Origin of the sequence: Nonomuraea sp. NPDC050394 (assembly GCF_044459065.1) — a bacterium.
In the GTDB taxonomy this organism is placed as follows: Bacteria; Actinomycetota; Actinomycetes; order Streptosporangiales; family Streptosporangiaceae; genus Nonomuraea.
The window spans coordinates 55,365-219,520 of sequence record NZ_JBITIO010000018.1 but is presented as its reverse complement, the minus strand read 5'-3'; the positions used below and the strand labels follow the sequence as shown (position 1 = coordinate 219,520).

At 71.7% G+C, this 164,156-nt stretch carries 145 protein-coding genes and 1 pseudogene (1 of these 146 only partly in view); 64 read left to right on the top strand and 82 right to left on the bottom strand.

Features of this window, described 5'->3' with window-relative positions:
• Positions 1-91: 91 nt before the first annotated feature.
• Positions 92-448 (bottom strand): ArsR/SmtB family transcription factor, encoded by a 357-nt coding sequence (locus ACIBKY_RS46630; protein ID WP_397107658.1) that lies wholly within the window; start codon positions 446-448, stop codon positions 92-94.
• A gap of 96 nt (positions 449-544) precedes the next feature.
• Between ACIBKY_RS46630 and ACIBKY_RS46625 the strand changes: the two genes are divergently transcribed.
• Positions 545-1,669 carry a hypothetical protein gene (locus tag ACIBKY_RS46625; RefSeq protein WP_397107656.1) on the top strand — a complete coding sequence of 375 codons (1,125 nt, stop codon included), beginning with the start codon at positions 545-547 and terminating at the stop codon, positions 1,667-1,669.
• A gap of 45 nt (positions 1,670-1,714) precedes the next feature.
• Here the strand turns inward: ACIBKY_RS46625 and ACIBKY_RS46620 are convergent, their stop codons facing one another.
• Positions 1,715-3,319 carry a penicillin-binding transpeptidase domain-containing protein gene (locus tag ACIBKY_RS46620; RefSeq protein WP_397107654.1) on the bottom strand — a complete coding sequence of 535 codons (1,605 nt, stop codon included), beginning with the start codon at positions 3,317-3,319 and terminating at the stop codon, positions 1,715-1,717.
• A gap of 430 nt (positions 3,320-3,749) precedes the next feature.
• Positions 3,750-4,622 carry a phosphotransferase gene (locus ACIBKY_RS46615; protein ID WP_397107652.1) on the bottom strand — a complete coding sequence of 291 codons (873 nt, stop codon included), beginning with the start codon at positions 4,620-4,622 and terminating at the stop codon, positions 3,750-3,752.
• Positions 4,623-4,763: 141 nt separating this feature from the next.
• Here ACIBKY_RS46615 and ACIBKY_RS46610 point away from each other — a divergent pair, with 141 nt between their 5' ends.
• Entirely contained in the window at positions 4,764-5,381 is a 618-nt protein-coding gene (locus tag ACIBKY_RS46610) for a TetR/AcrR family transcriptional regulator (protein ID WP_397107650.1), read from the top strand.
• On the top strand, positions 5,378-6,415 hold the full coding sequence (locus ACIBKY_RS46605) for an FAD-dependent monooxygenase (RefSeq protein ID WP_397107648.1): 1,038 nt from the start codon (positions 5,378-5,380) through the stop codon (positions 6,413-6,415). The genes ACIBKY_RS46610 and ACIBKY_RS46605 overlap by 4 nt, the downstream gene beginning before the upstream one ends.
• Before the next feature lie 45 nt (positions 6,416-6,460).
• Here ACIBKY_RS46605 and ACIBKY_RS46600 read toward each other — a convergent pair whose 3' ends face one another.
• From ACIBKY_RS46600 to ACIBKY_RS46585, 4 genes are all read right to left on the bottom strand, one after another.
• The gene (locus ACIBKY_RS46600; RefSeq protein ID WP_397107646.1) at positions 6,461-6,871 is read right to left on the bottom strand and encodes a VOC family protein; all 411 of its coding nucleotides are present in this window, start codon (positions 6,869-6,871) and stop codon (positions 6,461-6,463) included.
• A 279-nt stretch (positions 6,872-7,150) separates the two neighbouring features.
• A complete protein-coding gene (locus tag ACIBKY_RS46595) occupies positions 7,151-8,032 on the bottom strand; it encodes a hypothetical protein (protein WP_397107644.1) in 882 nt (293 codons plus the stop codon).
• Between the two features lie 603 nt (positions 8,033-8,635).
• Positions 8,636-10,450 carry a S8 family serine peptidase gene (locus ACIBKY_RS46590; RefSeq protein ID WP_397107642.1) on the bottom strand — a complete coding sequence of 605 codons (1,815 nt, stop codon included), beginning with the start codon at positions 10,448-10,450 and terminating at the stop codon, positions 8,636-8,638.
• 84 nt (positions 10,451-10,534) lie between these two features.
• The gene (locus tag ACIBKY_RS46585; protein ID WP_397107640.1) at positions 10,535-13,192 is read right to left on the bottom strand and encodes a LuxR C-terminal-related transcriptional regulator; all 2,658 of its coding nucleotides are present in this window, start codon (positions 13,190-13,192) and stop codon (positions 10,535-10,537) included.
• A gap of 445 nt (positions 13,193-13,637) precedes the next feature.
• On the opposite strand from ACIBKY_RS46585, the gene ACIBKY_RS46580 reads away from it, so the two are divergent.
• The 3 genes from ACIBKY_RS46580 to ACIBKY_RS46570 all read left to right on the top strand — a co-directional run bounded on the left by ACIBKY_RS46580 (position 13,638) and on the right by ACIBKY_RS46570 (position 16,131).
• Positions 13,638-14,144, top strand: coding sequence for a hypothetical protein (locus ACIBKY_RS46580; protein WP_397107638.1), 507 nt, complete (start codon positions 13,638-13,640; stop codon positions 14,142-14,144).
• Between the two features lie 83 nt (positions 14,145-14,227).
• Entirely contained in the window at positions 14,228-15,202 is a 975-nt protein-coding gene (locus tag ACIBKY_RS46575) for a helix-turn-helix domain-containing protein (RefSeq protein ID WP_397107636.1), read from the top strand.
• Positions 15,199-16,131 (top strand): hypothetical protein, encoded by a 933-nt coding sequence (locus tag ACIBKY_RS46570; protein ID WP_397107634.1) that lies wholly within the window; start codon positions 15,199-15,201, stop codon positions 16,129-16,131. Before ACIBKY_RS46575 ends, ACIBKY_RS46570 begins: the two co-directional genes overlap by 4 nt.
• On the opposite strand, the gene ACIBKY_RS46565 is transcribed toward ACIBKY_RS46570, so the two are convergent.
• The 3 genes from ACIBKY_RS46565 to ACIBKY_RS46555 all read right to left on the bottom strand — a co-directional run bounded on the left by ACIBKY_RS46565 (position 16,112) and on the right by ACIBKY_RS46555 (position 20,881).
• The gene (locus ACIBKY_RS46565) at positions 16,112-17,071 is read right to left on the bottom strand and encodes a TolB family protein (RefSeq protein ID WP_397107632.1); all 960 of its coding nucleotides are present in this window, start codon (positions 17,069-17,071) and stop codon (positions 16,112-16,114) included. The genes ACIBKY_RS46570 and ACIBKY_RS46565 overlap by 20 nt on opposite strands.
• On the bottom strand, positions 17,068-18,279 hold the full coding sequence (locus ACIBKY_RS46560) for an MFS transporter (protein WP_397107630.1): 1,212 nt from the start codon (positions 18,277-18,279) through the stop codon (positions 17,068-17,070). Before ACIBKY_RS46560 ends, ACIBKY_RS46565 begins: the two co-directional genes overlap by 4 nt.
• 61 nt (positions 18,280-18,340) lie before the next feature.
• On the bottom strand, positions 18,341-20,881 hold the full coding sequence (locus ACIBKY_RS46555; RefSeq protein ID WP_397107628.1) for a proprotein convertase P-domain-containing protein: 2,541 nt from the start codon (positions 20,879-20,881) through the stop codon (positions 18,341-18,343).
• A gap of 337 nt (positions 20,882-21,218) precedes the next feature.
• On the opposite strand from ACIBKY_RS46555, the gene ACIBKY_RS46550 reads away from it, so the two are divergent.
• On the top strand, positions 21,219-22,745 hold the full coding sequence (locus ACIBKY_RS46550) for a S8 family serine peptidase (protein ID WP_397107626.1): 1,527 nt from the start codon (positions 21,219-21,221) through the stop codon (positions 22,743-22,745).
• Positions 22,746-22,848: 103 nt separating this feature from the next.
• Here the strand turns inward: ACIBKY_RS46550 and ACIBKY_RS46545 are convergent, their stop codons facing one another.
• The gene (locus tag ACIBKY_RS46545; protein WP_397107624.1) at positions 22,849-24,252 is read right to left on the bottom strand and encodes an MFS transporter; all 1,404 of its coding nucleotides are present in this window, start codon (positions 24,250-24,252) and stop codon (positions 22,849-22,851) included.
• A 79-nt stretch (positions 24,253-24,331) separates the two neighbouring features.
• Here ACIBKY_RS46545 and ACIBKY_RS46540 point away from each other — a divergent pair, with 79 nt between their 5' ends.
• Positions 24,332-24,901 carry a TetR/AcrR family transcriptional regulator gene (locus ACIBKY_RS46540; protein WP_397107622.1) on the top strand — a complete coding sequence of 190 codons (570 nt, stop codon included), beginning with the start codon at positions 24,332-24,334 and terminating at the stop codon, positions 24,899-24,901.
• A gap of 151 nt (positions 24,902-25,052) precedes the next feature.
• Here ACIBKY_RS46540 and ACIBKY_RS46535 read toward each other — a convergent pair whose 3' ends face one another.
• On the bottom strand, positions 25,053-25,649 hold the full coding sequence (locus tag ACIBKY_RS46535; RefSeq protein ID WP_397107620.1) for a TetR/AcrR family transcriptional regulator: 597 nt from the start codon (positions 25,647-25,649) through the stop codon (positions 25,053-25,055).
• Between the two features lie 56 nt (positions 25,650-25,705).
• On the opposite strand from ACIBKY_RS46535, the gene ACIBKY_RS46530 reads away from it, so the two are divergent.
• Together ACIBKY_RS46530 and ACIBKY_RS46525 are read left to right on the top strand one after the other, a co-directional pair.
• Positions 25,706-26,971 carry an amidohydrolase family protein gene (locus tag ACIBKY_RS46530; protein ID WP_397107618.1) on the top strand — a complete coding sequence of 422 codons (1,266 nt, stop codon included), beginning with the start codon at positions 25,706-25,708 and terminating at the stop codon, positions 26,969-26,971.
• Positions 26,968-27,822 (top strand): alpha/beta hydrolase, encoded by an 855-nt coding sequence (locus tag ACIBKY_RS46525; protein WP_397107616.1) that lies wholly within the window; start codon positions 26,968-26,970, stop codon positions 27,820-27,822. Before ACIBKY_RS46530 ends, ACIBKY_RS46525 begins: the two co-directional genes overlap by 4 nt.
• Before the next feature lie 138 nt (positions 27,823-27,960).
• Here ACIBKY_RS46525 and ACIBKY_RS46520 read toward each other — a convergent pair whose 3' ends face one another.
• From ACIBKY_RS46520 to ACIBKY_RS46510, 3 genes are all read right to left on the bottom strand, one after another.
• Positions 27,961-29,895 carry a hypothetical protein gene (locus ACIBKY_RS46520; protein WP_397107614.1) on the bottom strand — a complete coding sequence of 645 codons (1,935 nt, stop codon included), beginning with the start codon at positions 29,893-29,895 and terminating at the stop codon, positions 27,961-27,963.
• Between the two features lie 313 nt (positions 29,896-30,208).
• Positions 30,209-30,754 carry a pyridoxamine 5'-phosphate oxidase family protein gene (locus ACIBKY_RS46515; RefSeq protein ID WP_397107612.1) on the bottom strand — a complete coding sequence of 182 codons (546 nt, stop codon included), beginning with the start codon at positions 30,752-30,754 and terminating at the stop codon, positions 30,209-30,211.
• Between the two features lie 125 nt (positions 30,755-30,879).
• Entirely contained in the window at positions 30,880-31,050 is a 171-nt protein-coding gene (locus tag ACIBKY_RS46510) for a hypothetical protein (RefSeq protein ID WP_397107610.1), read from the bottom strand.
• 102 nt (positions 31,051-31,152) lie between these two features.
• Here ACIBKY_RS46510 and ACIBKY_RS46505 point away from each other — a divergent pair, with 102 nt between their 5' ends.
• Positions 31,153-31,557, top strand: a complete 405-nt coding sequence (locus ACIBKY_RS46505) for a hypothetical protein (RefSeq protein WP_397107608.1) — start codon at positions 31,153-31,155, stop codon at positions 31,555-31,557.
• 51 nt (positions 31,558-31,608) lie between these two features.
• Here the strand turns inward: ACIBKY_RS46505 and ACIBKY_RS46500 are convergent, their stop codons facing one another.
• The 3 genes from ACIBKY_RS46500 to ACIBKY_RS46490 form a co-directional block, all read right to left on the bottom strand.
• Complete coding sequence (locus tag ACIBKY_RS46500; RefSeq protein WP_397107606.1) at positions 31,609-32,646, bottom strand: DUF418 domain-containing protein; 1,038 nt, start codon at positions 32,644-32,646, stop codon at positions 31,609-31,611.
• A 104-nt stretch (positions 32,647-32,750) separates the two neighbouring features.
• The gene (locus tag ACIBKY_RS46495) at positions 32,751-32,996 is read right to left on the bottom strand and encodes a response regulator transcription factor (RefSeq protein ID WP_397107604.1); all 246 of its coding nucleotides are present in this window, start codon (positions 32,994-32,996) and stop codon (positions 32,751-32,753) included.
• Positions 32,997-33,093: 97 nt separating this feature from the next.
• Positions 33,094-34,497, bottom strand: a complete 1,404-nt coding sequence (locus tag ACIBKY_RS46490; RefSeq protein WP_397107602.1) for a pyridoxal phosphate-dependent decarboxylase family protein — start codon at positions 34,495-34,497, stop codon at positions 33,094-33,096.
• A gap of 129 nt (positions 34,498-34,626) precedes the next feature.
• Between ACIBKY_RS46490 and ACIBKY_RS46485 the strand changes: the two genes are divergently transcribed.
• Both ACIBKY_RS46485 and ACIBKY_RS46480 read left to right on the top strand, forming a co-directional pair.
• Positions 34,627-35,085 (top strand): Lrp/AsnC family transcriptional regulator, encoded by a 459-nt coding sequence (locus ACIBKY_RS46485; RefSeq protein WP_397107600.1) that lies wholly within the window; start codon positions 34,627-34,629, stop codon positions 35,083-35,085.
• A 351-nt stretch (positions 35,086-35,436) separates the two neighbouring features.
• Entirely contained in the window at positions 35,437-35,910 is a 474-nt protein-coding gene (locus ACIBKY_RS46480) for a hypothetical protein (RefSeq protein ID WP_397107598.1), read from the top strand.
• 112 nt (positions 35,911-36,022) lie between these two features.
• Here the strand turns inward: ACIBKY_RS46480 and ACIBKY_RS46475 are convergent, their stop codons facing one another.
• The 6 genes and pseudogenes from ACIBKY_RS46475 to ACIBKY_RS46450 all read right to left on the bottom strand — a co-directional run bounded on the left by ACIBKY_RS46475 (position 36,023) and on the right by ACIBKY_RS46450 (position 42,730).
• Positions 36,023-38,059: a heavy metal translocating P-type ATPase gene (locus ACIBKY_RS46475; RefSeq protein ID WP_397107596.1), complete on the bottom strand. Its 2,037-nt coding sequence runs from the start codon at positions 38,057-38,059 to the stop codon at positions 36,023-36,025.
• On the bottom strand, positions 38,052-38,429 hold the full coding sequence (locus ACIBKY_RS46470) for an ArsR/SmtB family transcription factor (RefSeq protein WP_397107594.1): 378 nt from the start codon (positions 38,427-38,429) through the stop codon (positions 38,052-38,054). The genes ACIBKY_RS46475 and ACIBKY_RS46470 overlap by 8 nt, the downstream gene beginning before the upstream one ends.
• 44 nt (positions 38,430-38,473) lie before the next feature.
• Positions 38,474-39,622 (bottom strand): MFS transporter, encoded by a 1,149-nt coding sequence (locus ACIBKY_RS46465; protein WP_397107592.1) that lies wholly within the window; start codon positions 39,620-39,622, stop codon positions 38,474-38,476.
• A 26-nt stretch (positions 39,623-39,648) separates the two neighbouring features.
• Entirely contained in the window at positions 39,649-40,215 is a 567-nt protein-coding gene (locus tag ACIBKY_RS46460) for a Chromate resistance protein ChrB (RefSeq protein ID WP_397107590.1), read from the bottom strand.
• A 118-nt stretch (positions 40,216-40,333) separates the two neighbouring features.
• Positions 40,334-41,811 (bottom strand): annotated as a pseudogene (locus ACIBKY_RS46455) (MFS transporter).
• A gap of 37 nt (positions 41,812-41,848) precedes the next feature.
• Positions 41,849-42,730, bottom strand: coding sequence for an NAD(P)-dependent oxidoreductase (locus tag ACIBKY_RS46450; RefSeq protein ID WP_397107588.1), 882 nt, complete (start codon positions 42,728-42,730; stop codon positions 41,849-41,851).
• Positions 42,731-42,821: 91 nt separating this feature from the next.
• Between ACIBKY_RS46450 and ACIBKY_RS46445 the strand changes: the two genes are divergently transcribed.
• A complete protein-coding gene (locus tag ACIBKY_RS46445) occupies positions 42,822-45,896 on the top strand; it encodes a BTAD domain-containing putative transcriptional regulator (protein ID WP_397107586.1) in 3,075 nt (1,024 codons plus the stop codon).
• Positions 45,897-46,171: 275 nt separating this feature from the next.
• On the opposite strand, the gene ACIBKY_RS46440 is transcribed toward ACIBKY_RS46445, so the two are convergent.
• Positions 46,172-47,266: an ROK family protein gene (locus tag ACIBKY_RS46440; protein WP_397107584.1), complete on the bottom strand. Its 1,095-nt coding sequence runs from the start codon at positions 47,264-47,266 to the stop codon at positions 46,172-46,174.
• Positions 47,267-47,359: 93 nt separating this feature from the next.
• Between ACIBKY_RS46440 and ACIBKY_RS46435 the strand changes: the two genes are divergently transcribed.
• Genes ACIBKY_RS46435 through ACIBKY_RS46420 form a run of 4 tightly spaced genes read left to right on the top strand, consistent with a single transcriptional unit; the run spans position 47,360 to position 51,650 of the window.
• A complete protein-coding gene (locus ACIBKY_RS46435) occupies positions 47,360-48,652 on the top strand; it encodes an ABC transporter substrate-binding protein (RefSeq protein ID WP_397107582.1) in 1,293 nt (430 codons plus the stop codon).
• The gene (locus ACIBKY_RS46430) at positions 48,653-49,546 is read left to right on the top strand and encodes a carbohydrate ABC transporter permease (protein WP_397107580.1); all 894 of its coding nucleotides are present in this window, start codon (positions 48,653-48,655) and stop codon (positions 49,544-49,546) included.
• A complete protein-coding gene (locus ACIBKY_RS46425) occupies positions 49,543-50,352 on the top strand; it encodes a carbohydrate ABC transporter permease (protein WP_397107578.1) in 810 nt (269 codons plus the stop codon). The genes ACIBKY_RS46430 and ACIBKY_RS46425 overlap by 4 nt, the downstream gene beginning before the upstream one ends.
• Positions 50,349-51,650, top strand: coding sequence for a Gfo/Idh/MocA family protein (locus ACIBKY_RS46420; RefSeq protein ID WP_397107576.1), 1,302 nt, complete (start codon positions 50,349-50,351; stop codon positions 51,648-51,650). Before ACIBKY_RS46425 ends, ACIBKY_RS46420 begins: the two co-directional genes overlap by 4 nt.
• 144 nt (positions 51,651-51,794) lie before the next feature.
• Here the strand turns inward: ACIBKY_RS46420 and ACIBKY_RS46415 are convergent, their stop codons facing one another.
• The 4 genes from ACIBKY_RS46415 to ACIBKY_RS46400 are packed head-to-tail and all read right to left on the bottom strand — an operon-like array spanning position 51,795 to position 54,424.
• Positions 51,795-52,406 carry a class I SAM-dependent methyltransferase gene (locus ACIBKY_RS46415; protein WP_397107574.1) on the bottom strand — a complete coding sequence of 204 codons (612 nt, stop codon included), beginning with the start codon at positions 52,404-52,406 and terminating at the stop codon, positions 51,795-51,797.
• Positions 52,403-53,038, bottom strand: coding sequence for a TIGR04282 family arsenosugar biosynthesis glycosyltransferase (locus tag ACIBKY_RS46410; RefSeq protein ID WP_397107573.1), 636 nt, complete (start codon positions 53,036-53,038; stop codon positions 52,403-52,405). Before ACIBKY_RS46410 ends, ACIBKY_RS46415 begins: the two co-directional genes overlap by 4 nt.
• Entirely contained in the window at positions 53,031-53,183 is a 153-nt protein-coding gene (locus ACIBKY_RS46405; RefSeq protein ID WP_397107571.1) for a hypothetical protein, read from the bottom strand. Before ACIBKY_RS46405 ends, ACIBKY_RS46410 begins: the two co-directional genes overlap by 8 nt.
• Positions 53,180-54,424, bottom strand: coding sequence for a glycosyltransferase 87 family protein (locus ACIBKY_RS46400; RefSeq protein ID WP_397107569.1), 1,245 nt, complete (start codon positions 54,422-54,424; stop codon positions 53,180-53,182). Before ACIBKY_RS46400 ends, ACIBKY_RS46405 begins: the two co-directional genes overlap by 4 nt.
• A gap of 128 nt (positions 54,425-54,552) precedes the next feature.
• On the opposite strand from ACIBKY_RS46400, the gene ACIBKY_RS46395 reads away from it, so the two are divergent.
• The 4 genes from ACIBKY_RS46395 to ACIBKY_RS46380 all read left to right on the top strand — a co-directional run bounded on the left by ACIBKY_RS46395 (position 54,553) and on the right by ACIBKY_RS46380 (position 57,707).
• Positions 54,553-55,533 carry an NAD-dependent epimerase/dehydratase family protein gene (locus ACIBKY_RS46395; RefSeq protein WP_397107568.1) on the top strand — a complete coding sequence of 327 codons (981 nt, stop codon included), beginning with the start codon at positions 54,553-54,555 and terminating at the stop codon, positions 55,531-55,533.
• On the top strand, positions 55,530-56,258 hold the full coding sequence (locus ACIBKY_RS46390) for a glycosyltransferase family 2 protein (RefSeq protein ID WP_397107566.1): 729 nt from the start codon (positions 55,530-55,532) through the stop codon (positions 56,256-56,258). Before ACIBKY_RS46395 ends, ACIBKY_RS46390 begins: the two co-directional genes overlap by 4 nt.
• Positions 56,259-56,406: 148 nt before the next feature.
• Entirely contained in the window at positions 56,407-56,718 is a 312-nt protein-coding gene (locus ACIBKY_RS46385; protein WP_397107565.1) for a hypothetical protein, read from the top strand.
• Positions 56,715-57,707, top strand: a complete 993-nt coding sequence (locus ACIBKY_RS46380) for a DUF389 domain-containing protein (RefSeq protein WP_397107563.1) — start codon at positions 56,715-56,717, stop codon at positions 57,705-57,707. The genes ACIBKY_RS46385 and ACIBKY_RS46380 overlap by 4 nt, the downstream gene beginning before the upstream one ends.
• 115 nt (positions 57,708-57,822) lie before the next feature.
• On the opposite strand, the gene ACIBKY_RS46375 is transcribed toward ACIBKY_RS46380, so the two are convergent.
• The 3 genes from ACIBKY_RS46375 to ACIBKY_RS46365 are packed head-to-tail and all read right to left on the bottom strand — an operon-like array spanning position 57,823 to position 61,603.
• Positions 57,823-58,968 carry an FAD-dependent monooxygenase gene (locus ACIBKY_RS46375; protein ID WP_397107561.1) on the bottom strand — a complete coding sequence of 382 codons (1,146 nt, stop codon included), beginning with the start codon at positions 58,966-58,968 and terminating at the stop codon, positions 57,823-57,825.
• A 20-nt stretch (positions 58,969-58,988) separates the two neighbouring features.
• Positions 58,989-59,993, bottom strand: coding sequence for a reductase (locus tag ACIBKY_RS46370; RefSeq protein WP_397107560.1), 1,005 nt, complete (start codon positions 59,991-59,993; stop codon positions 58,989-58,991).
• Positions 59,990-61,603: a CocE/NonD family hydrolase gene (locus ACIBKY_RS46365; RefSeq protein WP_397107558.1), complete on the bottom strand. Its 1,614-nt coding sequence runs from the start codon at positions 61,601-61,603 to the stop codon at positions 59,990-59,992. Before ACIBKY_RS46365 ends, ACIBKY_RS46370 begins: the two co-directional genes overlap by 4 nt.
• Before the next feature lie 331 nt (positions 61,604-61,934).
• Here ACIBKY_RS46365 and ACIBKY_RS46360 point away from each other — a divergent pair, with 331 nt between their 5' ends.
• The 3 genes from ACIBKY_RS46360 to ACIBKY_RS46350 all read left to right on the top strand — a co-directional run bounded on the left by ACIBKY_RS46360 (position 61,935) and on the right by ACIBKY_RS46350 (position 63,892).
• On the top strand, positions 61,935-62,423 hold the full coding sequence (locus ACIBKY_RS46360; protein ID WP_397107556.1) for a GbsR/MarR family transcriptional regulator: 489 nt from the start codon (positions 61,935-61,937) through the stop codon (positions 62,421-62,423).
• A gap of 152 nt (positions 62,424-62,575) precedes the next feature.
• Positions 62,576-62,785: a hypothetical protein gene (locus ACIBKY_RS46355; RefSeq protein WP_397107555.1), complete on the top strand. Its 210-nt coding sequence runs from the start codon at positions 62,576-62,578 to the stop codon at positions 62,783-62,785.
• A 198-nt stretch (positions 62,786-62,983) separates the two neighbouring features.
• The gene (locus tag ACIBKY_RS46350) at positions 62,984-63,892 is read left to right on the top strand and encodes a PP2C family protein-serine/threonine phosphatase (RefSeq protein WP_397107553.1); all 909 of its coding nucleotides are present in this window, start codon (positions 62,984-62,986) and stop codon (positions 63,890-63,892) included.
• Positions 63,893-63,919: 27 nt separating this feature from the next.
• Here ACIBKY_RS46350 and ACIBKY_RS46345 read toward each other — a convergent pair whose 3' ends face one another.
• From ACIBKY_RS46345 to ACIBKY_RS46305, 9 genes are all read right to left on the bottom strand, one after another.
• Entirely contained in the window at positions 63,920-66,355 is a 2,436-nt protein-coding gene (locus tag ACIBKY_RS46345; protein ID WP_397107551.1) for a PEP/pyruvate-binding domain-containing protein, read from the bottom strand.
• A 33-nt stretch (positions 66,356-66,388) separates the two neighbouring features.
• Complete coding sequence (locus ACIBKY_RS46340; protein ID WP_397107550.1) at positions 66,389-67,978, bottom strand: ABC transporter permease; 1,590 nt, start codon at positions 67,976-67,978, stop codon at positions 66,389-66,391.
• Positions 67,975-68,859 (bottom strand): ABC transporter ATP-binding protein, encoded by an 885-nt coding sequence (locus ACIBKY_RS46335; protein WP_397107548.1) that lies wholly within the window; start codon positions 68,857-68,859, stop codon positions 67,975-67,977. The genes ACIBKY_RS46340 and ACIBKY_RS46335 overlap by 4 nt, the downstream gene beginning before the upstream one ends.
• A 120-nt stretch (positions 68,860-68,979) precedes the next feature.
• Entirely contained in the window at positions 68,980-69,528 is a 549-nt protein-coding gene (locus ACIBKY_RS46330; RefSeq protein ID WP_397107663.1) for a class I SAM-dependent methyltransferase, read from the bottom strand.
• 193 nt (positions 69,529-69,721) lie between these two features.
• Positions 69,722-70,951: a cation:proton antiporter gene (locus ACIBKY_RS46325; protein ID WP_397107546.1), complete on the bottom strand. Its 1,230-nt coding sequence runs from the start codon at positions 70,949-70,951 to the stop codon at positions 69,722-69,724.
• A gap of 165 nt (positions 70,952-71,116) precedes the next feature.
• Positions 71,117-72,406 (bottom strand): ArsB/NhaD family transporter, encoded by a 1,290-nt coding sequence (locus ACIBKY_RS46320; protein ID WP_397107544.1) that lies wholly within the window; start codon positions 72,404-72,406, stop codon positions 71,117-71,119.
• Entirely contained in the window at positions 72,403-72,846 is a 444-nt protein-coding gene (locus ACIBKY_RS46315) for a CBS domain-containing protein (protein ID WP_397107542.1), read from the bottom strand. The genes ACIBKY_RS46320 and ACIBKY_RS46315 overlap by 4 nt, the downstream gene beginning before the upstream one ends.
• A gap of 132 nt (positions 72,847-72,978) precedes the next feature.
• On the bottom strand, positions 72,979-73,626 hold the full coding sequence (locus ACIBKY_RS46310; protein WP_397107540.1) for a LuxR C-terminal-related transcriptional regulator: 648 nt from the start codon (positions 73,624-73,626) through the stop codon (positions 72,979-72,981).
• Positions 73,566-75,524 carry a sensor histidine kinase gene (locus tag ACIBKY_RS46305; RefSeq protein WP_397107538.1) on the bottom strand — a complete coding sequence of 653 codons (1,959 nt, stop codon included), beginning with the start codon at positions 75,522-75,524 and terminating at the stop codon, positions 73,566-73,568. The genes ACIBKY_RS46310 and ACIBKY_RS46305 overlap by 61 nt, the downstream gene beginning before the upstream one ends.
• Positions 75,525-75,634: 110 nt before the next feature.
• Between ACIBKY_RS46305 and ACIBKY_RS46300 the strand changes: the two genes are divergently transcribed.
• Positions 75,635-76,750, top strand: coding sequence for an acyltransferase (locus ACIBKY_RS46300; RefSeq protein ID WP_397107536.1), 1,116 nt, complete (start codon positions 75,635-75,637; stop codon positions 76,748-76,750).
• On the opposite strand, the gene ACIBKY_RS46295 is transcribed toward ACIBKY_RS46300, so the two are convergent.
• The gene (locus tag ACIBKY_RS46295) at positions 76,731-77,321 is read right to left on the bottom strand and encodes a DinB family protein (protein WP_397107534.1); all 591 of its coding nucleotides are present in this window, start codon (positions 77,319-77,321) and stop codon (positions 76,731-76,733) included. The genes ACIBKY_RS46300 and ACIBKY_RS46295 overlap by 20 nt on opposite strands.
• A gap of 316 nt (positions 77,322-77,637) precedes the next feature.
• On the opposite strand from ACIBKY_RS46295, the gene ACIBKY_RS46290 reads away from it, so the two are divergent.
• Positions 77,638-78,018, top strand: a complete 381-nt coding sequence (locus ACIBKY_RS46290; protein WP_397107532.1) for a hypothetical protein — start codon at positions 77,638-77,640, stop codon at positions 78,016-78,018.
• A gap of 242 nt (positions 78,019-78,260) precedes the next feature.
• On the opposite strand, the gene ACIBKY_RS46285 is transcribed toward ACIBKY_RS46290, so the two are convergent.
• Both ACIBKY_RS46285 and ACIBKY_RS46280 read right to left on the bottom strand, forming a co-directional pair.
• Positions 78,261-79,241, bottom strand: a complete 981-nt coding sequence (locus ACIBKY_RS46285; RefSeq protein WP_397107531.1) for a CU044_5270 family protein — start codon at positions 79,239-79,241, stop codon at positions 78,261-78,263.
• A complete protein-coding gene (locus ACIBKY_RS46280; protein WP_397107529.1) occupies positions 79,234-79,824 on the bottom strand; it encodes an RNA polymerase sigma factor in 591 nt (196 codons plus the stop codon). Before ACIBKY_RS46280 ends, ACIBKY_RS46285 begins: the two co-directional genes overlap by 8 nt.
• Before the next feature lie 282 nt (positions 79,825-80,106).
• Here ACIBKY_RS46280 and ACIBKY_RS46275 point away from each other — a divergent pair, with 282 nt between their 5' ends.
• Positions 80,107-80,871: an SDR family oxidoreductase gene (locus ACIBKY_RS46275; protein WP_397107527.1), complete on the top strand. Its 765-nt coding sequence runs from the start codon at positions 80,107-80,109 to the stop codon at positions 80,869-80,871.
• Positions 80,872-80,946: 75 nt separating this feature from the next.
• Complete coding sequence (locus tag ACIBKY_RS46270) at positions 80,947-81,633, top strand: hypothetical protein (RefSeq protein WP_397107525.1); 687 nt, start codon at positions 80,947-80,949, stop codon at positions 81,631-81,633.
• Between the two features lie 261 nt (positions 81,634-81,894).
• On the opposite strand, the gene ACIBKY_RS46265 is transcribed toward ACIBKY_RS46270, so the two are convergent.
• Positions 81,895-83,658, bottom strand: coding sequence for an alpha/beta fold hydrolase (locus ACIBKY_RS46265; RefSeq protein ID WP_397107523.1), 1,764 nt, complete (start codon positions 83,656-83,658; stop codon positions 81,895-81,897).
• A gap of 831 nt (positions 83,659-84,489) precedes the next feature.
• Positions 84,490-84,690, bottom strand: coding sequence for a hypothetical protein (locus ACIBKY_RS46260; RefSeq protein ID WP_397107521.1), 201 nt, complete (start codon positions 84,688-84,690; stop codon positions 84,490-84,492).
• Positions 84,691-84,822: 132 nt separating this feature from the next.
• On the opposite strand from ACIBKY_RS46260, the gene ACIBKY_RS46255 reads away from it, so the two are divergent.
• From ACIBKY_RS46255 to ACIBKY_RS46245, 3 genes are all read left to right on the top strand, one after another.
• Entirely contained in the window at positions 84,823-85,821 is a 999-nt protein-coding gene (locus tag ACIBKY_RS46255; protein WP_397107519.1) for a hypothetical protein, read from the top strand.
• 141 nt (positions 85,822-85,962) lie between these two features.
• A complete protein-coding gene (locus tag ACIBKY_RS46250; RefSeq protein ID WP_397107517.1) occupies positions 85,963-86,385 on the top strand; it encodes a transposase in 423 nt (140 codons plus the stop codon).
• 280 nt (positions 86,386-86,665) lie between these two features.
• On the top strand, positions 86,666-87,541 hold the full coding sequence (locus ACIBKY_RS46245) for a hypothetical protein (RefSeq protein WP_397107515.1): 876 nt from the start codon (positions 86,666-86,668) through the stop codon (positions 87,539-87,541).
• Positions 87,542-88,084: 543 nt separating this feature from the next.
• Here ACIBKY_RS46245 and ACIBKY_RS46240 read toward each other — a convergent pair.
• From ACIBKY_RS46240 to ACIBKY_RS46210, 7 genes are all read right to left on the bottom strand, one after another.
• Positions 88,085-88,465, bottom strand: a complete 381-nt coding sequence (locus ACIBKY_RS46240) for a CU044_2847 family protein (RefSeq protein ID WP_397107513.1) — start codon at positions 88,463-88,465, stop codon at positions 88,085-88,087.
• Between the two features lie 15 nt (positions 88,466-88,480).
• Positions 88,481-89,245 carry a hypothetical protein gene (locus tag ACIBKY_RS46235; protein WP_397107511.1) on the bottom strand — a complete coding sequence of 255 codons (765 nt, stop codon included), beginning with the start codon at positions 89,243-89,245 and terminating at the stop codon, positions 88,481-88,483.
• A 5-nt stretch (positions 89,246-89,250) separates the two neighbouring features.
• A complete protein-coding gene (locus ACIBKY_RS46230) occupies positions 89,251-94,014 on the bottom strand; it encodes an amino acid adenylation domain-containing protein (protein WP_397107509.1) in 4,764 nt (1,587 codons plus the stop codon).
• The gene (locus ACIBKY_RS46225; protein ID WP_397107507.1) at positions 94,004-94,198 is read right to left on the bottom strand and encodes a hypothetical protein; all 195 of its coding nucleotides are present in this window, start codon (positions 94,196-94,198) and stop codon (positions 94,004-94,006) included. The genes ACIBKY_RS46230 and ACIBKY_RS46225 overlap by 11 nt, the downstream gene beginning before the upstream one ends.
• 7 nt (positions 94,199-94,205) lie before the next feature.
• Positions 94,206-95,849 carry a hypothetical protein gene (locus ACIBKY_RS46220; RefSeq protein ID WP_397107505.1) on the bottom strand — a complete coding sequence of 548 codons (1,644 nt, stop codon included), beginning with the start codon at positions 95,847-95,849 and terminating at the stop codon, positions 94,206-94,208.
• Entirely contained in the window at positions 95,846-101,401 is a 5,556-nt protein-coding gene (locus tag ACIBKY_RS46215; RefSeq protein WP_397107503.1) for an amino acid adenylation domain-containing protein, read from the bottom strand. Before ACIBKY_RS46215 ends, ACIBKY_RS46220 begins: the two co-directional genes overlap by 4 nt.
• Positions 101,402-101,488: 87 nt before the next feature.
• A complete protein-coding gene (locus ACIBKY_RS46210) occupies positions 101,489-102,262 on the bottom strand; it encodes a PIG-L deacetylase family protein (RefSeq protein ID WP_397107501.1) in 774 nt (257 codons plus the stop codon).
• 133 nt (positions 102,263-102,395) lie between these two features.
• Between ACIBKY_RS46210 and ACIBKY_RS46205 the strand changes: the two genes are divergently transcribed.
• Genes ACIBKY_RS46205 through ACIBKY_RS46195 form a run of 3 tightly spaced genes read left to right on the top strand, consistent with a single transcriptional unit; the run spans position 102,396 to position 107,965 of the window.
• A complete protein-coding gene (locus tag ACIBKY_RS46205; protein ID WP_397107499.1) occupies positions 102,396-102,911 on the top strand; it encodes a hypothetical protein in 516 nt (171 codons plus the stop codon).
• 6 nt (positions 102,912-102,917) lie between these two features.
• The gene (locus ACIBKY_RS46200; RefSeq protein WP_397107498.1) at positions 102,918-107,027 is read left to right on the top strand and encodes a trypsin-like peptidase domain-containing protein; all 4,110 of its coding nucleotides are present in this window, start codon (positions 102,918-102,920) and stop codon (positions 107,025-107,027) included.
• A complete protein-coding gene (locus ACIBKY_RS46195) occupies positions 107,024-107,965 on the top strand; it encodes a TauD/TfdA family dioxygenase (protein WP_397107496.1) in 942 nt (313 codons plus the stop codon). Before ACIBKY_RS46200 ends, ACIBKY_RS46195 begins: the two co-directional genes overlap by 4 nt.
• On the opposite strand, the gene ACIBKY_RS46190 is transcribed toward ACIBKY_RS46195, so the two are convergent.
• The 7 genes from ACIBKY_RS46190 to map form a co-directional block, all read right to left on the bottom strand.
• The gene (locus ACIBKY_RS46190) at positions 107,926-108,906 is read right to left on the bottom strand and encodes a radical SAM protein (protein WP_397107494.1); all 981 of its coding nucleotides are present in this window, start codon (positions 108,904-108,906) and stop codon (positions 107,926-107,928) included. The genes ACIBKY_RS46195 and ACIBKY_RS46190 overlap by 40 nt on opposite strands.
• Positions 108,903-109,493 (bottom strand): hypothetical protein, encoded by a 591-nt coding sequence (locus ACIBKY_RS46185; protein ID WP_397107492.1) that lies wholly within the window; start codon positions 109,491-109,493, stop codon positions 108,903-108,905. Before ACIBKY_RS46185 ends, ACIBKY_RS46190 begins: the two co-directional genes overlap by 4 nt.
• Positions 109,490-110,512, bottom strand: a complete 1,023-nt coding sequence (locus tag ACIBKY_RS46180) for a Gfo/Idh/MocA family protein (RefSeq protein WP_397107490.1) — start codon at positions 110,510-110,512, stop codon at positions 109,490-109,492. Before ACIBKY_RS46180 ends, ACIBKY_RS46185 begins: the two co-directional genes overlap by 4 nt.
• Positions 110,497-111,447, bottom strand: coding sequence for a hypothetical protein (locus ACIBKY_RS46175; RefSeq protein ID WP_397107488.1), 951 nt, complete (start codon positions 111,445-111,447; stop codon positions 110,497-110,499). Before ACIBKY_RS46175 ends, ACIBKY_RS46180 begins: the two co-directional genes overlap by 16 nt.
• A gap of 120 nt (positions 111,448-111,567) precedes the next feature.
• Complete coding sequence (locus tag ACIBKY_RS46170) at positions 111,568-112,509, bottom strand: hypothetical protein (RefSeq protein WP_397107486.1); 942 nt, start codon at positions 112,507-112,509, stop codon at positions 111,568-111,570.
• Positions 112,510-113,007: 498 nt separating this feature from the next.
• On the bottom strand, positions 113,008-114,012 hold the full coding sequence (locus tag ACIBKY_RS46165) for a hypothetical protein (protein WP_397107484.1): 1,005 nt from the start codon (positions 114,010-114,012) through the stop codon (positions 113,008-113,010).
• A 252-nt stretch (positions 114,013-114,264) separates the two neighbouring features.
• The gene (map, locus tag ACIBKY_RS46160; RefSeq protein ID WP_397107482.1) at positions 114,265-115,035 is read right to left on the bottom strand and encodes a type I methionyl aminopeptidase; all 771 of its coding nucleotides are present in this window, start codon (positions 115,033-115,035) and stop codon (positions 114,265-114,267) included.
• 82 nt (positions 115,036-115,117) lie between these two features.
• Here map and ACIBKY_RS46155 point away from each other — a divergent pair, with 82 nt between their 5' ends.
• The 4 genes from ACIBKY_RS46155 (at position 115,118) to ACIBKY_RS46140 (ending at position 117,562) form a co-directional block, all read left to right on the top strand.
• Complete coding sequence (locus ACIBKY_RS46155; protein ID WP_397107480.1) at positions 115,118-115,387, top strand: helix-turn-helix transcriptional regulator; 270 nt, start codon at positions 115,118-115,120, stop codon at positions 115,385-115,387.
• A 111-nt stretch (positions 115,388-115,498) separates the two neighbouring features.
• Entirely contained in the window at positions 115,499-116,314 is an 816-nt protein-coding gene (locus ACIBKY_RS46150) for a hypothetical protein (RefSeq protein ID WP_397107478.1), read from the top strand.
• Positions 116,311-116,688, top strand: a complete 378-nt coding sequence (locus tag ACIBKY_RS46145; protein ID WP_397107477.1) for a GntR family transcriptional regulator — start codon at positions 116,311-116,313, stop codon at positions 116,686-116,688. Before ACIBKY_RS46150 ends, ACIBKY_RS46145 begins: the two co-directional genes overlap by 4 nt.
• Positions 116,689-116,911: 223 nt before the next feature.
• Positions 116,912-117,562: a lysophospholipid acyltransferase family protein gene (locus tag ACIBKY_RS46140; protein ID WP_397107475.1), complete on the top strand. Its 651-nt coding sequence runs from the start codon at positions 116,912-116,914 to the stop codon at positions 117,560-117,562.
• A 356-nt stretch (positions 117,563-117,918) separates the two neighbouring features.
• On the opposite strand, the gene ACIBKY_RS46135 is transcribed toward ACIBKY_RS46140, so the two are convergent.
• Positions 117,919-118,344, bottom strand: a complete 426-nt coding sequence (locus tag ACIBKY_RS46135) for a hypothetical protein (protein WP_397107473.1) — start codon at positions 118,342-118,344, stop codon at positions 117,919-117,921.
• A 167-nt stretch (positions 118,345-118,511) separates the two neighbouring features.
• Here ACIBKY_RS46135 and ACIBKY_RS46130 point away from each other — a divergent pair, with 167 nt between their 5' ends.
• On the top strand, positions 118,512-122,366 hold the full coding sequence (locus tag ACIBKY_RS46130) for a hypothetical protein (protein ID WP_397107471.1): 3,855 nt from the start codon (positions 118,512-118,514) through the stop codon (positions 122,364-122,366).
• 162 nt (positions 122,367-122,528) lie between these two features.
• On the opposite strand, the gene ACIBKY_RS46125 is transcribed toward ACIBKY_RS46130, so the two are convergent.
• Together ACIBKY_RS46125 and ACIBKY_RS46120 are read right to left on the bottom strand one after the other, a co-directional pair.
• Complete coding sequence (locus ACIBKY_RS46125) at positions 122,529-123,128, bottom strand: NUDIX hydrolase (protein WP_397107469.1); 600 nt, start codon at positions 123,126-123,128, stop codon at positions 122,529-122,531.
• A gap of 27 nt (positions 123,129-123,155) precedes the next feature.
• On the bottom strand, positions 123,156-123,776 hold the full coding sequence (locus ACIBKY_RS46120; protein ID WP_397107467.1) for a TetR family transcriptional regulator: 621 nt from the start codon (positions 123,774-123,776) through the stop codon (positions 123,156-123,158).
• 48 nt (positions 123,777-123,824) lie between these two features.
• Between ACIBKY_RS46120 and ACIBKY_RS46115 the strand changes: the two genes are divergently transcribed.
• Genes ACIBKY_RS46115 through ACIBKY_RS46085 form a run of 7 tightly spaced genes read left to right on the top strand, consistent with a single transcriptional unit; the run spans position 123,825 to position 129,475 of the window.
• Positions 123,825-125,846, top strand: coding sequence for a HelD family protein (locus ACIBKY_RS46115; RefSeq protein WP_397107465.1), 2,022 nt, complete (start codon positions 123,825-123,827; stop codon positions 125,844-125,846).
• Positions 125,847-125,900: 54 nt separating this feature from the next.
• Positions 125,901-126,242 (top strand): hypothetical protein, encoded by a 342-nt coding sequence (locus ACIBKY_RS46110; RefSeq protein ID WP_397107463.1) that lies wholly within the window; start codon positions 125,901-125,903, stop codon positions 126,240-126,242.
• 33 nt (positions 126,243-126,275) lie between these two features.
• Entirely contained in the window at positions 126,276-127,034 is a 759-nt protein-coding gene (locus ACIBKY_RS46105) for a MerR family transcriptional regulator (protein WP_397107461.1), read from the top strand.
• Between the two features lie 14 nt (positions 127,035-127,048).
• Positions 127,049-127,639 carry a hypothetical protein gene (locus ACIBKY_RS46100; RefSeq protein WP_397107459.1) on the top strand — a complete coding sequence of 197 codons (591 nt, stop codon included), beginning with the start codon at positions 127,049-127,051 and terminating at the stop codon, positions 127,637-127,639.
• Positions 127,636-127,968, top strand: a complete 333-nt coding sequence (locus ACIBKY_RS46095) for a YciI family protein (protein WP_397107457.1) — start codon at positions 127,636-127,638, stop codon at positions 127,966-127,968. Before ACIBKY_RS46100 ends, ACIBKY_RS46095 begins: the two co-directional genes overlap by 4 nt.
• Positions 127,965-128,309: a YciI family protein gene (locus tag ACIBKY_RS46090; protein ID WP_397107455.1), complete on the top strand. Its 345-nt coding sequence runs from the start codon at positions 127,965-127,967 to the stop codon at positions 128,307-128,309. Before ACIBKY_RS46095 ends, ACIBKY_RS46090 begins: the two co-directional genes overlap by 4 nt.
• Positions 128,306-129,475 carry an RNA polymerase sigma factor gene (locus tag ACIBKY_RS46085; RefSeq protein ID WP_397107453.1) on the top strand — a complete coding sequence of 390 codons (1,170 nt, stop codon included), beginning with the start codon at positions 128,306-128,308 and terminating at the stop codon, positions 129,473-129,475. Before ACIBKY_RS46090 ends, ACIBKY_RS46085 begins: the two co-directional genes overlap by 4 nt.
• 152 nt (positions 129,476-129,627) lie before the next feature.
• Here ACIBKY_RS46085 and ACIBKY_RS46080 read toward each other — a convergent pair whose 3' ends face one another.
• Positions 129,628-129,999, bottom strand: a complete 372-nt coding sequence (locus ACIBKY_RS46080) for a nuclear transport factor 2 family protein (protein ID WP_397107451.1) — start codon at positions 129,997-129,999, stop codon at positions 129,628-129,630.
• Positions 129,996-130,832, bottom strand: coding sequence for an SDR family oxidoreductase (locus tag ACIBKY_RS46075; RefSeq protein ID WP_397107449.1), 837 nt, complete (start codon positions 130,830-130,832; stop codon positions 129,996-129,998). The genes ACIBKY_RS46080 and ACIBKY_RS46075 overlap by 4 nt, the downstream gene beginning before the upstream one ends.
• 71 nt (positions 130,833-130,903) lie before the next feature.
• Between ACIBKY_RS46075 and ACIBKY_RS46070 the strand changes: the two genes are divergently transcribed.
• Entirely contained in the window at positions 130,904-131,842 is a 939-nt protein-coding gene (locus tag ACIBKY_RS46070; protein WP_397107447.1) for an AraC family transcriptional regulator, read from the top strand.
• Here ACIBKY_RS46070 and ACIBKY_RS46065 read toward each other — a convergent pair whose 3' ends face one another.
• Positions 131,843-132,877 carry an Rv2578c family radical SAM protein gene (locus ACIBKY_RS46065; protein WP_397107445.1) on the bottom strand — a complete coding sequence of 345 codons (1,035 nt, stop codon included), beginning with the start codon at positions 132,875-132,877 and terminating at the stop codon, positions 131,843-131,845.
• Positions 132,878-133,009: 132 nt separating this feature from the next.
• Here ACIBKY_RS46065 and ACIBKY_RS46060 point away from each other — a divergent pair, with 132 nt between their 5' ends.
• The 4 genes from ACIBKY_RS46060 (at position 133,010) to ACIBKY_RS46045 (ending at position 138,139) form a co-directional block, all read left to right on the top strand.
• Positions 133,010-133,276, top strand: a complete 267-nt coding sequence (locus ACIBKY_RS46060) for a DUF3040 domain-containing protein (RefSeq protein ID WP_379624272.1) — start codon at positions 133,010-133,012, stop codon at positions 133,274-133,276.
• Positions 133,277-133,417: 141 nt separating this feature from the next.
• A complete protein-coding gene (locus tag ACIBKY_RS46055; protein ID WP_379624270.1) occupies positions 133,418-133,543 on the top strand; it encodes a hypothetical protein in 126 nt (41 codons plus the stop codon).
• 69 nt (positions 133,544-133,612) lie between these two features.
• Positions 133,613-136,711, top strand: a complete 3,099-nt coding sequence (locus ACIBKY_RS46050) for a S41 family peptidase (protein WP_397107443.1) — start codon at positions 133,613-133,615, stop codon at positions 136,709-136,711.
• 150 nt (positions 136,712-136,861) lie between these two features.
• Positions 136,862-138,139 (top strand): glycosyltransferase family 4 protein, encoded by a 1,278-nt coding sequence (locus tag ACIBKY_RS46045; RefSeq protein ID WP_397107441.1) that lies wholly within the window; start codon positions 136,862-136,864, stop codon positions 138,137-138,139.
• A gap of 36 nt (positions 138,140-138,175) precedes the next feature.
• Here ACIBKY_RS46045 and ACIBKY_RS46040 read toward each other — a convergent pair whose 3' ends face one another.
• From ACIBKY_RS46040 to ACIBKY_RS46030, 3 genes are all read right to left on the bottom strand, one after another.
• Positions 138,176-139,087, bottom strand: a complete 912-nt coding sequence (locus tag ACIBKY_RS46040; RefSeq protein WP_379638153.1) for a S1C family serine protease — start codon at positions 139,085-139,087, stop codon at positions 138,176-138,178.
• Between the two features lie 121 nt (positions 139,088-139,208).
• The gene (locus ACIBKY_RS46035) at positions 139,209-139,586 is read right to left on the bottom strand and encodes a fluoride efflux transporter FluC (protein WP_397107439.1); all 378 of its coding nucleotides are present in this window, start codon (positions 139,584-139,586) and stop codon (positions 139,209-139,211) included.
• The gene (locus tag ACIBKY_RS46030) at positions 139,583-139,957 is read right to left on the bottom strand and encodes a fluoride efflux transporter FluC (RefSeq protein WP_397107437.1); all 375 of its coding nucleotides are present in this window, start codon (positions 139,955-139,957) and stop codon (positions 139,583-139,585) included. The genes ACIBKY_RS46035 and ACIBKY_RS46030 overlap by 4 nt, the downstream gene beginning before the upstream one ends.
• Before the next feature lie 75 nt (positions 139,958-140,032).
• Here ACIBKY_RS46030 and ACIBKY_RS46025 point away from each other — a divergent pair, with 75 nt between their 5' ends.
• Positions 140,033-140,740, top strand: coding sequence for an HNH endonuclease family protein (locus ACIBKY_RS46025; protein ID WP_397107435.1), 708 nt, complete (start codon positions 140,033-140,035; stop codon positions 140,738-140,740).
• On the opposite strand, the gene ACIBKY_RS46020 is transcribed toward ACIBKY_RS46025, so the two are convergent.
• Complete coding sequence (locus ACIBKY_RS46020; RefSeq protein ID WP_397107433.1) at positions 140,737-141,537, bottom strand: GDSL-type esterase/lipase family protein; 801 nt, start codon at positions 141,535-141,537, stop codon at positions 140,737-140,739. The two genes, ACIBKY_RS46025 and ACIBKY_RS46020, sit on opposite strands and share 4 nt — an antisense overlap.
• A gap of 183 nt (positions 141,538-141,720) precedes the next feature.
• Here ACIBKY_RS46020 and ACIBKY_RS46015 point away from each other — a divergent pair, with 183 nt between their 5' ends.
• Entirely contained in the window at positions 141,721-142,953 is a 1,233-nt protein-coding gene (locus ACIBKY_RS46015; protein WP_397107431.1) for an isochorismate synthase MenF, read from the top strand.
• 270 nt (positions 142,954-143,223) lie between these two features.
• Here ACIBKY_RS46015 and ACIBKY_RS46010 read toward each other — a convergent pair whose 3' ends face one another.
• The 3 genes from ACIBKY_RS46010 to ACIBKY_RS46000 form a co-directional block, all read right to left on the bottom strand.
• Entirely contained in the window at positions 143,224-143,967 is a 744-nt protein-coding gene (locus ACIBKY_RS46010; protein ID WP_397107429.1) for a GNAT family N-acetyltransferase, read from the bottom strand.
• Entirely contained in the window at positions 143,964-145,391 is a 1,428-nt protein-coding gene (gene purB, locus ACIBKY_RS46005; protein ID WP_397107427.1) for an adenylosuccinate lyase, read from the bottom strand. The genes ACIBKY_RS46010 and purB overlap by 4 nt, the downstream gene beginning before the upstream one ends.
• 148 nt (positions 145,392-145,539) lie before the next feature.
• Positions 145,540-148,785: an efflux RND transporter permease subunit gene (locus tag ACIBKY_RS46000; protein WP_397107425.1), complete on the bottom strand. Its 3,246-nt coding sequence runs from the start codon at positions 148,783-148,785 to the stop codon at positions 145,540-145,542.
• 97 nt (positions 148,786-148,882) lie between these two features.
• On the opposite strand from ACIBKY_RS46000, the gene ACIBKY_RS45995 reads away from it, so the two are divergent.
• Positions 148,883-149,326 (top strand): MarR family winged helix-turn-helix transcriptional regulator, encoded by a 444-nt coding sequence (locus ACIBKY_RS45995; protein ID WP_397107423.1) that lies wholly within the window; start codon positions 148,883-148,885, stop codon positions 149,324-149,326.
• Between the two features lie 13 nt (positions 149,327-149,339).
• Here the strand turns inward: ACIBKY_RS45995 and ACIBKY_RS45990 are convergent, their stop codons facing one another.
• On the bottom strand, positions 149,340-151,589 hold the full coding sequence (locus ACIBKY_RS45990; protein ID WP_397107421.1) for a HelD family protein: 2,250 nt from the start codon (positions 151,587-151,589) through the stop codon (positions 149,340-149,342).
• 145 nt (positions 151,590-151,734) lie between these two features.
• Here ACIBKY_RS45990 and ACIBKY_RS45985 point away from each other — a divergent pair, with 145 nt between their 5' ends.
• On the top strand, positions 151,735-152,349 hold the full coding sequence (locus ACIBKY_RS45985) for a hypothetical protein (RefSeq protein ID WP_397107419.1): 615 nt from the start codon (positions 151,735-151,737) through the stop codon (positions 152,347-152,349).
• 25 nt (positions 152,350-152,374) lie between these two features.
• Positions 152,375-153,136 (top strand): SDR family NAD(P)-dependent oxidoreductase, encoded by a 762-nt coding sequence (locus ACIBKY_RS45980; protein WP_397107417.1) that lies wholly within the window; start codon positions 152,375-152,377, stop codon positions 153,134-153,136.
• 70 nt (positions 153,137-153,206) lie between these two features.
• On the opposite strand, the gene ACIBKY_RS45975 is transcribed toward ACIBKY_RS45980, so the two are convergent.
• Positions 153,207-153,848: a CGNR zinc finger domain-containing protein gene (locus ACIBKY_RS45975; protein ID WP_397107415.1), complete on the bottom strand. Its 642-nt coding sequence runs from the start codon at positions 153,846-153,848 to the stop codon at positions 153,207-153,209.
• A gap of 29 nt (positions 153,849-153,877) precedes the next feature.
• Between ACIBKY_RS45975 and ACIBKY_RS45970 the strand changes: the two genes are divergently transcribed.
• From ACIBKY_RS45970 to ACIBKY_RS45955, 4 genes are read left to right on the top strand one after another with little or no spacing between them, the layout of a single operon-like run.
• Positions 153,878-154,756 (top strand): hypothetical protein, encoded by an 879-nt coding sequence (locus ACIBKY_RS45970; RefSeq protein ID WP_397107413.1) that lies wholly within the window; start codon positions 153,878-153,880, stop codon positions 154,754-154,756.
• A gap of 2 nt (positions 154,757-154,758) precedes the next feature.
• Positions 154,759-155,280: a GNAT family N-acetyltransferase gene (locus tag ACIBKY_RS45965; protein WP_397107411.1), complete on the top strand. Its 522-nt coding sequence runs from the start codon at positions 154,759-154,761 to the stop codon at positions 155,278-155,280.
• A 12-nt stretch (positions 155,281-155,292) separates the two neighbouring features.
• Complete coding sequence (locus tag ACIBKY_RS45960) at positions 155,293-155,616, top strand: ArsR/SmtB family transcription factor (RefSeq protein ID WP_397107409.1); 324 nt, start codon at positions 155,293-155,295, stop codon at positions 155,614-155,616.
• Positions 155,613-156,044 carry an SRPBCC domain-containing protein gene (locus tag ACIBKY_RS45955; protein ID WP_397107407.1) on the top strand — a complete coding sequence of 144 codons (432 nt, stop codon included), beginning with the start codon at positions 155,613-155,615 and terminating at the stop codon, positions 156,042-156,044. Before ACIBKY_RS45960 ends, ACIBKY_RS45955 begins: the two co-directional genes overlap by 4 nt.
• A gap of 4 nt (positions 156,045-156,048) precedes the next feature.
• Here the strand turns inward: ACIBKY_RS45955 and ACIBKY_RS45950 are convergent, their stop codons facing one another.
• Genes ACIBKY_RS45950 through ACIBKY_RS45935 form a run of 4 tightly spaced genes read right to left on the bottom strand, consistent with a single transcriptional unit; the run spans position 156,049 to position 158,627 of the window.
• Complete coding sequence (locus tag ACIBKY_RS45950; RefSeq protein WP_397107405.1) at positions 156,049-156,261, bottom strand: hypothetical protein; 213 nt, start codon at positions 156,259-156,261, stop codon at positions 156,049-156,051.
• 3 nt (positions 156,262-156,264) lie between these two features.
• Positions 156,265-156,996 (bottom strand): alpha/beta fold hydrolase, encoded by a 732-nt coding sequence (locus tag ACIBKY_RS45945; RefSeq protein WP_397107403.1) that lies wholly within the window; start codon positions 156,994-156,996, stop codon positions 156,265-156,267.
• Positions 156,993-157,622 (bottom strand): LysE family translocator, encoded by a 630-nt coding sequence (locus ACIBKY_RS45940; RefSeq protein ID WP_397107401.1) that lies wholly within the window; start codon positions 157,620-157,622, stop codon positions 156,993-156,995. The genes ACIBKY_RS45945 and ACIBKY_RS45940 overlap by 4 nt, the downstream gene beginning before the upstream one ends.
• A gap of 30 nt (positions 157,623-157,652) precedes the next feature.
• Positions 157,653-158,627: a helix-turn-helix transcriptional regulator gene (locus ACIBKY_RS45935; RefSeq protein ID WP_397107399.1), complete on the bottom strand. Its 975-nt coding sequence runs from the start codon at positions 158,625-158,627 to the stop codon at positions 157,653-157,655.
• Between the two features lie 62 nt (positions 158,628-158,689).
• Between ACIBKY_RS45935 and ACIBKY_RS45930 the strand changes: the two genes are divergently transcribed.
• Complete coding sequence (locus tag ACIBKY_RS45930; protein WP_397107397.1) at positions 158,690-160,063, top strand: AAA family ATPase; 1,374 nt, start codon at positions 158,690-158,692, stop codon at positions 160,061-160,063.
• Entirely contained in the window at positions 160,042-161,244 is a 1,203-nt protein-coding gene (locus ACIBKY_RS45925; RefSeq protein ID WP_397107395.1) for a tetratricopeptide repeat protein, read from the top strand. The genes ACIBKY_RS45930 and ACIBKY_RS45925 overlap by 22 nt, the downstream gene beginning before the upstream one ends.
• Positions 161,245-161,289: 45 nt before the next feature.
• Here ACIBKY_RS45925 and ACIBKY_RS45920 read toward each other — a convergent pair whose 3' ends face one another.
• The 3 genes from ACIBKY_RS45920 to ACIBKY_RS45910 all read right to left on the bottom strand — a co-directional run bounded on the left by ACIBKY_RS45920 (position 161,290) and on the right by ACIBKY_RS45910 (position 163,523).
• A complete protein-coding gene (locus ACIBKY_RS45920; protein ID WP_397107393.1) occupies positions 161,290-162,051 on the bottom strand; it encodes a TSUP family transporter in 762 nt (253 codons plus the stop codon).
• A gap of 294 nt (positions 162,052-162,345) precedes the next feature.
• A complete protein-coding gene (locus ACIBKY_RS45915; RefSeq protein WP_397107391.1) occupies positions 162,346-162,960 on the bottom strand; it encodes an ATP-dependent Clp protease proteolytic subunit in 615 nt (204 codons plus the stop codon).
• 2 nt (positions 162,961-162,962) lie between these two features.
• Positions 162,963-163,523: a ClpP family protease gene (locus ACIBKY_RS45910; protein ID WP_184968951.1), complete on the bottom strand. Its 561-nt coding sequence runs from the start codon at positions 163,521-163,523 to the stop codon at positions 162,963-162,965.
• Between the two features lie 140 nt (positions 163,524-163,663).
• On the opposite strand from ACIBKY_RS45910, the gene ACIBKY_RS45905 reads away from it, so the two are divergent.
• Positions 163,664-164,156: the start of a sensor histidine kinase gene (locus tag ACIBKY_RS45905; protein WP_397107389.1), read on the top strand. 701 nt of this gene lie beyond the right edge of the window; only the first 493 of its 1,194 coding nucleotides appear in the window; the start codon lies at positions 163,664-163,666; the stop codon falls past the right edge of the window.

The window sequence follows — 164,156 nt, the reverse complement described above, 5'->3', positions numbered from 1 at the left end:
GTCAGAAGGGCGTCCAGCTCAGTCTTCACAAACCGATCTTGGACGCCCTTCGCCATGCCCGCACACGATCAGCGAATTTCACATCAACGATCTAGGCGTGCCAGGGGTCGCCGGTCACCTTGTGCTCGGCGTGACTCAGGGCTTCGGTGACGAGGTTGCGCAGGTGGCCGTCGCGCAGCGAGTACACCACGCGGCGCCCCTCCCTGCGGGACTGCACCAGACTGGCCAGCCGGAGCTTGGCCAGGTGCTGGCTGACGGCGGGCTGCGCCGCGCCGCTGGCCGCGGCGAGGTGGCTCACGTCGGCCTCCCCCTCCGACAGCAGCCACAGCAGGTGCAGCCGCGTCGAGTCGGCCAGCAGGCCGAACACCCGGCTCGCGGCGTCCAGCTGCTCCCGGTCGGGCACCGGCCGGTGCCGATGAACCGTTGGGGACGAGGGCTGATCGCTCATGCAGTCATCGTAGGGCGAGGCGCGCGGGCGCGAACTTTCCCGGGCCGGGCGCTCTCCAACATGGAGTAAGCACCAGTTCCCGACGGGGGGATCACGATGAACATGTCAACCTGCCTGCGCTCGGCCGCGGTGATCGCGCTGGCCGCGGTCGGCTGCGCGGTGCCGGCCGGCGCCGCGGGGGCGTCGATGCCGGGCAAGCCGCCGGCGTTACCGGAGTCCGGCGCGGGGGCCGCGGCCTTCGCCTATCTGTGTGCCGCGGGCAAGGATCTGCTGCCCACCGGCACGTGCGACACCTGGCGGGTGGTGACGCTCGACGGGCGGGTCCACTCCTTCCCGGAGGCGCTCGCGTACGAGAAGGGCAAGAAGGCCGACGACGCCGGCGAGGCGGGGGCCTTCGCCATCAGCCCGGACGGCACCCGCGTCGCCTACCAGCGCGCTTCCGACGACCGCGTGGTGGTACGCGACCTGGGCACGGGGCAGACCTGGGAGCTTCCCCACCGGGCGCCGAAGGGGTCGGTCGGCTCGCCGTTCGGCCTGAAGTTCGTCCGGGACGGCGGCGGCCTGGCGATCACCCACCCGCGCCACTCCGACCACCCGGTCACCACCTACGTCGAGGTGGAGGCGGGCACGGCGCGGCACATGCCCAAGGGCCTGACGCTGCTGGACGTCGAGCCCGGTTCCGGACGGGTGACCTTGCTGAGCGAGCCCGGGATGGGACGGCGGGGCTGGTTCCGCACCGTCGCGGACGGGCACACGACCAAGGCCAAGATTCCGGAGAAGGCCGGCAAGCACCTCATCTGGGGCGCCTTCGCCGCGCGCGACGGCCGGGCGGCCAACTTGGTGCCCAAGGGCCCGCCCGCGTGCGGGCCGGACATGACGCCGGTGTGGCTGACGGTGTACTCCACCGCGACGGGCAAGATGACCAAGGTCAAGCCGAGGCTCCCGGCCGACGTGGACCGGGCCGACGTGATCGACTGGCTCGGCACGGGCGAGATCGTGGCGGCGGCCGGCCGGGAACGTCCGGGCAAGAAGGAGTCCACGGTGCCGGGCACCTACGTCTACGCGGTGAACGTCAAGTCGGGCGCCTCCCGGCTGCTGACGAAGCTGTCCACCGGCGAGCGCGTCTTCGAGGATCGCCTGGTGGTGGGCGGCTACGCGGCGGCCAAGGGCGGCGCGGCCGCGGGCAAGATCGCCAAGCCGGGCAAGCGCGGCTGCGGGTGACGGTTTGTCATCAGGAGGGGGGCAACCTGCGGGGTTGCCCCTCTTTCACAGACCCTTCAGGAACGCCGCGGCGACCGGGGCCGCGACCTTGCCGCCGCCACCGCCGCCCTCCACCACGATGGCGAAGGCCAGCGAGCCCTTGTAACCCATGAACCAGGCGTGGGAGTCGAGCTTGGGTCCGCTGCCGTACTCGGCGGTGCCCGTCTTGCCGCGGGTGCCGCCGGGCAGCCCGGCCGCCTTGGCGGTGCCCTTGGTGACCACGGCCGACATCATCGAGCCCAGCTTGTCGCTCACGCCCTCGGGCAGTTCGCGCGGCTCGGCCTTCTGCTTCATGTCGGGTACGAGCGTCGGCGGGCGCCAGGTGCCGTCGGCGATCGCGGCGGCCACCGAGGCCATGGTGAGCGGGCTGGCGGTGATGCGGGCCTGGCCGAAGGACTCCGCCGCCAGCTCCGCGTCGGACTCGGCCTTGGGGAAGCTCGGCTTGGTGGCCGGCACGCCGATCGCCAGCGGCTGGTTGAAGCCGACCCGCTCGGCCGTCTCCAGCAGCTTGTCGGCGCCGAGGTGCTGCTTGGCGAGGGGCGCGAAGGTCGTGTTGCAGGAGTAGGCGAAGGAGTCGGAGAAGCTGAGCGAGCCGTACTCGGCCCGCTCGGAGTTGCGGATCTTCAGCCCGCCGACGGTGGCGTACTTGGGGCAGGTGACCCGCTCCTGCGGGCCGACGCCTCCGGCCAGCAGGCCGATGGCGGTGACCGCCTTGAACGTCGAGCCGGGCGCGTACCGTCCGTTGATGGCCCGGTCGAAGCCGCCCCGGTTGTTGACCACGGCCTTGATCTCGCCGCTGCCGCTCTCGACGGCGACGAGCGCGGCCGGCTTGTCCAGGTCCTTGACGGCGGCGACGGCGGCGTCCTGGATCCGCGGGTCCAGGGTGGTCTCCACGCTCCCGCCCTTCTCGCCGTCGATCGTCTCCAGCGTCTTGCCGCCGAGCTGGATCTCGGTGGTGGGCGTGCCGGCCAGGCGCTTCTGGAAGTTCTCCTGCAGCCCGCCACGGCCGACGGCCTGGCCGACCTTGTAGGAGGGGCCGAGTTGTTCGATGTCCTTCTTGGTCGCCTTGTCGAGGAACCCGACCAGTTGCTGCACCGACCCGCCCACCTGACCGGTGTCGATGCGCGCGCCGGTGCTGTCGGTGATCTCGCCGCGCTCCGGCCAGCGCGTCTTGAGCGCGAACGCGGCGCCGTCGCTCATCGACGGGTGCAGGGTCTGCGGCGTCCAGTCGACCTTCCAGGTGCGGTCGGTCACCTTCACGGGGATCTGTCCCTGGTAGCTCCAGTCGCCGACGTTCTTGAGCTTCATGCTCGCCGTGTACGGCACCGCCGAGCGCCCGTCCTTCTCCGGGGCAGCCTGGCCCAGCGTGACCTTGAGGGTCTCCATGGCCAGGCCGGTGCGCATCTGCTCATACCCGGCCAGCGACTGCGGCGCCGCGAGTTCCCTGGTCATGGCGGCGTTGTCGCCGTTCTGCCAGGCGGCGGCGAAGCGCCCGGCGGTCTCGGCCGGACTTCCCGTGGTGCGCAGCAAGAAGTAGGCGCCGGTGCCGGCGGCCCCCAGTGCCACCACCGTCACCACGGAAACGATCGCGATGGTCGTACCACGCGCCACAGCTCAGCCCCCTGATCGTCGACGGATCCCCGAGCTTAGTAGGCGACAAATCCTGACATGTCCCACTTTCTCGGATCGCCCTGCCCGTCTCATCCTTCCCACCCCTACCACGATCCCCACCCGGGGGCCGACCGCCCGCTGACCCGATCCGACTGATTCTCCGCCCCCGCCCGCCCCCGCGCACCACGATCGGCGAACGCGGCACATGGACATCGGTGCGCCGCTCCCCCGCCGGCACCACCCTGCGGTACCCGACCTTCGACCGGACCACGACCGGCCATCCAGGCATGAACCCGCGGTCGGACCTGGATCCGGCCGGTCGTGTACGTGCCGCCGGAGTAAGCGGTAGAACCTTTGAGGTCGCCCACGGAGTTTGAGGTCGCTTACGGAGGAGGTCAGGCCGCCCTGTCGCTCGCGCGCCTTACCGCCGTCAAGTGACCGTCGGCGACTTCTCCGGACCATCCCTGATCGTGTCGAGTGTCGGCCAAGGAGGGCCCTCGCGCAGCGAGCGCAGGAGTTCCTCCCCGAATCGCCGCCCGTCCGGAAGCTGGTCGCCACGCCTCCAGCGCCAGGCTGCGACCATCGCGAGAACGAGCTGCCGGCACTCGTCCAGCAGCCCTTGGTCGACGTCCGGATAGTGCTCGCATACCGCCTCTGCGACATGGGCGAGGTCGAACTCGACGGGTCCACGGCAGCACGTCTCGAGGTCGATGAACAACGGGCCGTTCATCGTGGCGAGCACGTTGCCCGGATGCGGCTCGCCGTGGAGCAGCTGCTCCACGGCGCCGCGTTCCTCGATCGCCCGTCGCAGGCCGCCCAGCCTGCCGCCGAGGAACGCGCGGTCGGCATCGGCGAGCTCCGGCGAGAGATCCGGGTCGGCAACGACGGCTTCCGCCTCCGCGACGCGATCCGTGAACCGCGGGCTCGGCACGTCGACCTCGCGCATGCCGGCGTGCAACCGCTCCAGCGCCTTGGCGTAGTCGGCCGGTGAGGTGTGCGGTGTCACGGGTTCGTAGTAGGTCCACAGCGTCACGGTGAAGCCGTCGCGCGTGTACACACGTGGGTCCACCCGAGGTTCCAAGAGTCCCGTCGGGCACCCGGCCTGGGCGAGCCGTTGGGCGAGCTCGACTTCGAACCGTGCGGCCTCATGCCCCGCGGGGGCGACCCGGGCAAGGACGTCGCACGGCGTCAGCCGCAGCGCCAGCCTGTTCGAGTCGTGGAGAACGACGGCGTCGGCGGCCGGCAGGCCGAGCGACGCGGCGACCGAGGTCGCAGCCGCGATCGCGCGCGTTATGTCGGTCATTTCCACCCTCGCATCATGGCATCGAACGCCACCCCCGCGGCGTCTTGAGCGTTCTCCGCCGGACCATCGGGCCCCGCGTGACGGCGCGACTTAGAATACACTCGTATGCATACGAGTGTATTCAACAGGGGAGCGACACCAGTGCCCAGGAGCGTCGATCACGGGGAACGGCGCCGCCACATCGCGGCGGCCCTCCTGCGTGTCATCGAGAGGGAGGGCATGGAGGCGGTCAGCGTGCGGACCGTGGCGGCCGAGGCCGGATGCTCCGTGGGCGCCATCCAGCGCTACTTCACCAGCAAGGACGAGATGCTGCGGTTCGCGCTCGCCGAGGTGATCGAGGCCTCTGGTGAACGGCTGCGCAACGTCCCCCTGACCACGGAGGGCCGGCGCTTCCCCGAGGCGCTGCGCGCGGTGATCCTCGCGGTCCTCCCCCTGGACGCGGCCCGTCGTGGGGAGGCCCTGGTCTGGGCCGCCTTCCATGCGCAGGCGGCGTCCCGCCCCGACTTCGCCGCGGCCATCGCGGACGTGACCGGGGAGTCGCGCGCCCTCCTGCTGGAGGCGCTGCGGCTGGCGGAGGAGTGCGGGCGGCTGCGTCCCTGCCAGGACCACGAGGCGCTGGCCCAGCTGATCATGGCGGTCATGGACGGGCTGATGTGGGCGATTCTCGTGGACCCGGACGGCGTGCGCGGCAGTCACCTGGCCGCGGTGGACGCCACGGTCGCTCTGATGTGCACGGACGGCGAGGAAGGGAACCGATGAGAGTTCTGATCTGTGGTGCGGGCATCGCCGGACTGGCCCTGGCCGGGCTGCTGGAGCGCGACGGGCACGAGGTGATCGTCGTCGAGCGTGCTCCGGCGCCCCATGGAGCCGGGTACATGCTCGACTGCCAGGGCCCCGGCTTCGACGCCGCCGAGAGCATGGGGTTGCTGCCCGAACTGCGCGAGCGGGCGTTCACCTTGTCGGAGCTCGTCCATCACGACGACGAGGGGACCGTGACCGGGCGCTACGCCGATGACCGGCCCGGCTCCGACCGGATTCTGTCGATGATGCGGGGGGAGCTGGAAGACGTTCTGTACCGGTCGATGAAGACCCGGGTGCGCTTCGGCCGTACCGTGCGCGCCTACGACGACCTTGGCGACGGCCTCGCCGTGACGCTGAGCGACGGCGGTGTGGAGCGCGCCGACCTGCTCGTCGGCGCGGACGGCATCCACTCGCGGATCAGGACGCTGGCCTTCGGCGCGGCCGGGCACACGCTGCTCGACCTGGGATTCCACACCGCCGCCTACGTCTTCGACGACCCCGAGACCGCCCGCGCCCTGGGCAACGACCTGCACATGCTGGAGGCGCCCGGCCGGCAGGTGGGCGCCTATCCCGCGCGTGACGGGCGGGTCGCGACCCTGTTCACGCACCGCACGGCGCCGGGCGCGCCCCTGCCCGCCGACCCGCGTGCCGAGCTGCGCAAGGTGTACGGCGGGCGCGGCTGGCTCGTGCCACGCCTCCTGGACAACTGCCCGGCGGAGCCGTACTACGACCGCGTGGCCCAGATCGACCTGCCGGCCTGGAGCCGGGGCAGAGTGACGCTGGTGGGCGACGCCTGCCAGGCGATGTCCCTGCTCACCGGGCAGGGCGCGGGCATGGCGCTGGCCGCCGCCCACGCTCTGGCCGGCGAGCTGCGGGCGGGCGGCGATCTGGAGGGGGCGCTGGCCCGGTACGAACGCGCGGTCAAGCCGGTGGCGGTGCGCGTGCAGGCAGAAGGGCGGGCGATGGCCGAGGAGTTCGTCCCGGCCTCGTGACGCGCGCAAGGGGGAACCCGCGCTCCCCCGCTCTTCGGCCAGGTCTCAGTCGCGCTTGGGCCAGACCGGGCCCTGCTCGGTCCAGACGACGCCCTTGTTGCGGCACAGGCAGAAAGGGTGGCCGATCGGGTCGGTGTAGATGCGCCAGCCATAGCCTTCGGGGCCGATGAAGTTCCGCTGGAGCGTCGCCCCGAGTTCGAGGACGCGGCGCTGCTCGGATTCGATGTCGTCCACTTCGAAGTCGAGGTGGAACTGCTTGGGGTGCTCGGTGTCGGGCCAATGCGGTGCGCGGTAGTCGTCCACCCGGAAGAAGGCCAGCTCGATCTCACCGAAGGGGATACCGGCCCAGTCCGCGTGGCTGCCTTCCTTGATCGGGCGTCCCGTCACCTCGGAGTAGAAGGCCGCCAGCGCCATGGTGTCCGGGCAGTCGATGATGAAATCGGTGAGCTTGAGCATGCCGCGAGCTTGCCAGAAGATCACGGGTGCGTGAGAGCAGCGCCGACACGAGGCCAGGCTCGCGCGGCGTACTGCTTCTTGCCGACCGCATCACCCGCGGCACGCCCTGGAGCACTGGCACCGGACCGCTTCGGCGACCGGTTCACCACCGGGGGCAGGTCGTGGCGGCCCTCCACGCGGCGGCCTCTTCCTGATTCCGCCGGCGCGACCACCCGGCCCCTCTACAGCTGCCTCGAGGGAGGATCTGCCCCACGGTCGAGCCCGCCCCTGCGCGCCGGCTCAGCCTGGGCGGTTTCCGGGCAGGATTTCCAGGCGGACGTCGTCTTCTTCTTTGAAGACGAAGGTGCGGTGATGGCCGGCCGCCCAGTGGTTGGGGGTGATGTCGGGTATCAGGTAGTAGGTGTCCGCGCGGATCATCAGCAGGCGCAGGCCAAGGTATTGGAACTTGTAGGCGCCTGGGCCGAGGGGCTCGCGCTTGACGTTGAGGACGTTCAGGCCGAGAGAGTCCGCGGTGTAGAGGGCCACCTGCGGGCGATCTGCGACCTTGTCGATAGTGGCCTGTGCCGAGCGGGCGCCACGTTGCTGGGCGTAGATCGATGCCGCCCACAGCGAGCAGAAGATGGCGATGGCCACGGCCGCGGCGAACGCCACCCGTCCCAGCGGAGTGGCTCTCGCCGACCAGGTGAGCAGCAGCGGGCCGACGATGACCAGCAGCAGAAGAAGGTAGTTGCTGATGGGGCGGTTCGACAGCGCGGCCATGGCGAGGACCATCGCGGTGATCGTGATGACGGTGCCGAGGGCGGTCGGATGGCCCAGCGGCCGGATGAGGCGGTGCGCGCGGGCCGTGGTGATGAGGGCGCGTGCTCGCGCGGGCAGGCGAGGCAGCAGGGTGGCACGGTGGGTGAGGATGGCCAGCGCCAGCGGGATGGCCGCCATCCAGGGCAGGAATGCCGGGGAGAACAGGTTGAGGCCGTACAGGGCGTACTCGTCGGGGCGGTAGTTCAGGTCTGTCGGCTTCAGCAAGAACGGTCGCAGGTAGGCGTCGAGGTACGCCCATCCCATGTAGATGAGGATGGCCGCGCCGGTGGCCACCAGCAAGGTGACCAGCCCTACGACATCGAGCGGGCGGGGCCGCTCCGGTGGGGGCGGGGCAGCCGTCATGGCGACATCATCGATTCCGGCTCGGGCGAAATGTCCTCGGGCTCGCTCACGGAGGGAGACGGCGAACTCGGCGGCACTGTCGTCGTGGGTATCGGCACCGTGATGGTCGGAGTCGGGATCCGCGCGGAACGCACCGTCGGGCACGGCACCGCGACCGGATCTCCGCCGCCGGTCGGGCATGGTGGCGGCGTGCGCACCCTGGTTGACCGTGTGGGGCGAGTCGCCGGGGTAATCCCGCTCTCGCTCGCGGGGGGTGGCGACACGGTGACGGTCACGGTCGGCGCCGGTCCGGCGCCACACCCGCCGGCCCCTACGGCCAAGGCCACCGCACAGCCCGCCATGAGCGCCATGCCCTGCAGTCGACTCGCCGGCTCCTTGTCCACGAAGAGACATCTGCGCCAAGGAGCCCGGCGTTACAGGAACACATCATCCCATCACCCTCAGTACAGGCGATCACAAGAAGGCCGCCGGCATGGCTCCGGTCGCGGTGCGGCGGGCCGGAAGAGGGGTGAGCGCCCGCGCCGGACGTTCGGTCTTGAGGGCAGGGCCGCGGCCCGGGTACGCGGTGACGTTCCGGGCCGCGGTGGTCGGGAGGGGCGGGGGTTACGGCTGCAGGAAGCAGATCGCGCTGTTGACGACCTTCGTGCACTTGACGCGGGCGGTGGCGGACGCGCTCTGGCCGGCGGCGTCGGTGACCGTCAGCCGGATGGTGTAGGTGGCGGTGGCGGCGGGGTAGGTGTGGGAGGCGGTGGGACCGGTGGCGGTGCCGCCGTCGCCGAAGTCCCAGCGGTGGCTGGTGATGGCGCCTTCTTCGTCGGTGGAACCCCGCGCGTCGAAGCTGCACGAGGAGCGGTTGCACCGGCCGGTGACCACGGCGGTGGGCGGCAGGTCACCGGCCTTGACGAGCCTGCGGGTGCTGTTGGTCTTGCCGGAGTTGTCGGTGACCGTCAGCCGGACGCTGTAGTAGCCGGCCTTCGGGTAGGTGTGCGAGGCGTTCTTGCCGGTGGCGGTGCCACCGTCGCCGAAGTCCCAGGCGTAGCCGGTGATGGTGCCGTCGGGGTCGGTGGCGGTACCGCCGTCGAAGGAGCAGGTGGTGTTGGCGTTGGAGCAGGTCGCGGTGAACGCGGCGGTGGGGCGGCCGGGGTCGGCGTTGCCGGCCGGGTAGTCCTGGGTCGAACTCACGTCCAGCGACGGCTCCCTGATGCCGTCGCCGGAGTCGTCACGCCAGTCGCCGGTGCCGGTGTCGACGAGGCGCTGCCGTACGGCGAAGACCCCGTCGCGGTTGGTGGCCCGGTGGCCGCCCGCGGTCAGCAGCGCGGCGGCGCCCGCCACGTGCGGCGCGGCCATCGAGGTGCCGCTGAGCGTGGCGTAGCCGCCGTCCTTGTGCGTGGAGTAGACGCAGGTGCCGGGCGCGACGATCTCGACCGCGGAGCCGAAGTTGCTGAAGTCGGCCAGTGTGTCGTCCTGGTCGGCGCGGCAGGTGGACGCCGCGCGGCCACCCGGGGCGCCGTCGAAGTCGGCCAGCGCGGAGACGGTGATCACGTCCGGGTGGTTGGCCGGGGAGAAGGTGCGGGCGTCCTTGTGGTTGTTGCCCGCGGCCACCACGAAGACCACGCCCCTGCCCACAGCGTTGGCGATGGCCTGATCCAGCGCGTCGGTCTGGCAGTTCTCGCAGCCCAGGCTCATGTTCGCGACCTCGATCTCGTCGGCGTGCGCGGCGACCCAGTCGACGCCCGCCGCGACGCCGGACAACTGGCCGCTGCCCGAGGCGTTGAGGACCTTGACCGACCACAGGCGGGCGCCGGGCGCGACGCCGGCCACGCCGACGCCGTTGTCGCGGGCGGCCGCGCTGCCGGCGACGTGGCTGCCGTGCCCGTGGTCGTCCGGTCCGGCGTTGTCCTGGCAGGTGGTGGTGTTCAGGCAGTTGGTGCGGGCGACGACGGTCAGGTCGGGGTGGCCGGCGTCGATACCGGTGTCGATGATCGCGATGTCGGCGTCCGCGACGTAGTCCTCCGTGCCATTGATCTTGAGGTTGGGGTTGGCGGTGGCGTTGGCCCGGCGTAAGCCGGTGGGCAGGGTCTGGTCGGTGATGGACATGATCTGGTCGGGCTGGACGGAGCTGACGCGCGGGTCCCGGCGTAGCGCTTCGGCCGCGGTGGGGGTGAGCAGGGCCGAGAAGCCGCGCAGGGCGTGCCGGTAGACGTGGCCGGGCTGCCCGCCGTACCTGCGCACGTGCTGGGTGAGCACGGCGGCGGGGTCGGCGCTGGGCTCACCCAGGAGGACGATGTAGCCGGCGAACGGCTCCCGCGCGGTCGGCGCGGACGACCCGTCCGGTACGGCCTGCGCGGCTGCCGAGGTCGGTGCCACGAGCAGAGCCGCCAGACCGGCCCCGGCGATCAGGGCCTTGATCCTGTGCACGAAGGGTTCTCCTTCACTGGGGGGTGTTAGAGAGCACCTTGTGCGAGGTTTTGTACGAGAAACAATCCGGGAAATACTACGTATTCACTCCAGGCTCACCTCGGCCCTGGAGGTCGTTCCGAGCTTGCGCAGGACGCGGGAGACGTGCTGTTCCACGGTGCGAGGGGACAGGAACAGCACGTCGGCGATCTGCTTGTTGGTCCGGCCCAGCGCGATCAGCCGGGCCACCTGCTGTTCCCGGGGTGAGAGCTGCGTGCCGTACCCGCGCCTGCCTCTCCTGGGCTCGGCGCTGCCGCCGTGCTCGCGCAGCGCCCGCGCGCACCGCGCCGCGTCCCAGGTGGCGCCGAGCGCGGTGAACAACCGCGCGGCCTCGGCCACCTGCCCGATGCCCTCCGGCAGCGAGCAGCGGCCCGCGCTCTCCAGAGCTCTGGCCTGCTCGTAGGGACGGGACACGGCCGCCAGCGCGGCGGCGGCCCGGGCCAACGACTCCGGATCCTGCTCAAGGACGGCGCTGCCGTGCAGGGCCACCGCGTGGGCGAACGGGCAGTCGCGTGCGCTCACGTCGGCGGCGAACTCCTCCAGCAGCGCACTGGCCCGATCCTGCTCCCCCTGCCGCACCATGGCCTCGATCGCGGCGTCGACCAGCTCGCCCGCCCACGTCCACACGCCTTTGGCGCGGAACAGCTCCAGCGCCTGGTCCAGCTCGGCCGGCCACTGGCCGCGGGCCGTGGCCAGCCTGACTCTTCCGGCGGTACCCAGGACGAACTCGATCCCGTACCAGCCGATGGAACCATCCAGTCCCGGCCCGCCGAGGAACTGCGCCGCCTCCTCCCACTCCCCCCTCGACAAGGCCAGGTGTCCCAGGACCAGGGAGGCGTTCGCCGTGGCCGCGGGGCTGCCGGCGTTGGCTGTCAGGTGCCGGTGCGCGCTCTCGGCCAGCCCTTGACGCCGTCCCGTCGCCCAGCGGTGATAGAGCCGTACCTCCGCGATCCGGGCCTTCGGGTAGGAGGGGCCGGCGTGCGCGGCCAGTTCTTCGGCCCTGGAAAGGTACTGCGCCGAGGCGTTCGGGTAGCCCAGGGCCATGGCGGGCCCGGCGAGGTTGCAGTAGCCGCGGGCCAGTTGCAGCCGTTCGGCCGGTGTCCTGCCGTTCTCGGGCAGCTCCCACGCCGCCGCCCACGCCCGGTGATCGCCGATCTGCATCAGCGCGCCCGCGCGGTTGACGCCCACTCCCGTCAGCAGCGCCGCGTCACCGCGTTCCGGAACCGTCCGTTCGGCTTCTTCCAGCCACCACAGGTGCTCGTGAAGCGGAATCGCCGCACCGTACGGCAGGGCCAGCGCTGACATGGCCCGTGCCGCCAGAGCCGGTCGGCGGCGCAGTTCGCGGGCGGCACGGGCCAGCTCGCCTCGGCCCGCGGCGTCGCCTGCCTGGTTCATCATCACCAGACCCAGGTTCAGGCGTAACTCGCCGCGCAGCCCTTGCGGCAGCAGTGGATCGGCCAGGATCGCGCGCAGCAACGCGATGGTCTCCTCGCAGCGCAGGCCGGTGATCGCCAGCGTGCCCAGCTTGGCGGCGAGCTCGCGCCGCGCCCGGCCCGGCAGCTCCGGCTCGCTCAGCAGCACCCGCAGGACGTGCACGGCGCGGGCGGTGTCGCCTGCCTGCACGGCCTGGTCCGCCGCTTTCTGGGCGTACGTGGCCGCCGTGGCCAGCTGCCCCGCGGCCTTGAGGTGATGGATCAGCTCCTCCGGCTGTGCGCCACTGTCGTGTTCCCGCAGCGCTTCGGCCGCGGCGGCGTGCAGCTCGCATCGCCGCGCCACCGGGATGCCTTCGGCCACCGCCTGGCCCAGCAGCGGTGGGGCGAAGGCGAACGTGCCGCCTTCACGACAGGTCAACAGGCCCGCTCGTACGCCATCCAGCAGGGCCGGCTCGACTTCGCCGACCGCCACGCCGCAGATCCTCGCCACCACCGCCGGTCTGACGATCCTCGCGGGAAGCAGTTGCGCTCCGGCCGACCCGGCGATCGCGGCCGCCCAGACCACCTTCCGCGTGTACGGGTCCACCCCCGCGAGCCTTTCCCGCACCAGCTCCATCACCGTCCCGGGAATCTCCCCCGCCGGGCCGGCCAGCACTTCGGCGACATAGAGCGGCACCCCGCCCGTCAGCTCGTGCAGGTCCAGCGCCCACCGGCCGGGAGGCCGACCGGCGAACTTGGCGATCTCCGCCACCGGCATCGGACGCAGCTCGACACGATGCACGCCGCTGCCTCCCGCGGCCGGCGCCAACGGCGCGCCCAGCGGCGGCTGCTCTCCCGGCGAGTAGGTCATCACGAGCGCCACCCCCCGCGGCAGCCTGGTCGCCAGGTACCGCAGGACCTGCCGCGACCGCGCGTCCGCGCGGTCCACATCCTCCACCACCAGCAGGACGGTCTCGCCCGCGCTCCGCAGCAATTCCCGAACTGCCCGGCAGACGTCATAGACCCCGTCGCGCTCGATGGCTGCGAGCGCTCGCCGCTCCCGGGCCGTCTCCCCCTCGCACAGGCCCGCGATCAGTTCCCGGGTCACCACGTAGTGCTCCGACGGCAGCCCTCCGCACCCCACCGCCACGCGCACCGCGGCTTGGGATTCCGCCATGATCCGGCCGGCCAGCCAGGTCTTACCCATCCCCTTGGCACCGCCCACCAGCAGCGTCACCGGCGCTTTCGCGGCAAGCGCACGCACGCGGACCCAGGCGGCGGACTCATTCATGACCGGCTCGTCCTCCCATCCTGGCCGTTACACACTCACACCGGCAGCCGCCGGCTTTCAAGGCAAGCCCCTGGTGGAGCGAAAGTACTGGGGCTCGACGACGGCCGCCGTGGTGCGTACTGCGCGTGCGAGGACCTGCCGGGTCCGCCGCATGCCGGTGAACGCGAAGACGGTGATCCGGCCATGACGAGCGCGAGCGCCAGGGCGTTTGACCAGGTCGCGCGACCGTTCACGCCGCCGGCGGCGCATGGTGGAGTGCGGCGAGGTCCCTTTGGTGGTGACGCTGGCGCGACTGTGGGAGCCGTCGTTGGCGCCGCTTCACTGCCCGCGTGACAAAACAGTGTACGCAGAGGTAAAGACAAGCTTCGCCCCGGCGTGCATCCTGTCATTGGCTGAGAACTGAACCACGGCCGCCTCGTGAGCCTCCTCGTCGAAGGGACCAGAAATGTTCCGGCTCCGGCTGGCAGCGACCGTCCTGGCAGTGCCCCTGCTTGTCCTCGGCAGCGTGGCGAGCGCATCAGCGAGCCCACGCGGCGAAGGTTCCGGCGCCGCGTATCCTCCCGGCACTCCCGGCCCCTTCAAGGTCGCCAACCATGAGAATCTGGGGTTGTGCCTTGACACCACCGGCAACCTCGGCAGCAGCGTTTACCTGGGCCGTTGCCACAGCGGCGACCAAGGCCAGAGGTGGGGCTGGTGGAACGGCGGATGGCTCATCCACCTCCGAAGCAGCTACTGCCTGGCTGCGGTGGCCACGGGCACCGGCGTCCACGCGGCCGAGTTGCAGCGCTGCATTGACCATCGCATCCAGTATTGGACACACCAGAACTTCGCCATTCTCAGCACGAGCAGCAACCTGTGCCTGAGTCCCGCTTTCGACGTGGAGGGGGCGCACGTGTCGCCCGGAACCTGCGTCCCCCATCCCTCGCAACGGTGGAACGTGACCTACTGGTAGCCCGTGAGGCACCCACGGGCACCGCCGGCAGCGGAAGCGCCGCGTGAAGTGGACGTCGGGCCAGAACATGCCATAGTGACCGCGTGGAACAGGAGGATCTGCACCACCAGCTCGTCCTGCTGGGCCTGCGTGCCGACACGGCGAGAGTCTACGAACACCTGTTCAGAGTGCGACGCGCCACCGAAGCCGAGCTGGCGGCGGCACTCGACCTGCGCGGCGACGGCGTGCGCGCCGCCGTCAAGGAACTGATCACCTGGGGCCTGGCCGCCCGCCACGACACCGGCAGAGGCGTGCGCGCGGTGATCCCGGAAGCGGGCCTGGACGCGCTGGTACGGCGCCGCCAGGTCGAGCTGGAACAGGCCAGGATCGCGGTGAGCCAGTCCTTCGAAGAGCACCGCAGATCCGCGCGCCCGGTCGACGTCGACTCCCCGGTCGAGGTGGTCACCGGCGCGGCGGTGAAGCTGCGCATCCGGCAACTGGCGGCCGGCGTCCGCCACGGGATCCGCCGCCTGGACCGGCCGCCGCACCTGTTCGGCGCAGCCAACCGGGCCGAGATCGAGCACCTGGGCCGCGGCGTGAGCTACCGCGTGGTCTACTCGCGCGACTGCCTGGAGCTGCCCGGCTACCTGGAGGACAACGTCATCCCCTGCGTCGAGGCCGGCGAGCAGGCACGGGTGGCGCCGGAACTGCCGGTGAACATGACCGTCCTGGACGCCGACCTGGCCTGGCTGACCAGGCCGGGCGACGGCCCGGACGCGCGGCTGGTCATCGTGTACGCGGGCGGGCTGCTGGAGGCGCTGATCGGCCTGTTCGACCTGGCCTGGGCCACGGCGGTGCCGCTGCACCTGACCGGCGGGCCCGCGGCGGCCATCAAGCCGGCCGATCGCCGGCTGCTGGTGCTGCTCAACTCCGGCATCAGTGACACCAGGGCGGCCGAGACGCTCGGCCTGAGCCGCCGGACCTTCTACCGCCGCCTGGAGCAGCTCATGGCGCAGACCGCCACGACCAACCGCTTCCAGCTCGCCGCCGTCGCCGCCGGCCGGGGCTGGCTGTCGTGAGCGGCCGGAGCACGGAGCCGGCGCTGGCCGACGCGCTGGAGAGCGGACCGTTCAGCCTGGCTCTGCGTCTGGCCATCCAGGCCAGCGGGCTCAGCCTGGAGCGGCTCCAGCACCATCTGCGCGAGCAAGGACTCTCGGTGAGCCGGACGGCGCTGAGCTACTGGCAGTCCGGCCGCACCCAGCCCGAGCGCGCCGACTCCCTGCGGGCGGTCGGCGTCCTGGAGCGGATGCTGGACCTGCCCGGCGGCTCCCTGGTCACGCTGCTCGGCCCGCCGCGTCCCCGAGGCCGCTGGAGCGGGCACCACCCGTCGCGCCCCGACCAGGCATGGGCCAGGCCGGAAGGGCTGTGGCGAGCGTTGGCACAGCTGGAGGCCACCCCCGACTGCCTGACCCGGCTGGAACGGCTGCGGCACAGCGCGCTGCTGCGCATGGACGCGCACCGGCAGATCCGTTCCCTGACCACGCAGGTGGTGGTGCGCGCGCACCGGGAGCCGGTGTGGCGCGAACTCATGGTGCACCGCTCGTTCATGGCCGGCGTGCCGGGGCCGGAGATCGAGCAGGCGCGCGGCTGGCGGCCCGGCCGGATCAGGAACGACCCGGAGACCGGTTTCGAGGTGCACGAGATGCTTCTGGACCGGGAGCTGCCGGTGGGCGGGACCGCGGTGCTGGAGTACACCCTCGCCTTCCCGCCCGGCCACATCGACCGCTACGCGAGCTTCCGCGTCGATGAGGGAATGCGCGAGCTGACGGTGGAGATCGCCTTCGATCCGGCCGTGCTGCCCGCGCACTGCCACGCCTACTTCCAGCCCTCGGTCGCCCATCCGAAGCGCGCCGTGGCGCAGCTGCGGATCGGGTGCTCGGCCGTCGCCGCGCACGTCATGCTCGATCCCGAGCACGGCATCCACGGCGTCAGCTGGGAGTGGGACTGACCAGCGCCGGAGACGTGGCCTCGCGCCGCAGCAGCCGCGGCGCCCCGCCGCCGTCGGCGGGCACGGCGAACAGCGCCGGACGCCCGCCGGCCGGACGCGAGTAGGCCACGGTCGAGCCGTCCAGCCACGCCACCTGGTCGTCCACCCCGGCGGTTTCGGCCAGCGGGGTCTCCTTACCGCCGGCCAGTTTCCGGACGTGCAGCCGCCAGTGCTCGCCGACGCGCTTCTTGTAGACCAGCCGGGTGCCGTCGGGCGACAGGGACGGGCACTCGGCGTCCCGGCCGATCGCCGTGAGCGTGCGGGTGGACAGCTTGCCGCGCAGCAGCCAGATCTTCTTGGCCGAGCCCATGGTGGCGTAGAAGGTCTCGTCGTCGGCGGCGAAGGTCACGCCCCAGAAGTTGCGATCCTCCCGCCGGTACGGCTCGCCGTCCACGATCACCGAGAAGTCCTCCAGCGAGCCGTGGTGCGTGCCCGTGGCGGTGTCGTAGATGCCGGTGGTGGTGGCGAAGGCGCCCGGATCGTAGGAGTCGCCGCTGCGGAAGACCGTCCAGGCGGCCAGCCGTCCGCTGGGAGAGACGCGGGCCCGGCTGGGTGTGCCGTCGATGTGCAGCGGCTCGGTCACCGGCCGGTCCTCACGCGTGATCACCGCCTCGAACCCGGCGGGGAGCATGACCGGACGGAGGCAGATCGTGGTGCGGGCGGCGGTGTAGGAGCGCACGCAGCTCTGGCCGCGCGGGGCCGGGACCGCGCCGGGGTCGGCGGCGGGCACCTGGGCCAGGGTGCGGCCCTTGTCGAGGAAGACCAGCCGGGCGGCGCCGGTCGTGGCGGCCTGCCGTACCGGCTGCTCGTCTTGGTTGTCGACGGCCTGGGCCACGTAGCCGCCGCCCGCGCCGAGGATGGCCACGATGGACAGGACGCCGATCACGGTGCCGCGCTTCATGACGGGGACCTCCAGGCCGTCAAAAGGATCACAGCGAGCGCGAGGCCCGCGGCGGTGAACGACCACCCCAGGCCCAGCCCGGTGGCCAGCACGCCGAAACCGACCGCCCCGCCCGCGCGGGCCACGGCCTGCGCGGTCTGGGTGAGGGCCAGGCCGCTGGCCCGCAGGTGGCCGGGCAGACGGTGGGCCAGCAGCGCCATCAGCACGCCGTCGGTGGCCGCGTAGAAGAGCCCGAGCAGCGGCAGCGCGAGCAACGCCGTCGCCGGCAGCGCCAGCAGGACGTAGGACGACGCCAGCAGGGCGTGACCGATCAGGAAGACCCGCCAGCCGCCCATCCGGTCGGCCAGCCGGCCGAGCGGCACCGCCGCGAGCAGGAACACCAGCGAGGTGGCGAGCGGCAGCAGCGGCAGCGTCCCGACCGGTAGCCCGGCCTGCCGTTGCACCGCCACGAAGACGAACGCGTCACCAGCGGTGACCAGGCCGAAGAGCCCGGCGTACAGCGTCACCCGGCGCAGCGCCGGGTCGCTCACCAGCCGCAGACCGTCCTTGAGCACGACCTTCGGCCGCGTCCCGGGCTCGGTCCGGCGCTCCCGGACGAAGCAGGCCAGAATCACCAGCCCGATCAGCGCCAGGCAGAAGCTGGTGACGAAGACGGTGTCGTAGGCGTCGCCGATCACGGCCACCAGCGCGAAGACCGCCACCGGGCCCAGCAGCGCGCCCGCGGTGTCCAGCGCGCGATGCACGCCGAACGCGGTGCCGAGCAGCGGCGGCGGCGTCGCGGCCGTGATCAGGGCGTCGCGGGGAGCCGTCCGCAGGCCCTTGCCCGCCCGGTCGACGGTGATGGCCGCGCTGATCCCGGCGACCGCTCCGCCCGCCACCGGGAACAGCAGCTTGCTCAGCGCCGACAGGCCGTAACCGGCCATGGCCACCGCTTTGGGCCGCGCCAGGCGATCGGCCAGATGCCCTCCGGCCAGCCGTAACAGGGCGCTGGCCCCGGTGTGCAGCCCGTCGAGCAGACCGAGCTGCAGGTAGCCCGCGCCCAGCCCGTAAAGCACGTACATGGGCAGGAACGCGGCGATCATCTCGCTGGAGACGTCGGTGAAGAAGCTGACCAGGCCCAGTGCCATCACGGTGGCCGGGACGCGGAAGGAACGCGGGCGTCCGCCCGCGGGAGCGGGGGCGGCAGCCCTGGTGGAGGACAGGTACACAACACACCTCTGGGGAGAGAGGCGGGTGCGGGGCCCGGAATCCCCGCACCCGCGGCGGCGGTCAGAAGGTCAGGCTCCACCCGGTCAGGACGCCGTCGTCCTGCGCGAGGGTGTCCTTGACCCGCAGCCGCCACGTCCCGTCGGCCACCACGGCCGAGGCGTCGACGGTGGTGTCGAGCGCCAGGTCGGCGCCGTCCTGCTTGGTGTGCGGCGCCTTGACCGGGAAGACCCGGTTGTCCGGCGCCACCAGCTCGACCGCCAGATCACCCCGGTAGGGATGGGTGACCCGTGCCTTGACCCGGAGCGCGGCCGGGGCGTTGCCCGGCTGCCCGGTGACCTCCACCGGGCTTTCCACGGTGCCCTGGTCGGCGACGGGGAAGTCGGCGTCGTTGCCGAAGGTCGCCCCGCCGCTCCCTGACGCGGTGACGCTCACGTCGTCGATCGCGGCCTCGATGAGGCTGGCGGTGTCGGCGTCGGCCGTCTCCACCAGGATCCGGACGGTCTGTCCGGCGAAGGCCGACAGGTCGGCCGTGAGCGAGGTCCACGCGCCGTCCAGGTCGGTGCCGGCCGTGCCCTTGCGTTCCAGCACGGTGGCGGTGGTGGCGCCGGCCACCTTGACGCGCAGGAAGTCGGCGGCCGAGGAGTTGTCGCGGTGGGAGAAGGTGTGCGACAGCTTCAGCGTGGACGTCCCGGAAGGCAGGGTGATGGCCGGCGACCGCACGCTGGTGAGGCCGCCGTCGACGTCGTTGGCGCCCGGACCCGATCCGGCGAGCCTGCCGGTGACCAGCGTGTTGGTGCCGCTCACGGCGGTGCCGAGCTGCTTGACGCCGGACTCGGTGGTCTCTTCCGGGTCGCCGCGCTCCCAGCGGCCGGAGGTGGCCGTGTCGGTCCCGGCCGGGTTGACCTGCCAGCCCCGGTCCTGCTCGAAGTCGTCGGCGAAGACCGGGCCGCCGCCCGTGCCGACCGTGAGCCGGACCTGCGTGGTGTGGGACAGGGAGCCGGAGGCTCCGGTCACGGTCAGGGTGTGGGTGCCGGGCGGGGTGTCCCGGGCCACCGCCACGTCGAGCCTGGCGCTTGCCGTACCGCCGGAGGACAGCGTCACCGACGACGGCGAGAGGGTCGCGGTGATGCCCGGCGGTGCGGAGGCCGACAGTTGCGCGGTGCCCGTGAAGCCGTTCGTACTGGCCAGGGCGACGGTGGCGGAGCCGGACGCGCCCGGGGCGACCGTGAGCGCGGCCGGGTCGGCGCTCATCGTGAAGTCCGGGTCGCCGGTTGCGGCCTTGTGGCAGCGCTGGGTGCCCGAGTCGGTGAAGGTCCGGCCGGCGATCGGCACGAAGTCGAAGCGGTAGGACTCGGCCGTCAGGGTCAGCTTGAGCACGCCGTGGGTGTTGGCGTTCTTGACCTGGAGGTTGGCCGGGCTGCCGGAGCCGAGACTGTAGAAGCTCTTGCCGCCGGTGCCGACCAGGATCTCCCGGACCCCGTCGGCCTTCGCCGCGCCCTGATGGTCCTGCGGAGCCCAGCGCTGGTAGTTGTGGTCGTGACCGGCCAGCATCAGGTCGGCCTTGGCGTCATACAGCGCCTTCCACAGCGGCCGGGTGCCGGTGGAGGGACTGTGGTTGCCGACGTTGTAGAGCGGGTGGTGCAGGTACGCGGCCGTGCAGGGCTTGGTGTTGGCGGCCAGGTCCTGGCGCAGCCACTGCTCCTGGGCCGAGCCGGCGGCCATGGAGATGTTGCTGTTGAGGGCGATGAAGTGCCAGTCGCCGATGTCCCAGCTGTAGTAGCCCCGGCCACGGGTGCCGGCGCGGGCCCCGAAGTAATCGAAGTAGCCCGAGGCGCCGCTGGTCTCGTACTCGTGGTTGCCCGGAGTCGGATAGGTCTTGCCGAAGAAGGGGCCCCAGGTGCGGTGGTAGGCGCCCCGGTACTCGCTCAGCGTGCCGCTGTCGTAGGCGTTGTCGCCGGTGGTGAAGACGGCCGCCGGGTTGATGGAGGTGAGCAGTTTGCCGGTCTCGGCGCAGGCGCTGCCGCAGATGTCGCCCGCGCCGGCCACCACGACCTCGGCCGACGCCAGGGGACGTGTCCCGGCCTGCACGCCCTCGACGGCGTAGACGCTGGCCGGGTCGGCGAAGCGCGGTTCGACCTTGACGCAGTCGCCCTGGAACGCGCGGGTGGTGAAGCCGCGGTCGCGCCAGTGGGCGCCGGTGAAACGGAAGGTGCCACCGCGCGAGCCGGTCAGCGTCAGGCTGTCCTTGCCGCGCAGGTCCAGGCGGGTGAAGCGGAGGCGTAACCAGGCGGCGCCGCTGCTGCAGACGTCGCGGGCGGCGGTGCCGGAAGCGCCGGCGGCGGTGACGGTGGCACCGGCCTCGGCGAGCTGGGGGACCAGGTTCGCGGCCGGTGCGGCTTGCGTGCGAAGGCCGGCCTGCTGAGGTGGTGCGGTTTGCGTGCGAAGGCCGGTCTGCTGGGGTGGTCCTTGCGGATAGGGTACGGCTAACGCGGCGGTAACGGGCATGGCCTGGGCGGGAGTGGTGGTCGTGCCCAGGGCCGCCAGCATCACCACGCCCGTCGCGCCGGCCAGCAGCCGTCGTCGATGCTCGTGACGGATCACTGTGGGGGTTCCTCTCGGATTGGGGGGAGATCGCGAGTTGATCCGTGGGCCCACGGCGGACTGAAAACTACCCGCGCTGACGGTTGAGTCAATGGGCCGGTCAGGCCGAGCGGTTTCATTCAGTGAATAGCCGGGCGGGGTGGCGCGTCTTTGCCGAGGTGAAGGTGGTAATTTCGCGTGCCAAATCGGGTTGTTCCGCGATTTGACCCCTTGTCTTCGAGGGCATTTAAGCCCTTTTATGGTGATATATCGGTTTTGTCGCCTTGGGGATGGCACATTGGTGCCAGTGGCAATGAACGCGCCACACGTGCGAAATGTGGAGCGACCTTTCTGACCCATGAGACGAAGCATCCGCACCCTGGCCGTCGGCCTGATCGCTGTCACGGCCGTCGCGTACTCGCCGGTCAACGCCCACGCCGCCCCGCCGCCTGATCCACAGGCCATCCCCGACCGCTACATCGTCGTACTCAAGGACACCGGGGAGTTACGCGGCCGTGGTGTCGCTCCGGCGGCCCGGGACCTCGCCGCGCGTTACGGCGGCGAGGTGGAACGCACGTACTCCACCGCGATCAAGGGCTTCGCCGCGGCGATGAGCGAGCCGGCGGCGCGCGAGCTGGCCACCGACCCCGCGGTGGCCCATGTGGAGCAGGACTCCATGGCCACCCTCGCCGCCGACCGGCAGGACAACCCGCCGAGCTGGGGGCTGGACCGGATCGACCAGCGCGACCTGCCCCTGTCGCGCTCGTTCACCTATCCGGGCACCGGCCAGGGGGTCCGGGCCTACGTGATCGACACCGGCATCCGCATCACCCACGCCGACTTCGGCGGCCGGGCCTCCTACGGACGCGACCTCCTCGACGGCGACGACGTGGCCTCCGACTGCAACGGCCACGGCACGCACGTGGCCGCCACCATCGGCGGCACCGCCCACGGTGTGGCCAAGAAGGTCAGGCCCATCGCCGTCCGGGTGCTGGGCTGCGACGGGCGCGGTCCCAACTCCGCGGTCCTGTCCGGCGTGGACTGGATCGCCGCCAACGGCACCGCGCCCGCCGTGGTCAACGTCAGCGTGAAGACCGCCGTCAGCTCGGCCCTCACCACCGCTCTCCGCAACTCCGTCAACCGCGGCTACACCTACGTGGCCGCCGCGGCCAACGACAACGCCGACGCCTGTTCGGTCGGACCGGCCTCCGTCCCCGAGGTGATCACCGTTGGCGCGGCCAACTCCAACGACAGCCGCCGCAGCACCTCCAACTGGGGACGATGCCTGGACCTGTTCGCACCCGGCGGGGAGATCACCTCCGCCTGGCACACCTCCGACAGCGCCGTCAACACCATCAGCGGAACCTCGATGGCCTCGCCGCATGTCGCCGGCGCCGCGGCGCTGCTGCTGGGCGCCTCGCCGGGCAGCACGCCGGCCCAGATCCAGCGGTCGATCACCGAGTCGGCCACCCCCGGCAAGATCACCGGTGCCGGGTCCGGCTCGCCCAACCGCCTGCTGTTCATCCCCCAGATGGCTGCCTGCGGGCCGTTCACCGACGCCGGGGGCGCCGATCTGCCCGACCGGGCGACCGTGGAACGCCCGCTCACCGCGGCCGGGTGCGCGGGCACGGGCTCGGCGGCCGCCAAGGTGTCGGTGAACCTCCGCCACACCTACCGCGGCGACCTGGTCGTGGACCTGATCGCGCCCGACGGCAGCGCGTATCCGCTCAAGCAGGCCGATTCCGACGACTCCGCCGCCGATCTGGTCGCCGACTACCCCGTCGACCTCAGCGCGGAGGTGCTGGAGGGTGTCTGGCGCCTGCGCGTCCGCGACGCCTACAAGGCCGACGCCGGAGCGGTGATCTCCTGGACCCTGACTCCCTGAACGTCGCCGGCTCCGCCCATCTCCAGGACCGGCTGCTCCGCCCGGCCGCACGAGCCGGAGGCGTCCATGGACATCGCGGTCTGGGTCAGCGGCCTGATGGCTGTCACCGGAGTGGGGCTGGGTGGTCCGCCGTCGTCTCGAGCGCCCGGACGCCTTTCGGGGTCCGGGCTGCGGTCAGCCCAAGGCCGGTGAGTACGGCGCAGGCCAGCGTCACCGTACCCGCTGCGAGGAAGGCGCTGGTGAGGCCGGATTCGAAGGAGGCGCCGCCGGACTCCCGCGTGTGGACGATCGCCCCGAGTACCGCCACGCCGAGGACCGCGCCGATCTGCCGGGTGGTACTGCTGACGCCCGAGGCGAGACCGCCCTCCTGCGGGCTGACCGCCTGGATCGCCGCCCCGGTCAGCGGCGACATGGTGAGGGCGAACCCGATGCCGACGACCGCCAGCCGCCACCACACGTTCCCGTAGCCGGTATCGGCGTGGACGAAGCCCAGCGCCAGCAGCCCCAGCCCGGCCAGGGTCAGGCCGATGCTGACGACGACGCGGTAGCCGTACCTGGCCGCGAACCGGCCCGCGTACGGGCTGACGATCACCATGGCCAGTGAGACGGGCAGGGTCTGCAGCCCGGCGACCAGGATCGACGTGCCCTGGACGTAGACGAAGAACTGGGAGAAGAAGAACGACGACCCCATCAGCGCGAACCCGACCACGACCATCGCCGTGTTGGAGACCGTGAACAGCCGCCGGCGGAACAGCCTCAGCGGCAGCATCGGCGTCGGCACACGGCCCTCGACCACGACGAACGCGACCAGGAGCACCAGTCCGGCGGCGAAGCTGCCCAGGATCACGGGCGAGGTCCAGCCTCGGGAGCCGCCCTCGATCAGGCCGTAGGTCACGGTGCCCACGGCCGCGACGGACAGGACCGTGCCCGGCACGTCGATCGGCGGCGCGCCCGGGTTGCGGGACTCCTTGAGCACGCGCAGCCCGGCCAGCAGCAGGACGGCCCCGATAGGCACGTTGACCAGGAAGATGGCGGGCCAGCCGAAGGCCTCAACCAGGATCCCGCCCGCCAGCGGTCCGGCGGCCAGGCCGATGCCGCTGAACCCGGCCCACAGTCCGATCGCTCTGACGCGCTCGCCCGGGGTGGGGTACGCGGCGGCGAGCAGTGCCAGTGAGGCGGGGCTCAGCGCCGCGGCTCCGACGCCCTGCAGCACCCGTCCGGCGATCAGCCAGCCGATCGAGGGCGCCAGCGCGCACACCACCGACGCGGCCGTGAACACCACCACACCGGCCAGGAACACCCGCCTGCGGCCGAACCGGTCGGCGAAGACGCCGCCCGACAGCAGCAGCATGGCCACCAGCAGCACGTAGGCGTCGACGATCCACTGCAGGCCGGTCAGCCCGGTGTGGAGCCGCTGCTGCATGTCGGGCAGGGCGGCGCCGACGATCGTGTTGTCGAGCAGCACCATGAACTGACCCGCGCAGGTCAGGGTGAGCAACGCTTTCACGCACATCCCTCCTAAAAGCAGTCACAAACTGCGTTTAGAACAACTCTAACGCAAGTATCGACTGCGTTAAGGTGGAGGGATGGGTGAGCAGGGGCGGGCCAGGCGGCCCGGCGGGCGCAGCGCCCGGGTTCGCGCGGCCGTACACCAGGCCGTTACCGACCTGGTCAGCGAGCGCGGCTACGGAAACTTCACCATCGGCGACATCGCGGCCCGCGCGGGCGTGGCCGACACCAGCCTGTACCGCCGGTGGGGCAACCTCCACGCCCTGCTCGGCGACGTGCTGCTGACCCGGCTCAACGCGCAGTCGCCGATGCCCGACACCGGCACCCTTGCCGGCGACCTGCGGACCTACGCCGCCAACGTGGCGCGCGAGGTCACCGGACCCGACGGCCTGGCGCTGGTACGGCTGACCGTCGCGCTGTCCGGCGAGGGCCGGCAGGGCCTTCAGGCACGCGACGAACTCCTCGCCGACCGCACCAGGCAGCTGCGGGCCATGCTCGCCCGCGCCCGCGACCGCGGCGAGAACCCGCCCGACGCGCTGGAGGTGCTTGACCATCTCCTGGCGCCGATCTACATGCGTGTCCTGTTCGGCGCGGGCCCGCTCACCCCCGGATACCTCGACGGTTTGGTCGATCGGTTGCTCGCCTGATCCAGTCCGGCGGGGTGCCGCGACCGCTCCGCGCGGTTGCACGCCGACCTTGGGAGCATGGGCCAGGAGGCCAGGCAGGTCTCGGCCACCCTGGATCCCCGCGCCCCGGCACGGCCGCGACCAGGACCGAAGGCGAAAGGCGGCTTCGTGATCAAGACCCCGGAGATGTCCGTGGAACGGATGGGCCCTTGCCCATGCGCAGGATCAAGGCGACGGCGTCCTCCGACTGGACCGCCGGAGTCAGAACCTGCCGTAAGAGCAGGCCACGAATCGCGGCGATGGTGACGGTGGCCACGGTCAGCGCTTCCTTGGCGTCGCGCCCTTCGCGTTCCGCGAGCGAGGCCAGCATCTCGGTCAGGTCGTCGAGCGAGTCGATGAACTCACGAAAGTCCTCCGGCCCGTACGCGGCCAGTCCGACGACGTGAAAGAAGCCGCGTACACGCGACAACTGGTCCGGGCGGGTGTAGGTCCGCCAGATCGCCACGACGAGGTCGTCGAAGGTGCCCTGCTTGGCGACCTCGGAAAGCGCCTCGTTGTCACGGGATCGCTGCGCCTTGAGCATGGCGGCCAAGACGCCCGGAAGCGACCCGAAGTGGTAGCGCAGGAGGGCGTGGCTGGTCTCGGTCCGGGCGGCGATCTCCCGGAGCGACACCTCCGGCGAGGGAAGGTCCTCGTCGAAGGCGTCGAGAAGCCGGGCCAGGAGACGCTCGCGTGCGTCGCCCTTGCGTTCCGTGCTTGACAGGATCACTCCCACAGTTTATCCATTGGAAAAGAAAGAGCCGGCGGTGCCGTGTCGCTCCCCACATGGTCGCAGCCGGCTCGCGACGGCGGAGGGAACGACTCGTGGAACGGTTTCAGGTGGTCGGCGCGGCGGTCGCCGACGGGTCGGGGCGCGACCCCGTCGATGCCGACGTCACCGTCGAAGACGGGCGTATCACCCGGCTTGGCACCTCCGGCGCACCCGGCGAGCACCTCGATGCCGGGGGGCTGACCATGACGCCCGGCCTGATTGACGCTCACGTTCACCTGGGCCTGTCGAGCCCGATCCAGCCGCAGTTCTCGTTTCAGATCAGTGCCGCCGAGATCGCGGCCGACATCTTCGCCACGGCCGGCGCGACGCTCGATGCCGGATTCACCACCGTTCGCGACACCGGCGGGATCGACGGCGGCGTCGTCACCACGATCGCCAAGGGCAAGGTCAGGGGACCGCGCGTCCTGTCGTGCGGGCCGGTGCAGTGCCAGACCGGCGGGCACGGCTACTACGGAGCCGCATGGGAACCCACCGAGCTGTGGAGCAGCCATCACGTTCCCGGCCTGTGCGCCCTGTCCATGATGTCGGGCAACGCGGACGAGCTGCGAGGCAACGTGCGCGAGGCCTTCCGTCGCGGAGCCTCCTTCCTGAAGCTCTGTGTGACCGGCGGAGTGGTCGGCGCTCTCGACCGGCTGACCGACACCCAGTTCACCGTGGAAGAGATCGCCGTCGCCGTTCAGGAAGCCGCGGCGCGGGGCACCTATGTAACGGTTCACGCCCACAACAACGATGGCATTCGGAACGCGGTCGAGGCCGGGGCGCGCTGTGTCGAGCACGGCACCGACCTCGATGAGTCCACGGCCACCCTGATGGCCACGCGCGGGGTCGCCCTGGTGCCCACGTTCGCCGTCGTCGAGCGGTTGCTGCGTGACCCCGCCGAAGCCGGCCTCGGCGAGTCGGCCCGCGATCGGGTGATGGGCGTTCGTGAGCGGATGACGCGGGCGCTTGCCATCGCCAGGGCGGCCGGAGTGCGGATCGGGCTGGGTTCCGATCTCATCGGTCCGGCTCAGGGCCGTCGAGGCGAAGAGCTCAGGTTGCGCGCGGAGCTCGAGACACCGATGGAAGCCCTCGTGGCGGCCACGAAGACCAACGCCGAGATCCTCGGCCTGTCCGGCCAGGTGGGGGTCATCGCTCCCGGCATGCGGGCGGACCTCGTGCTCTGGAACGGCAACCCGCTCGACGATCCGAAACTCTTCGCCGACCCCGCCAACGCCATCGTCGTCGTCCAGTCCGGACGCGTAGTGAAGGACCTGCGATGAGCGCCATGTGGCAGGGCTGCCTCGCCGACACCGACTACTTCGAGCTGCGTTCCGGCGGCGGGCACGACTACGGCGTCTGGGTCACCACGCCACCGCGCTACGACCCCGCCACCATGCGGGCGCCTGTCGTGTACGTGCTCGACGGCAACTGGGCCGTGGGCATGACGGCTCCGCTCATCGTCACCCAGATGGACCCCATGCAACAGATCCAGCCCTACATCCAGGTCAGCGTCGGCTACGCACGCGAACAAGCACAGCACTGGGCACGGCTGCGCAACAGAGACCTCGTGCCACCCGGCGAGCCCATCGCCAAGGAGTTCATCGATGCCGTGGAGATGGGACTTCAGGCGGGCGCGATGACCCGCGAGGAAGCCGACGCCTACCTCGCCGAACTCCGTGACACCCGCGCCGACGCGTTCCTGGACTTTTTGACCGAGGAACTGCACCCACGGATCGAGCGCGAGTACGGCACGGCCACGAGCGGTCACGGCCTCTACGGCTACTCCTACGGCGGACTCTTCAGTCTCTACGCCTGGCTCACCGGCAGCACGCTCTTCGAGAGCGTCGGAGCCGGCAGCCCCGGCGTCGCCAGCGCGGACAGTCAGGTCTTCGCCCAGCTCAAAGAGATGGGTGACAGCCCGCATGCCACCAAGCTTCACGTGACCTTCAACGACCGGGAGCTTCTCGGAGACCTGGCCATCTACCAAAGCATCACGAGGAACACGGCCACCCTCCTTCACCGCCTCACCTCCCGCGGCGGAGCCGTAACCAGTGCGATTCTGCACGAAACTCACGTGACCGGCCTGCAGGCCTCGTTCCTCAGCTACCTCAGGACCTGCCGTGCCCGGTGAACGCGAACGCCGCGTCCCGGGCTCGATCGTAGGGAGGTGAGGGAACTCGGCCGGCAGGCAGTCCCGATCGGAGTGCCGCCTCACCACTCTCGCGGTCTCCGCCCCCGCCTCGCCGTCCTTTCCTCGCCCGGGTGCGCGTCAGCCGTGCGGGTCCGGGATCGTCACGGGCGGGCAGCGCGGGTCGAGTCGCACCTTGGCCAGATCCCGGCCGACGATCGTCCAGGCGTTGAACGAGCCAGGCTCGAACTGCAACTGCGGATTGGTGTGCCACTCGTCGCCCAGCCCGGTTGCCAGCAGCTTGGGCTGCGGCCCGAGCTCGTAGGCGTTGCCGCCGCCGAAGAAGGTGGAGGTGAACACCCGGCCTCTGTGGACGTACAGCTCTCCGTGACCCGAAAGCAGGCCCTGGTGCTTGATGGTCCCGGTGGCGGGGTCAAGTGCGATCCAGGCGCCGAGCACACGTTTGTAGACCGCGTACAGCAGCCCGTCGTGCACCTTGAGGTCCTGGAAGGTGCGGTGGTCCGGCAGGGGATCGATCTGCCACAGCACCGTGCGCCGCCGCAGGTCGAAGGCGGCGATCGAGGCCGTCGCCCTGGTCGGCGGGGTGCCGCCTCCGCCGAGCACGTCGCCGCCGAGGTAGACGACGCCGCGCGCGGCGTCGACGCTCAGACTCATCAGGCTCTGGTCGGGGATGACGTCCGGGTAGACGTCCAGCTTCCCGGTATCGGGGTCGAGCACCGTCAGGGCGCCGCTCAGCTTCGCGCCGGTCGGCGCGGACGCCACCAGGATGGTGTCGGTGACGGGGTCGTGCTCGATGTCCCAGGGGCGGGACTGGCCATGGCCGATGTAGCCGTGGCCGCGCACCTCGTCGGTGCGCACGTCGATGGAGATGATCTGTCCGCTTGGATACAGGGCGGCGTAGATCTTGTCGCCCCGCCGTACCATGGCCTTCGGCTCGCCCACCACGCGGATTCTGCGCTGCTTTCCTGTCCGCAGGTCACGCACCTCCACGGCGAAGTGGCCGCCGATGTACAGCGCCCGGTTCGGCACCAGCAGCATGCTCTGGGTGCGCTCGGGACCCGCCGGGAAGCCCGCGTCGATGAGGTCGACGAACTCGGAGGTCCCGCTCGGCAGGTCGAGCCACCACATGCCGCCGCTGCCGGCGAAGCCGATGAGCTGCTGCCCGTTCAGCCGCAGCGCCCGGGTCTCCTCGCCCGGGGAGGGTGGGTCGGCGACCTTGACCACCGCGTCCTGCCCGGTGCGGTAGCGGTAGACGGCGCCGTCGGGGCGTGAGGTGAGGTAGACCGTGCCGTCAGGGGCGGCCTCGAAGGCGTCGATGATGCCCACTCCGGCTTCGAACTGCCGGCGGTCGGTGCCGTCCTTGCGCACGTCGATCAGCGTGCTCCCGCTGGCCGCCAGTACCCGCTCGCCGTACAGCGCCACCGTTCCGACGGCCGCGGGCCCCTGGGCGAGTTCCCTGACCGCGCCGCTGACCCGGTCGACGGCCAGGAGCTTGCTCTTTTCCAGCAGGCCGGCGTAGGCCGTGGTGTCGTCGACGGCGACGGCCCTGACATAGTGCTCGCCCTGGGCCAGCACGCCGTACCTGCGGACCGCGCCGGTCGAGGGAACGTACTCCCAGAGCCGGCCGTCGGAGGAGGTGCCGAGATAGAGGGTGCCGTCCGGCGCGGCCGCCATGCTCCAGACGAAGCCGCCGTTCGCGCCGAAGGAGCGCAGGTGCGTCACGTGGCCCGTGGCCAGGTCGTAGCTGTACAGGTCGGGCACGGGATAGGTGCCGATGTACAGCTTGCCGTCGGCGACCGCGGTGGCCCAGCCGCCTTCCGGCTCGCCCGCCGCGGGGCCGTCCGGCAGGGTGGCCATGCGTGTTGTCTTGCGGGTGGCCAGGTCGATCTCGGCCACGACCGGAGGCTTCGGCCCGCGGGAGACCACGTAGGCGTGACCGTCGTGGACCGTGGCACCGACGATCGCGCCGGTGACGGAGGCCGGGCCGTACGTGGTGACCGCCTGGGTGCCGCAGCCCGGCGCGGAGCTCGCGTGGGCGGAGACGGGGACCAACACAACGGTCAGGACCATAAGTAAGGCTGCACAGAGTCGCAGCACAGCAGACCTCCAGGCTGTCCATTCATGTTCAATTATGGTCTGGACCGTAATCTTTCGCGCGCGACACGTCAATACGGTGGACGGTCCCGGCTGGCTCGCGCGCGGCCGAACGGGCGGGGATCGGCGCTCCCGCGCGTCGGCCGCCGGTCCGGACGGGCACCCATCGGCCGGTCTTCAGGGCGGGCGACGGCACGACCCAGATGAGCCAGGCGGGCACGCCGGCGGCCGTTCCCGGCAGTCTCCGGCCACGGGTGGCCGGAGGTTTCACCCGCTAGAAGGTGTAGCGGGTGTGGCTGAACACCTGGCTGTCGTGCCCGAAGCCGTACGCCGTGCCGGGCTTCACCGCGAACAGCAGGTCCTTGCCCTCGCGGATGCTGTCGCCGAAGCCGTAGAAGGTTCCCTCCGGCGAGGTGACGTGGTCCCCGTACTGCGCCTCGAACGCGGCGATGACCTCGTCCTGCCTCGCCGGATTCGTCACCCGCTCCGCCGTGCCCTCGATCACGATGTCGAGGCCTTCGGACAGCGAGTTGTGCCCGGTGGTGAGTGCGCAGTGGGCGTTGCCGGCCAGGTTCTTCGCCTTCTGCTCGCCCGGCCCGGTGCTGAAGTGCAGCGCCCCGTCGTGCCAGGCGGCGATGAGGGGCGTGACGTGCAGCCGGCCGTCCGGCCGGACCGTGGTGATCCAGAAGATCTCGGCGGCCCGCAACCGTTGCTGGACGTGCTCCCAGTCGGTGGCGGTGACGTTCTCCGCGCCAGGGCGCGGGTTCAGCGCGGAGCTGTAGCGGGCGTCGAGCTCGGTCTTGGGCTGTTTCGGTGTCATACGGAACTCCCTTCCCCTTCTTGCCACGAAGGCTACGCAAGCCCGGCTTCAAGCCCGCTTCCGCCAAAGCTCAATGAGCTGGTTTCATCCACATGTGTCGGATTGGCCGGCCATGTCGCGGAAGGCTACGCGGCCCAGGCCGGAACACGCCGCACCTCCTCCTGCTGCCGTTCCAGGTCGGCCGGCCACTTGCGCGGAGAGCACACCACGACGAAGAGGAACCCGGTCAGCCCTGTGAGCGAGCCGGCCCACCACTTCTTAAATTCGCCGATGATGCCCACGGTGAAGACCGGCACTACGCACACGCTTCTCGTCGTTCGCGACCGATAACAAATCAAAAGCAACGCCCGCTACCGTTGCCCATGTCATGCATCCCCCATCCAACGAGAAGGATCGCCATGAAGAAAGGCATGATCACATCGGCCGTGGCCGCGGCCACATTGGCGGCGCTTGCGGCTCTCCCCATCCAGGCCGCACACGCGGACACCATGACCTGCTCGATCGCACCTCTGGCCCAAGGGTGCGACACCGGAAAGCTCACCGCGTTCAACAACGTGATCTGGACAGAAGTCCGCAACTGCTACGTCACCGGAATTGGCTCTTCGGTGAGCTGGAAACTCATCGATTCCGGAAACGGAAATACGGTAGCCAGCGGAACCGTGCCATGGGGTAAGCAGTTTCAAAAGACGACGACAGGGCTCTATTCCAAATACTACCTCCGGCTATACAACGGAAATCCGGGCGCACGCGGCAGAATGCTCAACACCAATCCGAGCTGGGGCGGAGGGTGGAGCAACTGTTAGACGGGGATGAAGCCTCCTCGTACCGGTTGCCCGATCCGCACGGGACCACCATCAGCTGTTGGGGGCGGGGCGGCGGGCCCAGGTGGCCCAGCGCCAGAGCCACTCGACGGGTCCCTGGCGGTAGCGGCGCAGCCAGAGGGTCGACAGCAGCCACTGGGCCGCCAGGATGGCGCCGGCGGTCCAGTACGCCGCCGTCAAGGACTGGCCGATCGGCAGGCCGAGGAGATGGCCGGCCGCCAGTACCAGGAGTGTGGCGCTCAGGTAGTTGGTCAGTGCCATCCGGCCCAGGGGCTCGAAGACGTACCGCAACACCGGTCGCAGGGGCGTCGCGAACAGGACCAGCAGACCGCACACGTACACGCCGACGAGCAGCAGATCGGCGAGGCTGGACGTGGCGGGCAGGTACGCCGCGACCCCCGCGGCACGCAGGCCGGCCTGGGCCCACAGGGCGGCGGCCAGCCCCGCGGCGAAGACCAGGCCCAGCAGGAGCGGCCCTCGGACCGACCGCCCGATCTGATCGATCACGCGGTAGCGGACCAGCGCCGAGCCCAGCAGGAACAGTCCCGCGATCAGCAGGGGTCCGCCGCCGCCGAAGATCAGTGCCGCCGGGATGAGCGCGGCGGACAGGCCCGCGACGGCCCAGCGCGGCAGCCAGATCGAGGGCACCAGCACCAGGATGCCGACGACGGCGTAGTCGGTCAGGATTTCGCCGGGCCACAGCAGCATGTGCGCGAGGCCGATCGCGAGCAGCGCCCCCAGCCTGCGCAGCATGACCAGGGGTGGTCGGGCGGCGCGGCTCGCGGCGGAGTCCAGCAGCAGCGCGAACCCGATGCCGAACAGCAGCGAGAAGATCGGCAGCCCGAGCCAGGGGTCCCACTCCCCCATCGGCTGCGCCAAGACGGCTGAGCCGCCGGTGGCCATGAGCTGGATGTTGGCGAGCAGGATCTCACAGAGCGCGAACCCGCGCAGGACGTCGAGCGCGGATATGCGCGGCCGTCCGGGGCCCGCCTCTCCGCCGCCCGGATGAGGGAGCAGGGGTACGCCGGGGGCGCCGGCGTCCGGTCCCGGAACGTGATCTTCATTGGACATGGGCCTCATCCTGCGGATGGGACCCCGGTGCGGGGTATCGGTCACAAGTCGGGTACGGCGGTGCGCACCCGTACTTTAGGCCAGTCCAGCGTTCCGTCCGTTGATCAGCCCATCACACCTGATTCCCACGCCCACGCGGCGACTCCCACCCGATTCCTGGCACCGAGTTCGGCGAAGATGCTGGCCACGTGAGTCTTGACGGTCGGCAACGATACGAACAGCTCCGCGGCCACCTCCTGGTTGGCGCAGCCTCCGGCCACCAGGCGCACCACCTCCAGCTCACGCTCGCTCAGCGGCTCGTTCGCCTCCAGCGCCACGGCCGGCCGAGGCTGGGTCAGGTGCCGCAACATGCCGTCGCCCGGAGATGATGGCGAGCGCTCCTGGTGCCGGTCTGCCCGCCCCGGCCTGGCCCCAGCCCCGCGACCTGCGGCACGATCTCCCCGCTGGTCAGCGGAGACGATTGACTATGAGGTCGATGTCCGCGTGTGTGGTGCGGTAGTTGGTGACGCAGGCGCGTATGCCGGTTCGTCCGCCGAGTGAGGCCGGGCCGAGCAGTGCGGTTCCCTCGTTGGCAAGGGTGGTCAGGATCGCGGTGTGGTCGGCGTCGGTGGCGTTCTTGATCTGGAAGCAGACGGCGGTGAGCGGTACCGGTGCCATGAGCCGCAGGTTCGGTTCGGCTTGGATGCGTTCGGCCAGGTACTGGGCGAGGGTGAGGGTGTGGTCGATCGCGTTCCGGAACGCTTCGACTCCGAAGGTCCGCAGCGCGCTCCAGACCTTGAGCGCCTTGAAGCCACGCGACAGTTGCGGCCCGTAGTTCATGTAGTCGGGCATGAGGGGGTCGTCGTTGACGGTCAGGTACGAGGAGGCGAAGGCATAGGTCGCGCGTAGCTTCTCGCGATCGCGGACGATCAGGCAACCGGCTTCCAGCGGCGCGAAGAGCAGCTTGTGCGGGTCGAGCGCGATGGAGTCCGCGCGGGCGCAGGCCGTGAACTCGGCACGCTTACGGTCGCTCAGGACGAACAACGCGCCGTACGCGCCGTCGATGTGGAACCACAGGCGCTCGTCGCGGCACACGTCGGCGATCGCGTCGAGGGGATCGATGGATCCGCTGGTGACGGTACCGGCGGTGGCCACCACGCAGAAGGGTTCCAGACCGGCGGCGCGGTCGGCCCGGATGGTCTCTCCCAGCGCGTCGACCCGCATCCGGTAGTCGCCGTCGGCCGGAATCCGGCGAACGTTGTCCAGGCCGAGTCCGAGGATCACCGCGGCCTTCTCCACGCACCGGTGGGCCTCTTCTGAGGTGTAGACGACGAGCGCTGATCGCGCGTCCTGCAGACCGCTCCGGCGGAAGCCGGGACGCCGGTCGTTGAGGGCGGTGGTCAGGGCATTGAGGGTTGCGATGGAACCACCGCTGGTGAGGATTCCGCCGGCCGTGTCGTCGTAGCCGAACAGGCCGGCGAGCCACCTGACCACCGACCGTTCGACGACACTCGCCGCCGGGGAGAGCTGCCAGAAGTTGCAGTTCTGGTTGAGGGCGGCCGCGATCGCCTCGGCGTAGGGGGCGATTCCGTTCGGCGGCCCCTGGACGTACGCGAGGAACCGGGGGTGCGCCACGGCCGTGGAGTTCGGCAGGATCTTGTCGCTGATGTCCCCGAAGAGCCGCTCGACGCCGATCCCCTTGTCCGGGAACGGTTCCTGGAGCAGGGCGGTGAGGACGTTCCGGTCGATGTCCGGGACGATGCGCGGCAGGTCCGGGAGGGAGCGTTCGTAGTCGTCGAGGAACGCGGCCAGGAGCCGGCCGGCCAGCTTGCGATCCTCTTCGTCCAGGGTCAGCAGTGGTGTCTGTGTCATGGGCACAGGGCATCCTTCTGATCTCACGAGCGTGCGTGGTGGGCACCTACGTGGACAAAGTAGCCAAATCGGGCTGGCATCCGGTGCCAAACATTGCTCTGTTCTGGGCGCGGGTTAGCATCACATGCCATGGATCGAGTGGATAGAGCAATTCTTGCGCACCTGATGAAGGACGGCCGGCTCGCCAACACGGAGCTGGCCGATCTCGTGGGCCTGTCCCCCTCGCCGTGCCTGCGCCGGGTCCGCAACCTCGAGAACAGCGGCGTCATCATGGGCTACCACGCCGCGGTCGCCCCGGCCGCGATCGGCCGCGGCTTCCAGGTGCTGCTGCAGGTGGAGATGGCGCTGCAGGACCGCGCGACGATCGAGGCGTTCGAGGCCGGGATCGCCCGGATCGACGAGGTCGTGGAGTGCCGTCGCATGTTCGGCCAGCCTGACTACCTGATCTGGATCGCCACCGCCGACCTTGACGCATACGAGCGGTTGTACATGGACAAGATCACCAACCTGGCGGGTGTCGCCCGGACGAACTCGCAGTTCACCATGAAGACGGTCAAGACCTCCGCCGGCCTCGGATCCGTCCGGTGATCGGTTCCGGGGCGGCTCCGGTGTTGTTGTCGTGGCCACCGGCGCCTACCCACCTTGGTCATGCGCACCAGGTGCTCGCTGAAGCCGGCCATACGGCTCGGCGTGCCGGTCGACCTGGTGCGGGCACTGTCCCTGCCGATGCCTTCCCTGGTGATCTGCGAACTGCCCGGCCTCCCCTGCGGCTCGCCGTACCGGCCGAAGAGCGGCGCTTCAAGACGGACGCCGTCGTCTACGGCGTCCACGAACTCCCGGTCGCCTGGTGAGCACCGCCTGGCACGTTTTCATGAGCATCGTCCAATATGCCCCTCGCCCGTTCGTCTTCTGGATGTGAGCCTTCATGAAGGGGCAGCCATGTCCTCAGCAGACCCGCCGCAAGCACGTGACCTCCCGCAGCGGCGAGCCGACACCCTTGACCGTCTGAGCGGCGGATTCCACATGTGGCTGGCCACCGGGAGCGATGGCCACGGGGCGCACCTGATCCCCGTCGCCTACGTCTGGAACGGCTCGGCCCTGACCACCGCGACCTTCCGCCGCAGTCGCACGGTCGCCAACCTGCGGACACGACCGACGGCGCGGTTGGCGATCGGGGACACCGCCGACGTCGTGCTGATCGATGCCTGCTCGATCCTGCTCGACGTACCCACCATCGACGTCGCCTCGGCCGAGGCGTACGCGCGGGTATCGTCGGACCCGCGCAAAACCCCGGACATGTTCCTGTACATCCGCCTCGTCCCCAAGCGGGTACTCGCATGGAATTCGCTGGCGGAGTTCGGCGGCCGTACTCTCATGATCAACGGCTCCTGGCTTGATGCCCCCGTTGACTGAGGCTGAGTGATCTCCCCCGTAGCCGCCGGTCCGATCAGCGGTGAAGGGTCACGGCCGGCCGGGAGCTGGTCGTGCCCGCCGAAGCGTTCCCCGCGGCATCTGGTGAAGACCGTCAGCGCACCCCGTCGTTCGAGGTGCCGGCGATCTGCGCGGCACCGGTTGTGGTGGCCGCGATGGGCAGGAGCGTCCTGCCGCTTGCCGGAGCACCGGCCGCTTGCGGGGCCGGGTTGGGCCGGGTGTGGTCGGCGGCGCGCCGTGCGGGATGCCGGGGCAGGCGGGTACGGCGTCCGGCGCGGATGCCGTTGCCGATGACCAGGACCTCGGCCAGCTCGTGGGCGGCCACGACGGTGGCCAGGCCGAGGACGCCGGTGGCGGCCAGCGGCACCAGCGCGACCAGGATGCCGCCGGACATGAGCAGGTTCTGGGTGAAGATGCCACGGGCCGCGCGGGTGTGGGCGATGGCATCGGGCAGACGCCGCAGGTCCTCGCCCATGAGCGCGACGTCGGCGGCCTCGATGGCCACGTCGCTGCCCATGACGCCCATGGCGATCCCGGCGTCGGCGGTGGCCAGGGCGGGGGCGTCGTTGATGCCGTCGCCGACCATGGCGACGGGGCCGCGGGCCTTGAGCTCGGTGACGATGCGGGCCTTGTCGGCCGGGAGGAGTTCGGCGCGTACGTCGGTGAGGCCCGCCTGGGCGGCGATGGCGGCGGCGGTGCGGGCGTTGTCGCCGGTGAGCATGACGACCTCGATGCCCTGCCGCCGCAGCATGGCGACGGCCTCGGCCGCCTCCGGGCGGAGCTCGTCTCGTACGGCTACCGCGCCGAGCAGGACCTCGTCGTGTTCGACCAGGACCACGGTGGCGCCCGCGTCCTGAAGCCGGGCCACGTCGGCGGCGAGCGGGCCGGGGTCGAGATAGCCGGGCCTGCCCAGGCGGGCGGGGTGACCGCCGACGCTGCCCAGCAGGCCGTTGCCCGGCACCGCCTCGACTCCATCGGCCGCCTCGGGGCCGGGCCGGGCGGCCAGGATGGCGGCGGCCAGCGGGTGCTCGCTGCGCGCCTCCAGAGCGGCGGCGACGGCCAGGACCTGCTCGCGGTCGGCGCCGGGCGCGGCGACGACGTCGATCACCGTGGGCTGGTTGCGGGTCAGGGTGCCGGTCTTGTCCAGTGCGACGATCTTGACCTTGCCCAGCGCTTCGACGGCGGCCCCGCCCTTGATCAGGACGCCCGCCTTGGAGGCGGCGCCGATGGCGGCGACGACGGCGACCGGGACCGACAGCGCGAACGCGCACGGCGCGGCGGCCACGAGCACGACCAGGGCGCGTTCGATCCAGACGTCGGGGTCGCCGAGCAGGCTGCCCGCGGCGGCGATCAGCGCGGCCAGGACGAGGACACCGGGCACCAGGGGGCGGGCGAAACGTTCGGCCAGGCGCTGGCTGGCGCCCTTGCGCTCCTGGGCTTCGTGGACGATGTGGACCAGGCGGGCCAGTGAGTTGCCGGCAGCCGTGGCGGTGACGGTGATCTCCAGGGCTCCGGCGCCGTTGACCGTTCCGGCGAACACCTCGGCGCCGGGGCCTACCTCGGTGGGCACCGACTCGCCGGTGACCACGGAGGTGTCGAGCGCGCTGCGGCCGGAGGTGACGACGCCGTCGGTGGCCAGCTTCTCGCCGGGCCGTACCACCAGCACGTCTCCCACGCGCAGCTCGGCCGGGGCGACGTCGGCCTCGGCCCCGCCACGCAGCACGCGGGCGGTGGGCGGCACCAGGTCGAGCAGGGCGCGCAGGCCGTGCCGGGTCCTGGCGACGGCGTAGCCCTCCAGCCCTTCGGCGACGGCGAACAGGAAGGCGAGCGTGGCGGCTTCGCCGTACTCGCCCAGAAGAACGGCGCCGGTGGCGGCGACGGTCATCAGCAGGCCGACGCCGAGGCGGCCCTTGATCAGGGCGCGCAGGGTCGCGGGGACGAAGGTGGCCGCGCCGGTCAGCAGGGCCGCCCACTGCAGCGCCGTGGTGGCGACGAACAGCGAGGCCAGCAGCAGCACCCCCGAGGCGGCGGCCATCTGGAGCTCGCGCACCTGCCAGATCGCGGCGGGAGGAGCCTGCTCGGCCTCGGGGGCCACGGCGGGCGCGCCGGGGGTGCAGCACGCGTCAGACATGGGGCTCCTCGTAGTCGCCGGGCTCGCAGTGCTCGCCCTCGGGGGCGGCGGCGCCCTGATCGACCAGCAGGACGAGGGAGGCCAGCTCGGCCAGGGCGTGGGCCAGCTTGGGGTCGGCGAGCTCGTAGCGCACCCGGCGGCCCACCGCCGTCGTGCGGACCAGCCCGCAGCCGCGCAGGCAGGCGAGGTGGTTGGAGACGTTGCCGCGGGTCATGGCGAGCTTGTCGGCCAGGTCGGCGGGGAACGCCGGTGCCTGCAGGAGCTCCAGGAGCAGGCGCCGCCGGTTCTCGTCGGCCAGCGCGGTGCCCACGCGGGCCAGCGCTTCGACGTTCACGGCTACGGCGAGGGCCCGGGGGTTGGTCGTTTCCACACGCTCGACAATACAGCGGTGACTGAATCAATCCAAGAGTTGATTCAGTCACCGCTGTATTCAGAGGCTCTGCCGACCGCTCTGATCACCAGGAGCGGGATGAGGGCGAGCACGAGGGCCAGGACGGCGTAGCCGTACGACAGCCCGGCGACAACCGCGACGGAGGCGACGAGCAGGGGCCCGGCGGCATCGCCGAGTTCGCGGCCGAGCTCGGCCGCGCCCATGGTCTGGCCGAGCCGCTCGGGCGGGGTGCTCGCGGCGAGGGCGGCGAAGCCGAGCGGGGTGATCAGCCCGGTGCCGCAGCCGATGAGCGCGGCGGCCGCCAGAACCCCGACGAGGCCGGGGACCATCGCGGCCAGCAGGCCCAGTGCCGCGAGCAGGAGTCCCGCCCCGAGCCCGGTACGGGTGGTCAGGCGCCCGGCGTCCAGGGCGCGTCCGGCCCAGGGCTGCACGAGCGCGGCGGTCGCGGCCAGTACGGAGACGGCGGCGCCCGTGGCCACCGGGCCCAGCCCCACCGCGGCGCCGGAGACGGGCAGGAACCCCACGCCGACCGACAGGGCGGCGGTGGCGCCGGCCAGCGCGGCCGTCGGGGCGAGGAAGGCGCGGTCGGTCAGGCGGCGAACCAGGTCGGCGACGGTCTGCCGCGCCTTGGGCAGTGGCGGCACCGCGGGTACGGCCAGCGCCGCCCAGATGGCGACCACGGCGGCGCACACCGCCATCGCCGCGAACAACAGCCGCAGCCCGCCCGCCCACACCAGCACCCCGCCCAGGAGCGGGCCGAGGGTGTAGCCGATGGACTTGTAGAAGCCGTAGCTACCGAACGCGCGCCCGTGCTTGGCGGCCGGGTTGAGCCGGGCCACCAGGGCGGAGGCCGACGGGGAGAACGCCGAGGCGGCGGCGCCCTGGCCCAGGCGGGCCGCCCACAGCCAGCCGGGACTGTCGGCGAGCACGTACAGCCCGGACGCGGCGGCGAAGGCGATCAGGCCGCCGAGCAGGACGGGCTTGGCGCCGACGCGGTCGGCGAGCGTGCCGAAGACCGGTTTGAGCACGACCTCGGCTCCGTCGTACAGCGCGAGCAGGCCGCCCAGCACGAGCAGGGAGGTGACGGCGTCCTCGGAGGCGCCGCCGAGGCTGGCCGCGACGCCATGCGCGCCGAAGGCGGTGGTGAACCCGGCCGCGTACAGCGGCCACATGGCCCTCCTGGGGGCGAGAGCGTTCATCAGGCGCCCTGGCCGCGGCCGTCGTGCAGGGCGGCGAAGACCCGCTCGGCGTAGTCCTCGCACGCGGCGGCGCAGACCTTGAGTCGCTCCCCCGCCTGGGCCGCTTCCGGTGTGCCGAATACGTCGCGAGCCGTCAGGTCCCGGTGCCAGCGCCGCAGCCGTTCCAGGCTCTGCTCTTCCTCTTCGAGTTCGGCCAGGGTGAACTTGCCGATCCGGATCTCCTTGGCGATCTCGGCCTCGAACTTGGCGCAGTCGGCCAGGAACTCGGCCCAGTCCTCGGACCGGGCCTGGGTGAACAGCGCGCGCAGCCGGGCCGCGTCGGCGGGGCCGCGGCCGTCGGCCCGCAGGCTGATGGCCTCGCCCTCGGCCCGTTCTGTCAGCTCCAGGACCCGGCCGATTCCTTCGGTGAAAGCCGGAACGTCGGGCACGGCCCACAGTCCCTGGCTGAGCGAGAGCGCACCGATTTTACGCAGCTCGCGCCAGATCGCGACGCGGTGTTTGGACGGCTGAGCGGGCACTTTGACCACGAGCACGAGCCAGCGCAGCTGAGGTCCGGCAGTTGTCACAAACGTGAATGTAGCAGCCGTTACATCAAGGATGTGCTCGGATGCACGATCCTGGAGGACGGCGCGGTCGAGGTGAACGACTTCGCCCAGGCCGGCGTGCCCGGGATGTTCGCGGCCTTCATCGAACGCCCGCCCGGCGCAGGGCGAGCACGGCGAACAGGGCGACCGCCGCGGTGAGGACGGCAGCGGCGGTGGCGGCGAGGTTGAGGCCGCCGGTGAACGCCTCTCGCGCGGTGAGCAGCAGCCGGTCGTCGGCGCCCGCCGCGACCGCTCCGGCGAGGGTGTCGCGGACGGCGCCGGGCGCGTGGCCGGGGATCTGGGCGCGGTAGGCGGAGGTGCCGAGGCTCCCGAGGATCGCGACTCCGAGGGCGACGCCCAGTTCGGTGCTGGTCTCGCCGAGCGCCGAGGCGGCCCCGGCCTTCTCCGGCGGCGCGGAGCCCACGACCAGGTCGGTGCCGAGGGCGGTGGTCGGGCCGGTGCCGACGTACACCAGGACGAACCCGGCGACCAGCAGTGGCAGTCCCACCTCGGCGTTCACCTGGGTCAGCAGTGCGAAACCGAGAGCGGATACCGCGAGCGCGGCGCCGATGACGGTGGCGGGCCGGACGCGGCGGGCGATGATCGGGGCGGCCATGGACGAGATGACGAGCGCGGCGGCGGCGGGGAGCAGCCACAGTCCTGCCAGCAAGGGCGACAGGCCTTGAACCAGCTGGAGGTACTGGGTGACGAACAGGTAGATGCCGCCGACCATTCCGGTGCTGACCAGCAGGCTCACCAGCGCTCCCGAGAAGGCCCGGTTGCCGAACAGGCTCATGTCCAGCAGCGGGTGGGCCAGGCGGCGCTGCCGCCGTACGAACAGAATCCCGGCGGCGATCCCCACGGCGAGCGAGAGCAGCGGCACCGGCCCCAGGCCGTGCTTGGGCAGTTCCTTGATGCCGTAGGTGACCGGAAGCATGGTGGCCAGCGACAGTGCCACGCTGGCGAGGTCCGGGCGCCCGGCCTTGGTGTCGCGAAACTCCGGAAGCAGGAACGGCCCGGCCGCCAGCAGCAGGGCCATGACCGGCACGCCCAGCAGGAACACCGACCCCCACCAGAAGTGCTCCAGGAGCACGCCGCCGGCGACGGGGCCGATGGCGATGCCCGCGGAGAACATCGTCGCCCAGATTCCGATGGCCAGCCCGCGCTGGCGGGCGTCCCGGAACATGTTGCTGATGAGCGACAGCGTGGAGGGCATCAGCGTCGCCCCCGCGATCCCCAGCAGCGTCCTGGCGGCGATCAGGGTTTCCGGGAGGCGGCGTAGGCGGCGACCACCGAGGCGGCGCCGAACGCGGCGGCGCCGATCAGCAGCAGCCGGCGGCGGCCGATCCGGTCGCCCAGCGTGCCCATCGTCACCAGGAATCCGGCGATCATGAAGCCGTAGATGTCGATGATCCACAGCGTCTGGGTGCTGCTGGGGCGCAGGCCGGCGGTGAGTTCCGGCACGGCCAGGTGCAACACGGTGATGTCGAGGGAGAGCAGGAGAGTGGGCAGGGCCAGGATGGCCAGCCCGACCCACTCCTTCAGTCCGGCGCGGGGGCGGGTGTCGGTGGCGTTCATGAAAGACAGGGCTCCAAGCTCGGTCGCGCGGGTGCCGTCAGGGGCGGGTGTTCAGGTAGTGGAGGGTGAGGCGGGCGATGTGGCAGGCGCCGTGGCCCGCGTCGATGACGCCCTGGGCGACGGGACGGACGGCCCCGAGCGGCCCGGGGTCCATGCCGCGGCTCTCGGCGGCGTGGATGATGTGGTCCATCGTGGTCACGTTCGAGGCGATGCTGGAGATCTCGGCGGGGAACTCGCGGCGGGCGAGCAGGCCGGCCATCTCGGTGACGGATTCGGGCAGGAGGCCGATGATGCCCTGGGCGAACGGCGCGAAGTCCGCCGCGTCGATGCCCTCGGCCTCGGCCATGGCGAAGGCGTGTGCGAGACCCGACATCGAGGTCCAGAAGATGTTGAGCAGGGCCAGGTCGAAGCCCGCGGCGCGGCCGGGGTCGGTGCCGAGGTGGGTGTGCGAGCCGCCGAGCGCGGCCAGGGTCTCGGCGTGCGCCAGGTAGGTCTCCTCGGAGCCGCTGTAGAGCAGAACGGCCGAGGGCGTGCCGATGGTGAAGGTGGGCGACATGATCGCTCCGTCGACGTAGTCGATGCCGTGCTCCGCGGCCCAGGCGGCGGCGGTGCGGGAGCGGGCGGGCGTGTCGGCCGTGAGGTTGACCAGTGTGCGGCCCTTCAGCGTGCCGGCGATCGGCAGGAGGATCGCGTCGGAGGCGTCGTAGTCGAGCACGCAGACGATCACCAGCGGGCTGGCGGCGGCCGCCTCGGCGGCGGACGCGGCCAGGACGGCCCCCTGCGCGAGGAGCCCGTCGGCCTTGGCCGCTGTGCGGTTCCAGACCGTGGTGGGGTGGCCGGCGTTCACGAAGGCGGCCGCGAGGGCGTGCCCCATCGGGCCGAGGCCGACAACGGTGACAGGGGTCTTGTGCGCGGTCATGTCGTTTCCTTTCGTCGTTCGGTGGCTCCACGGTGCCCGGGGGCGCCGTCGGTCGGCTGTCGGTGTGCTGTCGGCCGGTTAAGCTGCGGCTATGCGTTTCGGGGTGCTTGGTCCGCTCACGGTGCGGACGAAGGACGAGCGGCTCGTCCAGGTCCCCGAGGCGAAGGTCCGCGCGCTCCTGGCGGATCTTCTCGTCCATCGCGGCCGTCCGGTGCCCGCCGACCGGCTCATCGACGACCTGTGGGGCGAGCGGCTCCCGGCCAATCCGGCCGGGGCGCTGCAGATGAAGGTGTCGCGGCTGCGGCGCGCGCTGGGAGGCGCGGATTCCGTCACGTTCGGCCCCTCCGGATATCTGCTGCGGGTCCAGGCCGGAGAGGTGGACGCGGACCGGTTCCAGGCGCGGGTGACCCGCTCGCGCGGGCTGACGGACGCCGAGGAGCGGGCACGCGAACTGGACGACGCGCTCGGGCTCTGGCGGGGGCCGGCGTTCGCCGGTTTCGAGGATGAGCGGTTCGCGCTTCCGGAGATCCGGCGCTTGGATGAGCTGCGGCTGGCCGCTTTCGAGGATCTGGCCGAGGTACGGCTTTCGCTGGGTGAGCACGAATGGGCGGCGGGCGAACTGGCCGGCCTGGTCGCGGCCCACCCGCTGCGGGAACGGCTCCGCGCCGCCCACATCCGCGCCCTGTACGGCTCGGGCCGGCAGAGCGAAGCCCTGGAGAGCTACGAGGACGTGCGCGGGCGGCTCCGCGACGAACTGGGCGTCGACCCGGGCCCCGGACTCCAAGCCGTGCACACGGCCGTCCTCCGGCAGGACCCCGCCTTGCGTACGACGCGGACCGAGCCCGCGGCACGGGGCAACCTCCCGGCCACGCTCACCGGGCTGATCGGCAGGCAGGACGCGGTCACGCAGCTCGGCGGCCTGCTGAGCACCGGGCGGATGGTGACGCTCACCGGACCGGGCGGGGTGGGCAAGACCCGGCTGGCGATCGAGGCGGCCGGGTCGCGCGCCGCGCGTTTCCCCGGCGGCGTGTGGCTGGTCGAGCTGGCCGGCCTGCCGCCGGGGTGCGGGCGCGAGGACCTCGCCGACGCGGTGGCGACGGCCGTCGGCGTACGGCAAGGCTCCGCCGGACCCGAGTCCGGCCTCGGCCGGCTGGGGGCCGCGCTGCGCGGCAGGCGGCTGCTGCTCGTGCTGGACAACTGCGAACACGTCGTGGAGGCCGCCGCCGACGTGGCCGCGACCTTGTTGCGGGCGGCACTGGACCTGCACGTGCTCGCGACCAGTCAGGAACGGCTCGCGACCGCCGGTGAGCTGCTGTGGAGCGTTCCGCCCCTCGACGGCGACGCCGCGGTACGGCTGTTCGCCGAGCGTGCGGCGGCGGCCGAACCGGAGTTCGTGTTGTCCGGGGAGAACCGGGCGTCGGTGGAGTCGATCTGCCGCCGGCTGGACGGAATCCCGCTCGCGCTCGAACTGGCCGCCACCCGGGTCCGGTCGATGGACGTGGCCGAACTCGCCGAGCGCCTGGACGACCGGTTCCGCCTGCTGTCCTCCGGCAGGCGGGACGCCCCCGCGCGGCAGCGGACGCTCCTGGCGATGATCGAGTGGAGCTGGGAGCCGCTGGCCGCGTCCGAACGGGTGGTGTTGCGCCGGTTGGCGGCGCACACCGACGGCTGCACGCTTCACGCGGCCGAGGTGTTGTGCGCCGGTGCGGGCGTGGACTCCGCCGACGTCCTGGATCTGCTGGGACGGCTGGTGGACCGTTCGCTCGTCGTGCACCGGAACGGGCGCTACCGCCTGCTGGAGTCGGTCGCCGCCTACTGCGTCGAGCAGATGGGCCGCATCGGCGAACTGGACCGGATGCGGGACCGCCACCTGGCCTACTACCTCGGCTTCGCGGAACGCGCCGACCTCCGAGGCCACGACCAGCGGGCCTGGCTGAGGAAGCTGGACGCCGAGTCGGGCAACCTGCGGGCCGCACTGCAGCACGCGGGCGGTTCAAGGGACGGCCTGCGCCTGGTGAACGCCCTCGCCTGGTACTGGTTTCTGCGTGGGCGCCTCGGCGAGGTGCGGCGTTCACCGGCCCTCATGGTCTCCCACGATCGCGACGATCCGGTCGCGATCGAGGCGGCGGCCTGGCGGACCGGCATCGGGATGCTGCTCGGCGACGACGGCGACCCCGGCGAACGCGGCCGCAAGGTGCTCGAACGGCTCGACGCCAACGGAGTGCGGGCTCAGCGGGCGAAGTGGTTCCTGGCGTTCGCGCAGTTCGGCCACGGAGATCAGGAATCTCTGGGGGAACGGCTGCGCGAGGCGCTGGCGGAGTCCCGCGCGGAGGGCGACCGCTGGGGCATGGCGGCGGCACTGGTCACGCTGGCCTCGCACGCGCTACTCCGCGGCGACATCCCCGCCGCCCAGCGGGCCGGGACGCGGAGTCTCGCGCTGTTCGAGGAGGCCGGGGATCGCTGGGGGCAACTGCGCGGCGCCGCCGTGCTGGGCGATCTGGCCGAGGTCGCCGGCGACTACACGCGGTCCGCGCGGCTGCGCAGGAGCGGGCTGCGCATCGCCGAAGAGCTCGGGCTCTGGCCGGAGGTCTCCTTCCAGCTGGCGACCCTGGGCCGCCTCGCACTGCTGACCGGAGATCTCGACGAGGCCAACGACCTGCACGAACGAGCGCGCAGGATCGCGGCCGAGCATTCCAGCACCCACGAGGAGCAGTTCGCCGAGACGGGCCTGGCCCTCATCGCACGGCGGCAGGGCCGGCTCGACGACGCCGAACGGCACCTGCGCCGCTGGCTCGAATGGAACCGCAGCCGGGAGGGCGAGCCGGGCATCGCGCTGATCCTCGCCGAGCTCGGGTTCGTAGCGGAACTGCGCGGCGACGCCGAGGCCGCACTCGCCCTGCACCTCGAAGGGGAGACCTCCGCGCGGGCCACCGGCGATCCCCGGTCGATCGCGCTCGCGCTGGAGGGACTGGCCGGCGCCCACGCTCTCGGAGGACGGCATGAACAAGCCGCCGTCCTGCTGGGGACGGCGGCCGCGCTCCGCACGTCGGTGGGCGCGCCCCTCCCTCCGGCCGAACGAGGCGACGTCGACCGCATCACCGCCACCCTGCGCTCGGCGCTGGGAGACCGGGCCTTCACCGCGGCCTTCGACACCGGGCGCGGTTAGTTCCCCGGCGCGGCCGTTTCGGCTCCTGTCCTCGACCGGCGTCGGCCAGGATCGGACCTGGTTCCTCGGCGCTCTCGACCAGGCCCTCACCACGCGGTGAGCCGAGGCGGCGGGGACCCGGCCGCCTGCCCCGCCTCGTGAGCTCGGCGAGACTTCGAGGGCGAGCACCCCACGCCCGCCGGTCACCTGCGGCCCCACGCCCCACGCCCGCCGGTCACGTGCGGCTCCACGCCCCACGCCGGCCGGTCGTCTGCGGCTCCACCAGGAAAGAACGATTAGCCCTCGGTGACGCTGAACAGCTCGGATTCCACCTGGTCCAGCGCCAGCCGTACCGCACCCAGAGCGACCGATTCCGCGCCCAGGATCGAGGTCTCCACCTGCACCGGGAACAGGCACAGCCGGGCCAGCTCTGCTCGCAGCGGGGCGGCGAGCAGGTCGCCCGCCTGGGAGAGGCCGCCGCCGATGACCACGAGCTGGGGGTCGACGGTGAGCACGGTGGCGGCGACACCGGTGGCGAGGTCGGCCACGAAACCCGCCACGATCGCCTCGGCCTCGGGGTCGCCGTGCCGGACGGCGGCGAACAGGCGTTCCGGGCCGTAGGAGCGGACCCGGTCGAGCGCGCCGTACCAGCCGACCGCGCGCAGCACGCCGATCTCGCCCGCGCTGCCGTGGTGACCGAGGTGGAGCTTGCCGCCGAGGATGAGCCCGACGGAGATGCTGCGGCCCACCAGCAAATAGATCACCTCGCCGGCCGACCGCGCCGCGCCGCGCCAATGCTCGGCGAGGGTGGCCAGCTTGGTGTCGTTGCCGACGAGCACGGGGTACGGCCGGCCCGCGCCCAGTTCGCCGGCGAGATCGAGGCCCTGCCAGTCGGGGAGCCGGTCGCTGATCACCACCTTGCCCTCGGAGATCACGCCGGTCGTGCCGACGCCGAGCGCGCGCAGGTTGTGGCCGCGGGTGGCCCGCTCTATGACCTCACGCGTGGCGGCCAGCCGGTCGGCCGCGCTCATCGCGGGATCGACCTCCGCCCTGGCGTTGCCGACGATGTCGCCGCGCAGGTCGGTGACGAGGCAGAGCACCTTGTGCGGGCCGATGTCGACTCCGGCCAGGTATCCGGCCTCCGTGCGGAAGCGGTAGCGCTTGGCCGGACGGCCGACGGAGCGGGGCGTGCCGGGATCGGAGCGGACCTCCTCGGCCAGGCCCTGTTGCCCGAGGTCGGAGACGATCTCCTCGACGGTCGGCCTGGAGAGCCGGCTGGCCCGCACCAGCTCGGTGAGCGTGAGCTCGCCGGCGCCGTGTAGCGCCCGCAGCACCGAGACCACGTTGAGGCGGCGCAGCAGTGCCGGGTCACCACCCGACAACTCGACCATGAGCCTCCCCCTTGCCAACGAGTGGACGCAATGCTAAACCAGTGGCTAATTATTAAACAACCTACGGTTTAATAACTCTGCAGGAGCACCCCCATGAAGAAGGCACTCTGCCTCGGCGCGCTGGCCGTCAGCGCGCTGGCCGCCTGCGCGCCCGCGGGTGGCGGCAACAGCACCGGCGGCGCCACGGAGCCGGCGGCTGCCGGGAAGAAGGAGATCTCCTTCCTGGTCTTCGAGACGCCCAACCTCACCCCGCAGTACTGGGACGAGGCCATCAAGCGCGTCACCGACAAGCACCCGGACATCGTGGTGAAGAAGATCGTCGCGCCGAGCGCCGGTGAGCGGAATGCCTACGCCAAGCAGTTGCTGGCCTCGGGCCAGTTGCCGGACGTCATGCAGGCCATCGCACCCGCCGGCTTCGCCGAGAGCGGCAACCTCTACGCCTGGACGCCCGAGGAGCTGACGGCCTACGACTACCCGCGGTCCAACCCGCTGGGCGGCAAGATCTACCAGCTGCCGTACAACTCCCAGCCGACGCCGCTGGTCTACTACAACAAGAAGCTGTTCGCCGACGCCGGGATCACCGCACCGCCCAGGACATACGCCGAACTGCTCGACGTCAGCGCCAAGCTGAAGGGCAAGGGCATCAACCCGTTCGTGGTCGGCGGCGGCGGCAAGGACGCGTTCGCGGCCGGCTACATGTGGATCGCGCTGGTCGGCTCCGACGTCTACAGCCGGCAGCCCGACTTCCTGGTCAAACGGCGCGCGGGCGAGGTCACGTTCGGCGACCCGGCCTTCGTCAAGGCCACCCAGAAGATGGCCGACCTGGTGGCGAAGGGCTACATCGACAAGGCCGGCCTCTCGCGTGACTACCCGTCGACGGAGAAGGCCTTCCTCGACGGCAAGGGGGCGATGTACCCGATGGGCTCGTGGTTCGCCGCCTCCGCCGACGCCGGCAAGCCGCCGTTCGAGGTGGGTGTCTTCGCCTGGCCGACCGACGGCGGCGAGGTCGTCGTGCCCTCCTACACCGGTGGCGGCCCGATCGTGAACTCCAAGTCCAAGAACCTCGATGCGGCCAGGACCTTCGCGCTGCAGTTCAACCAGAACGCCGCCAACAACGACGTGCTGGTCAAGACCGACGCCGCCATCATCGCGATCAAGGGCTACCGGCCGCCGGCGATGGGCCCGGTCTACAACGCCACGCTGGAGGTGTTCAAGTCGGGCAAGGTGGTCAACGCCTTCACCGTCGAGACCGGTGACGACGCCCTCCTGCCCGGTGTCGGCGACAAGGTCTTCGCCATCGCGCAGGAGATCATCGCGGGTAAGACCAACGGCGCGCAGGCCGCCAAGCTCCTCGACGAGGAGTGGGTCAAGGCCGGCGGTCAGTAGATGTTTCTCGCCAGGAAGGCGCGGGGCCGCGTCCGCAAGCGGGCAGGACTGAGTTACCCGCTCGTCTTCGCCGCTCCCGGGCTGGTGGTCTACGCCTGCTTCGTGTTGGCGCCGATCATGCTGAGCTTCGGCTACAGCATGACCAACGCCGACCTGTTCCACACCGACTCGTCGTTCGTCGGGGCCGGCAACTACCTGACCCTGCTGAGTGACAGCGGATTCCTGCAGTCGCTTCAGGTCACCACGATCCTGACGCTGATCATCGTCATCCTGCCCAACGTGGGCGGGGTGGCGGTGGCTGTCCTGCTGGACCGCGAGGGCTGGCTCTACAACGCGCTGCGCAGTGTGTTCTTCGTCCCGGTCGTGCTCAGCTCGGTCGTGGTCAGCGTGGTGTGGATGGCCATGCTGCAGGACGAAGGGCTGATCAACCGGCTGCTCGGCGCCCGGATCGGCTGGCTGTCCGACCCGGACCTGGCGCTGTACTCGATCGGGTTCGTGATCTCCTGGCAGATGCTCGGCTTCTGCTCGGTGGTCTACCTGGCCGGGCTGCAGAGCGTGCCGGAGTCGCTGCTGGAGGCGGCGCAGATCGACGGGGCGGGCCCGTGGTTGCGCTTCCGGAAGGTCACCTGGCCGATGCTGGCCCCGGCGCTGACGCTCAACACCGTCATGCTGCTGATCACCGGTTTCAAGGCCTACGACCACGTGCAGGTGCTCACCGCCGGCGGCCCCGGCCTGGGCACCACGTCCACGCTGGCCTTCAACGTCATCCAGATCGGCTTCAACGAGAACCGCACCGGACTGTCGTCGGCGCTGGCGATCGTCATGCTCGTCATCGTCGCCGTGGTCTCGTCGCTGGTGTTGCGCTTCCTCAAGCGCAGGGAGGTGGATCTGTGACGCGCAAGCTCTTCGCGATCGCCATCACCAGTGCCTTCTTCCTGCCGCTCTATCTGGTGGTCACCAACGTCTTCAAGCACGGGCCGGAGATCACCGCCAACCCGGCGGGTCTGCCCATCCCGCCTACGCCGGACAACCTCACGCAGGCGCTCACCCGCCCCGACCGGCTGTTCTGGAACGGGCTGATCAACAGCGTCACGATCACGCTGATGTCGATCGTCGTACTGACGGTCGTCTCGGCCATGCTCGGCCACTACGTCGCCCGCACCCGGAGCCGCTTCGGCCGCATCGCTTTGCTGGTGCTGCTGGCCGGGCTGATGATCCCGCCGCAGGTCATCCTGGTACCGGTCACCCAGGTGCTGGGAGTGACCGGGCTGATGGGCACGATCAGCGGGATGGTGCTGTTCAACGTCGGCTACTACGTGCCCTTCGGCGTCTTCGTCTTCTCCGGCTTCATCCGGTCGATCCCGATCGAGCTGGAGGAGGCGGCGGCGATCGACGGCTCAGGCCGGTTCGGCACCTTCTGGCGGGTCGTCTTCCCGCTGCTGCGCCCGGCGACCGCCAGCGTGCTGATCTTCCTGGGCGTCTGGATCTGGAACGACTTCCTGAACCCGCTGATCATCCTGGGCCCGCAGGGCGGCACCACCGTCACCGTCGGCGTATACCGCTCTCTCGGGCAGTTCCAACGAGACTTCGGCGGGATGTTCGGCCTGATGTTCATGGCGACACTGCCGATCCTCCTCTTCTACCTCACGCTGCAAAAGCACTTCGTCAAAGGCCTCACCGGAGGAGCCGTCAAGGGATGACCACCGCGATCTCGACCCACGCGAACCTGCGTGGGCACCTCGGCGTGCCGTTGAACCGGCCGCTCACCCTCGCCGTCGTCGGCGCCGGCGCCCGTGGCGCCGCCTACGCCGAGCTCGCCGCGCAGTGGCCCGACCGGGTCGAGATCGTGGCGGTCGCCGAGCCCCGCGCACACCTGCGGGAGCGCTTCGCCCTACGGCACGGCCTGCCCCGCGAGAACCTCTTCGACGACTGGCGGGAGATGGCCCGGCGTGGCCGGATCGCCGACGCGGTGATCGTCGCCACGCTGGACGCGGATCACCTGGAGCCCACCACGGCCTTCGCCGAGCAGGGCTACGACATCCTGCTGGAGAAGCCGATCGCGCCCACGGAGGCGGAGTCGGTGGCCATCGGTGAGGCCGCCGCGCGCACCGGCGCGAGCGTCACGGTCTGCCACGTGATGCGCTACACGCCCTACACCCGCCAGGTGAAGGAACTGCTGCCGGAGATCGGGGAGATCGTCAGCATCGAGCACCTGGAGCCGATCGGCGCCTACCACTTCGCCCACTCCTTCGTACGCGGCAACTGGCGGCGCTCCGACGAGGCGACCTTCGCGCTGCTGGCCAAGTCCTGCCACGACATCGACTGGCTCGCCTACCTCGTGGGCAAGCCGGTGTCGCGCGTCTCCTCCTTCGGAGGGCTGTTCCACTTCCGCCCGGCGAGCCGGCCCGCCGAGGCGGCCGATCGCTGCCTCGACTGCCCGCTCCGGGACACCTGCGCCTACTCCGCGACCGCGCTCTACCGCGACGGGCTGCGCAAGGGTGGCACCAAGCGGTACTTCACCCGGGTGATGACCGCCGGGGTACTCACCGAGGAGGCCGTCACCGAGGCGCTGCGCACCGGCCCGTACGGCCGCTGCGTCTACGCCTGCGACAACGACGTGGCCGACCACCAGGTGGTCAACCTGGAGATCGAGGGCGGGGCCACCGTCTCCTTCACGATGACGGCGTTCACGCCCTTGGAGAACCGGCACACCAAGGTCTTCGGCACGGCCGGCCAACTCACCGGCGACGGCCGTTTTATCCATATTTATGACTTCAAATCCGAACGGACGACCACGATCGACACCTCCCTTGACGGCTCCAGCGCCGCCGAGGGCCACGCGGGCGGCGACGAGAACCTCACCAGGTCCTTCGTCGACGCCCTCCACCAGGGCCGCCCCGAGCTCATCCTCTCCGACATCGAGACCAGCGTCGGCAGCCACCGCGTCGTCTTCGCCGCCGAACGCGCCCGTCTGACCGGCACGGTCGTCTCCCTCTGAACGCGCGGGCCCGGCCGGCCGAACCCCCGGGCCGGGCCCGCGCGTCAGCTCGCCCTGACGTCAGTGCGCCGGCGGCGGAGACCTGCCCGTGCGCTGTCGTTGACGAAACTCCCGCGTGCCCGAGAGCCGGCCCGGATCGCCCGCTCAGGTGAGGCGGGCAAGCCAGCGGTCGCCGATCGGCAGGCAGCGGGTGGAGGGGAAGCCCGCGGCGTGGGCGACGCGGGCGATGTCGGTGGCCGAGACGGTGGCCCAGGTGAACCATGCGCCGGTGCGCTCGCCGCGGCGCAGCCGTATCAGGTCGACGCGGCTGGCGGTCCGGGGTGGCGCGACGTCGGCGAGTACGGCGCCGCCCGGGCGGACGAGCTGGCGGATGCGGCGCAGCAGGTTCTCCGGGTGGCCGCCGATGCCGATGTTGCCGTCGGCCAGGAGCGCCGTGGACCAGCGGCCGGCGCCGGGCAGGTGATCGAAGACGTCGCGCAGCAGGGCTCGTCCGCCCGCCTCGCGGGTCAGGGCCACGGCGTCCGGGGTGATGTCGATGCCGAGCGTGTAGACGCCGCGCCGGGTCAGGGCAGCGGTCAGGCGTCCGGGGCCGGAGCCGACGTCCAGGGTGGGGCCGGCACAGTGGCCGAGCAGGGCCTCGTCGGCGTCGTCGAGGTGGAACCACGGAGCGCTGTCCAAGGGGCGCACCGCGCCGTCAAGGTGCTCGATCTGCGCCGGTGTCCCGGTGAGCGCCTCGGCGTACAGCTGTCCGATCATCGGCTGAGCTCCCGCAGCACGGCGGCGAAGCGTGTGTGCGGCGCCCGGGCGGCGACGCGGGCGGCGTCGGTGGCGGTGTCGACGTCGGTGAGTTCGGGGAGATGGTGTACGGCCAGCCCCGCACGCCGTAGCCGGTCGAGCTGGTGCTTGCCGGTCTCCGGATGGGACATGGGAACGCCGAGCAGCAGTCCGGGATCCGGTGCGCGCAGGCCGAGGAGCCAGAAGCCGCCGTCGGCGGCGGGTCCGTACACGGCGTCGCACTGGTGCAGCGCCCGGGTGGCCTCGGTCAGCAGTCCGGCGGTGATCTGCGGGGTGTCCATGCCGATGAGGACGACGGGGTCGGGGCGCAGCCGGTGGGCGTCGGTGAAGGCGGCGGCCAGCCGTTCGTCGAGGCCGTCGCCGCGTTGCGGGATGATCACGTATCCGGCGGGCAGCCAGGCGCCGGGCAACCCGTCGAGCGCCAGCAGGCGTTGCGTGGCCGGGGTGGCGGCGACCGTGTGCAGGGTGTCGGCCAGCGCTGCTTCGGCCAGCGCGGCGGCTTGGCCGGGGGTGAAGGGCGGCGTCAGCCTGGTCTTGACCCGGCCGGGCACGGGCTCCTTGGCGATGACCAGGATCTGCGCGGGGCTAGGCATCGGGCTTGCTCCAGGCGGGTGGATGTTGCAGGAAGTGGCTGAACAGGCCGGTGGCGAAGGCGACGGTGAAGCTGACGCCCAGCCACAGGCCGAGCTTGGCGGCCACCTGTTCCGAGCGCAGCTTGCTGGTGAAACGCGGGATCATCGCACCGCCTCCAGATCGCGGGTACGGCGAGCGGTCAGGACCGCCAGGGCGGCCACGCCGTAGCCGGCCAAGGCGCCCGCGGGAGCCACGTAGGCGACGGCGCCCGCCAGGGCGAGGCCCAGCCACTCCCACCGGCCCGACATGGCGGCCAGCGCGACCACGAGCAGCGCGTACCAGGAGTAGCCGGGGGTGAACAGCAGGAAGAACGAGCCGGTGACCAGCAGTGCGCCGTCCCAGGGCCGGTCGGCGTCGCCGTACCGGAGAATGAACAGGGCCGCCAGGGCGAGCAGGACGATCGCGGCGTACGGCGCCCAGCCGTCGGGCAGCACCAGGCGCAGCAGCAGATACCGGCCGCCGCCACCGGCGGCGTCGTAGCGTTCCTCCTGGATGTAGCCGGGCAGGTACCCGGCGACGGAGCCGCCGGAGACCAGCAGGTAGGGCAGGTACGTCAGCCCCACCACGACCATGGCCGGCACCAGGACCGCGATGGCGCGCCGGCCTCCGGCCAAGGCGCCAGGAAACACCGTCACCGGCAGCAGCTTGGCGGCCACCGCCGCACCGAGCAGCGCCCCGCGCGCCCGGCTCGTGGACAGCGCCAGCACCACCAGAAGGACCGCGAGCATGTCCACGTGCGCGTTGTTGACCGCCTCGATGGGCACGGCGGGGCACCACGCCCAGCAGGCCGCGGCCCGGACGTCGCGCCGGGCGAGTACCAGCAGGACGGCCACCGCCATCAGCAGGCCGCCGGTCTGCAGCGCCTTGTGCCGCACGCCGTCCGGCGACAGCACGTGGACGAGCAGGAAGTACCCCTGGGCGACCGGCGGGTAGATGGTCGCAACCGTGGGCCGGTTGATGCGCGTGCACCCCCCGCCCGGCAGCCGGTACCGGCCGGGAGCCTCGCACGCGGCGGGGAACAGCCACGCGTCACGCAGCGGCGCCAGCGCCGGGCCGGCCGGCGGATGGTCATAGGGCGAGATGCCCGCCGCCTGCACCCGCCCGTCCCAGACGTAACGGTAGAAGTCGCTGCTGCTGCTCGGTGGCGCGCTCAGACCGGTCGCGGCCAGGACGATCCCGCCGCCCACGACGAGCACGCGCATCCGGCGCTCCGGCAGCCTTCTGCCGAGCCACAACGCGGCGGCGAACAGCACCCAGGCGGTCAGGTACCAGCCCAGGCGGGGCGGACCGGCCACCGTCGCCACCAGCGCGGCGGCCAGGAGTACGAGCACCGCCCCGGCCTTCACATCTGCAGTCTGACACCGCCACTGCGCTGTGTTATCGCACGGACACTCGTCGTCAGCAGGCCGTAATAACTCTTACGAAGCGCGAACGTCCTGGCATCACAGCGACGGCCCGGGATAACGTCGATCATGTGAAAGTGCTGGTCACCGGCTCGGCCGGGTTCATAGGCGGGCATGTCGTCGAAGCGCTGGAGGCCGCCGGGCACGAGGTCGCCCGCCTCGACGTCGTGGAAGGCGCCGACGTGCGCGACGCCGCCGCCCTCGACCGGCTGCTGCCCGGCGTCGAGGCCGTGGTGCATCAGGCGGCCAAGGTCGGCCTCGGCGTGGACGTCTCCGACCTGCCGGACTACGCCTCGGTCAACGTGTACGGCACCGCCGTCCTGCTGGCCGCGATGGCCAGGCACACGGTCCGCCGGCTGGTCCTGGCCTCCTCGATGGTCGTCTACGGTGAGGGCGCGTACCGCTGCGCCGAGCACGGTTCGGTGCGGCCCGGCCCGCGCTCGGTCCCCGATCTGGAACAGGGCCGCTTCGACCCCCTGTGCCCGCGCTGCGGCGCCGCGCTGCGACATGAGGTGATCGGCGAGGACGCGCCGCCCGACCCCCGCAACGCCTACGCCACCAGCAAGCTCGCCCAGGAACACCTGGCCGCCAACTGGGCCAGAGAGACCGGCGGGACCGCCGTCGCCCTGCGCTACCACAACGTCTACGGGCCCCGCATGCCCCGCGACACCCCGTACGCGGGAGTGGCCGCGATCTTCCGCTCCGAACTGGAGGCCGGCCGGGCTCCGCGGGTGTTCGAGGACGGCGGCCAGCTGCGCGACTTCGTCCACGTCCGCGACGTGGCCCGCGCGAACCTCGCCGCCCTGCGCACTCCCCCGCCCCCGGGCACGCCGGCCGCCTACAACATCGCCAGCGGCGCCCCGCACACCATCGGTCAGATGGCCCGCGCGCTGGCCGAAGCACGCGGCGGGCCCCGGCCTCGGGTGACCGGCGGTTACCGGCTCGGCGACGTGCGGCACATCCTCGCCTCCCCCGCCAAGGCGGCGGCGGAGCTGGGCTTCCGCGCCGAGGTCGAGTTCGCGGCCGGGATGAAGGAGTTCGCCTGGTCATGAGCGTCGACGTGATCCTGCCCTGCCTCAACGAGGAGGCGGCCCTGCCCTGGGTCCTGGAGCGCATGCCGGACGGCTACCACCCCATCGTGGTCGACAACGCCTCCACCGACCGCACCGCCGAGATCGCCCACGCCCTCGGCGCCGACGTCGTCTCAGAACCCCGGCGAGGATTCGGCGCCGCCTGCCACGCCGGTCTGCTGGCCGCGCGGGCCGACCTGGTGTGCTTCATGGACGCCGACGCCTCCCTCGACCCTCGCCGGCTGCCCGCGGTCACCTCGCCCGTCGCCGAAGGCAAGGCCGACCTCGTGCTGGGCGCCCGTCGTCCGGTGGCGTCGGGCGCGTGGCCGTGGCATGCGCGGCTGGGCAACGTCGTGCTCGCCCGGAGGCTGCGCCGCCGTACCGGAGCCGACCTCCACGACCTCGGGCCCATGCGGGCCGCGCGGCGCGTGGCGCTCCTGGAGCTCGGCCTCACCGACCGGCGCTTCGGCTATCCGCTGGAGATGGTGCTGCGCGCCGCCGCGACAGGGTGGCGCATCGCCGAGGTCGAGGTGGACTACCTGCCGCGCGCGGGACGCTCCAAGGTCACCGGAACGGTCCGCGGGACCATGCGCGCCATCTCCGACATGCGCCGCGTCATGGCCGAGCATTCCCCGGCACGAGGGTCAGGAGGCACCGGCGGTCCACGGCCTCCAGGTCCATCACGCGATTCTTCACCGCCTGAGTGACCCAAGGCGCCCCGCCACCTCGGCCTTCACCGCACCCTCAAGAGAGCACGGCCGGTGGGAGCGGCGGTCACGTTTTTGCCTCTGACATGACGCTGGCCTGGTGCGAATCCGGATAGGAGGGAGTACGAACCACCTCACAGGAGCCGCCGTGACCGCCTCGTTCGATGACCGGACCGATTTCGTCAACGCCGGCCGGGGATGCGCCGGGTCCGCGAAGGACACGCAGGTCCGGGAGCTGTCCGAGGGCGTCTACCGGGTGCGCGGGTTCGATCTGTCCAACGTCTCCTTCGTGCCCTCGGAGCTGTCGGAGCACGTGGAGTCCATGGGCGGGGCGCCGACCAAGCCGCAGCCGCCCGGGCTTGTGGTGACGGGGAGCCTGGACGGCGACCGCCGGACGCCGGCCACGTTGCCGGGACTCCTCGGCGACGCCGGCCAGAGCCTCGACGTCGTCGCCCCATGAAACGGCTGAGGGAGCGGCTGGTCCCCGCGGCGCAGCGGCGCACGCTGGAAGAGCTCACCGCCGACCTCGACCTGCGGGAAGGAGATCGTCCCTCTCGCTACTCGGCCTTCTGGACGATGCTCGTGCTGTCCTCGGTCATCGCCGCGGCCGGGGTGATCTCCGACTCGACCGCCACCGTGATCGGCGCGATGATCATCGCGCCACTGTCCACGCCCATCATGGGCCTGGCCCTGGGGCTGGTGAAGCGGTCCAGGACCGGGGCCGCCTGGTTCGTGCTGGGCGGGGTGTGCGCCGTCGTCGCGATCGGGCTGCTGGCGTCGCTGGCCATGCCCGGCACCTTCGATCTGCCGGCCAACAGCCAGATCGCCGGCCGTACCTCGCCGGGGATCGCCGATCTGGTCGCGGCGATCGCCACCGGCCTGGCCGGAGCCGTCGCACTGGCCCGCCGCGATGTCGCGGCGGTGTTGCCGGGCGTGGCCATCGCGATCTCGCTGGTGCCGCCGCTCGTCGTGGTCGGCGTGTGCCTGGGACGAGGCGCGCCCTGGCTCGCGCTCGGGGCGCTGGTGTTGTTCCTGTCCAACATGCTGTCGCTGGTGATGGCGGGGACGTTCGTCTTCGCCGCGCTCGGGTACACCACGCCGCCCGCGCCCAGCCTCTCGCGCAGGCGCGCGGTCCTGGTGCTGGGCGGCCTCGGCGTGGTCGTCACCGCCGTGCTGATCGGCAGCACCGTGGCGAACTACGTCTTCTCCCGGTGGGAGAGCCAGGTGAAGCAGACCGCGAGCGCGTGGCTGGCCGGCGACAAGGACGCCACCGTCACGGACGTGCAACTGCAGTCGAACACCTTCCGCATCGCCGTACGCACGCCCGGCGACCTGCCGCCCGTCGCCGACCTGCTCACGCGGCTGCGCGGTGTGGTCCCCGACGGCCTGCCGGTCGTCGTGCAGACCACCCAGGGCCGCCTGATCATCGCCGGGACGGTGGGCTCCTGACCATCGGCGCGGCGACATCGATCTGGCCGAGGACGCGGTACAGGAAGCGTTCGCCATCGCTCCGCGCAGGTGGCCCGCCGACGGGCTGCCGCCCGCACAAAGGCCGTCCGTCAGGTCATCCCTTGATGAAGCGGCGGATCATGTAGCGGCGGACCGGGGGCAGCGCGGCCAGGCGCAGAGGTAGCTGGGTCAGCCACAGCAGCAGCGGGCTGGTGGGGGCGTAGACGCCTTTGACGCGGCGGCCGAGTTTCTGCTTGCGTTCGGCTTCCGGCCGGATGGCGGCTTCCCACGCGGCGAGCGCGGCGGGGAGGTCGCCGGGATGGGCGGCCAGTTCGGTGCCGAGGCGGTCGGCGCCGCCGACGGCCAGGGAGGAGCCGTATCCGGCGAACAGGGTGACGCACCAGGCGGCGTCACCGAGCAGGACGACGCGGCCTTTGCTCCAGGAGGGGGCGACGACCTGGCTGATGGTGTCGAAGTAGACCGAGTCGGCTCGCGCCAGGCCGTCCAGGGCTTCGGGGATGATCCAGCCGAGGTCGCCGTAGACGCGCCGCAGTTCGGTGGCCACGTCCTCGCCGGGGCGGGCGTGGTCGGTGCGGTAGCCGAAGAAGGCGACGTTGCGGCCGTCGGGGATGCTGATGACCGCGGCGGTGCGGCCACGCGAGGACAGGGTGCCGGTGGCGCCGGGGGCGATGGTGGCGGGGCGCCGGTCGAGCATGTAGACGGCGACCTTGTGGTCCAGGTCGAGCAGGAAGCCGGATTCGGGGCCGAAGGTCAGGGCGCGGGTGGCCGAGTGCAGGCCGTCGGCGCCGATCAGCAGGTCGCCTTCCTCGGCGCTGCCGTCGGTCAAGGTCACGCGTACGGAGTGCTCGTCCTGGTCGATGGCGGTCAGGGTGGTGCCGAAGCGGATCTCGGTGTGCTCGTGGACGCGCTCGTACAGGACGCTTTCGAGGTCGCCGCGCAGGATGGTGATCGAGCGCGGGCCGGTGGTGGCGGCGATGGTGGCGCGGTCGAGGGAGAAGCGGCGCTCGCCGTTCGGCTTGTGGTAGACGAGTTCGTCGGTGTCGAAGCCCTTGGCGAGCAGGTCTTCCACGATGCCCATGTGTTCGGCGGCGTCGTAGCCGATGCCGCCGAAGGTGACCGCGTAGCCGCCGCCGCGCCGCTTGGGCGCACGTTCGACGATGAGGGTGTCCCAGCCGATCTGGTGCAGGCGCAGGGCGGTGGCCAGGCCGGCGATGCCGGCTCCGATGATGATGGCGCGCATGACAGGTGGTGCCTTCTTCTTTAGTGGGAGAGCTGGTCGAGCAGCCGCTGTTCGGCGGCGGCGTCCAGCCAGGTGTCGGGGGAAGGCGCGTCGGCGCGGGGCGCCGGGTCGCCTTCGGCCTGCAGCCAGGCCCAGGTGTCGGCGAGGGTGTCGCGCAGCGGGCGGGTGGTGAGGCCTTCGGCCAGGACGGCGCTGACGTCGGCGTCGTGCATGCCGCTCGGCGCGCTGCCGTCCGGCAGGCGGAGCCCGAGCTCCATGCCGAGCGGCAGGCCGTGACGCAGGAGCAGCTCCGGGGGTGCCCACACCAGTTCGGTGTCGAAGCCGGTGACTTCCAGCATCGTGGTGAGCAGGTCGCCGAGGGTGATCGCGCCGGGCGGGCCGGTCGTGGTGAAGGCGCCGCTCAGGCCGCGTTCGGCCGACTGGAGCATCCAGGTGGCCAGGTCCCGCACGTCGACATACTGCAGGAGCGTCTCAGCCGGGGCGGGGGCGAGGACCCGGCCGCCCTTCTCCAGGCGGCGCAGCCACCAGGGGATGCGGCCGACGTCCTCGTACGGGCCGAGGATCATCCCGGCTCTGGCCAGCAACGCGCGCCCATCGAAGGATTCCAGGACGGCGAGTTCGCCGCCGCGCTTGGCCGCGGCGTAGCCGGCCTCGTCCTCGCCGGCGGGGTCGCCGCCGTCCAGGGGCGCCTGCTCGTCGGCGCCCGCGGGCCAGGGCCAGCGGTGCACGCCACGGCTGGAGACGTAGCCGTAGTGGCCGGCCCGGCCGGACAGCAGGCGGGCGCTGTCGCGCACCACCCGCGGCGCCCAGGCCCAGGTGTCGACGACCGCGTCCCACTCCCCTCCGTCCAGCGCCCGGCGGACGGCCTCGGGGTCGGAGCGGTCGGCGATCAGCGCCCGTACCCCGGGGGCGGGGTCGCGGCTGAGGCCGCGATTCAGCGTGGTCACCTCATCGCCGCGCCGCAGCGCCGTTTCCACAACGGCGCGGCCGACGTGGTGGGTGCCGCCGAGAACAAGCAGCTTCACGATGCTCCTGAAGTGAGGGGCAGCCAGAGGGCTGACGGGTGCCGATGGTCGTGGAAGATCTCGTGCTGGGAGGGGCGCAGGCTCGTACCGGTCGCGAGTGGCTCACCGGTTCCGGGGTTGCGGCCGAAGCGGGGGTGGGCGCCGCCGGAGACCTGCAGCCGGATGCGGTGGCCGCGCCGGAAGCGGTGGGCCATCGGCCACAGGGCGATCTCGACGGCGCGCACGTCGCCGGGCTCGTGGAGCCGGACGACGCCGTCGCAGACGTTGACCGATCGGCCGCGGGCGTCCACGTCGCACAGCCTGGCGTAGTAGTCGGCGTGCGGGTTGGTCGAGCGGGCGTGCAGCTGGACGCGGACCGGCCCGACGGCCTCGACGTCGCCGGTCAGGGGCGTGGTGGTGAAGGTGAGCACGTCGGCTCTGGCCTCGATGGCGCGGTTGTCCTTCGCCCCGGCTGACAGGCCCACCTGCGTCCCGCCGATGGTCGGGGTCGGGTCCGCGGGATCGTAGCGGTAGCGGCTGGGCTCCGCGTCGCCTTCTTGCGGGGTACGGCTCAGCCCGCCGCCCGCGTGCAGGAACCAGGGGGCCGGTTCGTGGGCGGGCGGCCAGGCGGGCACGTCGATCCAGCGGCCCGCGCCGGTGACGAACAGCCGCACACCGGTGGGTGCCGGACGCCCGAGCAGCGCGGCGTCCAGCATCGTGAGCGCGTCGGCCATCCCTTGGCGGGTGTAGAGACCACGCCCGTGGCTCCAGGGGCCGACCAGCAGCCGCACCTGCCGCCCGGCCGCGACCAGAGCGGCATGGTCGGCCAGCATGCCCGGCAGGAAGAAGTCGTACCAGCCACCCTGCAGGTGCACCATAGGCGGCATCCGCCCGACGTTGGCACGGTGGTCGGTGCTCGCCCAGTAGGGGTCGGCGGGGCCGTATCGGACCCAGTCCCGGTACCACGTCACGGTGTGCCCGGTCAGCGCCCTGTCGGCCTCCTGCAGCGGGAGGGCCAGCGTGGCGCGCGACAGCCGCCGCTCGGCGCCGACCATGCCGAGCACCTGACGGGCCATGCCGGTGCCGCTGGAGAACATCCGATCCACCAGTTGCACCCAGCCGAGCGCGCTCCCGGTCGCGAACGCTCCCCCCGGATACATGAACCCTTCGGCGAACGAAGACGGCGCGTCCTGGATCAACGCGATCTTCCATTCCGGGATGTCCCGGGCGGCCAGCTCCCACTGCGCGAAGCCGAGGTAGCTGGCGCCCCACGTGGCCAGCTCGTCGCCGAACCACGGCTGGGCGCGCAGCCAGCTCAGCGTGCCATCGCCGTCGGCAGGATCGATGACGAACCCGTCGAAGCGCCCCCGGGATCCGGCCGTGCCGCGCAGGCTCTGATACAACACCTGGTAGCCCCGCTCGGCCAGCAGCGCCGGGAGCCGATCCAGGGCGTTGCCCCGGCCGTACGGGCTGCGCAGCAACACCAGCGGCGGCCGCCGCTGACCGGCCGGGTAGTAGTGCGTCGCCAGCAGCCGCACACCGTCGGCGGCCGGGATCTCGACGTCGCGCCGCACGCGCACCCGGTGCCGCAGCGCGGGGCGAACGCCGAAAATGCGGCTGAGCAGGGTCATCGGGACAGCTCCTCATCGACGTGGGTTGGATCACACCTCGCCGACCAGGCTTCCCGGCACACCATCGCGACCTCGCTGAGGTCCGATGCCCATCAATCTAGCAAAGTTTCATGAATCTCTGAAGACTCGATACTTTCAATGCTGTGCAGACCCGTCGATCGCCAGAGCTCGGCCATCCCCGTGAACGTCGAGCACGACCAGGCCGTGGCCGACCGGTGGGAAAACCCGCAGGCCCGGCCGCGATGAGCAGTCGCAAGTTCGTGTGTGACCGGCCGGGACGAGCGACTTTCAGAGATCTGTAAAGATTCAGAGCACCTAGTAGCATTGGCGGATGGATGCGAAGGAACGGCTGCGAGAGGCGGCCGAAAGGCTCGCGCTCACCCTGTCGCAGGGCGGCATGCAGCGCTCGACCGCCCGGGTCATGACCGCGCTGCTCTACACGCAGCAGGAGACGATGACCGCGGCGGACCTGTGTGACCAGTTGTCGATCAGCTCCGGGGCGGTCTCCACCGCGGTCAAGCAGTTGCTTCCGGTCGGCCTGATCGAACGTGTTCCGGCGCCGGGCAGCCGCCGCGATCACTACCGTTTCCGCCAGGGCGCGTGGGCAAGGCTGATGTCCCAGCAGAACGCCATCGTGGCCACCATGAGCGAGGCCGCCCGGGAAGGCATCGACGCGGCGGGTGAAGACAGCGTCGCCGGCCGGCGGCTTCACGAGATGCGGGACTTCTACACCTACATGGCAGCCGAACTGATCCCGCTCATCGACGGCTGGCGCGAGCGCTACCTCGCCGAGCACGATGGTGGCGACCCGGCCGTGTGAGCGCGCTCCGCGACCCGGGGATCCGCCCGCACGGGACTGCCGCGGGCGAACGTGATCCTTGCATCGAACAACAATCTGTTAATCTCGGGAAAAGGGTGAGCCGGGAAGTCTGGTCGGCATGGCACGGTCATGCCCACCCCCGGAGGTCCTCGATGCCGCCCACGCTCGCGTCCATGGTGGCCAGGCCCCATGAGGTCGAAGGCAGCGCGCCCGCGCCAGTGGCGCTCGGGGGCCTTCCCGGCAGGACGCGGGCGAACCTTGCCGGCATCCACGGGTCAACGATCATGCTTGTCGTCGGCGACACGGAAGGGCCGAGGCCGGCCTCGACCGATGACGCGACGCCGGAGTTCGAGGACGCCTGATCATTGACAGCGAGGAGCGCGATGCCGCGGAGTCACCGTATGAGGTCGCAGACGGTCCTTCGCGGCCTGCCGTTCGTGGCCATGGCGGCGGTCGCCTCTGTTGATCTTCTCGCTGGGCGGAGCCTTGGCTTTCTCCCCTTGCTCACCCTCGGGCCCACGTTCGCCTGCGTGTCGGGAAGCGTCCGGAGGACCGCGGTGGTGGGAGCGATCGCTCTGGCCATCTGCCTGCCGCTGGCGTACTACAACGGCTCGCTGTTCCGGTGGCAGAACAACCTCACCCTCGTCACCATCATCAGCGTCACCGGCGCGAGCATGCTGGCCAGCGGGCTCCGGCTGCGTCGCGAGCGGGAACTGGCCAACGTCCGGCTGGTCGCCGAGGCGGCGCAGCGGGTTCTGCTGCGGCCCGTGCCGCGCCGGGCGGCGGATCTGCAGATAGCGCTCTCCTATACCTCCGCCGCGGCCGAGGCCCAGATCGGCGGCGATCTCTACGAAGTCGTCACCACGCCGAACGGAGTCCGGCTGCTCATCGGCGACGTGCAGGGCAAAGGCCTGGGGGCCGTCGAGACCGCCGCCTGGGTGCTCGGCGCCTTCCGCGAGGCGGCCTACGACGAAGACGACCTGCTCGGGGTGAGCGAGCGTCTCGAGGCGTCCCTCGCCCGGCGCCTTGGCGACGAGGCGTTCGTGACAGCGATCCTGGCCGAGCTGCGTGACGGCGAGCTCGTCGTGCTCAACTGCGGTCATCCCGCGCCGCTCCTGCTCACCCGTGAGGGCGGTGTCCGCCTGATGGACCCCCCGGAGGAAGGGCTGCCCCTTGGCCTCGCCGCGCTGGCGCCCGGCCATGCGAAGCCGTATCGGATCCCGTTCCGGCAGGGGGATCGGATCCTCCTCTACACCGACGGCGTCATCGAGACCCGCGACCGGACCGGCGCCTTCTACCCGCTCGTGGAACGGGCTTCGCTGCTGAGTGAGGCGGATGCTCAGCATGCGCTGGACACCCTGCGGGAGGACTTGCTGGAGCATGCGGGCGGTCCGCTACCTGATGACGCGGCGATGCTGCTCTTGCGCAGGCTCCGGGACCGAATCATGGAGGCACCGCTCTCCTCCTGACCTCCTCCACGACGGATGACGCGCCTCTCAGCCCTCCTCCACCTTCACCGTGCCCGCGCTCCCGTCGATCGTGATCAGTTGCCCCGTCCTGATCTCGTGGGTGGCGTTGCGGACGCAGATGACCGCGGGGATGCCGTACTCCCGGGCGACGGTGGGGCCGTGCGCCACCGGGGATCCGGTCTCGGTGACCAGACCGGCCGTGGTCATGAACAGCGGAGTCCAGCCGGGGTCGGTGGTGGGCGCCACAAGGATCTCGCCGGGTTCGATGTGCGCGCCCGCCGGGTCGCGAATCACCCGTGCCCTTCCGGTGGCCCTGCCCGCGGCACCGGCCATGCCGGTCAGAAGGCCGGCTTCCACGGGCCCGTGCGGAACGAGCGTCTCCACGTCGGTCCCGTCCGACAGCAAGGCACCGGGGACGGCGTGCCGCCGCAGTTCCCGGGTGTACTCGGCGCGGCGGCTCGCGGTCAGGCCACGCTGGTCGGCTCCATCGTGTACGGCGGCGCCGGCCTCGGACAGGTCGAGGAACATGATGTCGCCGGCACGCTCCAGCAGCCCGCGAGCGACCAAGTCGTCCCCGATCAGCAACAGCTGGCGGCGTGCCACCTGGAGGGCGGGAAGCCAGGCGAACTTGCCGATCTCCCGCAGCCCGGTGAGCTTGCGCGAGCGGCGCATGAAGAACGTCGCCAGCCGTCCGCGCACCGGCCTGCCGCGCCGTGCGCGCCGCGACAGCGTCTCCAGCATCGCTTCCGCCTTGCGCGCCGCCTGCTCGAAGCGCCGGTCGGGTGCCTGGTCGGGATCGTCGACGCGCAGGTAGTTGGCGATCGTGGCGAACAACGGGACCGGTTCTTCCTCCCAGCGGGGCATGCCGATGTCGATCTCGGCGGCGGCGCGCATGCCGTACTTCTGCAGGAAGCCGGACATCCCGATGTCCGGCAGGTCTCCCGCACGGTAACGCGCGGCCAGTTCTTCCGGCGGGGTGGTGAGGAACAGCTCTCGGTGCGCGCGCGCACGCACCGAGAGGTTCCACAGGGTCAGGTCCATCTCGGTGGTCACGTTGTACGGCATGCCGCCCAGGACGGTGTCCAGCTCGCTTGGCGAGGCGACGCCTTTGAGCAGCCCGGCCGGGGCGATCCCCGCCAGGATGCCGGCCATCAAAGGCCCCACGATGCCCATCATGTCGGGCGTCATGACGGCCCGGTGAGAGTCCTCGATCACCCAGCGCAGCCGCTGCGCGCTGGTGGCGGGTTCGGCCGGCGGCCGTGTCAGTCGTCTGATCTCCTGGACGCCGCGGTAGGCACGGGTCCGTGCGGCGTCCGGCCGGGCCAGGCTGCGGAGGATGCCGGTGATCGCGCCGGGCGCCAGCCGTACCGTCATCTTCAGGGCGCTGCGCGGACGGAACGGCAGGCCGCGCCGCGGCGCGAACCGGGGGTCGTCCAGCATGCGCAGGACGGCGCCCTGGACCCGGGGACCGTACACCTCCAGTGAGGTGCCGAGCCGGCCGCGCATGGCCTTGTTGCGCACGAAGTCGGTGAGGTCGAAGTACAGCCGCCCGCCGATGGGAACCATCCGGGGCAGCGGATCGCGCGGGTCGACAGCGGCGCCGGCGCCCTTGAACCACAGGCCCGCGCCGGTCTTGAGCATCGACACCCCCATCGGCGTCGTCGGCCTGAGCATGCCCTGGATGTGACCGAACTCGAGGTAGAGCCGCGTGTCACGCGTATCGGGCGGGGCCGGGAACAAGGTGGTGACCGGCCGGGACTGCAGCAGCCACAGCGTGCCGTCACCGTCGATCGCCCACTCGACGTCCTGCGGTGAGCCGAAGTGCTTCTGCAGCCGCCGCCCCGCCTCCCGCAGTCGTTCCAGCTGGTCAGTGGCAAGGCACCCGGTGGCGGTCCGGGGGGCCGGCGCCTCATGCCCGAGCACGTGGTGGTCGGGCACGACGGTCCCGTCGACGATGGCGGTGCCCAGGCCGGGCGCGGCGTCGACGACCATCTCCGTGCGGCAGCCCGTGATCGGATTGGCCGTGAACAGCACACCGGCGACCGCCGGATCGATCATCCGCTGGACCACCACGGCCATGGCGGCCTCGCCGATGCCCGCCGCCGCGCGATAGGCGACGGCACGCTCGTTGTGCAGGGAATCCCAGCACCGCCGGACGGCGTCGAGCAGCGGCCCGGCGCCCTCGACATTCAGGTAAGTGTCCTGCTGACCGGCGAAACTGGCGTCCGGCAGGTCTTCGGCGGTGGCGCTGGAACGAACGGCCACGCGGCCGCCGCCGAGCCGCTCATAGGCGGCGAGCAGCTCGGCCTCGGGCAGGTGCCGGGACTTGTAGGACTCGACCGTGAGGCAGAAGCCGTCCGGGACACGCTCACCAGCCTTGATCATCTCCCCGAGCCCGGCGGCCTTCCCTCCCACGAGATCGATCATCTGAGCGTCGATCTCCTGTAGACGGATCAGATTCATCCCTAACCCTCCTCGGGCTTTCACGCGGATCCCTCAGTTGCCGGTCAGGTCACGCCGGCGGAAGGTGAGAACACCGGCCCCCGCGCAGGCTACGGCGACGGTGGCGAGCCAGAGGAGCGGGCGCGCCGTCACCTCGCCGCCCGGGGCCTGGGGCAGGTGGGCATAAGGCGACAGGTTCCGCAGCGACCCGGGCAGTTGGAGGACCTCGCCAAGCTGCCCGAGCAGGGCGAAGCCGGTCAGCGCCGCCCAGGCCAATGCGGTGAGCCGGGGAAGCACGCCGTACAGCAGCATCGCCAGTGCGGCCGCCACCCAGACCGCGGGCAGCTGCACCCATGCCGCCCCTGCCAGCCGGAGTGCCTGCGGGCCCGCCTCACCGGTACGCAGGCCGTGGGCCAGCCCGACGGCGAATCCTCCCGCGGTGAGGATCACCGCGGCGCCGCCGAGGGCCATCGCCAGGTGAGCGAGTGTCCAGCCGGTGCGCGAGACGGCTGCGGCGAGCACGGATTCGGCGCGCAGCGCGCTCTCCTCGGTCTGGAGCCGCAGCACCGCCTGGACGGCGAAGCCGCCCGCGACCAGGCCCATCACGCCCAGCACGGTGGCCAGGAAGGTGTCGGTCAGCGCCCCTGCGCCGCCCAGTTGGTCCAGGATGGCGGCGAGCCGCGGGTTGCCGCGCAGGATCTGCCCGGCGCTGTCGGCCAGCGTGCCGAACAGCGTCCCCATGACGGCGAAGCCGGCGGCCCAGGCGAGCAGGCCGCCCCGGTGCAGCCGCCAGGCCAGGCCCAGCGGGCTGCCCAGGTACGGCGGGGCGTCGGCGGGCCCGCGCCGGGGCGGCAGCACCCCGGCGCCCAAGTCTCTGCGCCGGGCCAGCGCCGCGGCCAGAGCGACCAGCACGAGCGCGGCCAGGGCGGACAGGGCGAGGACCCACCAGCGCTCGCCGGCGAAGGCCCGTACCCGCTGCGCCCAGCCGAGCGGAGAGGCCCACGACAGCGCGTCGATCTGCGCGGCGTCGCCACCCGCGCGCAGCAGGAACGCCAGGCCGAGCATGGCGAGCGCGAGGCCGTTGGCCGTGCGGGCGTGCTCGGTCAGTTGCGCGGTGAGCGCGGCCACGGCGGCGAACAGCCATCCGGTGCAGGCGATGGCGAGCCCGAAGGCGAGGGCGCCCGTGCCGGGCAGGCCCTGTCCGGCCAGCGCGGCCGTGATCAGCAGGCCGATGAGCAGGTTCGCTCCTGCCGCCACGAGGAGGGCGGAGGACATGAGGGCATGCCGGCCGACGGCGCAGGCGCCGAGGAGCTCGGCCCGGCCGCTCTCCTCTTCCGCGCGGGTGTGCCGGGTGATGAGCAGCAGGTTCATCAGCGCGGTCAGGACGGCGGTGATCGTGGTGGCACGCCAGGCGGTCAGCCCGCCGACCGAGGCCGAGTCGAAGACCGGGCCGGTGATCGCCTGCAGGGCCGGTGTGGAGCCGATGGTCACGCCCAGGGCGACCCGCTGCCGCATGCCGGGATACAGCTCGCCGATCGCGGAGGCGGTGCCCGCGACCGCGACGACGATGAGCAGGATCCACACGGCGAGCAGGAGGCGGTCACGGCGCAGCGCCAGCCGTACCAGAGCGAGAGTGCCGGTCATGGCGTGGCCTGGTAGTGGCGCAGGAACAGCTCCTCCAGGGTGGCCGGGTGGCAGGCCAGGTCGCGCACGCCCGCGTCGGTGAGCAGCGGCAGCACCTCGCGCAGCCGGCCGGGCTCGATCTCGAAGGTGATCTTCGAGCCGTCGACGGCCAGGTTGTGCGCGCCGGGCAGATTCCCGGGGACGCGGTCGAGATCGGCGGTGACGGTGGTTCGCGTCAGGTGACGCAGCTGGGCGAGGGTGCCGCTTTCCACGACGCGGCCGGCGCGGATGATGCTCACCCGGTCGCAGAGGGCTTCGACCTCGGACAGGATGTGGCTGGACAGCAGGACCGTGCGGCCGTTGCCGCGTTCCTCGGCGACGCACTCGCGGAAGGTGGCCTCCATCAGGGGGTCGAGTCCCGCGGTCGGCTCGTCCAGGAGCAGCAGGTCGACGTTCGAGGCGAGCGCGGCGACGAGGGCGACCTTCTGCCGGTTGCCCTTGGAGTAGGCGCGGCCCTTCTTGGTGGGGTCGAGGTCGAAACGCTCCAGCAGGTACTGCTTGCGCCCGCGGTCGAGCCCACCGCGCAGCCGTCCGAGCAGGTCGATGGCCTCGCCCCCGGACAGGTTCGGCCACAGCACGACGTCGCCGGGCACGTACGCCAGCCGCCTGTGCAGTTCGACGGCGTCGTGCCAGGGGTGGCCGCCGAGCAGTTCGGCATGGCCGGAGTCGGCGCGCAGCAGGCCGAGCAGGATGCGCAGCGCGGTGGTCTTTCCCGCGCCGTTGGGGCCGAGGAAACCGTGTACTTCGCCTTCGGCCACGGACAGGTCGAGGCCGTCCAGGGCGCGGAGGGTGCCGAAGGTCTTGGTGAGGCCGCTGATGAGCACGGCGGGGCTGCCCGGCATGGGCGCCTCCCTGAAGCCGGTCCGATACGACGTGCCGACCAGGCTTCCCGGCGCTCCACCTTTGACGTTAACAGCGCCGGATCCGGCGCGCCAGACGAAGTACCGCCGAATCGTCCAGGGTCAGCCCGGACGGGCGATGCCGACCACGTGGCTGAACCGGCTGAAGGTGAAACGGTCGAGCCTGTCGACGGCGAACCCCGCCGCGCGAATGGCCGCGACCGGGTCGCGCGCGGGATGACAGCCGCCACAGGCGCGCGACCACAAGGGGGTGATGAGCGTCTCGATCAGGGCGAGCGGCCGGCGGGCCGAACGGACATGCTCGTAGAAGCGCAGCGCTCCCCCGGGCCGAAGGACCCGGCGCACGTCGGCGAGTGTCGCCCGCAAGGGGGCGCAGCAGAGCGTCAGCGAGCAGATCACGGCATCACATGAGCCGTCCGGCAGCGGGATCCGGGCAGGAGCGCCCTCGACGATGCGGATCGGCGTGGGGAGGGTGTCAGCCACCTGCTGAGCCGTGGAGCGCAGGAATCCATCCGGCTCGACCACGATGATCTCATCGAGGTCAGGCGGATAGCAGGTGAGTTTGACGCCGTCTCCCGCCCCGAGCTCCAGCACCCGTCCGGTGAGACCCGCCATCAGCCACTCCCGCTGGGCGGTCGGCCGACGTCCCATGCGCACGGGGCGGGGGTGGTGGAACTGCTCCATACCGGATCCGATGGTTGCTCGGCCGGCCGAAGGCCGGGGGGCAACATCCATCATGACTTCACTATCGACCGAAACCTCCGCCCGCGGCAGCGTTTGGCGGAATTCCTTGGCAGGTCCTGGGTGACCCATCCGCGGTCAGAAGCGGGATGGTGTCATCGGGTCACGACGGGGCCGCTCCGTCCTTGCGTTCCCGGATTCGGCGGACGATGCCGAACCAGGCGGGCACGTCGCGTTCGTCGTCGAAGCCGCGGGCGACGACGATGTCGGTGGAGGAGTGCACCAGGATCGACAGCACGATGGTGACCGCCACCAGCTGGAACACCTCCTGGGAGGCGGCGATGCCGGAGGCGAGCACGATCAGGCCGTAGACCACCGAGGCGAAACCCTTCGGGCCGAACCAGGCGACCGCCGCCTGCTCACGCATCGTCAGCCCGGAGCCGAGGAACGACACCCAGATCGCCACCGGCCGCGCCGCGACCAGTGCCAGGACGGCGAAGATCCAGCCCTGCCAGCCGACGGCCCCGAGCAGCGCGGGGGTGATGAGCGCGCCGAAGACCAGCAGCGCGGCCAGCTTGAACAGCTCGGCGATCAGCTCGCCGAAATGCTCGAACGACTCGCGCTGACGCTCGCCGAACGTCGCCACCGTGATCCCGGCGGCGAAGGCGGCCAGGAACAGGTTGCCGTGTGTGGCCTTGCCCAACGCCAGCACCAGCAGCCCGATCGCGAGCGCGTTGAGCGGCTCGTACTGCGTGGAGGCCGAGAACCAGCGCGTCTGCTCCAGCTTGATGGCCAGCCACGGCACCGCCACGCCGATCACCACGCCGATCCCGAGCTCCGCGCCGAGCGCGTCCAGGCGCAGGTCCGACGATCCGGCCGCGACGGCCAGGAAGAGCATGACGAACGGCAGCGCCAGTCCGTCGTTCACGCCGGATTCGACGTTGAGCAGCTGCCGCAGCCGGGGTGGCACCTTCTCGTTGCCGACCAGCGCGGCCGCGAACACCGGGTCGGTCGGCGCCAGGATCGCGCCGATCAGCAGCGACTCGATCCAGCCCAGGCCGACCAGATAGTGGGCCAGCAGCGCGGTGATGATCAAGGTGAGCGGTAGCCCCCAGCCGAGCGCCCGGCCGGGCAGCCGCCACGCGCCGCGCAGGTCCTTCCACCCGACCCGCATGCCATCGCTGAACAGCACCGCGAACAACGCCAGCTCGGCCAGCGTGCCGACCAGCGGCTCACCCGCCCGCAACGAGACCACGCCCAGCACCCCGTCGCCGAGCACGAACCCGGCCACCAGGAACAACGCGGCCGTCGACAAGATCGTGCGATGGGCCAGGCTGGACAGCAGCACCGCGGCCAGTAAGACGACGGCGAACGCCGTCAACAAGGTGCCCATCAGCACGCCTCCGCGTTTCGCACGTATGTGACGTTGCCGACCAGACTTCCCGGCGCACCGGGCCATACCGTATCAGCACGCCCGCGGCCAGTGTCCCTACGCGACCCTGACGGCATCCATACGCCTCGCCGACGCCGTCCCTGCTCTGCAAGATGCCGAGATCGCTCAGAGGTAACGCAGCCATAGATACGGCACGCACAGAGCGATCGTCACCACCGTGACCACCAGCCCGTATTTCGTGAACTGCCAGAAACTGATCGGCGTGCCGTTGCGGGCCGCGATGCCCAGGACGACCACGTTGGCCGCCGCTCCGACCGCGGTGGCGTTGCCGCCGAGATCGGCGCCGAAGGCCAGCGCCCACCAGAGCACCTGAGCCGAGTCGTTACCGCCGTTGGCCGCCACGAGTTCCGCCACGATCGGGCTCATCGTGGCCACATAGGGGATGTTGTCCACGATCGCCGACAGCCCGGCCGAGGCCCACAGCAGGCCCATGGTGGTCAGGCCGAGCTGACCTTGGGTGGCCTCGGTGGCCGCCGTGGAGATCTGGCCGATCACGCCGGTGTTCACCAGCGCGCCGACCATGACGAACAGCCCGGCGAAGAACACCAGGGTCGGCCACTCCACCTCGGCGATGGCCTCCTCCGTGGTGACCTTGGTGGCCGCCACCAGGATCCCGGCGCCGAGCACCGCGACCACCGACGGCTCGTAGTGCAGCACCGGGTGCAGCACGAACGCCGCCATCACCACGGCCAGCACCACCAGCGACTGCCACAGCAGCCGCCGGTCCTTGATGGCCTCCCGCTCGTTCAACGTCATGATCTCGGCGGCCCGTTCGGGGTCGTACCGGAAATGCCTGCGGAACATGAACCTGCACAGCACCACGAACACGGCCATCAGCACGATCACCATCGGCGCCATGTGGACGAGGAAGTCGTTGAACGACAGCCCGGCCCGGCTGGCGATGATGATGTTCGGTGGATCGCCCACGAGCGTGGAGGCGCCGCCGATGTTGGACGCCATGGCCTCGGCGATAAGGAACGGCGCCACCGGGAGCGTCAGCCGTTCACACACCAAGAACGTCACCGGCGCGATCAGCAGCACCGTCGTCACGTTGTCCAGCAACGCCGAGGCGGTCGCGGTGATCACCACCAGCAACACCATCAGCCGATACGGGCGCCCCTTCGCCCGCTTGGCCGCCCAGATCGCCAGGTACTCGAAGACCCCGGTCTGCTTCAGCACCCCGACGATGATCATCATCCCGAGCAGCAGGAAGATGACGTTCCAGTCGATTCCTGTCGACTCATCGAAGAACGCCGTCCCGGCGTCGGCGGCGTGAATCAACAGCATGATCCCCGCCCCGCCGAGCGCCGCGGCGACCCGGTGCACCTTCTCTGAGGCGATCAGCGCGTACGCCCCCAGGAAGACGGCCACCGCCAGCCACGCGGTCACCGTCATGAAGCGAGTGCCCGGTCCAGCAGCGCCTGCAGGGTGACCGCCCCGAGCAGCCGGCCGTCCTCCACGACCGCCACCAGCGGGCTGTGCGTGCGCGCCATCAGCGCCGCCAGTTCCAGGACGGTGGCGTCCGGGTCGGTTATCGGCAGCTCACGTTCCCCTTTCGGCAGCGCCGCGCGGACCGTGCGGCCGGCCAGCGTCTTCAGGAACTCGTCGGCGTGCGCCTCGTCGATGACCCGCGCGAGCGCGGGATCATCCTGGCAATAGCCCGGTACGGCCAGCCGCAGCACCTGGGTGCCGGGCAGGATGCTGGACGGCAGCCCCTGCTCGTCGACCACGATCAACCCGGGCAGGTCCTGATCGGCCAGCAACCTGGCCGCCTCGATCACCGGGGTGTCCAGCGTGACGACGGGGAAGTCGGCGAGCAGATCACGAGCGCGCATCCACGGGACCTTTCAGGATCGGCGACACGGCCGCCGGTCAGACGCCCCGGCGCACCTGCCGACAACGTATCAACGACCCCTGGACACGACATGCGCCTCCCGCCCGCGAAGGCCGGCATCGCGTGCGTGATGTCATGTCCGGTTCAGGTACGCCAGCACGGCCAGCACGCGGCGATGGATGTCGGTGGTGGCCTCGATGTCCAGCTTGGCGAAGATGGCGGCGATGTGCTTGCCGACGGTTCCCTCGCTGACGTACAACGCTCCCGCGATGGCCGCGTTCGAGCGTCCCTGTGCCATGAGCTGGAGTACGTCCCGCTCGCGCGGGGTCAGCCGGGCCACCGGGTGCCGCGGAGAGGTACCGCCGAGCAGCTTGGCGATCACCTCTGGATCCATCGCGGTTCCGCCGCAGGCCACCCTTCGCAGGGCGTCGACGAAGTGGCCGGTGTCGAAGACGCTGTGCTTGAGGAGGTAGCCGACGCCGCCGGCGCCGTCTGCCAGCAGTTCCCTGGCGTAGATCTGCTCGACGTACTGCGACAGCACGAGCACCGGGAATCCGGGGTGGCGCCGGCGCGCCTCCAGAGCGGCCCGTACGCCTTCGTCGGTGAAGGTGGGCGGCAGCCGTACGTCGGCGATCGCGAGGTCGGGCCCGTGGTCGGCGAGTGCGTTCAGCAGGTCTTCACCGGTGTCCACTGCGGCCACGACGGTGATGTCGTGGGCCTTCAGCAGGTGGACGAGCCCTTCCCGGAGGAGGAAGGCGTCCTCGGCGAGGACAACGCGCATGGGATCTCCAAGGTCGCTATGGTGGGCCCGCCGGGCGGGCTGACCAGCGTGAGGACGCCGTCGAACCCCTCAAGACGGCGGCGGATGCCGTGCAGGCCGCCCCCGGGTCTCGCCGTCGCGCCGCCCCTGCCGTCGTCGGTGACGGTGGCTTTCAGCACGCCGTCGGTGTGCCGCAAGTCCACCAGGACCTTCCTGGCCTGGGCGTGCTTGGCGATGTTGGCCAGCAGTTCGCTGACGCCGAAGTAGAGCGCCGTCTCGATCGGCGCGGCGGCCTGGCCGCCGACCGCTACCCGCACCTCGGCCTCCAGCGGTGCGTCCAGCGCGAGCGTGCGTACGGCGTCCGCGAGCCCCCGGTCGGCGAGCACCGGCGGGTGGATGCCGCGGATGAGCTCGCGAAGCTCCGCGAGCGCGCTCACCGACAGGTCCTTGGCCTTGGCCACCAGGTCCCCGGCCGCCTGCGGGTCGCGGGTGATGAGATCCTCGGCCGCTGCCAGAGTCATGCCCACGGCGATCCATCGCGTCTGCGCTCCGTCGTGCAGGTCGCGCTCGATCCGGCGTAGTTCGGCGGCTTGCGCGTCGCTGAGCCGTGTCCGGCTGGTGGCCAGTTCACCGATCCGCCGGGTCATCACCGCCGCCTTGGTGGGGCCGAGCAGCAACCGGCTCAGCGCGGCGTGCCCGCGCAACACCACGGGGCCGACGGCGAAGCCGAGCGCGGCGGCGGCCACGGCGGCCACCGGCGCGGGCACCCCGGCCAGGGCCGGCACCAAGGCGGGCAGCAGGTCGTCGGGCGACCACGGCACCCGCGCGCCGGCCAGGAGCAGGAGGCTGATCCACACCCACAGCCAGCACACCACGGCACCGCCGGCGATCAGCGCGGCCGGCCCGGCCAGCAGCACGGCGGCGACGGGGAGCTCCAGCGCCAGCCAGGCCAGATCGCGCCATGAGGCGGGATCGCGTACGGTCCACTGCCATCGCCGTGCGCGCGCGGCCGACTCCCGCGTGCGGTGCACCGTGCCGAAGTCCCCCCACGCCGTCCGGTACGACCCGTTGTGGTCCGGCACGGGCGCGGGAGGTTCCCCACGGTACGGCTCGGCGATCCGCGCACCCGTCCACGCGCCCATCTGCGCCCGCCGCCAGGACACGAACCGGCGAACGGCCGGCACGGTGTCGGGCCACAGCCGCGTCAGCGTCACGAGGATCGCCAGGAGCTGAACCGTCGCCAGGGCCGCCGCCACGAACGCCAGCCCCACGCTCACGCACACCCGCAGGCCGGCGCTGACACGCGGAGCGAGCACCGTTGCCGGGTTCGCGCGGGCCGGTGCGAGCAGCACCCCGCTCCAGCGGGCGTGCCAGCGCAGCGATGCCGGGCCCACGGCGATGCCGAGCAGGGCGGCCGCGCCGCCGGTGGCCGGGCGCTGCAGCCACGCCAAGGCCAGCCCGCCACCGAGCAGACCCGGCGACAGCAGCGCGAGCGGGCCGCCGATCACCGGATTGAGTGCCATCCACCACAGGTCACGCGTGGTCGCGGGATCGCCGGCGATCCACCGCAACCGCGCCAGATAGGCCGGGACGAACGCGGAACGGTACAGATCATCGCCGTCGCGATGCCAGCCCTCGGCGTCGCGCTTGGGCGGCTCCGGAGCCGGACGGTACGGCGCGGGGATCTCCACGCCGCCCCATCGCCCCGCCAGCCACCGGGCCAGCGCCGGCAGGCGGCGGGCGTGCTCGACGAAGAAGGCCGGAGACGGCAGCCCCATGTGCCCGGTCACGAACAGAACGACCAGGAGCGGCGGCCCCAGCATCGCCGGCACCGCGAGCGCCAGACCACGCACGGGGGCCGCGGCGAACGCCAGCACACGTGAGCCGGTGCCCACGTCAACCCCCCAAGACCTTCCCACCCGATCGATGAAACCACGCGGGCGGCGCCGGCGGTATGGGTGCAAGCCCCCACCCCGGCCGGGAGCCAGGCCCGTTACCCGCGCCTGGTTCCGTTCCTAGCGTGGCGGCCATGACCGTCACCGCCGTACGACTGCACTACCTTGACCGCGTCCGGGTACTGCTGACCGTGCTCGTCGTCCTTCATCATGTCGCCCTGACCTACGGGAGCTTCGCCCTGTGGTACTACCACGAGCCGAGCATGGGAAGGCCGTCGCCGCCGGGTGAGTGGGACCGGCTGCTGGACCTGTTCCTCCTGCTCAACCAGACGTACTTCATGGGGCTGTTCTTCCTGATCTCCGCCTATCTGATGCCCGGCTCCCACGACCGCAAGGGCGGGCGGCGCTTCCTCGCCGATCGCGCGATCAGGCTCGGAATCCCCCTGATCCTGCTGGTCTTCGCCGTCATTCCGCTCGCCAAGCTGCCGCTGTACCGCTGGGAGAACGCCCGCGCCCCGCTCCCCTATCCCGACTTCTACCTCCGCGAGCTCGAGCAGGGCCCCGGCTGGTTCCTGGTGACCCTGATGGTCTTCGTGACGGCCTACGCCGCCATCCGGGCCCTTCGCCCGGCACCTCGCCCGCAGCCGGCCACACCGCTGGGGGCACGCACCCTGATCGGATTCGCCGCGCTCCTCGCGGCACTCGGCGTCGCCTGGCGCCTGCTGCCCCTTGAACGCGTCCCCCTCGTGCAGTTCCCGGTGCCGGACTACCTGCCGCAATACGTCTGCATGTTCACCGCCGGGATACTCGCCCACCGGCGCGGATGGCTGACGGCCATCCCGGCACGGGCGAGCGGCTGGGGGTTCTGCGCCGCGGCCGTGGCGGCCGTGACACTGCTGCCCGTCGCGCTGGCGGGCGCGGACATCTCCGGCGAACAGCCGCTCCTCGCACAGGTGGCGCACGGGCTCTTCGACGGCGTCTACTGCGTGGGCATGTCCCTGGGGATCCTCGGGCTGTTCAGCCGCAGATTCACGGCGGAGCCGACCCCCCTCGGCCGCTTCCTGTCCGCCAACGCCTACGCCGTCTACGTCCTGCACTCCGGCGTGCTCGTCATGGTGTCCGTCGCGCTGTCCGGCCTTCCCGCCGGAGCGCTGGCCAAGTTCGCCCTCGCCGCGGCCCTCTCCCTGCCCTTGTGCTGGGTGGTGGCAGCCGCCGTTCGCGCGGCGCCGATCAGCCGGCGCGTGCTCTGAGAGCGGCCGCCCTGGCGGCCCGTTCGATCGTCGCGCAGTAGGCCGCACGGGCTTCCTCGTCGATCAGCTTCTCGTGTTCCGGGCGCACCCCGGTCCGGCCGTCGAGGCTCTCACGCAGGATGTCGGCGTGGCCGGCATGCCGGTTGGTCTCGCCGAGGACATGGACCATGATGGCGAACAGGTTCGTGTTGGGAGAGGGCTCCGGCCACCACGGCACGTGGCCCGGGGCGTCGAGGGGAAGCCCGTCGATCGTCGCGTCCGCGTGTTCCCACGTACGCCGGTAGAACCCGATGATCTGATCGCGGGTCTCGTCCGCGCTCGCCCACAGGTCGCTGCCGTCGGAGTCCTGCCACCGGGGCAGCGGTTCCGGGGAGGGGCGGTCGAAGACCTCGCCGAAGTACCTGGCCTCGACGCTGGCCACGTGTTTGACCAGGCCGAGGAGGTTGGTCCCGGTCGCTGTCAAAGGCCGGCGCGCGTCGTACTCGGACAGGCCGTCAAGTTTCCAGAGCAGCGCCTTACGATCCCGCCGCAGTCTCCCGTGCAGGTTGTCCTTCGCGAAATCGTCGATCATGGGTCCCGATTCTGCCAGGCCGCACCGGTGGGCCCAGGCGCCGTACCGTATCTGGGTTGCGTGATGATCGACACGACGATGCGGATCTCCCACGCCAAGGCCACCAGACGCGACCAAGAGGAGCCGTCATGACGAACACCGGCGAGGGTGGCCGGGCTCTGGTAGTTGGCCTCGGCGTCGCGGGGACCGCCACCGCGCAGGCCGCCCGCAGCCACGTCGCAGCCCTTCCAGCGCGGGCCGATGAATGGTATTCGGGTCATCCGGGGGTGGTTCACGGCCGAAGTAGGGGTGTCAACTCCTCGACAGGAAGATGAACATGACCGAGACACTCACGAAGATGCCCGTGTCCACCCCGCTCACCACCGAGGACGCGCAGCGCATCGTGGACCAGATCTGCGCGGACGACGAACTGGCCTGGCAGGTGGCGGCCGAACTCGACCGTGATCCCCGGCTCCTGCTCGCCCGGCTGTTCAAGCTCAACCCCGCCCAGCAGGGTGGGTTGCTCCGGATCAAACTGGAGCGCGCTCGGTCCACCTTCGCCATTGTCGCCCGCGCGCTGCGCGAGGGCGATCCCGTGGTCGTGCGCGTCAACCAGGCCGCCGCGGTCACCTCGGCGTTCAAGTGCTCCATCAGCGCCTCGATGGAGATGAGCCTGACCGGCGGTGGAACCGTCACCGTTGAGGCTTCCATCTCCTAGCAGCGGATTTCCCGCGCTGACCTTCGGCTGAGCGACTCGTACCCGGGCGGCTGGCACCGGGCACGAGCACCGAAGGGCCGCGACGGTGCTGAGGGTGAGACAACCGCACGGAACTGCGTACGGTCTACCGCTCGTCCCTGCTCTCATCCTCAGCACCGTCGCGGCCGGCACGTGGGCGTCGAACCTGGCGTCCGCATGCACCGGCTCGACCGCGACTTCTTCGCCCGCCGTGCGAGGAGCGCTCAGCCCCGCAGGCCCGGACGGTCGACGATCACCGATGCCAGCAGGGCCGTGCTCCACACCGCTCCCTTGCGGGCGACGGGTTCCGGCATGTCGGGGTGCATCTCATCGCGCAGCCAAACGGTTCGCCTGCCCAGGTAGCGGTAGGTGGCAGAGTCCAGAATGTCGTATCGGCGGTACGGCTGCGCGTCGCCGGGCCCCTCCAACCAGACGCCCAGCCCGCTACGACCGGCGGCGTCGCTCACACCCTGCTCGATCCGGACGCCGGGGATGAGCGCGAGAGCACGGAACATGGCAGCCTCCAGCCGCGGTGGCATCGAGCCGTACCTGCTCAGATAGAGCATGATCACGTGGTACGCCCGGATGTCGTCAGGCGTGACGCTGTCGGGCACCCCCTCTTCACGGGCTCCCTTGATCCAGTGGCGGTCGCCCGTGACCTTGGCCAGGAGCTTCTTCGGGTCGGTCGGCAGTTCGCGGAGTTTGGCGTCGTACTGCTGCGGCGTCAGGTCGTCGTCGTCCGCATCCAGGGGGTTTTCTTCGGGGCCGACGTGCAGTCGTCCGTCTTCATCGAAGCCGGCGGCCTGCATTCCGTCATAGCGCTGCCACCCCTCACTGGGCTCGGCCGTGTCCGAGTTCGGCTGCTTGTCCAGGGTCTTGGTGTAGTGCCACTGCGTCGGCAGCGGAACCGGGGCGCTCTCGCGCCTGCCCGCCACCTCGGCGGCACGGGCCAGCACCAGCGTGGAGTCAAACTGCACGACCGTGGCCGGAGTCGCCGGCTCCTGAGCGGGAGGCTGCGGCCGAAGGGTCACCACCGCGACCGTGATCGCGGCCCCCATCGCCCCAACCGCGAGCAGCCGGCGTCCCAGTGCCCTCCCTCGCCCCCGTATCCGCGTCAGCAGCCGCCGCCGCTCCGGGATGATCCACTCCGCGCCTGGTTCGGGTACGTCGGCGCGCCATTCGCGCAACGATCGCAGCTCATCCATCCGAAGACTCCTTTCGCGCCATCGCCGGGTTGGATCCGCCGAGTGCCTGGCGTGTCCTGGTCCGGGCCCGGTTCAGGCGGGATCTGACGGTGCCGATCGGGATGTCCAGCGCGCGGGCCACGTCCTCATAGGACATGTCGGCCCAGGCCACGAGTAACAACGCCTCACGGTCCCCGGGTGACAGCTCCATCAGAGCCTCCGCGAGCCCGGCCTGTTGCGCGGCCACCCAGTCGTCGACGCGTTCGGCGTACGGCTCGGCGATCTCGTCGACCCCGCTGCGGACCAGGGCCCGGTAGAACCGGATCTCCACTCTGCGATGCCGGCTGACGAGCCGGGCGGCGATGCCGTACAGCCAGGGACGCGCGTCAGGATGGCTGAGGTCGTAGCGGCCGCGACGCCGGAACGCGGTCAGAAACGTGTCGGAGACGATGTCGTCGGCCAGGGCAGGGCCCAGCCGCCGGGCAACGTAGCGCCGTAACGCGGGTGCGTGCCTGGTGAACAGATCGGCGAAGGCCTCCGGATCGTGCTCCGAGCGTCGTATCAGCTCGGCGTCGTCGGCCTTGCCGGTTTCTTCGGCGATCACATGCTGCTCCCGTCCTCATGCGCCGGTTCTCCCGCTTTCGCCCGGACGGCCAGCGTAAGTTCGCGCTTTGACAGGTGATCTGCGTCACTTCACGAGCGTCTCCGGAAACCGGACGCCAACACGCTCTGGGGCCCTGAGCCTGACCGGCATCCGTGCCGGCCCGGCGGCGCACCTGGGCGGCCGGTGGGGCACGTCACATCGCCGGTCTGTCACACGGATCACGCGGTCGGCGTCTCTTGGACGTCAGGGCGCCGAGCGCCTCGTCCATCGAAGGAGCCGAGCATGGCCGAACAGAAATATCAGAAGATCGCGCTGGTCACCGGTGCGAACAAGGGGATCGGGCGGGCGGCTGCCGAGCGGCTGGCCGTACTGGGGATGACGGTTCTGATCGGCGCCAGGGACCGGCGGCGCGGCGAGGAGACGGCGGCGGCGCTGCGCGCGACGGGCGCCGACGTGTCCGCGATCGTCCTGGACGTCACCGACCAGGCCACAGTCCGGGCGGCCGCCGAGCGGATCGAGGCGGACTTCGGCCGCCTCGACGTGCTGATCAACAACGCCGGCATCACCGGCTCCGGGCAGACCTCCCCCATGGACGCCACCGACCAGATCCCCAGCGCGGTCGACCTGGACATGGTGCGAGCGGTGTTCGAGACCAACGTGTTCGGGGTGATCGCGGTGACCAACGCCATGCTGCCGCTGCTGCGACGGTCACCGGAGCCGCGCATCGTCAACGTCAGCAGCCACGCCGCGTCGCTCACCCTCACCAGCGACCCGGACGGGCCCCTGGCCGGCCTGCTGCCGTCGGCCGCGTACACGCCGTCGAAGTCCGCGCTGAGCGCGCTGACCATTCAATACGCCAACGAACTTCGCAAGGATCACATCCTGGTCAACGCCGTCGCCCCTGGCTACGTCGACACCGACAGCAACAACCACACCGGCCACCTGACCCCCGCGCAGGGCGCCGCCGTCCTGGTCCGCCTCGCCACGCTCGGCGCGGATGGGCCGAGCGGCGGGTTCTTCAGCGAGGAGGGCCCCTTGCCCTGGTGACCATGCCCTCCCGGCGAAGTGACGGCGCGCACGGCCGTACTTCGGCACCCGGTGTTCCTGGATAGGGTCATGCGCATGCGATCGAGTTATCTCGCCTGGGACGACGCGGTGAGCCTGTTCGAGCGGCGCGGGCTGCCGAAGGAGGCGTACGAGAACCTCTATGAGGAGGAGTACATCCTGGTGCCGGGCCCCGCCGCGGTCACCGGCGAACTGCCCCTCGACGAGCACGAGCGGACCCCGTGGCGCGACGACACGCCCGAGGCCGCCACCGGGTACGTGGTGGACGGCGACCTCGTCGTCGACGGGAACGTGATCGACGTGGACTACGGCGACGCCGCGCTGATCGTCCTCGGCGACCTGCGGGCCAGGGACGTCTACCTGGCCGGTGACACGAAGCTGATCGTGAGCGGCGACGTGATCGCCGAGACCTTCGTCGGCGACATGACCGGCAACCTGGTGATGATCCACGGAGACCTGCGCGCCACCGTCTCGATCTTCTGGAACGAGTTCTGCCCCGACCTGATCGCCGGCACCCTCCACGGCAGGACCGTCGTCCCCTCCTACCTCGACCTGTCCACCGCCGACATCGGCGCTCTGGCCGACCCGGCCCCCGGCCGCCCGCTCGGCGACCTCGTCGTGCCCGAACTCCTGGTCACCGGCGACCCCGGCTCCGACGACCTCCACGAAGCCGGCATCCGGGGTGACGTCCTGCGCGAACGCCTGCTGGGCGGCCTGCCGCTCACCACGGGTCAGGGCGTGTAGGCGGTACGTCCCCGGTGGACGGCGGCGCGACCACGGGACGATCTCCTCCGTGTCGCGATCTCCCCTGGTCGTGGTCGCTGCCTTCGGCCTCGACCAACGGGCCGCCGAGCACCGAGCAGCGGGCTCCACACAACCCTTCATCGCAGTTGCACGATGAGCGGCGCGGGTAAGGGATCTTCAGAGACCCTGAAGAATGCCGGGAAGCCACGGTCATTCCTCAGTGGGCGAGCGGTAGCGCTCGCCCACCAGCTGGTGTGCGGCCTACTCGAAGGGGATGCCGTCGAAGGTGCCTGACACAGATCGCCGAGTGGAGAACGCCGTCCAGGACAGCGTCACCTCGTGAGTGCGTCCGCCGGTCTCGGCCGTGAGGGTGGCGGTGGCGCGGCCGTCCGGGGTAAGGGTGATCGGGCCGCTGACCTGAAGGTCGCGCACGAGCCGTACTCCATCGAGCGTGATGTCCTGACCGAAGGTGATCTGGCCGCCACGCAGTCCCGGCTCGTTCGTCCGCCCGAAGTGGTAGAAGGCCTGCGGGTTGCGACGGGCAGTGGCGTCGGCGGCGGTGGCGAAGGCGGCCGCGAGGATCCGCCGCCGGCTCGGGCTGAGCGTGCGGGCCGGGTGCGGTGCCACGTCCTTGAGCCTTTGCGGGAACGCGCCGACGGCGCGGTAGTTCTCGCCGGTGCATTTCTGGTCGACCACCCGCTTCGTGGTCAGGAAGGTACGCAGCATGCCGCGTACGCAGTCACCCAACGGCGACGGGAGAAAGGACTGCGCGTGAATCCCGAACGGAATCCGGATGACGGTCGCGTTCGGAAAGACCCGAAGCGAACGCTCCACCTCGGCGGGACGGTTGACGTCGAAGTCCCCTGCCACCACCAGGATGGGTACGTCGGGCAGCGCCTGTCCGGGCGGGCGCGGCGGGCTGTGTCGCGGGGTCGGCCAGTTGATGCACCACTCCAGGCTGGCGACCGCCTCGGGGTGGTGGAAGTCGGTGGGCCGGTAGGGCGCCAGCGGGCGTTCCCGCTCGTAGTACTGCTCGGCCTGCGCTAGTCGCTCGGCCGGCGACGCCAGCCGGTCGAAGGGGAAGGAACCGTCGCCACAGCGAAAGGCGAGATGCCCCGCGAGCCATGGAGGGTTGAACGGCGGGCTGGTTTTGGGGGTCAGCCGGGCCAGACGGCGTAGCGGGGCCGGGTCACCGTTGAGGTAGGCGTGCGCGGCTGCGACAACCTCACGGCCGAGCACCGCTTCGGCCGGCTCACGCAGGGTGAGTGCCTGGTGCAGCGTCACCTCCGGGTCGGGCTGCCTGCGCAGCAGGTTCACCAGTCTCGTCCAGGCGTCGGAGGCCTTGCCGGGCAGCGCGTCGCATACCTTCGATCGCTCGCAGACGAGGTCGAGGTAGTCGAGCCGGGCGTCGAATCCCTGCTCGGCGTACCCGTCGGGACCGATGACCATGGAGCTGTCCAGGAAGATGGCGTCCAGGCTGCTGGGATAACGGGCCGCATACGCCTGGGCGTAGAGGGTGCCGTAGGAATTGCCGAAGTAGCTCATCCTTCCCACGCCGAGCGCTCGCCGTACCGCGTCGAGGTCGTGGGAGGCCTGGTCGGCGGTGAAGTACGCGCCGCGCGGCCCCACGCTCTTGGCGCAGGCGGCGACGGTCGCCGGCTTGAAGGGGTCAGCGCCCGGGCACAGCAGCGGAGAGGACCTTCCCAGCCCGCGCGGATCCATGACCAGGAGGTTCTTCCGGTCAAGGACGGGCCCGAGTACTTGCTGGATCGTGGATGTCTCCGGCAGGGCCGGTTGGGGCCCGCCGCGATTGGCCGCCACCGTGCCGTCGGCGTCCTTGGCCGGAATGAAGGTGAAGGCTACGGATATGCGGTCGGAGGACGGGCTCTCCCAATCGAGGGGGACCTCGATGGTGCCGTCGCAGCGTGTGGTCGCGGTCGCGCACTCATGCAGGTTGGCCGGAGGGGTGGGGGTGCCGGGCAACAGGGCCGCTGCGAGAACGAACCCCAATGTCTTGGCGATCATGCTCCCCAGCCTCCCTGCCCTTCCTCCGGGTTTCCTCCGCACCAAGAAGGGTTGGGTTGTGGGAGCCTGCTCCCAGAGCCGTCTGAGACCGTGGGCTGATCTCTACGACGTCATCGACGTGATCCCCGCCGACCGGCCCGTGCCGGCATGCGGCCCCCGAGCCGTTCCCAGCCGCCGCGCCAGGGCTGGTCGTGTCCGGCGACGGCGGACGCGTAGATCCCCATACCCCGCTCGGTCTCGAACGGGTCGGACAGCACGTCCCTGCGGACGCCACCCAAGACCGACACCGGTGACCTGGAAGGTCTGCCGGCGTGGTTCGGCGACGCTCAGCTCGATCACCGGCCGTTCGTCGTGCTGCACGGATGAGCCTTACCTGAGCTCATAGATCAGAAACGTGTCCTTGCTTGGTTACCCTTCGCCACGAGGCACCATCCCAGCGGCTGAGGGCGGCCCCCGCGTAGCCATCCGTACCACCGCTCTCGGCGACCCACACCTCATCGCGGCTCGTGATGGCGACCGAGGTCGCCTGGTAGCTGCTTCGCCACGGCCGTGTCACCCACCGGCCCGCGACCAGTTGCCAGGGACCGTTCGCATCGAACCGGCACAGATCGTCGCAGTGGGCGAGGTGGCCAGTGTCCCGAAATCCCTGCTCAGGCCTTTGGGCGGTACGGCAGGCCGCCAGGAAGCGCCATCCCACCGCAGGAGAGCGGGCCCGCTCCGGGCAAGGGCAGTGGCACCGGTGGAGCCACCCTTCACGTGCACGGCCCTGGGCCGGGCACTGCCAGCCGGCCGCGACGATCGTGATGTCGAGGTGGCTCGGGGTGGGACAGGTCAGCCGACGCGGGTCAGGCCGGCCGGGCAGAATCCGCGGGAGCCCTGCAGCGCGCTTGCGCGATCTCCCAGACATGTCGTCTCCGGGGTGGTGCGCTGGTGCTGGTCGTGGGAGACGGCCGGCGCGTCCATCACCGTGGCCAAGGCGTACGCCAGCATCGGTTTGCCCGGCCTCCTGGTGCCCATCAACACCACTGCCACGGCCATGCCGTACAGGCCGGCGCGCTCATGTCGCAGGTATGTCGGGCCAGGAGGCAATCGCCGTCATGTCGGGCCGCTTCGAACCAAACGTCGTGCTCGCCTGTCTGATGAGGTGAACGAGGAGGGTATCGGATGAGAATCATGGCTACCGCGTTCGCGGCCATCGCGATCACATTGAGCGGAGTGCAGGTGCCGGCGGGCGCCCAGTCGGTCGAGACGCGGTTATGGACCAAGCTGGCGGGCACGGCGGGAAAGGTCGATGACAGGGCGGGAACGGTCAAGCTGGCCTCGTACTCCCTGATCTTCGATGCCGGCCAGCAATATCACGGGTATCTGCGCATGGGCGGCAGGTTCGTCAAGACGCGCTACCGCGAGGCGCTGGTGGCCCCGGGGCAGAGGTGGGTGGCCGGGATTCCCGACCCCAGGCTTTGGCTTCCACAGCAGAAGATCGACCTGATCGACCGGAAGAACGGGCGCACGCACCCGGTACGGCTGCCCGCGCCCGCGACCTCGCCCGAATGGTCACCGGACGGCCGGACGCTCCTGCTCACCGCGTACGACAAGCACCGGGACGGCAGCCTGACGATCATCGGCTTCATCACGATGAACGTGGCCGACCGCGTACCCCGCCTGGTCAAGGCCGGGCCGCGCCACCGGGTCGCGAACTGGTCCATCGGGCGGGAGTTCCGCTTCTACTTCGCGGGCACGTCCAGGCAGGTGCTGGCCGTTCACGGCAAGAACCGCATCAGCCTGTACGGGATGAACGGGAAGCCGCGCAAGGTGTACAAGAACGTGGGCGGTCTCGCCGAATGGACCGCGGCGACGGTCTTCTCTCCCTCGGGGCGGTTGTTCGCCACAGTGCTGCGTACGAACGACAAGGGGTCTCAGATCGGGATCGTCGAGGCGTCGACCGGGAAGATCCTTCACCGGACGGGCCAGGACATCGACGCCTTCGCCGGCTGGTACGACGACGAGCACATCATCGTGCGCAGGTTCCAGGGGCGGAACCAGGTCGTCTTCCAGCGCGCCGACCTCTCGGGCAAAGCGGACCTCGACCTGATCAGAGAGAGGCTGATCGTCGGCGTCGCCGACTACGCGCCGCATCTCGAGCGGGTCAACTTCGTGCGCTGACCCTGTCGTCCTCGGTGAACGCGGAGCATCGCCTATCCGCCGCGGCGTCGCGTCCAAGCAGGCCACTACGATCGGCAGCGTCTTGTCCCAGACCGGGATCACGACCCGAAAGGCCGGCCAAGCACACCACAACGTGGTCTGATGACCACCAACCACCGGGCCCCTGCCCCTTGTCCCAACGCAGCACAGGCCAGGCTCAGGATGAAGCTTTCCCTTGATCGTTGGCACCTGGAAACTGGGACATGTGAGCCCAGAGGAAGCAGAACCAGGAGTAAACGCTACTCCGAGGAGTTCAAGTGTGACGCCGTCGAGCCGGCCCGGTCTTCGGACCGGACGGTGTCCGAGGTCGCGCGTGAGCTGGGGATCAGCCCGGAGAGCCTGCGGAACTGGGTGAAACACGACCGACGTGCCGAGACGGATACCTCAAGTGGCCACAGCACGGAGACAATCTCGGCAGCTGAGCGGGAAGAACTGCGGAGGCGGCGGAAACTCGCCACCGAGCAGGCCAAAATGCCCGAAGTCGACACGTGTAGGCCCCAGCCGGACTTTCGCCGAACGGCCTGACGCCGCAGCACCGCCACCTCGTGCAACACCCTGGCCTCTGCGTCCTTCGACTGGTCAGAGCCGTCATGACTGGGCCTGAGGCGGTGTACGACTCCAGCACCTCGATCTGCCGCAGTAACGGGCACCCAGGTCAGAAGGATTCCCCATCGTGGGCTTCTATGTGCGCACCAGCCTCAGGGCTGGACCGTTCCGATTCACCCTCAGCCACGGCGGGATGGCCGTCTCGACCGCCATCCCGGGCCTTCGAGCAGGAATGGGCCCCCGCGGCAACGTCGTGCGCATGGGACGCGGAGCGGTCTCCTACCGGACCGTCGCGCCCGGCCGTGACGTGGTCATGCATGATGTCGTCAGCCTGATCCCGGCCCAGCCGAGTGACGTCGTCCAGCAGTTGCAGAAGGCCGCCGGGCGCCGGCCGTACTGGCCGTTCGCTCTGGCCACCGTGCTCGTCGCGGGGCTGATGACAGGACGCTTCGGCCTGGTCATCATCGCCGTCGGGCTGCCTTTCGTGCTCTGGGTGGCGTTACGCGACCGAGCGGCTCGCGCGGTGGTCGTCATGTACGACGTGACCGACGAGGCCGCTGCACGCTTCGACCACCTCGTCAACGCGATCACCGGCCTCCAGCGAACCCACGGCTTCTGGCTGATCACCGCATCCGGCGCGGTCGCCAGCACCTACCAGTTCAAGGTGAACGCAGGCGCCTCCAACCTGCTGCGCAGGATGAACGCCACGGCCCTGCTGGCAGGGCCACGGATCCTCATCACCAACGTCGCCGTCCCGACCCTCACCGCGGGCAGCCTGTCGGTGCACTTCCTTCCCGACCGCGTCCTGATCCGGGACGGCCGGCACATCGCCGACCTCGCCTACCAGCACCTCCACGTCGGCGTGGAACGCTCCCGCTTCATCGAAACGGGCCCGGTACCACGCGACGGCACGGTCGTGGACTCCACCTGGCGCTACGTCAACGTCAAGGGCGGCCCCGACCACCGCTTCAAGAACAACGCCCGCCTGCCCATCCTCCTGTACGGCAGACTCATCCTCCGCAGCCACAACGGCCTCAACCTTGTCTGGGACGCCTCCCAAGTTCCCCTCGTCCGGGCCGTGGCGAACGCACTCCACGAGTCCATCGCCGCTCGACCACCTGTGATCCACTCTTGAGGTGGCCTACTCCATCACCGGGCGTGCCCGGCGGGCGGCTGTCCCCGCGCTCCGATAACACCACGGTGGGTGAAGTGAGTCGTCTGCACGACGTCGCCGGGCGGCAACCGCGAGCGAGTGGAAGTGTTCGGCCACAACCGCCCGATTTCGAGCGCCCTCAACCACGCTAACGATCGCTTCCTCCACGGCGTGGAGGATCTCCCACGTCTTGGAGGCGGCGATCGTGTAGCCCAGGCGCGCCACTCCGCCTTGGATTCTTCTATGACCCCAGGTCGGGTTCTCCCCGCGCCCTCCGAACAATCAGTGCCTTGGCGGCGCCGCCTGTCTGTGAAGGTCCATGTATGCGCTACCAGATAGTGGTGCCAGCGCCGGGGCGACCGGGAGCACCTCCGCCCACCGGCGATCGCGGCCACCATCCCGATCACGCAGCAGAACCCCAGCTCACAGCGCGGAACCGGGTTTCCGAGCGGCACAAGATACAGCAGGCGAACCAGCGCAGGCCGCGATCTTGCCCGCGTGGCCTCTGGAGGTCGGGGGCGCGGATCAGGCGCCATCCGACGAAGTATGAAGCGGAACAGGTCCGGCAGCCGTGATCTCTTCGGTGCCCGTGGCCGCGGTCCACTTGAGCGTCACGGAGAGGTTGGCCTCGGCGCTGGTGTTGGCGATGACGACACCCGCCTGGGTGGCGAGCTTGACGGCGAACCCCACGGTCACCTCGTCCGGCGGGCGGGCCATGTCGCTCATGCGCCGTACCACGGAGTCCGCGGCCGAGCGCAGACGGGTCATGGCGGACTCGAACGTCTCGGTGGCCGTGCCCGCCACGTCGCGCAGCCGCCCCGCCTGGACGGTTCCTGCCCGAACCTCCACGCTCTCCACGATGAGGCTCTCACCGTTGGCCAGCGGAATCTCGACGTACTCCTTCACCCTGTGGGGTCCTCTCTAGGTCGCGCCAATGCGCAGTGTCCACGTCACTTCGCCGGAGGCCGGCACGACACCGGCTTCTCCGGGTCCGGCGTTGGCCAGCGTGGCCCGATGCCCGATCATGGGCTCGACGCCGGTCGAGCGGTAAGGGCCGGAGCCGGGCCAGCCGCCCAGGTTGCGCCACAGCATGAGGCCGCAGGGTTGATCCTTAACCTCGAGCGTCATCGTCAACCGGCTGTCGCCGTCCACGACCTCGGTGGCGGTGACGTCCGGGACGCGCACGCCCATCACGGAGCCGTCGCTCGGGCCGAACCGGCTCACGTCGATGTCACCGAGGTACGGCCAGCCGCAGGATTCGGATCTGTCCGGCAGATCAACGATCATCGGGATGCCCCCGGGCAGTTCCACCCCGGCGCGGTCGGACAGGTCCAGAAGGGCATGGGCGGCCCAGATGAACCTGTGTCCGGAGGCGGCTCGGAGACGGTAGGCGGCCGTCAGCTGACCGGCCGTGACCGTGACGCTCCTGCTGAGCTCGAAGTCGGAGCCCGTGACGCGCATCGTGTCGCCGTCCTCCTGCCAGGCCCGCGACCACACCTCGCCATGATCGGGTACGCCTCCGATCGTGGGATAGCACTCCTCCAGGCCACCGGCGTCGACGAAGGGGTCGCCGGGTGAGACCTCGTCCCGGGCCACGCCGGGCCGTCGCCACAGCCATTCCTTTCCGTCCGGGCCGATCAATGACACCCATCGGCCGCCGTGCCGGCTGTCGATCTCCACCCGCATCGGGGTCACTCCATCCCTTCGTCTGCGCGCTGCTCGATGATGTCACGAAGGACCGCGTCTTCCACGTGTGCCGCGAAATCGCGCAGTACCGGAGTGGCGAACAGGCTGCTCACCGGCAGGTCCGTACCGAATGTCGTGTTCACCCGGGAGATGAGCCGGGTCGCGGCGATGCTGTGTCCGCCGGCCGCGAAGAAGTGGCTGTCGGCCGTCACCGGAATGTCGAGTAGTGCCCGCCACAGCCGGGCCACCGCCTCCTCCGCCGCGGTCATGGGGGGCTTCGTGCCGGCCCCGGGTGTGGGATCCGGCAGCGCCGGCCAGTTGACCTTGCCGTTGGGCAGGAGGGGTACCGCGTCGATGAGGGTGATCATCGAGGGGACGAGATAGCCGGGCAATCTGTTCCCGAGGAAGTCGCGGAGCTGGGCTTCGGTGACCTGGCCGGCCGGCACGACCCACGCGAGGAGCCGCGATCCGCCCGACGGGTCCGGCCGTGGTCCGGCGACGGCCCGCCGTACCGCGGGATGGGTGTGAAGCGCCGCCTCCACTTCTCCGGGCTCGATCCGGTGCCCGCGGATCTTGAGCTGGCGGTCGGTCCTGCCGTGATATTCGATGGCGCCGTCGAGACGCCGGCAGGCCACATCACCCGTGCGGTACAGGCGAGCGCCCGGCACGAACGGATCGGGAACGAAGCGTCCGGCGGTCAGAACCGGATCACCGTAATAGCCCCGAGCCAAACCCGCACCACCGATGTACAACTCACCCGGCGTCCCGGGCGGCACCGGACGCAAATCCCCATCCAGGAGCAGGACCCGGGTGTTGGCGATCGGACGCCCGATGGTGACGGGCTCGTGCGGGACGCAGTCCGCCGCGGTGGAGTACGTGGTGGTCTCGGTGGGGGCGTAGAGGTTGGTGATACGGCGGCCGGGCAGCGTACCGGCGATCCGTTCGACGAGGCCGGCGCTCAGCGGTTCGCCCGCGACGTTCACGCGCAGGAGCCCGGGAAGCGGGGGCGCGTCGTCGAGCAGCGCGCCCAGGGCGCTGGGCACCGTGTTGAGCAGGGTGATTCTGCCCGCGGCCGGGCTGTCTCGCAGGGCGAGCACGTCGTCGAGGAGCTCGACCGAGCCCCCGGCCGACAGCGGCGTGAAGATCTCGAACACGGACAGGTCAAAGCATACGGAGGTGCAGGCGGCCACGCGGGCCAGTTCCTCGCCGGTAAAGGCGCGGCGACCCCACGTCACGAGGTTGAGCATGCCGCGGTGGGTGATCGCGACGCCTTTCGGCACGCCCGTTGAGCCCGAGGTGAACAGCAGGTAGGCGAGGTCGTCCTGGTGTGGCCGCGCGATCGGGTGCGCCGGCTCCGGCGCGCTGATCGCCAGTGCGCGCAGATCCATCACCGTCGTGCTGGGCGGGACGGCCACGACGCTGCCCGTCTTGTCGTCGGTCAGCAGGATGGACGGCTCCGCCAGCGCGAGCATGGCGTTCAGCCGCGTGAGCGGGTAGGCGGGATCCAGCGGCAGGTAGCAGGCGCCGGACTTGAGCACCCCCAGGAGAGCGACGACCAGGTCGGGTGTCCTCGGCAGGCAGACGGCCACGACGGTTCCCGGCCCCGCCCCTCGGGCGGCGAGATGACCCGCTATGGCGTCGGAGGCGGTGCGCAGCCGCGCGTGGGACACCGTCCGATCGCCACAGCGGATCGCGGTGCCCTCATGGCCGTGGAGCAGATCCGGCACGGTGCCGTCGGGGAGTTCGGCCCCTGTGTCGTTTCCGCCGGTCACGGCGTGGTGGTATTCGGCCGCGGGCATGACGGGCAGCTCCCGCAGGGGCACGTCGGGCCGGTCGACCGCGCCGCTGAGCACCGTCTCCAGCCGATCGGCGAGCCGGTCGGCGGTGACGGGGTCGATCAGGTCGCTCCGGTATTCGAGACGCGCGCGCACCGTGCCGCCACGGCGGCGAAGCGAGAGCCACAGGTCGAATTTCGCCGCGGGCGGCTCGACGTCACGCAGCCGCGCCCGCACGCCACCGAACGTCCACGACTCCGGCGGCTCCTCCACCCAGTCGCAGGCCACCTGTACCAGCGGGGCATGCGCCGTGTCTCGCTCCGGCGCGAGGACCTCGACCAGGGACCCGAAGGGCACCTCCGCGTGGTCGAGCGCTTCCAGCACGCCGGCCCGGACCCGGCGGAGGAACTGGGAGAAGGGCTCCTCCGGATCGAGGTGGATGGGCACCGGCAGGAGATTGGCGAACAACCCGACCGCGTCGTCGTGCTCCGGTCCGGTACGGCCGGCGGCGATCGTGCCGATCAGCATGGACTCCTGCCCGCCCGAGCGCCACATCAGCAGCGACCATGCGGCCAGCGCCACCATGAACGGTGTCGCCCGCGTCGTGTCCGCCAGCGCCGTCATCGCGCAGACGAGCCGGTCCGGCAGGGTGCGCCAGACCACGCCGCCATGATCGGTCTGTACCTGGGGACGGGTGACCGGGAGCTGCAGGGTATCCGGCACGGTACGCAACCGCGCCACCCAGGCCGGGGACGGCGGGGCAAGCTCGGCGTCGCCGGATGCCGGCGCGGGGGGAAGCGGATGTCCGTCGAAAGCGGTCGTCAGGTCGCGGAGGAACACGCTCACCGACGCGTCGTCCGTGACGATGTGGTGCATCGCGAACCAGGCTCTGCCCCCGTCCGGCCGTACGGCGACGCGGAGCAGGGGGTCTGCGGCGAGGTCAGTGGGACGGCCGGCCCAGGGCAGCTCCGCCACGTCGTCCACGGCGAACTCGAAGGCAGGGCCGGGGCGGACGAACGCCCGAGGCTCTCCGCCCTCATCCATGAAGCCGGTGCGCAGGACGTCGTGGCGCGACACCACCCGTGCCACGGCCCTGCGCAATCTCGCGGCGTCGATCGGTTTCTCGAAGTCAAGGGCGAAGGCGATCGTGTACGCGCTGCTGTGCGGACGCAGCCGGTCCAGGAACCACAGGCTTCGCTGCGCCGGGGTCACCCGCCGTGCCGTGGCCGGACCCGGTGGGTGAGCGGGGGCGGCGGCCGGTGGGCGCGCCGATCTCTCGATCCAGGCCGTCAGCGCGGCGACGGTGCGGTGCTCGAACACCTCTTCCACGCGCAGCTCCGCCGCCACCCGCCGGCGCAACCGCGCCGTGACCCGGACGACGTGCATGCTGTGGGCGCCGGCGGCGAAAACGTCGTCCTCGCGGCCCAGAGTGCCGACACCGAGAACCTGCCGCCACGTCTCGGTCACCGCGCGCTCCAGGTCCCTCCCGTCGCCGGGCGTATCGACGACGGCCGGAGCGGCAGGGAGCGGCGGAAGCGCCCTGCGGTCGATCTTGCCATTGGGCAGGGCGGGCAGTTCGGCGAGCGTCACGTACCGCAGGACCGTCAGCGGCTCGGGCAGCATCCGCGCCAGGTGAGCGGCCAGGCTTTCCGCGTCGGGCGGTACGGCGGCGCGCGGCACCACGTACCCCACCAGGACCGGTTCCCCGTTCTGCTCGTGCGCCTGTACGGCGGCGCCACGCAGGTCCGGGTGAGCCCGCAGGGCCAGCTCGATCTCGTCGAGTTCGACGCGGTGCCCGCGGATCTTGAGCTGGCGGTCGGTTCTGCCGTGATATTCGATGGCGCCGTCGAGACGCCGGCAGGCCACATCACCCGTGCGGTACAGGCGAGCGCCCGGCACGAACGGATCGGGAACGAAGCGTCCGGCGGTCAGAACCGGATCACCGTAATAGCCCCGAGCCAAACCCGCACCACCGATGTACAACTCACCCGGCGTCCCGGGCGGCACCGGACGCAAATCCCCATCCAGGAGCAGGACCCGGGTGTTGGCGATCGGACGCCCGACAGGCACGCGCGCGAGTCCGCCCAGATCCTCGGGGACGTCTGCCATCAGGGAGGTCATCGCACACTCGGTGAGCCCGTACTGGTGAACGATGCGCACCTGCCGCCCCCACCGGCGACGTGCCCGCTCCACGAGTTCGGCGGGGAGCGTCTCGCTGATGATCACGACCAGGCGCAGGTGTCCCGGGGGCGTGTCCAGGTCGAGAAGAGCCGACAGGACTTGCGGCAGGCAGGACAGCAGGCAGGTGACCGTGCCCTCGGCCAGCCGCCGGGCCACGGCCTGCACGGCCTGCGCGCCCTGGCCCTCCACCAGCTCCAGCGTCGCGCCGCTGGTCAGCGGCCCGAGAATGTCGCGTACGGCCGCGCTGTAGCCCACGTCGGCCAGTTGCAGCGCCACGTCACCGGGCCCGAGCCCCCACGCGGCGGCCACGTGCGTGAGCGTGTTGACCGCCGCCCGGTGCGGGACGGCGACCAGCTTCCGCCGTCCGCTCGTCCCCGAGGTGGGCAGCACATAGGCCAGGTTGCCGGGCCGTACGCGAGACACCGGGGCGACCGCGGGTTCTCCGGCAAATGCCGGATCGTCGACCAGAACGACCGGAACGGCGGTGTCCGGCGCGTAGGCCGACGCCGTGACGAGGAGGCGAGTCGGCAACGCCTCCTGCGGGGAAGCCGGATTCTGCGGCAGGTAGGCCATGCCCGCCTTGAGCACGGCAAGGACGGCCACGGGCAGGTCGAGCCCGCGCGGCAGGCGGATGCGGGCGACGGCGTCCGTCTGGGCGCCGGCCCGCAGCAGGCGGCCGGCCAGCCGGTTGGCGGCATCGGTCAGCTCGGCGTAGGTCAGCGTGCGCGCGCCCGCCCGGACGGCGACGCGGTCCGGGTCGGCGCCGACCAGATCGTGGAGTACCGCGCCCGTGCCGCGCGCGTCACCGTCCATCGTGCTCTCCGGCGGCAGGGATGCCGATCGCGCGGATGACGGCCGGCTCCTCGTCCCCGGCGAAGTCGACCACGCTCACGGCACCGCTGTCGAGCAGGGTCACGACACGATCGGCGACGTCCTCCCACGACGTCCCGGCGCTGCGGACGTTGACCCGCGCGACGATGAATTCGGCTGATGTCATGGGCACCTCACATCAACTGGGCGGTTACGTGATGGGCCAGCAGTTCGGTCACGCTCGCGAGACGCACGCCCCCGGTGACGGCGGCGACAGCCTGCAGATGGCCGGGCAGCAGGTCGTCGGGCACGTCGCCGAGGTCGAGCCAGATCGCGGGCAGGCAGGCGAGGCGGCGGGCGCGGGCCAGCCGGTAGCCGAAGGCACCGGGGTTACCGGGCGTGGCGCGCACGTGATGGACGTCGGCGCCGGCCAGCCCGTATTCGGCCGGCCGGTACGCGTTCCGCCACACGGGAAGGTCGAAACCGTACCCGGGGTCGTAGTTCACGCCGTGGCGCGGATTGTGGGCCTCACCCTGGGGCGCCAGCACGAGCCGCACGCCTCGTTCATACAGCGTCGCCGGTGACGCGTGCACGGGCGGCACCCTGTCCAGCAGAAGGAGCCGCGGATCGTCATGGGTATGGGGCACGCCGGGCAGTTCCCGTTCGGCGATCTTCCGCCGCTCGGAGGTGGTCCCGGCGCTGATGATCAGGAACGCGTCCGGTCCGGGCGGCGGTGGCTCCAGGAGGTCCAGCAGTCCTTCGGCGAGCCGCTCGGGCGCCGGTCGTCGTGCCTCGGGCCACGGCGGACGAGGCGGGGCGGCCAGGCCCGCCCTGGTCAGCTGGTACAGCGTGGCCACGTCGTCGCAGGCGGCCAGCCCTACCTGGGGCAGCGACCGGGCGACCAGCTCGGCCGTGGCCCGCTGGTCCTCGGCCCAGGAGAAGTTCGGCACGAGGACGGTCGCGGCCGGTCCCGACAAGGTCTCGCGCAGGACGTTGCTCCCCGGCCTGATCACGGCCACGCGCGCCGCGTGCAGCAGCGCCGGCAGTTGCGGGACGAACGGCACGTACGTCACGTTCGGCAGCTCCGCGGGTGGTGAACCGCGATAGTACGGCCCGGCCACCAGCACTACGCGTACCCGCACGCCGTCCTCCAGCAGCCGCGCGGCCACCTCGGTCATCGAGGAGAACAACCGCTCGGGGAACGCCTGGGTGGTCACGTCACCCCCCGCGCCCGCGCTCACCACCACCAGCGGCAGGCCGTCCGGGGAGAACCGTGCGGCGGCCGCCGCGACGCCCGTGGCCTCCGGCAGGGCGAAGACCGGGGCGTGGAAGCGAACGCGGCCGGAGTGGCGGAGCATCGTCCGGGTCGCCCGGGTCAGCTCAGCGGACTGGAGCAGGGCCGTCTCCTCCCGGGCGACGAGGATCCTGTCGTAGTGGCGCAGCAACCCGTCCTGGCGCAGGCGTTCCAGGTAGGCGCCCCTGGTCATGCCACTCATCACCAGGGCTTTCGGGACATCGCGAAAGGGTGCCAGAAACAGGTGGCGGGGATCGGGATAGGTGTCCTCGACCAGCAGCGACGGCGCCAGCCGGGCGCCGAGCGCGCGCAACAGGTCCAGGTAGGCGGCCTCCATCGCGTCGTTGGGCAGCCGCTCCAGCACCGGCAGATTCACCGCGGGCAGTGGCGTGCGGCGCAGCAGTTCGATGGGCCGGCCCTGGCTCATCAGCACCACGCGCACGGCCGGCGCGATCCGCGCGAGCGCCTCGGCGATCAGCAGCGTGCGCCGGGTGTGGCCCAGCCCGTGGCGGCCCTTGAAGCAGAAGAGCACCGTCGTGGTCATGGGCGGGCGGCCTCCGCGGGCGCCGCGCCGCGGGCGGCGGCGGCGAGGGTGCGTGCCCACCGGCGGCGTGGGGAGAATCCCCAGCGCCCGGCGGCCAGCGCACCGCTGAACCGCCGGTGTGTCGCGTACAGGCCGGACGGTTCGCCCTCTTCCATCGCGATCCGCAGTCCGCGCAGGCGGAGCAGTTCCATCGCCAGGGTCCGCCAGCCGAAGTGCCCGCCCACGGCGTTCACCGGCCCGTCGGGTGGCCGCCGCAGGCACTCGGCCACGAGCCAGGCAAGGTCTCGGGCGTCCACCCAGGCGTGTCCGCGCCGCGCGGGTGGCAGGACCAGCGGCCGGCCGGACCTGACCGCGTCCTCTACCGGTGCTCCCGCCGTCTGGCGCAGCTGCCACATGCAGTAGGGGTCCGGTGCCCAGACGAAGGGCGGACGCAGCTCGGCATGACCGGGACCGGTGGCGGCGAGCAGGGCTTCGCACGCCGCCTTGGCACGCGCGTACTCCGTCACATCCGGAGAAAGGGGGTGGTCTTCGGCAACCGCGGAGGGGCCGGGCGGACGGCCGTAAACGTCGGCGCTGCTGATGAAGACGAACGGGCGTCCCGATCGTCGTGCCGCGAGCGTCTCCATGGCCGCGAGGTCGACGTCGGGTTCGGTGAAGGTGCACGCGGCGTGCACGAGCGCGACCGCTCCGTCCGCCGCTTCGGCCAGGGTCGACGGGTCGGCCAGGTCCCCTTCCGCCACCTCGTCGGCGATCCGCAGGGCACGCGTGCGTGAGGACGGCCGGGAGAAAGCGCGTACGGCCATGCCGCGCCGCCGCAGCTCCGCCGTGACCGCCTGGCCCACCAGCCCGGTGGCGCCGGTCACCAGGACGACCGGGCCGTGCCCGCGGGCGGACGCGGGAAGCGGTGCCGTGGCGGCGCTCAGGGCGCGGGCCAGGGCCGCCACGGTCGGGTGCGCCATGAGCAGGCGGGACGTCACCGGACGCCCGGTCCGGGCCGACAGGGCGTCCGCGGCCCGGAGCGCCAGCAGTGAGTGGCCGCCGAGCTCGAAGAAGTCGTCGTCCCTGCCGACGGCGGTGACGCCGAGCACCGCGGCGTAGGTCTCCGAGACGATCGGCTCCAGCGGGGTGGGCGGGCCGGCCTGGACGGTACGCCTGCGGGAGGGCGGCGATGGCGAGCGGGGCACGACCGGGGCGAAGCCGGCGATTGGCCGGTGGGGATCGCGGCATGCGGCGGAGACGAGTTCGCCGTATCTGCCGGCCATGGCGGTCACCGTGGCGGTGTCGAGGACCTGAGTGGCGTACTCCCAGGAGATCGCCCAGCCAGCGGCGTCCGGCTCCGGGGCCATCATGACCGTCAGGTCCAGTTTGGCGGCGCCGTTGTGCACCCGATGTCCCAGGCCGATGCCGTCCATGCCGAACATCGTCCGGTAGAGAGGATTCCTGCTCGCGCCGGGCATGGCACCTATCTCGCGGACCACCTCGGCCAGGGGCAGCTCCTGATGGGTGTGGGCTTCCAGAACGGCTCGCCGTACCCGGCCGACCACCTCGGCGAAGGAAGGGCCGCCGGACAGGTCGCAGCGCAGCGCCACGGTGTTGACCAGCATCCCCACGGCGCCTTCGAGCTCTTCGAGGCGGCGGGCCGCCATGGGCACGCCCACGAGGAGGTCGTCCCCGGCGCCGCCGCGGCGCAGCTCCACGAGGAAGGCGGCGAGGAGCGTCATGAACGGCGTGGCGTGCAGTGAGCGGGCGAGATCGGCCACCGCCGGCGTGACCGAGGTCCGCACCACGTCGCCGCGGAAGTCGGGCCGTGGCGACGGAACCCGATCGTACGGCGGAGCGGTCACGGGCCGTGGCGCGGCGAGCCGCTCCCGCCAGTAGCCGCGCTGGCGCTCGAGCTCGGCGGAGGCCAGGCAGCGCCGCTGCCAGCGGGCGATCGCGCCGAAGCACGGTGCCGGCGGCAGGTCCGCCCCGTCGAGGAGCGCGGCCAGTTCGCGTTCCAGGAGGGCGAGCGACCACCCGTCGAGGGCGAGGTGGTGGGCGACGAGCGCCAGCAGCGCCGGCCCGTCCCGGTCGCGTGCCAGAAGCCAGCGGACCGGCGGAGCCTCGGCCGGCGCGAACGGCTCGCGCGCCGCGGTGGCCAGGAACGCCGGCAGCTCCGATGCGCGAACGCTCGTCTCGGTCAGGTCAGCGGACGGCGGTCCGTCGGCGACCTGTCGCGGTTCGCCGTCCACCATGGGATATCGGGTCCGCAGCACGCAATGCCGCCGGGTGAGCTCGTCCAGCGCGGCACGGAGCCGGAGCGTGGCGACGTGATCCGGCACCGGCAGGACGGCGTGCACGTGATAGGCCAGGCCCGCCTGAGGATCCTGGCAGAGCAACCAGACCTGGTGCTGGGCGACGGTGAGCGGCGCGGCCTCGTCGTGATCGTGACGGGCCGGGCCCACCGGGGGCACTTCCGCCGGTCCGAGGCCGTGCAGGGCCCGCGCGGTCGCGGCGACGGTCGGATGGTCGAGGAGCAACCGCAGGGGCACGTCCACGTCCAGGCGGGTCCGCAGACGGGCGGCGACGCGGGCGGCGAGCAGCGAGTGCCCGCCGAGGTCGAAGAAGTCCTCGTGCGCGTGGACCGGTGACCTGCCGAGAACCTCCTGCCACACCTCGCGGATCACCTGTTCGACCTCGCCGCGCGGACCGGTGTGAGCGAACCTCGCCGGGGCCGGGGCGGGTGCGGGCAGCGCGCGCCGGTCCAGCTTGCCGTTCGGAGTCAGCGGCAGGGCGTCGAGCACCACGAAGGTGCCGGGCACGAGGTGAGCGGGCAGCCGCTCGCGAAGAGCGGCCCGCAGCTCCGCGGTGGCCATGCCGGACTCCCCCACCACATAGCAGGTCAGCACCGGCTCTCCGGCCGGCCCGGCCACGGCGGTGACGGCCGCGTCTTCGATCCCCGGCAGCTCACGCACCGCGGCCTCGATCTCACCCGGCTCGATGCGCAGACCGCGGATCTTGAGCTGTTCGTCCAGCCTGCCGAGGTAGTGCAGCGTGCCGTCGTCTCGCAGGCGGGCCCGATCCCCGGTGCGGTACAGCCGCTCGCCGCGGGCATGGGGGTCGGGCGGAAACCGTTCGGCGGTCAGGCCGGGCCGGCCCCGGTACCCGCGGGCCAGCCCCGCTCCGGCCAGGCACAGCTCGCCGGGGTTGCCGGGCAGGACAGGCCGCAGATCGTGGTCCAGGACATACGCCCGGGTGCCGGGCAGCGGCCGGCCGATCGGCACCGGCTCGCCGGAGTGATCGAGCCGGTGGGCGGTGGTCCAGATCGTCGCCTCGGTCGGCCCGTAGACATTCCACGCGCTTTCCGCCATGCCCGCGATCCGCGGGGCCAGATCGGCGGGCAGCCGATCGCCGCCGCACAGCGCGACCCGCAGACCGGGGATCGGGCCCGGGCCGAGTACGCGCCAGGTCACGGGCGTCGCCTGGAGGATGGTGACACCGTGCGCCGCGGCGAGGGCACGGATCAGCTCGGGGTCCGCTGCCGCGCCGGAGGGCGCGAGCACCACCCGCCCGCCCCGGGTGAGCGGGAGGAACAGCTCCAGTGCCGCGATGTCGAAAGCGACGGTGGTGATCGCGAGGAGCGCGTCGTCCGGGCTCACGTCGATCAGCTCGCCCATCGCGTGCAGGATCGTGGCCAGCCCTTGGTGGGTGATCTCGACGCCCTTGGGCGGGCCGGTGGAGCCGGAGGTGTAGATCACATAGGCCAGGTGGCCCGGCCGGGCAGCCGCGGAGACCTCACCGGCGCCCTCGTCGCCCGGTGTCACGACCCGGACCCCGGCCGGGGCGTAGCCGGCGAGCTCAGGCGTCGTCAGGAGGATCCGCGCGCCGGCGTCGGCGAGCAGCGCCCGGGTGCGCGCCCGCGGGTGGTCCGGGTCGAGCGGCAGGTAGGGGCTGCCGGCGCGCAGCACGCCGAGCAGTCCGGTCACCAGGTCGCAGTCGCGGTTCATGAGCACACCGACGGGTATGCCGGGTCCGGCGCCCACATCCGCCAGCCGTCCGGCCAGAGCGCGTGAGCGGCTGGTCAGCTCCCCGTAGCTCAGCGCCCGCCGCCCATCCTCGACCGCCACGGCGTCCGGCCGGCGTCCGGCCCATCGGTCGATCGCCTCCAGGACGGAACCGGATGGGACCGGGGCGGCGGGCGGGGCGACCGGCCGGGGCGGCGGCGAAACCAGGCTGTGGAGGGCCTCGGCGAGGTCGCGCACCAGGCGGTGCCCGGTGCCGGGGGCGAAGAGACCGGTGGACGAGACGAGCCGCGCCTGCCATCCGCCGGCGGTGCGGTCGATCGACAGCCCCAGATCCACGCGGGCCGGGGCTATCGGCATCGGGATCGGCTCGGCTTGAAGGTCGCCGAACCGCCACGGCCGCGGCAGCTCACGCCGAAGGTCGAACGTTGCCTGGAAGAGCGGATGCCGTCCCGGCGGCCGTGGCGGGCGCACCGCCGCCACCAGCCGCTCGAATTCCAGTGCGGCATGGTCGAGCGCGCCGAGCAGCGCGTCGCGGGCGGCCGTCACCAGGTCGTCACGCGAGGCGACCGGGCCGCAACGCACCCGCAGCGGCACCAGGTTGACGAACGGCCCGACGACTTCCTCGGCGCCCGGCGTGTTCCGTTCATCCACCGCCGTTCCCACCACGATGTCGTCCTGGGCACTGTGCCGTCGCAAGACCGAGACCCAGGCCGCCAGCAGGACCGACGACAGCGGTGCCCCGTGCGCCAGGCCGAGCCCGGCGGCCGCGTCGATGAGCCCGGCGGGCAGGGGAAGGATGTCCACCGCGCCGCGCTGCGCGGAGTGTGGCAGGGGTCGCGCCCTGGCACAGTCGAGGTCGAGCGTGGCCGGGACGCCGGACAGGGTCTCCCGCCAGTACGCCAGGTCGCGCGCCCGTGTCCGTGCCGCCTGCCGTTCCGTCAGCTCCGCCAGGTCGGCATACCGGTGCGCGGGCGGGGACAGCGGCCGACCGGCGTACGCGCGGCCGAGATCGCGCATCAGGATGCCCATGGAGGCGGCGTCGCAGACCAGATGGTGAACCAGCAACAGGACGACGTGGTCCGCCGGTCCCACCGTGATCAGCTGGACGCGGACGTTGGATCCGGTCGCGGGGTCCAGGGGCCTGCCGGCCAGGTCCGCCAGCGTCTCCTCCAGGGACGTGCCCGCGCCCAGGTCGGTCTCCTCCACCGGCACCGCCACGGACGGAAGCGTGCGGGCCTCGGGCACGCCGTCCCGCTCGGCGACGATGGTGCGCAGTTCCGCGTGCGCGGCGACCACGGATTCGGCGGCGTGGGCGAGCGCCCGCCGGTCAAGCCGGCCGCGCAGCCGTACGGCGAGGCTGACCGTGTTGATCGGCTTCCCCTCGTCGAGCCGGTCCATGACCCAGATGCGATGCTGTACGGCCGGCAGCCGGCGAGCGTCGGCGGGGCCGCGGCGCGGCGGTTCCCGGGGCGGAGAACCGGAGAGGCGATCGAGCAGGGCCCGCTCGATCTCGGGAGGAAGATTGTGCCGGGCGTTGGCGCTGCTCATCGCCTGACCTGATGGAAGGCGAACCTCTCTCCCGCAGGTGACATGTGAGGAACGTAACACCCATCCCAGGGCGCGAACAGTGGCGATCTAAAGAGGCCAGAACACCTCGTACTCCCCTGCGGGACCGTCCGGAAATCCGGGTCCGGCGCTCGCGACGAGTGCGGCGAACTGGCTGCGATATTCGCGTACGGCCGCGCTCTTGGCGGCCGCGGCGGACCGGGAGAGCCTGCGCACCCGGGCGCTCTGCGGTGACAGCCTTCCCGGCATCGATTCCAGCTGCGCGGCGAACCAGCCGTCCACGTCGATGTCCTGGCGTGGGGGGCGACCGGTCACCCATGAAGGCCACCCGAACCTGACCGCGTACGGCTGGTCGGCGTAGAGCAGCAACCGCCGCCCCGCGCTCGCCGCGAGGACGGCGTCCCTGGTCGCCACGTGGTCGGGATGCCCGCCGATGGCGGCGGGGGCGTACACCGTGCCCGCGTCGCCCATGGCCTCCTCCAGGGCCGTCTCCAGGACGCGCCGGTCAAGGGGCCGCCGCCGGTGCGCGGCGCCGGCGAAGGGAAGATGCGTCGCGGCGCAGCCGGCCAGGGCCAGCGCCCGTCTGTCCTCTTCGTGACGCTCGGTGGCCCGCTGACGCGGATCGGCGGCACGGGTCAGCCGGTCCCACGCGGACAGGGTCGTACCGGGTTCCGGCACCCCGGCGAAGACCGTCACGACACGCCGCACCCCCGCCTCGGACAGCACCCCCCAGCACGACAGGACGGCGTCGTCGGGATGCGGCGACACGACGATTGTCGACGTCCGGGCCCCGGCATGTTTTTCTGTTTCCGTGTCGATGCGCGTGTTCGAGCCCGGCTTCACGCCCTCCACCTTGCGAGCCGAGGTGTACGCAGGTCAATACAGCTGGTGTGACGACGGCTGGATGGGCAGTATGCGACTCAGAGCAGATTTGTCCGGTAAGTACACCAGCTACCGTTTCGGTACCACCCACCGCGTGTCCGCCCAGGTCGCTGAGGACCCGCCTCATGAGCTCGTACTCGACATCCACGACTTCAACGGGCTCGCGGCGCAGCGGTTCACGGGATACCTGGCCACCGAGAGCCGCGGCCTGATCGCCGGCTACACGCGGTGGCGGGAGGAGCGCTATGGCTTCTACGCGCGGCGTGACCTCCCCCGGCCGCTCGCCGCCTTCCGGTCCGGCGAGGTCGCTCCGCCGGATTTCGCCGGTCTCTACACCCTGCGCTGCGACGGCGGCCCGGCCGCTCTCGAACTCCTGCACGTCGGCGATCGGCGGCTGAGCGGGCACTGGCGGCCTCCCGGCGGCGAGCCGCACCAGATCGACGGCGAGATAGATCAGGGTGACCCCCTGCTGGTACGGCTCACGCTGTCCACCCCGGCCGGACCCGCGACCCTCACGGGATCCTTGTTCTCCCGGCCGAAGAACGTGATCGCCGGCTGGATCGACCTGCCTGCGGCCCGGATCCCCTGCTACCTGCTACGGATCGGGTGAGCGCGGGTGCGAGGTGATCTGGGTCGCTCGGTGGTCCGCGTTCTCGACCCGCGCGGCCAGACGGCCGGGACGGGATTCGCCGCCGGTGTGGAAGGGCTCGTCCTGACCTGCGCGCACGTCGTGGCGGACGCGCACGCGGGTCCGGGAGAGGAGGTGGAGCTCACCTTCGGCGAACAGGCCTTCCGCGGACTGGTCGCGGCCGATCACTGGCGTCCACCCGACGGCGATGACGTCGCCGTCCTTCGCGTGGACACCTGGCCGGACGGGCTGACGCCGCTGTCGCTGATGTCATCGGAGGGCGCGGCGGGAGCCTCGTACGAGACGTGGGGTTTTCCCGACGCCTCGCCGATCCACGGACTGCGCGCCAGAGGCATGGTCACCGGACCCATCCGCGAGCCGGATACCGGCCAGCCGGTACTTCAGCTGGAACGCAGCGGCAGCGTGACGACCGGCTACAGCGGCGGCCCGGTCGTCGACCTCACCACGGGCCACGTCATCGGAATGATCCACTCGATCACGAGACAGGACCAGTACGGCAGGCAGAGTGAGATCGCCCTCGCCACCCCGGCAGAGTCGCTACGCGAAGCCTGCCCCGACCTGCGGCTCGTCGAGATCTGCCCCTACCGGTCGCTGGAGGTCTTCGACGAGGAGCACGCCCGCTTCCTGTTCGGCAGGGACCCGTTCATCAGGCAGATGCTGGAGAACCTGCGCAGACGACCGCGCTTCCTGGCGGTGCTCGGCCCGTCAGGCAGCGGCAAATCATCGGTGGTCCGGGCCGGGCTGCTGCCGGCCATCGCCGAAGGGCGGGTGCCGGACCTGGCCGGGCACGAGCGGATCGTCACGCGTCCCGCCGGGCAGGCCGCGCTGGAACGCCGTCTCCCGGGCGCGGGCACGGACCTGCCGGCCGCCGTCGCCGGTTTCGGGCGTGGTGTCGTGCTCGTGCTCGACCAGTTCGAGGAGGTGTTCCTCGAACCCGCCGAGACACGGGGACGCTTCATCGCGCAGGTGTGCCGCCTGCTCGACTCCGCGGTCCAGGCCACGATCGTGCTAATCATGCGCGACGACTTCTACAGCAGGCTCGCCGCCGAGGCGCCCGAGCTGATCAGGTGGATCGAGCGCGGCCTGGCCAACGTTCCCGCCCAGCTCGATCCGGAGGACCTCATGGACATCGTGCGCGAGCCCGCCCGCGCCGTGCGCCTCCGGTTCGAGGACGGCCTGGCGGAGGCGATCGTGGACGACGCCGTACGCGCCTCGGCCGCGGGCCGCGCCGCTCCACCCGCCGCCCGTGGCCGGGGCGGCTCTGTCGCGCAGAGCACCGTCCTTCCGCTGGTGGAGTTCACCCTCACGCAGTTGTGGCGGGCCCGTTCTGACGGCATGCTGCTCTGGCGGCCGTATCTGGACGGCAACCGGGTCTCCGGCGCGCTGACGGCCTGGGCGGACGACGCGATCCTGGCCATGCCGCCGCATCTGCTCGACGTGACCCGCGCCCTCTTCACGAGCCTGGTGCACCTGGGAGACGAACGTGCCGGTGTGCCGGACACCAGGCGCAAGCGCCGCATCGCCGACCTCTACCGCACCATCGACCAGCACCAGCGGCTGGATGCCGTGCTCGCCGTGATGACCGCGCGGCGGCTGCTGGTGACGGCGGGCGACGAGCAGGAGGGCGACGAGACGGTGGAACTCATTCACGACGTGCTCCTGCGCGAATGGGGAGAACTGGCCGGCTGGCTGGAGCACGACAGGAAGTTCCTCACCTGGCGGCAGTGGCTCGAGCCCTGGGTGGCGGCCTGGCGCGCGGAGCCGGAGCTGACGGACCGGCTGCTGCGCGGCGGCGACCTGGCCACGGCTGAGGGATATCTCGCCGAGCGCCCGGCCGACCTCGACACCGGCACCCGCGCCTACATCGAGAAGAGTGTTCAGGAGCGGGACAAGGCGCTGCGCGAACGGGCCGAGGTCGAGCGCGCCCTGGCCGACCATCGCCAGGTCACCCTGGAGAACCGGCTGCGCGACGAGGCCGCCGACGCGGCCAAGCTGACCGGCATCGAGCCGGCTCAAGGACTCCTCCAGGCCGTGTCGGTCGTCTCGGCGAACCTGGCCGCGCTGCCCGGGGCCGAACCGCTCGGCGCCGTCCGCGCCGCGCTCAGGCTGGGCCTGCAGCGATCGAGGGAGCTTTCCGTCCTGCCGGGCACGGCCGCGGTACGCGCTCTCGCCTGCGCCCCCGACGATCTGATCTTCGCCACCGGCGGCGACGACCGCCTCATCCGGCTCTGGCGCCGGGACGGCGTCCCGATCGGCGATCCGGTGACCGGCCACACCGACAGCGTCAACGCCCTGGCCTTCAGCCCCGACGGCCGCGTCCTGGCCAGCGGCGGCGAGGACGGCCTCGTGCTGCGGTGGAGCCGCGACGGGCGGCCGCTGGCACGGCACGAGGCCGGCGCGCCCGTCCATGCGCTGGCCTGGACGCACGCCGGGTCCCTGGCCTGGATCGACGAGGCGGGGCGGCTGCTGGCGGACGGCTCGCCGCTGGGCCGTGACGCCGGCCCGGCCGATGCGGCCGACCCGCTCACCGCGCTCGCGTGCGCGCCGGGCACACCGCTGCTGGTGGTCGGCACCCTCCAGGGCACGCTCCACGTGGTGCACGGTGATGTGCCGGCCGCGCGTGGCATGTCCGTCAGGGCCGCGCACGACGGTTTCGTGGCCGCCCTCGCCGTACATCCGGACGGCTCCCTGCTGGCCAGCGGCGGCGCCGGCGGCGCCGTCCGGCTGTGGTCCTGGAGCGCCGACGGCGAGCTTGAGCCGTTCGGCCTGCCCTGGCAGGCACATGACGACGCCGTGCACGCGCTCGCCTTCAGCGCCGACGGCGACGTTCTGTCGAGCGGCTCGGCCGATGCCGTCGTCCGGCTGTGGGACGTCCGCTCCCGCCGTCCCGCCGCCGACCCCATGCTCGGTCACGACGGGCCGGTGACGGCGCTGGCGCTCAGCCGCGACTGCACCAGGATCGTGAGCGGGTCCGCGGATCGCACGGTGCGGGTCTGGCAGTGGCGTGGCCGGCGCCCCATGGTCGCGCCGGCCGCGCCGGATGAGCTCATGTTCGGTACCGGCCGCTGGGATCCTCACGGCCTGCAGACGCGGGCCGCGGAGCCACGCCACCGCGAGCACATCTACCGGCTGGCGATCAGCCGGGACGGTCAATGGCTGGCCACCGCGAGCGACGACCGGACCGTCCGCGTTTCCGACGTCGAGGGCATGTTCGCCGCCGAACCGCTGACCGGTCACGAGGCCGGCGTGCGGGCCGCGGCGTTCAGCCCGGACGGGCGCGTGGTGGCCAGTGCCGGAGCGGACGGAACCGTGCGCCTCTGGAACCGCCGGGGTACCGCCCTGGGCGTGCCGGTGACCCAGGCGACGCCGATGCTGGCCATCGCCTACGATCGGGACGGCGCCAGGATCGCCGCGGGCGACGCCGCCGGTGCCGTCACCGTCCTGGACGCCTCCACCCTGATGCCGCTGGGCGTGGCGAGGCACGGGGCGCCGGTGAACGAGGTGGTCTTCCACCCCGGTGGCTCCCTGCTCTACAGCGCCGGCGATGACGGTCTCATCCGGGGCTGGTCGAGCGACGGGCAGCCGGCGTCGCCACCGCTGAGCGGTCACGACGGACCCATCCGCGCGATGGCCGTGTCGGCCGACGGCAGCCTGCTGGCCACCGGCGGCGACGACTCTGTGATCAGGCTCTGGGACGACGAGGGGCGGCCGGTGGGCCAGCCGTTCATCGGGCACGATGGCGACGTCCTCGACGTGACGTTCACGCCGGACGGATCGATGCTCCTGAGCGCGGCCCGCGACGGCACCGTACGCCTGTGGGCGCTCGACGGGACGCAGCTCGGCGACCCGCTCGAAGGGCACGCTCCGTGGGCCACCTCCGTGGTGGTCACACCTGATGGCCGCCACGCGGTCAGCGCGGGCGCCGAGGGCATGCTGCGCACCTGGACGCTGGGGGGCTGGCGAGACTGGGTGGCCGAGGCCTGCCGGCGGCTGCGGGGGCATCCGCTGATGGCGCTGCCGTCGAGCAAGCCCGTCCGTGAATTCTGCGCCCGTGCCAACGAGGAGGCGGTGTCGTGAGAACGACCGTGCTCGACCAGGGCCGCGGCTTCCCGCTGTGCGTGGAGCCCCGCGGACGGCAGGACCTGGGCGTCTTCGTGACCGAGCATCGTCAGCTGCTGCACGAGAATCTCGCCGAGCACGGCGCCGTGCTGCTGCGCGGCTTCGGCGGCACCCGCGACGGCTTCGCCCCGGCCGTGTCCGCGCTGGCCGATCGCCTGCTCCCCTACGTGCACGGCAACTCCCCGCGCACCAAGGTCTCCGACGCCGGGATCTACACCTCGACCGAGTACCCGGCCGAGTTCGCCATCCCGCTCCACAATGAGCTCTCCTATGCCGCGCGCTGGCCCAGCGTGCTGTTCCTGCACTGTGTGACCGCGCCGGAGCGGGGTGGCCAGACGCCCATCGCCGACAGCCGTGAGATCCTGCGCCGCCTCCCGCCCGGTGTGCGCCGGCGCTTCACCGAACGCGGTGTGATCTATCGCCAGCGCCTCCACGGCGGCGTCGGCCTCGGCCGATCGTGGCAGCAGACCTACGAGACGGGCGACCGCGCGCTGGTCGAGCGCCACCTGCGCGAGCTCGGCGCCGAGTTCTCCTGGACCGCCGATGGCGGCCTGCGGACGTCCCAGCTCCGTCCGGCCACCGTGATCCACCCCGTGCTGGGCGAGGAGGTCTGGTTCAACCAGGCCGACCAGTGGCACTGGACGGGAGCCGGGCCCGACACGGGAGAGGAACTGCTCGAACTCCTCGGCGAGGACGACCTGCCGACCTCGTGCCGGCACGGAGACGGGACGCCCCTCGCGCCGGAGGACCTCTCCGACATCAGGCGCGTGGGCCGGGAGTGCGCGGTCCGCTTCGACTGGGCGCCGGGCGACCTCCTCATGATCGACAACGTCCGGGTCGCGCACGGGCGGGAGCCCTATGCCGGTCCGCGCCGCATCCTGCTCGCGATGGCGTGACGCCGGCCCGCGTCACCGGGAGGCAGGCGGTATTTCTCACAGAAGTAGGGACACTCCAGAACATCGCAGATCGAGGCCCGGTCACGCCGCGAGAACCAGTGCTCGGCGACGTTCCCGATCACGTCATCCGGGCCGCATCGCCGTATCTCACCGCTCGGCACGATGCGCACGAACAGGTGACCCGCTTCGCAGAGGTCTCCCCGGTAGTCGGGGAGCCGTTCCAGGAAGAGGTGCTCGTCCATGAACGGGTTGACCGTGGGGGGCTCGTCCCGGCGGCCGAACTGGCCGGCGTAGAACTCCGCGGCTCTGGCGGTGTACTCGCGAAACAGGGCACGTTCCGTCTCGGTGTATCCGCCGGGATAGCGGCGTCCCAGATGGGTGCCGCGCAGCGCCTTGGGGATGACGACGACGCCCTCGCTCGCGTAGCGCCGCCACAGCTCGGGGAACGTTTCGAACAGGTCCGGATACATGACGCACGAGACGAACACGTCGAATCCCGCCGAGCGCATGGCCAGAACATTCGTCACGAAACGCCGCGTTCCGCGGCGCACCTGGCGCTCGCGCTCGTGAACCCCGCAGTTGATGAAATCGACGCGGCCCGGGTTCACCTCATCGATGAAGGCACGGATGTGCGGTGAGTCGGCGTTGGTGTTGACGCTGATGAGATGGCGTCTGGTCAGCAACGAGCAGAGCCGGACGAAGTCCGGATAGATGAAGGGCTCGCCACCCGTGAGATGGAGCAGCCAGGTCAGCTCGGTCCGGTCGAAGAACCCGGCCAGCCGCTCCACCGGGGCGATCGGCTCGATCTTGGCACCGAGTGCGTCCTCGTCCCAGAAACAGTAGCCGCACCGATAGTTGCAGGTGCTGAAGAGGATCCAGTCGCCTTCCACATCGTACGGCCGGCGGACGGTGATCTCGGCGGGGTGGATATAGGTCGTCATGTCTCATCCCGGGATCCAGGCGCCGGCTCTGCGGCGCTCAGGCGGTACCACGGCGCGAACGGTGCGGTTCCCGCCGGACTCCCCTGTGCCAGATGATCCAGTGCCCAGGCCACGAGCCCGTCCGGAAGGGCCACCCCCGGTGAGCCGGCCCACGGCACCGGCGTGAGCCGTACACCCCTTCTGTGCAGGTCGTGATAGGTGTCGAGCGTAACGGCGGGCTCCGCGGGGCGGGCGGCCAGCAGCACGCGGCCCAGGTCCGGCGCCATCGCCAGAGCCGAGGCGATCCCGTCGCCGGTGCCGGTGGTCTCGACCACCGCCTCGCCACCGCCCCGGGTGGACGCGGCCGCCAGGCGCACGAGCGACGCGAGCGCTCCGTCGCCCACCACGGCCGCGTCCCGGCCCGCCATCGCCGCGGCGGCGAGCGCGGTGCCCACCCAGTCCACGGCGGCGACCCGGTCCGCGTCGGCGCCTTCGTACCCGCGGGCCCAGGTGAAACGACCCCGGGTCCCCTCGACGTACCACACCATCCCGGGGTGCGGGTCGAGGCCGGTCGGCGGCGTCGGCCCGACCGGGCGCCACCCGATCATCGTGCGGCCGCCTCACCGAGGAGTTCCGCCGGCCGTACGGCATGGCGCAGAGAGGCCGATCGGTAGGCCGCTGTCACGATCGCCTGTACCGCGAGTGCGTCGCGCACCGTCACGTCGGGAGCCGCGCCGTCGCGGGCCGCGGCCGCGAAGCGGGAGATCGCCGTCACGCGCGGATCGGCGCCCGCCCGAGGGGGCTCGACCGGCGGGATCTCGCCCGCGGAGGTCACGGCGTGGTCGGGCAGCACCCGCACCTGACCGGCCGCACCCCAAAGATGGAGGCGCTGGCCGTCACCTCCGGGCACGCTGGCCCCGCCCGTCAGGGTGGCGACGACCTGACCGAACCGGAGGATGACGGCGACCGTGTCCTCGACCTCGGGGGCGATGGCGGACGGCGCCATTTCCGCGTAGACGCTGTCGCATTCGGCGTCGAGGAGCGACCGGATGGCGTCGACATGATGGATCACGTTCATGATCAGGAAACCGCCTCCGGCACGGGCCTTGGACAGCCGCCAGGACGAGATGGCCCGCTGGCTGAAGCCGCCACGGAAGTACGAGGTGGGCTTGTGCACGGCGTAAGAGGCGGCGGCGCCCAGCGGCGTCCCGATCCGCCCCTGCCGCACGGCCGTCCGTGCCCGCCGGAACCTCGGATCGGCACGCAAGGGGAACAGCACGCTCACCGTGGTCCCCGCGCCGGCCGCGGCCGCGGCGATCCGCCGTGCCGATCCGAGGTCGTGCGCGAGCGGCTTCTCCAGCAGGACGTGCTTGCCGGCTGCCAGCGCGGCCAGGGCGACCTGCTCGTGGGTATCGTGCGGGGTGGCGATGATCACGGCGTCCAGATCGGTCCTGGACAGCATCTCCTCCAGCGTACGCTCGGCACGCGCGCCGAAACGGGTGGCGATGTCGTCGGCCAGAGCGTTCACCGGGTCCAGGCAGGCGACCAGGTCGATGTCGTCCGCCGCGGCCACAGCCTCGGCGTCCTTGACACCGATGTCGCCACAACCGATCACGCCGAAGCGCATGATGGTCTCCTTGCCGCCGGTGGCCAGATGAAAGCGGCGCCGATGAAGGTACGGTCGGTGACGAGCCTCCGGTAGACCAGCGGAGCGTCCCGAGCCGGATGTTCCTCCAGCACGTCGGAGATCGCGAACGCGCCCTTGCCGAGGAACTCGAAGAACGACCGCGTCAGGACCGCGGCGTGGTGATCGTCGAGGTTGACCGTGTGCGCGCCCACCACCTGAACGTCACGGTCGTAGGCCGCCCGCAACGCCACCTTCGCCGACGTCGCCCGCGGGGATCCCAGCACCACCACCGTGCCGCCCGGCGCCACCGCCGCCAGGGCGGTGTCGAGTCCGTCAGGGGAGCCGGTGACGTCGAGGACGAGGGGTGGCCTGGTCCCCCACCGCCCCGGATCGGCGGCGAAGACGGTCGCGGGTTCCGCTGCGCACGCCCGTGACTTGGCCGTGGACCGTGCCGTCACCAGAACGACGTCCGCGCCGCGCACCGCGGCCAGCCGGCGGACGATGACGCCCAGCAATCCGGCGCCCACCACGCCGACCGGCTCTCCGGCGCGCTGCCCGCCGATGTCGAGGCCGTACATCGCGGTGATCGCCAGCTGCCACACCGCCGCGTCGGTCAGCGAGGCGCCGCCGGGTACTTCGTGCAGGTCACCCGGGCGCCCGATCGCCACACTCTGGTGACCCGCGCCGCGTAAGGCGACCCGCGCGCCCACCGGGAGCCGGCCACCCCCACGCACTCTGCCGGCCGCCATGTAGCCGGGCACGTGGGGGAAGGCGACGGCCGCCGTGGGCAGGCCGAGCAGCCGGGCGCGCTCGGTGCCCGGACTGAGAACGCTGACGTCAACGTCGACGATCGTGTCCTGGGGCCCGGACGTACGGGGCTCGTCACCCACAACCACGCGGCTGACCCCCACCTGGGACCAGACCACTGAACGCATGTCGCCTCCGTGGCGGCCGTCATGGGTGATCGGCGATGCCGTCTCACTGTAAGCCGGGCGCGCGCCCATCGACCAGATGGGTTCTTGCCGCCGCCGCTCATGCGCACGTCCGACGCGGGGCTATGCGGGGCGCAGAAGCTCCTCGCGCCAGGTGAGCAGCTGGGCGCGCTCGGCCGGCAACTGCGTGCGACGCGCCTTCAGGTGACTCCCGGTGTCACGCACCCACCGCGCCAGCTTCATCACCTCGGCCCTGGTCTTCTCGATGCGCTGATGCTTGAGCGCATCGCTGATGATGTTGTCGAAGAAGGTGTCCACGAACCACCGCGTGTCCACCTTGGGCATCATCGGCCGGGCCGCGATCCCGGTGTCGGCCAGCTCGCGGGAGAAGACGTCCAGAGCCCGCTGGGCATGCCAGGCGGCCTTGTCCGCGCCGGTCAGCTTGTGGTGCTCGTAGGCGTCGGCGAGCAAACCGCCGCCGAACATGTCGAAGGTCGAGGCGTTCCTGGCGGAGTCGAGCAGGCGCGACACGACGCCGAGCGCCTCGTGCGCCTCCTGCCCCGCCCGGTGGGCCTCCTCGCACTCGCGCACGTCGGCGCTCAACCGATCGAGCGCGGCGCCGAGGTCGGCCAGCTGATGCATGCGCGGATCGCCGCTCCGGATGAGTTGCCGCTCCTTCTCGGCCAGCAGCTCGGCGTACTCCCGGGGCGCGGGTTCGAGCCCGGCCAGCTCGGCGTCGGCCGCCACCGCGTCGGCTTCGAGCCGCGCGAGCCGGGCCCGGTGACCGTGGACGCGTTCCCTGGCCACCGCCGCCTCGGCGCGCTCGCGCTCCAGACGCTCCTCGCGGTTGCCCAGCAGGCGGGCCAGGACGGCGGACAGCCCGCCTTCCAGCCGGGCGACGTCACGCTCCTCCTCGGTCAGCTCGAACTCCAGGTCCTCCAAGGCGCCGCGGACGTCCGCGATCTGCCGCGCGGTGGTCTCGCGCAGGCGCCGGACGTGCTCGGCGCGGCGCATCCTGGCGGACGCCTCACGCAGCCGTTCGTCAAGTTCCGGGAGGAGGCTCACGCAGTGACGACGAACGGGCCGACCCGGACGTTCCGGACGGTCTCCGGCCCATCCCTGGGCCCAAGGCAGAAGGTTGGCCAGGCGCTGGTTACGGACGGAGCGATGGTCGGGGCGGTTCGGGAGCTGAAGGTTTCCTGGACGGCCCGGTAAGTCCGATGAGCTGCGAATTCTCCGCCGCCACCGGCCAGAACGTGACCAGTGCTTGGCACCGCTTGGAATACAGGGTGCCGGAAGTCGGTTAGAGTCGAGTGGCCGCTGTGGTTAGTGTCCCCCGGGCCGCAAATTACCGCCTTCACGGAATACCGTTCGGCTGGAGCCGTGTTGTGCCTCTCGCCGAGGAGGCGACCGCCACAGCGGCCTTAACGTCCTGCCAGGCGCCCCACATCGAGTGGGGCGCCTGGTTTGTTTGCGCCGCATGTCGCGCTGTCCAGTGCCCCGGTTCGCCGGTCGGGCCGAACGACACGCACCGCCGTTGTGCCGGCCGGGGCGATCAGGCCCTTAAGGCGCTGGCCAACGAAGCGTGGCGGCGATGTCGGTCTCGATGGCTTCGACGGCGGTGATCACGCCGTAGGCGAGCAGGTGGGTGGTGCAGTGGTCGCTGAGGCGGCGGTCACTGGCTCGCCAGTCCGCGACGTCCTCGTCGGTGAGGGCGTCGGGGGCCAGGCCGGCCAGGAGGGCGACCTTCGCGCCCGCCCGGCCGCCACCCTCCAGCGGGGCCAGGGCCTCGTCCAGCCACGCACCGGCGGGCAGGCGCCGGCCGCGGTGGGCGGTGATCGTCGTGGTCACGACGTCCGACGCGGCCGGGGAGAGCAGCGCGGCGCCCTGGCCCGCGACCGCCGTCAACGCGGCGTAGGCGGCGCCGATCGGGGTGCCCTCGGCCCAGGCGGGCTCCTCGCGGGAGGGCAGGCCGTCCAGCAGCGGCAGGGTGGCGCCCGGCTTCAGGTCTCCGGTGGGCTCGCGCAGCACGGGAGCGTCCTCGAACGCCGGCGGGTCCTCGGGGTCCAGGGTGCCGGGCCTCAGGCCCGCGGGCAGCATCGCCGCGGCCACCCGGTTGATGAAGTGGGTGAACAGGACGGTGCCGACCAGTTCGGCGGCGGTCTCGCCGGAGAAGGGCGGCTCGCCCGGCTCACGTACGCCGGTGGAGGAAGCCCAGGAAAGCAGTACGTCGGCCGGATCTTCACCACGCTGGACGGCGCCGGCGAGCGCGCCCGCCCCCAGCCGGCGCACCACCACCACAAGCGTCTCGATCTCGTACGGCAGGCCGTTGGCCAGCGCCGCGCCCAGGGCGGCGACCGCCTTGTCCAGCATCGGGGCCGCGCCGGCCAGTTGCGCCTCCCGCATCAGCGACCACCCGGCCGCCATCAGCTCCTCCGACTGCGACAACATCATCACCGCCGGGCCGATGCTGCTGAACTCCCTGTTCACCTGCGCGTACACCTCGGCGACCAGGCCCTGGGCCCGTTCCGGCCGGACAGGACTGACATGGCGGATGAGGGAAGACATCCCCGGCGCTCCTCACGATCGTGCGACTGGAGCCCCGATCCTCGCCGCCCGCCCACCGGTGCGTCGTCGCACCGGGGAAGGCATCCGGCGGGGGTAGGGCGGCTACGACGAGGGGCGTACGGCAGGGCGTCAGAGGAGGACGCGAGCGATGACCGGCCACTTCCGCGGGCCCTCGCCGCAAGGGGCCATGCCCGGCACACGCTCGGACGGGTAACGAGCGGTCAAGCTACTTGATGTCGGCCCCGGCTGGTTCTACGTCTCGCGCCGGGTGAGCACCAGGGGGACGTCCTCGGTGATGGCGATCGTGTGCTCGGAGTGGGCCGTGCGTGAGCCGTCGGCCGAGCGGATGGTCCAGCCGTCGGCGTCGTAGACGATCCGGTCGGTCGTACGCGCGAACCAGGGTTCGAGCGCGAGGGTCAGCCCCGGCCGGAGTATCAGGCCGCGGCCCGCCCGCCCCTTGTTGGGAACGTGGAGCTCCTCGTGCATGGTGCGGCCGATGCCGTGGCCGCCGAACTCGGTGTTGACCGGATAGCCGTGGTCGCGGGCCACCGCCCAGACGGCCGCCGAGATGTCACCCAGGCGGTTACCCGGACGTGCCGCCTCGATCGCCGCCTCCAGCGCCTCCTCGGTGGCGCGGATGATCCGCAGGTCTTCCTCCGCGGCGGTGCCGACCACGACCGTACGCGCCGAGTCGGCCACCCAGCCGTCGATGCCGACCGCGAGGTCCGCGCTGAGGACGTCCCCGTCGCGCAGGGTGTAGTCGCGGGGCAGGCCGTGCAGGACGGCGTCGTTGACGGACAGGCAGATGACATTGCGGAACGGGCCGCGCCCGAAGGATGGCGCGTAGTCCCAGTAGCACGAGTCCGCCCCGCGCCGTTGGATCATGTCGCGAACATGGCGTTCCAGCTCCAGCAGGTTGACGCCCACCTCGGCGAGCCGGCCGATCTCGGAGAGCACCTCGGCGACGAAACGCCCGGCCACGTGCATGCGCTGGATCTCGGCAGGCGTCTTCAGTTCAATCACGAAAACCTCGCGTCAAGTTGGTATTACTATACCGACACCTTAACACTTGCCGGTATAGTAATACCAACCCTATGCTGGGGACATGGTCCGTCAACCGCTCACACCTGAGCAGATCGAAGCCGGCAGGCGTCTCGGCACCCTGTTGCGCCGCGCGCGAGCGGGACGCGACCTGGCGGAGGTCGCGGACGCGGCCGGCATCTCGCCGGAAACCCTGCGCAAGATCGAGACAGGGCGGCTGCCATCCCCCGGATTCGGCACGATCGTCCGCCTCGGCGAGGCACTCAACGTGCCGGTCCAGGAACTGGCGGCCAGCTGGCGCGGCGCCGACGTACCCCTGGAAGCCGCCTCGTAGCCCCTCGAAGAGACACGACCGCAACGCCCCACGGCCAAGAGCCTGCGGGGCGTTGACTTTGTCGCAAGGAATGTCGCACCATATTGCTACAAACCTTGCGACAAAGGAGGCATGGTGACCCGTGAACCATTACCGGACGCCGATTCGCCGAGCCGTGCGGCCGATCTGCGGCTGGCGGGCGAGTGGCTCGCCCGGCACGACCTGGCCGACGCCCGGCCGACCCCTCTGCTGGCCAGCCGGCTGGCGGTCCGCAGACGCGCCCGCCTGGCCACGTACGTCATCCTGGCCGCGTTGATCATCGTGAGCGCCCTGGCCGCCACCTCCGCCTTCGGCGGCCTCCAGCCGTATCGCCCGCTCCTGCTGCCGGCCCTGACCGCGTCATTGGCCGGGCTGCTGCTGGCACAGTCCCTGCTCGACCGGTGGGTACGACGCGTCGACCAGCGGGCGGGCGCGACGCTGTCGCGCCGGGCGGCCCATCCGATCCAGCCCGGCTGGCGGGTCGTGCTCGGCCGGCCGTACGCCGTCTTCGTGGTCGCCACGTTCACCGGTGCGATGGCGCTGGCCGCGAGCGCGCTGACGGTTCCCGACCCCACCGTGCGGCAGCTCGCCGTCGTCGTGCTGATCGGGCTGCTCGGCGCGACGGCCATCACCGCCATGCAGCTGCGCCACCTGCTCAGGTTCCCGGTCGTGGCGGAGGACGAGGAGTCGCTGACCGCCGACGTCCTCATGCGCGTCGAAGACGCCCGCGAGCTCACCACGCCGAGCGTGCAGTGGTCGCTGCCGGTGGTGCTGTTCGGCACCGCGCCCGGCTGGTGGGGCGCCGCCGCGTTCGCCTACATCGTCCTGAGCCTGGCCGCGTGCGTCGCGCTCCATGCCAGGACGCCGTCGTGCGCGGCGGTGGCCCGGCAGGCCATGATCGTTCAATGATCGTCATCGACGCGACCTCGCCGGTGCCGCCGTTCGAGCAGCTGCGGGTCCAGCTCGCCCGGCAGATCCAGGACCGCACGCTGGCCGTGGGCGCCCGGCTGCCGACCATCCGCCACCTCGCGGCCGACCTCGGCCTGGCCGTCAACACGGTCGGCCGGGCCTATCGGGAGCTGGAGGAGGCGGGGCTGATCGAGACGCGCGGCCGGGCGGGCTCGTTCGTGTCGGCCGCCGGCGAGGAAGGCCGGGAGCGTGCCCGCCGGGCCGCCGCCGACTACGCCGCCGTGATCGCCAGCGTCGGCCTCGACGCGGGCGAGGCGATCCGCATCGTCCAGGCGGCACTGGCGTCCGGCACGACGGCACCGGCCGCGCGCTGACCGCCTCCCGCGACCTCGCCGGCCCGCCGGGAGGACGCCGGACTCATGATCCACGAAACGTCGTTTCGGAATATTCACGGAATGATCAACGTTGGAGGATGCGGCCGGCCCCGCTCCGGCGCTGATCAGGCGACGATTTCGCACGCGAATCGATATTGCACATCGAGTGGGGCGCCTGCTTTATGGTGGGGTGCGCCGGAGCGAGATCGATTCAGGAGACCTGTTGCTGTACCAAGTGGTCAAGTTCGCTGCCACCCCCCTCGCGAACGTCATGTGCCGCCCGCACATCTCGGGTGGGTCGAACGTCCCCAGGACCGGCGGTGCCATCCTGGCCGCCAACCACCTGTCGATGATCGACTCCTTCCTGCTGCCCGCGCTGCTGCCCCGCCACGTGACCTTCGCCGCCAAGAGCGAGTACTTCTCCGGCAACCCGGTCTCCCAGTGGTTCATGCGGCTGGGCGGCAGTCTGCCCACCGACCGCGACAGCGCCCACGCCGCGCAGGCCATGCTCGACGCCGCCGCCGACCTCCTGGAGCGCGGCGAACTGTTCGGCATCCACCCCGAGGGCACCCGCTCCCCCGACGGCCGCCTGTACCGGGGCAAGATCGGCGTGGCCTGGTTGGCGCTCAGGACGGGCAAGCCGGTGCTGCCGGTGGCGCTGTCCGGCACCGAGAAGGTCATGCCGGTCGGCGCGAAGGTCCCGCGCCCGGCCAAGATCGGGATCACGATCGGCGAGCCGATGCGCTTCGAGGGCGACTACAGGAGCGCCCGCGACCGGCGCCGCGTGACCGACGACATCATGTCCGCCATCCAGAAACTCTCCGGCCAGGAATACGTCGCCCAGTACGCCGCCAGCCTCAAGGCCGCCTCGTAGCGCCCCGCCGCGCTTCAATCGCTCCGCTGTTGCGTCACGCCGCTCATCCGCCGTGGTGTCCCTGTCCTGTCTCTCCGTCACGCCGCTCATCCGCCGTGGTGTCCCTGTCCTGTCTCTCCGTCACGCCGCTCATCCGCTGTGGCGTCCTGTCCGTCACGCCGCCCATCCGTTACGGCAAGCCGCCCCACCCCCACCCGCCGCCATGCGCGGGCGCCGATCGTGGGGATCGCTTCTCACGTCGGACGAACGCACCGCCGTAACGGCCCGCGTGGACCAGCGGCGCTCTGATGGCCCGGGACGGGACCGCGTAACGAACGGCCGGGGTGGGATCTCCCGCCCCGGCCGGCCCCCGCTTGCTAGGTGTAGTTCTGGACCCGGACGTAAGCCGTGCAGTTGACGGCCGCGACCCGGACGTCGTAGTAACGCGACGGGTTCAGTCCGGTGATCTTGGTGGACCTCGCGATTGGGAACGCCCACCTGCCGCCGAAGTAGGTCTCCCGGTTGGTCGTCCGGTCCGTGTACCAGAAGTTCAGGTAGCACGATGCGGAGTTGACCGCGGAGTAGCGCACGTAGAGCCACCCCTCAGGGTTGTGCGGTTCGATGGGGCCGGACTGCGAGCCGGCCTGGTTGACCACGCAGTCGATGATCACGTAACTGGGGGCGCACCAGCGCCACCCCCAGGGGTCGGCGCTGGCCGGCGCCGGGTTCGCGGTGAACAGGGCCACGGCCGTCGCGAGCGTCGTCGCGAGCACGACCAGGGTCCGCTTGATGCGTTTGCGCATGTCTCTCCCCGTGCTGTCGAGCAGGTGTGAGCTACCGATCGAGGCCAGCGAAAGGGATCTCCGGGGCGAGCGGCAACGGGCCACGAATTCTCCGCACAAGGCCGCACAAAAGGCCCGGCGCTCCGCCACTATGGGTGCGATGTCGCGCCAGGTTCGCGGAGGATGGCATGCCCGATGGCTTAGATCGTCCCGACCCCGACCGGGTCACCACCCCCGAGGAACCCCACCCCGACCGGGGCACCACCCCCGAGGAACCCCACCCCGACCGGGGCACCTCCCCCGGCGATCCCGACCCCGACCGGGTCGCCACCCGTGAGGAAAGCCATCCCGACCGGGTCACCATCCCCGGCGATCCCGACCCCGATCGGGTCGCCACTCGTGAGGATCTGGCTCGTGAGCTGACTCTCCTGCGCAACACGGCGCGAAAGACGATCAGGGAGCTCGGCAAGGCCGTCGACGTCCCCTACGGCACGCTGGGCGGATGGTTTCGCGGGGCCAACGTGCCGCTGGCCTCGCAGGCCGGCCAGTACGAGAAGGTGCTGCTCACCTGTGGCGTCACCGACCCGGAGCAGCGGGAGCGATGGGTGCGGGCGCTGCTGCGCGTACGGCGGGCGCCGGGCCGCCGCTCGGCCGACCAGGCGCCGCCGTACCGGGGACTGGAGTGTTTCCGCCCCGAGGACGCCGGCTGGTTCTTCGGGCGGCAGGAGCTGACCAGGCGGCTGGTCGACCGGGTGTCGCCGGGGCTGACCATGGTGGTGGGGCCGTCCGGGTCGGGCAAGTCGTCGCTGCTGCGCGCCGGGCTGATCCCTGCCCTGCCGTCCTGGGTGCTGCTGAATCCCGGCGAGAGCCCGTACCCGCGAGCGACCGACGGGGTGGTGATCGTCGACCAGTTCGAGGAGATCTTCACCGCGGCCCTCACGGAGGGCGAACGGCTGCGCTTCATCGGCGAGCTCACCGATCTGGCCGAGGCGGCGCCGGTCGTGGTGGGCATGCGCGCGGACTTCTATCCCCATGCCCTGCGCCACCCGGCGCTCGCGAGCGCCCTGCAGACGCGTCAGCTCGTGGTCGGGCCGATGACCGAGAGCCAGTTGCGCCAGGCCATCGAGGGCCCGGCCCGCCGCGCCCGCCTCGACATCGACACCGGGCTGGTCGAGCTGCTGCTGCGTGAGATCGCCCCGCACGAGGCGGGCACGCTGCCGCTGCTGTCGCACACGCTGCTGGCCACCTGGGAGAACTCCCGCGGCCGCAGGATGACCGTCGAGCACTACCGGGCCAGCGGCGGCTTGCAGGGCGCGGTGGCGGCCACGGCCGAGTCCGTCTACGCCGAGCTGACGCCCGCCGGGCAGGAGCTGGCCAGGCAGGCGTTCCTGCGGCTGACCCACATCGGAACCGACACCGCCGACACGCGCCGCCGGGTCACGCGGGACGAGCTGGCCGGTGAGGCGGGGCCGGTGCTGGACCACTTCGTACGGCGCCGCCTGCTCACCGTGGACGCCGACACCGTGCAGATCAGCCACGAGACTCTGCTGTCGGCGTGGCCGAGGCTGCGGTCGTGGATCGACGCCGACCGGGCGGGACTGCGCGTGCTGCGCCAGCTCACCCAGGCCGCCCAGTCGTGGGAGGCCGGCGAGCGGGACCCCGGCGCGCTCTACCGGGGCGGACGGCTGGAGGCGGCCCGGGAGTGGGCCGGCGACCCGGTGCGCCGCGCCGAGCTGAACCCGCTGGAGCGGCAGTTCCTCGACGTGAGTCTCCACCAGCACCGGCGCAGGAACCGCCACCTCTACCAGCTGCTCGCCGCCCTGACCGTGCTCGCCGTGCTGGCGGGCGGGCTGGCCGCGTACTCCCAGTGGAAAAGGGTGGAGGCCGACCAGGCGCGGGACATGGCGATCTCGCGGACCATGACGATGACGGCGGCCCGGCTGCGCGGCACGGACCCCGTACTCGCCGCCCAGCTCGCGGTGGCCGCCTACCGGCTCGCACCGACGGTCGAGGCGCGTTCCGGCCTGGTGGAGGCGGCCGGCGCGCCCGCGGTCACCCGGATGGTCCGCCCGAGCCGGGCGTTGCAGGCGGTGTCCACCTCGCCGTCCGGGCGGCTGCTGGCCGCCGCCGGCGCCGCCGTGACCGACAGCGCGGTCCTGCTGTGGGACCTGTCCGACCCACGCCATCCGGTACGGCTCGGCCCGCCGCTCACCGGGCACACCAGCTCGATCTACGCGGTGGCCTTCAGCCCGGACGGCCGCGTCCTGGCCACCGGCGGCAAGGACCGGACCGTCCGGCTGTGGGACGTGTCCGACCCGGCACACGCGAAGCCGCTGGGCACCCCGATCAGCGGCCCCGCCGACACCGTCTACGCGCTCGACTTCAGCCCGGCCGGGCAGGTGCTGGCCATCGGCAGCCGCGACGGCACGATCCGCCTCTGGAACCTGCGCACCTCCACCCTCACCACCCCGGCCCCCGCAGAAGGCCAGGACACCACCAAGGACCCGGAGGGCGCTCAGGGCGCGGTGCGGACGCTGGCGTTTCGGGCGGACGGGCGGGTGCTGGCGGTGGGGAGCGGGACCGACACCGCGGGGTCGCTGCGGCTGTGGGACACCGGCGACCTGACCGCCGTCCGGCCCGCCGGTCCCCCGCTGCCGCTGCCGAGCCGGGTCAACGCCCTGGCCTACCACGGCACGCTGGTCGCGGTCGGCAGCAACGACGGCTCCGTGCGGCTGTGGGACACCATCCGACCTGACCGGCCGGAGCCGTTCGGGCGCCCGCTGGTGGCCGAGGTGAGTGTGTGGGTGAACGCGGTCTCGTTCAGCTCCGACGGCCGCCTGCTGGGGGTCGGCAGCGCCGACAACAGCGCGCGTGTGTGGGAGGTGGCCACCGGGCGGGTGGTCGGCCTGCTGCCGCATCCGGAGCCGGTGACCGCCGTGCAGTTCAGGAACGGCGACCGCCTCGTCGTCACCGGCGGCGCCGACGGCGTGGCCCGCGTCTGGGACCTGCCGGGACCGGTGATCGAGGCGAGCGAGCACCCGATCGACAACGTGGCCTTCAGCGGCCGCTCCACCCTGCTGGCCGCCGCCGCGGGTGACATCAGGCTCTGGGACGTCGCCGGTCGCCGTCCCTCGCCGGTGAGCCCGCCGCTGACCGCGCCGGCGCCGTACGACCGGATGGGCAGCACGGTGGCGATCAGCCCGGACGGCCGCACGCTGGCGGGTGGCACGCGGCTCGGCAACGCCGTACTGCTGTGGGACATCACCGACCCGCGGCGGCCGGTGCGCCGCGCCACGTTGCCCGGCCCGGCGGCGCTCGTGCAGGGTGTGGCCTTCAGTCCCGACGGCGGGCTGCTGGCGGCGGGCAGCGACGACGGCACGGTGCGTCTGTGGGACGCGCGCACGTGGCGGGCGCTCGCCACGCTGAACCCGGGTTCGGGGCAGGTGTTCGCCGTCGCGTTCAGCCCGGACGGGCGGCGGCTGGCGGCGGCGACGCAGGGCGGCGTGGTGGCGCTGTGGGACGTGCGCGATCCGGCCGCGCCGGGGCGGGCGACGACGCTCCTGACCGCGATGGGCGACGACGTGCGCTCGGTCGCCTTCAGCCACGGCGGCGCGCTGCTGGCCGCGGGCAACGCGTCGGGGTCCATCCGGCTGTGGCGGCTGGGCGGCGCGTCCGGACCAGTCCTCGCGGGCGCGCCGCTGACCGGGCCGGACGGGCGGGTCTTCGCGGTGGCCTTCGACCCGCGCGACGGCATGCTGGCGGTGGGGACCGGCGCGGGCCAGCTGTGGCTCTGGGACATCGCCGACCCGGCGGCGCCGCTGCTGCGAGTGGCGGTCAACAGTCCCGGCGAGAGCTACACGGAGCTGGCCTTCAGCGCGGACGGCGGCATGCTGGCCAGCGCAGGGGGCGACGTGCGGCTGTGGGAGGTGGATCCGGCGCGGATCACGGCCAGGCTCTGCCGGGAGTCGGGGGACGCGATGACCGAGCCGGAGTGGCGCAAGCACGTGACCGGTGTCGCCTTCCGGCCGCCCTGCCCCGCGTAAATATGTGCCGATTGCGCATTTTTTCTGGTTCGGCAAGTTGCTGGACACCTACGAGAGCGAGCGGCGCCCAGTCTCGGAACGGGTCGCCATGCGGGCCCAGGCCCAGTCGGCGCTGATCGCCCCGGGCAGCGAGGTGGCGGAGGCGTGCGGGCTGAGGGCCGGTCATCTCCTGGTCCAGGCGGGCTGGGTGACGTCGAAGACGCGTTGTTCACGGCCGCGCAGGCACACCTCGGCGAACTGCCACAGGATCGCCCCCGTCGGCGCGTGCACCAGGATCGCGGGTCCCAGCGGCATCTGCAGCAGGGGACCGCGCCAGCGCGGCACGCCGGGAGCCAGCAGCCGCTCCAGCGGCACCTCGTGCACGGAGGCGACCTCCCGGGGGTCGGGAACGGCCCGCTGATCGTCCCCGAACGCCACCACCGGAGTGATCACGAACCCGGAGTCGGTGACGAAGTCGTCCAGCAGCCCGGCCACCCGCACCCCGGTGATCCCGGTCTCCTCGGCCAGCTCGCGCAGCGCTCCGCGCACGGGCTCCTCGCCGTCGTCCAGCCGCCCGCCCGGCAGCGCCCACTGCCCCGCGTTGCGCCCGCGCGGCGCCCGCTTGATCACGATCAGGTACGGCTCGCGCCCCTCCAGCACGCACACCGTGACCGCCGCCCCGCGCAACCCTTCGGCATGCGGAGCCGCCCGGCGCTCGAACCCGTCCAGGTTGGCCCGCACCTTCGCCTCCAGAGCCTCCATACCCTCCAACGCCTCGGACATCGGCCCAGGATCTCACCCCGCCCCGGCTCAGGAGGCGGCGGGCCGTATCGGGAAGGCGAGGGAGAGCTGGTGGAAGGCGCGCCCGGCGGCGGCGGCCGCCTCGGGGTGGACCTCGCCGGCGGCGCGGCCCCGGGACAGCTCCAGCCACGTACGGCGGGCCAGCACCCGCTGCGCGGCCAGCGCCTGGGCGGCCAGCAGCGCCGCGGACAGCTCGTCGTAGTGCCCGGCCAGCGCGCCGGCGAGGGCGCTCTCGTCGGCGGCGACGTACACGGCCACCCGGGCGGCCAGGCTGGGCGTCTCGAACACCATGCGGTGGAAGGCGAGCACCGCGGGGTGGTCGTTGAGGCCGGTGACCGGGTCGCGGCGGGCCAGCCCCGCCAGGAAGTGATCCCGCAGGGCCGGGAGCGGATCGCCGCCGGCGGCGCGCACGACGCGGGCGGCCTCGCCCTGGTGGTCGGCGATGCGGTGGACGACGAGGTCCTCCTTGGTGGCGAAGTACTTGAAGAGCGTGGGTTTGGAGACGTCCGCGGCGGCGGCCACCTCGGCCACGGACACCTCGTCGAAGCCCCGCTCCAGGAACAGCGTGATGGCCGCCGCCGAGATCGCCTCGTGAACCTGCTGCCGCTTGCGCTGGCGTAGTCCCGTCATGCCACCATGTTAACCTGGTAAATAACTTAACCGAGTTAAAGGAGTTGGATGAGCGCGCTGGACCAGGAGCGTGACCACGTCGAGTCGTGCCGCGCGGGGCTGCGGCGCATGCTGGCGGGAGCGCGCGAGAACGTCATCATCGGCGAGAGCGTGGCCGGCGACCGCTACAGCGCCGAGCGGCTGGGCCGCTACCTGAAGAGCCTGGCCAAGGAGCTCAGCGAGGAGCCCGACGGGCCGCCGTTCTTCGGGCGGCTGGCGTTCGGCCAGGGCGAGCACCGCGATCGCTCCTACTACATCGGCCGCCGCCACATCCCCGGCGAGCACGGCGGCGTGCCGCTGGTCATCGACTGGCGGGCGCCGGTCTCGCGCGCCTTCTACCGGGCCGGCGCCCGCGACCCGCAGGGCGTGGCGACCCGGCGCCGCTACGGGTGGTCGGGGCCGCGGCTGACCGGGTTCGAGGACGAGGACCTGGGCCGGGGCGAGCAGGGCGGCGGCGCGATCCTGACCGCCGAGATCGAACGGCCGCGCGTGGGCCCGATGCGCGACATCGTGGCCACGATCCAGCCCGAGCAGGACGACCTGGTCCGGGTGGAGGTGGGAGAGTCGGTGTGCGTGCAGGGCGCGCCCGGAACCGGGAAGACGGCGGTGGGGCTGCACCGGGCGGCGTACCTGCTGTACGCGCACCGGGCGCGGCTGGAGCGCTCGGGCGTGCTGGTGCTGGGACCCAACCGGGCCTTCATCGGCTACATCTCCGCTGTGCTGCCCGCGCTGGGCGAGGTGGAGGTGGAGCAGACGACGCTGGAGGAACTGCTCGGCGGCGCCGAGGTCCGGGCCACCGACCCGGCGCCCGCCGCGGCGGTCAAGCACGACGCGCGGATGGCCGAGGTGCTGCGCCGGGCGCTGTACGGGCGGATCGCCAGGCCCGTGGAACCGGTCGTGGTCAGCGACGGGGCGGCGCGGTGGCGGGTGTACGAGGACGAGCTGCGGCGCATCGTGGACGACACGCGGCGCGAGAGCCTGCCGTACCTGACCGGGCGCGAACGCGTGCGCTCGCGGATCATGGCGCGGGTCGCCCGCCAGGCCGAGCTGCGCGGGCACCCCGTCAACCCGGCCTGGACGAAGCGGATGGGCCGGCAGATCACGCCGTTCCTGGACGCGGTCTGGCCGGCGCCCAAGCCCGAGCAGGTGCTGGCCGGCCTGCTCACCGATCCCGCGAGTGCGGCCGGCGGCGTCCTGGACGAGCACGAGATCGAGGCGATCACGTGGGCGCGGCCGCCGCGCTCGTACAAGAGCGCCCGCTGGTCGGCCGCCGACGTGGTGCTGCTGGACGAGCTGGCCGGGCTGCTGGAGCGGCCCGCGGGTTTCGGGCACGTGATCGTCGACGAGGCGCAGGACCTGTCGCCGATGCAGTGCCGCGCCATCGCCCGGCGCAGCGAGCACGGCTCGCTGACCGTCCTCGGTGACCTGGCCCAGGCCACCACGCCGTGGGCAGCGCGCGCGTGGGCCGCCCAGCTCGCCGCGCTCGGCAAGCCGGGGGCGCGCACGGTCGAGCTCACCACCGGCTTCCGCGTCCCGGCGGCGGTCGTGGAACTGGCCAACCGGCTGCTGGCCGCCCTGGAGGCCGACGTGCCGGCGACCCGCTCCTTCCGCCGTGACGGCGCGCTGAGCGTGCGGGAGGCCGCCGACCTGCCGGCGGCGGTCGTGGCCGCGGTGCGGCGGGCGCTGGAGCTGGAGGGCTCGATCGGGGTGATCGCCGCCGATCCGGCCGTGGACGGGCTGCGCGCGGCACTGTGGGACGCCGGCCTGGACGCCACCCTCGTCGAGCCCGGGACCGGCGGCGACACGGCGTTCCGGGTCAGCCTGGTGCCCGCCTCGGCGGCCAAGGGACTGGAGTACGACCACGTGATCGTCGCCGAGCCCGCCGAGATCGCCGAGGCCGAGGCGCGCGGGCTCAACCGGCTGTACGTGGCGCTGACGCGGGCCGTGTCCCGGCTGGACGTCCTGCACGCCCGTCCGCTGCCCGGCCCGCTGAGCACCGCAGACTCGACAGGACGTGCGGCTTCGGTGTGAGATGAGTCCTAGACAGGCACGACTTTCGGGGGTCCACACCTAGGGAGTAGTCCTATGACCACACCAGACGATCCGAACGCCCGGCCGCAGTGGTCACCGCCGCCCGAGCAACCGGGGCCCGCTCCTCCCTATGACCAGCCGTACGGCCAGGCCGGCTACGGAACCCCGCCCAAGAGCGGCTCGGGCGTCCAGATCCTGTCGATCATCGGGTTCGTGTTCGCGGCGATCGCGCTGCTGTTCATCCCGATCCTGTTCGGCCTCATCGGCATCGTGCTCGGCATCGTCGGGCACACCCGGGGCGAGTCGCTCGGCAAGTGGGCCGCGATCGCCTCCGGCGTCACCATGATCCTCGGCATGCTCATCGGTTTCCTGGTGGTCAGGAGCATGACCGGTTGACCTTGTCGTAGCGTCAAGGTCTTTCATAGAGGTATGCGGATAGGAGAACTCGCCGCCCTGGCCGGCGTCTCGACCAGGGCGGTGCGCCACTACCATCACCTCGGCCTGCTGCCGGAGCCCGGACGGCGGGCCAACGGCTATCGCCTCTACACCCTGCGCGACGCCGTCACCCTGTCACGCATCCGGCGGCTGTCGGAGCTGGGCCTGTCGCTGGAGGAGATCCGCGACGTGCTGGCCGACCAGCAGGGCCGCGAGCTACGCGAGGTGCTGACCGAACTCGACGCCGACCTGGAGAGGCAGGAGGCCGAGATCAGGGAACGGCGCGCCCGCCTGGCCACACTGCTGGAGCAGGAGAACCCGCAACCCGACGACGCGCTCTCGCCCGACATGGCGCGCATCCTCGGCCGGCTGCCCCAGGGCGGCGGCGGCATGGCCGCGCGCGACCGCGAGCTCCTGGCGTTGCTGGACACCTCGATGCCCGCCGACCGGCGGGCCGAATTCGTGGACCCCGTCCTGGCCCTGCCGGAGACCGACCCGGAATTCCACGCCCAGGTCATGCGGGTCTACGCCGACCTCGACGCGTTCGCCGACATCGTCCCCGACGAGGACGACCCTCGGGTGGAGGAGCTGGCCTGGCGGCTGATCGAGCTGACGCCACGCGAGCTGATCCCCGAAGGCGACCTGACGATACCCGGTGAGGACGACCCGTTCGTGCGGGCCTTCTTCGCCGACCTGAGCCCCGGGCAGGCGGTCGTCATCCGCCGCGTCATGAAGCTGCTGAGCAAGCCGTGAGGGTGGCGCGCCGCATGCTGGCGCACGAACTGCGCGCTCTGGCCAGCCTCGGCTACTGGGTGCTGGGCCGCCGCCACGGCGTCGGGCCCGGCCAGGTCGCCCTTTCCTACCACGCGGGCGGGTCGATCACGCTGTGGATGTTCCTGTTCGCGATCGTGGTGGAGGGGGTGGCGCTGGAGCTGTGGCTGGGCTGGCCGGTCCTGACCGTCGTGCACGTCTACTTCGTGCTCGCCAACCTCGGCATGATCGCCGCCGCGCGCTCGCGGCCGCACGTGGTGGGCGAGCATGAGGTACGGCTGCGCCAAGGAGCCGCCTTCGACCTGCGCGTCCCCCGCGAACTGATCGTCTCGGCGCGGGCCGCGAGCCGCATCCACGACTCCGGGTTCGTCACCCTGGGCGAGGGACGCCTGGAGCTGGTCGTCGACTCGCGCACCAACCTCGTGCTGGAGCTGTCGGAGCCGGTGACGGTGGTGCGGCCGCTGGGCCGTACCGGGGAGGTGAGTTCGATCAGGTTGTTCGCCGACGATCCGCGAGAATTTCTCCGGACGCTGTCGATTCCCGCGCCGCCCGCGCGTCATGGCAGTGACCGAAGGGAGAAATCATGAAGTACGTGCTGCTCGTCGTGGGCGATGAGAGGCCGTGGTCGCAGGCGGGCCCCGAGGAGCGTGCCGCCGTCTATGCCCGGTGGGGCGCCTACACCGCGATGCTCACCGAGCGCGGGGCGAACCTCGGCGGCAACGAGCTGGCCCACTCCTCCACCGCCACCACCGTCAGGAAGAACGGCGATCAGGTCCTCATCACCGACGGACCCTACGCCGAGACCGTGGAGCAGATCTCCGGCTACCAGATCGTGGAGGCCCGGGACCTGGACGAGGCGATCGAGCTGGCCTCGGCCATGCCGTCCGACGTGGAGATCAGGAGGTGCGCGTCGTGAAGTACGCCCTGCTGCTGTACGGCAACGCCACCGAGTGGGCCAGCGCCACCCCGGAGCAGATCCAGGAGGGCATCGCCCGCCACGGCGCCTACATCGAGATGCTCAAGGGCCGCGGCGCCTACCTGGAAGGAGAGGAGCTGGGCGCGCCGGGCGAGGCGGTCTGCCTGCGCAGGGGCGAGGGGGAGGTGCTGCGCACCGACGGGCCGTTCGTGGAGACGGTCGAGCACCTGGGCGGCTACTACCTCATCGAGGCCAAGGACCTGGACGAGGCGATCGAGCTGGCGACCGCCTGCCCGGAGCGCACCGTGGAGGTGCGGCCGGTGGTGGAGTACCCGGGATGAACGCCGTCGAGCAGGCGTACCGCGAGCACTGGGCGCGCCTGCTCGCCATCCTCACCGCCGAGCTGCGTGACCTCGACCTGGCGGAAGAGTCATTGCAGGACGCCTTCGCGGCCGCGGTGCCGGCCTGGCCGCCGGTGCCGGACAACCCGCCGGCGTGGCTGCTGACCGCGGCGCGGCGGCGGGCGGTCTCGCGGCTGCGCCACATGGCGGTCGCGGCCCGCAAGCTGCCGCTGCTGGTGGTCGACGAGCCGCAGGCGGGCGACGACCTGCTCAGCCTGATCTTCACCTGCTGCCATCCGGCACTGTCGATGGAGGCGCGGGTGGCGCTGACGCTGCGCTGCGTGGGCGGGCTGGGCACGCGGCAGATCGCCCGGTTGTTCCTGGTTGGCGAGGCGACGATGGCGGCCCGGATCACCCGCGCCAAGAAGAAGATCAGCCAGGCCGGCATCCCGTACCGGGTGCCGTCCGGCCCGGAGCTGGTGGCGCGGCGCGACGGGGTGCTGGCCGTCCTGTACCTGATCTTCACCGAGGGGTACGCGGCGGCCGAGGGCGAGGACCTCATCCGCACCGAACCGGCGGCGCAGGCGATCGCGCTGGCCCGGATGCTGGCCGCGCTGATGCCGCACGACAGCGAGGTCGGCGCGCTGCTGGCGCTGATGATGCTGCACCACGCGCGGCGCGATGCCCGGCTGGACGAGCGGGGGCGCATCGTGACGCTCGCCGAGCAGGATCGCGGGCGCTGGCACCGCGAGGAGATCGCCGAGGCCCTGGGCCTGCTACGGCCGGGCCCGCCCGGCCTCTACCAGGTGCAGGCGGCGATCGCCGCCGAGCACGCCTCGGCCCTTCTGCCCCAGGACACCGACTGGACCGCGATCGCCCAGCTGTACGAACTGCTGGAGGCGCTGACCGGATCGGCCGTGGTCCGCCTGAACCGGGCCGTCGCGGTGGCCGAGTCCCAGGGGCCCGCCGACGGGCTGGAGCTGCTGGCGGGCCTGGAGGAGCGGTTGCCGCGCCACCACCTGCTCCCGGCGACACGCGCGGAACTGCTGCGGCGGCTGGGCAGGCTGGAGGAGGCGGTGGAGGAGTACGGCAAGGCGCTGGCGCTGGTGGGCACGGCTCCGGAGCGCGAGTTCCTGCAGTCCCGCCGCGCCACCCTGCACCCTTGACCCGCACCCTTGACCTGCGCCCTTACCCCAAGCCCCTGGCCTGCGCCCTTAACCCGCCCTGGCCCACGCCCTGAGCCGACGCCCCTGAACCCACGCCCTTGATCCGCGCCCGTGGCCCGCGGACGAGCTAGCCGGTCGGCCGCGTGTGACGATCACGCGGGCTTGTTCAGCCAGGTCTCGTGCAGGTGCAGCCAGCGCAGTTCCTCGCCCACGCGCCGGAAGACGATCGTGGACTGGCGGGCGCCGCCCTCCTGCCACTCCTGGTAGGCGGCCACCAGCAGCGGCCCGGCCTCGGCCACCACGCGCACGTCCCGGATCTCGATCCGCAGTCCGGGCACCGCGCCGCGCAGTTCGCGCACCTGCCGCATCACCTGTTCCCGTTCCAGGGTGCGGCCGTCGGGCCCGGTCAGGGTGAAGGCGGCCGCGTGGGCCCGGTCGAACTCCCCGAACTCCTGCCCCGGCTCCCCCGACAGCCAGCGTTCGATCACCTGGTGGTGGCGGACGATCTCCTCCCGCGCCGTCATCGGAGCCGTCCGGCGAGCCAGTCGATCGGCGCGGCGGGCCGTACGCCCAGGAGGTCGAGCGCGGCGGGGTCGGCGGCCAGCAGCGAGCGGTCGGCGGCGGCCCAGCGGTAGGTGTCGGCGACGGCCGCGGCGGTGACCGGGCCCGTGAGAGCGCTCAGGGCCGCCTCGAAGTCGGCGGGGTCCTGGGCGTGGAAGCGGGCGCCGATCGCGGCGGCGAGGTCCGCGCCAGTGACGGCCTCGGCCGCGCCGACGTTCAGGATCTCGCCCTCCAGCCCGTCGAGGGTCAGCGCGGCGTGGGTGGCGGCGGCCAGGTCGGCGTGCGACAGCCAGGCCACGGGCAGGTCGGCGGGCAGCGGGTAGGCCAGCACGCCCTCGGCGGCCAGCGGTCCCGCCACCCAGGGGGCGGCCAGGTTGTCGAGGTAGATCGGCGGGCGCAGCTCCACGACCGGCAGCCCGGCCGCGCGCAGGTCGTCCCCGGCGCGGCGGCGGGTCTCGAAGGCGGGCACACCGGTCCCGGCGGCGGGCAGGCGGTTGCCGGTGGTGAACACCAGCCGCCGCACCCCCGCCGCCAGCGCCGCGTCCCGCACGTTGCGGACGTAGAGGTCCACGGTGCCGGGGTCGTAGACCATGGGCAGCATCACCGAGGCGTGGGTGACGCCGTCGAAGGCCGCCTTCACCGCCGCGCCGTCGGCCAGGTCTCCCGTGAACGGCCGCGCCCCCTCGGGAGCCGGGCCGCCGCGGGTGAAGGCACGTACGGCAAGGCCCTCGGCCAGCAGGTGGCGGGCGACCGCGCCGCCCTGGGCGCCGGCGGCGTTCATCACAAGGAAGGTCATGCAAGTCAGCCTGCCCGGTCCACGGGATACGCTCCATAAAGCACACTCTCGCAATCTTTAAGGATCGTCCGGTGGATGGGGATCTGCTCAGCGACCTGCTCGCCCCGCTGCGGCTGCACGGCGTCTTCCACAGCCGCTGGCAGGCCCGCGCGCCCTGGGGGGTGGCCGGGCAGCGGGAGAACTGCGCCCTGTTGCACTACGTCGACCAGGGCTCGTGCACCGTCGAGCTGCCCGGCCTGCCGCCCGTCACTCTCGCCACCGGCGACCTGGCCGTCTTCCCGCACGGCAGCGCCCACCGGCTGGCCGACCGGCCGGGGCGGGCCACCGTACCGCTGAGCGGGGTCCTTCCCGAACGCCAGCCCGGCGGGGTGCGCACCGTCGAGATCGACGGGCCGGGCGCGCGGACCGTCATGCTGTGCGGCGGCCTGCACTACGACCGGGCCGCCGCCACTCCCCTGTACCAGGCGCTGCCGCCGCTGTTCGTGCTGGAGAGCGCGCGGTTGCGGGCCCATCCGCTGCTGGGCGCGACGCTGGAGCGGCTGGCCGGCGAATGGGACACCGCCGCGCCCGGCGCCCAGCTCGTCGCCTTGCGCGCGTTCGAACTCGTCTTCGTCCTCGCGCTGCGCGCCGCCCTCGACGCTCCAGGCTCGGCGCTGCCGGCGGGCGCGGCGGTCCTGGAGGCGCTGCGCCATCCGGGCGTGGCCGCCGCGCTGCACACCGTCCAGACGCGTTTCGCCGAGCCGTGGACCGTGGAGACGCTCGCCGCGCAGGCGGGCATGTCCCGTTCCGCCTTCGCCGCGACCTTCCGCCGCCTGGTGGGTCAGGCGCCCATGCGCCACCTGACGGCCCGCCGCATGCAGGAGGCGGCCCGCCTGCTGTCCGAGACCGCGCTGCCGCACAACCGCATCAGCGAACGCGTCGGCTACGGCACGCCGGTCGGCTTCCACCTGGCCTTCCGTCAGTGGTACGGGCTGACGCCCGGCGAGTACCGCGCCGACGCCCGGCCGTGACTACAGGAGGGTCAGCTGTTCGGCGTCCGGGCCGGGCTCGGCGGGGGCGCGCCCGGCGAGGCGGCGGGGGCCCGCGGGGCCGGATCCGCCGATGCCGTGACGGCGGGCCAGCTCCTTCACCTGTGCGCCGACGCGCTCCTGGTAGGCGCGGGGCGCGTAGGCGCCTCTGCCGTAGAGCTCCAGGTAGCGCGGCACCAGGCGTGGGTGTTCCCTGGCCAGCCACCCCAGGTACCACTCCCTGGCCCCCGGCCGCAGATGCAGCACCAGCGGCGTCACGTGCACCGCGCCCGACGCGGCGATCGCCTCGACGGTGCGTTCCAGCTCGGCCGGGGAGTCGGTCAGATACGGCAGGACGGGGGCCATCAGGACGCCGCACCGGATCCCGGCGGCGTTGAGGCGGGCGCAGGCGGCCAGACGGCGTTCGGGATGCGGGGTGCCGGGCTCCACGGTGCGCCAGGCCCGCTCGTCGACGAAGCCCACCGACACGTTGACGGACACGTCGGTCACCTGCGCCGCCTCGGTCAGCAGGTCGAGGTCGCGCAGGATGAGCGTGCCCTTGGTGAGGATGGAGAACGGGTTGGCCGCATCCCGCAGCGCCTGCAGAATCCCCCGCATCAGCTGATACCGGCCCTCGGCCCGCTGGTAGCAGTCGACGTTGGTGCCCATCGCCACGTGCCCGCCCTGCCAGCGGGGGGCGGCCAGTTCGCGGCGGGTCAGCTCGGGGGCGTTGACCTTCACCACGACCTTGGAGTCGAAGTCGAGGCCGGCGTCCAGGTCGAGGTAGGTGTGGGTGTTGCGGGCGAAGCAGTAGCGGCAGGCGTGGGAGCAGCCACGGTAGGGGTTGATCGTGTGCTGGAACGACATGCGGCTCGTGGCCGGCACCCGGCTGATGATCGAGCGGGCCCGCACCTCGAAGAAGGTCATCCCCCGGAATTCGGGCGTATCAAATCTCCGCGTCACCGCCTCCTCGGCGAACAGCGGCACCGCAGGATCACGGTCGTCGGCCCCGGTGAGCCGCAGGTTGTCCCAGCGCATGGCATGATTAGAACAGAAGTTCGACAGTGATCGCAAAGGAAAAGAGCGCACAATTACTGGGCAAGCTCACGGCTAATGATCTTCATGGTTGGGCAGAAAGTCGGAACAGAGCTTGCGTTCCGGAGGTGCACCATGGCCTGGTCGCAGGACGAGGAGAGGTTGCTGGCCCAGATCGAGCGCCACCTCGTCGACGAGGACCCGCGGCTCGTCGCGCGCCTGGAGTCGTTCAACGAGCGAGCCCGGCGCAGCGAGGCCAGGGCCAACGCGGAGTCGGTCCCGCGCCGCCGTCCGCGCCGCTCCACGATCATCATCATGATCAGCTGGCTGCTCATCGCCACGCTCGTGGCCACCCTGCTCATCCTCGTACTCCGCAACGAGGCCGCCGCTCTGGCGTTCTGATCCGGGCGTTCTGATTCAGGCGCACGGCCCCGCGCCCCGCCACGCCCACCCACAGGCGATATGTCGGATTTATGGCACAAGTGGGTATTAACGGCGTTGATGTCGTATCGGGCATCGCGAGTACATCGGGGGAAGAGAGCCATGGCAGAGCAGCGCAAGAAACCCGCCGCCAAATCCGGCAAGGCCAAGAAGGCCACCATCAAGGCCACCAGGCAGGCCAAGGCCGCCAAGCGCCAGGAAACGCGCAAGCCGGTGGAAGAAGCATAAGAGCCACCGGCACTGAAAGGATCAGACAGCCGGGACACCACGTCCCGGCTGTCTGACCACGGAGAGACGATGCCCGCCTACCTGCGCTTTCCCGCCATCTTCCAGGACGTCGTCGTCTTCGCCGCCGAGGACGACCTCTGGATGGTCTCCGCCCAGGGCGGGCGCGCGTTCCGTCTCACCGCCGGGCTGGCCGAGGCCGGATACCCGCGCATCTCCCCGCGCGGCGACCAGCTCGCCTTCGTCGGCCGAGAGGAAGGACCGGAAGAGGTCTACGTCATGCCCGCCGAGGGCGGCGCCGCGACCCGCCTGACCTACCACGGCGCCCGCTGCACCGTCACCGGCTGGGACCACGACGACCGCATCCTGTACGCCAGCGACGCCGGCCAGCCCTTCGAGGGCCGCAAGTGGCTTCACCGGGTCGCCCCGGGCGGGGTCCCGCAGCGCCTGCCGTACGGCCCCGCCAACTCCATCGCGTACGGCCCGCACCACATGATCGTCCTTGGCCGCAACACCGCCGATCCCGCCCGCTGGAAGCGCTACCGGGGCGGCACCGCGGGCGACCTGTGGATCGACCCCGACGGCCACGGAGACTTCCGCCGCCTCATCAAGCTGCCCGGCAACCTCGCCTCACCCTGCTGGAGCGGCGAGCGCGTCTACTTCCTGTCCGACCACGAGGGCACCGGCAACGTCTACTCCTGCACCCCCACCGGCGAGGACCTCCAGCGCCACACCGACCACAGCGACTACTACGCCCGCAACCTCACCAGCGACGGCCACCACCTCGTCTACCACGCCGGCGCCGACCTCTACCTCCTCCCGCCCGGCGCCGGCCGCGCGCGGAAGATCGACGTGCGCCTGGCCTCCTCCCGCACCCAGCGCAACCGTCGCTTCGTCGAGGCCGCCGACTACCTCGACAGCGCCACCCTCGGCCCCGACGGCACCACCCTGGCCCTCACCACCCGCGGCAAGGCCTACACCATGGCCGCCTGGGAGGGCCCGGTCCGCCAGCACGGCGCGCCCCACGGCGTCCGCTACCGCCACCTGACCTGGCTCAACGACGGTGAGCGGCTGGTCGCGGCGGCCAGCGGCGCCGACGGCGACGAGACCGTCACGCTCCTCGGCCCCGGCTGCGCCACGGAGCTGGCCGAGCTCGGCCGCATCAACGAACTCGTCCCCGACCCCGCCCACGACCGCGTGGCCGTCACCAACCACCGGGGCGAGCTCCACCTCCTCGACCTCGGCACCGGCCAGGCGACGCTGGTCGAGGCCAACCCCCACGCCGGCCCGCGCGACCCCGCCTGGTCGGCCGACGGCACCTGGCTGGCCTACGCCAGCCCGCTCAACGCCCAGACCACCGCCATCAAGCTCCACCACCCGGAGTCGGGCCGCATCATCCAGGCCAGCGAGCCCATCCTGGAGGACAGCGCCCCCTGCTTCGACCCGGAGGGCCGCTACCTCTACTTCATCGGCCAGCGCACCTTCTCCCCGGTCTGGGACCAGCTCCAGTTCGATCTCGGCTTCCCGCTCGGCACCCGCCCGTACGCCATCGCCCTGCGGCACGACGCGCCCGACCCCTTCGTCCCCCGGCCCCGCCCGCTGGAGACCAAGGACGAGGAGGAGAACGAGGAGGAGGACCCCACGCCCCTCCAGGTCGACGCCGAGGGCCTGATCCATCGGGTCACCGCCTTCCCGCTGCCCGAGGGCCGGTACGAGCGCATCGCCGCCCTGCACGGCAAGGCGCTGATCCTGTCCAGCCCGCTGGAGGGCGAGCCCGTCCTGCACCTGTACGACTTCGCCAAGGCCAAGAACGAGACGTTCGCGGAGGACGTCACCGACCTCGAACTCGCCCGTGACCACAAGACGCTGCTCTACCGGGCCGACGCCCGGCTACGCGTGGTCAAGGCCGGAGAGGTTCCCGAGCACGACGACGACCCGCCCAGCCGGGAAAGCGGCTGGATCGACCTGGCCCGCGTCAAGGTCTCGGTCTGGCCGGAGCACGAGTGGCGGCAGATGTTCCGCGAGGCCTGGCGCCTGCAGCGGGAGAACTTTTGGACCGCCGACATGTCCGGCGTCGACTGGCAGGCCGTCTACGAGCGCTACCTGCCCCTCGTCGAACGCGTCAGCACCCGCGGCGAGTTCTCCGACCTGCTGTGGGAACTGCACGGCGAGCTCGCCACCAGCCACGCCTACGAAAGCGGCGGCGAGTACCGCCCGGGTCCCGACTACAGCCAGGGCAAGCTGGGCGTCGACTGGGACTACCGCGACGGCGTCTACCACATCGGCGCCATCGTCACCGGCGACCCCTGGGATCCGGAGGCCACCTCGCCGCTCAACCGCATGGGCCTCGACGTACGGCCGGGCGACGCCGTACTGGCGATCAACGGGCACCCCATCGGCGCCGAGACCACCCCGAACGAGCGCCTGGTCAGCCAGGCCGAGCAGGAGGTCGAGCTCACCCTGCGCCGCGGCGAGGACACCTTCACCGCCACCGTCAGGGCCATCGCCGACGAAGGGCCCGCCCGCTACCGTGACTGGGTCAACCTCAACCGGGCCCGCTGCCACCAGCGCTCGGCCGGCCGCATCGGCTACCTGCACATCCCCGACATGAGCACCACCGGGTTCGCCGAGTTCCACCGCGGCTTCCTGGCCGAGTACGACCGGCACGCCCTCGTCGTGGACGTCCGCTTCAACGGCGGCGGCAGCGTCTCGGCCCTGCTGCTGGAGAAGCTGGCCCGGCGCCGCCTGGGCTACGACTACCCGCGCTGGGGGCACCCCGAGCCCTACCCGGCCGAGTCCCCGCGCGGCCCGCTGGTCGCCATCACCAACGAGTGGGCCGCCTCCGACGGCGACATCTTCAGCCACACCTTCAAGCTCCTCGGGCTCGGCCCGCTCATCGGCAAGCGCACCTGGGGCGGCGTCGTCGGCATCTGGCCGCGCCACCGGCTGGCCGACGGCACCGTCACCACCCAGCCGGAGTTCTCCTTCGCCTTCGACGACGTCGGCTGGAAGGTGGAGAACTACGGCACCGACCCCGACATCGAGGTCGACATCACCCCGCAGGACTACGCGGCCGGAATCGACACCCAACTGGAGAAGGCGATCGACATCGCCCTTGACCTGCTCGAACGCAAACCCCCGCACACACCGGCAACTCGCGTGCAACCTTGACGGGGTGAACAGCGTCTAAAAGGTCATAGAAGGGGCAGTGCCACGGGGACATCGGTGCTGCCCCGGCTACACAGATCCTGGAGCCGGTGGCGGGAACCTTCCGTCACCGGCCACGTGTGTCATGACACCGGACGAGGGGACAAGGACAAGGTGCGCGCACTGGCACGCAAAGGGAAGGCCGCGGCCGCCCGGCTGTACAGGGGATACAACCGGCGCAGGCAGCGCAACGCGCCGCCTCCCTCCATCGGCACGATCCGCATCCTGCTCCTGCACGCCAACGGCATGGGCGGCACGATCAGAACGGTGTTCAACCTGGCCAGCTACCTGGCCGCCACCGGGCGCGACGTGGAGATCGTCTCCATCCTCAAGGAAGCCGAGCAGCCGTTCTTCCCCGTCGACGAACGCGTGAAGTTCCGCTTCCTCGACGACCGGCTCAAGCCGCGCCGCGGCGTACGCGCGATGCTGTCGAAGGTGCCCAGCCGCCTGATCCCCGAGGGGGAGTCGGCCGCCCACCGCTTCAACGCCTGGACCGACCTGCAGCTTGCCCGCTACATCCGCTCGCTCGACACCGGCGTCCTCATGGGCACCCGCCCCGGCCTCAACCTGGCCATGGCGCAGCTCGCCAACCCCAACGTGATCACCGTCGCGCAGGAGCACGTCGGGCTCAACGCCAAGCCCGAGGCCCTGCAGGCGCTCATCAAGTGGCGCTACCGCCGCTTCGACGCCCTGGTCACCCTCACCAAAGCCGACCTGCGCGACTACCGCAACACCCTGCCGAAGCGGCCCAAGCGCCTGGTGCGCATCCCGAACGCGGTGCCGCCCATGACCGGCGGCCAGGCCAAGCTCGACGCCAAGCTCGTCGTCGCGGTCGGCCGCATCACCCGGCTCAAGGGCTTCCACCGCCTCATCACCGCGTGGGAGCAGATCGCCAAGGCCCACCCCGACTGGAAGCTGCGCATCTTCGGCGACGGGCCCCAGCTCGACAACCTGCGTACCCAGATCGCCGAGGCGGGCCTGGAGGACAAGGTCGAGCTGCCGGGACCCACCCAGGACGTGGGCGCCGAGCTGGAGAAGGCCTCGATCTTCGTGCTGAGCTCACGCCACGAGGGCTTCCCGATGACGATCCTGGAGGCCATGGCCAAGGGTCTTGCCATCGTCAGCTTCAACAGCCCCCACGGCCCCAAGGAGATGATCAGCGACGAGGTCGACGGGCTGCTGGTCAAGCCCCGCACCAACGACAACCTCGCCGCCTCGATCCTGCGCGTCATCGAGGACGAGCAGCTGCGCCGTTCCCTGGCCGCCGGAGCCCTGGAGACCGCCCGCACCTACGACGTGGACGCGGTCGGCCGCATCTGGGACGACCTGCTCGAAGAACTGCTGGCCCGCCGCAACGGCACGTACGTGCCCAGGCCCAAGCCCGTCGCGTAGCCCCGCCCGACCGGCCGTCCCTCCGGAGACGGCCGGTCAGACCGTCAGCTCCAGCGGCTCGGCGATCACGTCCACGAGCGCGCCGTTGCGGTAGACGGTGATCGGCAGCGGGCGTCCGATCGCGTCGGCGAACATCAGCCGCTGCAGGCTCTGCGCGTCGCCCACCGGCGTACGGCCCGCGCTGAGCACCAGATCCCCGCCCCGCAGCCCGGCCCGCTCGGCGGGCGAACCCGCCACCACCTCCACCACCCGCAGCGCCGCCGCCTGCCCCGTGCGCCTGCGCAGCGGCTCCGGCAGCGGCGCCGGCGAGGTCACCAGGCCGAGGAAGGCCCGCCGTACCCGGCCGTCGCGGATGAGCGCCGCGATGATCGAGCGCGTCGTGCTGTTCATGGGTACGGCCAGCCCCACCCCCATCCCGGCCACCGCGGTGTTCACGCCCACCACCCGGGCCCGTGAGTCGGCCAGGGCGCCGCCGGAGTTGCCCGGGTTCAGGGCGGCGTCGGTCTGGATGACGTCCTCGATCATCCGTACCGCCGACCCGGCCCGCGCCGGCAGCGAACGGCCCAGCCCCGAGACCACGCCGGCCGTCAGCGACCCGGCCAGCCCGAGCGGGTTGCCGACCGCCACGACGAGCTGCCCGACCACGAGCTTGTCGCTGTCGCCCAGGACCGCGGGCTCGGGCGTGGGCCCCTGCGCCCTGATCACCGCGAGGTCCGACAGCGGGTCGCGGCCGACCACGGCGAACTCCTCCACCGTGCCGTCGGCGAAGGCCACCGTGCCGGCCCGCGAGGAGCCGACCACGTGCGCGTTGGTGAGCAGGAATCCGTCGGAGGTGAACACCACCGCCGAGCCGCTGTTGCGTCCCGCCCGTACGCCGGCCACCTTGGGCAGCAACTCCGCGGCGACGGAGGAGACCACTTGAGAGTAGGCGTCGAGGGGATCCGCCATCGCGCGCTCCTTCGTTGCTTACAGGATTACACGCTAACCCGTCACACCCGGGCGTGCGACTTCACGACCAGCCGTACCTCTTCCTGACCGGGCGTGCGTCTTCACGACCGGGCGTGCGACTTCACGACCAGGCGTGTGCGAGGGCCGCACCGGCCGCGGCGGCGCCCAGCCCGGCCGCCACGCTGAGCACCGCGTTGCCCGCCGCCGCAGGCCCCGCGCCGCCCTCCGCCAGCCGCAGCGTCTCATATCCCAGCGTCGAATAGGTGCTCAGCGCCCCGCACAGCCCGGTGCCCGCCAGCGCCATCAGCCCCTCACCCGCGGGCCAGGCCACCAGGAACCCCAGCACCGCCGAACCGATCACGTTCACCACGAGCGTCCCCCAGGGGAACACCACCGCGCCCCGGCCGCGCGCCGCCACCCAGCCCTGGACCGCCCGGTCCAGCAGGAACCGCGCCGGCGCGCCCACCGCCGCCCCGATCGCCACCAGCAGCACGTTCATCCGGCCCACCGCCGGGCGAGCAGGCGCGCGAGCCGTACCCCGGACCAGGTCGCCACGACGGCGCCCGCCATCGTCCCCACGAGGTAGACCAGCGCGAGCCAGAAGGGCCCCTCCCCCGCCAGGAACCGCACGTCCACCACAAAACCCGAGAACGTCGTGAAACCCCCCAGAACCCCGACCCCCAGGAACGGCCGCGCCAGCCGGTGCATCCGCGGCACCACCACCATGAGCATCCCGATCAGCACGCAGCCCGCCACGTTGATCACCAGGGTCGCCCACACCGACGGCCACCACGTCTGCAGCCCGAACCGGGCCAGCGACCCCGCCACCCCGCCCGCCGAGACCGCGCCGAGGACCCGCCACTGCCCCACAACACCCTCCTTCATCGTGTCAAAGCAGGCGATCATGGGAATTCACCGAGAAGAGGCCAAGCCTACGGAGGCTCCTTGAGCACACGGGACGCGGTCGCCCTCCTCGCCGGCGGCGTAATGATCGTTTCCTTGCTCGGCACCACGAACCGCACCCAGGCGGGCACCGCCACCAGCCCCCTGGCCAACACCACCGGCACCGGCCCGAGCCTGGCGCCGCTCACCAGCCAAGCCGACAAACAGGGCGCCCGCGCCCTCATCTCCCGCCTGCGCGTCAAGGACCGTGGTTCCAGCACCGGCTACCAGCGCACCAACTACGGCGGCAACTGGGCCGACTCCGCCCCCGGCGTCCCCTACGCGGGCAACGGCTGCCGCACCCGCGACGACCTGCTGGCCCGCGACGGCCGCGACGTCGTCCGCGCCGGCTGCACCGTCCTGTCGTTAACCCTGACCGACCCCTACACCGGCCGCGACATCGACTGGCGTGTCTCCGACGCCGACGAGATCCAGGTCGACCACGTCGTCCCCCTTTCCTACGGCTGGCGCATGGCCGCCAAGTCCTGGCCGAAGTCCAAGCGCCTCGACTTCGCCAACGACCCCCTCAACCTCCTGCCCGTCGACGGCCGGGCCAACGAGGAGAAGGACGGGTCGGGACCCGCCGCCTGGCTGCCGCCCCAGCGCCGCATCCGCTGCGCCTACGTCACCCGCTTCGCCCAGGTCGCCGTCAAGTACGACGTCCCCGTCACCCGCGCCGACAAGCAGACCATGCTCGCCCAGTGCCGCTAGCCCTGCCGGCGCGCGTCCGTCCGGTCGAAGCCGTGCTTGAACGTCTGATCGGCCAGCGCCCGCTGCCCCGCCGCGTTCGGATGGAAGAAGTCCCACTTGCTGATGTGATCCAGCGTGTACGGGAAGGAGAACACCGCCCCTCCGTCGCTGCGGCAGTTGGGCCCGTAACCGGCGCAGGCCCGCTCCAGCACCCGGTTGAAGTCCATGACCCGATCCCGCACCCGCGCCCGCCGCTGCACGTCCTTACGCTTGGTCGAGTCCGGCGCGGCCAGCATCGGCCGGCAGATCCGCCCCAGCGTCCAGAACGTGCGCGCGATCGGGTTGTCCTTGCCCGCCTGCCACAGCCGCCGCAGGTCCGGAATCGAGGCCACGAACACGCGCGCCCCCGGCAGCCCCGTCCGCAACGCCGCCAGCGACTCCGTCACCCGCCGCTCGAACACCGGCACCGGCGTCATCGTCTTCTCGGTGCCCGCGCACACGTCCTGGGCACCGATGAGAATCGTCACATATTCCGCCTTCGCCGCCACCGCCTTGCCCACCTGAGCGCGGAGATCGGCGCTCGTCGAGCCCGGCACCGCGAAGTTGAGATTGCCGTCCTTCATCCCCAGCCGGGTGAAATGACTGCCGACCGCGGGGTCCTTGCCCGCCGCCCACGAACGCGACGTGCACGAGACGTACCACCCGCACGCGTTGAACCCCGACGTGATCGAATCCCCCAGCGCCGCCATGACCTGCGGAACCGGAGCGACGATCGACCCAGACACCAGCACCGCGACCGCGGCCAAAGGCGTGATCATGGACACAAGGTAGATCGGCCCTTGCCTCCCGGCCAGGCGAACGGCCCGCACCACACCCACTTCGCATCGCCGCTTGACACGCCCGATCCGCAACACGCGAAAATTTTCGTGTTCATGGTCCGTAACCGGTCATTCACGGGGCCGGGAGTCGAACGTGTTCAGTTCCCGCATAGAGTGTCTTGAGTGAGTGTCGCGCTCGGAATCACCCGCCCTCTGCCGGTTCGCACCACCTCGGTAGGCGACCCCGGCGACCTGCTGCAATCCCTGCCGAAGACCGCGCCCTATGCGTGGATCCGGCATGGACAAGGACTGGTCGGCTGGGGAGAAGCCGCCCGCGTGGCCGTCCCGCCCGGCCCCGGGCGCTTCGCCTGGGCCCGCGAGTGGCTCACCGACGTCTTCGGCCACGCCGACGTCCGCGACGACGTGGGCACCCCCGGCACCGGGCCGGTGGCGTTCGGCACCTTCACCTTCGACGAGGACTCCCCCGGCTCCGTCCTCGTCGTCCCGCAGGCGGTCCTGGCCCGCCGCGACGGCCACGCCTGGCTCACCACGATCGGCGACGCCCCCCTCGAACGCTTCAGCCCGATCCGCACCCCCGGCCGCATCAGCTACGGCGACGGCAGCCTCACCGCACCCGAATGGGAGACCATCGTCGCCCGCGCCGCCCAGCGCATCCGCGACGGCGAACTCGAGAAGGTCGTCCTGGCCCGCGACCTGCTGGCCACCGCCGAGCGCGCCATCGACATCCGACTGCTGCTGGGGCGCCTGGCCACCCGCTACCCCGACTGCTACACCTTCTCCGTGGCCGGCATGGTCGGCGCCACGCCGGAACTCCTCATCCGGCGCACCGGCCAGGAGATCGAATCCCTGGTCCTGGCCGGCACCACTCCGCGCGGCACCAGCCCCTCCGACGATCTCTCCCGCGGCGCCGCGCTGCTGGCCAGCGCCAAGGACCGGCACGAGCACGAGTGCGCGATCGCCAGCGTCCGCGACACGCTGGCCCCGCTCTGCTCGGCCCTGCAGACCCCCGACGAGCCGGAACTCCTCGTGCTGCCCAACGTCCAGCACCTGGCCAGCCACGTGAGCGGCCGTCTGGCCGACGGCGCCTCCGTCCTGGACGTGGTGGCCGCCATGCACCCCACGGCCGCCGTAGGCGGCACCCCCACCGACACCGCCATCGACGTGATCCGCGAACTCGAGGGCATGGACCGCGCGGGCTACGCGGGCCCGGTGGGCTGGATCGACGCCCACGGCGACGGCGAGTGGGGCATCGCCCTGCGCTCGGCCCAGATCAGCGGCCGCCGCGCCCGCCTGTTCGCCGGCGGGGGCATCATGTCCACCAGCGACCCCGCCCTCGAACTCGCCGAGGCCCAGGCGAAGTTTCGCGTCATGCAGTATGCCCTGGAAGGTCCCTGAAACACCCTTCCATCCTTTACGGCTCCGCCACCCCTCACACCACCCGCCGACGCCGGCGCGCGCAGGCCGGGGGGATCGCTTCTCACGTCGGACGGGCCGGCCGCCGCAACGGCGCCCGCCGGCCACCCGAACGGGAAACCCTTCCCCAACCCCGGCCATCCCGACCACGGCCGGCCCGGATACCAGAGCGGCGGAGTGCCGGAGTACCGGAGTACCGAGTGTCGGGGTGCCGGGTGCCCGATTTTGGGGGTGTTGGGGGTGGTGGTTGGGCTAGGGGGTGAGGCCTGCTGCCGCGATTCTGCGGCGGGTGTAGCCGATTCGGGTGTAGACGCCCAGGGCCGGTCCGTTGTCGTCGTCGACCATCAATGCGGCCCGGCCATAGGCGTGCACCAGTTCCCGTGACATCCACCGGCACACCCGCTCCCCCAACCCCTTTCCGCGGAACGGCCCCGCGGTCGCGACCCCGGCCAATAAGCCCACGTCCGGCGCGCTCCACGCGTCCGCCGCCACCGCGGCCAGCTTGCCCCGCGCCCGCAGGCCCGCCCACCGCGTCACCCCGGCGGCGCCGGGCACCGCGTACGACTCCGGGGCGAAGTCCGTCAGCAGCGCCGCCACCTCCGGGGACGCCTCGCCGGGCAGCCAGCTCACCTCAAGCTCGTCGGCCGCAGCAGGGACGGACGGCTCGGACGGCAGGCTCATCCAGGAGAATTCGCCTGCCACCTCCATCCCCTCGACCTTCGCCGCCACCTCGGCGATCGTCCGCGTCCCGCCCAGCGGGCGGTAGGCCGGGCCCAGCTCCGCCAGGGCGTGGCGGACCAGCGGGACGGCGCTCGCCGTACTGCCGCCAACCGCCAGGCGGTCGCGGCGGGCGAGGTCCGGTGCGGCGGTCACCACCGCGTCGCCCAGTGCCCACGCCCGCGCGCCCGGCCCGAGGCCCTGGGCCGCCCACATCAGCAGGTCGTCGTCGCCGCACGCGGCCCGGACCTGCGCCGGGGAGGTGAGCTCGTGGATCACAGAATCGAACCCGGCCGGTACGCCGCCGCCTCCGGGTGGGCCGAGACCACGTGGCCCACCCGCTGTGAGACCGATTCCACCTGGTCGGCCGCGGCGCCGGTGAAGGACACGCGATCGGCCAGGAGCGCTTCCAGTGCCGCGCGGTCCAGCGGGAAACGTCCGTCGGCGGCCAGGCGGTCCAGGAGCTCGTTGGCGGCGCCGCGCGAGCGCATCGCCAGCGCCGCCGCCACCGCGTGCTCCTTGATCAGCTCGTGCGCCTGCTCCCTGCCCACCCCGGCCCGCACCGCCGCCATCAGCATCTTCGTCGTCGCCAGGAACGGCAGATAGCGGTCCAGCTCGGCGGCGATCACCGCGGGGAAGGCGCCGAACTCGTCCAGCACCGTCAGCATCGTCTCCACCAGCCCGTCGAAGGCGAAGAACGCGTCAGGCAACGCCACGCGGCGCACGACCGAGCATGAGACGTCGCCCTCGTTCCACTGGTCGCCCGCCAGCTCGCCCACCATCGAGGCGTAGCCGCGCAGGATCACGGTGAGGCCGTTGACCCGCTCACACGAGCGCGTGTTCATCTTGTGCGGCATCGCCGACGAACCGACCTGGCCCTCCTTGAAGCCCTCGGTCACCAGCTCGTGCCCGGCCATCAGCCGGATCGTCCTGGCCAGCGACGACGGCGCCCCGGCCAGCTGGACCAGCGCGGTGACCACGTCGTAGTCCAGCGAGCGCGGATACACCTGCCCCACCGAGGTGAAGCGCCGCTCGAAGCCCAGGTGCGCGGCGACCCGGTTCTCCAGCTCGGCCAGCTTCTCGCGGTCGCCGCCCAGCAGGTCGAGCATGTCCTGGGCGGTGCCGACCGGGCCCTTGATCCCGCGCAGCGGATAGCGGGCGATCAGCTCCTCCAGCCGGGTGTACGCCACCAGCAGCTCGTCGGCCGCGCTCGCGAACCGCTTGCCCAGCGTCGTCGCCTGCGCCGCCACGTTGTGGGAACGGCCGGCCATCACCGTGGCCTCATGCTCCTCGGCCAGCGTCGCCAGCCGGGCCAGCAGCGCCACCGTGCGCTCGCGCACCAGCAGCAGGCTGTCGCGGATCTGGAGCTGCTCGACGTTCTCGGTGAGGTCGCGCGAGGTCATCCCCTTGTGGACCTGCTCGTGCCCGGCCAGCGCGTTGAACTCCTCGATGCGCGCCTTCACGTCGTGCCGGCTGACCCGCTCCCGCTCGGCGATCGAGGCCAGATCGACGTCCTCGATCACCTTCTCGTAGTCGGCGACCGCACCCTCGGGCACCGCCACGCCCAGCTCCGCCTGCGCCCGCAGCACCGCCAGCCACAACCGCCGCTCGGCGACGACCTTGTGCTCGGGAGACCACAGACGCGCCAGCTCAGGGGAGGCGTAGCGGGCGGCCAGGACATTGGGGATACGCGGCTTAGTCACGTTCCATGAGTCTATGGTGCGCCGACCGGCCAAGGCACGCCGCCCCGGCCACACTGGGGCAGGTAGTGGCGGGTGGTGCGACCCGCAGGTGGGCGAGCGCGGCGGGCGGGGCACCACGCCCGTCCGCCGCAGCGCGTCCATGCCCGGATCAGGGCGCCGAGGCCAGGACCTTCGGCTCTTCCTCCACCTCGGCCGCGGGCTTGCGGCGCAGGCGGTCCTTCGTGCGCTCGACCATCGTGTACAGGGTCGGCACCAGCACGAGGGTCAGCAGCGTCGAGGAGATCAGGCCGCCGATGACCACGATCGCCAGCGGCTGCGAGATGAACCCGCCCGACCCGGTCACGCCCAGCGCCATCGGGGTGAGGGCACAGATCGTCGCCACCGCCGTCATCAGGATCGGCCGCAGCCTGCGCCGGCCGCCTTCGACGACCGCCTCGACGATGCCCATCCCCTGCTCGCGGTACTGGTTGATCAGGTCGATCAGCACGATCGCGTTCGTTACCACGATGCCGATCAGCATCAGCATGCCGATCAGCGCCGGCACGCCCAGCGCCGTGTCCGTGGCCACCAGCAGGCCGATCGCGCCCGTCGCCGCGAACGGGATCGACACCAGCAGGATCAGCGGCTGGATGAACGAGCGGAACGTCGCCACCATGATCATGAAGACGATCGCGATCGCCGCGAGCATCGCGATGCCCAGGTCCGAGAACGCCTCCGCCTGGTCGGCCGAGACGCCGCCGATGGTGTAGGAGGCGCCGGCGCCCAGGGCCACGCCGTCCAGCTTCGTCGTCAGCGTCTGCGTCACGCTGCCCAGGTCGCTTCCCGCCGCCTTGGCCGAGATCGTCGCCGAGCGCTCGCCGTCGATGCGCGAGACCTGCGTGGGCCCCGCCACCTCTTCGACGTCGGCCACCGACGACAGCTTCACCAGGCCCGCCGCGGTCGGCAGCTTCAGCTTCTCGATCTCCTTGATGTCGGCGGGCGCGTCGTCGCCGCGCAGCACCAGGTCGGAGGAGCGGCCGTCGAGCGTGACCTCGCCCAGCGGCGCGCCGCGGAAGGCCTGCGCCACGGCCTGGCCCACCTGGGCCTCCGACAGGCCCTTCTCCGCCGCCTTCTCCCGGTCCACCCGCACCTCGACGCGCGGCGCGCTGGCCTCCAGGTTCGAGGAGACGTCACGCAGGCCGGGCACGTCGGTCATCGCGGCCTTGACCGCCTCGGACGCCGTGCGCAGCGACTCCGCCTCCGGCGCCTGGACGATCACGTCGATGGAGTCGGAGGAGAACCCGCCACTCTGCGCGCCGACCTTCACCTCGCCGACGCCGCTCAGCCCTTCCAGCCGCTCGCGGATGCGCTGCTCGACCGCGACCGTGTCGACGTCCTCCTTCAGCGTCACCGAGTACGAGGCCCGGTCGGCGCCACCGCCGACGCCACCCTGCATCTGGTTGCCGCCGCCCACGTTGACCTGGTAGGACTCCACGCCGTCCAGCCCGGACAGCGAGTCCTCCACCTTCTTGGCCGCCGCGTCGGTGGTCTTCAGGTCGGTGCCGACCGGCATCTTCTGGCTGATCGAGATCGTGTTCTGCCCGGAGGAGTCCAGGAAGTTCGTCCGCATCTGCCCGGCCAGGCCCATCGTGCCCACGAAGACGGCCACGCCGATGAGCAGCGTCACCACCCGGAAGCGGGTCGCGAAGCGCAGCACCGGCAGGTACATGCGCTGCAGCGGACTGCGCAGTTCCTTCGCCTCGGCCTTCTCCCGGTAGGCGCGCGCCTGCTCGGGCGTCAGCTTCGGCGTCTTCAGGAACCAGTACGCCAGCACCGGCACCACGGTCAGCGACACCACCAGCGAGGCCAGCAGGGCGACGGCCACCGTGACCGAGAACGGGCCGAACAGTTCGCCGACCATGCCGCCGACGACCGCGATCGGCGCGAACACCGCCACCGTGGTCAGCGTCGAGGCCGTGACCGCGCCCGACACCTCGCGGACCGCGGTCAGGATGGCTTGGAGTTTGGCCTCGCCGTACGCGAGATGGCGTTTGATGTTCTCCAGCACCACGATCGAGTCGTCGACCACGCGGCCGACGGCGATCGTGAGCGCGCCGAGCGTGAGCATGTTGAGCGAGTAGTCGCCCGCCCAGAGCGCGATCAGCGCGATGACGACCGACAGCGGGATCGAGACCGCGGTCACCAGCGTCGAGCGCACCGACAGCAGGAAGACCAGGATGACCAGGACGGCGAAGGCCAGGCCCAGCAGGCCCTCGGTGGTCAGGCTCTTGATCGACTCCTGGACGTAGGGGGCCTGGTCGAAGACCACCTCGACCGCCGTGTTCGAGGAGTCGCCCAGCGACTTGGTCAGCTCGGGCAGCTTCTCGCGGATCTCGTCGGAGATCGTCACGGCGTTGCCGTCGGGCGACATCGTCACCGACACGCCGAGGCTGGTGTGGCCGTCGGTACGGGTGATCGTGCTCGCCTCGGCCAGGCCGCGCTCGACCGTGGCCACGGAGCCGAGCTTGACCGGCTTGAGCGGCTTCGGCGTCGGGATCGCCTGCGCCGGAATCTGTCCGGTCTGCGGGCGCCCCTGCGGCTGCGCCTGGGGCTGACCCTGCGGCTGGCCCTGCGGACGGGCCTGGGCCGGGTTCTGCGGCTGCGCCTGGGGCTGGGCCGGGGTGAGGTAGAGGTCCTTGAGCTTGTTCAGCGAGTCGATCCGGGCGCCCACCTGAACCGACAGCGACTTGCCGTCGTCGGTCAGCGAGCCGGCCGGGATCGGCGTGCCGTTGGCCTTCAGCACCTCGGGGATCTGCGCCGCCGACACGCCCGCCTTGGCCATCTTCTTGGCGTCGGGCGTGATGGTGACCACCTCGTCGCGGGTGCCGGTGACCGACGCCTCGCGTACGCCCTCGACCGCCTGCAACTCCGGCACCATGATCGTGCGCAGCTTGTCGGCCATCGCCCGGGGGTCGCCGCCGTCGCCCACCGACAGCACCATCACCGGGATGTCGTCGGTGTTGCCCGCAACGACCTGCGGATCGACGTTGTCCGGCAGTTGCGACTGGATGCGGCTGACCGCCGTCTGCATCTTGTTGAGCGAGGCCTCGATGTCGGTGCCGAAGGCGAAGGCCACCTGGATCTGCGCCAGGCCCTCCTTCGAGGTGGAGGTGATCTGCTCCATGCCTTCGATGCCCTTGAAGGAGTCCTCGATGGGCTTGGTGACCTGATCCTCCACGATCTCCGGCGAGGCGCCCGGATAAGGAGCGACCACGAACGCGCCGGGGAAGGCCAAAGAGGGCAGCAACTGCTGCTTCAACTGCGGAATCGTGAATGCGCCGAACGCGCTGAGCACGATCGCGACCAAGATCACAAGGCTGCGGTTGACAAGGCTCAACCGGGCGAGAGCGGTCATGGGGGTCCCTTCAGAGTTCGCCCCAGACTAACACTTCGCCTTGCACGAATATTTAACGAGCAGTGGACTTCCTGATAACCTTCTCAGGAAGCAAGGGGTGAGAGTGGACGACGAACGCGCCGAACTGATCCGCCGGATCACCGATACTCAGCGTGACCTGGGGCGATTCCTCACCCAGGATCGATCACCTCTCTTCGACAGCAACCTGACCCTGCGCCAGCTCAAGGTCGTCATGATCGTGTCCTTCCACGGCTCGGCCTCCGGTCAGGACCTCGCGCACAACCTCGGCGTCGGCCTCGGTACGGTCACCGGCATCGTCGACCGCCTCGTCGCCCACGGCCTGGTCAGCCGCTACGAGGACCCCCACGACCGGCGGGTACGCCGCATCCGCCTGACCGAGGCGGGCCGCGAGCTGATCGAGCAGATCAACGACACCGGCCTCGGCCACTTCCGCCGCATCATGGAACGCCTCGACCTCGACACGCTGAAGACCCTCGCCGAGGTCACCGACAAGATCCACGAAGTGGCCCGCTGCCTCTGACGCGCGGGCGCCGCTACGCCGGGGACTCCAGCCGGGCCAGCACCCTCGGCAGCGGCCCTTCGTGCACCACCGTCAGCCGCCGCGTCGCCCGCGTCACCGCCACATACAGGTCACGCCCGCTCATCCCCGCCGGATCGACCACCACCACCGTGTCGAACTCCAGCCCCTTGGCCCGCGTCACCGTCAGCACCGCCACCGGCGCGTCGAGGTCGTCGCCGCCGGGGAACAGCGCCGCCACCCGCGCGTGCTCCGCATCGGAGACGATCACCCCGGCCCGCCCCTCCCCGATCGCCGCCAACTCGGCCGCCACCAGGCCGGGCAGTACCTCGGGCCCGCCCGCCACCGCCCTGGGCTCGGCGCCGCCCTCACGCACCGACTCCGGCGGCTCGTGGCCGGGGTCGATCTCCAGCAGCACGTCGGCGGCCAGCCGCATGATCTCCACCGGCGTCCGGTAGTTGACCAGCAGCCGCTCCTCGCGCCACCTGCCCTCCAGATACGGGTCGAGCATCTGCGCCCACGTGCGCGCCCCGGCCGCCGAGCCGGTCTGCGCCACGTCGCCCACCACCGTCAGCGAACGGGCCGGGACCCGGCGCATGACCAGCCGCCAGGCCATCGCCGACAGCTCCTGCGCCTCGTCCACGATCACGTGGCCGTAAGCCCACGTGCGGTCGGCGGCGGCCCGCTCGGCCAGGCTCCGCCACGGCCCGTCGTCGTGGTGACGCTCGGCCAGGCCGCCGCCCTCCAGCAGGTGACCGACGCCGGTCAGCCGCACCACCTCGCCCGCGAACAACTCCTCCTCCTCGCGCTCCCTGTCGCCCTCGCGGGCTGCCGCCCGCCGGGCCGAGTCGTCCTCGCCCAGGAGTTCGGCCGCCTCGTCCAGCAGCGGGACGTCGCCGACCGTCCACTCCGCGTCCGGTGGCCGCAGCAGGGCCCGGTGGTCAAGGCCTTCCGGCACGGTCCTGGCCAGCGCGTGCGGGTCGGCGAACGTCTCGCCGATCAGGCGCTGCGGGGTCAGCTCCGGCCAGAGGCCGTCGACCGCGCGGCGTACGCCCTCATCCGCCCACAGGCGCTCAGAGCCCAGCCTGAGGTCGGTCTCGTCGAGGTCGCGATCCAGCTCCAGCGGCGCGTACTCGGGGTCGTCCAGGTCCTCGATGCGCAGTGCCGCCTCCAGGGCCCGCGCCTCGGCCGCGACCAGTTCCTTGAGCAACTCGGTCACGAACAGCTTGCGGGCCATGTTGTGCGGCAGGCGGACCGCGCGGGCCCGCCGCCGCAGCGCGGCGCAGGTCTGGTGCGCCACCCGCAGGGGCAGGCCGTCGTAGACAATCTCCAGGTCGCCCTCGGGCAGGCGCTGACGGTCGCGCACCGCCGCCGCCACGAAACCGGCCATCCGCAGGTCGCCCTTGACCAGCGCGACGGGGGCCGGGTCATGCGCGGTGGCCCGCACGCCGGGAAACAACTCGCCCACCGTCGCCATCACCACCTGTGTCTCGCCCAGCGCGGGCAGCACCTGGCCGATGTAGCGAAGAAACATCGGGTTCGGGCCGACCACGAGCACGCCGCGCCGGTCGAGGACGTCGCAGTGGGTGTAGAGCAGGTACGCCGCCCGGTGCAGGGCCGCGACCGTCTTTCCCGTGCCGGGTCCGCCCTGCACCACCAGCGCCCCCTGAAGCCCGGCCCTGATCACCCGGTCCTGCTCGGTCTGGATGGTGGCCACGACGTCGGTCATCCGGCCGGTGCGCCCCCGGCGCAGCGCCGCCAGCAGCGCGGCCTCGCCGACCAGGTCGCGGCGGTCGTGCTCGCTCATCCCGGCCAGGTCGAACACCTCGTCGTCCAGTCCCACCACCGTGCGCGCGCGGGTGTGCAGGTGGCGGCGCCGTACCAGGCCGGCGGGGTCGGCGGGGGTGGCGACGTAGAAGGGCCGCGCGGCCGGCGCGCGCCAGTCGATGAGGACGGACTCGTGCTCGTCGTCGCGCAGGCCGATGCGGCCGATGTAGATGGCCCGGCCGCCGCTCTCGTCGACGCGGCCGAAGCACAGGCCCCGCTCGACCGCGTGGAGCCGGGCCAGGCGGCCGGCCTGCTCGCCCGCCGTCACCTCGCGTTCGACCAGCATCCGGGCGGTCAGCCCCGCCCCGCCACCGCCGTGCACCTCGCGCAACGCCCGCTCGGCCCGCTCGCGCGCGAGGTCAAGCCTGCCGTACAACATCGAGACCTTGACCTGCTCGGACTCGATCGCCTCAGCCAGAGCACTATGACGATTGGACATCGCGTGGTATACTCCTCACAGGAGATGTGTAGCCACAGGCCAATTCTCCATCATACTACCGCGTGCGATCGCACGCGGTTTTTGCGTCTTACGACCGTTTTACGGCGTGCGGCATTGACTCCCCGGTAGATCGAGGAGGCATGCCATGACCGACATAGACCCTGTCCGCGTGATCCCGCGCAAACTCATCGTCGGCGCCGTCGCCGCACTGGTGATCACCACCGCCGGCGGAGCGGGCGTGGCCACCGCGGCCAGCGCCTCGCCCACCCCCGCCCCCAGCGACAGCGCCACCCCCACCGAGACCCTGGCGCCCACCGAAGAGCCGACCGCGGAACCCCCGAGCGCGAGCCCGGAACCGCCCAGGCGCGCCCGCCTCAGGGCCATGGGCGGCATCCGCAGCGAGGTCGTCGTGCCCAAGGCCGGCGGCGGCTACCAGACCGTCGCCACCCACACCGGCGAGGTCACCGCCACCGACGCCGACAGCATCACCGTCAAGAGCGAGGACGGCTTCTCCCGCGAGTACGCCGTCAACGACACCACCCGCGTCAACGCCGGCCGCGAAGGCCTCGGCGGCGTCAAGAACGGCGACACCGTCCACGTCACCGCCACCGTCGAGGGCCAGAGCGCCACCGCCCGGCAGGTCACCGACCTCACCCGCCCGGAAGCCGGGCCCGAGACCCTGCCCGGCCACTTCAAGGTGCTGCCCGGCATCATGCCGCCCGACTTCGCCATCAAGAAGCGCCTGCCCGAAAGGGAGTGACGGACGCGCTGCTAACTTCGAGGCCGTGTCCGCTTACCTGACCGAACTGTTCTCCCTGGCCGGCCGCCGCGCCCTCGTCACCGGCGGCAGCTCCGGCATCGGCTACACCATGGCCGAGGCCATCGGCCGCGCCGGCGCCGAGGTGGTCATCGTCGCCCGCCGGCTGCCCGAGCTGCGCCGGGCCGCCGACCGGCTGGCCGCGCACGGGGTCAAGGCCTCATGGATCAGCGCCGACCTCGGCGACCGGGCCGATCTCGACCGGGTCGTCGAGGAGGGCGGCGAGATCGACATCCTCGTCAACGACGCCGCCAACAACATCCGCAAGCCCATGGCCGAGCTCACCGACGACGACTACGAGCAGACCATCGCGCTCAACCTCACCGCCCCCTACCTCCTCGGCCAGCACCACGGCCCCCGCATGGCCGCGCGCGGCTGGGGCCGTATCCTCAACGTCGGCTCGCAGCAGACCAACAGCGCCTTCGGCAACAGCGGCGTGTACGGCGCCGCCAAGGCCGCCATCGCCGGCCTCACCCGCTCCCAGGCCGAGGCCTGGTCCCGCGACGGCGTGTGCGTCAACACGATCATCCCCGGCTTCGTGCTGACCCCGCTCACCGAACCCGCCCAGGCCATCCCCGGGCGCACCGAGGAGCTCGCCGCCCGCCACATGAGCGGCCGCAACGGCCTGCCCGCCGACTTCGCCGGCGCCGCGGTCTTCCTCGCCTCCTCCGCCTCGGCCTTCGTCACCGGCCAGCAGCTCTTCGTCGACGGCGGTTTCTCGGTGCACTGACGTCACCACGCGCCTGATCGCCGAGTCCGCCCGCCGCCCCCGGCGAACGGGGCGCTGGAGGACGAGCCCTTTACGTTGTAGATTTCTTGGCCGGGCCGGCGCGCCGGGCCCGGTACGCGGCGGCCTTGGCCCGGTTCTGGCAGGCCAGCCCGCAGAACCGGCGCGAGGCGTTGCGCGTGACGTCGAAGAACACCATCTCGCAGCCGGTCGCCTGGCATGAGGCCAGCCGCTCCCCCTGCCCCACGCCGATGACCATCGCCAGCGCCGTGCCCGCGTCCGCGGCCATCGCGCCGGCCACGTCGGCCTCGACCGCGTGAAAGGCCAGGACCGGAGGCTCGCCGTGGAGGTTGGGGACGGCGCCGTGCCGTACCAGGAGGGCGTTGAGCTCGGCCACGCCCGCGTACGGCCCGGCCAGGAACGCGGGGCGCAGGGCCATGGCCGCCTCGGCCAGCCGGCCGGTGTCGGGCGGGCCGGTGTCGGGTGGGCCGCCGTCGCCCGGGGCGCGGGGGTGGCGCTCGCGCCAGTCCGCCAGCGCGGGTTCGAGCGCCGCCAGCCGTTCGGGCGCCGTCGCGGGAAGGGGCCGGGTACGGCCCTGCGCGTGGTCGACGGCGAGGGCGTTCACCAGCACGACGGCCAGCTCCGCCCACCGCCCCACATAACTGTCTATTTGGGATTGACCAGTGATGCGCCACACGTCTATCGTCACTGCCATAACCTTATTAGACAGTGAGAGGACGTCTCATGTCCACGATCTCCAGGCTTGCCCGCAGCATGTGGCACCAGCTGGAGCCCGTCCACGCCGCCGTCTACTTCGCCCCGCAGGCCTTCGAGCGGGCCGCGAAGCTCGGCTACGACGTCGAGTCGCGCTGGCCGAGCTACTTCGCCTGGCGCACCGCGCCGCTGGGGACGGCCGGCCCGCACCTGGTCAGCGCCGCCTACTACAGCTTCAGCCCGGCCATGGTCGCCGGGCACGTACCCGGGATCTGGGCGACCGCCTCCCCCGCCGAGGTGCTGACGGCCCGCCTGGACGCCGTGGACCACCTCTACCGCGACTGGCTGGGCGGCCATCTGACCTCGCCCGCGCTGGCCGAGGCCGCCGAGCTGGCCCGGTCCGCCGCCGAGAGCGTCACCACGCCGGGACGCCCCCTGGCCGCCGCCAACCTCGACCAGCCCTGGGCCGCCGAACCGCACCTCGTGCTCTGGCAGGCGGCGACCATCCTGCGCGAGCACCGCGGCGACGGGCACCTCGCAGCGCTCCAGGCGGCCGGGCTGGACGGCTGTGAGTCGCTCGTCTCCTTCGCCGCCATCGGCGCCGCGCCGGTCGAGACCTTCGCCGGGCGCGGCTGGAGCCCGGGGGAATGGGCGGCCGCCACGGAACGGCTGCGCGAGCGCGGGCTCGTCGGCGCCGACGGCCTGGCCACCGGCGCCGGACGCGCGCTGCGTGACCAGGTGGAACGCATGACCGACGACCTGGCCGCCGCGCCGTGGCGCAGCCTGGGCGAGGAGCGCGCCCAGCGCCTGGCCCAGCTCAACGGCCCCGTCCTGGGCGCCGTCTTCCGGGCCGGCGTCCTGCCCATGACCAGCACGCTGGGCATCGCCACGGTCAAGGCCCCGGACTGACGATGATCGAGCGACTGACGGGTGAGTCCGCGCGGGCCCGCGTCGAGGCCCTGGTCGAGGTTTACCGGGAGGCGTTCGGGCCACCGCCGTGGAACGAAGGCGAGGACGAGGTCGAAGCCTTCCGCGTGCGGCTCGACGAGGACTCCCGGCGGGCGGGGTTCGTGGCGGTGCTGGCCACCGCGGACGGCCGCCCCTGCGGATTCGGTACGGCCTTCCCCACCCCTTCTCCCCTCCCCCGGCGCAGGTCCTACGGGCGGGCGGCGGAGATCGCCGGGACCGAGCGGCTGACCGGAGCGCTGGAGGTGACCGAGCTGGCCGTCTCGCCGCGTGCCCGCGGCCGGGGCCTGGCGGGCCGGCTGCTGGAGGAGCTGTGCGCCGGCCGGCCGCGACGCTGGCTGCTGACCTCCACGCAGGCGCCGGACGCCGTCCGGCTCTACGAACGGCTGGGCTGGCGGCGCCTCAACGACGGGCCTGGGGTGATCGTGTTCACCTGGGATATGGTTGCCCCAGACGTTAACGGTTAAGGGCTGGGGACAGTGAACGACCTGGACGCCACGCTATCAGCGCTCGCCGACCCGACCCGGCGCAAGGTGGTCGACCTGCTCCGCGAGGGGCCGCGACCGGCCGGGGAGCTGGCCGAGGCGGTCCAGATGAGCGCGCCCGCGCTCAGCCGGCACCTGCGGGTGCTGCGCGCCGGCGGGCTCGTCCAGGCGGAGACCGGTGACGCCGACGCCCGCCTGCGCCTGTACTCCCTGCGCCCCGAGCCCTTCACCGCGCTGCAGGCCTGGCTGGACCAGGTCCAGGCGTTCTGGGCCGAGCAGCTCGGCTCGTTCAAGGAGCACGTGGAGCGCGACCGGTGAGCGGGGCCACCGACTCGGTCACCGTGAGCGTGACGGTGTCCGCCGATCCGGGCACCGCGTTCCGGGTGTTTACCGACGAGATCGACGCGTGGTACGTGCGCGGGCCCTACAGCTGGGTCGACGCCGAGCGGGCGGCGGGGATCCGGTTCGAGGACGGCTACCTGCGCGAGGTCTGGAAGGACGGCGGGCACGTCGACACCGGGCGGATCCTCACCTGGGAGCCGCCCCGGCGCCTGGTGTGGGCCGACCTGCTCAACGACGGCGCGATGGAGATCGAGGTGGAGTTCCGCGGGGTGGCCGGCGGCACCGAGGTCGTGCTGGTGCACCGCGGCCTGGACACGCTGCCACCGGATGTGGCGGGGCGGATCCGCCGCGGATACTCCTGGAACATCGGCCTGAAGTGGTACGCCGATTTCCTCGGCCGCTGAGGGGTCAGCGTCTGCCGTACTTCTTGTGCGCGGCCTGCTTGCTGACCCCGATCGCGTCGGCGATCGTCGCCCAGGGCAGTCCCGCGACCCGCGCCCGCCGGACCTGCACCGCCTCCATGCGCTCGATCTCTCGCCGCAGCGCGGTCGTGGCCCGCAGGGCCAGCAGCGGGTCCTCGTCCTGTGCCTGCCGTACCAGGGCTGCCAGGTCGTTCGTCATGGACTAAAGGTAGTCCAGCAACAGCGTGGTGATCACCTTCGGACGTTCCAAGGACGGCAGATGACCGGCCCAGTCGAGCTCGACGAGCCGCGCGTCCGGCAGGTTCTCCGCCAGGTGACGGGCACTGCGCCGGAAGTGGAGCAGGTCGTGGGCACCGCCGACGACCAGGGCGGGCACATCGATCTCGGCGAGCGTGAAGTCTGGCTCGAACTCGTCCACGTCACGGCCGAGCTGCAGCGAGAAGGCGTTCGCCTGCATCTCCACGACCAGGGCGCGCGCCTCGTCCGTGGCGTGGGGGCCGAGCCACGTGGCGGCGTTCAGCTCGGCGGCGCCCCTGATGTCGCCCAGCTCCAGCAGCCGGTCCTCTTCGGCGCCGAACGCCTTCATGTCGTCGGTCTTCGGCACGTCGGAGGAACCCGGGTTGAGCAGCACCAGGCGGGTGGCGCGGCCCTGGCGGGCCAGCTGCAGGGCGATGCGGCAGCCGTAGGAGGAGGCGACGATGGCCACCCGCTCGTGACCCTCCGCGTCCAGCACGTCCGCGACGTCTCCACAGGTGCTGAACGGCTCCGCCGACTCATAGGGGGTACGGCCGAAGCCACGGTAGTCGGGGGTGATGACACGGAAGCGCCCGGTCAGCTCCGCCACCTGGGGCTCCCACATGCGGGAGTCGGCCACACCGGAGTGCAGCAGCAGCACCGGGTCGCCGGATCCGGCGGCGCCGTACCAGATCGTCATCGTGCCTCCAGGACCAGGCGCACGCCGAGCCCGATGAGCACGACGCCGGAGATCTGCTCCAGGCGGCGGCGCACGGACGGGCGGGAGAGCACCGCCTTGGCGCGCGCGACCATCCAGATGACCAGGCCGTACCAGAGGGTGTCGACGAGCACCCAGATGACGGCGAGGGCGACGAGCGTGAGCGGCACGTTCTGGCCCTGGGGCACGAACTGGGGCAGGAACGACATGGCGAACACCGCGGCCTTGGGGTTGGCCAGGCAGGTGCCGAGGCCGGCGAGGTAGGACCGGCGCCAGCCGTCCACGGCGACGGGCTCGGCGAGCTCGGGAGCGGCCTCGTCCCGGCGGCGCTTGCGGGCCTGCCACAACGACTGCGCGCCCATGTACAGAAGCACGCCGGCGCCGGCCACGCGCATCACGTCGTAGGCGAGCTGGGAGGCCAGCAGCAGAGCCGACAGGCCGAAGGCGGCGGCCAGGGCCCACAGGAAGATGCCGGTCTCGTTGCCGAGGGTGGCGGCCATGCCCGAGCCGCGGCCCGCGCGCAACGTCTGGCGCAGGATGATCGCGGTGCTCACCCCGGGGACCATCGCCACCAGGACGCACGCGCCGATGAACGCGAGAAGATACATGGCGGACATACTCCCACGGGCCCGGACAGGTCAGCCGTAGATTTTCCCCAGCTCGGCGACCGCCTCGGCCATCAGCTCGCGCAGCTCAGGGGGCCCGAGCACCTCCACGCTCGCGCCCATGCGCAGCAGCAGCCAGCGCGCGTGGGTGATCGACTCGATCGGCACCGTAAGCGTGCGCCGGCCCTCGGCGTCCGGCTCGCCCGCCGCCGCCATCGCCCCGGCCACGACGTCGTCGCCCATCGTGTAGGCCAGCAGCTTCTCGACGCCGGGCGCCGTCCTGATCACCGCCTCGGCCGTGTACATGCGTTCGCGGAACTCCTGCGCGTAGGCCCGCCAGAAGCGACCCAGCTCGAAGTCGTCCGGCCGCTCGAAGGAGTGCCCGCCCGGCTCGGCCGTCAGGACGCGCGAGACCCGGTAGGTGCGCGGATCGCCGCCCCCGGCCGGAGCCGCCACCAGGTACCAGGAGCCGCCCTTCAGCACCAGCCCGTACGGATGCACGAGGCGCTCGACCACCTGCTGCCCCCAGCGCTGGTAGGTCATCCGCACCGCCCGTTGCTCCCACACTGCCTCGGCCACCACGCTCAGCAGCGGCACGTCGTCGGCCCCCCGGTACCAGCCGGGCACGTCGAGCAGGAACCGCTCGCGCAGGCGCGAGGCCTGCGAGCGGGGCTCCGGCGGCAGCGCCGCCAGCAGTTTGAGCTCGGCGTTGGCCACGACCTCCGACAGCCCCAGTTCCGCCGCCGGGCCGGGCAGGCCCGCCAGGAACAGCGACGAGGCCTCCTCGGCGGTCAGGCCGTTGAGCCGGGTGCGGTAGCCGTCGAGCAACTGGTAGCCGCCGGCCGGGCCGCGGTCGGCGTAGACCGGGACGCCCGCCGCCGACAAGGCGTCCACGTCGCGGTAGACGGTCCTGACCGACACCTCCAGTTCCCCCGCCAGCTCGCCCGCCGTCATCCTGCCCCGCGTCTGGAGCAGAAGGAGCAGGGAGAGTAGGCGGCTGGCGCGCATGTCAGCACCCTACGCGATAGGTTTCTTGCCGCATTTGGCCGGACAGAAGGGATGATCTCATCGTGGTCGACGACAGCGGCCTGCGGGCACTGCGCGAGGCGGCGCGCCTGTCCCCCGACAACCTGCCCCTGCGCCGGCACCTGGCCGGCCTGCTGCTGGACAAGGGCTACCTCGCCGAGGCCGAGAGCGAGTATCGCGCCGCCCTCCTGCTCGCGCCGCGCGACCCCGGCATTACTGCCGGTCTGGCCGAGGCGTTCGCCCGGCAGGGCGCGTACGGCGCGGCACTGTCGGCGCTGGAGCCCTTCCTGGCCGAGCCCGGATACCCGCCGCGCATGGGCGTGATCGCCGCCCGCGCCCTGCTCGGCGAGGGAGACGTCGCCCAGGCCGGGTTCCGCTACCACGAGGCGGTCATGCGCGCGCCGCAGGCCGCCGATCCCGAACTGGCCGCCCGGCTGGCCGCGCCCGCGGCTGCGGCTGCGGCTGCGCCTGCGGCTGCGGCTGCGGCTGCGGCGCCCCGGGCTCCGCAGCCGGTGGAGGGGCCGGCGGAGCCGTACGAGGCGACGGACGACAGGCGCTCCGGGGTCACCTTCGCCGACGTGGCCGGGATGGAGGGCGTCAAGGAGGCGCTGCGGGTCAAGCTGCTGCTGCCGGTGCGGCAGCCGGAGCTGTTCGCCGCCTTCGGCAAGCGCGCCGGCGGCGGGGTGCTGCTCTACGGGCCGCCGGGCGGCGGCAAGACCCACCTGGCCAGGGCGGCCGCCGGCGAGCTCGGCGCGTCGTTCGTGAGCGTGGGCCTGTCCGACGTCCTCGACATGTACGTCGGCCAGAGCGAGCGCAACCTGCACAACATCTTCGACGCCGCCCGCCGCAGCCGGCCGTGCCTGCTGTTCTTCGACGAGGTGGACGCCCTGGCGGCGCGCCGCTCCGACATGCGGCAGGCCCACAACCGCCAGATCGTCAACCAGTTCCTGGCCGAGCTCGACGGCGTCGACGACAGGGCCAACGAGGGCGTGCTCGTGCTCGCCGCCACCAACGCGCCCTGGTACATCGACGTGGCCTTCCGCCGTCCCGGCCGCTTCGACCATCTCGTGTTCGTGCCGCCGCCCGACCTCGCGGCGCGGGCGGCGATCCTGCGCATCCTGTGCCGGGACAAGCCGCTGGCCGAGATGGACTTCGACGCCGTCGCCAAGGCCACCGCCGACTACGTGGGCGCCGACCTCAAGGGCCTGGTCGAGCGGGCCGTGGAGGACAAGCTGCGCGAGTCCATCGCCGCCGGGCGCCCGGTTCCGCTGACCACCCGCGACCTGCTCGCCCTCACCACGTCGCAGCGGCCGAGCTCGGTACGCGAATGGCTGGCCACCGCGCGCAACTACGTCATGCACGCCAACGACTCCGGCGCGTGGGACGAGCTCCTGCCGTGGGTCAACCGGACATGGTGAGCGCCGGGGACGGCATCCGGCGCGCCCGCGCCCTGCTCGACCTGCGCCGCGCGCCCGAGGCGGCCCGCGAGCTGCACGGCGTCCTGGCCCGGGACCCCGGCAACTCGCCCGCCCACGCCTACCTCGCCCTCGCCCTCAGCTACCAGGACCGGTGGCGGGAGGCGTCGGACGCCGCCGCCGAGGCGATCAGGCTGGCGCCCGACACCTGGTTCCCGCACTACATCGCCGGCCAGGTCCACCACCGGGCGCGCCGCCCGCACGAGGCCCTGCCGCCGATCCAGGCCGCCCTCGCGCTCAACCCCGAATGGGCGCCGCTGTGGGAGCTTCTGGCCCGGGTACGGCTGAGCACCGGCCGGTACGACGAGGCCGTCGCGGCCGCCCGTCAGGCCCTCGCCCTCGACCCCGAGGACGCCGGCCCCGCCACCCTGCTCGCCCTCGCCCTCACCGGGCTCGGCCAGGTGCCCGACGCCCGCGCCGCGGCCACCCGCGCCCTCGCGCTCGACCCCGAGAACGCCAATGCCCACCTGGCGCTCGGCCGGCTCGAACTGGCCCACGGCGACCCCGCGCGCGCCGCCGACGCCTTCCGCGAGGTGCTGCGCCTGGCGCCCGGCTTCGACGACGCCCGCGACCTGCTCGTGCTCGCGCTCAAGCGGCGCAACCCGCTGCACCGGGCCCTGACCCGCGTGCGGGAGCGTCACCGGGGCGGCTGGCGCCTGCTCCTCCTTCTTCCCGCGGTCCCGCCGATCATCCTCGTGTTCATCGTCATCGCCCTGCTGCACTGGGCGGCGTGGCTGGCCGAGGCGTGGGCGACCCTGCGCCTGCACCTGGGCGCCCGCACCCGCCTGTTGCTGCCGCCCGCCGAGGCCCGCACCGCCGCGCTGAGCTGGGCGCTGGCGATCATCGGGCTGGCGACGCTGGTGACGGGCATCGCGCTCGGCCACGAGCCGCTGGGCACGGCGGGGTTCGCGGTGATGACGCTGGTCACGCCCCTGCAGGAAGCCGCCCACACCTCCGACCGCCGCGGTCGCGCCCTCCTGTACGGCTGGGCCGCCCTGCTGGCCGCCACCGTGGTGACCTCGGCGGCGCTCGCCTCGGGGCAGACGCTGGGGCTGCTGGGCGCGTACGCGGCGCTGGGCACGATCTGGATCGCCGGCGGAGTCCGCCGCCTGGTCACGCGCTAGCTCCTACCGGGGAGCGCGGTCCTGGGTTCCGGGCGCCGGACGGAGTCAGGCGAACTGCTGCCAGGCCAGGCGGGTGACCATGGCGGCCACGACGATCAGCAGCACGATCCGGACGAACGAGGCGCCGCGCTTGAGTGCCATGCGGGCGCCCAGGCGGGCGCCGGCGATGTTGCACACGGCCATGCCGAGACCCAGCGCCCACAGCACGTGCCCCTGCAGCCCGAAGACGACGAGCGCGCCCACGTTGGTCCCGATGTTGATGATCTTCGCGGTGGCGCTGGCGTTGACGAAGTCGAGGCCCAGGATGGTGGTGAACGCGATGATGAGGAACGTTCCGGTGCCCGGCCCCATGATGCCGTCGTAGAAGGCGATGCCCACGCCGCCGACCGCGACCGCCGCGACCACCCGCGCGTTGGTGCGCAGGTGCGGTTTCGGCACCTGGCCCATCGCGGGCCGCAGCGTGACGAAGGCCGCCACCGCCAGCAGCACCACCATGACCACCGGCCGCAGCACCTCGGCGCTGATCGCGACCGCGGCCGTGGCCCCGAGCCCGGAGCTGAGCACCGCCAGCGCCCCGGCCGGGATCGCCACCTGCCGGTCCAGCTTGGTGGAGCGCACGTACGTGATGGCGGCGGTGGTGGTGCCGAAGACGGACGACAGCTTGTTGGTCGCCATGGCCTGCACCGGCGGGATGCCCGCCACCATGAGCGCGGGCAGTTGCAGCAGCCCGCCCCCGCCCACGACCGCGTCCACCCATCCGGCTCCCGCGGCGGCCACGAGCAACACGACGACCTGTTCCAGCGACACGCCACTCCCCCGTCACGGCCCACACGGACCGCAAAGAGGGTACAAACCCCACCCAAACTCCCCAGCACCCGGGGTCGCCCGGCGAGCCCACAGCACCCGTGTCACCGGCGGAGCGCTCCCTGCAGCGTCGCCAGGACCCGCCGAGAGCACGGGTGGCCGCGGCGCGATGGCTTCTCTCCCCGGCACCCGGGGCTGCGCGTGTGCCGGAGCGCCGGGGAGCCCGAGGGCGTCGGCCGCCCCCGGGAACAGCGGGGGTCATCTGAGGGCGTCTGCCGCTCCCGGGAACAGCGGGGTTCAGCGGGGGATGAGCGTGCGTTTGCGGCCGGCGAAGACGTCGTCGATCAGGCCGTAGGTGCGGGCCTGTTCGGCGGTGAAGATGCGGTCGCGTTCGAGGTCGCGCCGGATCTCCAGCTCGTTTCTGCCGGTGTGCCGGGCCAGGATGTACTCCTGCTGGTCACGCATGCGCAGGATCTCCCTGGCGTGGATCTCCAGGTCGCTCGACTGCCCGCGCCCGCCCTCCGTGGACGGCTGGTGCAGCAGCACCCGGGCGTGCGGCAGCGCCGCCCGCTTGCCCGGGGCCCCGGCCGCCAGCAGGACGGCGGCGGCCGAGGCGGCCTCGCCGATGCAGACGGTCTGGACCTCGGGACGCACGTACTGCATGGTGTCGTAGATGGCGGTCATGGCGGTGTGGGAGCCGCCGGGCGAGTTGATGTAGAGCTGGATGTCCTGGTCGGGGTCGATCGACTCCAGCGTGAGCAACTGCGCCATCACGTCGTTGGCGCTGGTGTCGTCGATCGGCGTGCCGAGGAAGACGATCCGGTCCTCGAACAGCTTGTTGTACGGGGTCATCTCCTTCATGCCGTAGGAGGTGCGCTCGGTGAAGGAGGGCAGGACGTAGCGTCCGCTCATGGTCAGTTCACCCCGCTGCTGGAGATGTGGTCGACGAATCCGTACTCCAGGGCCTCCTGCGCGGTGAACCAGCGGTCGCGGTCGGAGTCCTCCCTGATGCGCTCCAGCGGCTGCCCGGTGTGGAAGGCGATGAGCTCGGCCATGCGCCGCTTGGTGTACATCAGGTTCTCGGCCTGGATCTGGATGTCGGTGGCCGACCCGCCGATGCCGCCGAGCGGCTGGTGCATGACGATCCGGGCGTTGGGCAGCGCGTAGCGCTTGCCCGGCGCGCCGCCGCACAACAGCAGCTGCCCCATGGAGGCGGCGAAGCCCATCGCGACCGTGGCCACGTCGCAGGGCACGAACTGCATCATGTCGTACAGCGCCATGCCGGCGGACACGGAACCGCCCGGTGAATTGATGTAAAGGGTCACGTCGCGCTTCGGGTCCTCGGCCGCGAGCAAAAGCAGCTCACCACAGAGCCGATTACAAATCTCGTCGTCGACCTCCTGGCCGAGAACGAGGATGCGCTCCTTCAGCAAACGCTGGCCCAACTGCTCCGGCCACTGCTTCGTCTCCGTCATGACCTGCCTTTCCGTGGAAGTGCAATTACTTCCGACGGTAGACCCGGCGGCCCTGAATTCGGCTTTCTTTTCGCTCACGGGGGATTTCTCCAAAGGCGTATTATGCCGTGCGCGAATTTCGTCGACATACAATGCCCCCTGTGAGAAAGAACCTCGCCAGGCGGTGGGCCTGCCTGGTGCTCGGTGGCGCGCTGCTGATGCCGTACATGATGGCCGGGGTGCTGATGTCCGGCGTGCTCAGCGGCGGCAGGCGGGTGCCCGACCTGCTGCTCCCGGTCGAGCTGGGCGTATTCGCGGCGGTGCTGCCCGTCGTGGCGCTGACCGGGCTGTTCCTGCCGGTGCGCGCCCTGGAGGTCAACGCCGCGCAGGGCCTGCTCGGCGTGCACGTCGACACCCCGCCGCGCCAGGCCCGCCGCAGCTGGCAGGAGCGCCGCCGCACCGCCGCCTGGTTCACGCTCCACCTGGGCGTCGGCGGGATCATGAGCGGCTGCACGCTGGCGATCGTGCCGTTCACGTTGTGGACGCTGGCGCTGCCCTGGCACGGCGCCACCTGGCTCGGCTACTCCATCGGGCCGGGCTGGGCCGCGCTGCCCTGGACGCTGGCCGGGATCGCGCTGCTGGTCGTGCTGGTGT

What these genes read in the sequence shown, in the direction of transcription:
- ACIBKY_RS46630 (WP_397107658.1), bottom strand. Translation starts at nt 448, where the DNA reads ATGAGCGATCAGCCCTCGTCCCCAACGGTTCATCGGCACCGGCCGGTG.
- ACIBKY_RS46625 (WP_397107656.1), top strand. Translation starts at nt 545, where the DNA reads ATGAACATGTCAACCTGCCTGCGCTCGGCCGCGGTGATCGCGCTGGCC.
- ACIBKY_RS46615 (WP_397107652.1), bottom strand. Translation starts at nt 4,622, where the DNA reads ATGACCGACATAACGCGCGCGATCGCGGCTGCGACCTCGGTCGCCGCG.
- ACIBKY_RS46605 (WP_397107648.1), top strand. Translation starts at nt 5,378, where the DNA reads ATGAGAGTTCTGATCTGTGGTGCGGGCATCGCCGGACTGGCCCTGGCC.
- ACIBKY_RS46600 (WP_397107646.1), bottom strand. Translation starts at nt 6,871, where the DNA reads ATGCTCAAGCTCACCGATTTCATCATCGACTGCCCGGACACCATGGCG.
- ACIBKY_RS46595 (WP_397107644.1), bottom strand. Translation starts at nt 8,032, where the DNA reads ATGACGGCTGCCCCGCCCCCACCGGAGCGGCCCCGCCCGCTCGATGTC.
- ACIBKY_RS46585 (WP_397107640.1), bottom strand. Translation starts at nt 13,192, where the DNA reads ATGAATGAGTCCGCCGCCTGGGTCCGCGTGCGTGCGCTTGCCGCGAAA.
- ACIBKY_RS46580 (WP_397107638.1), top strand. Translation starts at nt 13,638, where the DNA reads ATGTTCCGGCTCCGGCTGGCAGCGACCGTCCTGGCAGTGCCCCTGCTT.
- ACIBKY_RS46565 (WP_397107632.1), bottom strand. Translation starts at nt 17,071, where the DNA reads ATGAAGCGCGGCACCGTGATCGGCGTCCTGTCCATCGTGGCCATCCTC.
- ACIBKY_RS46550 (WP_397107626.1), top strand. Translation starts at nt 21,219, where the DNA reads ATGAGACGAAGCATCCGCACCCTGGCCGTCGGCCTGATCGCTGTCACG.
- ACIBKY_RS46540 (WP_397107622.1), top strand. Translation starts at nt 24,332, where the DNA reads ATGGGTGAGCAGGGGCGGGCCAGGCGGCCCGGCGGGCGCAGCGCCCGG.
- ACIBKY_RS46530 (WP_397107618.1), top strand. Translation starts at nt 25,706, where the DNA reads ATGGTCGCAGCCGGCTCGCGACGGCGGAGGGAACGACTCGTGGAACGG.
- ACIBKY_RS46525 (WP_397107616.1), top strand. Translation starts at nt 26,968, where the DNA reads ATGAGCGCCATGTGGCAGGGCTGCCTCGCCGACACCGACTACTTCGAG.
- ACIBKY_RS46515 (WP_397107612.1), bottom strand. Translation starts at nt 30,754, where the DNA reads ATGACACCGAAACAGCCCAAGACCGAGCTCGACGCCCGCTACAGCTCC.
- ACIBKY_RS46505 (WP_397107608.1), top strand. Translation starts at nt 31,153, where the DNA reads ATGAAGAAAGGCATGATCACATCGGCCGTGGCCGCGGCCACATTGGCG.
- ACIBKY_RS46500 (WP_397107606.1), bottom strand. Translation starts at nt 32,646, where the DNA reads ATGTCCAATGAAGATCACGTTCCGGGACCGGACGCCGGCGCCCCCGGC.
- ACIBKY_RS46495 (WP_397107604.1), bottom strand. Translation starts at nt 32,996, where the DNA reads ATGTTGCGGCACCTGACCCAGCCTCGGCCGGCCGTGGCGCTGGAGGCG.
- ACIBKY_RS46490 (WP_397107602.1), bottom strand. Translation starts at nt 34,497, where the DNA reads ATGACACAGACACCACTGCTGACCCTGGACGAAGAGGATCGCAAGCTG.
- ACIBKY_RS46485 (WP_397107600.1), top strand. Translation starts at nt 34,627, where the DNA reads ATGGATCGAGTGGATAGAGCAATTCTTGCGCACCTGATGAAGGACGGC.
- ACIBKY_RS46480 (WP_397107598.1), top strand. Translation starts at nt 35,437, where the DNA reads ATGTCCTCAGCAGACCCGCCGCAAGCACGTGACCTCCCGCAGCGGCGA.
- ACIBKY_RS46475 (WP_397107596.1), bottom strand. Translation starts at nt 38,059, where the DNA reads ATGTCTGACGCGTGCTGCACCCCCGGCGCGCCCGCCGTGGCCCCCGAG.
- ACIBKY_RS46465 (WP_397107592.1), bottom strand. Translation starts at nt 39,622, where the DNA reads ATGTGGCCGCTGTACGCGGCCGGGTTCACCACCGCCTTCGGCGCGCAT.
- ACIBKY_RS46450 (WP_397107588.1), bottom strand. Translation starts at nt 42,730, where the DNA reads ATGACCGCGCACAAGACCCCTGTCACCGTTGTCGGCCTCGGCCCGATG.
- ACIBKY_RS46445 (WP_397107586.1), top strand. Translation starts at nt 42,822, where the DNA reads ATGCGTTTCGGGGTGCTTGGTCCGCTCACGGTGCGGACGAAGGACGAG.
- ACIBKY_RS46440 (WP_397107584.1), bottom strand. Translation starts at nt 47,266, where the DNA reads ATGGTCGAGTTGTCGGGTGGTGACCCGGCACTGCTGCGCCGCCTCAAC.
- ACIBKY_RS46435 (WP_397107582.1), top strand. Translation starts at nt 47,360, where the DNA reads ATGAAGAAGGCACTCTGCCTCGGCGCGCTGGCCGTCAGCGCGCTGGCC.
- ACIBKY_RS46430 (WP_397107580.1), top strand. Translation starts at nt 48,653, where the DNA reads ATGTTTCTCGCCAGGAAGGCGCGGGGCCGCGTCCGCAAGCGGGCAGGA.
- ACIBKY_RS46420 (WP_397107576.1), top strand. Translation starts at nt 50,349, where the DNA reads ATGACCACCGCGATCTCGACCCACGCGAACCTGCGTGGGCACCTCGGC.
- ACIBKY_RS46415 (WP_397107574.1), bottom strand. Translation starts at nt 52,406, where the DNA reads ATGATCGGACAGCTGTACGCCGAGGCGCTCACCGGGACACCGGCGCAG.
- ACIBKY_RS46410 (WP_397107573.1), bottom strand. Translation starts at nt 53,038, where the DNA reads ATGCCTAGCCCCGCGCAGATCCTGGTCATCGCCAAGGAGCCCGTGCCC.
- ACIBKY_RS46405 (WP_397107571.1), bottom strand. Translation starts at nt 53,183, where the DNA reads ATGATCCCGCGTTTCACCAGCAAGCTGCGCTCGGAACAGGTGGCCGCC.
- ACIBKY_RS46390 (WP_397107566.1), top strand. Translation starts at nt 55,530, where the DNA reads ATGAGCGTCGACGTGATCCTGCCCTGCCTCAACGAGGAGGCGGCCCTG.
- ACIBKY_RS46380 (WP_397107563.1), top strand. Translation starts at nt 56,715, where the DNA reads ATGAAACGGCTGAGGGAGCGGCTGGTCCCCGCGGCGCAGCGGCGCACG.
- ACIBKY_RS46375 (WP_397107561.1), bottom strand. Translation starts at nt 58,968, where the DNA reads ATGCGCGCCATCATCATCGGAGCCGGCATCGCCGGCCTGGCCACCGCC.
- ACIBKY_RS46365 (WP_397107558.1), bottom strand. Translation starts at nt 61,603, where the DNA reads ATGACCCTGCTCAGCCGCATTTTCGGCGTTCGCCCCGCGCTGCGGCAC.
- ACIBKY_RS46360 (WP_397107556.1), top strand. Translation starts at nt 61,935, where the DNA reads ATGGATGCGAAGGAACGGCTGCGAGAGGCGGCCGAAAGGCTCGCGCTC.
- ACIBKY_RS46355 (WP_397107555.1), top strand. Translation starts at nt 62,576, where the DNA reads ATGCCGCCCACGCTCGCGTCCATGGTGGCCAGGCCCCATGAGGTCGAA.
- ACIBKY_RS46345 (WP_397107551.1), bottom strand. Translation starts at nt 66,355, where the DNA reads ATGAATCTGATCCGTCTACAGGAGATCGACGCTCAGATGATCGATCTC.
- ACIBKY_RS46340 (WP_397107550.1), bottom strand. Translation starts at nt 67,978, where the DNA reads ATGACCGGCACTCTCGCTCTGGTACGGCTGGCGCTGCGCCGTGACCGC.
- ACIBKY_RS46335 (WP_397107548.1), bottom strand. Translation starts at nt 68,859, where the DNA reads ATGCCGGGCAGCCCCGCCGTGCTCATCAGCGGCCTCACCAAGACCTTC.
- ACIBKY_RS46330 (WP_397107663.1), bottom strand. Translation starts at nt 69,528, where the DNA reads ATGGGACGTCGGCCGACCGCCCAGCGGGAGTGGCTGATGGCGGGTCTC.
- ACIBKY_RS46325 (WP_397107546.1), bottom strand. Translation starts at nt 70,951, where the DNA reads ATGGGCACCTTGTTGACGGCGTTCGCCGTCGTCTTACTGGCCGCGGTG.
- ACIBKY_RS46320 (WP_397107544.1), bottom strand. Translation starts at nt 72,406, where the DNA reads ATGACGGTGACCGCGTGGCTGGCGGTGGCCGTCTTCCTGGGGGCGTAC.
- ACIBKY_RS46315 (WP_397107542.1), bottom strand. Translation starts at nt 72,846, where the DNA reads ATGCGCGCTCGTGATCTGCTCGCCGACTTCCCCGTCGTCACGCTGGAC.
- ACIBKY_RS46310 (WP_397107540.1), bottom strand. Translation starts at nt 73,626, where the DNA reads ATGCGCGTTGTCCTCGCCGAGGACGCCTTCCTCCTCCGGGAAGGGCTC.
- ACIBKY_RS46300 (WP_397107536.1), top strand. Translation starts at nt 75,635, where the DNA reads ATGACCGTCACCGCCGTACGACTGCACTACCTTGACCGCGTCCGGGTA.
- ACIBKY_RS46295 (WP_397107534.1), bottom strand. Translation starts at nt 77,321, where the DNA reads ATGATCGACGATTTCGCGAAGGACAACCTGCACGGGAGACTGCGGCGG.
- ACIBKY_RS46290 (WP_397107532.1), top strand. Translation starts at nt 77,638, where the DNA reads ATGACCGAGACACTCACGAAGATGCCCGTGTCCACCCCGCTCACCACC.
- ACIBKY_RS46285 (WP_397107531.1), bottom strand. Translation starts at nt 79,241, where the DNA reads ATGGATGAGCTGCGATCGTTGCGCGAATGGCGCGCCGACGTACCCGAA.
- ACIBKY_RS46275 (WP_397107527.1), top strand. Translation starts at nt 80,107, where the DNA reads ATGGCCGAACAGAAATATCAGAAGATCGCGCTGGTCACCGGTGCGAAC.
- ACIBKY_RS46270 (WP_397107525.1), top strand. Translation starts at nt 80,947, where the DNA reads ATGCGATCGAGTTATCTCGCCTGGGACGACGCGGTGAGCCTGTTCGAG.
- ACIBKY_RS46265 (WP_397107523.1), bottom strand. Translation starts at nt 83,658, where the DNA reads ATGATCGCCAAGACATTGGGGTTCGTTCTCGCAGCGGCCCTGTTGCCC.
- ACIBKY_RS46255 (WP_397107519.1), top strand. Translation starts at nt 84,823, where the DNA reads ATGAGAATCATGGCTACCGCGTTCGCGGCCATCGCGATCACATTGAGC.
- ACIBKY_RS46250 (WP_397107517.1), top strand. Translation starts at nt 85,963, where the DNA reads ATGACCACCAACCACCGGGCCCCTGCCCCTTGTCCCAACGCAGCACAG.
- ACIBKY_RS46245 (WP_397107515.1), top strand. Translation starts at nt 86,666, where the DNA reads ATGGGACGCGGAGCGGTCTCCTACCGGACCGTCGCGCCCGGCCGTGAC.
- ACIBKY_RS46235 (WP_397107511.1), bottom strand. Translation starts at nt 89,245, where the DNA reads ATGCGGGTGGAGATCGACAGCCGGCACGGCGGCCGATGGGTGTCATTG.
- ACIBKY_RS46230 (WP_397107509.1), bottom strand. Translation starts at nt 94,014, where the DNA reads ATGGACGGTGACGCGCGCGGCACGGGCGCGGTACTCCACGATCTGGTC.
- ACIBKY_RS46225 (WP_397107507.1), bottom strand. Translation starts at nt 94,198, where the DNA reads ATGACATCAGCCGAATTCATCGTCGCGCGGGTCAACGTCCGCAGCGCC.
- ACIBKY_RS46220 (WP_397107505.1), bottom strand. Translation starts at nt 95,849, where the DNA reads ATGACCACGACGGTGCTCTTCTGCTTCAAGGGCCGCCACGGGCTGGGC.
- ACIBKY_RS46215 (WP_397107503.1), bottom strand. Translation starts at nt 101,401, where the DNA reads ATGAGCAGCGCCAACGCCCGGCACAATCTTCCTCCCGAGATCGAGCGG.
- ACIBKY_RS46190 (WP_397107494.1), bottom strand. Translation starts at nt 108,906, where the DNA reads ATGACGACCTATATCCACCCCGCCGAGATCACCGTCCGCCGGCCGTAC.
- ACIBKY_RS46185 (WP_397107492.1), bottom strand. Translation starts at nt 109,493, where the DNA reads ATGATCGGGTGGCGCCCGGTCGGGCCGACGCCGCCGACCGGCCTCGAC.
- ACIBKY_RS46180 (WP_397107490.1), bottom strand. Translation starts at nt 110,512, where the DNA reads ATGCGCTTCGGCGTGATCGGTTGTGGCGACATCGGTGTCAAGGACGCC.
- ACIBKY_RS46175 (WP_397107488.1), bottom strand. Translation starts at nt 111,447, where the DNA reads ATGCGTTCAGTGGTCTGGTCCCAGGTGGGGGTCAGCCGCGTGGTTGTG.
- ACIBKY_RS46165 (WP_397107484.1), bottom strand. Translation starts at nt 114,012, where the DNA reads ATGTCTTCCCTCATCCGCCATGTCAGTCCTGTCCGGCCGGAACGGGCC.
- ACIBKY_RS46155 (WP_397107480.1), top strand. Translation starts at nt 115,118, where the DNA reads ATGGTCCGTCAACCGCTCACACCTGAGCAGATCGAAGCCGGCAGGCGT.
- ACIBKY_RS46150 (WP_397107478.1), top strand. Translation starts at nt 115,499, where the DNA reads ATGGTGACCCGTGAACCATTACCGGACGCCGATTCGCCGAGCCGTGCG.
- ACIBKY_RS46145 (WP_397107477.1), top strand. Translation starts at nt 116,311, where the DNA reads ATGATCGTCATCGACGCGACCTCGCCGGTGCCGCCGTTCGAGCAGCTG.
- ACIBKY_RS46135 (WP_397107473.1), bottom strand. Translation starts at nt 118,344, where the DNA reads ATGCGCAAACGCATCAAGCGGACCCTGGTCGTGCTCGCGACGACGCTC.
- ACIBKY_RS46130 (WP_397107471.1), top strand. Translation starts at nt 118,512, where the DNA reads ATGCCCGATGGCTTAGATCGTCCCGACCCCGACCGGGTCACCACCCCC.
- ACIBKY_RS46125 (WP_397107469.1), bottom strand. Translation starts at nt 123,128, where the DNA reads ATGTCCGAGGCGTTGGAGGGTATGGAGGCTCTGGAGGCGAAGGTGCGG.
- ACIBKY_RS46120 (WP_397107467.1), bottom strand. Translation starts at nt 123,776, where the DNA reads ATGACGGGACTACGCCAGCGCAAGCGGCAGCAGGTTCACGAGGCGATC.
- ACIBKY_RS46115 (WP_397107465.1), top strand. Translation starts at nt 123,825, where the DNA reads ATGAGCGCGCTGGACCAGGAGCGTGACCACGTCGAGTCGTGCCGCGCG.
- ACIBKY_RS46110 (WP_397107463.1), top strand. Translation starts at nt 125,901, where the DNA reads ATGACCACACCAGACGATCCGAACGCCCGGCCGCAGTGGTCACCGCCG.
- ACIBKY_RS46105 (WP_397107461.1), top strand. Translation starts at nt 126,276, where the DNA reads ATGCGGATAGGAGAACTCGCCGCCCTGGCCGGCGTCTCGACCAGGGCG.
- ACIBKY_RS46100 (WP_397107459.1), top strand. Translation starts at nt 127,049, where the DNA reads ATGCTGGCGCACGAACTGCGCGCTCTGGCCAGCCTCGGCTACTGGGTG.
- ACIBKY_RS46095 (WP_397107457.1), top strand. Translation starts at nt 127,636, where the DNA reads ATGAAGTACGTGCTGCTCGTCGTGGGCGATGAGAGGCCGTGGTCGCAG.
- ACIBKY_RS46085 (WP_397107453.1), top strand. Translation starts at nt 128,306, where the DNA reads ATGAACGCCGTCGAGCAGGCGTACCGCGAGCACTGGGCGCGCCTGCTC.
- ACIBKY_RS46080 (WP_397107451.1), bottom strand. Translation starts at nt 129,999, where the DNA reads ATGACGGCGCGGGAGGAGATCGTCCGCCACCACCAGGTGATCGAACGC.
- ACIBKY_RS46075 (WP_397107449.1), bottom strand. Translation starts at nt 130,832, where the DNA reads ATGACCTTCCTTGTGATGAACGCCGCCGGCGCCCAGGGCGGCGCGGTC.
- ACIBKY_RS46065 (WP_397107445.1), bottom strand. Translation starts at nt 132,877, where the DNA reads ATGCGCTGGGACAACCTGCGGCTCACCGGGGCCGACGACCGTGATCCT.
- ACIBKY_RS46060 (WP_379624272.1), top strand. Translation starts at nt 133,010, where the DNA reads ATGGCCTGGTCGCAGGACGAGGAGAGGTTGCTGGCCCAGATCGAGCGC.
- ACIBKY_RS46055 (WP_379624270.1), top strand. Translation starts at nt 133,418, where the DNA reads ATGGCAGAGCAGCGCAAGAAACCCGCCGCCAAATCCGGCAAGGCCAAG.
- ACIBKY_RS46050 (WP_397107443.1), top strand. Translation starts at nt 133,613, where the DNA reads ATGCCCGCCTACCTGCGCTTTCCCGCCATCTTCCAGGACGTCGTCGTC.
- ACIBKY_RS46040 (WP_379638153.1), bottom strand. Translation starts at nt 139,087, where the DNA reads ATGGCGGATCCCCTCGACGCCTACTCTCAAGTGGTCTCCTCCGTCGCC.
- ACIBKY_RS46035 (WP_397107439.1), bottom strand. Translation starts at nt 139,586, where the DNA reads ATGAACGTGCTGCTGGTGGCGATCGGGGCGGCGGTGGGCGCGCCGGCG.
- ACIBKY_RS46020 (WP_397107433.1), bottom strand. Translation starts at nt 141,537, where the DNA reads ATGATCACGCCTTTGGCCGCGGTCGCGGTGCTGGTGTCTGGGTCGATC.
- ACIBKY_RS46000 (WP_397107425.1), bottom strand. Translation starts at nt 148,785, where the DNA reads ATGACCGCTCTCGCCCGGTTGAGCCTTGTCAACCGCAGCCTTGTGATC.
- ACIBKY_RS45990 (WP_397107421.1), bottom strand. Translation starts at nt 151,589, where the DNA reads ATGTCCAATCGTCATAGTGCTCTGGCTGAGGCGATCGAGTCCGAGCAG.
- ACIBKY_RS45985 (WP_397107419.1), top strand. Translation starts at nt 151,735, where the DNA reads ATGACCGACATAGACCCTGTCCGCGTGATCCCGCGCAAACTCATCGTC.
- ACIBKY_RS45975 (WP_397107415.1), bottom strand. Translation starts at nt 153,848, where the DNA reads ATGGCAGTGACGATAGACGTGTGGCGCATCACTGGTCAATCCCAAATA.
- ACIBKY_RS45970 (WP_397107413.1), top strand. Translation starts at nt 153,878, where the DNA reads ATGTCCACGATCTCCAGGCTTGCCCGCAGCATGTGGCACCAGCTGGAG.
- ACIBKY_RS45965 (WP_397107411.1), top strand. Translation starts at nt 154,759, where the DNA reads ATGATCGAGCGACTGACGGGTGAGTCCGCGCGGGCCCGCGTCGAGGCC.
- ACIBKY_RS45950 (WP_397107405.1), bottom strand. Translation starts at nt 156,261, where the DNA reads ATGACGAACGACCTGGCAGCCCTGGTACGGCAGGCACAGGACGAGGAC.
- ACIBKY_RS45945 (WP_397107403.1), bottom strand. Translation starts at nt 156,996, where the DNA reads ATGACGATCTGGTACGGCGCCGCCGGATCCGGCGACCCGGTGCTGCTG.
- ACIBKY_RS45940 (WP_397107401.1), bottom strand. Translation starts at nt 157,622, where the DNA reads ATGTATCTTCTCGCGTTCATCGGCGCGTGCGTCCTGGTGGCGATGGTC.
- ACIBKY_RS45935 (WP_397107399.1), bottom strand. Translation starts at nt 158,627, where the DNA reads ATGCGCGCCAGCCGCCTACTCTCCCTGCTCCTTCTGCTCCAGACGCGG.
- ACIBKY_RS45915 (WP_397107391.1), bottom strand. Translation starts at nt 162,960, where the DNA reads ATGAGCGGACGCTACGTCCTGCCCTCCTTCACCGAGCGCACCTCCTAC.
- ACIBKY_RS45910 (WP_184968951.1), bottom strand. Translation starts at nt 163,523, where the DNA reads ATGACGGAGACGAAGCAGTGGCCGGAGCAGTTGGGCCAGCGTTTGCTG.